Genomic DNA, 230,686 nt, shown 5'->3' with positions numbered 1-230,686 from the left:
TCTCGCCCTGCGAATGACCGACGACCGCGTCCGGACGCACGCCCCGCGAACGCCACAGCGCCGCCAAGGACACCATCACCGCGAAGGACACCGGCTGCACCACGTCCACACGGTCCAGGTCCGGCGCGCCTTCGGTCTGCCGCAGCACATCCACCAGCGACCAGTCGGTGAACGGGGACAGCGCCGCCGCGCACTCGCCGATCCGGTCCGCGAACACCGGTGACTCGTCCAGCAGCCGCGCGCCCATGCCGGCCCACTGCGCACCCTGACCGGGGAACACGAAGACGGTCCCGCCCTCGACGTCCGCCACACCGGTGACGACACCGAGCGTCACCTCACCCCGGGCGAACTGCTCAAGACCGTCACGGTCGACGGCCACCGCCCGGTGCTCGAACAGCGAACGCGAGGCCAGCAGCGAATGTCCGAGATCCCGCTGATCGGCCTCCAGTCCGGCCAGGCCGGCGGCCTGACCACGTAACGCCGCCGCCGAGCGCGCCGACAGCACGAGCGGCAACGCGGCCGGAAGCGGCGCGCTCTCCCGTGCCGCCGGTTCGGGTGCCGGCGGGGCCTCCTCCAGCAGGACATGGGCATTGGAACCGCTGAACCCGAAGGACGACACCCCGCACCGGCGCGGGACGTCACCGCCCGGCCAGTCCCGTTTCCCGGTCAGCAGTCGGACGGCACCGGACGACCAGTCCACGTGCGGCGTGGGCGGTTCGGCGCGCAGGGTGGCGGGCAGGACGCCGCGCCGCAGCGCCTCCACCATCTTCACCACGCCGAGCACGCCGGCCGCGGCCTGGGTGTGCCCCAGGTTGGACTTCAACGACCCCGTGTACAAAGGCCGTTCGCGATCCTGTCCGTAGGTGGCGATGAGCGCTCGGGCCTCGACCGGGTCGCCGAGCGGGGTGCCGGTGCCGTGCGCCTCCACCGCGTCCACGTCGGAGGGAAGCAGGCCCGCGTCGGCGAGGGCCCCGGTGATGACCTCGCGCTGCGCCTGTTCGCTCGGCGCGGTGAGTCCTGCCGAGGCGCCGTCGGAGTTGATCGCCGAGCCCCGCACCACGGCCAGCACCTGGTGTCCCTCGGCGCGTGCCGTCGACAGGCGCTCCACGAACAGAACGCCGACGCCCTCGCTCCACGCGGTGCCGTTCGCGTCCGCGCCGAAGGGTTTTGGCCGGGCGTCGGGCGACAGCGCGCGCTGCCGGCTGAACGCGACGAAGGCTGCCGGAGTCGGCATGACCGTCACGCCGCCGACGACCGCCTGCGCGCACTCCCCGCTGCGGATCGACCGCACCGCGAGGTGCAGAGCGACCAGTGAGCTGGAGGACGCGGTGTCCACGGTGAGCACGGGTCCGCGAAGACCCAGTTCGTAGGCGATGCGGCCGGAGACGACACTGCCCGCGGTACCCGTGGCCAGGTGGCCCTCGGCACCGTGCGCGTTGGTCAGCCCCGGGCCGTACTCGTGCGCCTCGGCGCCGACGAACACGCCGGTGGCGGTGCCGCGCAGCGTCGTGGGATCCACGCCGGCGCGCTCCAGCGCCTCCCACACGACCTCCAGCAGCAGCCTCTGCTGCGGGTGCATCGCCTCGGCCTCACGGGGTGAGATCCCGAAGAACGAGGCGTCGAACTCGCCGGCGCCGGCGAGGAATCCGCCCTCGCGCACGTAACTCCGGCCCGGTGCACTCGGATCGGGGTCGTACAGCGCGTCGAGGTCCCAGCCACGGTCCGTCGGGAACGGCCCGAAGACGTCCTCGCCGTCGCTCAGCAGACGCCACAGCCCCTCCGGCGAGTCGATGCCGCCCGGAAGACGGCACGCGGTACCGACGATCACCACCGGGTCGGTCACTTCCGGGTTCTCGTTGCCGGCTTCGCTCATGACGCGGGACCACCTCAGACCGGTAGGTACGACAGGGACTCAGCGGTGGAGCGTATGCACGGTCCAACCCGTATTTCCCTACAGATGCGACACGGGCGCGGGACCCGCGCCCCCCTGCCCGCCGGTCTAGGGAATTCCGGCCGTCGCCGGTGGGATAAACGGGACCTCGGGGGCGCATGCCGGTCCCGTCCGTGGATAAGCCCGCCCGAAAGGTGTCCCGCATGTCATCCAGCTCGCGGCCGATCCTGTTCGTCAGCCTGCCGGAGAGCGGTCTGTTCAACCCGGTCCAGACGATCGCGGGCGAGTTCGCGCGGCGCGGCGTCGAGGACCTGTGGTTCGCCACCGACGAGGAACGCCGTGGCGACGTCGAGGCGCTGGCCGACGTGTCGGCGGTGCGTTTCGCCTCACTCGGCGACGTGGTGCCGGAGCTGTCGGCCCTGACGTGGGACGAGGACGTCTACGCCAAGGTGACCGGACCGAAGCGGTTCGCCGCGCATGCCGCCGTGATCCGCCACACCTACGACCCGGCGCTGCATGTCGACAAGTACCGGCGGCTTCTGGAGCTCGTCGAGAAACTCCAGCCCGCGCTGATGGTCATCGAGAGCCTCACCGCGTACGCCGTCGACATCGCGATCACCCGCGGGATCCCGTACGTGCTCGTCTCCCCCTTCCTGCCGAGCAACTACGTGACCGCGTACACCCCTTTCACCAAGGCCTACACCCACCCCGACTTCCCCGTGCCGCACTCGGGCCTGTCCGTGCGCATGACGCCGCGGCAGCGGATCGAGAACCGGCTGTTCCGTGTGCGCACCCTGGGAATCTTCCTGCGCCCGTCCATGGCACGGGTCCTGCGACGGGACCGGCGGACCCGGCAGCAACTGGGCATCGCCCCGGAGGCCCGGCGATTCCTGGCCCGGATCGAATGCGCCGAACTGGTCGTGAACGGGTCGCTGAGCGAGCTGGACTACCCCTTCCGGGCGCCGGACAACATGAGGATGGTGGGCGCGCTGATCCCGCCGCTGCCCCAGGCACCCGAGGACGAGGACGTCAGCGGATGGCTCGCCCGGCACGACTCGGTGATCTTCGTCGGCCTGGGCACCACCACCCGTCTGACCTCCGGACAGGTGCGTGACATGCTCACCGTGGCACGGCGGCTGGGCGACGACCACCACATCCTGTGGAAGCTGCCCCGCGAGCAGCAGCGTCTGCTGCCCGACGGGCCGTTGCCCGAGAACGTGCGCATCGAGAGCTGGGTGCCCTCCCAGCTCGACGTGCTCGCCCACCCGAACGTGAAGGCGTTCCTGACCCACGGCGGCGGCAACGGCTTCCACGAGGGCCTCTACTTCGGCAAGCCCATGGTCATCCGCCCCCTGTGGGTGGACTGCTACGACCAGGCGGTGCGCGGCGAGGACTTCGGCGTCAGCCTGACCGTCGATCCGCACCGCGGCACCGGTGACGACATCTTCCGTGCGCTGCGACGGGTGCTTGACGAGCCGTCGTTCAGCGAGCGCGCCCAGCGCTTCGGCAAGCTGCTGCGCGCCGCCGGCGGCGCGGCCGCCGCCACCGATCTGGTGCTGGACCTGCCCGCCCTGGCTTCCTGACCACCGCGCGGCGGCGCCACCCCCGAACGATCCCCTCCGGCGCCGGCGCCGGCGCCGGCGCCACTCAACGAACGAGGACCCCATGGGATTCAAGTACCCGGTCTCCAGGCCCAGCATGAACGGGCGCGAACTGGAGTACGTCACCGACGCGGTCACCAGCGGATGGATCTCCGCGCAGGGACCCTACATTCCACGCTTCGAGCAGGCGTTCGCCCAATACAACGGGGTCCAGCACGCCGTCGCGTGTTCGTCGGGCACCACGGCACTGACCCTGGCGCTGCGGGCGCTCGGCATCGGGCCCGGCGACGAGGTGCTGGTTCCGGAGTTCACCATGGTCGCGACGGCCTGGGCGGTGTCGTACACCGGTGCCACACCCGTGTTCGTGGACTGCGGCGACGACCTGAACATCGACGTCACGCTGATCGAGGACAAGATCACCCCGCGGACCAGGGCCATCCTGCCGGTGCACGTCTACGGCCGGCGGTGCGACATGGACGCGATCATGAAGATCGCCTACGAGTACAACCTCCGGGTGGTGGAGGACTCCGCCGAGGCGCACGGCATTCGCCCGGTCGGGGACATCGCCTGCTTCTCCCTGTTCGCGAACAAGATCATTTCCTCGGGCGAGGGCGGGGTGTGCGTCACCGACGACCCCCGTCTGGCCGCCCAGATGGAGCACCTGCGGGGCATGGCGTTCAGCAAGGAGCACGACTTCCTGCACAAGAAGCTCGCCTACAACTTCCGCATGACGAATATGCAGGCTGCCGTCGCCCTGGCGCAGACCGAGCGGATCGACGAGATCCTCGCCGCGCGGGCGCGCATCGAGGCGCACTACGACCGCGGGCTCTCCGGCGTCGACGGAATCACCCTGATGCCCTCACGGCAGGTGCTGTGGATGTACGACCTGCTGGCCCGGGACCGCGACGAACTCATGGAGTTCCTCACGGAGAACGGCGTCGAGACCCGCTACTTCTTCCAGCCGATGAGCCGGCAGCCGATGTACCGGGACCCGGTGTGGCCCTCGCTCCAAGCCGCCCGGTTCGCGCAGCAGGGCCTCTACCTGCCGACCTACACCGATCTGAGCCCCGAGGACCAGGACTTCATCGTCGGCCGGGTCCGCAAGTTCTACGGTGCCGGCTGACCGGCACCCCGATCACGATGGGACGTGCACCCATGACGCTCTCCGAACCCGAGGCGACACAGTTCCCGGCCCGGTTGCCCGGCGAACCCTTCCCACCGCGTCAGTACGCGGACTTCCGCGAACGGCCCGGGCTGATCCGCTCGACGCTGCCGACGGGCGGCCCGGTGTGGCTGGTGTCGCGGTACGAGGACGTGCGCACCGTGCTGACCGACCGCCGCATCAGCTCCAATCCCGCGCGCGAGGGCTTTCCCAACGTCGCCAGGACCGGCGGCGTGCCGACGCAGGATCAGATTCCCGGCTGGTTCGTGGGCATCGACCCTCCGGAGCACGACAGGTTCCGCAAGGCCCTGATCCCCGAATTCACCGTGCGACGCATCCGGCAGTGGCGGCCCCTCATCCAGGAGACCGTGGACCGCTGCGTCGACCATCTGCTCTCGCTCGGCGACTCCGCCGATCTGGTGGCCGAGTTCGCGCTGCCCGTGCCCTCACTGGTGATCTCGACCATGCTGGGCGTGCCGTTCGTGGACCGGGAGTTCTTCGAGTCACGCACCAAGACGCTGGTGAGCCTGAAGACCACCACCGAGGACGAGCGGGGCGTGGCCGTCCAGGAACTGCTGCGCTACATCGGACGGCTCATCAAGGTCAAGCAGAAGCGGGCGGGCGACGACCTGATCTCCCGGCTCCTGGAGTCCGCGGTCCTGTCCCCGGAGGAGCTGACCGGGGTCATCATGCTGCTGCTGATCGCCGGCCACGAGACCACCGCGAACAACATCGCGCTCGGTGTGGTGACCTTGCTGTCCAACCCGCAGTGGATCGGCGACGACCGCGCGGTGGACGAGCTGCTGCGCTACCACTCGGTCGCGGACCTGGTCGCGCTGCGCGTGGCGGTCGAGGACATGGAGATCGGCGGGCAGGTCGTCAGGGCCGGGGAGGGCATCATCCCGCTCATCGCCGGCGCCAACCACGACCTGAACAGCTTCGACCGGCCCGACGAGTTCGATCCGGGCCGGGCCGCGCGCCACCACGTCGCGTTCGGCTACGGGGTGCACCAGTGCCTCGGACAGAACCTGGTGCGGGCCGAGATGGAGATCGTCTACCGGACCCTGTTCCGCCGCGTGCCCACGCTCGCGGTCGACGCCGACGTCACCGCCCTGCCGTTCAAGTACGACGGCACCCTGTTCGGTCTGCACGAGCTGCCCGTCCGTTGGTGAACCGGAGGAACGAAGTCATGAGAATCCATGTGGACAGGAGCCGGTGCGTCGGCGCGGGCCAGTGCGCGCTGACGGCGCCGGCGCTGTTCGACCAGGGCGAGGAGGACGGTCTGGTGGAGGTGCTCGACGCCGAGCCGGACGACACGCAGGCCGCCGCCGCGGCGATGGCGGCGCGGGTCTGCCCGTCCGGCACCATCACCGTGAGCCGCTGAGACGTCCTCCCCACCACACAGCGTGCGCCCGCCTCCTGCTCGCGGGCGCACGCTGCTTTTGCGGGGTCGCCCGTCACAGCGTGGCCAGCCACTCCTTCATGACGGTCGCCGTGACGTGGGAGTCCCGCTGGGCCAGCGAGAAGTGGTCGGCGTCGATGGTGCGGATCGTCTGCGCGGGGACGAGCAGCTCCTGCTGCCCGTGCTCCACCCGTGTGTCGGCGTCACCGAGCAGGGGCACACTGCACCGCACCAGCAGCGTCGGCGACGTCGTCGGCGCGACCTCCAGGGCGGACATGCGGTTGAGGTAGTGCGCCATGGCCGACAGCCGGTTGCTGTCCACGGTCACGGTGGCCGAGTCCGTCTCGCCCATGAACCTCCTGGCCAGTTGCCTGTAGTCCACGCTGTCCTCGTGCTCGTGGCGCAGGCTGAGCGTGTCGAGCATGATCACGCCGTCGGCGCGCACCCCCCACATGCTCTCCAGCAGCCCGGCCACCGCCAGGGCCAGCGCACCGCCGGAGGAGTGGCCGACCAGTACGAAGGGGTCCCCGTCGCTGGCGTGCAGCACACTTTCCGCGGCGGCCCGTGTGATGGCCCGGGCCGACCCGGGCAGGCTCTCTCCGGCCGCGAACCCCACCAGCGGCAATGCCTGCACACCACGGTCGCCGCGGAAGTGGGCGGCGAGTCGGGCGTACTGGTGCGCGCCGCCGACGGACACGGGTGAGCTGATGCAGATCAGCCGTGGCCCGGTCGGCCCGTCCGCGAGGGTGACGGGCCGGGGCAGCTCCTCCAGTTCGGCCGGCGCCTCGAACAGCGGGCGGGTGAGGGCGACGGCCTTGAGCAACTCCCAGCCCTCGTCCACCTTTCCCGCCCGGACCGCGTCGAAGTACAGCGTGCCGACGGTGTCGCCGGACTGCCCCGACGTGGGCGTCGGGGTCGGCCCGATGTGATCGGCGAGGCGGCCACGCAGCCACCGGGCCAGCTCGGTGGGTGTCTTGTGGTCGAGTACGACCGTGCCGGGCAGCCGGAGACCGACCGTGGCGGCGAGCCGGTTGCGTAGCTCCACCGACATCAGCGAGTCGAAGCCGGCCTCCAGGAAGTCACGTTCGGGGTCCATGTCGCTCGCGTCGGCGTGGCCGAGCACGGCCGCCGCGTAGTCGACGATCAGCTCACGCAGCACCGTGTGCTGGTCGGCGGCGGAGAGGCCGCTCAGGCGCTCGCGCAGTGTCGTCGTGGACACCTCGGAGGCGTCCGCGGCGGCCCGGCGGCGCGGTGCCCGCAGCAGGCCGCGCAGGATCGGGTGCGTGGCCGGTCCGCCCTTGACACCGGGCTTCACCGCAAGCGGCACGAGGAGCGCCTCGTCGGTGGCGGACGCGGCGTCGAACAGGGCCATGCCCTGTGCCACGGTGAGCGGCGTCGATCCCGATTTCGCCATCCGCCGCATCTCGGCCTCTGACAGCGCTCCTGTCATGCCGGCGTCCTGCGCCCACGCGCCCCACGCCAACGAGAGCGCGGGACGCCCGGCGGCTCGGCGCCGGGCCGCGATGGCGTCCAGAGCAGCGTTGGCGGCCGAGTAGTTGCCCTGGCCTGCGCCACCCGTCACTCCCGAGAGGGAGGAGTACAGCACGAACACGTCCACGTCGCCGACGAGTTCGTCGAGGTGCTGCGCCGCGTCCACCTTCGGCCGCAGCACGGTCGCCAGCCGGTCCGGCGTCAGCGTTCCGATCACACCGTCGTCCAGCACGCCCGCCGTGTGCACGACCGACCTGACCGGGTGCCCGGCCAGGAGGGCGGCCACCGCATCGCGGTCGGTCAGGTCACACGCCACCAGTACGACGTCGGCGCCCTGTTCGGTGAGATGGGCCGCCAACTCCCGTGCACCCGGGGCCTCCGGTCCGCGTCGGCTGACCAACAGGAGCTTGCGCACGCCCCGTTCCGCGACAAGGTGTCGGGCGAGCGCGCTCCCGAGGCCGCCGGTGCCGCCGGTGATCAGGACCGTGCCGTCCGGGTCCCACGCCCGGGGTTCCGGCACCCCGGCGAACCTCGCCAGCCGGGCGACGGCGGCCACCCCGTCCGTGAGGACGGCCTGTGTCTCGCCCTCGTCCAGCAGACCGGGCGCCGCGGCGAGGAGCAGCCGGGAGGCTTCCGTGTCGTCGATGTCGAGCAGCAGGAACCGACCCGGGTTCTCCGCCTGGGCCGCCCGCACGAGACCCCAGACGCCGGCCGCGGGCACGTCCGCACCGGTCACCGCGCCGGAGGTGACCAGCACGAGCGGCACCTCGTCGGCACGCTCGTCGGCCAGCCAGGACGTGAGCAGATCGAGCGCCGAGGCGGTGGCGTCCTGCACCGAATCACCGGTGACGGGCGCGACCACGAGGTCAGGGCGCGTGGCCAGCACCGCGTCGGCGGTGTCGCCGTTGCCGAGGACCTCGCAGCCGGCGTGAGCCAGCGCGAGCCCGAGGCCGAAGGTGTCGGCGCCGAGGACCGACCATCGCCTGCCCGGCACCGGGGTGACGTCGACCGGCGTCCAGTCGAGACGGAACAGCCAGTCCGACTCCGGGCGCACCGGCCCGGCGGCGACGGGCTCACGCAGCGCCAGCGACGCCACCGACACCACGGGACGTCCCGTCGGGTCGACCGCCCTGATGGAGACGCGGTCGCCGCCGAGCCAGTCGACCGCCACGCGCAGCAGCTCCGGCCCGGAGGCATGCAGCGCGGCTTCCTCCCACGAGAAGGGCGCCAGCACCCGGCCGGCGGCCTCCGGCAGGAACGCGACCGCCTGCACCACCGAGTCGAGCAGCGCCGGGTGCACGCCGAAGTCCGCGGCGTCCTCGGTCGAATGCGGCAGCGCCACCTCGGCGTACACGGTGTCGCCGACCCGCCAGACCTCGCGCAGGCACTGGAACGCCGGGCCGTAGCCGGAGCCGTCGTAGTGCCCGCTGATGTCCACGGACTCGGCGTCGCGCGGCGGCCACGCCAGGGCCGCGCCGGACACGCCGGCCTCGCCGCTCACGCCGCGGGTCGTGAGAGTGCCGGTCGCATGGGGCAGCCAGGCGGTCCCGATGGTGTCCTGACGGGAGAACACGCCTATACGACGGCGTCCCCGCTCGTCGGCGGCGTCGACCCGCACCTGCACCGCGACCGAGCCGGTCTCGGGCAGGCCCAGCGGGGCCGCGATGGTCAGTTCCTCGACCGTGTCACAGCCGACCTCGTCGGCCGCACGGAACGCCAGCTCCGCGAAAGCGGTGGCCGGGAGAACGACGGCGCCGGCCACGACGTGATCCGCGAGCCACGGCTGCGTGCCCAGCGACAGCCGTCCGGTCAGCACGGTGTCGCCGTCGGCGAGTTCGACGGCCGCGCCGAGCAGCGGGTGCGTCACCGCGCCGAGACCTGCCCCGGTGACGTCGGCCGTGGCGGAGCGGGCCTGCGGCCAGTAGCGGACGTTCTGGAAGGGGTAGGTCGGCAGATCCGCCGGCCGCGTCGGCGGCAGCACCGTACGCAGATCGACGGCGACGCCGTGGGTGTGCAGGATGGCGAGCGCGGCGACGGCCGACTCCTCCTCCGCACGGTCCGGCCGCAGCACGGGCACCGTGACAGCGGATTCGACCGTCGCCGCGATCATCGCGGACAGTGTGCCGTCGGGCCCCAGTTCGATGAACGTGGTCACACCGCCCTCGGCCATGGTGGTGACGGTCTCCAGGAACCGGACCGGCTCCCGGACGTGCCGCACCCAGTAGCCGGGGTCGGTCGGGGCGCCGGAGACCAGACCGATCGTCGGCTGCGCGAACGTGACGTCGGCGATGGCGGCGGCGAAGCCGTCGAGCATCGGGTCCATCAGCGCCGAGTGGAACGCGTGCGACACCGACAGCCGCTTGTGTTTCCAGCCTCTTTCGGCCGCCACCGCGGCGACCCGCTCCACCGCCTCCGTCCCGCCCGCGACGACGGTCGCCGTCGGTGCGTTCACGGCCGCGACGGCCGCCCCCTCGCCGAGCACGGCGACCACGTCGGCCTCCGCCGCCGAGACGGCGAGCATCGCGCCGCCCTGCGGCAGCGCATCCATCAGTTCCGCCCTCGCGGTCACGAGGCGGCAGGCGTCGGGCAGCGACAGCACACCCGCGACGTGCGCGGCGGTGATCTCCCCCAGCGAGTGCCCGCCCACGACGTCGGGTCGGACGCCCCAGGACTCCACCAGCCGGTAGAGCGCCACCTCCAGCGCGAACAACGCCGGCTGCGACCAGCGGGTGAGGTCGAGCGCCGAGGCGTCCCCGCCCCACATCACGTCGCGGACCTCGGTGCCCAGCTCCGTGACGACGGCGTCGAACGCCTCGGCGAAGACCGGGAAACGCTCGTACAGCTCGCGGCCCATGCCCAGGCGCTGCGAGCCCTGTCCGGTGAAGACGATTCCGAGCCGTCCGCGTTGCACCGTGCCGGCCACGACGCCGCGCGCCGCGCCGCCAGCGGCCCAGGTGGAGAGTGCGTCGGCCAGGTCGTGCGCGGTGCGGCCGGTCGCCGCTACGCGATGCTCGAACCGAGTCCGTACGGCAAGCGCCGCCGCGACGTCCGCGGCGCACCAGTCCGGCTCCCTCCGGACGCGCTCCACCAACGCGGTGACCTGGTCACGGAGCGCGGCGGCGGTCTTCGCCGACAGCGCCCACGCAGTCACCGAGGCCGCCGGGGCCGCCGGGGCCGCCGGGGCCGCCGGGGCCGTCTCCGCGGGGGCCTGTTCCAGGATCGTGTGTGCGTTGGTGCCGCTCACGCCGAACGACGACACACCGGCTCGGCGCGGGCGTCCGGTCTCCGGCCACGGTGTGGCCTCCGTCGCCAGCCGCACCGCGCCCTGCGTCCAGTCGACGTGGGACGAGGGCGCGTCCACATGCAGCGTCTGCGGGACGACACCGTGCCGCATCGCCATGACCGTCTTGATGACACCCGCCGCGCCGGCCGCGGCCTGCGTGTGGCCGATGTTGGACTTCACGGAGCCGATCAGCGCGGGCCGCTCGCGGTCCTGGCCGTAGGTGGCCAGCAGGCTCTGCGCCTCGATCGGGTCGCCGAGCCGGGTACCCGTCCCGTGCGCCTCGACCACGTCGACATCGCCGGCGCTCAGACCGGCGCTCGCCAGCGCCTGCTGGATGACCCGCTGCTGGGACGGCCCGTTGGGGGCGGTGAAGCCGTTGGAAGCGCCGTCCTGGTTGACGGCGGAGCCGCGCACCACCGCCCAGACGGGGTGACCCAGCCGCTGGGCGTCGGACAGCTTCTCCACGACGAACATGCCGACGCCCTCGGACCAGCCGGTGCCGTCCGCGGCGTCCGCGAACGCCTTGCACCGCCCGTCCGACGCGAGCGCGCCCTGGCGGGTGAAGCCGGCGAACCGGAGCGCGGTCGACATCACGGTGACGCCGCCGGCCAGCGCGAGGTCGCACTCCCCCGCCCGTAGCGCCTGTGCCGCGAGGTGCAGTGCCACCAGCGACGACGAGCAGGCCGTGTCCACGGTGACCGCGGGACCTTCGAGGCCGAACGTGTAGGAGAGGCGGCCGGCGATCGCGCTCGCCGCGATGCCCGTGCCGGCGTGCCCCTCCGCGTCCTCGACGGAGTCCAGCACCAGCGACGCGTAGTCCTGCCCGTCAGTGCCGACGAACGCCGCGGTCCGGCTGCCGCGCAGCGACGCCGGGTCGATGCCGGCCCGCTCGAACGCCTCCCATGACGTCTGCAGCAGGAGCCGCTGCTGCGGGTCGAGCACCACGGCCTCACGCGGCGAGATGCCGAAGAAGGCCGCGTCGAACCCGGCGACGTCGTGCAGGAAGCCGCCGCGCAGCGTGGCGCTGTGACCGGGGCCCTCGCCCGAGAGCAGGTCCAGGTCCCAGCCGCGGTCGGTCGGGAAGGGCACGATCCCCTCACGGCCGTCGGCGACCATCTCCCACAGCTGCTCGGGTGTGGTGACCCCGCCGGGGAACCGACAGGCCATGCCCACGATCGCGACGGGCTCGTGGAGGCCCGACTCGACCTCCTCCAGTCGGCGCCGGGTGCGGTGCAGATCGGCCGTCACCCATTTCAGGTACTCGACCACCTTGGTGTCGTCCGCCATCACATAACTGCCTTTCGGTGCGGAGGGGAGGAGTTCAGCGGTCGTTGATCCGGCCGAGCTCGTGATCGATGAAGGCGAGGACCTCGTCGGTGCTGGCCGAGGAGATCTGATCCGTGACGGCCTCGCCGTCGGAAGTCGGATCGACGCCGGCCCACTGCGCCGCGAGGCCTCGCAGCCGGGCCGCGACGCCGGCGCGCGTGATCGGGTCGGCGCCCGCCAGCGCGGCCTCCAACCGGTCCAGCTCCGCGAGCGGGTTCGGAGCTTGGGTCTTGGCGGTGGCCGCGCCGCTGAGCCGGGACAGCAGGTGGCCCGCGAGCGCGCCGGGGGTCGGGTAGTCGAACACCAGGGTCGCGGACATCCGCAGCCCTGTGGCGGTCGCGAGCCGGTTGCGCAGCTCCACGGCGGTCAGCGAGTCCATGCCCAGGTCGTGGAACTCGCGGTCGTCGGCGACACCGTCCGTGACGTCGAGAGCCAGCACCGCCGCGACCTCGGCACGCACCAGGTCCAGGACGAAGCGCGTGCGCGCCCGCTCGTCCAGGCCCCCGAGCCGCGCCGTGACCGACGCCGCCGGGGCCGCGTCGGCCGACGGGCGCCGACGACGCGTGCGCACGAGGCCGCGCAGCAACGGGTGGAGGGCGCCGACGCGGGTGCCGGGTCGTATCGCCAGCGGCACCAGCACCGGCTCGTCGGTGGCGACGGCCGCGTCGAAGAGCGCCAGGCCCTGCGGCACCGTGAGCGGCGCCGAGCCGGAATCCGCCATGCGCTTGAGGTCGGCCTCGGCCAGCGCACCGGTCATGCCGGCGTCCTGCGTCCAGGGGCCCCACGCCAGCGACAGCGCCATGAGACCGTCGGCACGGCGCTCCCGGGCGAGCGCGTCGAGTGCGGCGTTCGCGGCGGAGTAGTTGCCCTGGCCGGGGCTGCCGAGCGTGCCCGCGACGGAGGAGAACAGCACGAACGCGTCCAGGTCCCGCGTCAGTTCGTGAAGGTGCCGTGCGGCGTCCACCTTGGGCCGTAGTACGGCGTCGAGCCGCTCCGGGGTGAGCGTGGTGACGACGCCGTCGTCCAGCAGACCGGCGGCGTGCACCACGGCAGTGATCCTGCGCCCCTCCAGCACGCGGGCCAGGGCGTCGCGGTCCGCGACATCGCAGGCGACGATGCCGACGTGCGCGCCGAGGCCGGTGAGCTCGGCCGCCAGCTCGCTCGCGCCGGGCGCCCGGAGGCCGCGCCTGCTGAGGAGCAGCAGGTCGCGCACGCCGTGCTCGGCGACGAGGTGCCGGGCCAGCTGCGCGCCGAGGCCGCCGGTGCCGCCGGTGACGAGCACGGTGCCGTCGGGGCGCCACTCGGTGGGCCGCTCCGCGCCCGCGAACCGGGCGAGCCGGCCGACCTTCACCGTGCCGTCCTCGATTACGGCCTGGGTCTCCCCCGCCGCCACCAGTTCCGGTGCCACCGCGAGCAGCGGCCACGCATCGGCGGCGGCGTCAAGCAGCAGGAAGCGTCCCGGGTGCTCGGCCTGTGCGGTCCGCACCAAACCCCCCGCGGCGGCCGCCGGAACGTCCGCGCCGGACACGGCGCCGTCGGTGACGAAGACCAGCGGCACGTCCTCGGCGCGCCGGTCGGCGAGCCATTCCTGGAGCAGACCGAGCGCGCGTGTCGTCGCATCGAGCACGCACGTGCCGGTGACCGGGGCGAAGACCACGTCCGGCCCGGCGGCGAGCGCGGCGTCGACGGTGTCGTGCCGCACCGCACCGGCGAGTCCGCCCGGGTTCGCGCCGAGCACCACGAAGTCCCCGGTCACCGGCCGGACGGCGAGCGGCGTCCAGTCGACGCGGAACAGCCGGTCGGGGCGTCGCGCGGTGTCCTGGTGCGACGGCGCGCGCAGCACCAGCCTGCCCACGGTGATCACGGGGCGGCCCACGCCGTCCACCGCCTCGATGCCGACGGCCTCCTGGCCGGCGCGGGTGAGCCGAACGCGCAGCGTGGTCGCGCCCGTGCGGTGCAGGGCCACGTCCTCCCACGAGAACGGCAGTACGCCACGGCCGCCGTCCGGGGACTCGACCCAGCCGACGGCGTGCAGCACGGCGTCCAGCAGCGCCGGGTGCACGCCCGTCCGGTCCGCACCGCGGGCCGTGGCCGGCAGCGCCACCTCCGCGAACACCTCGCCGTCCCGTCGCCACACGGCGCGCAGGCCCTGGAAGGCCGGACCGTAGTCACCGTCGTCGTAGAAGCCGGCCAGGTCGACCTGTTCGGTTCCGGGCGGTGGCCACGCCGACGCGAAGTCCGTGGCGGCGTCGGGGCTTCCGGTCCCGAGCGTGCCCGCGGCATGCTGGAGCCACTCGCCGACGTGTTCGGCGTCGCGGGAGTAGACACCCACGGACCAGCGGCCGTCCTCGTCGGCCGCCCCCACCCGTACCTGGACGGCGACGGCGCCGTGCCGGGGCAGCTCCATCGGCACGGACAGCGTCAGCTCCTCGACGAGATCCGCGCCGACCTCGTCCGCGGCGCGCAGCGCCAGCTCCGCGAAGCCGGTGCCGGGGAACAGGATCCGGCCCAGGATGACGTGGTCCGCCAGCCACGGCTGGGCGGCCAGCGAGAGCCGGCCGGTGATGACCAGACCGCCGTCGTCGGCCAGTTCCACGGACGAGCCGAGCAGCGCGTGGCCGAGCGCCGACTGCCCGACAGAGGCGACGTCGCCTCCCACAGCGCCGTCCGGCCAGAACCGGGAGCGCTGGAACGCGTACGTGGGCAGCTCCACCGGACGTGTCGCGAGCGGCGCGAAGAACGCGTCCCACGCGACGTGCTCGCCGCGTGCGGACAGTCTCGCGAGCGCGCTCACCACGGTGGTTTCCTCGTCGCGGCCCGCCCGCAGCACGGGAACGGCGGTGACGGGATCCGGGGCGGTGTCCTGCACCAGCGCGCACAGCGTGGCGTCGGGGCCCAGTTCCAGGAAGGTCGTCGCCCCGGCGGCGAGCAGCGCGCGCACGCCGTCGGCGAACCGGACCGGTCGTCGCACGTGCGCCACCCAGTAGGCGGCGTCCCGGAACTGTGCCGCCTCCGCGACGGTGCCGGTCACGCACGACACCAGCGGGATCCGCGCGTCACCGAACTCGATGTCCGCGATGGCGTCGGCGAAGTCGCTGAGCATCGGGTCCATGTGTGCCGAGTGGAAGGCGTGCGACACGGCGAGCCGCTTGTGCTTCCACCCGCGCTCGTCGGCCGCGTCGGCGAGCCGCTCGACCGCGTCCTCGGCTCCGGCGACGATCACCGACGTCGGGCCGTTGACCGCCGCCACCGACACCGCCGTGTCCAGCAGCGGCGCGACCTCCTCCTCGGTCGCCGCCACGGCGAGCATGGCGCCGCCCGCCGGCAGCGCACCCATCAGCACGGCTCGGGCGGCGACCAGTCGGCACGCGTCGGCGAGGCCGAGCACCCCGGACACGTGCGCGGCGGTGATCTCACCGAGCGAGTGGCCGGCGACGAGGTCGGCCTGCACGCCCCAGGACTCGACGAGCCGGTGGAGCGCCACCTCCACGGCGAACAGGGCGGGCTGCGACCAGTTCGTACAGTTCAGAGCGTCGGCGTCGGTACCCCACAGGACGTCACGGACCGAGCCGGGCAGATGCCGGTCCAACTCGGCGGCGACCTCGTCGAAGGCCTTGGCGAACGCCGGGAACCGGGCGTGCAGTTCGCGGCCCATGCCGAGTCGCTGCGTGCCCTGGCCGGTGAACAGTACGGCCAGTTTCCCCGTCCGGGCGGCGGTGTCCGACACCACGCCCGGCGCGGGGGCGCCCGACGCCCAGGCCGACAGCGCCGCCGCGAGGTCCGTGGTGTCACGGCCGACAGCTGCGACCCGGTGTTCGTGGGCGGTGCGGCCGGTGGCCAGCACGGCAGCCACGTCGGCGGCGCTCGTCGTCTCCCCGACGCTCGCGACCAGCCGCGCGACCTGGTCCCGCAGCGCGGGCAGCGTCCGACCGGACACGACCCACGGCACCACCGCGTCGCGCACCGGGCCCGGTTCGTCCGGCGCCGGCTCGGGCGCCTGCTCCAGGACGGTGTGCGCGTTGGTGCCGGAGATGCCGAACGACGACACGGCGGCACGGCGGGGCCGTCCCGTCTCCGGCCAGGGCACTTCCTCGGTGAGCAGCTCGACCGAGCCCGCCGTCCAGTCCACATGCGACGAGGGACGGCGCGCGTGCAGGGTGCGCGGGAGCACGCCGTGCCGTAGCGCCTGAACCATTTTGATCACGCCGGCGGCGCCGGCGGCGGCCTGCGTGTGCCCGATGTTCGACTTCACGGACCCCAGCAGCAGCGGGCGTTCCCGATCACGGCCGTAGGTCGCCAGCAGTGCCCCCGCCTCGATCGGGTCGCCGAGCGCGGTGCCCGTACCGTGCGCCTCCACGGCGTCGATGTCGTTCTCGGTGAGCCGGGCGTCGGCCAGCGCCGCGCGGATCACCCGCTGCTGCGACGGCCCGCTGGGTGCGGTGAAGCCGTTGGACGCGCCGTCCTGGTTGACGGCCGAACCACGCACCACCGCGAGCACCGGGTGGTTGTTGCGGCGGGCGTCGGACAGCCGCTCCAGCACCAGCATGCCGGCGCCCTCGGCCCAGCCGGTGCCGTCGGCCTCGTCGGCGAACGCCTTGCAGCGCCCGTCCGGGGCCAGGCCGCCCTGTTTGGAGAACTCCACCAGCGCGCCAGGGGTGCTCATCACGTTCACACCGCCGGCCAGCGCCAGCGTGCACTCGCCGGTGCGCAGCGCCTGCGCCGCCCAGTGCAGTGCCACCAGCGACGAGGAACACGCCGTGTCCACCGTGATCGCCGGCCCCTCGAGGCCCAGTGTGTAGGAGAGCCGGCCTGACATCGCGCTGGCCGCTATGCCGGTGCCCACCTCACCCGTGCTCTCCGCGGGCGAGCGCACCATCAGGTACGCGTAGTCCTGGCCGTTGGTGCCGACGAACACGCCGGTCCGGCTGCCCCGCAGCGACGCCGGATCGACGCCGGATCGTTCCAACGCCTCCCACGAGGTCTCCAGCAGCAGCCGTTGCTGTGGGTCCATCGCCAGCGCCTCGCGCGGCGATATCCCGAAGAAGGCGGCGTCGAAGTCGGCGGCGTCCGGCAGGAACCCGCCGAGCAGCGTGGTGTCGCCGGCCACCAGTTCCCCGATGTCCCAGCCACGGTCGGCGGGGATCGGCGTGATGGCGTCGTCGCCGGCGGCGACGAGCCGCCACAGGTCCTCGGGCGACGTGACGCCGCCCGGGAACCGGCATGCCATACCGACGATCGCGATCGGTTCGGTGGTGGCGGAGACCAGCCGCTGGTTCTGCCTGCGCAGCCGCTCGGTCTCCTTCACGGCCGCCCGTAACGCCTCGACGACCTTGTCGGTGCTGTCGTTGGGTGTAGACATGGGATCTTCCCTCCCTCAGTCGACCGTCAGGTCGGACGAGCCGTCCAGCGCGGCCCGGACCAGGTCGTCCACGGTCATCTCGTCGACGTCCACCTGCTCGGCGGCGTCGTCCGGCCCGCCGCCGTCCGCCGGCCGGGTACCGCGGCCGGTCAGTTGCAGCAGGGGTTCCAGCACGCCGATCTCGCGGAGCCGGGCCAGCGGCACGGAGGCGAGCAGCGAACGGAGGGCCACCTCGTCGCCGTCGGCCACCGCGCCGCCGGCCTCCTCGTCCAGCCCCAGTGCGTCGAGCACGTACGCGGTCATCGCCGAGGGCGTCGGGTGGTCGAACACCAGGGTGGACGGAAGGGGCAGCCCGGTCGCGGCGGTGAGCCGGTTGCGCAGCTCGACGCCGCTCAGCGAGTCGAAGCCCATGTCCCGGAACGCCCTGTCGGGTCCGAACAGCTCGGCGTCGGTGTGGCCGAGGACCACGGACGCGCTGTCCTGCACCAGCCGCAGCACCTCCTCCCGGCGCCGCACCGGCGTCAGGCCGGCGAGCCGCGTCAGCAGCTGCGGCGCCTCGTCCTGCCGCCGCTCCGGGGTGTCGAGGTCCTCGCCGCCGGGCAGTTCCTGGAGCAAGGTCCGCAGCCGGGACCCCGTGGTGCCGCGCAGGAACGCGGCGGCGCTCACCCGGGCCACCACCACCGCCACCACCGGCTCCGCGACGAGTTGCCGCAGCGCCATCACGGCCAGCGCCGGGTCCATCGCGTCGACGCCGGTGCGCCGCGCGCCCTCCTCGGCACGTGCGGTGGTGGCCATGCCGCCGCCGTCCCAGGCGCCCCACGCGATCGACGTGGCCGGCAGGCCCTTCGACCGGCGCTGCTCGGCCAGCGCGTCCAGCACGGCGTTCGCGGCGGCGTAGTTGGCCTGCCCGGGGTTGCCCACCGTGCCCGATGCCGACGAGAACAGCACGAACCCGGTCAGGTCGAGATCACGCGTCAGCTCGTCGAGCAGGAGCGCCGAGGTCACCTTGGCGCGGAACACGTCCTGGAAGCGGTCCGGCGTCAGGGCGTCGACAACGCCGTCGTCCAGCACGCCCGCCGTGTGCACGACCGCGGTCAGCGGGTGCTCGGCCGGGATTCCGTCCAGCAGCGCGGTCAGGGCGGCCCGGTCGGCCACGTCGCACGCCGCGACGGTGACCCGCGTACCGAGGCCCTCCAGTTCCGCCCGCAGTTCGGCGGCACCCGGCGCGGCCTCGCCGCGACGGCCCGCGAGCAGCACGTGCGGCACGCCCTCCGCGGCGAGCGACCTGGCGACGTGCGCGGCCAGCGCTCCGGTGCCGCCGGTCACCAGGACCGTGCCGTCCGGCGTCCACAGGCGGTCCGGGTCGGCCGCCGGCGCCGGCACGAGCCGGCGGCCGAACACCGCGCCCGGCCGCACCGCGACCTGGTCCTCACCATCCTCGCCGGACAGCGCACCTGGCAGCCGGGCCGCCGTGGCCCCGTCCACAAGGGACGGCAGGTCCACGAGACCGCCCCAGCGGTCGGGGTGTTCGAGAGCGACGACGCGTCCCAGACCCCACACCGCCGCCTGCACCGGGTGCGTCAACGGCTGGTCGGCGTCGACCGACACCGCGCTCCGGGTCGCGCACCACAGCGGCGCGGTGATGCCGGCGTCGCCGAGGGCCTGCACGAGCGCGGTGGTCAGCAGCGCGCCGTTCGGTACGGCGCCGACGATCGTCTCGTCCAGCGCCAGCAGCGACAGGACACCCACGACCCGCGTGCCGTCCACGGCCTCACGCAGCCGTACGGCCACCTGCTCGCGATCGGTGTCGCCGATCTCGACCCGGCCGGTGTCCGGGCCGAGCGCGCGGACCACCGTGTCCGCCCAGGCGTCGTCGGCCCGGTCGGCCGGGAGCGCCACGAGCCACCTGCCGGCGACAGAGGTCCGGCGTCCGGCGAGGGGGCGCCAGGCGATCCGGTGCCGCCAGCCGTCCACCGTGGACTGCTCGTCCCGCGCACGCCGCCAGTCGAGCAGTTTCGGCATGACCTTCGCCAGTGCCTGGCCGTCGACGTCGAGCAGGGACTCCAGCGCTTCGAGGTCGGTGTCCCGGACTGCCGCCCAGAACCCGTCGTCGTCGCGCCGGGCGACCGGCACGACCGTGGTCGCCGTGGCCTGCGGCCAGAACCTCTCGTGCTGGAAGGGATAGGTGGGCAGAGCGATCCTTCGGGCGCCGGCGTGCACGGCGGCCCAGTCGACGGGGACGCCCCGCGTGAACAGCGTCCCGACTGCCGCGGCCAGCGCCGCGTCCTCGTCCCGGTCGCGGCGCAGCGAAGCCACCGCGACCGGTCCCGCGCCGTTCATCGCGATGGTGTCCTGGGCCATCGCGGTCAGCACACCGTCGGGGCCGATCTCCAGGAACGTCGTGACGCCGCGGGCCAGCAGGGTCCGCACGCCGTCGGCGAACCGGACCGCGTCGCGCACGTGCCGGACCCAGTACGCCGGGTCGGTGACGAGGTTCCCCGGCTCGACGACCACGCCGGTGAGCGTGGAGACCAGCCGGATCGTCGGAACCTGGTAGGTCACCTGGTGGGCGAGGTGCTCGAAGTCGGCGAGCATCGCGTCCATGTGCGGGGAGTGGAACGCGTGGCTGACGTTGAGCCGCCTGGTCCTGCGTCCCCGGCGCGCGAAGTGCGCGGCGACCGTGTCGGCCGCGTCGGCGTCACCGGCGATCACCACCGCCTCGGGACCGTTCACGGCCGCGATGGACACGGCGTCGGTGAGCAGCGGGATCACCTCGTCCTCGGACGCCTGCACGGAGACCATCGCGCCGCCGGTCGGCAGCGCCTGCATCAGCCGCCCGCGGGCGGCGACCAGTGCCGCCGCGTCGGCCAGCGAGAACACACCGGCCACATGGGCCGCGGCCAGCTCGCCGACGGAGTGCCCGGCCACGAAGTCGGGCTTGATGCCCCACGACTCGACCAGCCGGTACAGGGCCACCTCCAGCGCGAACAGCGCGGCCTGGGTGAACTCCGTGCGGTCGAGCGCGCCGCCCGCGTCGTCCCACATCACCGGACGCAGCGGCTGGGCCAGATGCGGGTCCAGCTCCGCGACGACCGCGTCGAACGCTTCGGCGAACACCGCGTACAGCTCGTAGAGACGACGGCCCATACCGGCGCGCTGCGCGCCCTGTCCGGTGAACAGGAACGCCACCGCGCCGCTGCCGGCGCGATCCGCGAGCACGGCCGCCGACGGCGTGTCCTCGGCGAGGGCGGTGAGCCCGGCCCGCAGGGAGTCGACGTCGCTCGCGAGCACGGCGGCGCGCCGGTCGAACATACGGCGGGTGGTACCCAGGGAGAGCCCCAGGTCCGGCAGCGACGTGACGTCCGTGTCGAGCAGACGGCGGGCCTGATCGCGCAGTGCCGCACCGGTCACCGCGGACAGGGGCACCGCCAGTACCCCGTGCGGCCGTTCCGAGACGGTCCCGGTCGCCGTCGGCGGCGCCTGTTCCAGAATCACGTGCGCGTTGGTGCCGCTGGCGCCGAAGGACGACACCGCCGCACGGCGGGCCCGGTCGCTCTCCGGCCAGGCCGTCGCCTCGGTGACGAGCCGCACCGCACCGGAGGACCAGTCCACGTGCGAGGACGGCTCGTCGACGTGCAGGGTCCGCGGCAGCATGCCGTGCCGCATGGCCAGCACCATCTTGATGACACCGGCGACACCGGACGCGGCCTGGGTGTGGCCGATGTTCGACTTCACGGAACCGAGCAGCAGCGGACGTTCCCGGTCGCGGCCGTACGTTGCCAGCAGCGCCTGCGCCTCGATGGGGTCACCCAGCTTGGTCCCGGTGCCGTGGGCCTCCACGGCGTCCACGTCGGACGGTGCCAGGCCCGCAGCGGCCAGCGCCCGGCGGATGACCCGTTGCTGCGCGGGGCCGCTCGGCGCGGTCAGGCCGTTGGACGCGCCGTCCTGGTTGATGGCGGATCCGCGCAGGACCGCCAGCACCTCGTGGCCGTTGCGCCGCGCGTCGGACAGCCGCTCGAGTACGACCATGCCCACGCCCTCGGCCCAGCCGGTGCCGTCCGCCGCGTCGGAGAACGCCTTGCAGCGGCCGTCCGGCGACAGCGCGCCGAGGTCGGTGAACTCCACGAAGTTGACCGGCGTGGACATCACCGCCACGCCACCGGCCAGGGCCAGGTCCGTCTCGCCCGACCGCAGCGCCTGGGCCGCCAGGTGCAGCGCGACCAGCGACGACGAGCACGCCGTGTCCACCGAGACGGTCGGTCCCTCGAGGCCGAAGGTGTAGGCGAGGCGTCCGGACAGCAGGCTCGCCGACTGCGCGGTCTGCCAGTCACGCCCCTCGGCGACGGGCCGGTAGTCGCCGCTGATGCCACCGACGTACACGCCGGTGTCCGAGCCCCGCAACCCGGCCGGGTCGACGCCGGCTCGCTCCAGCGCCTCCCACGCCGACTCCAGCACCAACCGCTGCTGCGGGTCCATGATGAGGGCCTCGCGCGGTGAGATACCGAAGACCGCCGGGTCGAAGTCGGCCGCTTCGGCGAGGAATCCGCCGGCGCGCGCCACCGTGCGCGGCCGGCCGGCCGGTCCCGGCTCGAACAGCCCGGCCAGGTCCCAGCCGCGGTCCGCGGGCATGGGGCCGATGGCGTCGGTGCCCGCGACGATCAGGTCCCACAACTCTTCCGGCGACCCGACCCCACCCGGGTAGCGGCAGGCCATTCCGACGATGGCCACCGGGTCGTCGTCGGCGGCCACGGCGCGCACCGGCGCGAGCTCCTCGGCCTGCTCGCCGAGCAGTTCGGCGAGCAGGTGGTCGGCCAGCACGGCCGGCGTCGGGTGGTCGAAGACCAGGGTGACCGGCAGTGGCAGCCCGGTCAGCTCGGTGAGCTTGCCGCGCAGATCCACCGCGGTCAGCGAGTCGATGCCGAGATCCTTGAAGGGCACGTCCGGATCGATCGCCGTGCCGCCCGGGTGGCCGAGAACCGCGGCCACCCGGTCGTAGACCAGGGTGCGCACTTCAGGGGCGCGATCCTGCTCCGGCAGGGAGAGCAAGCGGTCGCGGAGACCGTGCCCCGCCGGTTCCACGGCCGCGGCCTCCGGCAGCTCGGTGAACAACCTGCTGGGCCTGGTTCGTGTGAAGGCGGGGGCGAATGCCTCCCATGCCACGTCGGCGACCGTCACATCGACGGCACCGCCCAGCACGCCGTCCAAGGCGGCGAGCGCCCGGCCGGGCTCCATGGCCGGCAGACCGTTGAGATGCAGATGCCGGGCCATCCCGTCGCCCTCGCTGCCGGCCCAGGCGCCCCACGCCACTGCGACTCCGGCCAGGCCACGGGCCCGTCGCGCGGCGACTACGGCCTCGCGCCGCGCGTCGCCGGCGGCCTGCCCGGCCCGGTCCCGCACGCCCCAGGTGCCCGCGATCGACCCGAACAGCACGAACGCGTCGAGCGGGGTGTCGTACAGAAGCGCGGCCAGGTTGTCGGCCCCGGCGTCACCGGTGACGAAGACCGCCGAGACGGTGTGCTCGGCGAGCAGCGCGGCCAGCGCCTCCCGGTCCGCGGGGTCCGCATCGGACGCCGTGACCGGCACGCCCAGGTCGCCGGGGTCGCTGCCGAGCAGCAGCAGGCCCGGTACTCGGCGATCGGCCAGCCAGCGCGCCGTGATCGCGCCTTCGGGGGTGTCCGCGCCGGTGACGAGCACCGTACCGGTGGCGGTCCAGTCCGTGGCGAGATCCGCGGCACGGACCAACCGGCGGCCCAGCACGCCGTGATCGCGCACGGCGACGTTGTCCTCCGTTCCACCGAGCGCGGACCGGACGTGCTCGACGGTGGTCGTCGTCACCGGGCCGGACAGGTCGAGCAGGCCACCCCAGCGGTCGGCGTGGTCGAGGGCCGCGACCCGGCCGGCGCCCCACAGCGCGGCGCGAGCGGGCACCGGTTGCTCACCGTCGACGACGGCGACGGCCCCGCGCGTCACGAGCCAGACCGGCAGCCCGGTTCCCTCGGACGCTGCCAGCAGCGCCTCGGGCCATGCCTCGTCGGGGACGTCGTCGTCATCGGTGCCGGCGAGCAGGGACACGATCCCGGCGAAACCGTCGGTGTCGGGAAGTTCCGCACCCGGCGTCACGGGCACCGCGTCCAGCGCCGCAACGACGGAGGCCACGGTCTCGTCCGTCCGCCAGCCGGCCGGCACGAGTGCCAGCCACCGCCCGTCGCCGGCCTCCTGCCGGACGGGACGCCACGTGATGCGGTAGCGCAGAGCGGCCGTGGCCGCGTGGTCCTGGCGCCGGCGGCGCCACTGGGACAGCGCCGGCACCACCGCGGAGAGCTCGGCGCCCCGGAGCTCCAGGGCCGAGGCCAGGGTGTCGAGGTCGGCACGCTCGACCGCCGCCCAGAACTCCGCGTCCACGGGATCGGCCGCGGTGACGGGCGCCGACGTCGGCCAGAACCGCTCGCGTTGGAACGCGTAGGTGGGCAGGTCGACGGTGCGCGCGCCGCTGCCGGCGAAATACGCCGGCCAGTCGATGTCGACGCCCTGCGTGTACAGGCGCGCCAGCGCCGTGACGACGGCGCGTTCCTCGCCCCGGTCGCGGCGCAGCGCCGCCACGAGGGTGGCCTCGGCGCCGCGTTCCAGCACGGTCTCGGCCGCCATCGCGGACAGCACGCCGTCCGGGCCGAGTTCGAGCACGGTCGTCACGCCCGCGTCGAGCAGCGTCGCCACGCCGTCGCCGAACCGCACCGCCTCGCGGACGTGCCGGACCCAGTACGCCGGGGTGGCCAGCTCGTCGCCGGCGATACCGCCGGACACGTTGGACACCACCGGTATCCGTGCCGGGGCGAAGGACAGGCCTTCGGCCACGGAGCGGAACTCGGCCAGCATCGGCTCCATGAGCGGTGAGTGGAACGCGTGCGACACCCGCAGTTCCCTGGACCTCGTGAACCGCGCCGCCACCGCGGCGACCGCCTCGGTCCCACCGGCGACCACGACGGCCCGCGGGCCGTTGACGGCCGCGATCACCGCACCGTCGACGAGCTCGGCGCGGACCTCGTCCTCGCCGGCCTCGATCGCCGTCATGGTGCCGCCGGCCGGCAGCGCGGCCATCAGTCGTGCCCGTGCGGAGACCAGCGCCGCCGCGTCGGCCAGCGTCAGCACCCCGGCCACGTGGGCCGCCGTGATCTCACCGACGGAGTGACCGGCGACGAAGCCGGGCTCGACGCCCCACGACTCCATCAGCCGGTACAGCGCCACTTCCACGGCGAACAACGCCGGCTGCGTCCATCCGGTGCCGTTCAGGGCGTCGGCGTCCGAGCCCCACATCACGCCACGGACATCGGCCTCCAGCTCCGCGACCACCGCGTCGAACGCCTCCCGGAACACCGGGAACCGTGCGTACAGCTCACGTCCCATGCCCAGCCGCTGCGAACCCTGACCCGAGAACACGACGGCCAGCGCGCCGCCACGTGCCGTGCCGGTGACCGTCTCCACGACCCCGTCGGGTGCGGACACCAGCACCGCGCGGTGGTTGAGGTGGGCGCGGGTGCCGGCCAGCGACCACGCCACGTCGACCCGTTCGTGCCGCTCCTGGTCGGTGACGAGGGCTTCCAGCCGCCCGCGCTGTGCGTCCAGCGCCTCGCGGGTGCGCGCCGACACCGGCCACGGCAGGATTTCCGGGCTGACGGAGCGGGCGGCCGGCTCCTGCTCCGGGGCCTGTTCGACGACCACGTGCGCGTTGGTGCCGGAGATGCCGAAGGCCGACACTCCGGCCCGGCGCGGACGGCCGGTCGCCGGCCACTCGATCGAGCCGGTGACCAGTTCGACCGCGCCGGCCGACCAGTCGACGTGCGAGGACGGCGTGTCCGCGTGCAGGGTCGGCGGCACGGTGCCGTGCTGCATCGCCATCACCATCTTGATGACGGCGGCGGTGCCCGCGGCGGCCTGGGTGTGGCCGATGTTCGACTTCACGGAGCCGAGCAGCAGCGGCGTCTCGCGGTCCCTGCCATAGGTGGCCAGCAGCGCGTGCGCCTCGATGGGGTCGCCCAGCGGGGTGCCGGTGCCGTGCGCCTCGACCGCGTCCACGTCGCTCGTGGACAGACCGGCGTCGGCGAGCGCGGCGCGGATGACCCGCTGCTGCGAGGGGCCGCTGGGCGCGGTCAGACCGTTGGACGCGCCGTCCTGGTTGATGGCGGTGCCGCGCACCAGGCCCAGCACGTGGTGGCCGTTGGCCCGCGCGTCGGACAGCCGCTCCAGCACGAGGACGCCGACGCCCTCGGCCCAGGCGGTGCCGTCCGCGTCGTCGGCGAACGACCGGCACCGACCGGTCGGCGACAGACCGCCCTGCGTGGTGAACTCCATGATCGAGTCCGGTGTGGACATCACGGACACGCCGCCGGCCAGTACGAGCGAGCATTCGCCGGAGCGCAGCGCGCGCGTGCCCCAGTGCATCGACACCAGCGACGAGGAGCACGCCGTGTCGACGGTCACGGCCGGGCCCTCCAGACCCAGCGTGTACGACAGCCGGCCGGACAGGACGCTCGCCGTGTTGCCGGTGGCGGCGTGGCCGCGCACGTCCTCGGTGGCGGTCCGCAGGACGCTCAGGTAGTCCTGCCCGTTGGTGCCGACGAACACCCCGGTCTGCGAGCCGCGCAGTGCGGTGGGGTCGATGCCCGCCCGCTCGACCGCTTCCCACGCCGTCTCCAGCAGCAGCCGCTGCTGCGGGTCCATGGCCAGCGCCTCGCGCGGCGAGATGCCGAAGAACGCCGCGTCGAAGTCGGCGACTCCCTCGAGGAAGCCGCCCTCCATGGTGGCCGACGCGCCCGCCGCGAGGGCGGCCAGGTCCCAGCCGCGGTCCGTGGGGAACGCCCCGATGCCGTCCTGGCCGTCGGCGACGAGCTGCCACAACTCCTCGGGCGAGTTGACGCCGCCCGGGAAGCGGCAGGCCATGCCGACGATGGCGATCGGTTCGTCGTCCGCGGGGCGCGTCGCGACCACGGCCGCCGGCGCCTGCGCGTCCCCGAGGATCTCGGCGAGCAGGAAGTCCACCAGATCCGTCGGCGTCGGGTGGTCGTACAGGAGGGAAGCGGGCAGTGCGGTACCGGTCGCCGCGGCCAGGGCGTTGCGCAGCTCCAGCGTGGTCACCGAGTCGAAGCCCAGGTCCCGGAACGCGCGGTCGTGCTCGATCCGGCCGGTGTCGGCGTGTCCGAGCACGGCGGCGATCTGTGCCCGCACCAGCTCCAGCAGCACCTTCTTGCGGTCGCTGTCCTTGCGGCCCGACAGGTCCGCGCGCAGGCCGGACCCCGACGGCCGCTCGACGGCCGGGCCCGTACGCAGCGCCCTGACCTCGGGCAGGTCCTCGACCAGCCGGGTGGGCCGCATCAGCGTGAACGCGGGCACGAACGTCGCCCAGTCGACATCGGCGACGACCACTGCCACGTCGTCCAGCTCGACGGCCCGGCGCATCGCGTCGACACCCCCGCGCGGACGCAGCGGCTCGAACCCGCCGCGCCGTACCCGCGCGGCCAGTCCGCCGTCGGCGACCATGCCCGCGTCGGCCCAGGGACCCCACGCGATCGAGGTCGCCACCCGGCCCTGCGCCCGCCGCCAAGCGGCGAAGGCGTCCATCCAGGCGTTCGCGGCGGCGTAGTTCGCCTGTCCCGGCGCGCCGATCGTGCCCGCTGTGGACGAGAACAGCACGAACGCGTCGAGTTCCAGCCCCACGGTGAGCTCGTCCAGGTTGCGGGCCGCCGTCGCCTTGGCGTGCAGCACGGTCGCGAACGACTCCGGGGTGAGCGTGTCCAGCACGCCGTCGGCCAGCACCCCCGCACTGTGGAAGACGGCCGTGGGCGTCACGTCGGCGAGCAGCGCGGCGAGCGCCTCGCGGTCGCCGGCGTCGCACGCGGCGACGGTGACCCGCGCGCCGAGCGCCTCCAGCTCGGCGGCGAGCTCCGCTGCGCCGGGTGCGTCCGGACCGCGTCGGCTGGTGAGCACGAGGTGCTCGGCCCCGGCCCCGGCCAGCCAGCGCGCCAGGTGCCCGGCGATGCCGCCGGTACCGCCCGTGACGAGCACGGTGCCCCGCGGGCGGTAGGGCCGAGCGGTGCCGGAGGCGGCGTGGGCGAGCCTGCGGGCGAACGTACCCGCCGCGCGCACGGCGACCTGGTCCTCGCCGGTTCCGGCGAGGACGCCGCAGAGCCTCTGTGCGGTGACGGCGTCCACTTGTGCCGGCAGGTCGACGAGACCGCCCCAGGTCGCGGGCTGCTCCAGCGCCGCCACCCGGCCGAGGCCCCACACGGCGGCCTGGGCGGGGTCGGGGATCTCCGTGCTGTCGACGGCGACGGCGTGCCGCGTGACGCACCACAGGGGCGCGGTGATCCCGGCGTCGCCGAGGGCCTGCACGGCCACGGTGGTCAGGGCCAGGCCCGCGGGCACGTCGCCGTCGCCAGGGGCGGCGGCCGACAGCAGGGACACCACTCCCGCGAAGCCGCCCCCGGCGGCCTGGTCGCGCAAGGCGTCGGCGAGCGCCGTCCGGTCGGGCTCCGTGACATCGAGCCGGACGGTGTCCGCCCCGGCGGCGACGAGTCCACCGATGACCGCGGTGACCCACTCCGAGTCGCCGGGCGCGAGCACCAGCCAGGTGCCGCGCAGCGACGGCGGCCCGCCGCGCATCGGCGCCCATACGACGCGGTAGCGCAGCAGGTCCACGGCGGACTCCTCGTCGCGGCGGCGACGCCAGGTCGACAGCGCCGGCACCATCGCCGAGACGGTGTCGGCGGCCAGACCGAGGGCGGTGGCGAGGGAGTCGACGTCGGCCTCCTCGACGGCCGCCCAGAACGTGGCGTCGACGGTGTCGCCGGGCCGCGGCGCCGCGTTGACCTCCTGTTCCGGCCAGAACCGCTCGTGCTGGAACGCGTACGTCGGCAGGTCGACCCGGCGGGCGCCGGTGTCCGCGAAGAACGCCGTCCAGTCGACGGGGACGCCGTGCACGTGCAGGGCCGCGACGGCCGCGGCGACGGCGGAGGTCTCGGAGCGGTCGCGCCGCTGTGCCGCGACGACGGCCACGCCGTCCTCGGGCAGGCTCTCCTGCGCCATTCCGGTCAGCACCGCGTCCGGGCCGAGCTCCAGGAAGGCGCGTACGCCGTGCCCGGCCAGCCAGGTGACGCCGTCGGCGAACCGCACCGCGGCACGCACGTGCCGCACCCAGTACTCGGGGTCGCAGACCTGCCCGGCGGTGACCGGCTCGCCGGTCACGTTCGACAGGACGGGGATGCGCGGCGGCCGGTACGTCAAAGTCGCCGCGACCCGGCGGAAGTCGTCGAGCACCGCGTCCATGCGCGGCGAGTGGAAGGCATGGCTCACCCGCAGCCGCCGCGTACGGTACCCGTCGGCCTCGAAGCCCTCGGCCAGGGCCAGCACCTCGTCCTCGTCGCCGGCGATCACCACGGACTCCGGACCGTTGATCGCGGCGATGGACACGCGCCGCTCGTCGAGGCGGGGCGCGACGAGCGCCTCGGACGCCCGGACGGAGACCATCGCACCGCCCTCGGGCAGCGCCTGCATCAGCCGGCCGCGCGCGGCGACGAGCTTGGTGGCGTCGGCCAGCGACAGCACTCCGGCGACATGCGCGGCGGCGAGCTCGCCGACCGAGTGGCCGGCGACGTGGTCCGGCCGCACGCCCCAGGACTCCACGAGCCGGTAGAGGGCCACCTCCACGGCGAAGAGCGCCGGCTGGGTGTAGCCGGTGCGGTCCAGCTCCGTGGCGTCGTCCGCCCACATGACCTCCCGTAGCGGGCGGTCCAGCTCGTTGTCGAGGTGGAGCAGCACCTCGTCGAGGGCGTCGGCGAACACCGGGAAGCGCTCGTACAGTTCACGGCCCATGCCGCTGCGCTGCGCGCCCTGGCCCGTGAACAGCACGGCCAGACCGCCCCGCTCCACCGAGCCACGCAGCACACCCGCGCCCGGCGCTCCGTCCCGTACGGCCGTCAGACCCCGGACCAGCTCCGCCGGGTCCGTCGCGACGACGGCGGCGCGCCGTTCGAACGCCGCGCGGCCGGTCGCCAGCGAGTACGCGAGGTCGGCCGGGTGCGTGTCGGGCCGCGTGCGCAGGAGGTCGAGCAGACGCCCGGCCTGGGCCCGCAGGGCGGCGTCGGTCCGGCCGGACACGACGAGCGGCGGCACGCCGTCGGCCCGGGGCGCGACCGGCTCCTGCGCGACCGGCCCCTGTTCCAGGATCGCGTGCACGTTCGTGCCGCTGAGCCCGAACGACGACACGGCGGCGCGGCGCGGCCGGCCGTCCGTCTCGGGCCACGGCACCTGCTCGGTCAGCAGGCTGATGGCACCGCTGGACCAGTCGACGTGCGTGGACGGTGTCTCGGCGTGCAGGGTCCGTGGCAGTACGCCCCGCTGCATGGCCAGCACGAGCTTGATCACACTGGCCACGCCGGAGGCCATCTGGGTGTGGCCGATGTTGGACTTCACCGAACCGAGCAGCAGCGGCCGCTCCGGGTCGCGCTCGCGCCCGTAGGTCCCCAGCAGTGCCTGGGCCTCGATCGGGTCGCCGAGCGCGGTGCCGGTGCCGTGGCCCTCGATCGCGTCCACCTCGGGGGCCGTCAGCCGGGCGTTGGCCAGCGCCGCACGGATGACCCGCTGCTGCGCGGGTCCGTTCGGCGCGGTCAGGCCGTTGGACGCGCCGTCCTGGTTCACCGCCGAGCCCTTGAGCACGGCGAGCACCTCGTGGCCGTTGGCCTGCGCGTCGGACAGCCGCTCCAGCAAGACCACGCCGACGCCCTCGGCGAGGGTCATGCCGTCGGCGCTGTCGGAGTAGGCCTTGCAGCGCCCGTCCACCGCGAGCGCCCGCTGCCGGGAGAACCCGATGAACGCGCCCGGATTGGACATGATGCTCACGCCGCCGGCCAGCGCCAGTGTGCTCTCCCCGGTGCGCAGCGACTGCGCGGCGAGATGGATCGCCACCAGCGACGACGAGCAGGCGGTGTCCAGCGTGACGGCGGGACCCTCAAGCCCGAGCAGGTACGCCAGGCGGCCGGACAGGACGCTGCCCAGGGAGCCGGTGACCATGTGGCCCTCGGAGCTGTCCGCGGTGCGGGACACCGACGCCGTGTAGTCCTGGTAGCTGGCTCCGATGAACGTGCCGGTGAGGCTGCCGTGCAGACCGTGCGGGTCGAGCCCGGCCCGTTCCAAGGCCTCCCACGCCGTCTCCAGCAGCAGCCGCTGCTGCGGGTCCATCGCCAGCGCCTCACGCGGTGAGATGCCGAAGAAGTCCGCGTCGAACTCCGCGGCGTCCCGCAGGAAACCGCCCTGCACCGAGTAGGTCCTGCCCGCGCGGTCGGGGTCCGGGTCGTACAGCTCGTCCGCGGACCAGCCGCGGTCCGCGGGCCAGCCGCCGATCGCGTCGACGCCCTCGGTGACCAGCCGCCACAGGTCCTCGGGCGAGTCGGCGCCGCCCGGGTAGCGGCAGCTCATGCCGATGATGGCGATGGGCTCGTCCGGAGCGGCCGCCCCGGCGGCGCCGACGGCCGCGGGCGCGTCGCCGGCGATCTCCGCCAGCAGGAACTCCGTCAGCGCGACCGGGCTCGGGTAGTCGAAGACGATGGTGGTGGGCAGGGTGAGACCGGTGGCGCCGGCGATCCGGGTCCGCAGGTCGATCGCGGTCACGGAGTCGAGGCCGGCGTCGCGGAACGCCCGCTGCTCGCCGAGCGCGTCGCCGGACGTGTGGCCGAGCACGATGGCGGCCTGGCCACGCACCAGGTCCAGCAGCGTGCGCCGGCGCTCGGCGGCGGGCAGCGCCCGCAGCGTGGCGGCGAATTCGCCTCCCGCACCACCGGTCACGGTGGTCCGTTCCTGGACCTCGGTGAGCGCCTTGACCTCGGGAATGTCGTCGAAGAGCGTCGTCGGCCGGGCCGAGGTGAACACCTCGTGGTAGCGGTCCCAGTCGATGTCGGCGATCGCGAGCGCGGCATCGTCCCCGTCGAGGGCGTTCCGCAGGGCCGCCAGCGCGAGCGGCGGCTCCATGAACACGAGGCCGCTGCGCACGATCTGTTCCGGGTCGACCCGGCCGAGCTTCATGTCGTCCGCCCAGATGCCCCACGACAGGGACTTCGCGGGCAGCCCGCGGGCACGGCGGCGCGCGGCCAGGGCGTGCAGGTACGCGTTGCCCGCGACGTACGCGGCGTGCGCGCCGGAGGCCCACATGCCCGCGGTGGACGAGTAGAGCACGAAGTCGTCGAGCTCGTCCTCGGCGAGCAGCTCGTCCAGGATGCGGGCGCCGGTCACCTTCGCGTCCAGCACCCGCTCGAACTGGTCGAGGGTGGTGTCGTCGAGGGTGGACAGCTCGATCACGGCGGCCGTGTGCACCACGGTCCGCAGCGGCGGCCCCTCGGCACGCAGCCGGTCCAGCAGTGCGGCCACGGCGTCGCGGTCGGTGATGTCGCAGGCGACGACCTCGGCGGCGGCACCGCGCTCGGTCAGCTCCGCGATCAGCTCCGGCGCTCCGGGGGCGGCCGGGCCGCGGCGGCTGGTGAGCACGATCCGCTCCGCGCCCTGGCCGGCGAGCCAGCGGGCCAGATGCGGGGCCAGGGTGCCGGTGCCGCCGGTGACCAGAACGGTGCCGCGGGCGGTCCAGCCCGGGCCGTCGGCGGTCTTCGGTGCCCGTACGACGCGCCGCGCGAGTGTGCCGGCGGCACGCACGGCGACCTGGTCCTCGCCCGTCGCGCCGGACAGCACCGCGACGAGCCGGCCCGCCGCTCGGGTGTCCAGTTCGACCGGCAGGTCCACCGTGCCGCCGATCCGCTGCGGGTGCTCGAGCGCGGCGGTCCAGCCGACGCCGAGGACCTGTGCCTGGCCGGGGTTGAGGACCTCGTCGGCGCGGCCCGTCGACACGGCGGCACGGGTGAGGAACCACAGCGGCGCGTCGATTCCGGCGTCGCCGAGGGCCTGCACGAGCGCCACGGTCAGCGCGAGACCCTCACTCGTGGCGGAACGGCCCGCGAGCGGGCGCTCGACACCCGCCACCAGCGACACCACACCGGTGACATCGTCGATGCCGTCGAGGCGTGCGCCGAGCACGGCCCGGTCGGCGCAGGCCGCGTCGAGTACCAGCCGCTCGGGCGTGGCACCGTGCGCGCTCAGCGCGGAGAGCACGTCCTCGTCGGCGACGCCGTCGGCGGTGACCACGAGCCAGCGTCCGGTGAGCGCGGCGGTGCTCGCGGCGACCGGCGTCCACGCCACGCGGTAGCGCCAGGCGTCCACCAGGGTCTCCTCGCGGCGGCGGCCTCGCCATGCCGAAAGGCCGGGCAGCACGGCCGCGAGAGCCTCCTCGTCCACGGCGAGGTCGGTGGTGAGCGAGGCCAGGTCGCCGGTCTCGACGGCCTGCCAGAAGTCCGCCTCGACCGGGTCCGTACCGCCGGACACCACGGGCGTGGGCACCGGGATCCACAGGCGTTCGTGCTGGAAGGCGTAGGTGGGCAGGTCGGTCCGGCGACCGCCTCGGTACAGGGCCGCCCAGTCCACGGCGACGCCGCGGACGAACGCCTCCGCGAAGGACGTCAGGACGCGGTCCAGACCGCCCCGTTCGCGGCGCAGCGTGCCGGTCACCACCGCGCGCACGCCGGCCGCGTCGACCGCCTCGGCGATGCCCATCCGCAGCACCGGGTGCGCGCTGCACTCGATGAACGCGCGGTGGCCCTCACCGAGCAGGGCGGTGACGGCCGGACCGAAGCGCACGGTGCCGCGCAGGTTGCGGTACCAGTAGCCGGCGTCCATGACCGTGGTGTCGAGCCACTCGCCCGTCACGGTGGAGTAGAACGGGATCTCGGCGGTCCGCGGCCGGATCGGGGCGAGGAGTTCGAGCAGTTCCTCCTGGATGTCCTCGACCTGGGCGGAGTGCGAGGCGTAGTCCACGGCGATCTTCCGCACCCGGACGCCGTCCGCGGCCAGGGTGTCGAACAGCGCGTCCAGCGCGGCGGAGGCACCGGCCACGACCACCGAACCCGGCCCGTTGACGGCCGCGATCTGTACCGTGCCGTCGGAGGGCAGCAGCGGCTCGACGCGGTCCGCGGGCAGCGGCACGGACATCATGCCGCCCCTGCCCGCCAGCCGCCGTGCGATGGCCTGGCTGCGCAGGGCGACCACGCGGGCACCGTCCTCGAGGGAGAGCGCCCCGGCGACCACGGACGCGGCGATCTCGCCCTGGGAGTGCCCGAGCACGGCGTCCGGGTGCACGCCCTGCGACCGCCACAGCGCCGCCAGCGCCACCATCACCGCGAACGACGCGGGCTGTACGACGTCGACGCGCTCCAGGTCCGGCGCACCGTCCGCCTGTCGCAGCACGTCCAGCAGGGACCAGTCCGTGAACTCCGACAGCGCGGCGGCGCACGCGTGGATGTGCTCCGCGAACACGGGCGACTCGTCGAGCAGCCGCGCTCCCATGCCGGGCCACTGCGAGCCCTGGCCAGGGAAGACGAAGACGGTCCGGCCCTCGACGTCCGCCACGCCCTCGACCACGGCGGTCGTGTCCCCGCCGCGGGCGTAGCCGTCCAGGGCGTCGTGGTCGAGGACCACGGCCCGGTGCTCGAACAGCGACCGCGAGGTCACCAGCGAGTAGCCGAGGTCGAACGGGTCCGCCTGCCGGCCGACCAGGCGGGCGGCCTGGTCGCGCAGCGCGGGCGCGGACCGCGCCGACAGCACGAGCGGCAGCGCGGCCGGCCCCGGCACACGCTCGTCCCGTACTGGTTCCAGTGCCGGCGCGGCCGGCGATTCCTCCAGCACGAGGTGGACGTTGGTGCCACTGATGCCGAACGACGACACGGCTGCCCGACGCACCCGCTCCCCCGGCTCCCACGGCCGGGCCTCGTGCAGCAGCCGCACGCTGCCCGCGCTCCAGTCGATGTGCGAGGACGGCGTCGCGGCGTGCAGAGTGGGCGGCAGCACGCGGTTGCGCAGGGCCAGCACCATCTTCATGACGCCGGCGACGCCCGCGGCGGACTGCGTGTGGCCGATGTTGGACTTCACGGAGCCGAGCAGCAGCGGCCACTGCGGGTCCCGGTCCACGCCGTAGGTGGCCTGCAGCGCCTGGGCCTCGATGGGGTCGCCCAGAGCGGTGCCGGTGCCGTGCGCCTCCACGGCGTCCACGTCGGACGGCGCCAGCCGGGCGTTGGCCAGGGCTTGCCGGATGACCCGCTGCTGCGCGGGCCCGTTCGGCGCGCTCAGACCGTTGGACGCACCGTCCTGGTTGACGGCGGAGCCGCGGATCACCGCGAGCACCGGGTGGCCGTGGGCCCGGGCGTCGGACAGTTTCTCCAGGAGCAGCATGCCGACGCCCTCGCCGAGCGCCATGCCGTCGGCGCCCTCCGCGAAGGCCTTGGACCGGCCGTCGTGGGCGAGTGCCCGTTGCCTGCTGAACGCCGTGAACGGCCCGGGGTTCGGCATGACCGTCGCGCCGCCGGCGAGCGCCAGCGTGGTCTCTCCGTTGCGCAGCGACTGCGCGGCGAGGTGGATCGCCACCAGCGACGACGAGCAGGCGGTGTCCACGGTGACCGCGGGACCCTCCAGCCCGAACACGTAGGCGAGGCGGCCGGAGAGCACGCTGGGGATGGTGCTGGTGACGACGTGCGCCTCCAGGTCCTCGGCGTGCTGGGCGCCGTACTCCTGGAAGCTGGAGCCGATGAACGTGCCGGTCGCGGTGGACCGCAGTGCCGCCGGGTCGATGCCGGCCCGCTCCAGTGCCTCCCACGAGGTTTCCAGCAGCAGGCGCTGCTGCGGGTCCATGGACAGGGCCTCACGCGGCGAGATGCCGAAGAACCCCGGATCGAAGTCGCCGGCGTCGTGGAGGAAGCCACCCCGCGTGGTGTAGGTGGTGTGCGGCTTGTCCGGGTCGGCGTCGTAGAGCGCGGTCGCGTCCCAGCCGCGGTCAACGGGCCATTCGCTGCTGGCGTCGACGCCGTCCTCGACGAGGGCCCAGAACTCCTCGGGCGTGGTGGCGCCGCCCGGGAACCGGCATGCCATGCCGACGATCGCGATGGGCTCGTCGGGGGCGCCGGCCGCAGCGGTCACCCGCGCGCCGGCGCTGTCGGCGTCGAGCAGTTCCCCGGCCAGGTGGCGCGCCAGCGCCGACGGCGTCGGGTAGTCGAACACCATGGTGCTGGGCAGGGCGCGTCCGGTGACGGCACTGAGGCGCTTGCGCAGTTCGACGGCGGTCAGCGAGTCGAACCCGCCGTCGCGGAAGGCCCGTTGCTCCGGCACACCGTCCACGGAATCGTGGCCGAGCACACCGGCCGCCTCGGTGCGGATCAGATCCACGAGCAGCCGTTCCCGCTCCTCGGCGGGCAGTGCGGCCAGGCGGGCGACGAACTCCGTACGGCCGCTCGGTTCCTCGGCCTGTGGCGCCGCCTCCGGCAGCGCCGCGAGCAGCGGGCTCGGACGGGAGGCGGTGAAGACCGGCGCGTAGCGCGTCCAGTCCACGTCGGCGACGGTGACGGTGGTGTCGCCGCGCACGACGGCGTCGCGGAGTTCGGCGATGCCGACGGCCGGCGCGATGAACCGCAGGCCCTGCCGCAGCAGGTTCGCGGTCATCGCGTCGTCGGTCGCCATGCCGGTCTCGGCCCACGGTCCCCACGCCACGGACGTGGCGGTGAGGCCGCGCGCGGCCCGGGTCTCGGCGATGGCGTCCAGGCAGGCGTTGGCGGCGCTGTAGGAGGCCTGGCCGCCGGAGCCGATCGTGCCGGCGATGGAGCCGAACAGCACGAAGAAGTCCACGTCCTCGACCAGGGCGTCGAGGTTGACCGCGCCGGCCAGCTTCGCGGACAGCACGGAGCCGAACTCGGCGAGGGTCGTGTCACCGAGCGCCTTCATGTCACTGACACCCGCCGTGTGCACCACACCGGTCACCGGATGCTCGGCGAGCACCGCGGCCAGCGCGGCCCGGTCGGCCACGTCGCAGGCGACGATCTCGACCCGCGCGCCGAGTTCCTCCAGTTCGGCACGGAGCTCGACGGCTCCGGGCGCGTCCGGGCCACGCCTGCTGGTCAGCACGAGGCCGGTGGCACCGGAACGGGCGAGCCAGCGCGCGACCTCACCGCCGAGACCACCGGTGCCCCCGGTGACGAGCACGGTCCCGCGCGCGGTGAACTCGCCGGCGGGCGAGGGAGCGGAGTAGCGGACGAGACGTCGGGCGCTGCGCCCGGCCGGCCGGACCGCGACCTGGTCCTCGCCGTCCGTCCCGGCCAGGGTGGCGGCGAGGTGGGAGGCGGCTCGGTCGTTCATCACCGCGGGCAGATCGATCAGGCCGCCCCAGCGGTCGGGACGCTCCAGCGCGAGGCCCCGGCCCAGACCCCACACCGCGGCCTGCGCCGGGCGGGGCGCCGGGTCGCCGGGGGCCGCCGCCACCCCTCCCCGCGTGAGAACCCACAGCGGAGCGGTGATGCCGGCGTCGCCGAGCGCCTGAGCGAGCGTGACGGTCAGGGCCAGTCCTGGCGGGAACGCCGACGGCTCCTCCTCGGACGGCGGCACCCACACCACCCCCGCGTGGTCGCCGGCCCGTTCGAGCCGGGCCGCGAGCGCGGCACGGTCGGGTTCGGTCACCACCAGGGTGCGGACCTCGGCGCCGTGCGCCCGCAGCGCCTCGACGAGATCGGGATGCTCGGTCGTGCCGATGAGCAGCCAGGCGCCCGGCAGGGTAGCCGCACGCTCCGCCAAGGCGGCCCATTCGACGCGGTAGCGCCACGTGTCGCGCAGGGCACGCTCGTGACGGTCCCGATGCCACGACGACAGCGCGGGCAGCAGCGCGTCCAGCGAGTCTCGCTGGTCCTCGCCGAGGCCGAGGAGTTCCGCGAGCCCGGCGGCGTCGCCCGCGTCGACGGCCGCCCACAGCCGGTCGCCCGCCGGGTCGCCGGGCTGCCGTGTGCGTGCTTCGGGCCAGTAGAACTCACGGGAGAACGCATAGGTCGGCAGGTCGACGCGGCGGGCGCCGGTGCCGGCGAAGAAGGCCGCCCAGTCGATGGGCACGCCCCAGGTGTCGAGCCGTGCCAGGGCGGTGACGGCGGCCCGCTCCTCGTCCCGCTCGCCCCGCAGGACGGCGAGGGCGGCGACGTCGGCGGCGTTGTCCTCGACCATCGCCGAGAGGGTGCCGTCCGGCCCCAGTTCGACGAACGCGCGCACCCCACGGTCCACGAGGGTCCGTACGCCGTCGGAGAACCGCACGGCCTCGCGGACGTGCGTGACCCAGTACTCCGGCGTGGCCAGCTCGGCACCGGCGACATCGCCGGTCACGGTGGAGACCAACGGGATCCGCGGCTCGCCGAAGGACAGGCCCTCGACCACGGACCGGAACGCGTCGAGCATCGGATCCATCAGCGGTGAGTGGAAGGCGTGCGAGACCCGAAGCGCCTTCGTACGGTGGCCCCGCTCGCGGAACACCGTCTCGATCCGGGCGAGCGCGTCGGTCGCACCGGCGACGACGACGGAGCGCGGGCCGTTGACCGCGGCGATGGCCACGCCCTCGACCAGCTCGGCGGCGACCTCCTCCGCACCGGCCTCGACGGCCGTCATGCCACCGCCGGCGGGGAGTGCCTGCATGAGCCGGCCGCGCGCCGAGACCAACGCCGCCGCGTCGCTCAGCGACAGGACGCCGGCGACGTGGGCCGCCGCGATCTCACCGACCGAGTGCCCGGCCAGGAAGTCGGGTCGCACGCCCCACGACTCGACCAGCCGGTAAAGCGCCACCTCCAGCGCGAACAACGCCGGCTGCGCCCGGCCCGTCTCGCTCAGTGCCTCCTCGTCCTCGCCCCACATCACCTCGCGGACGCCCGCGTCGAGCTCCGCCGTCACCGCGTCGAACGCCGCGGCGAAGACCGGGAACCTGGCGTACAACTCACGGCCCATGCCCAGCCGCTGGGCGCCCTGCCCCGCGAACACGAAGGCCGTACGGCCGTGGACCGTCTCCCCCCGCGACAGAGCCGGGTCGGGCTCGCCGGCCGCCAGCGCGGCGAGGGCCCGACGCAGTGTCCCGGCGTCCGGTGCGATCACCGCCGCCCGCTGCTCGAACCGCGAACGCGTGGTCGCCAGCGAGTGGGCCAGGTCCAACGGCTCGGCCGATTCGGCCGACGCCAGCAGCCGCTCCGCCTGCGCCCTCAGCGCGTCCCGGGTGCGCCCGGACACCAGCACCGGTACGACACCCGCAGGAGTCACCCTCTCCGGGACGGACTCCGCCACCGCGGGCGGGGCTTCCAGGACCGTGTGCACATTGGTGCCGCTGAAGCCGAACGACGACACCGCCGCACGCCTCGGCCGGCCGGAGTCCGGCCACGGGGTCTCCTCGGTGACCAGCCTCACCGCGCCGGCCGCCCAGTCGACCTGCGTCGACGGCGCGTCCACGTGCAGGGTGCGGGGCACGACACCGTGCCGCATCGCCAGAACCATCTTGATGATCCCGGCGACACCCGCGGCCGCCTGCGTGTGACCGATGTTGGACTTCACCGAACCCAGCAGCAACGGCGCCTGCCGGTCACGGCCGTACGTGGCCAGCAACGCCTGCGCCTCGATGGGATCGCCCAACGCCGTGCCGGTGCCGTGCCCCTCGACGACGTCCACGTCGGAGGCCGCCAGCCCGGAGTTCGCCAGCGCTGCCCGGATCACCCGCTGCTGCGAGGGACCGTTCGGCGCGGTCAGGCCGTTCGACGCGCCGTCCTGATTCACCGCGGAACCACGGACCACGGCAAGGATCTCGTGCCCGTTGCGGCGGGCGTCGGACATGCGTTCCAGCACGACGACGCCGACGCCCTCGGACCAGGCGACGCCGTCGGCGGCGTCCGCGAAGGCCTTGCACCGGCCGTCGGCGGCGAGGCCACGCTGCCGGGAGAACTCGAGGAACGACGTCGGGGTCGACATGACCGTCACACCGCCGGCGAGGGCGAGGGAGCATTCCCCCGCACGCAGCGACTGCGCGGCCAGGTGCACGGCCACCAGCGAGGACGAGCAGGCCGTGTCGACGCTGACCGCCGGACCCTCCAGACCCAGCGTGTACGACACCCGCCCTGAGGCCACACTCGGGGACGTGCCGGTGCCCTGGTGGCCCTCGAACTCACCGCCGCCGAGCGCGTGGACGTAGTCGCTGTACATGACGCCGGTGAACACACCCGTGCGGCTGCCGCGCAGCACGGCGGGCGGGATCCCGGCGCGCTCGACGGCCTCCCAGGACGCCTCCAGGAGCAGGCGCTGCTGGGCATCGGTGGCCAGCGCCTCACGCGGGCTCATGCCGAAGAAGGCCGGGTCGAACTCGCCCGCGTCGTGCAGGAAGCCGCCGGAACGCGCGTACGACGTGCCGATGTGGTCGGGATCCGGATCGAACAGGGCGTCCAGGTCCCAGCCGCGATTGGTCGGGAAACCCGATATCGCGTCGGCCCCCTCGCGGACCAACCGCCACAGGTCCTCGGGTGAGGAGACACCGCCCGGATAGCGGCAGGACATGCCGACGATGACGATCGGGTCGTCGGTGACGGCCGTCGAAGCGGTGACCGGCTCGACCGGCTCCTCGGCGCCGAGCAGTTCATCCAGCACGTAGGCGGACAGCGCGCCCACGGTCGGGTGGTCGAAGACGAGTGTGGCCGGCATCCGCAGACCGGTGGCGGCCGCGAGCCGACCGCGCAGTTCGACCGCCGTCAGGGAGTCGAAGCCCAGGTCGGCGAAGGTCCGGTCGGGGTCGATGCGCTCGGTGCCGGTATGGCCGAGCACCGAGGTCACCTGGGCCCGCACCAGCTCCAGTACGGTGTCCGCCCGCTCGACGGCGCTCAGCCGCGCGAGCCGCTGTCCCAGGCCGCTCGCGGCGACGCTTCCCGCGGTGGCCCGGCGGACACGGGGCCGGACCAGGGCGCGCAGCACGGGCGGCACCTCGTCGCGGGCACGCAGCGCGGGCAGGTCGAGCCGTACCGCGACCGCCACGGCGTCGGGACCGGGAACCGCCGTGTCGAACAGCGCGAGACCGTCCTCGACGGACAGCGGCAGCGTGCCGGCACGGGCCAGGCGGCGCATACCCGACGCGCCGAGGGAGCGGGTCATTCCCGTCTCCTGCGTCCACGGCCCCCAGGCCAGCGACACGCCCGGCAGGCCCTGGGAGCGCCGCTCGGTGACCAGCGCGTCGAGGAAGGCGTTGCCGGCCGCGTAGGCCGTCTGCGCCGGCGCGCCCACCACGCCGGCGACCGAGGAGAACACCACGAACGCCGATACGTCCACGGCCAGTTCGTGCAGGTTCCAGGCCGCGTCGGCCTTCGGCCGCAGCACGGCGTCGATGCGGTCGGCCGTGAGCGAGGACAGGACGCCGTCGTCGAGGACACCGGCGGCGTGCACGACGCCCGTGACGGGCCCCTCGGCGGCGAACACGGCGGCCAGCGCGTCGCGATCGGCCGCGTCCACGGCGGCGAACGTCACCTGCGCGCCCAGCGCGGCGATCTCGGCCGCCAGCTCGGCCGCGCCTTCGGCGGCGGCACCGCGACGACCGGCCAGGACCAGCCGCCGCACACCGTGGTGTTCGGCGAGGTGCCGCGCCACCAGGGCACCGAGGCCGCTCGTACCGCCCGTGACCAGGACGGCACCGCCGCCCCAGTCGACGCCACCGTGGTCGGCGGACCGTACGCGGGCGAGGCGGGCGGCGAACACCTCGCCGTCCCGTACCGCCGTCTGCGGCTCACCGGTGGCCAGGGCCTGTACCGAGACGCCGTCGATGGCACTGAACCGTCCGGGATGCTCCGCCTCGGCCGCCCTGGCGAAACCCCACAAGGCCGCCTGCGCCGGGTCGACCGTGTCTCCCGGTCGCACGGCCACCCCGTCGTGGGTGAGGAACAGCAGACGGGAGCCGGCGCAGCGCTCGTCCGCGAGCCAGTCCTGTGCGACGCCGGTGGCCCAGACGACGTACGCATGGGTATCAGCCACCGGGTTGCCCGTGCCCGCCGGCGCCGGTGCCAGCACCACCGGCGGCACCGCGCCGGGCAGGTCGGCGACACCGGCGGCGACCAGCACCTCCACTCCGGGCAGCACGGGGGCGTCCGGCCCGAGGACCGCGACGGTCTCGGGCGCCGTTCCACCGGATACCGGCGCCCAGTCCAGACGGAAGAGCGCGTCCCTGCCCGGCTCGGCGGCCAGGCCTTCGTCCCCCAGAGGCCGTAGCGCCAGGGACGCCACCGACAGCAGTGGCGCGCCGGCGGCGTCCGTCACCTCGATCGACACGGCGGATTCACCGACCGGCACGAGCAGGACGCGGGCCGCCGTCGCACCCGTGGCGTGCAGGCGCACGCCTTCCCATGAGAAGGGCAGCATGGCGCCGCCGTCGCCGAGACCGGTGAGGGCGACCGCGTGCAGAGCGGCGTCCAGCAGTGCCGGGTGCATGCCGAAGGACGGCGCCTCGGCCGCGACGCTCTCGGACAGTTCGACCTCTGCGGCGACCGTGCCGTCCGGGCCGACCCGCCAGGCCGCGACGAGGCCGCGGAACGCCGGTCCGTACTCCAGCCCCGCCTCGGCCACGCGCTCGTAGAACCCTTCGAGGCCGACCGCCTCCGCCCCGGCAGGCGGCCACACGGTGGTATCGAAGGATCCGGCCTGCTCGCCGGGGGCAAGGACACCGTCGGCATGACGGGTCCAGGGGCGGTCCTCGCCCGAGTCGGTGGCCTCGCCCGCGTCGGACCGCGAGTACACCGTGAGGGTGCGATGCCCACGGGCGTCCGGGCTGCCGATCCACAGCTGCACCTGTACACCGCCCTGGTCGGGCAGCACCAGCGGCGCGGCGAGTGTCAGCTCTTCGATTCTGCCGCAGCCGACCTCGTCCGCGGCGCGCACTGCGAGTTCGAGCAGCGCGGTGCCGGGCAGCACGGCCGTGCCGCGCACGGCGTGGTCGGCGAGCCAGGCGTGCGAGGCGACGGAGAGCCTGCCGGTGAGCAGCACTCCGTCCGAGTCCGCCAGGGACGCGGCGGCGGCGAGGAGGGGGTGGTTCGCCGAGCCGAGTCCGGCGGCGCGCATGTCTCCCGACGCGGCGTGCGCGTCACGCGGCCAGTAGCGGCGGCGCTGGAAGGCGTACGTCGGCAGGTCGACGCGGCGGGCGCCGGTGCCCGCGAAGTAGTCGGCCCAGCGCAGCGGGACACCCAGCGTGTGCAGGCCCGCGGCCGCGGACGCGAGGGCGGCGTCCTCGGGCTGCGCCCCGCGCAGCGTCGCGACCACGCCGGCGTCCGGGAAGTCCTCCCGCACCATCGCGGTGAGCACCCCGTCCGGGCCCAGCTCCAGGAACGCGCCGACTCCGTGGTCGCGCAGCCAGGCGACGCCGTCGTGGAATCTGACCGGGCGGCGCACGTGGTCGGTCCAGTAGTCCGCGCCGGTCAGCTGCTCGACGGTGGCCTGCTCCCCGGTCACCGTCGACACGAGTGGCAGCAGCGGCTCGCGGAACGTCAGATCCTCGGCGACGGCGTGGAATGCGTCCAGCATCGGGTTCATCAGCGGCGAGTGGAACGCGTGCGACACCCGGAGCCGCTTGGGCCTGTGCCCCCGCTCGACCAGTGCCGCCTCGATCTCGGCGACCGCGTCGGCCTCGCCCGCGACGACCACCGACCGCGCGCCGTTCACGGCCGCGATCGACGCGGTGCCGGCGTGCTCGGCGACCAGCGGCGCGACCTCGGCCTCGGGCGCCCGCACGGACGTCATCACACCGCCGGCGGGCAGCGCCTGCATCAGTCGCCCGCGTGCCGCCACGAGAGCCGCCGCCGCGGGCAGGTCGAGGACACCGGCCACGTGCGCGGCGGCCAGCTCGCCGACGGAGTGACCGGCGAGGTAGTCGGGCTTGACGCCCCACGACTCCACCAGCCGGTAGAGCGCGACTTCGACGGCGAACAACGCCGGCTGCGCGTACTCCGTGCGATTGAGCGTACGGGCCGTCCTGGCCCACATGACCTCGCGCAGCGGGCGGTCGAGGTGGGCGTCCAGCGCCGCGCACACCTCGTCCAGTGCCGCGGCGAACACCGGGAAGCGGTCGTACAGTCCGCGGCCCATGCCGGCGCGCTGCGCGCCCTGGCCGGTGAACACCACGGCCAGTTTGGGTTTGCCGCGCGTGACGCCCGAGACGAGCCCGGCCGGCGTCCGGCCGGCGGCCAGCGCCGCCAGCGCGGCCCGGGCCTGCTCGTGATCGGCCGCCACGACGGCGGCGCGGTGCCCGAAGGCGGCACGCGTGGTCGCGAGCGAGAAGGCGGTGTCGGCCAGGGGACCGGAGTCGACCGTGGTGAGCAGGCGCGCCGCCTGTTCCCCGAGAGCCTCACGGGTACGCGCGGACACCAGCAGCGGCACCGCGCCGGCCGCGACGTCACCGATGGACGGCGCGTCCTCGCCGACTGCCCGGTCCTCGCCGGAAGCCCGGTCCTCACCGGACGCCTGATCGTCCTCGGATGCCCGGTCTACCTCGGACGCCCGGTCCTCACCCGACGCCTGATCGTCCTCGGATGCCCGGTCTTCGTCGGACGCCCGGTCCTCCTCGGACGCCCGGTCCTCGTCGACAGGTGCCTGCTCGATGATGGCGTGCGCGTTGGTGCCGCTCAGCCCGAACGAGGAGACGGCGGCGCGGCGCGGACGGTCCGCCTCCGCGGGCCATGGCGTGTTCTCGGTCGCGAGCGCCAGCGCCCCGCCGGACCAGTCCACATGGGAGGTCGGTGCGTCGACGTGCAGCGTCCTGGGCAGCATTCCGTGGCGCATCGCCAGGACCAGCTTGATGACGCCCGCCACACCGGCGGCGGCCTGCGTGTGGCTGATGTTGGACTTCACCGAGCCGAGCAGCAGCGGACGGTCGGCGGGGCGGTTGCGGCCGTAGGTGGCGAGCAGCGCCTCCGCCTCCACCGGATCCCCCAGCGTCGTGCCGGTGCCGTGCGCCTCCACCACGTCGACCTGGTCGGCGGACAGCCGCGCGTTGAGCAGCGCCTGCTCGATGACGCGGACCTGCGAGGGCCCGTTGGGGGCGGTCAGGCCGTTGGACGCGCCGTCCTGGTTGACGGCCGAGCCGCGTACGACGGCGAGGATCCGGTGCCCGTGGCGGCGTGCGTCGGACAGCTTCTCCAGCACGAGCACGCCGACGCCCTCGGCCCACCCGGTGCCGGACGCGGAATCGGCGAAGGAACGGCAGTGCCCGTCGGCGGCGAGACCGCCCTGCTTGGAGAACTCGACGAAGGTGAGCGGGCTCGACATGACGGTGACGCCGCCGGCCAGCGCGAGGTCGCACTCCCCCGCCCGGAGCGACTGGGCCGCCAGGTGCAGCGCGACCAGCGAGGAGGAACACGCCGTGTCCACGGTGACGGCCGGACCGACCAGTCCGAAGGAGTACGACAGACGGCCCGAGATCACGCTGGACGTGTTGCCGGTCAGCCGGTACCCGTCGATGTCGTCGGCCGGACCGACCCGGTACTCCTGGGGCATGGCGCCCACGAACACGCCGGCCTGCGTGCCTTTCAGGCCCGTCGGGTCGATGCCCGCGCGCTCCAGCGCGTCCCACGTCGTCTCCAGCAGCACCCGCTGCTGGGGGTCCATGGACAGCGCCTCACGCGGTGAGATGCCGAAGAAGTCGGCGTCGAACGTGGTGGCGTCGTGCAGGAATCCACCCGACAGCGTCGAGGACGTGCCCAGCGCCTCCGGGTCCCACCCCCGGTCGGCCGGGAAGTCGGTCACACCGTGGCCGCCCTGCTCCAGCATCGCCCACAGGTCCTCGGGGCCCCGTACGTCCCCGGGATAACGGCAGCCCATGCCGACGATGGCAATGGGCTCGGTCGCCGCCTCCTCCAGTTCCTGCACCTTCTGCCGGGTGCGCCGAAGGTCGACGGTGGCGCGCTTCAGATAGTCCCGAAGACGCTGCTCGTTGCCCATCGCACGATCCATGTCGCTTCCATTCACTCGCGGACACCCTCGTGCAGTCTCGATCTCCGGGCAGCCGGAATTTCCTAGTGTCAGGAGCGAAAGATGTGCGGGGGCACTAGGGATTCACCGCCCCGGTCCGGGTGACGCTGCCCGCGCCGGACGCAGGTGCCCGGCGGCCAACCGCCATCGACCTCCGGAGTACCGCGTGCCCTTGCGATTGCTCAGGACGTACCTACGCCCTTACCGGACCTGGGTCGCGCTGACCATCACCCTCCAGATCGCACAGACTCTGGCGCTCCTCATGCTCCCCACGCTGAGCGCACAGGTCATCGACCGTGGACTGCTGGTGGGGTCACTGCCGGGGATCATCTGGCTGGGCACGGGCATGGTGCTCGTCGTCGTGGTCCAGCTCGCCGCGCGGCTGGGAGCCGAGTACTTCGCCGCGCGTGCCGCCACCGCGGTCGGCCGCGATCTGAGGTCGGCGATGTTCCGCCACGTGCAGCGGTTCTCCGCGCACGAGGTGGGGCGCTTCGGCACGTCATCCCTGGCCACCAGGACACTCAACGACGTGCAGCAGGTCCAGACCCTCGCGGCCGACGGGCTGAGCAGCATCATCACCGCGCCCATCATGTGTGTGGTGAGCGTGGTGCTCGCGCTGCGCCAGGACGTGCCGTTGGCGCTGGTCGTCATCGTCCTGATCCCGGTGACGACGGTCGTGGTGGCGGTGATCCTGACCCGGATGAGCCACCTCTACGACCGCATCCAGGGCGGCATGGACACCATCAGCCGGCTGTTCCGTGAGCAGATCACCGGCGTGCGCGTGGTCCGTGCCTTCGTCCGGGACACCCACGAGCAGGAGCGGTTCGACGCGGCGAACACCGAGATGTTCGTACTGACCCGCGGGGTGCGCCGGCTCGCGGCCGGCATGTTCCCGCTGGTGTGGCTGCTGGGCAACGGCTTCACCGTGGCGGTGGCCTGGATCGGCGCGAAACGGATCGCCTCGGGAGCACTGCAGGTCGGAGCGCTGAGCGCGTTCCTCGGATACATCGTGCTGGTGCTGACCTCCATGGTCATCGCCATGTACGTCATGCTCACGGTTCCCAGGGCCGCCGCTGCCGCGCGACGCATCCGTGAGGTGCTCGACACCGAGCCGGAGATGGCCAGGTCCTCCCGGCCGGTCGTGTCCGGGCCACGGCCGGGACGCCTGGAACTGCGCGGCGTCGGGTTCCGTTATCCCGGCGCCGAGGAGCCGTTTCTGCACGACATCGACCTGATCGCCGAGCCCGGCCAGACCGTGGCGGTGATCGGCGGCACCGGGGGCGGCAAGACCACCCTGTTGAACCTGGTGACACGACTGTTCGACGCCACGTCCGGATCGGTGCTGGTGGACGGGGTCGACGTGCGTGATCTGGACGCCGGCACCCGCAGTCGCGCCGTGGGTCTGGTCGCGCAGCAGCCTTACCTCTTCGCGGGCACCGTCGCATCCAACCTGCGCTGGGGCAACGAGAACGCCACCGACGCGGACATCTGGCACGCGCTCGAGACCGCCCAGGCGCGGGAGTTCGTGGCGGCGATGCCGGGTGGGCTGCAAGCGGAGATCACCCAGGGCGGCACGAACGTCTCGGGCGGACAGCGGCAGCGGATCGCCCTCGCGAGAACCCTGCTGCGACGGCCCGGAATCTATTTGTTCGACGACTGTTTCTCCGGCCTGGACGCCGAGACGGACCTGGCCGTACGCACCGCACTGGCCCCGGAACTCGCCGACGCGACGGTGGTGATCGTCGCGCAGCGGGTGGGCGCCGTCCAGGACGCCGACCTGATCCTCGTACTGGAGGACGGCCGCGTGGTGGGCCGGGGCTCCCACGAACACCTGCTGACAGAGAACGGAACGTACCGGGAGATCGTGCGGTCCCAGCTCGACAACGTGGAGGAAGCGGCGTGACCGAGAAGAAGCAGGCCGCGGACCCGAAGGGAACCCTGCGGGCGATCGCGCGGCTGATGCGCCCGCACCGGAGGGTCCTCGCCGTCACCGTTCTGGTGAGCCTCGCCGGGGTCGTGGTGAACATCACCGCCCCGCTCCGCCTCGGGCACGCCACCAACCTGATCGTCGCCGGCGTGGCCGGTCAGGCACTGCCGGCCGGCCTCACCAAGGAGCAGGCACTGGACCGGCTCCGCGCGCAGGGCCACGGAACCCTCGCCTCCGTCTACGACACGGTCGACTTCACACCCGGTCACGGCATCGACTTCGCGGCGGTGGCGGCGGTGTTGTCGACGGCGCTGGCCCTCTACGCGGCCGGGTCGGCCGCCAACTTCGTGCAGGAGCGCATCGCGGCGAACGTCGTCCAGGCGATCGCCCGGGACGTCAGGACCCGGGCGGAGGCGAAACTGGCCCGGCTGCCCCTCTCCTACTTCGACGGGCAGCCGCGCGGCGAGCTGCTGAACCGCGTCACCAACGATGTCGACAATCTGCAACAGGTGCTCCAGCAGACGTTCAGTCAGCTGGGCACCGCCGTGTTGTACGCGAGCGGCCTCACCGCGGTGATGTTCGTGATCTCGCCGCTGCTGGCGTCCCTGCTGCTGGCGAGCCTCCCGGTGTGCGCCCTGATCGCGGCGAAGCTGAGTGCCCGGGCACGGCCACGGTTCGCCGAGCAGTGGGACGCGACCGGCGCCCTGGCCACGCACGTCGAGGACATGTACACCGGACACGCGCTGGTACGGGTCTTCGGACGCCAGGCCCACAGCGAGGCGGAGTTCGACGAGCACAACGAAAAGGCGTACCGGGCGGGCTCGGCCGCGCAGTTTCTCGCGGCGGCCCTCGAACCCGCGCTGGGCTTCGTGTCGAACCTGAACTACGTCGCCGTGTCCGTCATCGGCGTGCTGCGGGTCGCCTCGGGCGCGTTGTCCCTCGGCGAGGTGCAGGCCTTCCTCCAGTACACCCACCAGTTCAGCAACCAGGCCGGCCAGATCGGCTCCGTCGTCGGAAAGCTCCAGTCCGGCCTGGTCTCGGCCGAACGCGTCTTCGCCTTCCTCGACGCCGACGAGCAGTCCGCCGAACCCGCCGAACCGGCCTCGCTGGCCACCGTGTCCGGGCACGTCGAGTTCCAGGACGTCAGCTTCCGCTACCGACAGAGCCGTCCGCTGATCGAGACCTTCTTCTTGTCGGTGTCGCCGGGGACCACGGTCGCGATCGTGGGGCCGACCGGTGCGGGCAAGACGACACTCGCCAACCTCCTGATGCGCTTCTACGAACCCGATGCCGGACGGATCCTGCTCGACGGCGTGGACATCGCGACGATGAGCCGCGAATCCCTCCGCTCGCGCATGGGGCTGGTGCTCCAGGACACGTGGTTGTTCGAGGGAACGGTGGCGGAGAACATCGCGTACGGACGCCCGGAGGCGACGCGGGAGGAGATCGTCGCCGCGGCCAGGGCCATGCGGGTGGACCACTTCTTGAGGACGCTTCCTCAGGGTTACGACACCGTGCTCGACGAGGCGGCGGGCATCAGCGCCGGCGAGAGGCAGCTCATCACCGTGGCACGGGCGTTCCTCGCCTCGCCGTCCGTGCTGATCCTCGACGAAGCGACCAGCTCGGTGGACACCCGCAGCGAACTGCTGGTGCAGCAGGCCATGGCACGACTGCGCCGGGGCCGTACCAGCTTCGTGATCGCGCACCGGCTGTCCACCATCCGTGACGCCGACCTGATCCTCGTCATGAACGGGGGCCGGATCGTCGAGCAGGGCAGGCACGAGCAACTCCTCGCCGTCAATGGCGCCTACGCCCGCCTGTACACGGCTCAGTTCGAGGCGATATCGGGAGGCACCCGAAGGGGTGCTTCCCGACAGAGCGGTCTCACCAGGTGATGCTCAACTCGGGCATGGTCGAGAACAGCCGGTCCGTCTCGCGGTTCAGCTCGTCGAGCGGCACCGCGAGACGGAGGGAGGGCGCTCGCTCGACCAGCGTCGTGTAGACCGTCCGCAGCTCCATCCGAGCCAGGGGCGCGCCGAGACAGTGCCAGCTTCCGTGCGCGAACGCCAGGTGATGGTTCGGGCTGCGCGTGAGGTCGACGACCTCCGGGTTCTCGAAGGCCCGTGCGTCGAAGTTGGCCAGCGCGAAGTCCGGCAGCACGAGGTCTCCGGCCCGGATGGTCACCCCCGCGATCTCGATGTCCGCGTTGGCGTAATGGGGTTGGGCCCCTCCACCGTGACTCGCGGTGCGCAGCATCTCCTCGACCACCGGCTCGACCAGCGCGGGATCGCGGCTCAGCGCCTCGCGCAGCGCGTCGTCGGTGGCCAGCCGGGCCACGCCGAACCCGATGTGCGTGGCGACGCTCTCGCCGCCGGCGAACAGCAGCATCGCGACCAGCGTCGCCGCCCGCTCATCGGTCTGTCCCGCGGCGACCAGTCCGGACATCATGTCCTCGCGCGGTTCGGCCCGCCTCTGCGCCGCGATCCCGGCCAGGTAGGCGTCGAGGGTGGCGTCGCCGTCGGCGGCGCCGAGGCCGGCCATCCGGTGCAGAAGTCGGCCGACCAGTTCCTCGTCGGCCACGGGGATGCCGACGAGTTCGCACAGCACGCGCATGGCCAACGGACGCGCCAGCACCTTCTGCAGTTCCGCCGGGGACTCGCCGGCCAGCATCGTCTCGACCAGTTCCACCACGGTCGCCTCGACCTTGGGCTGCAGCATCCGCATGGACGTGCGGGAGAAGTACGGCGTGAGCAACGCCCGGATCTCGGTATGACGTTCGAACTCGGCCATGATCTGCTCGAAGACCGGACTCGGGGCGTATTTCGGCGCGTTGGCCGGGTCGGGATGCGAACGGCCCAGCCTCTTGTCGACGAGCAGCCGCTTGATCTCGGAAGCACCCATGACCAGCCAGGCCTCGTCACCGGTGTAGGTCCTGACCTTCCAGATGGGCCGTTCCGCCTGCATCGCCCGCAATTCCTCGTTGATGCCGAGCAGGGGGGCGGTCAGGGACGCCATCGAGGGAATGTCTTTTTCGGCCATGGTCATGGCTCGCAGCCTCTCCGCATGAAGGTCGGTAGCACCGGACATTCTCACGAGGTCCCCGGCCGGAAATCCCTAGACAGCCGACCGAAATTCGACGCGAAGACATCGGTCGGGAGCCGTGACACTCATCACGTCGAGTTGCCTCGTGGATAAACGTGCAACTAGCCTTTGATACAAGAAGCAACCGGGCTGGATCTGATTTTCGACGACTTATGTCCGACACTGACACTTCGTCTGTCACCTCGCGCACCGGGGCTCTGGGTGATATGGACCAGACCGGCAGAAGCGACTGGCGTGGTCACCTGACGACTTCCTACGAGGAACTTCATGTCAGATGCATTAAATTGCCCGACGGAACACCCGCGGGTCGAAATCAATCACTCTTTTCACCAACGGACACCGGCCCGGTCGGCGGCCATGTTCCGTTCCCTTTTCGAGCGTTCCGGAGTCGGAATGGCGGCGCTGGACCCGCACAGCCGGATCCGGCGGGCGAACGACGCCATGCTCGCCCTCCTGAACCGCAATTCCTCCGAGGTCAGTGACATCGCGTTCGCCGACCTTGTCCACCCTGACAGCCGCTCCCGGCTACGGGTCGGTTTCGATCAGCTCCGTCTCGGCCGCACCGGCCGTCTCACCGAGTACGTCAAGTTGCCGCGTCCGAAGAACGCGGTGGGGGGCAATCTCACGGCCTTGCGGACGCGGACCGACGGCCGCGCCGACAGCCCGCTCCTCGTACTGGTCCAGGTCGACCCCCCGACCCCCGAACACCCGCCGGGCGGTGTCCGGTCGACCCTCCTGAGCGAGACGGAGGCCAGCATCCTGGAGAAGGTCGCCGCCGGTGCCTCCACCGTGCAGTTGGCCGGTCGGCTGCACCTGAGCTGCAAGGGCATCGAGTACCACGTCAGCGCCATGTTGCGAAAGCTGGACGTGCCCAACCGGCCGGCGCTCGTCTCCCGCGCCTACACGCTGGGCATCCTGAACAGCGGCACTTGGCCGCCCCGGGTGCATCCCGAGTACGTCAAAAGCCCCTGACGAGTCCGGCTGAGACCCTGATCCGACACGAAGCGGAGCCGCCCGACAGACCACCGGGCGGCTCCGCTTCGTGTCGTCCCCTCAAGCCTGCATGTAGGCCGACTGCACGGTGGGCGGCCAGCTGTCGGTGGTCAGCAGGCCCATGGAGAATGCCTTCGAGGCCAGTTCGGTTCGGTTGATGGCTTTGAACCTGCGCAACAGAGCCGTGATGCGGTACTCCACCCCGCCCCGGCTCATGTGCAGAACGGTCGCCAGCTTGCCCGTGGACATCCCCGCGGCGACGCCTTCCAGGATCCTGGCGTCCATCGGGGCGAGCAGCATTCCACGCCGAACCATTGCCTGCGCCTTGCCGACCCGGGAAGTCCGGCCCACCAACACCAGAATGGAATCGACCTCACCGAGCGAGCCGACCACCGAAACGGCGGTCAGCTCCCCGAACAGCAGCGCGCCGTCCTGCCTGACCGCGATGAAGTCTCCCCCGAAGCGGTCGCGCTTACCGGTGCTGAGCAGTTCCAGATCACGGCCTATGGAACGCCGTACCGTCGGATGCAGGAACGCCGAGAACGGGAGACCGTAACTGTCTTGACGATTTCGGCCGAATTGCGCGAGGAAGTCGATGTTGGCTTCACGCAGATGCAAAGAACGGTCCAGCGTGGCCATGCACAGCCCGGACTGCTCGAACATCAACCGGAAAATCTCACCGTACTCCGATCCGTGTTTCGCCGCGCCGGACGAAACATGGGCCACCGTCGTGGCACGCGTTTCATCCATCACGGTGTGAATCCTCGACGTCCTCCCGGATGATGCGCTCGACGTTCCGCTCCGCCAGCGCCGTGATGGTCACGAACGGGTTGACGCCGATGCTGCCGGGGATCAGCGAGCCGTCGGTCACGTAGAGGTTCTTGTATCCGGCGACGCGGCCGTAGTTGTCGGTGGCCCTGCCGAGGACGCAGCCGCCCAGCGGGTGGTAGCAGAAGTCGTCGGCGAAGGCCTTGAGTTGCTTGCCGAAGAGGTCGTAGCGGTAGATGGTGGTGTTGGCACTGTTGATGCGGTCGAACAGCGACTTCGCGGCCGCGACCGCGGGTGCGTTCTGGTCCCGGGTCCAGTGCAGGTCCGCCCGGTCCTTGGCGGCGTCGTAGACGAAGGTGCCGCGTTCCGGGTTCTTGGTGATGGCCAGGTACAGGCTGACCCAGGTCTCCAGGCCGGCAGGCATGGGGGCGATCTCGGCGAAGACGGGGGCGTCGGGGTTGTCCCAGTCGTCGATGCCGAGGGCGGGGATCGACGACTGATGGCTGCCCGTCGGGTTCCACACGTGGTTGGCGCGGGCGGTCATGATGTTGCCGTTGGGGCCCCAGCCTCCGCCGATCTCCGAGCCGAGATTCGGAAGGGTTCCGGTCTCCCGGGCACGCAGCAGCAGTTCGGTCGAGCCGAGGCTGCCGGCGCCGAGGAAGAGGTGGCGGCAGGAGATCGTCTTGGTCGCGAGCAGCGTACCGCCGGCGTCCTTCTGCTCGACGGTCAGCAGGTAGGTGCCGTCGTTGCGCTGCCGGATCGTCTTGACCTGGTGCAGGGTCTCGATGGTGACCTTGCCGGTGCCGAGGGCGGCCGCCAGGTAGCTCTTGTCGAGGGAGACCTTGCCGTGGTTGTTGCCGTAGATGACCTCGGCGGCCAGCGCGGATCTGGCCGCCGTGCCGTCCGCCTCACGGCGCATGTAGTCCCAGTCGTACACGTTGGGCACGAAGGTGGTGCTCAGGCCCGCGTTCGCGGCCTGCTGGCGTGAGACACGCGCGTACGTGTACCACTCCGTCTGCTCGAACCAGGTCTTGTCGATGGTCTTCACGCCGAGGGTGGAGTTCGCGCGGGGGAAGTACTTGGTGTACATCTCGTCGGCGTCGACCTGGGGCAGCACCTCCTCGAAGTACGAGCGCCGGGGCGTGACCGCCATGCCGCCGTTGACGAGCGAACCGCCGCCGACACCGCGTCCCACGTACACGGACATCTGGTCGAAGTGGACCCGGTCCAGTACACCGGCGTACGGCTGGATGTCCCGGTTGGCGACATCGAGCCACAGGAAGGAGCCGAGCGGGGCCTCGGTGCGGGTCTTGAACCAGCTGGAGCGCTTGTCGGGCTTGAGCATCCCGCTGAACACGTTGCCGTCCGGGCCGGGCTGGTTCCACAGTTGGCCCATCTCCAGCATCAGGGTGGACACCCCTGCCTCGCCGAGGCGCAGCGCGGAGACGGCCGCGCCGTATCCGGTGCCGACCACGACAGCGGGGACGAAGGTGCCGTCGGAGACTCCGCCCGCGGTGGCGGCGGCGGCCCGCGGGGCCGCCGTGATCGTGCCCTGCCCTGTGAGTGCGGCAGCACCCAGAGCCGCCAGCCCGAGCATGCGCCGGCGCGACAGGGACGGGTGTGTGGTCATGTGCTGTGCTCCTTGGCGGTGAAAACGGGGAACGTGGGGAACGTGGGGAAAATGGGGAAAATGGGGAAGCGGAATCGGAAGGCCGGCCGGACCCGCGCGGCCTGGTGGGTGTCCGGTGAAGCGCGAAGGCGGCCGTCGGCATCCGGTTCGGAGCGCGGACGGTGCGGAGGCCCGGCCATGGGCGGACGGCCGCTCGACGTGCCGGAGAGGGCGTGAGGCATGGTTCGTCGACCGACGACGCCGGCCCCGCGCCCGTTCACCTCACGTTGTCATCGATGACCTCGAGCGGCCGTGCACCGGCAGGCAGGTCGTGTGGCATTCGACGCCCTGACGGCCGAAGCAACGACTTTCCGCCAAAGGTGCGGTGATGGCGGGAATTCCGAGAACAGGTCGTCGGGTGGGCCGGGGAAACAACCGGGGAACTGTCGAACTTTCCTGATTCAACTGTTTAACGGCCGGTGCAAAAACGAGACTTGCCTCACACGGGTCCGGATCTGTAAGCGCTGTACTCGGCAAGAAAAGGCCCCCTGTCCGAAACGTGAGCACGAATCAGTCCGAAAGCCGGTGTGCGGTCGCCAAACCGTGCGCAGGGGCGTCATCGGCCCTGGACCAGCAACTTCTCCAGACACCGGAATCGTGCGTCATCGCCCTTGCAGGGTCCTGGGCGAGCCGCTGACGACCCCTTGCCGTCGGCCGTCGCCCTTTTCCCGCCGCCTCGACGAAATCCTTGCCCAAAGCCTGCGGATATCTTGCCGATGGGAGCAAGGTGGTGGCCCGGGAATCGTCGAGTTCGCCATCATGGGAGCGGAGTTCGCGGCACGATCCGCTGGGTCCGAAGCAGCCCGGACCACAAGGACCGGCGTGCCGCCTGTGACGACCGCAGGTAACACCATTACGGTTTCTTCATGATCAGTTCTACTCAATACCCGATCTTCCCTGATGTACCGACATCGCCGATGACACCTCACCGCCGTCGACCGTCGGCATCGACGCTGGCCGCTGCTGAACGATAGGGGCCGTCATGCCTTTACCCCCCACCACCAACGGGTCCCCCGTGGACACCAGCCAGGGCCGTCCCTTTCTGAGCGTCCTGGGACCCATGGCGGCGCACCTCGACGGACACGACCTCCCTCTCGGCCCGCCGCGTCGACGGACCCTGCTAGCCCTGCTGCTCGTCCGACTGGGCCGCGTAGTACCCACCGAACTGCTCGTGGAGGAACTGTGGAGTGACGGAGCACCCCGGCACGCCGTCGCCACGCTACAGAGCCACATATCCCATCTGCGCCGGTCACTGCACCCGGCGGCGGGACCCGGCCGCCCCTCGGTGCTGCGTCACAGGACACCCGGCTACGTACTCGACCTCGACCCCGAGCAGGTGGATGCCGGCCGCTTCGAGCGTCTGGTCTCGGACGGACGACGGCTGTTCAAGCAGAACGATCCGCCTACCGCGCAGGCCCGGCTCACCGAGGCCCTCCGACTGTGGCGCGGCTCGCCGTACGCGGAGTTCGACAACCATCCACCGCTTCGCGACGAGTGCGCCCGACTCGAACAGATCCGGCTCACCGCCGTGGAATCCCGTGCGGAAGCACGGCTGACTCTCGGCGCGGCCGAGGACGTCGCCGCCGATCTGGACGGGGAAGCGCGCCGTCATCCCACACGCGAGCGACTGGTCGGCCACCACATGACAGCACTGTCCCGCCTCGGCCGACAGGCCGAGGCGCTGGAGGTGTACGAGCGGACGCGCAGCCATCTGGCCAAGGAGTTCGGCGTCGACATCTCTCCCGAACTGCGCCAGGTCAGAGACCTGATAGTGCGCCAGGAGCCGGGAGCGAGCGCTCCGTCCGGGAAACTCCCTCCCGCACCGCTTGCGCCCACGGGCCCCTCCACCGCGCCGCCTGCGAGGGACACGACCACGGTCGCCGCGTCACGGGGCCCGGCAGGCTCCGGCGGCTCCGAGGACGGCAGCACGGCCGCCACCGATCACGAGCACGTCAATCGGGTGGCGACCGACGACGCCCCCTCGGCAAGCGGCTCTCCATCGGCCGTCGGACGCGACGGGAACACGAGGGCCGAGGCGCGGCCGAAGGCCCGGGCCGATCAAGCGCCCGGGGCACGGACGGACGGCGACGGCGCACAGGACCGAAGAGCACGCCGCCGAGTCTTACCCTCGCCGGCGCACGAGCCGGCATCTTCCCCGAAGGCCGACCCGTCCCCGGAACCCGAGTCGGGGCGGACGGCCACCCCGTCACCGTTCGTCGGCCGCGGCCAGGAACTCGACCGCCTGACGGCCGCTGCCGCCGGCGCCGCCGTGGGCCACGGCCACGCGGCTGGCGTCCTCGGGCCCCCTGGCGTCGGAAAGACCCGCCTGCTGCTCGAACTCGCCGCACGTCTCGAGAAAGTGGAGACGCAGCAGGAGGGCACCGGGCTGGAGGTCGTCTGGAGCCACTGCTTCCCCGATGAGGGCGTCCCGGCCTACTGGATGTGGACCCAGGTCCTGCGGCGGCTGTCCGCCACCCGGGCAGACGCCTTCCGTGAGGCGACACAACCGTACGACGCCCTCCTCGCCCCGCTCATACCCGAACGGTCGACAGCCCGGACCGGAGACCCCGACGTGCCCGCCAACGGGCCCCAGGACTTCTTCCTCACCCATGACGCCGTCTGCGAGGTGCTGCTCGATCTCGCCGGGCGACGCCCGCTCGTGCTGCTCCTCGAAGATCTGCAATGGGCGGACACCGCCTCCCTCGACCTCCTCAGGCTGCTGCGCACCCGGTGCCAGGGCCACCCGCTCGGGATCGTCTTCACGGCCCGGGAGTTCGAGGCCGAAGCGGACGGGACGCTGCGCCGGATCGTCTCCGACGTGTTGCGCGGGCCCAGAACCGAGACGCTGCGGCTGGGCGGGCTCTCCCTGCACGGCATCGCCGACCTTGTCGAAGCCCATGCGGGGGCCGGTGTGGACCCGAACGTCGTCGAGGTACTGCACCGGCGCAGCCAAGGCAACGCGTACTTCGTGATGCAGTTCCTCTCCCTCGTGGGCGACCCGCGCAGACTCTTGTGCCCAGGCGCGGCGGACACGCTCCTGGCGCACATCCCCACCGGCATTCGCGAGGTGCTGCACCAACGGTTCGCCGCGCTGCCGGAGCCGGTGCTGCGACTGCTCAGGCTGTGTGCCGTCATCGGCACCGAGGTCGACGCCGACCTGCTGCACCGGACGGCCACGCCCGGTGAACCGGTCGCCACCGGTCTCGAATCGGCGCTCTCCGCCGGTCTGCTCGGGGAGGAGCCGCATGATCCGGGGCGGCTGCACTTCGCTCACGCCCTGGTCCAGGAGACCCTGATCGACGAACTGCCCCGGGCGGAACGCCACCACCTGCACGCCAGGATCGCCGAGGCGCTGAGCGCACGCCGGGGCGGGCAGCCGGGCGACGAGGAGCGGGTGGCCCATCACAGCTGGCACGCCAGGAGCGTGCTGCCCGCCGCCCAGGTGCTGCCCCGGCTGCTGCTCGCCGCGGAACACGCCGAGCTGTCCATGGCGTACGGGCAGGTGGAGATCTGGCTGCGCCGCGCGCAGCACCTGATCGGGTTCCTGCCCGCGGACGATCCCGCCACGGCACGGCTGGAGCAGAAGCTGCACATCCAGCTCGGCCAGGTACTCGCCACCACGCGCGGCTACGGAGACCGCGAGGCCGAGACGGCCCTGACACACGGTCGCGCCCTGAACGCGACCACGCGGGCTCCCGAGGATCCGTCGGTGCTCTGGGCGCTGTGCGCGGCGAACCTGGTCAGCGGCCGCTACGACACCTCACGGCGATTGTCCGGTCTGCTGCGGGACATCTCGCGCAAGACCCGGGAGCCCGTGGCGGCACTCGGCGCGGCCTACGGCGAAGGCATCGTGCTGCATGTGCGCGGATCGCTGTCGCAGGCACTCGTCGAACTGGAGAACTGCGTCGGCACGGCGGACCGTGTGGCCGACGAGGGCCATGTGCTGGCACGTACCTTCCAGCACGACCCGCGCGTCTCCTGCCGCTCCTACAACACCTTCACCCACTGGCTCCTCGGCAACCGGCAGACGGCCGATGCGCGTCGGCGGGAACTGCTGAGCATCACCGACCACGACAGCAGGCCCTCCGACCGATCCTTCGCGCTGTACGTGGACGGGGTCGTGGCAGCCTGGGAGGGTGACGTCCATACCGCGCTCGCCTCGAGCGAAGAGGGTGTCCGGGTCTCGGGCGAGTACGGACTGCTCTACTGGAAGGCGATGCTGGGCGTCGTCAAGGGATGGAGCCTGGCGCAGGCGGGAGACCCGGGGGACGGCCTGGCCCTCATGCACACCTCGCTGGCCGAACTGGGCCGGTCCGGGACGTATCTGCGCCATGCCCTCCACCTTGGCCTGCTGGGGCAGGCGCAGGTGCACAGCGGGCGCACCGAGGCGGCGAGAGCGACCTTCCGGACGATGCTGGCGGCGATCGAACAACGCCGTGAACGGGTGTACCTCCACCCCGCGCTGCCCGCGACCCCGCTGCTGCACGAACTGCTGGGCCGGGAGGCCGGCGACTGGCCAGACCCGACCGGCCCCCACCGCCCGTGAGGCACCACCGCGGGATCCCGGCACGCGGCGACCCGGGCGGTTCGGCTCCCGGGGGGGGCCACCGCTCGCGCGGCCACGGGCCTCGTACTGCCACGGTGTCTACCGTGACTGCTGGCCAGGTTCGTAGTTGGTGTGGTTATGGGTGGGGACCTTGCTGATCTGCGTGTGTGGGTCGGGTGAACTGTGGATGCTGTGCATGGGCCCCGCCGGGGCCGCTCAGGCGTACTCCGTCGCCGCGTCCAGCAGCCACTCCGCCAGATAGCCGGAGAAGGACGAACGGACCAGTACCCAGAACCCGGCCCTGGGTTCGTCCCGGGCGACCAGGACGACCTGCGTGCGGCCCAGGGTCGTCTGGGCGCAGCGGCCGGAGCCGAAGGCCCTCGGATGCAGATCCAGCGCGCAGCCGTGCGCCAGCAGATCGCGGGCGCGGGGACCGGTCACGAGGATCGTGGTGCGCTGGGCGGAGACGTCGGTGACGGAGACGGGCTCGTCTCCCGCCGCCTCCCGGATACGGCTCTCCAGGTCCCGTTCACTGTCGGGCGGACCGATCAGCAGCCATTCGTCCGGGCCGAGCCACAGCACGTTCGACTCCCCGGCGCGCACGACCGTGTTGGGTTCGAGGGGAAGTCGCAGGCCCAGTGCGAGTCCGACGGCGTCCGCCGCAGCACCCTTGGCGTCGAGGCGCACGTCGACCTGGGCCAGGAACGGGAGTTCGGCCAGCCGGATCGCGCCCCCCGACGTGCGGGTCACGGCGGCCAGGCGTTCCGCGACCTGCGACAAGGGGCTGCGGAGCGGGGCGGTCAGGGCGGTGTCAGCCATCGCGACGGGCTCCCTCGGGGTCGTAGAGGACGGGGCTTGCGACGGTCACCGGGACCAGCCGGTCACCGACGGGGGCGTACAGCCGCTCGCCGATGCGGTCACGGCCGCCCTTGATCAGGGCGAGCGCGAAGGTCCGGCCGAGGGCGGCGCTGCGGTAGCTGGAGGTGACGTGGCCGAGCATCGGGACGGGGGGTGCGGGCAGCTCGCTGTCGGCGACCAGGTGAGTGCCCTCGGGGAGGAAGACGGCCGGGTCCACAGGGAGCAGGCCGACGAGGTGCTTGCGGTCGGGGCGGACGGTGTCGGCGCGGGCGTAGGAGCGCCTGCCGATGAAGTCGGGCTTCTTCTTCGACACCGCCCAGCCCATGCCCAGGTCCTGCGGTGTGACCGTGCCGTCGGTGTCCTGACCGATGATCGGGTAGCCCTTCTCGGCGCGCAGGACGTGCATGGTCTCGGTGCCGTACGGGGTGATGCCGTACGGGGAGCCGGCCTCATGCAGTGACTGCCACAGGGTGAGTGCTTCCCAGGGGGACACGTTGATCTCGTAGGCGAGTTCGCCGGAGAAGCTGATCCGGCACACCCTGGCCCCGATGCCCGCGACAGTCGTCTCCCGCCATGCCATGAACGGGAAGTCGTCCTTACCCACGGCCAGTTGGGGTGCCAGTGCGCCGAGAACGTCGCGGGAGCGGGGGCCGACGAGGGCGACGGTGGCCCACTGTTCGGTCACCGACGTGCAGTGGACCTTCAGGCCGGGCCACTCGGTCTGCTGCCATTCCTCCATCCAGTCCAGTACGGCGGCCGCGTTACCGGTCGTGGTGGTGACCAGGAAGTGGTTCTGGGCGAGGCGGATGACGGTGCCGTCGTCGAAGACCATGCCGTCCGGGCGGCACATGACCCCGTAGCGGATCATGCCGACCTTCAGGGTGCTCATCATGTTGGTGTAGAGCCGGTCGAGGAAGACGCTGGCGTCGGGGCCCTGTACGTCGATCTTGCCGAGCGTGGAGGCGTCCATGAGGGCGACGCCGTCGCGGGCGGCGGCGCACTCGCGCAGGACCGCGGCTTCCCTGTCCTCGCCGTCCCGCGGGTAGTACCAGGGGCGCTTCCACTGGCCGACGTTCTCGAAGAGGGCACCGTGCGCGACATGCCACTCGTGGAGGGCGGTCGTGCGGACCGGGTCGCTCAGGGCGCCGCGGTCGCGGCCGGCGAGCGCGGCGAAGGAGACCGGCGTGTACGGCGGCCGGAACGTGGTCGTGCCGAGCGCGGAGACGTCCACGCCGAGCAGGTCGGCGACGACGCCGCCGGCCAGGACCCCGGAGGTCTTGCCCTGGTCGTTGGCGGTGCCCGCCGTCGTGTAGCGCTTGGTGTGCTCGACCGAGCGCAGACCGGCGCCTGCCGCCCGGGCAAGGTCGTCGACGGTGACGTCGCGTTGGAGGTCGACGAAGCGGGGCGAGTCCGGAGCACCGGGGACGGCGTACACGTGCATGGCCGGCGTCGGCCGCGGCCGTGCTGCCACCGGCGGCAGGCTGGGCTGCCGCGGGCTGAAGCCCTCGGCCTCGACCGCGCGGGCACCGGCGGCGGCGCCTTGGGCCAGGACCTCGGCCGGATCCAGGACGCCGCTCGCGCTGCCCGCGACCTCGACCGCCTGTCGGCAGGTGTCCGGTACGAAGGAGCCCAGTTCCTCGTGGTACCGCAGCGTGCCGCCCGACTGGCTGAACAGGTGGGCCACCGGGTTCCAGCCGCCGGAGACCAGCAGCAGGTCGGCCGTGAACTCCCGCTGTCCCCCGGACTCTCCGTACCGGGCGACGGTCACCGCGGTGAGCCGGGCGCCGCCCTTCGTGCCGGTGACGGCGTGCCCGGCCATCACGTCGATACCCGCCTGCCGAGCACGCTCCGCCCACTCCCCCGGTGCGGGACGGGTGTCGACGATCGCCGCGATGTCCACGCCCGCCGCGGCGAGGTCCAGCGCTGCCGCGTAGGCACTGTCGTTGGTGGTGAGGACGACCGCGTGGCGGCCGGGCAGCACACCGTAACGGTTGACGTAGGTGCGGGCCGAGGCGGCGAGCATCACACCTGGGCGGTCGTTGTCCGCGAACGCCAGCGAGCGCTCGTGGGCGCCGGTGGCCAGAACGACGCGACGGGCCCGGATGCGCCAGACGCGCTCGCGGGAGACGTAGCCGGGAGCGTCGGCTCCGAGGTGGTTGGTACGGCGTTCGACGGCGAGGAGATGGTTGTCGTCGTAGTGGCCGAAGACGGTGGTACGGCGCAGGACGCGCACCTCGGGGGCGTTGTCGAGCTGCCCGGTGACGTCCGCAACCCAGTCGAGGTGCTCGGCCGTGCCCAGGAGGCTGCCGCCCGACTCCGGTTGGTCGTCGGCGAGGACGACACGGGCTCCGCTGCGGGCGGCGGCCGCCGCCGCGGCGAGGCCGGCCGGTCCCGCGCCGACGACCAGCAGGTCGCAGTGGGCGTGTACGGCGTCGTAGCGGGCCGGGTCCGGTTCGCCGGTGAGGCGGCCCTGGCCGGAGAGGCTGCTCGCGACCAGGCCGTCGTAGAGCTCGACGGTGGTCGCAAGGAGCATCGGCTCGGGGAAGGGCGCCTCGATCTGGACGACCGCGTTGGGCTCCTCCACACCGGCCGAGAAGATGCCTCTGGGGCGGCCGAGTCGGATGCTGGTGCCGGTCGCGATGACGCCGTTGGCGAGGAGGGCGGAGGCGAGGGTGTCGCCCCGCAGGCCCTGGTACTCGGTGCCGTCGAAGGTGAAGGTGAGGGGGGCGTCGCGGTGGATGCGGCCGCGGGTGGGGTGGCGGAAGGGTTGGCCTGCGGCAGAGTCACTGATGGAGGCAGCGCCGTCACCGCCCCTTCCCATCCTGTCCTGAAGGGGCTCCGCCGCGTGGACCGCCGTCGGCGGTGAACAGGTCTCGTGATCGGACTCCACCGGAGGAAGTACCCCCGCACAGACTGAGCGCAGCGGGCGGGGCCCGGGCGTCGCCGGGCGTTCCTCGCCCGGCGGGTACACCGTCAGGATCTCGTTCGTGGCCGTGTCCCTGACCGCGTTGAACCATCTGCGGCACCCCGCCGCGTGACTCCAGCGCTCGGCGAACGGGCCCTTGGGGTTGTCGCGGAAGAACAGATAGCGGGCCCACTCCTCGTCGGTGAGGGCCGAGGGGTCCTCGGGGTAGGGCACGTGTGCCTGGCCGCCGTAGTGGAACTCGGCCTCGTCGCGGGGCCCGCACCACGGGCAGGGGATGAGCAGCATGGTCGGGCTCCCTAGTGGGCCACCGCGGCGGCGCCGTGCTCGTCGACGAGCGCGCCGGTGGTGAAACGGTCGAGCGAGAAGGGGGCGTTGAGGGGGTGCGGGGCGTCGTGGGCGATGGTGTGGGCGTAGACCCAGCCCACGCCCGGCGTGGCCTTGAAGCCACCCGTGCCCCAGCCGCAGTTGAGGTAGAGGCCGTCGACGGGGCTGAGCCCGACGATCGGTGAGGCGTCGGGGCTGACGTCGACGATGCCGCCCCAGGTGCGCAGCACGTGGGCGCGGGCGAAGACCGGGAAGAGTTCGAGGGCTGCGGACATCTGATCCTCGATGATGTGGAAGGCGCCGCGCTGGGTGTAGGAGTTGTACGCGTCGATGCCCGCGCCCATCACCAGCTCGCCCTTGTGGGCCTGGCTGACGTACACGTGGACCGCGTTGGACATGACGACCGTCGGATGCACGGGCTCCAGCAGCTCCGACACGAGCGCCTGCAACGGATGGCTCTGGAGGGGGAGTTCGATGCCGGCCATGGCGGCGAGGACCGAGGTGTGGCCCGCCGAGCAGAGCGCGACCTTGCCCGCGGCGACGGGGCCGAGGTTCGTCCGGACACCGGTCACGCGGTCGCCTGCCAGCTCCAGTCCGGTGACCTCGCAGTTCTGGATGATGTCGATGCCGGCGGCGTCCGCCGAACGGGCCAGGGCCCAGGCCACGTAGTCGTGTTTGGCGATGCCGGCGCGCGGCTGGTAGGTGGCGCCCAGGACCGGATAGCGCACGTCCGGTGAGGTGTTGACGATCGGGCAGATCTCCTTGACGCCGTCCGTGTCGACCCACTCCGCGTCCACGCCGTTGAGGCGGTTCGCCTCGACGCGGCGCACGCTGTCTCGGACGTCCTGGAGACTGTGGGCGAGGTTCAGTACCCCGCGCTGGGAGAAGAGGATCGGGTAGTCGAGCTCTTCTTCCAGCCCCTCCCACAGCTTGAGCGCGTGCTCGTAGATGCCGGCGCTCTCGTCCCACAGGTAGTTGGAGCGGATGATGGTCGTGTTGCGGGCCATGTTGCCGCCCGCCAGCCAGCCCTTCTCCAGCACGGCGACATCGGTGATGCCGTGGTTCCTCGCCAGGTAGTGGGCGGTGGCGAGGCCGTGACCGCCGCCGCCCACGATCACCACGTCGTACGAACGCTTCGGCTCGGGTGTGCGCCAGAGGAAATCCGGGTGGTCCGGGAGGTCGGCGCCTGGCGTGAGGGGGCTCATCGGACGACTCCGTCTTCTGACAGGAACGGATACAGCGGGTGCTCGGGGGCCGTCACGTTCGTCCGGCGTTCGCGTTCCTCCTCGTCTCGAAGTCGGCGATCAGCCACGGAGCCGGGACATGCTCGGGTCGAACAGTGGCTCCTCGGCGACGACCGCCTCGACGCGGCGGTCGAAGTACCCGATGTGCACGGTGGTGCCGGGGGAGGCCAGTTCCGCCGGCACCCAGGCATAGGCGATGCCCTTGCCGATCGTGTAACCCCAGGCGGCGCTGGTGACGTGGCCGACGGCGCGGTCACCGTCGTACACCGGTTCCTTGCCCATGACGACGGAGCGCGGGTCGTCGATGGTGAGACAGGTCAGCTTGCGGCTGACGCCTGCCTTACGGCGTTCGAGGGCCGCCCTGCCGATGAAGTCGCCCTTGTCCAGCCTGACGGCGAAGCCCAGGCCGGCTTCGTAGGGGTCGTGCTCGTAGGTCATGTCGGCGCCGAAGGACCGGTAGCCCTTCTCCAGGCGGAGGCTGTTGAAGGCGCCGCGCCCGGCGACGATGCCGCCCAGGGGCTCGGCCGCCCGCCACAGGGTGTCCCACAGCTTCCGACCCAGGTCGGCGGTGGTGTACAGCTCCCAGCCCAGCTCGCCGACGTACGAGAGACGCATCGCGGTGACGGGGACGGAGCCGATGTGGGCGCGCCGGGCGCGGAAGTACTTCAGTCCGTCGTTCGAGAAGTCCTCATCGGTGAGGGGCTGGAGGACCTTGCGGGCGAGTGGGCCCCACAGGCCGATGCAGCAGGTGCCCGGGGTGATGTCACGGACCTGGACCGTGCCCTCGGCGGGGAGATGGCGGGTGAACCAGTCGAGGTCCAGGTTGCCGTTGGCGCCGACCTGGAAGTGGTCGCGGGCCAGCCGGGCGACGGTGACATCGCTGCGGATGCCGCCGTCCTCGTCCAGCAGGAGGGTGTACGTGACGGAACCGACGGACTTGTCGATCCTGTTGGTGGACAGCCCCTCCAGGAAGGCGGCGGCACCGGGACCCGTGATCTCCAGGCGCTTGAGGGCCGTCATGTCGTACATGGCGACGCTCTCGCGGGTGGCCTGCGCCTCGGCGCCGACGATCGGGGACCAGTGGCGCGCGGCCCAGTCGTTCGGGGCCGGGATGGAACGGCCCTCCAGCAGGCCGGCGTTGGCCTCGTACCACTGGGGGCGCTCCCAGCCGTTCGCCTCCAAGAAGTGGGCGCCGAGCTCCTGCTGACGGGCGTGGAAGGGGCTCGTGCGGATCGGGCGCGGATCCCCGGACGGCTGGAGGGGGTGGAGGATGTCATAGACCTCGACGAAGTTCCGGCAGCCGCGGGCCAGGACGTACTCGGGGGCGAGCTGGTGCGGTTCGAAGCGGTTGACGTCGCACTCGTGCAGGTCGAAGGACGAGCAGTGGCCGTCGACCAGCCATTCGGCCATGGCCCGGCCGACGCCCGCGGAGTGGGTGACCCAGACGGCCTCGGCGACCCAGAAGCCCTTGACGTCCGGCGACTGGCCGAGGAGCGGCTGGCCGTCGGTGGTGAAGGAGAACAGGCCGTTGATGCCCTCCTCCACCTTGGCCTCGCGGGTCGCGGGGAGCAGGGACCGGGTCTCGGTCCAGGCGTCCTCGAAGTCGTCCTCGGTGAACTTCAGGACCGACGGCATCCCTTCGGCCTCGTTCACGGAGAGGATGTCGTCGGCACGGACGGGCATCGGGCGGTGACCGTAGGAGCCGATGCCCAGGCGGTCGAAGCGGTCGCGGTAGTAGAGATCGGCGTCCTGGTGGCGCAGGATCGGACGCACGGCCTCCTCGGTCTGGCCCGCGAGCGCCGGCACCGGTCCGGTCCAGGCGAGTTGGTGGCCGAGCGGGGTGAGCGGGAGGTTCATTCCGACCATGCGGGCGATCCTCGGGCCCCAGATGCCGGCGCAGCACACGACGATGTCGGCGGGGAGCTCGCCCTGGTCGGTGAGGACGCCGGTGACGCGGCCCTCGCTCCGCCGGACGTCGAGGACCTCGTGGCGGGCGAGGAAGCGCACGCCACGCCCGGTGGCCCGGCGGATCTGCGCCTCGACGGCGAGGACGGCCTTGGCGAGGCCGTCGGTCGGGACGAGGAGGCCGCCGAGGACCTTGTCAGGGTCGAGGAGCGGGTGCTGCTCGACGCACTCCTCGGGACTCAGCAGCCGGGCCTCGATGCCCCAGGCGGTGATCCAGCCGTGGCGGCGGTGCAGTTCGGCGACGCGCTCGGGGGTGGTCGCCACTTCGAGGCCGCCGACCTGGAGGAAGCAGGGCTCGCCGTCGACATCGAGGGAACAGAACTTCTCGACCGTGTAGCGGGCCAACTCGGTCATGGTCTTGGAGGAGTTCGTCTGGAACACCAGCCCCGGGGCGTGCGACGACGATCCGCCGGTGGCCGGCAGCGGGCCCTGGTCGACCACGGTCACCTCGTTCCAGCCGCGCGCGGAGATCTCGTCGGCGAGGGCCGCTCCCACGACGCCCGCTCCGATGATCACCACTCGGGGTCCCGCCATCGCCGCACCTCCGAAATCAACACCGTCGAGTTGCCCACTGCGCAACATAGTTCAGGTTGCGCAACTCAATTTGCCCGTCTCGGGGAGGGGGTGTCAAGGGGTCCGCGACGCAGGAAAACAGGCCGGGAACCGCCCGGGACATGGCAATGCCCGGCAGGCGGCGCGCACTTGCACGCACCGCCCGCCGGGCATCTCCGACCGGCCCGTGGCCTCGGCCTAGTTGAGCCAGGCGTCCACCTTGACCTTGTTGGCGTCCACCCACTTCTTCGCCGCCGCCTCGTCGGACAGCTTGTCCTGGGCGATGTACTTGGCGACCGTGTTCTGGTCCTCGTTCGTCCAGTTGAAGTTCTTCACCAACTTGTAGGCGGGGCTGCCCGACTCGGCGAACTTCGAGCTGACGATCTTGTCCAGGTCGTAGACGGGATAGTCGCAGGCGACCTTCTCCGCGACGGCGTCACAGCCGGACGTGTACTCCGGCAGGGTGACCTTCTTCAGCGGCACCTCGGACAGGAACCACTGCGGCTCGTAGAAGTAGCCGATCACCCACTGCTTGTTCTTCTCGGCGGTGCGGAAGGCCTGGATGAGGGCGGTCTCGCTGCCCGCGTACACCACCTTGAAGTCCAGCTTCAGGTTCTTCACCAGCGCCGCGTCGTTCGTGACGTACGAGGGATCGCCGTCCAGGAGCTGGCCCTTGCCGCCCGACTCGGACGTCTTGAACTTCGACGCGTATTTGTTGAGGTTCTTCCATTGGAGGATGTCGGGGTGAGCCTTGGCCAGCCATGGCGGCACGTACCAGCCGATGATGCCCTTGTTGCCGGTCTCCCCTGCCTCGGCCGCCGTCTTCTGCTGGGTGATGTACTTCTTCTTCAGGTCGTCGTGGCCCCAGTTCTCCAGGACGGCGTCGACCTCGCCGGTGCCGAAGCCCTGCCAGGCGATCTCTTCCTTCAGGTTCTTCTTGTCGACCTTGCAGCCGAGACGGTGCTCGGCGACGTACGCCACGACGGCCGCGTCGGCCTCGTAACCCACCCAGGGGTTGACCGCGAGGTTGAACGTGCCGCACTTGCCCGAGCTGCCCGTGCTCTTCGAACCCGAGGAGGAGTCGCCGACCTTCGCCCCGCCGCACGCGGTGAGGGTGAGGCCGAGGACGGCCAGGCCGGCCGCGCCGGCTCGCCAGTGTCTTGCCATGGTGTCGTGCTCCTTAAGCGCTCGCGCGACGCGCCGCTGCCTGAGTGATCCGGTCGAACATGACTCCGAGAAGGACGATGGCGCATCCGGCCGCCAGGCCCTTGCCGTACAGCTCTCCCTGCGAGAATCCGGCCACGACGTCGTAGCCCAGGGCCCCTGCTCCCACCAGGCCGCCCACCACAACCATCGACAGCACGTAGATCAGGCCCTGGTTGGTCGCGAGTGTCAGGGCACCGCGTGACATCGGAAGCTGGACCTTGGTGATGATCTGCCAGGTGGTGCACCCGGCGGAGGCGGCCGCCTCCACGGTGGTCTCGGGCACGGCCCGGATCCCGTCCGCGATGATCTTCATCGTGACGGGCGCCGCGTAGACGATCGCCGCGACGATGGCCGTGAAGCGGGTCGCGCCGAACAGCGCGAGGAACGGTACGAGGTAGACGAACGGCGGCATGACCTGGGCCGCGTCCAGGGTGGGCCGGATCAGCCGGTCCACGAGCATGCTGCGCCCCATCCACACGCCGAAGACGATGCCGAGCACCATCACCAGCACGGTGGCGACGAGCGTCGAAGCCAGCGTCGTCATGCCGTCCGACCACACACCCGTGCCGACCAGCAGACCCACGCACACGGCCGTGGTGACCCCGGCCTTCCAGCCGCCGAACACCACGCCGAGCGCGACCAGCACCGCGCCGACGAGCCACCACGGGGAGTCGGTGAGCAGTGTCTGGAACGGATTGAGCAGGCCGTCGGTGATGATGTCGCGGATCGTATTGGTGAGACCCGACAGGTTGTCCTGCGCCCAGTTGGTCGCGGTGTCCGCCGCGCTCGCGATGTGGCCGCCGATGGTGCCGTCGCCGGGGAAGTCCGCCGCCCACAGATAGGTGTGCGACAGGTAGACCAGAACCGCCGTGACCACCGCGCCCGCTCCCAGCAGCGGCCGGCGCCATTTCGCAAGGTTGTTCTCGGAGCGCCGCGCGTACTCCTCTCGGGTGCCGGCCGCGGTCGTGACCCGGTCCAGGACGATCGCCATGACCACGATGGCGAGGCCCGCGTTGAAGGCCGTGCCGACGTCGAGCGACTGGAGTGCCTGGATGACGTTCGCGCCGAGGCCGGGCGCGTTGATCAGGGCCGCGATCGTCACCATGGCGAGGGCGGCCATGATGGTCTGGTTGACGCCCATCACCACGGTCCGCCTCGACATCGGCAGCAGGACCTTCAGCAGGGACTGACGGCGCGTGGCGCCCAGGGAGTCGGCCGCCTCGACGGTCGTCTTCGACACGTTGCGGATGGCGTGCGCGGTGATGCGGATCGTCGGCGGGGCCGCGTAGATGACGGTGGCGATGGTGGCGGACGCTCCGCCGATGAGGAAGAACAGGGTCAGCGGTGCCAGGTAGACGAAGGTCGGCATCGTCTGCATGAAGTCCAGGAACGGCGTCATGATCCGGTTGAACCGGTCGGACAGCCCGGCCCACACCCCGAGCGGGATCGCGAACAGCAGGGCCACGAACACCGCGGAGAGGGTGAGGGCGAGGGTGTCCATGCTCTCCTGCCACAGCCCCTGGAGCCCGAAGAAGGTGAAGCCCGTCACGGCCAGCAGCGCGACCCGCCAGTTCCCCACGGCCCAGGAGACGTACCCGGCGATGGCGACGACGCCGAGCCAGCCGACCTGCGGGACCGGACGGGCCCCGGGCGGCTGGGAGATCAGGTGCTGGATGAAGGTAACCAGGTTGTCGATGACCAGCCGGATCTCGTTGAAGAAGTACAGGAAGAGCGGGTTGGAGTTGCGGTCGGCGCCGATGGAGTCGTTGAAGTCGTTGATCCACCGGTGCAGATCGGTCAGGTCCGCCGCCGCCAGGGACAGGGTCTGTTTTCCGCGCAGGAGTGCGAACAACACCAGCCAGACGACGAGGATCGCGCCGATCATCATGGGCCGGCCGACCTTGCGCGCGCCCTTGGCGGGCGCGGCCGGTACCGCGGCCTCCGCTTCGCCGGGTTTCTCGATGGCGACGGTCATCACGCGTCGCCTTCCCGCCCGGCGACCACCGCGAGGATCTCCTCGTCGCCGACGATGCCGAGCAGCTTGCCGTTCTCGACGACCTTGACGGGCCTGTCGGCCGCGAGGACCGCCCGGGTGGCCTCCTTCACCACGACGTCCGGGCCCAGCTCGGGGCCGTCCAGTTCGTCGCCGTCCTCCGGCGCGCGCATGATCCAGCGCAGGGTGAGTACGTCGCCGCGCGGCACGTCCTTGACGAACTCGCGTACGTAGTCGTCGGCCGGGGCGCCGACCAGTTCGTCACCGGTGCCGCACTGGACCGTCTTTCCGTCACGCATGATGAGGATGCGGTCACCCAGCTTGAGCGCCTCGGACAGGTCGTGGGTGACGAACACCATCGTCTTGCCGACCTCGTGGTGCAGCCGGACGACCTCGTTCTGCATGTCCCGGCGGATCAGCGGGTCGAGCGCCGAGAACGGTTCGTCGAAGAGGAGTACGTCCGGGTCTCCGGCCAGCGCACGGGCAAGCCCGACGCGCTGCTGCATACCGCCGGACAACTGGTCGGGGTAGGAGTTCTCGTAGCCGGAGAGGCCGACCAGTTCGACGACCTCGAGCGCCCGCCGGGTGCGCTCGGCCTTGCTCATGCCGCGGATCTCCAGGCCGAACGACACGTTGTCGACGACCCTTCGGTGCGGCAGCAGCCCGAAGTGCTGGAAGACCATGGAGAACTTGCGGCGGCGCAGTTCCCTCAGCCGCTTGGCGTCCGCGTCACGGATGTCCTCGCCCTCGAAGACGATCTCCCCCGCGGTGGGTTCGATCAGCCGGGTCAGACAGCGCACCAGGGTGGACTTCCCGGAGCCGGACAGGCCCATGACGACGAAGACCTCGCCGGGCGAGACCTCGAACTTCACATCGCGCACGGCGGCGGTGCATCCGGTGCGGTCCATCAACTCGCGGCGGGTGAGCCCGCACAGTTCCTCGGAGTCCGGTACCTGGTCCGCCTTCGGCCCGAACACCTTCCACAGCTTGCGCACGGATATGACCGGGGTGGCGGCCGAGTCCTGGGACGTGCCGCGCCGCCGCGGCACCTCCGTCTGTGCTGGGGTCACGATCGGCCTCTCTTCGGCGTTCAGCCGCGGAACCAGTGCTGCGGCCGGGGTTGGATGTTCTGCCAGATGTGCTTGGTCTCTCGGTACTCGTCCAGGCCGGTCGGTCCCAGCTCCCTGCCCACGCCTGAGCGCCCGAAGCCACCCCATTCCGCTTGCGGCACGTAGGGGTGGTAGTCGTTGATCCACACCGTGCCGTGGCGCAGTCGCCGGGCGACCCGCTGGGCCTTCCCGGCGTCCTGGGTCCAGACGGCTCCGGCGAGTCCGTACTCGGTGTCGTTGGCGATGCGTACGGCGTCGTCCTCGTCGGTGAAGCGCTCGACGGTCAGCACGGGTCCGAAGGACTCCTCGTGCACGACCCGCATGTCCTGCGTGCACGCGTCGAGCACGGTCGGCGGGTAGTAGTAGCCGTCCGCGAGAGCGGGATCGCCGGGCCGTTCACCGCCGCAGCGCAGTACGGCGCCCTCGGCGAGGCCGGCAGCGACGTACGCCTCGACCTTCTCCCGGTGCCGCTCGGAGATCAGGGCGCCGGTCTCGGCCTCGGGGTCGAAGGGCCCGCCCAGCCGGATCCGCCGGGCGCGGCGGACGACCTCGTCGACCAGGGCGTCATGAATCGCGTCCTCGACGATCAGCCGGGCGCCTGCCGAGCAGACCTGGCCCGAGTGCAGGAAGACGGCCGTGAGGGCGAAGTCGACGGCCGTCTCGAAGTCGGCGTCGGCGAAGACCACGTTGGGGTTCTTGCCGCCGAGTTCCAGCGCGACCTTCTTCACGGTCGCGGCGGCGGTGGCCATGATGCGCTTGCCGGTCTCCAGGCCTCCGGTGAAGGAGACCATGTCGACGGCCGGGTCCTCGGAGAGCGGTGCGCCCACCTCGGGGCCCGTTCCCAGGACGAGATTGGCGGCGCCGGCCGGGAGCCCGGCCTCCTCCAGTGCCCGCATCAGCAGGATCGAGGTGGAGGGGGTGAGCTCACTGGGCTTGAGGACGATCGCGTTGCCCGCGAGGAGCGCCGGGGCGACCTTCCAACTGGCTTGCAACAGTGGGTAGTTCCAGGGGGTGATGAGTCCGCACACGCCTATCGGTTCATGGACGACACGGCTGACGGCGTCATCACGGCCGGTGTCGATCACCCGGCCGGCGTCCCTGCCCCCGATCCCGCCGTAGTAGCGGAGACAGGAGACGACGTCGGCGATGTCGTACTCGCTCTCCACCAGCCGCTTGCCGGTGTCCAGCGACTCGGCGCGGGCGAACTCCTTGGCGTCGCGCTCGATGAGGTCGGCCGTGCGCTGGAGCAGCGCACCGCGCTCCCGCTCGGGGGTGTGCGGCCAGGGGCCTTCGTCGAAAGCCCGTCGGGCCGCGGCGATCGCCGCCTCGCTATCCGGGCGCGTCCCCTCGGACACGGTCGCGACGAGCGCGCCATCGGCGGGACAGCGAATCTCCCGGCGCCCGCCGGCCACCGCGTCGCGCCATTCCCCGGCCACGTACAGGTCTGCCACTCCCCAAGCCCTTCAGCCGTTACGCGTTGCGCATCGTGCATCCCATTGCTTGTGGTGGAACACCATGGCGAACAGCGCAGACCTACGTCAAGGGGTTGGCTGATGACGATTCCACAAGAGGCCGTCGGCCCTTCTCTCTTGACCGATGATGTCGTCGCGCCCAACCATGTTGCGCATTGCTCACCGAGTTGTGCGATACGCACCGACGGAGGCCGCGCATGTCCCCTCGATCGCAACCTGGCCGTGAATACGTCCTCACCCTCTCGTGTCCGAACAGCGCCGGCCTGGTTCACGCCGTGAGCGGCTTCCTCGTCAGGAACTCGGGCAACATCCTGGAGAGCCGGCAGTTCGACGACCGGCTCCATGGCCGCTTCTTCATGAGGGTCCACTTCGACGTCTCCGACCCCGACACGAACGCGGAAACTCTGCGTTACCGATTCGGTCCCGTCGCCGATGCCCACCGCATCGCCTGGACCCTGAGCGAGGCCTCGACCCCGACCCGGACGCTGATCATGGTGTCCAGGTTCGGCCACTGCCTGAACGATCTGCTCTTCCGCCGGCGTACCGGAGCCCTCAACATCGAGATCCCGGCGATCGTCTCCAACCACCGGGACTTCGAGAGTCTGGCCGAAACGTACGGTGTCCCCTTCCACCACATCCCGGTCACCCGGGACACCAGGGCCGAGGCAGAGGCGCGCCTGCTGGAGCTGGTGCGCGAGCTGGACATCGATCTCGTGGTGCTGGCCCGCTACATGCAGGTTCTCTCCGACGACGTGTGCAAGCGGTTCGAGGGCCGCGCCATCAACATCCACCACTCCTTCCTGCCCAGCTTCAAGGGCGCCCGCCCGTACGAACAGGCCCACGCCCGCGGTGTGAAGCTCGTGGGGGCGACGGCGCATTACGTGACACCGGACCTGGACGAGGGGCAGATCATCGAGCAGGACGTGGTCCGGGTGGACCACTCGCTCGGCCCCCGGGACCTGGTCACGGTCGGATGGGACGTGGAGGCACAGGTACTCGCGCACGCGGTGAAGTGGCACAGCGAGAGCCGCGTGATGGTGGACGGCAACCGCACGGTCGTCTTCCGCTGAGCAGTACGGCTTGAGGGGCGGGGCCGGACTCCGGCCCCGCCTCCGTCGTATGCGAACCCGGACGTCCTCCCGGACGAGGTGATCCGGAGGTGACCCGCTCCGGCGATCGCCTCAGCCGCCCGACCGGTCCAGCAGCGTGCGGCGCCACTGTTCGGTCTCGGCGATCTGGTTGAACGTGAACACGTGTAGGCCCGCCACCCCGGCCGAGGACCGGGTCAGCGCCTTCCCACCGCGGGCGAGCAGCCGGTCCGGCGAGTAGCCGCCAGGGATCGCGAACCGCAGGAACCACGAAGTGTGCCGGGTGAGGAAGCGTGTCGACTCCCCCACCCCGATCTTCGTCGCCACGGCGAGCAGCTTCGCCCGCTGCACGGGCCCCGCGACGCCCACGTGGACGGGCAGGGTGACGCCGCGGCGCCGTACGCGGCCGACCCAGTCACCCAGCACGCGCGGATCGAAGCAGAGGTTGCTCACGATGTAAGTGGCGTGCGCGCGCTTGTCCCACATGGCCTGGATGGTGAGGTCGTCGTGGATGAACGGATGGCTCTCGGGATAGCCGGTGATGCCGACGCGCGCGAACGGACCACCCAGCTCGCTCAGCGCACGCAGCACCGGCAGCGCCCCGTCGTAGGCCCCGGCCGGCGGATCGGCGTCGCCGGCCGGGACGAAGACGTCGTCGACACCCGTCTCCCGGAGCCGGTCGACGACGTCCTCCAGATGCGCGCCGTCCCTCAGCAGCCGCGCGGGCACGTGCGGCACGACGCGGTAACCGTGCGCCGCCAGCCGGTCGGCGAGGTCGAGCGTCGGATCCAGGCCCTTGACCGGAGACGCCGTCACGGTGATGACGACGTCGCGCGGGACATGGGCGAGGACCTCGTCCTCGGTCGTCTTCGCGGGCAGCACCTCGTAACGGACGCTGGACAGCAGTGTCCTGAGGTGTGCGCCGTCCAAGGGCTACCCGCCCTGCTTCCGGGCGTCCCGGTGCCGGTGGTAGGCGACCTTGGAGGGGGGCAGCGGCTCCTTGCCGAGGATGAGGTCGGCCGCCTTCTCCGCGATCATCATGACCGGCGCGTAGATGTTGCCGTTGGTGACGTAGGGCATGACCGACGCGTCGACGACACGCAGCCCCTCCACGCCGTGCACACGCATGCTCGTGGGGTCGACGACGGACATCGCGTCGGTCCCCATCTTGCAGGTACAGGAAGGGTGCAGGGCGGTCTCGCCCTCCGTGGCGACCCAGGCGAGGATCTCCTCCTCGCTCGCCACGGACGGGCCGGGTGAGATCTCACCGTCGTTGTACGGGGCCATGGCCGGCTGGTTGAGGAGCTCGCGGGCCACCCGGATCGACTCGACCCACTCGCGGCGGTCCTGCTCGGTGGACAGGTAGTTGAAGCGCAGCGCCGGGTGTTCCCGCGGGTCCTTGCTCTTGATCTTCACCGAGCCGATGGCGTCGGAGTACATGGGCCCGACGTGCACCTGATAGCCGTGGCCCCCGGCCGGCGAGGAGCCGTCGTAGCGGACCGCGACCGGCAGGAAGTGGAACATCAGGTTGGGGTAGTCCACGTCCTCGTTGCTGCGGGCGAAGCCGCCGGCCTCGAAATGGTTGGTCGAGGCGGGGCCCTTGCGGAAGAGCCATTGCAGGCCGATGAAGGGCGCGCGCCACTTCGCCATGTACGGCTGCACGGAGACGGGTTGCTTGCAGGCGTACTGGATGTACACCTCCAGGTGGTCCTGCAAGTTCTCGCCGACGCCGGGAAGGTCGTGGACGACGTCGATGCCGAGCGCGCCCAGTTCCTCGGCGTTGCCGACTCCGGAGAGCTGGAGCAACTGCGGGGAGTTGATCGCGCCGCCGCAGAGGATGACCTCGCGGGCGCGCACCTGCTGGACCTTGCCGCGGCGCCGGTACTCGACGCCGACAGCCTTCCTGCCCTCGAAGAGGACGCGGGTGACCAGGGCGCGCGTGGTGACGGTGAGGTTGGGCCGCTTCCTCACGGGCTTGAGGTACGCCTTCGAGGCGGACAGCCGGCGGCCGCGGCTGACGTTGCGGTCGAACGGGGCGAAGCCTTCCTGCCGATAGCCGTTGACGTCGTCGGTGCGGGGGTGGCCCGCCTCCTGGACGGCCTTGAGGAAAGCGGTGAACAACGGGTTGGAGGCGGGTCCGCGTTCGAGGACGAGCGGGCCGTCGTGGCCGCGGAACTCGTCGTCGGGGTCGGCCGCGAGACAATTCTCCATCCGCTTGAAGTACGGCAGACAGTGCGCGTAGTCCCAGGACTCCATGCCGGCGCCGGCCGCCCAGCGCTCGTAGTCCATGGGGTTGCCGCGCTGGAAGATCATGCCGTTGATACTGCTGGAACCGCCGAGCACCTTGCCGCGCGCGTGATGGATGCGCCGGCCGCCCATGTGCGGCTCGGGTTCGGACGCGTACTTCCAGTCGTAGAAGCGGTTGCCGATCGGATAGGTCAGCGCCGCGGGCATGTGGATGAAGACGTCCCACGGATGGTCGGCCCGGCCCGCTTCCAGAACGAGCACCTGGTTGCCCGGGTCGGCGGAGAGCCGGTTCGCCAGTGCGCTGCCGGCGGATCCACCGCCGACGATGACGAAATCGTATTTCAGGGGAGCCATAGCGTCTCGTCTCGCTCGCGCCGTAGATACGCGGGGCATGCTAGTACGAGTATCTCTATACGCACCAGGTTGCGAACAACGCAACTTGTGGAGTCCGCGTTCCCCTGCCGTCGCTTGCACCGCTGTTGTTTACTACGCGTATAGTTTCGTTGTGAGCAACTACGGCCCAGACAGTGAAACCACAGGTCCGCAGTCCGGCGGAGTGCAGTCCGTCGACCGCGCCATCAGCGTGCTGGAGATCCTGGCCCAGCGTGGCGAGGCCGGCGTCAGCGAAGTGGCCGCCGAGATCGATGTCCACAAGTCGACCGCGTTCCGACTGCTCGGCGCCCTGGAGGCACGTGGTCTGGTGGAGCAGGCGGGTGAGCGCGGCAAGTACCGCCTCGGCTTCGGCATCGTACGCCTGGCAGGTGCGGCCACGGGGCGCATCGACGTCACCGAACAGAGCCGCCAGGTCTGCGAGCGGCTCGCCGAGGAGATCGGCGAGACCGTCAACGTCGCCGTGATGCAGGAGCACTACGCGATCAACCTCTACCAGGTGCGCGGCCCGGGGGCCGTGACCGCGCACAACTGGGTCGGCCAGCTGACCCCGCTGCACGCCACCTCCAGCGGCAAGGTCCTGCTGGCGCATCTGTCCGCCAAGGAGCGCGCCGCGCTGCTGGCCGAGGCCGGCCTGAAGAAGGTCACCCCGCACACCCTGACCTCGAAGACGAAGCTGGAGAAGAACCTCGCCGAGGCCCGGGCGCGCGGCTACGCCTGGACCCTGGAGGAGCTGGAGGTCGGGCTCCACGCCATGGCCGCGCCGGTGCGTGACCGGCACGGCGAGGTCATCGCGGCACTCAGTGCCTCCGGACCCGCGTACCGGTTCACCGAGGAGCGCCTGCACGAACTCGCCCCGGTGCTGGTCAAGGGCGCGGAGGAGATCAGCCATCGGATGGGTTACCTGGGCTGATCCGCCCGGCTACGGCCGGGGAGCACCGAGTCGCCTGTTCACCCAGTCGTGGAAGGCACCGATGTGGTGTTCGCTGGGCACCAGCACCCCGCCCTTGGCGTACATCCGGGAGCTCATCCCTGGCTGCGTGCGCTCGCACGCGTCGAAGTCCTGGCGGTTGACCCGGTCGAAGAGCTCCACGGACCGGCTGACGTCCTTGCCGCTCTCGACGACGTTCGGAAGATAGAGCCAGTCGCACTCGACGATCGTGCGGTCGACGGCCACCGGGTACATCCGGTGGAAGATCACGTGGTCGGGGACGAGGTTGATGAAGACCTGCGGTTTGACGGTGATCGCGTAGTAGCGACGGTCCTGGTCGTCGGACACTCCGGGTATGCGGTCCAGGCCCTCCGAGCCGTCGACGGTGAAGCCCTGGACCTCCGCACCGAACTCGGCGCCGTGGCCCACGTAGTACTGAGCAGCGTAGCCGTCGGCGAACTCGGGGAGCACCTCGGTGAGTTCGGGGTGGATCGTGGCGCAGTGGTAGCACTCCATGAAGTTCTCGATGATGAGCTTCCAGTTCGCCTTGACGTCGTAGACGATCCGCTTACCGACCGCGAGGCCGCCGATGTCGTAGTGCTCGATCGACTCCGCGTCGCCGAGCCGGCCGACGACCTCTCCGACGACGTCGTCCTCGAAGGAGGGCGGGTTCTCTGCCAGGCAGACCCAGACGTAGCCGAGCCATTCGCGGGTGGCTACGCTCACCAGGCCGAACTCGGTGCGGCCGACGTCGGGCATCTTCGTGAGGTTGGGCGCCGCGACGAGCCTGCCGTCCAGGTCGTAGGTCCAGGCGTGGTACGGGCACTGGAAGGCACGCTTGACCTCGCCGGACTCCTCGGTGCGGAGCTTGGCGCCGCGGTGCCGGCAGACGTTGAAGAAGGCGCGTACGGAGTTGTCCCGCGCCCGCGTGATCAGGATGCTCTCGCGGCCGACCTCCACGGTCCGGAAGGCACCGGGTTTCGTCAGCTCCGAGGAACGCACGGCGCAGAACCACATCGTCTCGAAGATGTGCTCCTGTTCCTGGGCGAAGATCCCCGGATCCTTGTAGGAGGAGCCGGGGAGGGTGGCGATCAGACTGTCCGGCAGGCTGGTCGAGGTCACGGTGCACTCCTCGGGAAACGTCGTGGAGGGGCCATTCACGCGCCCGGAGGACGACTCCGGACAGCGTTGTGCATGGAGCAACGCTGCATGCCATGTATGACCGCAGCGGGAAATGACTCAGAGGCCGCGTCAAGAGCCCGCGGCGGCGAGCTGCTTGCGCCAACGGGTGAACAGCCGGGGCTGGTTCATCCCGAGCACGGCGACCGGAACTCCGGCGCGCCGGTAGACGGCCAGGACGTCGCGGTCGTCCGCGGTGCCCGCCTCGATGGCCACACTGTCGGCCGCCGCCGCGTAGCCGGCGAACTGGATCTTCACGCCGTACTGGTCGGACCAGAAGTACGGCGGCCGGGGCACACCCGGTTCCACCGCACCGCCCGCCAGCAGTGTGGCGACGGCGGCGTCGGGACGCTCACGCGCACCGGTCCAGTGCTCAACGCGGCGGTGGGCGCCCGCGCGGGGGTCGTACCAGTTGGCGCAGTCACCGACCGCGACCACGCCGGCCAGGCTGGTACGGCCGTCGGCGCCGCACTTGACGCCGTTGTCGAGTTCGACGCCGGATCCTTCAAGCCACTCGACGCACGGGCGTGCGCCCACACCCACGACGACGATGTCGGCGGAGATGCTGCGGCCGTCCTCGAGCAGGACGGCGTCCACCCTCCCCCGGGCTCCGTCCGGGGAAACCCTCGTCCCGCTTCGCTCGTCCCCCCTCAGCCCCTTGACCCCCACGCCGCACAACAGCCTTACACCGTGGTCCCCATGGAGGGTGGAGACGATGCCGCCCATGGCCGCGCCGATCGGTCCGGCCAGCGGAGTGGGGGCCGCCTCGACGATCGTCACGTCCAGCCCGAGGGCGTGTGCGGTGGAGGCGACCTCGGCACCGATGAAGCCGCCGCCGATCACCACCAGCCGTCCGCCGCTCGCCAGTTCCTCCCGCAGGGCGCGGGCGTCGTCCAGGGTGCGCAGGGTGTGCACCCCGGCCAGGCTTCCGGATCCCGGCAGGGTACGCGCCACCGCGCCGGTCGCGATGACGATGCCGTCGGCGCGGACCTCCCGCCCGTCGGCGAGCCGGACGGCGCGCTCGGCACGGTCGAGTCCGGTCGCGCGGGCGCCCAGCAGCCACTGAGCCCGCAGGTCCTCGTCGTCCGTCTCCAGCGCGAGATCCGCCTCGCCGAGGGTGCCGGCCAGGAACTCCTTGGACAGCGGGGGCCTGTCGTACGGGCGGTGGAGTTCGTCACCGATGACGACCAGCCGCCCGTCAAAGCCCTGCCTCCGCAGAGAGCGCGCCGCCGACAGACCGGCCAGCGAGGCGCCGACCACGGCGACGGTCCTCACCCGGGTCCGCCGGCGAGCCGGGCTGCGACGCAGGGCGGCGGGTTGGGGGCGGCCGCGGACAACCGGACCTGGATCACGCCTTCCTCCACGACGACCTCGTGGGTCCGGACCGCGAGCTTGGCCGGCGGGGAGTCGACCGCACCGGTCCTGAGGTCGAACTTCGAGGCGTGCAGGGGGCATTCCACCTCGCAGCCCTCCAGCCAGCCGTCGGCGAGCGAGGCGTCCTGGTGGGTGCAGGTGTCGTCGATGGCGAAGAGTTCGCCTTCGTCGGTGTGGAACACCGAGACCGGCGGATCTGTGTCGAGCCGGTGGGCCTCTCCTCGCGGGAGATCCGCGAGACGGCACGCGGGAATCATCATGACACCTCGGTGCGTATAGCGAAACGGATTGCGATAAGCGCAACGCCAGTTTGAGGTCGACCAGAACCCTTGTCAAGGCATCCAGCGGGCACTCCGAGCCGTCCATTTTGTTGTGCAATACAAAACTCAATGCACATAGCGCAACAGCATCCCGCCACAATCGGCTCGCGCCGGAGACACGCCGAGGACGGGCGGGTGAGGAGTCGAAGTGGGCGTCAGAAACCGCGTCCGGTCCGCTCCTGGAAACGCGGTCGAAGTCGTAGTCGCGTTCCCGCCCTGCGAGTGCAGCCGCTGCACGAAGAGCGGATGAGCCGATGGCGCCGATGTGGGACGACGAACCCGAGCGCGACGCAGGCAGGCGCATCGCCTGCGGGCTGCACACCACCGACGGCATCGTGAACACGTAGCCTCCTCGCACCGGAGCGAAGTGGAGCCACCACTGATCCCTCCAGTACGAGGGGCTTGAGGGCCGGAGCACGAGGCGGCGGAGGTTGTCCTGGCCGACCAGGGCCAGGCCGCTGCCGAACCGCTTACGCCGGCCGGCCGCGACGGACGACTCCCTTGAAACGCTGTCGCCGTAGACCACGACCAGCGGGGTCTTTCTGTGCCCAGCATCGGGGCCCTCAAGTCACTTCTTCGTCGGCGACCCGGGCTCGCGCAGTTCCTGCGCTCTGGACAGAACTGCACGCACGCCGACCGCGGCCCCTCCGGACCGAGCGGAGGGGCCGCAGCCGGCAGGATTGTCGGCGGGCCGTGCCGGGCGTGGGCCCCTTGAAGGTCAGCGGGCCGTGCCGAAGTCCTGCGTCCAGTAGTTGCCGGGCTGGGCCACCCCCACGCCGATCTCCTTGAAGCCGCAGTCCAGGATGTTGCGCTTGTGGCCGGCGCTGGCCATCCAGCCCGCCATGACCTGCTCGGGCGTGGAGTACCCGTACGCCACGTTCTCGCCGTAGGTGCTCCAGAGGTAGCCCGCGCTCGTGATCCGCTGTCCCGGGTCGGACCCGTCGGAACCGGTGTGCGACATGGTGTTGTGGCTCGCCATGTCGGCGCTGTGGGCCTGGGCGGCCTGAGAGAGCTTCGTGTTCAGGGTGACCGGGGAGCAACCGGCCTTGGCTCGCTCGCTGTTCACCAGTGCGACCACGCGGGCTACGGCGGCGGACGCGGGGGTCGCCGTGCCTGCGGCGGGAGCCGCAGTGGTACGCGGCTTGGGTGCCGCGGTCTTCGTCGAAGGGGGCACGGCGGTCACCTTCGGGGCCGGCGGGGTGGTCGCCTTCGAGACGGGCGCCTTGGACTTCTTCGGAGCGGGTGCCTCGGTCCTGGGAGAGGTCGTCGGAGAGGCCGAGGACGAAGCCGTCACCGTGGGCTTCGTGGTCCGGACGTGCCGTCCCCGGTGCCCGCCCCAGGACCCCTTTCTCCCGTCCGTCCGGCGTTCGTCCCAGGACGTCTTCCTCCCGTCCGTCCAGGGACGGGAGGACGTGGCGGTGCCGGCCTCGGCTCCTTCGTCGCCCATGCACGCCATCGCGGCTGACGGCACCGCCACCGCCCCCATCGCCAGGACGGCGACGACTATGGGCCGGCGGCGCGTCTTCCTGCCGTGCTTCCGGTGGTTCCTCATGCGGACCTCGTTCGGTCGACTCTCCTTGCGCCTCCGGCGGGCTTGGTTGCGCACAGACACTGCGCTTGGCCTTCGGGGACGCCTTGCGGGGCCGTCATTGTTAAAAGCCTCAGGAGGGTGAGACAACGGGGGCTTCCACTACCTCGCCTAGTAGATGCGGGCACCTTTGAATCCGGCCCGGGATTGTGCCGGGCCGCCGCGCCGGACGCCGACGGCGCCTCACACTCCGTCAGAAGGGCGGCTGAGACGGTCCCGCGCATCGAGGCAGGTGGCCCAGGCCGGTGAACCCGGCCGAGATGCCCCGTATGCCTGCTTCCATATGCCAGATCCACTTATTTCCGCCACACGCCACGTACTATCGCGGCACGTTGACGGAAACCGGGCACGTGAGGGATGTCACCGCCTTCCCCGCAACCCTGTCGGTGCCCGACACGGGGGAAGCAGTCAGGCTGCGGTGGCTCTGCGGCCGGTCGGCGCCGTGGAGCCCAAGTGGCACGGGTTCCGGACGCTGGGCTCCGTCCCGCGGAGGACCGCACATGCCAGCCGCCGGCCCACCCTCGAGGGTGGGCCGGCGGCTGGGCAGCAGCACGGCCTGCTTGTCGGCGGGCTCGTCACCGACCTGCGGGGCGCACCTCAGTCAGCCACTACGCCCGCAGTCGGTCCACCCCGTCGATGGCCGGCACCCGGTCCGCGGAATACGCCAGGGCGCCGTCGACGTCGTCGAGCTCGCGATGGATCCCAACCCCCCGACGCCCGGAGTGCGTCTTTTTTCAGCCATTCCCCTGTAACGCCCCTGTACGGAAAGGTACTTCCGCGCGGGAGCATGCACCTGACATCTTGCATCCACCACTCGTTTCGTACGGCCCCGTCGGTGCCATCAGCACGGCTGGGCCGTCTCCGGAGGACGCATTGATACCCCACATATCCAGCCGGCCTAGACGCACGCTGGTCCTGGCGGCCACGCTCGGCGCCGCCCTCGCGTTCGGCGCCCCGGGCGCCCTCGCGGGCACGCTTCCCGTCGGCCCCTCCCCCGCGCCGGCCGCCAAGGCCCACGCTCCGGCCGCCGTGCCGGCTTCCCAGAGTGCGGCCTGGGTGGCCGGCACGCGTGCCTATCTCGTGATCACCGCCCCCGGTGACAGTTCGGCGGTCCGCTCCGCGATCGCGGCCAACGGAGGCACCGTCTTCTCCAACTTCGACGCGATCGGCGTGATCGTCGCCCACTCGGCGTCCAGCGGATTCGCCGCCACCATGCGAGGCGTCGCCGGTGTCCAGCAGGTCGGCGCAACGCGCACCTCGGACGTGCCGGCCGACGCCTACAACCCGGCGCTCCCGGCCAATCCGGCCCAGGCCTCGACCCCGGCCGGAGAACCGGTCCGGGCCGACATGAGCCAGATCAAGGCCGACCAGGCCTGGGCCGTGAACCCGGGCTCCGCTTCCGTCACGGTCGGCATCCTGGACACCGGTGTGGACGACCAGCACCAGGACCTGGCGCCCAACTTCGACGCGGCCGACTCGGTCTCCTGCGCCTACGGCAAGCCAGACACCCGTGTCGGCGCCTGGCGGGACGTCGACACGCACGGCACCCACGTAGCGGGCACCATCGCCGCGGCCAAGAACGGCAAGGGCGTCGTCGGCGTGGCCCCCGGGGTGAAGATCGCCGCGGTCCGGGTCGCCGAGCCGGGCAACTCCTTCTTCTTCGCCGAGAACACCATCTGCGGCTTCGTCTGGGCCGGTGACCACGGCTTCAAGGTCACCAACAACAGCTACTACACGGACCCGTGGCAGTTCAACTGCCCGGACAACATCGACCAGGCCGCCATCATCGAGGGCGTCAAGCGCGCCCAGGAGTACGCGGAGGGCAAGGGCTCCCTCCAGATCGCCGCAGCGGGCAACGAGAACTACGACCTCGCCCACAAGACAACCGACTCCGCGAGCCCGAACGACTCGACGCCGGTCACCCGCACGATCACCAACGCCTGCCTCGACATCCCGACCGAGCTGCCGGGCGTGGTCACGGTCGCGGCCAACGGCACGGGCGTCACCAAGGCCTCGTTCTCCAACTACGGGCAGAACGTCATCGACGTCGCGGCGCCGGGCAGCAACGTGTACTCCACCGTCCCCGGCGGCGGCTACGGCAGCAAGAGCGGCACCTCGATGGCCACCCCGCACGTGGTCGGCGTGGCGGCACTCATCGCCAGCGCCAACCCGGGCATCACCCCGGCGCAGATCCGCGCCAAGCTGGCCGCCCAGGCCAACGACATCGCCTGCCCCTCGGACAGCCGCTGCACGGGTACGACGGCCGACAACTCGTTCTTCGGCGAAGGACAGGTCGACGCCCTCAAGGCCGTCGGGACCACCCCGCCGCCCGGCAAGTACTTCGAGAGCCTCGCGGACTTCGCCATCAACGACAACGCGACCGTGGAGAGCCCGATCGCCGTAACCGGCGTGACCGGCAACGCCCCGGCCACCCTCAAGGTGGGTGTGGACATCAAGCACACCTACATCGGTGACCTGAAGGTCGACCTGGTGGCGCCGGACGGCACCGTCTACACGCTGCACAACCACGCCGGCGGCAGCACCGACAACATCGCCCAGACCTACACCGTGAACGCCTCCTCGGAGGTCGCGAACGGCACCTGGAAGCTGCGCGTCAACGACAACGCCGCCTCCGACACGGGCAAGATCGACGCCTGGAACCTGACCTTCTAGGGCAGGTCCCGGCAACGCCCGCTCACAACACTACGCACTGCACCGATGACAGCTCCTTGCCCACGGCCACAGACCAGGCGGGCAGCGGTTTGTTCGGCCAGGGCTGCGAACCGCTCGGTGGCAGACGGCGTACGGGCCTCGGCAGCGGTGAATGCCGCGGTCGAGGCCCACATGCCGGAGACGCCCAGGAAACCCGCGAACGGCCTGGGCCGGTGTCCAGCTCACCGTGCGCCTCCCATGGGGGCTGCAAGGCCGTGGCCCCGCTGCCCGTACAGGCAGCGGGGCCACGGCTGCGCGGACCGCGGTCCCGAGGCGTGCCGTCACCACCGGCAACGACGGATCCTGCCCGTCCGGCGGATCTGCCGGGCGAAGATCATTCCCGACTCCATCAGACACCGCCTGCCGTCGGACGTCCTGACCTCGATCTCCAGGTTCCGGCGCTGCAAGCGTCGAGGCGGTTCTTCAGCTACCGCTCAGCGGAGATGCCCAAGTGGGATCGTGGTGCGATCTTCTTGTCAGGTGTGCAAGCAGATGCTCCGCCGTACTGAAGGCGGTGTCTTGAGGCGCCCCCACCGAAGTCAGAGCGGCACTGAGCCTTACCGGCGCCGGCTCTGGCACTTCAGAGTCGGCAAGGAGGGGGAGGAGCAGGAGGAGGCGGGCGGCCGTATCCTCGACACCTTCGGCCCCAGGGGACGGACTGTCGGCAAGGCGGACCAGTTCATCCCACATCAGCCCGGTCCCCGACAGCTCTTCTTCCCAGCTGGCGACCTGCCGGGCGTGGCTCCGGCCCGGATGAGTGAGGAGGTAGTCAATGCCGTAGTCGCCGACCAGATTGCGGTAGATCACTACAGCTCCGGGACCGTCTTCAGCCGGTACCCGGAACACCGGCCAGCGTTCGGGATCGAAGAGGACCTCGGACAAGGCGTCGGTATCGGCGCCGTCATCGCCGAACCACTCCGGAACGGGACGTGTGGCACTAGCCCCGTCGCAGCACATCATGAGGTAGTTCGACCAGAAGCCCGGACGGGCCGGCAGTGACTCGCCTGCAACCAGCGGGCCGTCGTCGTATCCCTTGATCAGCACCCCTGGATCCTGTCACCAGCCACTGACACGCCCCGATCCGAGGTCGGAGTGAAGGTGCCCTCCTGCTACGAGAAAGCACTTGGGACGTGGCACAGACAACGCTGCCGGTCCAGGTACATGGTCCCAACTTGCCGCCAGTAGTCAGCTGCTCTGGGCCTGCGGCCTGGGCGACCGGGCGCAGCTGTGACGATGGGAGCGCGGGTCCGGGCACGGTCCTGGGCCGGTGTACCTGTCCTGTCTGTCGCCGACCCGGGGGCCCGATAACCCGAGGCACTCCCTGATGGGCATCGTCCAGAATCGACGCATGGATGTCCCCGCAATGGCGTCATCCGAGCAGATCTCGCTCTTGGACCGGCCCACGAGGGCCGCCGACAGACACCCTTCTCTGGAGCCGGCGTCCTGCGACCGATGTGGGACATCGGCGAGAGAACCCCGACAGGCGAACCCGACCTCTGCATCGCCCGCCTTTGGGTGGAGTTCGCGCCCGTCATGGAGCCTGGAGGGCAGGCCACGGTGCGTCTCGCCCCGCTCTCTCCGTCGAAGTGGCAGCAGCTTCAACCCGGTCAAGTGATCACCATGCACGAAGACCGGACCGTCGCTGGAACGGCGGTCGTCCTGGACATCCAGCGCCCATCAGACTCGCCTGCCGCATAGCAGTCGCGTCGACCGGATCGCCCGCAACTGCCGTCGTGGCGAGGGGGTGTCGAGGTCATGTTCGACGACGCCGAGGACCTGCGGCACTCGACCATCGACCATGTCACCCACTGACGCGGGTGACCGCTGTGTTCGCCTGGCGATGGTCCGCCTCGGAGGGACCCAGGAAGCCCCCATGGCCCGGCCGGACCTCTGGAGATACCATCGGCCCTCTTTGCGATCTTCTAGGGGAAACCGTGCGTCGACGTCGCGTATCCATGTGTGCCGCTCTTGGAACTCTTGCCTTGGCCACAGCCTGCTCGGACTCGCATACCTCCCCCTCAAGCTCCTCCAGCGCTCACCCCTCCTCCGCCACCGCCACCGCCACCGCCACCGCACAGTCTTTGACTTCGGTCACCACGCAGTCGTTGGCTTCGGCCACCACACTCGACCAAGCGGATGAGCGACTCCACGAGCTGTTGCTCAAGGTGACCACGGCCGCGTGGAAGTCAGGACCGAGCCCGCTCGGGGCAGTGCTTCCCGCAGTGGAGTCCGCTCCTGATTGCCGGGTTCCGGGCACCGCGAGGCACACGGTAACCATGTCGCTCCTTCAGGGTGTGGGATCTCCGGACGTTGGCCCGGATGTCCGAGCCGGCCTCCAGCAGCAGGGTTGGACCATGGGCGGATGGCACATTCACGACCACAGAAGGCGATACACATCCCCTGGCAAATCGGGGGAATTCACTGTCTTCGTCTCCTACGTGAAGGGCTCCGGCACGACGGACGTGCTCGCGAACACTCCGTGTCTGAAGGGCTCGCCCCTCACGAAGTCGTCGATGTTCCCCGAACCTGCTCGCACCGACCCTCGGTAGTTCCCGGCGGTGTGGAGGACGAGGCCGGCGGTGCCTCCTGCTAACCCAGGCCAGTCACGGCCGGCTGATCCTCAGGCGCCTCGCCGCACACGGGGCAGTCGTACTCGTCGACCGAGTCGATCAAGGCCTGGTGACCGCAGTAATCACACGGTCGCAGGTCCTCATCAGCTGACGCTTCAACGGGTTTTTCAACACTCATGACAGCCACAATGCCAGGCGACCTCGCCGCCCGGCCTCCACCCCGCAGCGTCGTTCCCACGACCCCGTCCACCCGAGTCCGATGGCTCGGACGGCTCCCCACGACGCGTGGATTTGCCTGTTTGGGATCATGCCTGCATGGACTTCGACCTTGCCCCACCGATCGGCGTCGGTCCGTTGCGGATCGGTATGCCCCGCCAATCGGCCGACACCGCACTGGACTCCCTCCGCGATCCCTCCGCGATATCGGAGTCCGACAAGCCGGGTCAGCACGTTTTCCGCCCCAGTGGACTGATGATCAGCATCCAGTGCACCCGCGAACGGCTCGAAGCCGTTGAGCTCGGAAGGCCGTCGACACAGACAGACCGCGTCACCTTTCAAGGCCTGGACATCTTCGCGACCCCGGCCCGCGAACTGGTGCGACGCATGGCCGAGCACACCCCGATCGATGCAGACCCCGACGCCCCGGCATCCTTCACCGCCCCCGACCTGCTCCTCGGCTTCTGGCGCCCCTTCGCGGCCGACGACGAACCCGAGGAAGAGCAGGGCTACTTCTTCAGCTCGGTCCTGCTGGCGCGGCCCGGCTACTACGACACCCCTGCCGAGGCCGCCCAGCGACTCCCGCAAGGCTCGTAACGCGTTCGCCTAGTAGAGAATCCTGAAACGATCATTGGATCCCCTGACCGGCCCGTCGCCCGGCCAATGATCACTACCGGACTTGTCACAAGTCGCCGCCCCGCCCCGAGGAAGTGGTGAGCTGTCGCTCACCCGGCTTCGGGGAGGGGGCGTCACCGGCTGGTGTCAGCGGGTTTCGACCACGACCTTCTCGATCACGACGTCCTCCAAGGGGCGGTCGTTGCGGGGGTTTGTCCCGGTGGTGGCGATGCCGTCGACGACCCTCTGGCTGGCACCGTCGGTGACCTCGCCGAAGATGGTGTGCTTGCCGGTGAGCCAGGCGGTCGCTCCGACGGTGATGAAGAACTGGGAGCCGTTGGTGCCGGGTCCGGCGTTCGCCATGGCCAGCAGGTAGGGCTTGGTGAAGGCCAGGTCCGGGTGGAACTCGTCGGCGAACTTGTACCCGGGCCCACCCGTTCCGTTGCCCAGGGGGTCGCCGCCCTGAATCATGAAGCCCTCGATGACCCGGTGGAAGACGGTGCCGTCGTACAGCGGTGCGTTGGTGGGCTGGCCTGTGTTCGGGTTGATCCACTGCCGTTCGCCCGTGGCGAGTTCCACGAAGTTCTTGACGGTCTTGGGGGCGTGGTTGGGCAACAGCCGGACCACGACATCGCCCTTGTTGGTCTTCAAGGTCGCATACAGCTCGTCCGCCATGAGGGATCCTTCGGTGGGTGGGCTATTGATCTTGCAAGTCTCGCGGCCAGGTGGACACATCCTGGTGCCGTGACACGCAAGATCCCCCGAACGAGGAGGACGCGACACAACCTCGTCGAACCCGACGGTCAGGCTTTGCTGAGGCACGTCAGCGGGTCGGTGGTGTGGACGCTCGCCGAGGCCCTCGCCACTCTGATGCCCGGCGTCGCGTGGGCCTGGTCGCCGCGGTCGGCTTGGTCAAGGCTGAGGCCGGCAGCGTCTCGCACTAGGCTCCTGCCGCGTGACCCATCCTGCCCGCCGCACTGCCGCCGCCGACGAACCCGGTACTGCTCTACGACGCCGACGGCTGGGACCCCGACCGGGGGCAGGAACCGCACGACGGTCTGCGCTACGCGGCTTCCTCACTGCGTCCATGGCTGTGGACCTGGGCTGACGGCGGCGACGTCTGGGACGAAGCCCTCCGGACGATCGGTGAGGGCTGAGCGGCAACGCACAGACCGCTCCCCCGGCCGAGCTCGCCGCCGCAGCCTGATGGCGGCTCACGTCTGCAATGCCGTCTCCCTCACACGGGGACAGGTGACCGAGCCGATCGGCGGATGGATCCGGGGCCGCGACCCGCGTACCTACAGCCTGTCGCCATCGCTTGCTCTGATCTCTCTCCCGGCCAGAGCGATGGCCGCGATGTTGCAGGGGAAGGCGATCAGTTGGGCGGGTTCGGGGATGTCGACGGCTCGCAGCAGGCTCGCGCCGGCTGCGACCAGGAGAAGTGCCGTGGGCAGGAACCGGCGCCAGCGCGGGATGTCCCGCAGGCGTGCCGCCTTGAGTGTGTAGCGCACGGCGAGGATGAAGAACACGACGAGCAGGGCGAACGCTGTCAGGACTGGATCCTCTCCGGTGAACGAGTGCACGAGTGGACGAGTGGACGAGTGGATGTGGACGAGGTGGCCTGGGATGACCTCCGTTGGTCTCAGGGTTCGATGAGGCCGACGCGAATCGCGTAGCGGGTGAGCTCCAGGCGGTCGCGCAGGCCGAGTTTCTGGAGGAGATTGGCGCGGTGGCGTTCGACCGTCTTCACGCTGATCACGAGGAGAACGGCGATCTCCTTCGAGGAATGTCCCTCGGCGACGAGTTTGAGGATCTCCTCTTCGCGTTCGGTGATCGGCCGCACGGGCAGACGATCACCAGTTCTGACGCGATCGAGATAGGTACGGATGAGAGCGGACTCGGCGCCGGGGTAGATGAAGGGCTCGTCCCGCAGGGCCGCACGGCAGGCTTCGATCAGGTCGCGGTCGGCGACGGACTTCGGGACGTAGCCGGAGGCTCCCGCCTTGAGCGCTTCGAAGAAGTACTGCTCGTTGTCGTACATCGTCAGCATCAGGATGCGCAGGTCGGGGAGGGCACGGGAGAGCTCCCGGGCGGCTTGCAGGCCGGTCTGGCGGGGCATGGCGATGTCGAGGATGGCCAGGTCGATGTCGTTGCCCCGGGCCTGGGCAATGGCTTCGGCTCCGTCGGCGGCTTCGGCTACGACGGTCAGATCGTGTTCGGCATCGAGGATGAGGCGGACTCCGCGGCGGACCAGGGCGTGGTCGTCGGCGAGCAGGATGCGGGCCGGTGCGTTCATCGCGCCATCTCCTGAGGACGGCCGTCAGCCGTGCTGCCGGTTACGTGCAGGCGTACTTCGGTTCCGCCATGATCACCTTGGCCTATGTCGAGGTGGGCGCCGATGAGCAGCGCGCGTTCCCGCATGCCGCTGATGCCGGCGCCTTCGGGCGCCGCCTCGATGCCTTGGCCGTTGTCGCGGACCAGGAGTTCCACCTTGGCGTCCGGCAGAGGGCGCAGGTGGACTTCGACGCGGGTGGCGCGGGCGTGGCGGGCGGCGTTCGTGAGTCCTTCCTGGGTGATCCGGTAGAGGACGAGTTCGGTTGCCGGGTCGAGGGATGGCAGACCAGGAGTGATGTGTGCGGTCGCCCTCAGACGGGGGCTCGTGAACTCGGTCGTCAGTGCCCGTAGGGCTGAGTGGAGGCCGAGTTCCTCAAGAACACCGGGGCGCAGACGGCGGGCGATGCGGCGGATCTCGTCGAGTCCGGCGCGGGTGGTCTCCTGCGCCTGCTGGAGGTCGGCGCGAACGTCCTGCGGGGCGTGGTCGGCGGCGTGCTTGAGCTGGAGCAGGACGGCGGTGAGGGTCTGTCCGACCTCGTCGTGGAGTTCTTGGGCGATGCGCTGCCGTTCGGCTTCCTGGGCGGACAGGGCCCTGCCGGAGCTGGTGGCCCGTTCGGCTTCCAGCCGCGCGAGCATGGCGTTGAAAGCCTGGGTGAGCTTGACGACTTCGGTGGATCCGGTGACGGTCGTGCGGTTGCCGGGCTTGAGGAGATCGGCGGTGGCCATGGCCCCGGTCAGGCGGGCCAGCGGGGCCAGTCCGATCCGCAGCAGGACGGCGTTCGCGATCAGCATGACCACCAGTCCGGCGATCAGGACCACCGCCTCGCCGAACAGCACAGGGGTGGAGACGGTGACCGGCCCCAGGAGCAGCAGGGCCGCGGCGACGAGCACCACGGCGTTGAGGAGAAAGATCCTCCAGTACAACGACATGCTCGTGTGCTCCTTCCCGGTGGTCCTAACCTCCGCTGTCTGCCGCCACCGTCGATGGGCCCGTTTCACGGCTCTGACCTGCGGCGGGCGTCACTGCCCCGCCCCACTGTGACCGATGCGGGCGTGCCGCGTCCATCCGTGCTGACACCCATATCCATGGCCTGTGCACGGATGGCAGCATGAGTCCGCCGCCGCGCCGGCTGTCAGTGTTCCGCTGTGCCCCGCGCCATCGTCGCAACGAACAAGGAGGGGGAGGTTGTGTTTGCTTCGCGGATGAGCACCACGCCCTTGCCGGGAATCGGTGTCAGATACGACCTGACGACCCGGGAGCATCGTCAGCTGTCAGTGATTGCGCATCGGGACGGGGCCCGGACGGTGAACGTCTATCAGGCCGATGATCCGGACGCGTGCGCGCAGTCGCTGCGTCTCACCGGGCCGGAGGCCGCCTCGCTGATCAACGCGCTGGCGCCCTCCCATCACAGTCCGAATCTCCTGTCCACCACTGACCTGGGGCTCGTGGCGGAGCGGATCGAGCTGTCAGCGGTCTCGTACTGGAACGGACGTGTCCTGGGCGAGACGCGCATGCGGACCGAGACCGGTGCGTCCATCGTGGCCGTGCTGAGGCTTGCCCAGGCAATACCCTCGCCGACCCCGGACTTTCGGCTGGCCGGCGGGGACACCCTGATCGTGATCGGCACCCGCGAGGGTGTGGAGGCGGCCGCCACGATCCTCGGTCGGGAGTGAGGCGGTATGCATTCCTCCGCCATCTTCCTGATCGAGTTCGGCGCGATCATCCTCGCCCTGGGTCTGCTCGGCAGGCTTGCCGGGCGGCTCAAGTTCTCGCCCATCCCCCTGTACCTCCTGGCCGGGCTCGCCTTCGGCGAGGGCGGGGTACTGCCACTGGGCACCAGCGAGGAGTTCGTCGCGATCGGCGCCGAAATCGGCGTGATCCTGCTGCTGCTCATGCTCGGCCTGGAGTACACCGCCAGTGATCTGGTCTCCAACCTGAAAACCCAGTACCCGGCCGGCCTCGTCGATGCCGCTCTGAACGCCCTTCCCGGCGCCGCCATGGCCGTGCTGCTCGGCTGGGGTCCGGTCGCCGCCGTCGTACTGGCGGGGGTCACATGGATCTCCTCCTCCGGTGTCATCGCCAAGGTCCTCGGCGACCTCGGACGTCTCGGCAACCGCGAAACCCCCGTCATTCTCAGCATCCTGGTCCTGGAAGACCTGTCTATGGCCATCTACCTGCCGATCCTCACCGCCCTGCTGGCCGGGGCCGGACTCGCGGCAGGCAGCATCACCCTGGCCATCGCCCTCGGCGTCGCCGGACTCGTCCTGCTCACCGCCGTGCGCTACGGCCGTCACGTCTCCCGTTTCGTCTCCAGCGACGACCCCGAGAAGCTGCTGCTGGTCGTCCTCGGCCTCACGCTCCTGGTCGCCGGGCTGGCGCAGCAACTCCAGGTCTCGGCCGCCGTCGGCGCCTTCCTCGTGGGCATCGCCCTGTCGGGTGAGGTCGCCGAAGGCGCCCACAACCTGCTCGCCCCGCTGCGGGACTTGTTCGCCGCAGTCTTCTTCGTCTTCTTCGGTCTGCACACCAACCCGGCCAGCATCCCGCCCGTGCTGCTGCCCGCCCTCCTGCTGGCCGTCGTCACAGCCCTGACAAAGATCGCCACCGGCTACTGGGCCGGCAAACGGTCCGGAATCTCGGTCAAGGGCCGCTGGCGTGCCGGAGGCGCTCTGGTGGCACGCGGCGAGTTCTCCATCGTCATCGCCGGACTCGCCGTCACCACCGGCATCGAACCCGGCCTCGGCCCACTCGCCACCGCCTACGTGCTGATCCTCGTCGTCGTCGGCCCACTCACCGCCCGCTACACCGAACCGGCCGCCGCCTGGATCACCCGGCGCCTCGGCCCACCAGAGCCGCAACCTGTCGCGATGCCCTCTGGCGGAGGCTTCAAAGTGGCCCTGCTCCCCCAGCTGGTGGGCGAGTTCGCCGCATCGACCGAAGGCACGCACCAACTGCACGGTGGCGTGCCCGACGGCGGGAACAGCAACCCGAATGACGAGAGTCAGGAAGGCGGCGTCCAGGACGTCCACGAGCACACCTTCGACCTGGACGTCCGGCAGGATCCCGGGCCGCTTCAGACCGAGCCCGTAAGCCGCGATCGGTCGGGCGAGGCCCTGGACGAGACCAGACCCGGCAACCAGCACGAACGTGACGTTCAGGCGCCGAGGTCGGCCGACGGTGGTAAGCGAGACCGCGGCGAGCACAGCGTCCCGCAGACCCGCCCAGGAGATGACCGCGGCGGTCTCTAGTGCATTGACCGGGTGCGTGCCCCCTCGGTGATGCGCCGACCATGCGGGTCTTCGTCCGGAACAGGACCGGCACCGTGCTCGAGGCCTTCGGTCGCACGGCACCGAAGTGCCTGCCGTGCGATGGTTGAAGAGGTGGAGATCCGTCCGCGACACCGCTGGAGTACGGATATGACGTGTGCGACCCGTCGAGACATGGGGCTGCTGCTGCTTCGTCTCGGAGTGGGCAGCCCGCTGATCGCCCATGGCACACAGAAGCTCTTCGGTTGGTTCGGCGGGCCCGGCATCGAGAGCTCATCGAAATTCATGGAGGATCACGGCTACCAGCCCGGCAAGTTGAGCGCGGTCGCCGCCGGCGTGGCGGAAGCCGGCGGCGGAGCCCTGCTGGGACTTGGTCTCGCCACGCCCGCAGGCGGTGCGGCGGTAGCGGCCGGCATGGTGGGGGCGGCCGCGGTTCTCTTGCCGCAGGGGTTCTTCGGCTACGCAGGGGGCTACGAACTCAACACCGTCTATGGCGTGGCCGCCGCCGCTGTCGCGTTGACCGGACCCGGGACACTCTCCCTTGACCATGTGACCGGGTACCGCCTGGCACGTCCGTGGATGGTCCCTGCAGCGTTCGCCGTCGCCGGAGCTCTCACCGCTGTGGCCGTGGGGGCACGGCAGGCGCGGTTGCGTGAGACCCGAAACTCGCCCGCCGAGGAAGGCTGACGGCGTCGGTCATCGACTCTGCGGCGTTCCGGCCGAGCTGGTCGGGGTCGATGTCGCACTGGTCGGTGAGGCGGACCGTATTGTCCGGGCTGAAAGACTCCTCTGCCGTTTCGTCCGGGGAAATGCCTCTGCCCTGCCGCGGCGCGCGACCGCCTATGTCTGCGCCGATCGGGCCTCGATCGCGCGCAAGACGGCCACCATGTCCTCACCGCCGTGCCCCAGCGTCACGGTCTCCTCGAACAGTGTGTGGCAGACGTCCAGGAGCGGCGAGGCCACGCCCGTCGTGCGGGCGGCCTCGGCGATCAGCCGGTTGTTCTTCAGGACGTCGTGGGCCGCCGCCTGGACATCGAAGTCGCGGGCGTGCAGCTTCGGGGCCTTCATCCTGGACACAGCGCTGGCCATGGGGCCGGCGTCCAGCACGTCCAGGAACTGACGCCGGTCCAGGCCGTTGCGGTCCGCGAAGTGGTAGGCCTCCGAGAGCCCGGTCACCAGCGTGATCAGGAACAGGTTGACCGAGAGCTTCATCAGCAGGGCGTTCGGGGCGGGGCCGCAGACGAAGGTCTCGCGGCACAGAGGGGCGAGCAACGGCCGCACCAGGCGCACCGCGGAGTCCTCCCCGGCGAGCATCGCCACCAACTGCCCGTTCTCCGCGGGCACTCGGGAACCGGAGACCGGGGCCTCGACGTACTGACCGCCGGCCGCGCGGACCTCCGTCTCCAGGTCACGGGAGTAGTCCGGAGAGGTCGTCCCCATGTGGACGACGATGCGTCCGGCCACCCGAGCGGCGAAGCGTGCGGTGCCGCGGCCCAGGGTGGAGTCGATCGCCCGGTCGTCCGCCAGCATGAGGATCACTGCATCGGCCTTGGCGAACACCTCGTCCGGCTCCGCCGCCACCTCGGCTCCGGCGGCGAGCAGCGGCTCAGCGCGGGCCGCGGTGCGGTTCCAGACGACCAACGGCGTGGAGCGGACCAGGCGAAGCGCCATGGGCTGTCCCATGACCCCGAGACCGATGAAGCCGACATGCACGATGGACCGCCTTCCGCGATGCCGCTATGACAGCTGTCATAGTAGCGAGGGTTATGACGACGGGCATAGGGTGAGGTGATCGGCGGTGAGGCGGGAGGTCGGCAATGGGGGTGTCCGAGCGGGGGCCGCGTGAGCGGATGGTCTTCAGCGCGGCCCAGTTGATCCGGCGCGACGGCGTCATGGCGACAGGCATGCGGGAGGTGGCCGCGCATGCGAACGCTCCGCGCGGCTCTCTCCGGCACTACTTCCCGGGCGGCAAGGAACAACTGGTCAACGAGGCGGTGGCCTGGGCCGGACAGTACGCGGCCCGCCGCGTGGCGCGCTTTATGGCGGCGCTGTCCGAACCCACACCCAGTGGACTGTTCGCCGCGATGGTCCAGCAGTGGACGGACGAGTACCGTGCGTCCGGCTTCGAGGGGGGCTGCCCGGTCGCCGCGGCGACCGTGGACTGTGCGCAGTCCACGGATTCCACCCGTGATGCCGCGGCCGACGCGTTCGCACGCTGGACGCGCCCAGTGGCCGAGGCGCTGACGGACATGGGGGTCCCGGCGGACGAGGCCGAGCCACTCGCCACGCTCATGATCAGCGCGCTGGAGGGCGCCCTGCTGATCGCCAGGGCCGAACGTGACGACCGGGCCCTGACGGTCGTGGCACGGGAACTGGGACCGTTGCTCGACAGCAGAGCGCGACAGCCGTCGCCGGGCGACTGAGGCAGCCCAGGGCGCTCCCGTACCCGCGGCAAACTGCAGACGCTTCGGTGTTGGGTGTCGTCTGTGCTCCCGCCCGGATAATCCTGAAGACGCCCTGCGGCAACGCCCGTATCTTGGCGCCATGACGGACGAGGCGGAGTCAGGGCTCCATCTGAACCGCAGGGGCGACACATCGGACCTGCCCCTGGAGCGACGAGTTCCCCGCCAGAGGACCTGCTCTTGCTTCAGTCAGTCCCGGCCGCAGCCGCGAGCCCGAGTCGGATTCCACGGCGAGCGGCAGGACACCTCGGCTCCGGGCTGGCGCCACTTGCTGGAGCTGATCGACGAGGCCGCCGCCGACGGGCGCGAAGAATTCCGCCCCCTGACCCAACTCAGTCCGGAAGAGCGGCAGCAGATCATCACCCTGCCACCGAGCATCGCCCGACTGACGGCGGTCAAGCACTTCGTGCTCTACGGCAGCGATCTGGTCCGGATCCCGCCCGAGATCGGTGCCATGGTCAGCTTGGAGAGGTTCACTCCGTACACCTCCTACCGGCTGCACTGGTTCCCCTACGAGATCACCCGATGCCCGAACCTGACCCAAAGCACCGTGAGCACGCGTGCGTTGTTCGGCAACTACAAGCTGCGACCCCCGTTCCCGCAGCTACGGCCTTCCCTGGACTCCGTCGCGGACCTCGAGCCAGGAAACCTGGACCCTCGGCGCTGGGGCGCCACCGTCACCCACGGCTGTAGTGTCTGCGACCGCCCGATCGAGCAGAGCGGACTCCATCAGGTGTGGATCTCGCTGCGCGTGGCCACCGACGTACTGCCCCTGCTGGTCAACGCCTGCTCCGCGGCCTGTGTCACCGCCCTGCCCGGCGGTGCTCGCGGCTACAACCTCGTACCCCACAAGGGCGGCCGCGTCCACCAGCCGGCAGCCGCCTGGGATTGACCAGCCAAACCTCACCTCCTCCACCGGCCGGTCGAGGGGTGATCAGGCCAGGGTCTGTGTCAACTCACCGCCGCGCGCAGAGTGGACGACCCTGCCGTGTGCCCCGTTGACGATCGGCATGTACGGCGGGACATGGCCGCATTCGACGTCGGCGATGAGAGGCACTCCGAGCGAGCCGAGGGCGTCGAGGATCGCCTCCCGGTGACTGAGGGAGCCGTGGTCGCGCGCCTTACTGCGGCCCACGAGGATCGCGTTGGCGTGGTCGAAGAATCCGGCGAGACGCATGCCGTGCAGACTCCGGCAGATGCTGAAGACGTCGCTGCCCGCGTCCTCCACGTACACGAGGAGCCCTTCCGGAGCCTCGGCGCGGGCGAAGGCGGAAGTGTCGAGATACTTCGTGCCGGCCAGATGGCACAGCGCCTCGATACAGCCTCCGATCAGTCGGCCCTCGGCCTCCACCGCTCCGGTGCCGTCGAGCCGGGTCCACCGGCCCGGGGCGTCGAGGGTGAACTCGCGGACCTCCGGATCACCGACGAAGTCGTCGAATCCTGTGGTCCGGTGCCTGCCTGGCGGACGCTGAGTGAACCGGTGGCCCGCAGGCGCCGCCACTATGTCCAGCCACGACAGCAGCCCCTCGGGCACGCGGTACGGCGTGTCCATCAGGTTGTTGCCGTGGAGCGTCGCCGTCCCGGTGAGCAGGGTCAGCGGGGTCATCAGGGTCGAGATGTCCGAGAACCCGACGAGCCACGTCGGCTCCGCGGCCCGTAGCCGGTCCCAGTCCAGGAACGGGACCAGGTCGATGGCGGTCTCCCCGCCCCAGGGCGGCACGACCGCGTGGATGGCTGGATCGGCCAGCATCGCCATGAGTTCGTCCGCGCGGTCGGCGGCCGGGGCGCTCACGTGTCCGGTGCCGTCCATGCAGGCCCCGACCACCACCTCGTAACCGCGCGCCCGCACCTCACGGACGGCGACCTGGAGCCGTTCGCCCATCTCCTTCGGGACACCGCTGGAGGGAGCGGTGACGCCGATACGGTCACCGGGGCGCAAGGGGCGCGGGAATCGCACTGGCATGCCCGGGATTCTGGCACGGCGTCCCCACCCCTGGGACAGCAAAGTCGAGGAATGCGGCGGGGACTGCCCCTCCACAAGGATTCCACAAGGTCGCGCCCTACGGTCCGCTGGTCTGCTCGATTCCAGGAGGACCCGTGTTCATGCAAGGCCGACGACACCGCCGCCCGGTTTTACGTGCCGCCGTGGGCGTAGGACTGGCCGCGTCACTGCTCGGGGCGTGCTCGAGTTCGGCCGGCGCGCCGGCTCAGGGCGGTTCGGCCGCCGGCAGCGGTGCCGGCCGGGGCAAACCCAACATCGTGTTCGTCCTCACCGACGACCTGGCGACGAACCTCATCCCGTACATGCCGAACGTCAGGCAACTCCAGAGGGACGGGATGTCGTTCAGCGATTACTACGTGACCGACTCCCTCTGCTGCCCCTCACGTTCGTCCATCCTGACCGGTCAGTTCCCGCACAACACCGGGGTGTTCACCAACAACGGCAGTGACGGCGGCTACCAGGCGTTCAACCGCAGGGGAAACGAGCGCAAGTGCTACGGGCCGGCCATGCAGAAGGCCGGCTACCGCACCGGCTTCATGGGCAAATACCTCAACGGCTACGAGCCCGCCGACACCAACGGCACCGACAAGCCGTACGTACCGCCGGGCTGGGACGAGTGGGACACGGCCGGCAACGGCTATCCCGAGTTCAACTACGACCTCAACGAGAACGGCAAGGTCGTCTCCTACGGGCACGATCCCGAGGACTACCTCACCGACGTGGTGTCGCGGAAGGCGACGTCGTTCATCGACTCCTCGGCCGCGGCGAAGAAGCCGTTCATGCTGGAGCTCGCGACCTTCGCGCCGCACGGCCCCTCCACCCCCGCTCCGCGCGATGCCGCCACGTTTCCGGGCCTCAAGGCTCCGCGGACCGCCGCGTTCGACACCCCGCCCTCGCCCGGGCCGAAGTGGCAGGACTCGCTGAAGCCGCTGTCCGACCGGGAGAAGCGGTCGATCGACCAGAAGTTCGCCAAGCGGGTGCGCTCGGTGCAGGCGGTGGACGACATGATCGGACACCTGCGCGCCGAGCTGAAGGCCAAGGGCATCGCCGACAACACCTACATCGTCTTCAGCTCCGACAACGGCTTCCACATGGGCGAGCACCGTCTGCGGCCGGGCAAGCAGACCGCGTACGACACCGACATCCGGGTGCCCCTCGTGGTCGCCGGGCCCCGTGTGAAGCCGGGCTCGACGACGTCGCAGCCGACGGAGAACATCGACCTCAGCCCGACGTTCCAGGACCTCGCCGGACTCACCCCCGCCGCCACGACGGACGGCCTCAGCCTCGCCCCGATCCTGCACGGTGAGCGGGTGGACGACTGGCGCCAGGCCGCCCTGATCGAACACCACCGGCCCGGCTCGAAGAAGGGCGACCCGGACGCGGCACCGACCGACAGCGGCAACCCGCCCACCTACGAGGCCATCCGCACCCCCGACACGCTGTGGGTGGAGTACGCGGACGGTGAGCGCGAGTACTACGACCTCAAGACCGACCCCGACGAACTGCACAATCGCGCGTCAGCCCTCTCGCATGACCAACTCAAGCGCCTGCACGCGACACTGACGGCTCTTCAGCACTGTCACGGGTCCACCGCCTGCGCGAAGGCGTCCCGGATCGAGCGGTGACCCCGGCCTCCGGGGGCGACCGGAGCCGCGAGCGGGGCCGCGACAGGGGCCGCGGTCACGGCAGTCCGTGACACGACCTCACCCCACGCGGCCCACGCCCGTCTTGCTCCTGTTGTCGCCCCGGACTACCGGCCGGTGTCCTGGTATGGAGAAGCGCAGTAGTCGACGTGGTCGATGACCACACACGCCGTGAAGAGGACGATCGGATTGCTTCGGATGTCGGTGGTTTCGGTGCAGAGGCCATTGCCCCTGGAGTCATACAGCGTCTGCGGGTCCCCGACCTTGCGGTAGTACCGGACGGCGACCCCGTATCCGTCCGAATCCGTGTCGCAGACCCGGACAGCGCCGTTCGCGCCATAGGAAACAGCCCTGGCACGCATGTCAGCGCCGTAGACGACTATGGAGGTGCGGTCGGCGGCCTGCGCCGGCGCCGACAGCACCAGCCCGCCTAACAGAGCCGCACCGGCGGTCAGTGCGCGAGTCGTCTTCCGATACCTGGTCATGGTCTTCCCCTTCTCGTCGGCCCGTCGGGCCTGAGGATCCCGCGCGGCCTGTGCCGCCGGGTTTGGCTGGTCCGGCCGTATGACCTGCCGGACATCGAGCTTCTCGGCCGCGAAACTCCGTCCTGGATCTCTGTCATGGATCTCTGTCATGGAGGGACGAGGACTTCGCCGGGTCCGGCGGCGATGAGGTCCGCTGCTGTCGAACGGCCACGCCGTCCCCCGCGCTGCGCCGCCGCCCCCCATCTGTTCGACAAGACTGGCCGCCCAGTTGTCTGCGCCGCGGCTCGTCGCCTCGCAGCGCGCGTTCACCGTGCTGCCGTCGCCGTTCTCACCTCGCTCCGCTGGGTGCGCTCTTCCGCGTCCGCCAGCCAGAAGAGAATCGGCGGCAGACCGAGCTCGATCGACGCCAGCACGATCTGGAACCAGTGCGGCCAGCCGTGCACGGCGAGCGAGAGCAGCCGGCCGATGCCGCCCAGCAGGAAGACGCCGGCCAGCCAGCGCACCGCGCGGGCCGGGATCGGCCGCTGCTGGGCGGCCCACAGCCACGCCAGCCCGTAGCCGACGAAGCTCGCCCCCATGAACCGGCCCCAGCTGTCGACCGTCGTGCCGGCGGAGGCCGCTCCGGGGATCGCCGCGTTGCCGAGGAGCACGTGGTACAGCCCGATCGCCACGCTGGACCAGCCCATCAACCGCGTGAGTGTGCGCAGAGCCCTTGCCATGATCCCTCCGAGATGTCTCGGTGGAGCTAAGTTGACATGCGTCTACTAGACTGGATGCGCTAGTGGACACATGTCAAGTAGTCTTCGTCCGTGCCTCCCCGCCAACGGCTCAGCCCCAGCGACCGCCGTGCCCAGCTGCTGTCCGTCGGAGCGCGGCTCTTCGCCGCTCACCCGTACGACGATGTCTTGATGGAGGAGATCGCCGAAGAGGCGGGTGTCTCCCGAGCCCTGCTCTACCGTCACTTCTCCAGCAAGCACGTCCTCTTCGCGGCCGTGTACCAGCAGGCCGCGGACCAGTTGCTCGCCGAGACCAGGCTCGACCCCGCCGACTCTCTGGTGGATCAGCTCATCCAAGGCATGGACGTCCATCTCGACTACTTCGTGGCGAACCGCCACGCCGTCCTCGCCGCGAACCGCGTGCTCGCGGGCGATCCCGTGATCCAGACGATCATGACGAACGAGCTGGACGCACTTCGTACGCGGCTGCTGGCCGTACTCCCCCTCGCGGACGAGAGCACCAAAGAGGCCGTGTCCGGCGTACTGAAGAGCTGGCTGGTTTTCGTTCAGGTCCTCTGTGTCGACTGGCTCACCCAAGAGACCTGCACCCGCACTCAGTTGCGGGACGTGTGCATCGGCGCGGTGCTCGGCGCGCTCCGGCCGTTGCTCTCCGAAGACCCGGCCCTCGACTGGTAGTAGAGGCAGCACCACCGGCGTCGACGTACTCGGTCATGCGCTCGGCCGGGTGCGGGGAACGGGGCTCAGCACCGGGCGGGCGCGCTCCTCGGCAACGCCCTCACCGGGTCCACAGATGAAGGGCGTTCTCGGTCGCGGACAGGGTGTACCAGGTGCCGTCGCCGAGGGCTCTCGGCGGACCAGACACCTCGAAGGGATGGACGAGCGGCTCGGCCTGCTGCATCAGGGTCGTGTCGACGAGCCAGTGCCGACCCGCACCGAATTCCTCGTCGCTCTCGGCCGTCCCGACAACGACGGTGTCCTCGTCGAGAAAGCCCCCCTCGTAGTCGAAGAACGCTCGTGACTCGTCGTCCTCGAAGAGGTCGAATTGCTCGGCTTTCAGAGCGGGATGCCCGGGGATCACGTCCGCGCTCAGTTCGGCTTCCACCGTGCCGTCCGCGGTCCGGTGGAGGGCCAGGGTGTCCTGGTCGTGGGTGACGGTGAGAAGGCGGTCACCGCTGGGGCTCACCGCCAACAGGACACGGTCCTCGTCACCGAAACTGTCGACGGTCAGGGCATGGCCGTCCCACCGGCCCCATCGCAGCGGGGTACCGTCTTGGCCCTCGCCGATGCTCAGACCCATCTGCCCGGGGTCCGGGTGCGGCACATGGTCGGAGCCGGCGGCCGCCGTATGCGTACGGGCCCGGCCCAGCACGGTGCCCTCTCCCGCATCGATGACCAGCCACTCTTCCGTATAGCGGCCGCGGACGGGTTCCTCGTGCGCCAAGGGGCCGCGGATGTGGGCCCACACGAGCGTCCCGTCTGCGGAGAAGGAGGCCGAGCCGCTGCCGTGGTATCGGTGATGGCCACGGTCGTGCGCGTATTCGGCAACGCTCTCGTGTCCCGCGCAGTCCGCCCAGCAGCGGTGCCGTAGTTCCCAGCGCGTGCTGCCCGAGCTGTCGACGGCCCGTACTGCGTGCGGGCCGGTGAAGACGGCCAGATCGCCGGCAGGCGACACCGCGTCCTCGCCGAAGCGGCGTGGCCAGGGGGCTGGAAAGCGGACGACCGGATCCGTGGCCGACGGCTCGAGCCTTTGCACGATCAGCTCCGTGTCGCCGCGCTGCACGAGCAGCCGGGCGGCGGACCGTCCCTCCAGACGCGGGGGGTCGTCGGCTCTCGAGAAAGCCAGTGGGGCGGCGATCGTGGTGATCAGTCGAGCAGGCTGCGGCACGAGGACTCCGACGATGGGGACTTGTCGGCACCTTACGGCACCGGCCGTCGGCCAGGTCTGCCGAGACGGGAGCATCGTTGATGCCGCAGGCCAGGTCGCCGATCAGATGGCGTGGTTTCGGGGCGTCAGCCGAGCGATCTCCCGTATCCGCGAGCTGTCCTCCGAGTTCTCCGTCCGAAAGTCGTACAGGACGAACGCCAGCCCGAGCAGACCCTCACCAACGCCATCCCGGCTTAGCCCATGACCAACGTGTTCCGCCATCCGACGGGCGTCAGCGACGCCCCGTGGACGAGGCCGTACGCGATCGCGGTCAGCGCGACGCTCACCGGCAGCGCGAGTGCCGCCCACGAAAACCGCACGTCCCAGCTCCGCCCGCTGGTGCCCCCGGTTCCTCCCCAGTCCGTTCCGGTGTGAGGCCCACCCCTGGTGTGGCGATCGGCTCGCGGAAGCCGCACGAGTCCCGGCCCGGGGCGCTCCGCATCCGGTTCACCTGTCGTCGGTGTTCCGATCACGTGGCGGCCGCAGGCCGAGCTTCTCCAGCAACCGCAACATCTCTGAAAGGTCGGGGCGGCGCTCGGCGACGGTGGGGGCCGGCGGCTGCTCGGCGAGCAGACGGGCCACCCCGTCGAGGAGGACCTGGGGGCGCTGAAGTCCTGCCTTCGGTTCGACGACCTGCCGAGCGGGCATCCCGGTCAGTTGTGTCAGGTGGTCTGCGGCTCCGGGGACGTGCGGGCCGGTCAGCAGCAGCCCGCCGGCCGTCGCCTGCCGAACGGTCTCCGGCGGCGCTTCACCCAGCACCTGCTCCACCAGGCCCATCACCCGCCGGTAGGCAGGGGCCACTGCGGCGGTCCGCAGTTCGGTCGGCGTCAAGGTGACCGTGCCCGGCGGTGAAGGCGAGACGCGATCCTCGGTGATCAACGACCCGTGGACGGGCCCGGGCCGGGGCACCGTTGGCGACGGCGCGAACGCTCCGCCGTGAACGACGGAGGCCCATGCCTGCTCCAGGCCGGCATCGAGCCGGTGCTCGGCCCGCAGATGTTCGACCACCGCCTGGGCCAGACCTCGCGTGCCACCGCTCTCCAGGGCACGGGCGATGACCTCGCGCCCGGCGACGACGGCGACCGAGGTGTGCAGCCCGTCCTGGTGCACCACGACACACGCGGCCGGCTCCGGGTCCGTGCCGGCACCGACCAGGGCGGCCACCGTCTCGTCCACCACCGTGACCACTGCCGCCGGCCACAGCTCCTGGACCTTGTCCACGGCCGGCTTCACTCCGTGATGTGCGTAGGCTCCGGGTGCCACGAGGACCACCGAACCGATCGGCGCCCACAACTGCGCCGGCTTCACAGCACCGGCCAGGACCTGCGCCGCGAGCGACGCGTCCGTCCCCGGGCCCGGATTCCAGGCCAGCTCCAACACCACCTGCGAGAAACGGGCGTTCCGCCCCGTCACCTGCACCCGTATCGCGTCCAGAGCCCACCAGAGCACGCCGCCACCCCGCACCGTTTCCTGTGCGGTGATCGTAGACCGTGTCTGATCTGGCCGGCCGAGGTTGTGTCGACGCGGTCCCCGTGCTCGCTGATCGCGGACGCCTCGATAGGCCGCAAGTCAGCTGAAGCCCTGCTCGGTGAACGCACAACCTCCGCGTTCGGTAGAGGACAGCACCTGCCGGGACACGAGTCTCGGAGGCCGCCGGAGGTACTGATGAAAGCCAGAGGCCCGGAACTTCAACTCGAACGCGTTGCCTTCGATGTGCCAGAGCGGAATGTGTGCAAAGTTCGGGCGGGCGTCGTCCGTGGCCAGCCTGTGCACGCTGTCGACCTCCAAGTCCAGGGCCACACCCTTGAAGTCGAGGTCGCCCTCAAGGTCGAAGACGTCGTCGAAGACGAGTGTTGCCGGAGAAACCCAGAACGAAAAGTGTTTCGCGGGTGGGACGGGGTGGACCCAGCGGACGATGTAGTCGAGGTCTAGGAGGAGACGCGGCAGGATGTCGTCGGTCGGCTGAACGGACAACCCGTGGATGGTGACGTCATGCCACCCCATGTCGTCGAAATCTGCGTCGCTCCAGGTGCTCTTGGTCAGACCTGATTCCTCGTGACTACCGTTGCCCATGTCCGCATCCAAGCAGACACCGCAACGGATGCAGTCGCCGGCATGGCGCGGCAGTCAGCGAGCGTTTTCAGCGTTGCCCTCTCCAGGGTGGGGATGGCTTTCGCGATGACGTAGGCGTGGACGGTGCCGACGGATATCCCGAAACCGGTCGCGAGTCGGGCGAGGGTCTCGTGACGACGCAGGTACACCCGCGCGATCAACGCACCCTGGTGCGGGGGGAGTTTGCACCGTCGGTCCCCCTCACGGGTGACGATGAGCATCCTGACCCACTCGACCAGACGTGAGGGAGGTCGAGTGCGGCAGGATAGAGCACCAACGAGGCTCCTGCGCTGGTGGGTTGAGACTTCGAACACGCCCCAACGGCATGGGAGCCTCGTGCGTGGCGTATCCCGGTGGCGTCACCCGATCGGTAGCCTTCCGGAAGACTCATTGACGCCAAGTCGCTCCGAAAATCGGAGCGTCACGTCGACGCAGACACGACGATCACCACGCGAGTGGTGAAGACTGGACAGATGCGTCACGATCCCGGCGGACTCCTGTTCATAGCACTCGGTCTCGCACTTGTCGCCGTCGGCCTCGTCTGGCGGGGAGGTGCCCTGCGCCCCCTCTCGGTGAAACGGGCCCAGGCGGCCATGATCCGGGAGCGATCCAGAAACCTGCTGCGTTCTGCGGACATGGCCATCGCCGAAGCGCGTCGCCGGACCGCACGCGGTGAACCGGCCATCGTCACGGTCAAAGACGTGACCAGGGTGGCATGTCAGCACTACGGGCACCTCTTCGTGGAGCGCGAAGAAGCAGCTGCCGCCCTCCGCCGGCGTTACGAAGCCGCCGACTGCCGGGTGGACTGCATGACAGACGCTTACAACTGACTGCCTTCCCGGCAAGTGCTTCATGCCATGGGTACCAAATCCGTCACCTGCTCGGTGGTCGCACCGAAAAGGCTCAGTCATCCGTTTGGCGCGCTGCGCTCCGCCGGGCGCGCTCCCGATGTGCGCTTCAGGCGCCCGCTCCTCGCCATCCACCACTGCCGCTGGGCATCCCGATGTCCCGCCTGGGAGAAACTCCCGTGGAGCCTCTGCCTCATTTCCCGGGCGGCATTCTGCCGCTCTGCATACTTTGAGATCGTGGCGAATCTACCGGCCGTACGGCGGCTCGCCGAGAGCGTGGTTGAGACGATTGACCACTTCGCTGACGGTGAAGTCCCATCCAGTCAGGCGCGGTCCGCTCCAGTTGATTCCCACTCGCAGGTCTTCCTCGACCAGATCCGGCAGAGCCGCGTCGCGCCATTGATCCAGCGGCATTGAAACCGCTCGAAAATCAGGACCCCATAGCTCCGCGGCGCGCTGGGCACGGGCCTTCGTCGACCAGTAGGGGAAAGCCTCGTGCCCGGAAGTAGCGACCGGAACCGGGCAGCCTTCGTCGTCTCGAACCCACCAGACGGTACGAGTACGCGCGACGTCACGGAAGAAGGCCGCTGCCTGAGCCCCACTCACACTCACTGAAATCTCCTAGATCTTCCCGGCCTCGCCGGCACCTTCGACTTGAAGGGCCTGCCGCCTGTCGACGTCCTCAACAAGACGAACGGCTGGGGGTTCCAGCCTGGCTCCGGCTCCGGCTCCGGCTCCGGCTCCGGCTCCGGCTCCGGCTCCGGCTCCGGCTCCGGCTCCGGCTCCGGCTCCGGCTCCGGCTCCCCACAGCCTGCCCCACGACGTGCACCACACCGCGGAACGCCTGGTAGGCCAGTACGACTCTCAATGCCAACGACTGCGACTACTGGATCGCCGACCTCATCGCCGAGGCCAAGATGAAGCGCGCACCCCAGATCGCCATGGCCACGATGCCGGATCCCGTTCCTCAAGGAGCTCCCTCACCAGCATGCCGTCCCGGACCAACCGAGACGACGAAGCCTTCCTACGGTGAGGCGGGGATCCGACTGTCTGCACAATGGCTCCCCAGCTGGCTTCGTTAGGCTCTCGGCAGGAGGGCTTCGCCTGCAAGTCGGGGCCAGGACGCTGGCCCCAGTCCCGTCACCGTGATTGCGAGGGGAACCAAGCTCAGGCCGATGACCTGGCCCGGGCCAGGTCATCGGCTAGCGGCACGGCTGGCCCGGGCCAGCTTCTTCCCCAGCAGTCGGCTCAGTCGAGATACACGTACTGGTCGATGTCCAGCGACGCTCCGGCCCGGGCCAGCCAGGCCAGCAGGTCCGCGCCCAGGAAGATGCCCTTCTGCTGCGGGTCCTCCGGGTCGGTGATCTCCTGGACGACCACGAGGGAGACAGCGGCGTCCGGCGAGTCGGCCAGGCGCCCCAGCGCCACGGCGAACTCCGGCCCCCAAGCCAGGATCGTTGGTTCGAGATCCTCCGGCCGCCCGGACTCGCCCCGGCCCCGCACATGGCGAATCCAGGTCGCATGCTTGCGAGGTGGGGACTGAGGGTGCCTGCGACTGCCGATCGCGGTCGCTTCGTCCGCTTCACATCCCAGCCGCGTGGAGATCTCTTGCGGCTGCAGAGATTCGCTGACCACCCTCAGGTACATCCGGAAAGCACTCACGGCCGGAACCTGTCAAGCGTCGGAACCAAGATCTCCCCGCACTTGCTCACGACGACCACTCTGCCCTCGCCGTCGCCTATCGCGACGAACCGCGACACGTTGTTCTTCCCGACCCTGTTCCTCAGAGCACGCACCCCAAGTCACCATTCGCCGGCAGGAGTCCGTGTTTCCCGCGGGGGTACCGGCCAACCCGCCCCGGATTTGCGCACGTTTCGAGCGCTTGATCGCAATCAGGGTAAGGCGTTACCTCCGGTCGTGATCAACTCAAATGGGCGTGCGTGGCCTTCCTGCTCCCGTGCCGTAGACCGTCGCCGGGCTGACAGGGCAGGGCACTGGCCCGACTTGACCTTCAAGTCGGGTCGAAGCTTTACCTTCGGCAGTGTGACGACCTACCGCATCTCGCAACTGGCCGCCCGCTCCGGCGTACCGGCCACGACACTGCGCTTCTACGAGGAGGCTGGGCTTCTGCCCGCGGACCGCACACCGTCCGGGTATCGGGTCTACGGCGAGGACGCGGTGGAACACCTGGCCTTCATCTCCTCGGCCAAGCTCCTGGGCCTGGCACTGGAGGAGATCCGTGAACTCCTCGCTGTCCGGGAGGAAGGGGTGTGCGCCTCCGTCCGGGCCCGGATCCTGCCGCTGGTCGCGGACCGGATCGCCGAGACGGACGGCCGGATCGCGGAGCTGCGCGCATTTTCCATGCATCTCACCGGCGTTCACGCCGATCTCTCGGCTCCAGCGCCCGCAGGAGCGTGCGGTCCGGACTGCGGCTGTACCACCGGCGGACCGGCGGCCGTAGCCGGGCCCGTGCCGATCATGCTGTCGCCTACGCGCCTCTCTCCGGAGTCAGAGCCCTGGCGGGATGCCCCGGTCGCCTGCACCCTGGACGCCGCCAAGTTGGGCGAGCGCGCCCAGCAATGGCAGCGGCTGATCAGCGAGGCACAGCGGCGCGAGGATCTCCCCGACGGCGCCCGCCTGATCTTCCCCGCCGACACCGAGCTGGCCGGCAAGCTGGCCGCGCTCGCCGCGGCGGAGCAGGCCTGCTGCGCCTTCTTCGACTTCACCCTGCGCCTGACCCCGACCGCCCTCCAGCTGGAAGTACGGGCCCCCGAGTCCGCCGCCGGGATGCTGGCCGACCTCTTCGGAGCAACCGTATGAGCCCCTCCTCGCCCCGCCCCTTCCGGCCCTGGGGCACGCTCGGCGTCGGCGCGGCCGTGGCCGCCGCCTGCGCGGTGTGCTGCGCCGGCCCGCTCCTGGCCGTTCTCGGTGGCCTGGGTGTCACCTCCGCGGTCGGCGCCTTGTGGATGCCCGCCCTGGCGATCCCGGCCATCGCCGCCGGGCTCGGCGTCCTCGTCGTACGGCGCCGACGCCGCAAAGCCTCCTGCCACACACAAGCCGCACCGGCCGACCTCGGCATGCCCACCCTGGGCCCGCCTCCGAAGTCGAGCGGCAGCCAGACCACCCGCTGAGCGGGCGCGCCGGCGGTCGGACACGGTGGCTCTGAGGACGGACAGAACGCGGCTGACGCGCTGCGGCCGCAGAGCACGAAGGAGCTTCTCGGGTCTCGCAGGAGGACCGCAGGACGTGGTTCAGCCGATGGAAAGCTGATCTTGAAGCGGTGGGTCGTGACTGTCGTCTTCCTGTCGCGACAGCCACTGCCCAGGGGTGCGTCGTAACTGCTCGACGGAGCGGACGAATTGGGGTCGTGGAGTGGTGAGGACGTAGGTTGACGGCATGGTGGAGGGGACGCACTCTGCGGCGCGGGTCATGTCGCAGGAGCAGCAAGGAACGGGGCGGCCTGCCGCCCGGCGTGAGAAGGACACGGGCGGGCTGGCTCGTTCGTCCTTGTTGATGGCTGTCGGCACAGTGGTGTCCCGGGCCACGGGGCTGATCCGCCAGGTGCTGCAGGCCGCGGCGCTGGGTACGGGTCTGCTGGCCAGTACGTACAACACGGCGAACACGGTGCCGACGAGCCTGTACACGCTGCTCATCGGCGGTGCGCTCAACGCCGTCCTGGTACCGCAGCTGGTGCGGGCCCGGGCGACGCAGCCCGATGGCGGGCGGGCGTACGAGCAGCGGTTGGTCACGCTCGTGGTGAGCGTGCTCGCGGTGGGAACGGCACTGGCGGTGTGGGCGGCGCCGCAGATCGTCGGCTTGTACATGCGGGACACCCCGAGTACACACGATGCGTTTCGGCTGACGGTGACGTTCGCACGGTTCCTGCTGCCGCAGATCTTCTTCTACGGGCTGTTCAGCATCTACGGGCAGGTGTTGAACGCCCGGGAGAAGTTCGGCGCGATGATGTGGACGCCGGTGCTGAACAACGTCGTGCTCGTCGGGATGTTCGCCGCCTACCTGGGGCTGATGACCGTGCCCGACCGGGTCGAGGACATCACCTCCGGCCAGGTGCGGCTGCTCGGGATCGGAACGACCGCGGGCATCGCCTTGCAGGCCCTGGCCCTGATCCCGTTCGCCCGGGCGGCCGGGTTCCGGTTCAGGCCTCGGTTCGACTGGCGGGGCACGGGCCTGGGCACGAGCGTCCACGCGGCGAAGTGGACGCTGCTGTTCGTCCTCGCCAACCAGGTCGCCCTGGCCGTGGTGACGAACTACGCCAACGCCGCCGACCAGGAGCTGCCGCAGGCGGGCGCCGGCTACTCGGCGTACACCTACGCGCAGACCATCTGGCTGCTGCCTCAGTCCATCGTGACCGTCTCCCTGGTCACCGCCCTGCTGCCGCGGATGAGCCGGGCCGTCGCCGAGGGCCGCATCCCGGAGTTGCGCGCGGACCTGTCCCGGGCACTGCGGATCAGCGGCGTGGTCATCGTGCCCGCCGCGTTCCTGTTCCTCGCCCTGGGCCCGCAGATCTCGTCACTGCTGTTCGCCCACGGAGCAGCCGACGCCGCTTCGGCCCGCCCGTTGGGGTACATGCTGCAGGCCTTCGGGCTCGGCCTCATACCGTTCTCCGCCCAGTACCTGCTGCTGCGCGCCTTCTACGCCTTCGAGGACACCCGTACGCCGTTCCTCATGGCGGTCTGGATCGCGGGCGTGAACATCGCTCTGGCCACCGCCTGCCACCTGTTCCTGCCCGCCCGCTGGGCAGTCGTCGGCATGGCCGGCTCCTACACCCTCTCCTACGGGGCAGGGCTCGCCCTCACCGCGTATCTGCTCCGCAGGCGGCTCGGGGGCCGCATCGATGACGGCGGTCTGCGCCGCACCTACGTGAAACTGTTCTGCGCCGCGGGTCCGGCTGCGGGGGTGGGCTGGGCCGCAGCCCGTGCGTGCGCGGGCCTTGGAAAGGGAACGTGGTCCACGGCCGTCGCACTGGGTGCCGGAACGCTCGTAACAGCCGCGGGATTCCTCCTTCTCGCCCGGCTGGTGAAGGTCGACGAACTGCGTCGCCTGCCCGGCATGCGCTGAGTCCGGGCAAGGCGGTGCAAGGGCGGATGCCTCATGGATGGTCCTGCGTGCGGTCGGCTGTGCAGGACCATCCAGTTGCTTTTGACGAAGTTCGTCCGGTCCCTGGCGTTGTCGATGCTCGTGCCGGTGAGGGCAGCAAGGGCTGGGGCAGGCGCGTCCGCCGCCAGAGCGCAGCGCGCGGTGTCGGGGGCCGCAAGGCCGCCCAGTCCAAGGCGTCCGAGCTTCGGGCACACACATGCTTCAGCAACTGCGGTCCAGGACAACCACTTCATCGCCCATGCCGATGACAAGGCTCGAGCCGACGCTGGTCACGCACTGGGCCCGCGCCGGCAGTGCGATCTCCTCCCGGATCTCGGCCGATGCAAGATCCCAGATGTGGACCGTACCGCTGCTGTCCAGGGTGACGGCCTCCCTGCGATCGTCTCGCTCGGCGCAGGTCACCGCGACGACCGCAGACGGGTGTTGGGGAAGGGTGGCCCGCAAGGTGCCGTCCGTCAGGTCCCACACCTGTACTGCGGTGTCGTTGCCGCCCACGGTCAGTGCGTGGGGGCGGCCGTCGAGGACGGTGGCGGCGAGCGCCCGGATCCAGTGGTGCCCTGTGCGCATCGTGGCTGTGACGCGTCGGCCCTTCCCGGTGACCCTCCACACCCGCAGTACGCCGTCTTCGCTGCCGGTCAGGAGGTGAGGGCGGCCGTCGACGGTGACGGGCTCCAAGGCCCGCACCGCCGACCGGGTGCGGTCGGTGAGGAGTGGGCGCTCCGCGTCCTCGTCCGGATCCCACACGCGTACGGTGCGGTCCTGGTCGGAGGTGGCCACGTGGGGATGTCCGTCGACGTCCACCCACGCCACGGCCTCCACGCGGCTGTCGGGGCCGGGGAGATCCCGAAGTACGCTCCCTGCGGCGAGATCCCAGACCCGTGTGACGCCGCAGGAGCCTCCCACCGCGGCGTAGGGGCTGCCGTCGACCGTCGTGCACACCAGCGCCTCCACGCTGTCTCCGTGGGACAGGGTGCGTCGTTCGGTCCCGTCGGCCAGGTCCCAGACCCGTATCGTGGTGTCGCCGCCGGTGACGGCATGCGGGCGTCCCTCGACGGTCACGGCGTCCACGGCCTGCACGATCCCGGTATGACCCTCGCGCTTCGAGGACGGGACCGCGTCACCCAGATCCCATACGCGCGGGCTCGCGGAATGGCCGCCGCTCACGGCGTACGGGCGTCCGTCGACCTCCGTACAAGCCAGCACGTCCACGTAACCCTGGTGTCCGGTCAGGACGGCGCACTCCGTGTCCTCGGTCAGGTCCCACAGGCGAACCGTGCAGTCACCGCCGGCGGTCAGCACATGGGGACGTCCGCCGAGGTCGACGCAGCTCACGGCGGATGTCCATGAGGTTTGCCCACCCAGCACGGCACGCTGCGAGCCGTCGGTCAGGCACCAGACCCGGGCCTCGCCCTCGCCGCCGCTCCCGGTGACGGCGTGGGGGATGCCCTCGATCACCGTGCAGGACACCGAGTAGACGGCGGACGTATGACCGGTGAGCACGGCCCGCTCGACGCCGTCCTCCAGGTCCCACACCCTCACCGTGTTGTCACAGCCCCCGGTCACGGCGACGGGGCGGCCGGTGACCTCGGCGAAGGCCACCGCTCGTATCTCGTCGGTGTGACCGGGCATTCGCCGGCGTTCCGATCCGTCGACCAGGTCCCACAGCCGAACCACACCGTCCTCTCCCCCGGTGACGGCGTGCGGCCGGCCGTCGATCACCGTGCAACCCACCGCCCGCACCCAGCCCTTGTGACCTTTGAGAGCGAACCGCTCGGCCCCGGTGTCCAGATCCCACACCCGTACGCCGCCGGAGCAGGTTCCGGTGACCACATGGGGACGCCCGTCGATCTCCGTGCAATCCAGTGCGTAGACCCCGTCGTCCTCGGTGATGACAAGGCGTTCCGTACCGTCCACCAGGTCCCACACGCGGACCTTCGAGTCGTAGCAGCCGGTCACCGCGTGGGGACGTCCGTCGATGACCGTGCACGCGGCGGCGTCCACGCCCAGTCCTGTACGGGTGAAGCGCAGCGCGGGATGGATCACCGAGCCGGTCGCCCAGCGGGGTCGCCATGGGCGGCCGCGGGACAGCGTCCGGGCGAGGTCGGTCTCGCCGTGGCGCGCGGCGTCGATGGCGAGGATGTCCCGTCTTTCGGGCGGGGTCGCGGTGGCATGGACGTGGACGGACGCCCGGTAGATGCTGCGCCGGACCTGCCCCCGGGTGGAGCCGGAGGCGTTGATCGCGCGGAGCAGGCCCGGCGGGTCCGCGTGCACCAGATAGTCGGCGTCCTCCAGCACCTCGTCCAGGAGACCGGCCGCGGCAGCGTGAGCGGCGAGATGGTCAACGATGTACGGTGCGGCAGCCGACCAGTCTCGGTGCCCGCTGTCCCCGTCGCGGGGAACCTCGGCCAGCAGGGCGTTCGTGATCGTCCGTTGCGTCTCCCGCTCGACTGACCGATCTCCCGGGGAGCGCAGCCGGTAGAGAACGCCCGCCGGTGTCTGCGTCTCGACCAGGAGTTCGCCGACCCGGTCCCGGAATTCGCTCAGGTCCTGAGCCGTCCATGGGTGACCTGACAGGGCACGTGCCAAGACCAGCCACAGAGCAAGCGGCAAACCCGTGCCCTCGGCGAACGCCAACGGCCGTGCCAGCGCGGCTCCGTCATCGGAATCCAGCGTCGGTCCCCCGACCCCGTTGCTGTCCGCCATCGCCACACGCTCCTCGCAGCCCGCCCACGACTCCGTGCCTCCCTGAAGGCGGTCGGGGTCATCAACCTGGCCACGGATGCTACAGAGGGCCACTGACACCGGCAGCGGAAGCGTGTGGTGCGCCTTTGCGGCTCCGACGGCCAAATGTGGGGAGTGCAGGCGGACTTGAGCGGCCGGGCAAGGGCAAGGACGAGTATCGATCTTCTGATCAGCAGGACGCGGGAGTCGCGGGGATGTCGTCGCGGGCGCCCGACAGAGATGCGGCCACAGCAGCCTCGGCATGAAGGCGCGCGGTCGGAAACACCGGAACGGGACTGTCCCCAGGGCCGATGAGAAGCTCGATTTCCGTGCAGCCCAGGATGATGCCGTCCGCGCCGGCAGCGACGAGGTCCTCGATTACCTTCCGATAGGCGGTGCGCGATTCCTCCCGCACGACTCCGAGGCAAAGCTCCTCATAGATGACTTGGTGCACGAGAGCGCGCCCGTCGGCATCCGGGATGCGGACGTCGAGCCCGGCCGCTTCGAGACGCCCTCGATAGAAGTCCTGCTCCATCGTGAACGCCGTGCCCAGCAGGCCGACCCGGCGCAGGCCCGATGCCCGCACGGCGTCGGCGGTGGCGTCGGCCAGGTGCAGCAGCGGGATCGACACCGCCGCCCCCACCACGTCGGCGACCTTGTGCATCGTGTTGGTGCAGATGAGCACCATGTCGGCGCCCGCCGCCTCCAGAGACCGGGCGGCCGCAGCCAGGATCTCGCCGGCCTCCGCCCAGCGTCCCTGGACCTGCAACTGCTCGATCTCCGCGAAGTCCACTGAATAGATGACGCATCGCGCCGAATGAAGTCCGCCGAGCCGGTCGCGCGTGAACTCGTTCAAGAGCCGGTAGTACTCCGCGGTCGACTCCCAGCTCATCCCGCCGATCAGCCCGATCGTCTTCATCGCCCCGCTCCTCTTGGCTCCGAGTGGCATTCCGATCTCCACCCAACATCTTTCCATAAGCCAAATAAGCCAATCGATTGACTTTCATAAGCAGTACTTTGACCGAGTAGGGTCCGGACGAATCCGATGATGCGGATCCCGTCGAACCGACGTCACCGGCCCTCGGCGCGTTGAGCGACCGGGCCTGGAACCAGGGTGTGCCGGGGGTACGACAGCCTCCGGTGCGACCGGCGTCAAGCGGTGTGACCGGCGTCCGGCCAGAGGTCATTCCCGTACGCCTGCCGGCTCCACGGCCCCACGCCGCAGGGAGAGTGCGGCCGAAGCGACCGCCGAGATCACGGCGAGTACCGCGCACGCTCCCGTGGCCGCCGCGAGCGTGGCCCACGGGAGCTCGGGAGACGTCCGTACCGAGAGCAGGGCCAGTGAGCCCCACATGCCCGCCAGGTTGAGCACGGTGACCAGCGCGCCGAGCAGTCCGCCGACCAGGACCACCATCAGCGCCTCGGCGCCCACCAGCCGCTGCACCTGCCACCTGGTGGCGCCGGCCAGTCGTAGCACAGTCAATTCGCGAACCCGGTCGGAGGTCGCCATGATCATCGTGTTGGCGAGCGAGATACCGGTGTAGAGCAGAGCGATTCCAAGCACCAGGATGAGGCCCATCCGGGTCGTCCGGTTGGTCGCGGGATACACGGCACGCACCCAGTCGTCCTGGGTGAGTACCTTCCCGCCGGACACCCGCACCGCCTGACGCAGAGCGGTGGTCACGATGCCGGCGTCGGCACCGTCCTTGAGGCGTACGTCGATGCGGTCGACGGGGGCTGCGGGGGCGTTGCGCGGCGTGATGTAGACGCCGTTGTCGCCGGTGCCCGTCGTCATGACCGCGGCGATCTTCAGGGACTTTCTCGTACCGTCACCGAGCCACACGTCCACCCGCTCCCCCACGGCGTGCTTCTCCCACTCCTCGTTGACGATGATCGAGTCGTCGTCCAGGTCGCTCACCTTGCCCGCAGCGAGCGGCAGATGCGTCATGGCCGCGAGCGGTCCCGGCTCGACGGCCCTGGCATCGGACCTGATGAGTGCCGCGCCTTCCTCCAGGACGTACACGGCGCTCGTCGAACTCGCCGAGACCTCGGTGCCGGGCACGGCTCGAAGTCGCTCCAGCGTCGCTTTGCCGAAGCCGGTGTCCCGCGCCGCCGTGACCACGAAGTCGGCGGCTGTCCGATCGCGTATCTCGGTCGCCTTCGCCGCGTCGAGGGTGGCGGTGGCGCCCAGCAGCGAGCCCGCCAGCGCGACCGTGACCAGGACGGGCGCCGCGACGGCGGCGGTTCGGCGGAGCCCGGTGGCGGCGTTCTCCCGCGCCAGCATTCCGCCGGCGCCCGGCAGCAGGGCCGGAAGCCACGCGATGAGCCGGGTCAGTGGCCGCACCAGCACCGGCGCGAGCAGCGCGACCGCGCTGATCAGGAGCATCGGCCGGCTCACATAGGTCTTGCGGTGCAGCAGGTCGCCCGGGTCCGTCACCAGGTCCAGGGCCGGCGTCGCCACGGCTGTGATCAGCAGGACCGCGCCGAACAGCCTGCGGCCCCATGGCATCGGGCGGGTGTCGACGGACGCCTCGCGCAGTGCCTCGGCGGGACCGGTGCGCCCGGCCCGCCAGGACGCGGCCAGTACCCCGCTCAGGGCCCCGAACAGGCCCGTCCCGAAGGCCAGGGGGTAGGGCCAGGTGGAGGCACCGATGGTGAACCAGCGGGGCGCGAGGCTCTCGGCGACCGTCCACTCGGCGAGTCGGGGAGCCCCATAGGCACCGAGCACACAACCGGCGGTCGAGGCGAGCACACCGACCGCGAGCGCCTCGTACACGACCATGCGACGGATCTGGCCTGGGGTCGCTCCGGCGGTGCGCAGCAGCCCGAACTCGCGGCGCCGCTGGGCCACCGCGAACGCGAAGGTCGACGCCACGACGAACACCGACACGAACCCGGTGACGCCGCCGGCCGTGCCGAACATGGCGTTCATCGCGGTCAGGGCCTCGCCGTCCCGGTCCGGATCGGCATCCGCGTACCGGCGTGCATTCCCGGTGAGGACCCGGACACCGGCGCTGCCGCGCACCGCCTCGCGCACGGCCGCCGCATCGGCGTCGACCACGAGCTGGAGGCTGCGCGGCGACAGTTCGGCGGCGCGGGTGTCGGTGTAGAACACGGCGTTCTCGAATCCGAGCCCGGCCACGGTACCGACGACACGCACCACGCCGCCGTCGGTCCTGACCCGCGTACCGGGACGGGCCCAGTCACCGCTGACCACGACCTCGTCCCCGGCCTCGGGCGCACGTCCCGCGTCGAGGCGGTACGGCGCGAAGGCCGCCGTGGACCAGGGGTGGCCCACCAGATCGGCGGGACCGCCCTCGGCCCGCACGGCGAACGACCGGTCCTCGACGACGGTCCCGAGGTCCCGCAGCCTCGCGACCGCGGCGTCGGGCACGGCTCTCGGCTGCGCGAGCTTCCGGGTGCGCTCGCCCCTCGCCGTGGGCACCTCGAGGGTGTCCCGACCCTTGACGACCACCGGGGCGGCGGCGAACCGCTCCGGCCTCCGGTCGGGAGCATCTCGTGAGGACGCCAGGGCCAGCCCCATCACGGCGATCAGTGCCACGCCCAGGGAGAGGGCGAGGAAACTGCCGACGAAGGTGGCCCAGCGGGCGCGCAGCGTACGCAGGCCGGTGCTCAGCACGGTGCCGCCTCGAGCCTGGTCATGTGCGCCGCGATGTCCTCGGCCGGGGCGCCGTTCAGTTCACCGTTGACCCGGCCGTCGACGAGGAAGACGACGCGGTCGGCGTGGGAGGCGGCGACGGGGTCGTGGCTGACCATGATGATCGTCTGGCCGTCCCGGTCGACCATGTCGCGCAGCAGGCCCAGGACTTCGCGGCCGGTCCGCGAGTCGAGGGCGCCGGTCGGTTCGTCGCCGAACAGCACTTCCGGGCGGGTGATCAGGGCGCGGGCCAGGGCAACGCGCTGCTGCTGGCCGCCGGACAGCTCCGTCGGGCGGTGCCGCGCACGGTCGCCTAGTCCGACCTGCTCGAGCACCTCGCGCACCTGACCCTTCCGCGGACGGCGGCCGGCCAGCCGCAGCGGCAGGGCCACGTTCTGCTCGGCGGTCAGCGAGGGCAGCAGGTTGAAGGCCTGGAACACGAAGCCGATGCGCTCGCGGCGCAGCAGGGTCAGCCTGGTCTCGCTCAGCCCGGTCAGTTCGGTGTCGCCCACGGTGACCGAGCCCGACGAGGGCCGGTCCAGGCCCGCGGCGCACTGCAGCAGGGTCGACTTGCCGGACCCGGACGGTCCCATCACGGCGGTGAAGGTCCCTCTCGGGAAGGCGAGCGATACGTCGTCGAGGGCGGTGACGGACGCCGCGCCCGAGCCGTATCGCCGGGTCACGGAGCGCAATCGGATCGCGTCCTTGGTCATGTGTGTGCCCACCAGCACCTTCTCCTCGGCTCGTTGATGCCCCCACGAAACCCGGAAAGCCCCTCGTGACGCAGTACGGCCAGAGCGAGACTTGGGGTAGGGCCAGGCCTACCCCCGATACGGACCCTGGGCCGATGGCGGCGGACCGGTGCGGACACCTACGGTCGTGCCCATGCACGCTTCCCATGTGTGGCAGGCCATGTCCCGGCCGCGCTTCCTGCTGTCGGCCTGGCCGTTGCGCTCCGCCGCGTATCTGCTCACCGGCGCGGTCACCGGCGTCGCAGCGCTGGCGGGGATCGTGACGGTGGCCACGGTGTGTGGTGCGCTCGCCATCGTCCTGGTGGGGCTGCCGTTGCTCGTCCTGGTCCCTTTGAGCGGGATCCCGATTGCCACGGTGGAGCGACGGAGGCTGCGCCTGATCGACCGCACCCCGGTGTCCGGCCGGCACCGGGTGCTGGCCGCGCCGGGACTGTCGGCCTGGCTGACCACCCGGCTGCGTGAACAGGCGACCTGGCGGGAACTCGGCTACGCCCTGCTGTTCGCCGTACTGCTGTGGCCGGTCGACGCCCTGGCCGGCACGGTCGCCCTGCTCTGTCCGCTGTCCATGGTTTTCACCCCGCTGCTGATGGCAGCGGTCGCGGACGGCCATGAGGTGAAGGTGCTGAAACAGTGGACGGTCACCACATGGCCGGCGGCGTTCGGCGTCGCCGTGCTGGGCCTGCTCCTGATGGGTGTGGGCGCCTACGTGCTCGGCGTCACGGCTGGCGCTCGCGCCGAACTGGCCCGCCTGCTGATCGCCCCCCGTGAGGGCGAACTCGGCGCCCAGGTGGTCGAACTGGCCCGCTCTCGCGTCCGGTTGGTCGAGGCATTCGAGGCCGAGCGGCGCCGTATCGAGCGCGATCTGCACGACGGCGCGCAACAGCGTCTCGTGGCCCTCGCGATGGCCCTCGGGCTGGCCCGCCTCGACGCCCCGCCCGGTCCGCTCGCCGACCAGCTCGCCAAGGCCCACCGGCAGGCGGGCAAGGCGCTCGCGGAGCTGCGCGAACTCATCCACGGCATCCACCCCAAGGTCCTCACGGACTACGGTCTTCCCGCAGCGGTCGCCGACGCCGCCGACCGCTGCGTCATCGCCGTCCACATCGACCTCGAACTGCCGGGCCGGCCACCCCAGGCGGTCGAATCCGCCGCGTACTTCGTGGTCTGCGAGGCGCTGGCCAACGCCGTCAAGCACAGCGGGGCCGACCGCGTGCGGGTGAGCGGTGGGCATCGCGACGGACGCCTGTTCCTCGAAGTCCGCGACGACGGCTGCGGCGGCGCGGACGCGTCGGCGGGCAGCGGCCTCACCGGCCTCGCGGACCGGGTGTCCGTCCTGGATGGCAGACTTGCCCTGACCAGTCCGCCGGGTGGACCGACTCTGTTGCGTGTGGAGTTTCCTTGCGAGTTGACCAGGGCCGCCGATCGCTCCGCGTAGTGCTGGCCGAGGACAGCGTGCTGCTGAGGGAAGGACTCGTCGGCCTGCTCAACCGCTGCGGCCACCAGGTGGTGTCGGCCGTCGGGGACGCACGGGCGCTGATCGCCGCGGTCGAGGAGCATGACCCCGACATCGTGGTGACGGACGTACGCATGCCGCCCGGTTTCCAGGACGAAGGGCTGCACGCGGCGGTGCGGCTGCGCGAGAAGCGCCCCACCCTCCCGGTCCTGGTCCTCAGCCAGTACGTGCAACGGACCTACGCCGCCGAGCTCCTGGACTCCGGTGACGGATCGGGCGTCGGCTACCTGCTCAAGGATCGAGTCGGCCAGGTCGAGGAGTTCGTGGAGGCGCTCCACGAGGTGGCGGACGGCGGGACGGTGGTCGACCCCGAGGTCGTGCGCCAGCTGCTGCGCCGCCGCCGCGATCCGCTGGAGCAGCTCACCCCGCGCGAACGCGAGGTGCTGGCGCTGATCGCGGAAGGCAAGTCCAACGGCGCGATCGCCAAGGACCTCGTCGTGTCGGAAGCGGCGATCGGCAAGCACATCGGCAACATCCTCACCAAGCTGGACCTGCCTCCGACGGACACGACCCATCGACGGGTCCTCGCGGTCCTCGCCTACCTGCGGGCCTGAGCTCCACGGGGTGCGCACCGGGCGGCCTTACGGCGTCCATGGTTGCCTGCGTGCCGCTGCCGGTCCCGGTGCCGGTGCCCCGGCGACCTCGTCGTCGAGCAGCTGATCGGCAGAGGTTTCCTCCGCTGTTCCCTCGCCCGCCAGGCGGACCGCGGCACCCGTTGGAGGAACGCTCAGTGTTCCCACACCTCCGGGCCGCCGCCCCGCCAGTCGATCAGTGTGGAGACCTCCACCCAAGCCGGGTCCGGGTCATTCAGGCCCGCCCGACGCAGGAACTCGGCGATGTCCCGCAGTGAGTAGGCGAGCCCGAGGATCTCCCCGTCCATCCGCACACGTCGACCGCCCTGCTCGTCGGGCGGGTAGACGACGATCGGCAGCGTGGTCATGAGGTCAGGCTCGCCCGAGCCGGGGAACGATGCGCGGTGGACTACACCACTCGGGTGGGGCGGAGCGTGTGGTGCGCTCTACATGTGATCCCAGGTGCCCGGGGTGGCGTACTGGCCCGCGAGGCTGATCCGCAGCCCGGCCAGGACCGCCTCCTCGCTGAAATCCTCTACGCCGCACGCCTCGGCGAACTCGTACGGGTCGAAGTTGGGGTCTTGGTAGCCCAGGACCTGGGCGACGACGAGCATCACGTTGGCGCGCACGCGGTTGGCCTCTTCGCGGGTGAGGACCTCGCCGGCCCGATCCGTGGCCCGCCGGTGCCCTGCCCTGTCCGCCCGGTACGGGGCGTCCGACCAGTCGTGGTTGAAGATCTCGGCGGCGAACTCGATGCCAAGACGGGACAGAGCCATCGGGTTCCCCCTTTCGGTGAGCTTGGCCCCTGATCACGACGGCCACACCGAGCCTATGCATGGACCTGGACATTCGCCGCTCAGAAGCGTGACCCTGGGGCGCGTTCCACGGCCAATCGCGCACGGGCTGGCGACTCGGGACCGCTCCGCTGCCCCGAGGATGATCACGACGGCTGCACGAGTCCCTGGACGTACCCATCGATGGTCGCCGAGGCGTCCTGACCCATGGTCCACCTCCTGATGTCCTACAGCCAGGCAGTGCCGGTATCGGATTGGGCCGTCCGACTGGCCCGGAGCCGCGGATTGGTCCGCGTCGACCCACCACCGCGCCACCGCACGTGGAGATGACGAGCTCTGGGTGGCGGTGACGCGCAAGCCGGTCCTCACGTCCCGGCTTCAACGTGAATGTGACCCACGTCTCTCTCGAATTCGGCGTCCCGATGTCACAAACGGCTCTGCTGCTCTGTCTGGGCTCCAGAAGACCTCGTCAACCTGGGTCGGGCCGCGTTCGTCGCCGGCGGCCGCTTCGGCTCCGCACCACTTGCCGGCTGACCCACGCCCCGTTCCGCCCGCTTCGGACAGAAAGACCACTGGCATGGAGATCCTCCGGTACGTGTTCCTCGTCTTCCACCTCTTCGGGTTCGCCGCGATCCTGGGCGGCATCTTCTACCAGCTGCGCGGCAAGGACCCCGTGACCGGCGGATACATGGTGACCAGCGCGGTCGTGCAGTTGGTCACGGGCGTGGGCCTCATCTGGACGCGCCTCTCCCTCGACCTGCCGGTGTCGCACGCGAAGATGGGCGTGAAGCTGGCGCTCGACGTCCTCGTGGCTGTCATCGCGCTGAGAGGAATGCGTACCCGAGCCGCGTGGGCCTTCTACGCCGTGGCCACGGTCACGGCGGCCGCGGTGGTCGTGGCCGTCGCGTGGACGTAGACGGCACCCCTCCCTTCGCCCGGGGGCACCCCCGGGCGCAGCCCGCAGCAAGCAGGTGCGGCCCGCCGCTCGGGGGATGTCGGCGGACCGCGCCCATGTGTCAACGGTCCCACGGGTGAGCCCGGGATGCCCGCATCCGGCGCCGACACCTGGAGGCGGTGTCGCAAGCGCCGTCTGCGACGATCGTTTCCGTGGACTATCCGAACGATCAGGACCCCGGCGCCCCCGTCCGCTCCGGTATTCCGGAGCACGGCCGCATCCCCAAGTACTACGCGGTCAAGGCGCACATCGCCCGGCTCGTCGAGGAGCTGGGCGAAGGGGGGCTCCTGCCCACCGAGCGCGACCTCTCCGAGAAGTACGAGGTCGCCCGGGAGACGGTACGCCAGGCCCTCCGCGAGCTGCTGCTCGAAGGGAAGCTGCGCCGGCAGGGCCGTGGCACGGTGGTGGCCGGCCCCAAGCTGGAGCAGCCGCTCTCGCTGGCGAGCTACACCGAGGGCGTCCGGAGACAGGGGCGCACCCCCGGACGTACGCTCGTCTCCCTCGACCGCTTCCCCTGTCCCGAACCGCTGGCCGCCGAGGCGGGACTCCGACGCGGGGAGCCCGTCTGGCACATGGAGCGCGTGCTGCTCGCGGACGATGAACGGGTCGGCCTGGAGAGTACCTATGTCGCGGCGGGCCGGGTCCCGGACCTCGACCGCGACTTCGACCCCGACTCGTCGTTCTACGCGTACCTGAACGACCGGCTCGGTGTCGCATTCGGTGACGCCGATGAGCGGATCGAGACCGTGCTGGCCACCCCGCGCGAGGCGCTGCTGATCGGGACGCCACCGGCCCTGCCGATGCTGCTGATCCACCGGATCTCGCGGGACACCGAGGGTCTGCCGTTGGAGCGGGTGCGGACGCTTTACCGGGGAGATCGGTTCTCCTTCACCGCGCACCTCGGCGGCTGAATGGTCACCATGCGCCAGGGCGGCTGATCCGCACCGCTCAGCTCGGCGACCGGCCCCGGCGAGGGGCACCCGCCACGGACGTGCGCCCCGGCTTGCCCCGGCCGGTCAAACCACTTGAGGCGGGCTCCGGCCCGCCTCTTTTCGTAACGTACAGATAACGGGTCTAGCCCAAACGTGATAGGCAGTTCATCATCCGGTTGCCGACCGGACCCTCCCGATTCCCCCGTCCCAAGGAGCGTTGCCGTTGTGAGAGTGATAGTCGTCGGAGCCGGCGTGGTGGGAACCCTGCACGCCTGGCATGCGGTTGAGCGCGGCCACGAGGTCGTCCAGATCGAGCGTGAGGCGGAGGCCCGGGGGGCCTCGCTGCGCAACTTCGGACAGATCTGGGTCAGTGGTCGCGCCGGAGGAGAGGAGCTCGAAACCGCCCTCAGGGCAAGGGAGTTGTGGGAGGAGATCGGGGCGCGCGTCCCCGGCCTCGGCTTCCGGGCGTGCGGGTCGCTGACCCCTGTACGCAACCCGCGCGAACGCGCCGTCGCCGAGGCCGCCCTGGCCCGCGAGGACGCTGCGGACCGGGGTTACAAGCTGCTCACCGCGGACGAGGCGCGTGCGGTCAACCCCGCGCTGCGCGGCGCCTTCGAGGCGGCGCTGTACTGCGAGCGGGACGCGGCCGTCGAGCCGCGTACCGCCCAACTGGCCCTGCGGGAAGCGCTGCTGAGGTCACCGAACTACTCCTTCCTGCCGGGCCGCGAGGTCCGCGAGGTGGTCGGTGAGAACGCCGTGCGCGACGACCACGGGGACGTCCACACCGGCGACGCCGTCGTGCTGTGCACGGGGGCCTGGCTCGGTGGCCTCGTACGCGAACTGGCGGGCCCCGACCTGCCCGTGCGGCGCGTACGACTGCAGATGATGCAGACCGACCCCCTGGGCGAGCCGCTCACCACGTCGGTCGCCGATGCGGACAGCTTCCGCTACTACCCCGCGTACCGGAGCCCGGCGCTCGACGAGCTCGACGCCGCTCAGCCCCAGGCGCCGACCGCCGCCGAGCATCGGATGCAGCTGCTCATGGTGCAGCGCGCGGACGGCGGGCTGACCATCGGCGACACCCACGAGTACGAGCACCCCTTCGCCTTCGACACCCTCGAAGACCCTTACGACCACCTCGCCGAGGTCGTCGAATCCTTCCTCGGCCGCCCGCTGCCGAGGATCCGGCGCCGCTGGGCCGGGGTGTACGCCCAGTGCACCGACCCGACCCGGGTCGTGCACCGCCAACAGGTCCGTGACCGGGTGTGGCTGGTCACCGGGCCAGGCGGCCGCGGCATGACGTGCTCACCCGCGATCGCCGAGACCACCGCCGACGAGCTGGGATGGTGACCGAGTTGAACGACATACACGACCCGCGACTCGTGGTGCTCGACATGGCGGGCACCACCGTCGCCGACGGCGGCCTCGTGGAGCGGGCTTTCGCCGTGGCCGCGGCGGAGCTGGGCGTCGAGCCCGGTTCGGCCGACCACGCGGCGAAGCTCGACCACGTCCGGGCCACCATGGGCGAGTCCAAGATCTCCGTCTTCCGGCACCTGTTCGGCGACGAGGCGCTCGCACGGCGCGCCAACAGCGCCTTCGAGAAGGCGTACGGGGAACTCGTCGACGACGGGCACATCGCGCCGGTTCCGGGGGCCCGTGAGGCGATCGAGGAACTCCAGGGCGGCGGGCGCACCGTCGTGCTGACGACCGGGTTCGCTCGCGTCACGCAGGACGCGATCCTCGGCGCCCTCGGCTGGCGGGACCTGGTGCCGCTCACGCTGTGCCCCGCGGACGCCGGAGGCCGCGGACGCCCGTACCCCGACATGGTATTGGAGGCGTTCCTGCGCACCGGGGCGGCGGAGGGGGTGCGGCAGATCGCCGTCGTCGGCGACACCTCGTACGACATGCTCAGCGGTGTACGCGCCGGGGCGGGTGTCGTGGCCGGTGTGCTCACCGGGGCGCACCGGGCGGAGGCGCTGCGTGCGGCCGGGGCCGGGTACGTGCTCGGTTCGGTCGCCGAACTGCCCACGCTGCTGGCCGATGTGGCCGCCGGGGCGGCGCGATGAGCAGCGGCATCCGCTTCGACCGGGTGTCCGTCGCCTACGACGGCACCACGGTCCTCGACTCCCTCGACCTGACCGTCGAACCGGGCGAGGTGATGGCCCTGTTGGGGCCGTCGGGCTCGGGGAAGACCACCGCGCTGCGGGCCGTCGCCGGGTTCGTGCGGCCCGCGGCCGGGCGGGTGTTCATCGGGGACCGTGACGTGACCGACCTGCCGCCGTACCGGCGCGGGATCGGCATGGTCGTGCAGCAGTACGCGCTCTTCCCGCACATGCGGGTCGAGGACAACGTCGCCTTCGGTCTCAGGGCGCGCGGGGCCGCGAAGGGGGAAATCCGCCGACGAGTAACCGAGACGCTGGAGATGACCGGGATGGCCGCGTACGCCCGGCGCCACCCGCGCGAGCTGTCCGGCGGACAGCAGCAGCGCGTCGCCATCGCGCGGGCGCTCGCCATCCGGCCGGGCGTGGTGCTGCTCGACGAGCCGCTGTCCGCGCTGGACGCCCGGCTCCGCTCCGACATGCTCGCCGAACTCGCGCGGCTGCACCGCGAGTTGCCGGACATGTCGATCCTCTACGTCACCCACGACCAGGTCGAGGCGCTGACACTGGCCGACCGGATCGCCGTGATGGACAGGGCGCGGCTGCGCGAGGTCGGCACCCCGCAGGAGCTGTACCGGGCGCCGCGCTACGAGTTCACCGCGTCCTTCGTGGGCAACGCCAACCTGCTGCCGGTGACGGTGGGTTCGGGCACGGTGTCGCTCGCTGGCAATGAGCTCACGGTGGACACCGCGCGCGCCGCGTCCGGCGCCTCGGCCACCCTGTGCGTCAGACCCCACCTGGTCGGCCTCGGCTCCGGGCCCAACCAGATCACCGGCGTGGTCAGCGAGGTGCAGTGGCGGGGCGCCACCCATCGGCTGTACGTCGACGTGGCGGGCCACCGCATGCTGGCCGACCTCCGCGAACTGCGCACCCCGCCGGCTCCGGGGGACGCGGTGGACCTGCACTTCGCTCCCGAGGACGCCGTGCTGCTGGCCGCGGGGGTGACCGATGGGTGAGCCACGCGGGCCCGCGTTCACCGACGCCCCGGCGTCCTCGACCGCGACCATCCTTCGTCGAGTTGCCGAGCCGGTTCGCGCGGCAGGGACTTCGGTGAGCCGGGGCGCCCGTCCTCGCTCCACCGCGCCCCTCTGGGCCCTGCCTCCCGTGGCCGTCCTCGGCCTGGTCTTCCTCTACCCGCTCGCCCTCGTCGTGCGGCAGTCGTTCCGGCCCGACACCGGCGGCACCTCCGTGGAGGCGTACGCGCACGTGTTCGCCTCCCCCGCGTTCCGGGACGCTCTCGGCACCTCCGTGTGGCTGGCGGTGGGCTCCACCGCCGGCTGTCTGGTCCTCGGGTTCGCGCTCGCCCTGGTCATCGCCTTCATACCGTTCCCCGGAGCCAAGGCGGTCGCCCGGTTCATCGACGTGTTCCTCTCCTTCCCGTCCTTCCTGATCACGCTCGCCCTGCTGTTCCTGTACGGCACCGTCGGCATCGCCAACGGACTCTGGACGGGCGCCACCGGGGCCGCCGAGGGCCCCTTCCGGTTCCTGACGACACCGTGGGGGGTGCTGCTCGCCGAGGTCACCTACTTCACCCCGTTCGTGATGCGGCCCCTGCTCGCCGCCTTCTCGGGGATCGACACCCGTCAGCTCGAGGTGGCCTCCTCGCTCGGGGCGCGGCCCGCGCGGATCGTGCGGCAGGTGATCCTGCCCGAGTCACTGCCCGCGCTCGCCGCCGGCGGCAGCCTGGTCCTCGTGCTCTGCCTGAACGAGTTCGGGATCGTCCTGTTCACCGGGGCGAAAGGGGTCACGACCCTGCCGATGCTCGTCTACAGCAAGGCGATCCTGGAGTCGGACTATCCCGGAGCCTGTGTCGTCGCCGTCGTCAACGTCCTGATCTCCGTGGGCCTCTACGGTCTCTACCGGGTGGTGAGCCGCCGTGCTGGTGCATAGCCGCAAGGCCAGGTGGGCCGTCTGGACCGCCTTCCTCGTCCTCTTCCTGCCCCTGTTCGCGCTACCGCTGCTCGTCGTCCTCGCCTCGTCCTTCGCCACCAACTGGTCGGGCGCTCTCCCCTCCGGATTCACCACCGGGCACTACGCGGCCGCCACCCGGGGCGAATCGCTCCACGCCCTCACTACCAGCCTGGTCACCGCCGTCACCGCGAGTCTGCTCGCCCTTCTCGTGGGCACCTGGGCGGCGCTCGCCGGACACGCCCTGGGGCGGCGCGCCAGGCGCATGCTGGACACGCTGTTCGTGCTGCCGGTCGCGGTGCCCTCCGTCGTCGTCGGGCTCGCGGTCCTCGTCGCGTTCTCCCAGCCGCCCGTGCTGCTCAACGGCACCCGGTGGATCGTCTTCCTCGCCCACGCCGTTCTCGTCACGGCGTTCGCCCACCAGTCGGTGTCGGCGGCGATCGTCCGTCTCGACCCCGCCTACGAACAGGCCGCCGCCTCGCTCGGCGCCCGCCCCGCGACCGTGCTGTGGCGGGTGCGGCTGCCCCTCCTGCTGCCCTCGCTCACCGCCGCCGCCGGGCTCTGCTTCGCCCTGTCCATGGGCGAGTTGAGCGCCACCATGATGCTCTACCCGCCCGACTGGACCCCGCTCCCCGTCCAGATCTACGCGGCCACCGACCGCGGCTCGCTGTTCACCGGGTCCGCGCTCGCCGTGGTCCTCATGACGGCGACGGTGCTCGTGCTGACCGCAGTCTCCCGGATCCGCACCAGGGCCTCCTACCGCTGATCCGCCCGGCCCGACCGTCCCACCCGTCAAAAGCACTGACAACGCAAGGAGTTCATCTCGCCATGCCCGCGAACACGCACGCCCGGCACCTCACCCCGATCGCCGCCGTCATCGGCTCCCTCGCCCTCGCCGGCTCCCTCACCGCCTGCGGCGGGGACTCCGCCGCCGACGCCAAGGTCGTCACCGTCTACAGCGCGGACGGCCTCAAGGGCGAGAACGGGGACGGCTGGTACGACAAGGTCTTCCAGGACTTCCAGAAGCGGACCGGGATCAAGGTCGAGTACGTCGAGGGAGGTTCGGGCGAGATGGTCCAGCGGGCCGTCCGCGAGAAGACCAACCCGCAGGCCGATGTGCTCGTCACGCTTCCGCCGTTCATCCAGCAGGCGGACGGCAAGGGGCTGCTCCAGAAGTACGCTCCCAAGGGCTCCGAGCAGGTGAACGGCACCGACAAGGCCGCCGACGCGACCTGGACCTCCGTCGTCAACAACTACTTCGGGTTCGTCTACAACAAGAAGGAGCTGAAGCAGGCGCCCACCACCTGGGACGAACTGCTCGACGGGCGGTACAAGAACAAGCTCCAGTACTCCACTCCGGGCGTCGCCGGAGACGGAACCGCCGTGCTCATCAAGGCGATCCACGACTTCGGCGGCAAGGACGCGGGCCTCGCCTATCTGAAGAAGCTCCAGGCCAACAACGTCGGGCCGTCCGCGTCCACCGGCAAGCTCGCCCCCAAGGTCGACAAGGGCGAACTGCTGGTCGCCAACGGAGACGTCCAGATGAACTACGCGCAGTCCAAGGACATGCCGAACCTCGGCATCTGGTTCCCGCGGGCCACGGACAAGGCCGCCGACGCCGCCGGGAAGCCGACCACCTTCGCGCTCCCGTACGCCGCGGGCCTCGTCACCAAGGCCCCGCACTCGGAGAACGGCAGGAAGCTCCTCGACTTCATGCTGTCCGCCGCGGCGCAGCGGCAGGTCAGCGAGATCGGCGGGGGCTTCTCGGCACGCAAGGACGTCAAGACCACCGACGCGAACGCCATCGCGCTGGCCAAGCTCATGGACGGCGTGGAGGTCTTCCAGCCGGACTGGTCCGACATCGACCAGAACCTGACCACGTACGTCGAGGACTGGAAGTCCGCGACCGGCAGCTGACCCGCTGGCCCCGCTGAAGCGCCCTCGACCGAGCCGCTGTCGGCCGACCGCCTGGGCCGATTCGCCATGCGGGGCAGGGCTACCGGCCGAACCCTTGCCACCCGGCCGATGGGCCGTCGGCCGAATCCGCCTCACTCGACCGCGCGAGGCCCCTGGAACCGAACCACCAGGGGCTTCGCCTGGCCGACCGCACCACCCTCGCCGTCCATCCGTGCCCGACCGCAGCATGCTCGCCCTCCATCCATGCCCGATCGCACCACCCTCGCCCTCCATCCGTGCTCCACACCCTCGTCCCCCTTCCGGAGGATCACGTGTCGTCACGCATGTCCCGTCGCTCCCTGCTCGCCTCCGCCGCCGGCCTCGCCCTCGCCGCCGGCCCCCTCGCCTCCGTCGCCCGAGCCGCCGCCAAGACCCCCAAGGTCCTCGTCATCGGCCTCGACGGCACCCTGCTGGACCGCGTCAAGGACGCCGACGCGCCCAACCTCGACGCTCTGATGGCCGCGGGCCTCACCGCGCCGAGCAGCATCTACGCCAACCCGTTCGCGCCCACCCTCTCGGGCCCCGGCTGGTCCACGATCATCACCGGCGTCTGGCCCGACAAGCACAACGTCAAGGACAACGCCTTCACCGGCCAGAGGTTCGCCCAGTACCCCGACTTCCTCACCAGGATCGAGACCGCCAAGCCCGCCCTCTCGACATACGCCGTCTCCTCCTGGGCGCCCCTGACCGACACCGTCTTCTCCTCCAAGGTCGACACCCGCGTGTCCACCCCGAGTGCCGAGTACGACACCGGCACCACCTCGCGCGCCGTCGCACGGCTCCGCGACGCCAACCCCGACGCGGTGTTCGTACAGCTCGACAACGTCGACCACGCGGGCCACAGCTACGGCGCCGCCAGCACCCAGTACCTGGACGCCATCCACGGCGTCGACACCCAGGTCGGTCAGATGGTCGCCGCGGTCAAGGCCCGTTCGACCTACGCCTCCGAGGACTGGCTGATCATGATCACCGCCGACCACGGGCACACCGACGCGGGCGGCCACGGCGGCTCCAGCACGCCCGAACGGCAGACCTTCATGATCGCGACCGGCCCCACCCTGGCCGCCGGCTCGGTGCGCCGTGACGTCAAGATGCCGGACATCGCCGCCTCCGTGCTCGCGCACCTGGGCATCGCGATCGACCCGGCCTGGGGCCTCGACGGACGGCCCGTGCAGCAGCCCGCCCCGGACGACTTCGACACGCTGCGCCCGCAGCTCGCCACCCGCGTCGACGAGACCGGGATCGGCGCCTCGGTGATCGGCTTCACGCACACCCCGCCGAGCGGCTGGTCGGTCGACAACTCGGCGATGGGCACGGGCGGGGTCACCGAATGGCGCGGCTGGTCCTTCACCACGGACGAGTTCTGGACCAAAGCGCAGGCCGACCAGAACCGCGAGAGCAACGTCCGCGCCCGCAACGTGTTCGCGGTCGCGGACGGCGACGAGTGGCAGGACAGGGCGTTCACGGGCACCTTCGACTCCACCCTCGTCAGCCCCGCGTACCCGGTCACCGGGGGTGCGGCCGCCACCCTGACGTTCACCACGTACTACCGGCACGAGTCCCCGCAGAAGGGCGAGGTGCTCGTCTCCTACGACGGTGCCGCGCCGGTCTCCGTCAAGACGTACACCTCCGACACCTCCTCCCGCGTGGAGAACCTGACCCTTCAGGTCCCGGCGGGTGCCACCACCGCCCGCGTACGGTTCCGCTACACCGGCGGCAACAATTGGTACTGGGTGATCGACGGAGTGTCGCTGAAGTCGACCTGACCGAGAAGGTCCCGGCATCGCCGAGACCGGTGCGTGAGTCGACCTGGGGACGCGGTCCCGGCCTCCGCCGGACCGGGCCGCGTTTCCCTGCTTGCCATGGGCGATCACCACGCCGTACATTCCCTCCACCCGGCTTGTCCGGCCGCTTCGTTTAACCCCCTTTGAGCACATGAGGAGCGCCCGGTATGACGGGTGTACTGGCGGTCGCAGGCGGCACCGCATCCGGCAAGTCCACCCTTGCCGAAGCCCTGTCGCTGCAGTGTCCCGAGAGCATCGCGCTCGTCCACCTGGACGACTACTACGTGCCCGCGCACGACACCCTGAGGGGTGCGTGGACGGTCAGTGCCGACGGGCACGCCGTCCTCGACTGGAACCATCCAGGGTCGATCGACGAGACGGCGGTGACGGACGCCATCGACGCTGCGCTGCTGCGCCCCGGCGTGCTGCTTGTGGTGGTCGAGGGCCTGTTCGCGCTGTCGCTTCCGTCCGTGGTCCGGCGGGCGGCGTGGCGGGTGTTCGTCGACACTCCCGACGACATACGCCTGGCCCGCAAGATCCTCCGGAAGATCGAGGTGCAGAGGCAGGATCCCGGTCTGTCCCTGCGCAACTATCTACAGACCGGCAGGGACCGTCACGCGGCCCACGTCGCGCCCTCCCGGGCGGCGGCCGACCTGGTCGTGGACGGGACCGCGAGCGAGACCGAGATGCTGGCGGCCGTCATGCCACTGATCGGACCGTCCCTCGCACCGGCACCCGCGGTCCCCTCGCAGGGACGCGGGGCGCGCGGTGCGACCTTTGCCACCGGGGTCCCGGCGCTCGCCGTGTGATGCGCTAAGGGGGCTGACGATCTCGACGCCCTGTCTTCGGGCACGCCGATGAGATCGGCAGGGTGACGCCTCAGGGTGGTCGGCCTGGAGTCTGCCGGGCACATGGCCCATCTCTACGAGGCGGACCGAGTCGGTGAGCTGATCCGACGATTCGCGGAGCGCTCTGGGAGGTGGTTGCCCTTGTTCCGCGGTCCTCCTCGGGCTTGGTCCACACCCCCCGCGTCTGGGCCAGCGCACTGTGCTTACAGACCTCGGTCGTGGTCATCCCCGGGTTGGATCCTGCAGTTCCCGGCGGACGGCTGCCCTGAATTCCAGGGCGATCCGGCGCATCTCGGTGACGTCGTCGGCATCGCTGGCCGTGATCCAGTGGGCCGCCAGCTCTCTTACCGGGTCGCTTCCAAATGCCCACAGGGCCGTCGCGGCCTCGGTGGTCAATTCCACTCTCTTCACCTTCGTCCAGTGCCCCTCCACTTCGTACAGCTTGTTCAGCTGCCCGAGTTCCTTGTACCGCTCGCGCCGCAGATCGAGATCGATCACGCGCAGCGCCCCGAAATACGCCTCCCGTCGCTCCTGCCAGAGCCGGGCCCGGCGTTCCGCCTGCTGGGTAAGAACCAGCATGTGTTCTGCGTGCTGGCGTCCTTGCGCGCCGGCGAGCCATGTGAAAACTGTGCCTGCCACCCCGACAAGCCCGGCCACCGCCGTTCCCACCCAGTCCCACGCCACAACGAAATGGTGGACGGGGAACGCCAGACCGTCCAGACCACCGCACCCCGAGCCGGAGGCAGGCCTGAGCCGCCGCTGATGTCAGCGCCTGCTGGAAGACTGCGGGCGTGATCAACGAGATGGCCTCAGGCCTTCCTGACGCTGCTGCTGACTCCCTGCCGCCCACAGCACTGGCAGAGGTCGTGGGCACCGCCTGGGACGAGCTGCCGCATGTGTGCACGGGTCGGCACGGTGTGCCTGACACGCCCGACGTCCTCGGCGCCGTACTCACAGCCGACCCGGCCTGTCGGATACGGGCGGTAGCCGATCTGTATCGGCTGCTCCTCAATCAGGAGCAGGTGTTTCCGGCGACCGCTCCGGCGGCCTTGGTCCTCACATGCCTCCTCGACGATCCGCGCACCCTCGCCGAAGCCCGGTGGGAGCGCAGAGCCGGTCGGCGGTCGCTTCGCGCCGAACTGCTGAACTGGCTGGCTTCGTTCGCCGACCTCGTCCGCCTGGACGTCGAGGACGGCGTCGGTGCGGCACAGGATCTGGCCGCGGCCCGTGCGGCACGGCCGGTACTTCATGACCGCATCACCGCTTTCTGTCACGACGACGATCCGCTGGTGCGTGAGGCGGCGCTCGCGGCCACCGCCCTGCTCATGGCCGACCCTGCCCTCGCTTCGTCTGTACCGCGGTACGCGCCCGCCGTTCGCGAGGTCCTGGCCGTGAGCGCGGACTCGTACTACCGGTGGATCGCCCGGGAACGGCTGACCGCCTGGGGTGAGGATGTCACCGGTCTCGTCACCGCGGAGGAGGAGCGCCGTGCAGCCTTGAATCGGGCCGGCATGTTGGCAGAGGACCCATTTGACGAGGGCCAGAAGCAGGCGATCCGCTGGCTGGAAGAGCAGCCCGAGGACACCGCGGCTCCGGAACAAATCGGCGGCCGACGACAGGACCGGACCGCATCCGGACCGTCCGCCCCGCAGGAGTCGGCACCCGAGCCGCCCCTGGCCACCCCGGGAAGCGAGGCGGGGTACCGCGGCCCGTGGCGGATCGCCCGGGAGGAAGAACGCGCCGAGTGGACGTTCACACCGTACGTAGGAGTTGGACCGCTGCACTTCGGGATGACTTTGGAGGAGATCACCCGCGTTCTCGGAGAAGAACCGACGGTCTCGTCCTACGCCCACCGCGGCGAAGACAAGCAGCTCGTATACGCCGACTTCACCGGGAGCGGGATCAGGGCGCTCTTCCACGACAGCCGCCTGGGGTGCGTCGCCGCAGACGCTCTCACCGGACCTCAGGTGAGACTGGACGCAGTCCCGCTGACCGGCTGTGCGCCTTCCCATGTGGAGAACTGGCTCGTCCACCGCACAACGCGGCCCGACAGCCTGAGGTACAGCGTCGCGGGCGATCCGGTCTTCGCCGACCTCGGCCTGGCCATCCGCTCCCAGCGGGCCGGCGACGTCGTCCTGACCCGCCCGCTCTTCCTGCTCCACGACTGGCTCGACCTGTGGCACGCGCTGCCCCGCGAGGAGTGGAACCGCTCCTGAAGCAGGGGTTGCCGGTCGGCCCGAACCGAGTCCGACGCCGAGGGTCCGTCATGAAGGCGACTTCGGCGAAGGGGAAGTGCTCATCGGCCCTCTTCCGGCGCCGATCGTCGGTCGGCGAGGCGTTCCTGGTCGGTGGCGTTACCGGTGCGAGCCTCGGTGCGGTGGCCCCGTGCCAGGTAGTCGCGGACGATCAACTCGACAGCGTCCTGCGGGCTCCTGGTGCCGGCCAGCAGCATGACCTCGATGGCGAGATCGCTGTCCAGGCTGATGGTGACCTTCGCCATGACACCTCCTGAAGGGTTCCGTAGAGCCTATCCAAACGAGAGCCTGAGCGGCCGACGACTACTGCTGCTCGGTTGTCGTCGCCAGGTTGTGCCAGTGATGTCCGCAGCCGCCCTCGCAGTACGTCTCGCGGCGGCGCGTGTCGGCAACGGTGAACACGGAGACCAGGACACGGAACGCCGTGACGTGTTCGGCGGCAGGGAGGCCCGAGAAGCCATAGCGGGGCGGGTCCATGCAGATCATCACCGCCGGGTTGGCCGTGGGCTTCACACCGGACCGCGCCACCCCCGCGCGGCCGTCCGCAGCCGTGATGTGTGCCTGCATCGCATAGCCGGTGACCTCCTGCAGAGCCTCCTGCCGGCATGCCGGGGAGAGGCCGGAGAACCAGTCCACACCGCCGTCCAACGTGCGAAGCCCCTGGGCGACCTCGTTGACGACCCGCTCGGTCTCACGACGCATGCTGTAGCCGTCGGCGCTGCTCGCTTCCGTCATCGCTCGTCCCTCCCCAGGCGACGCTCGGGCGCCCGCTCCGCCCCGACGCCGACGGCCGCACCCCGTCCTCGGCGCCCGGCTAGTGAGCAGCTTTGCGAGCCGGGCGGGGCTTCTCGCAGTCGTACAGGGACAGGGTGCCTCCGGTGCGGCGGCCGTAGGCGTTGGGGCGGATGCGGGTGCAGTGGGCCTTCACCCAGGTGGTCGCGGCGGTGCTGGGGCGCTTCGTCGTCAGCAGGGCGAAGCGCAGCTCGTGGGTGGTGACGAGCGTGCCGAGCTGGCGGGCGCTCGGGTAGGGGGTGAGGCCGGTGAAGCCGCCCATGACGAGCATGGGCTCGGACTTCGCGCGGAGCAGGGGCTCGGCGGCGTAGGCGGCCTGGGTGGCGAGAAGGTACTTCTCGCCGTGGCGGTGGGCGGTGACGTACCGGAGGATGGCGGTGTCACGGGCGCCCGGCTCGTCGAGACCCACCCTGGGGACGGGTCGGTGGTTGCGGAGGGCGGCTTCGTACCCGAGGCCGACCGGGCCGGCCGTGGGTGAGGTGGAGGCGCCCGCGTACATCGGGTCGAGGCAGGCGAAGGACCAGCCGGCCGGGACGACGAGCATCGCCGCGATCCCGGCGGCGAGGGCGCTGTGCACCAGGCGCGGGGAGGTGCGGGGCCCGCGGATCCACAGTCCCACCGCGCCGCATATCGCGAGCATCCCGGCGAGCGGCAGCAGCCAGGGCAGGAAGCGGGTGGGCCAGTCGAGCACGAGGGCCCAGAGCGTCGTCAGCGCGATGGCGGCCGGGAGCGCCACGCGCCGCTGACCGCCCGTCTCGTACTCCGAGCGGAAGAGCTCGAGGCCGCCGCCGGCCAGCGCGGCGAGTGCCGGGGCGATGACGGCGGTGTAGTAGGCGTGATTGCCGTTGGACACGCTGAACACCAGCGCGTGTACGGCCAGCCAGCCGCCCCAGAGCACGAATCCGGCGCGCTGCGGGTCTGTCCGCGGCTGCCCGGAGCGCCAGAGGATTCCCGTGACGGCGGCGGCGATGGCGAGCGGCAGGAACCAGGCGACCTGGGGACCGACGTTGTGGTTGATCAGCATGGTCAGGCCGGTGTTGCCGTGCGTGCGGCTGGCGGCGGTTCCCGCGACGGCGCCGAAGGCCGTGGGGTCGCTGCTGAAGCGGCTCAGGCCGTTGTAGCCGAAGACCATGGCGAACGCGCTGTTGTTGGACGTTCCGTCGAGGTAGGGGCGGTCGGCGGCGGGGGTGGCCCAGGCGAGCAGCACCCAGGAGCAGGAGACCGCCAGCGCGACGGCGCCGGCCGCAAGCGACCGCAGGGCCCGGTTCAACGGTGTTCCGGGTGCCACCAGTTGATAGACCAGGGCGAAGACCGGGAGCACCAGCCACGCCTGCAGCATCTTGGCCTGGAAGGCGAGCCCGACCCAGACCCCGCAGGTGATCAGCGGCAGCAGGCGCTCGGTGCGCACGGCTTTCTGCAGCGCTCCGGCGGCCGTCACCAGCAGCAGGGTGAGCGCGGTGTCCGGGATGGTGGCCCGGGTGAGGACCACGGTGACCGGGGTGAGCGTGAGGACCAGCGCGGCGGTCAGTGCCGCGAACGGCCCGGCCCAGGCCCGTACGATCCGGTGCAGCAGCCACACCGTGAGCACGCCCTCGACGACCTGGGGCAGCGCGGCCGCCCAGGTGTGCGGGCCGAAGATCCAGACGGAGACGGCCTCGGGCCAGAACGCGCCGGGGAGCTTGTCGATGGTGATCGAACCGCTGGTGTCGAGTCCGCCGTAGAAGAAGGCGCGCCAGCTGCCGGCCATCGAGCGTGTCGCCGCGCCGTAGAAGGGGTGGAGCGCGGCGTGCCCGATGCCCCAGGAGTACAGCCCCACGGCGGTGACCAGCACCGCGGCGAGCGCTCCGCGCTCCCAGCGCTGGAGTGCTTCCGGTCGGCCGGCGCGTGGGGGCTTCGCCCGTCGGCTTCGGCGCGCGCTGGTGGGCGGGGCGGCGGGGATGGTGGCCATGGCAGTGGTCCTCGGATCAGCGGGCTGGTGGGGCGGTGTGTTCACAGGCGGCGGGCCGCCCTGAACCCGCGGGCGTAGAAGTCGGTGCCGTCCAGCAGCGAGTGGCCGGACAGGTCGCCCAGGGTCGGGCCGTTGGCGGCGGAGCGACTGGAGTAGAAGCGGTGCCGGCCCTTGTCGTCGAGGCCCATGTACATGCCGCAGTGGTCGATGAAGTTCGGCCGGTTCTTGATGATGGCGAAGAAGACCAGGTCCCCGGGCTGCAGGACGTCGAGTTCGGTGGGCTGGGTGTTGGTGTGGGGGATGACCATGCGGCCGGGTCCGTAGGCGGCGATGGCGAAGGCCCGGCGGGGCAGGCCGGCGCCCTTGGTGTTGGTGTTGTGCAGGGGCAGGCCCATGCGGTAGCCCCACACCAGGCGCTGGAAGCCGGAGCAGTCGACGTCGCCGTAGCGGGCCTGCTCGGGCTGCGCGCGCGTGCCGTCCGAGAAGGTCCAGGGGATGCCCAGGTAGTCGTAGAAGTCGGACTGCTCGTCGTGGTAGGCGAAGTCCAGGGGGCTGTCGACCGACTGGTTGCGCGGGCCGAAGTGGGCGGTGCCCGCGTAGCGCACCCCGGCGCTGTTGTGCTTGTCGGGGGCGCCGGCGCTGCTGTACTCGAACGCGGCCGCGAAGACGTCCGGTCCCTTGTCGGCGAGCGTCTTGGTGAACCATGCCTTGAACCAGGCGGACTTCTCCATGCCCTCCTGCCATGCGTGCGGCAGGACCCGCACCCAGGCGTTCGTGGTCACGCTGGCGTCGGTGGTCCGCGGTTCGCTGAAGGTGCGGCTGGGCCCGGCGAGTACGGCGGTGCGGGCGCCGTCGGTGAAGGTGGCGAGCGTGTCGCCGTCGGCGCCGCGGACGACGGTCCGGCCGGGGTCGGAGAGCCGCTCGTAGCTACGGCTCCCGGGGCGGCTGTTCGCACCGCCGGCGCCGCCGGCGCCGCCGCCCACGTCGTCACTGTCCTTGCCGTGGCGGTTCCAGACGTAACCGCCCGCCACCCCGGCGGTCGCCACACCCGCGACCGTCCCGAGCACGGCACGGCGGGTCGGGCGGTTGCGCCTGCCGACGGGTTCAGAGTGCATGGCCGGTACTCCTTGAGGGTGTGGGGTGCGGGGGTGGTCGGGTCAGATGGTGGGCAGGGCGCCGAGCAGCAGTCCGACGACCAGGACCACGTAGGTGGCCAGCGTCACCGCCGTGGTCGAGATGAGCGTGGCCCCCAGCGGCTGGCGGACCATCTGGTAGGACACCAGGCCGGGGACGATGAAGCCGAGCGTCTGGGACGTGTAGAGCAGCGGGTACTCATGGCTGAGGGCGAGCATCACGGTGGTCTGCATGAGCACCGCGCACAGCACCACGGCGGCGAACAGCCGCTTGCCGTAGAGGATCACCGTGCGCTGGAGCAGCCTGGTCATGAAGTAGGTCAGCGCCGAGACGCCGACCATCAGCGCCGCCAGCTTGACGTCGGTGATCAGCGTGAGGGCGATCCAGCCCGGGGTGATCATTCCCCCGGGCGAGAGGTTGGTGGTCAGGTAACAGACGAGCGAGAAGACCAGCCCGAGGGCGATCCCGAGCGCGGCGGTCTGTGCGGTGAGATTGGCGGGGATCACTAACGGTTCCTCGGGGACTGGTGCGGATCGTAGGAGTGGTGCTGGTCGTCTTCTGTTCGCTGCTCGGCCTCGGGCCGGTCGTTGCGGGCGGCGAACCGGCGGGCGAGTTCGCGCTGACCCGGGATGTGCAGTGCGTACGTCGGTGTCTCCAGCGGTGCCACCCAGCTGTACGGCTCGGGGGTGGGGGGCCGGGACAGTGCCATCTGCTGGCGGGGAATGGCGATCTGCATCGTCTCCTGGTCCAGTCCGTCGCCGGCGGGCACGGCGGCGAGCTCGTCCTCGGACTCGTCCAGCGGCAGTTCGGCGAGGCATTCCAGGAACAGTTCGCCCTGACCGTGGATGTTGCCGATCGCGACCAGTGAGGAGGCGGGGCCGAGTTCCGCGAGGATCGCCGCGGTCAGCTCCTCGGGGTCGCGGCGGTCGCCGCCGAGATCCACCACCCGTCCGGTGAAGCCGGCCGGAATGGCGTCGCGGGCGCTCTTGGTCGGGTGGCCGATCAGGAAGACGGCCTCCGGGGCGAGGTCGGGGATGATCGTGCCCATCTGGCCATTGCGCTCCACCCGGTCCGGACGGCAGTTGATGACCACGTTCAGCGGCTGCCGGATCGCGCCCAGCTCCTCCAGCTGCTTGACGTTCATCAGCGTCGACTCGGGGTCGTTGGCGGCGAAGATGTTGGCGAAGCGGAGCCGCTTGCCCTCGGGCGTGATGTAGCGCTCCACGGACAGCACGCCCGGGTCGGGGGGTGCGTCCCACATGCCCTGCAACGCCGTCTGCCGTTCCACACCGAGCAGTTCGGCGACCGCGAGCGCGATTGCCACGTTCTCCTTGAAGGTGAACCAGCTGAAGCCGCGCAGTTCGGCGTCGCTCACCGACTCCGGATCGACCGAGACCAGACGGCAGTTCCGCTTGTCGGCCTCCTCCTGGAGGATGTGCAACCGGTCCTTCTCCGCCGTGACGCACACCCCGCCGACCGGCATCGAGCGGGAGAGCGAGCGGGCCACGTCGTCCAGCGTCGGCCCCATCTCCTCCAGATGGTCCTCGCGGACGTTGCACAGGACGCCGATGGTGGAGCGGATCAGCTTCTCCTGGTTGATCTCCTGCAACGCGGGCATCACCGCCATGCACTCGATCACCAGCGCGTGCGGCCGGTAGGTCGCCGCCCGCCGTACGATGCCGATCTGCTCGACGATGTTGGACAGCCCGAACTTGCGGTAGATCGGCTCCTCGGTGGCGTCCGGGTGGATGAACCGGGCCGCCGTACCGGTGGTCTTGGCCACCGTGATCAGGCCGCCGCCGCGCAGCGCGCCCGCGCACAGCCGGGTGATGGAGCTCTTGCCGCGGATCCCGTTGACCAGGACCCGCGTCGGTATCTGGTTCAGCGAGTCGAAGTGCCGCCGCTGCTCCACGATTCCGGCGATCCAGAGCGCGGCGCAGCACAGCAGGACGATGACATAGAGGAAAAGCACGCTGAATCCTTACTCCTACCGCTGCAGTGAGTTCTCGCGCCACAACCCGAAGGGGTCGTCGACCTGTTCGGCTTTGGCTGCCCGGCTGCGGTCCGCGAGGGCCTGGCGTATCAGCTCCAGGCTGCGGGTGACCGAGCCGATCTCGTCGTGGTTCACCGGGTGCAGCACGGTACGGCGGTCTCCCCCCGCGAGTTTCTCGATGAGCGCGGCGACCGCTCGCAGCGGGCGGATCACCACGACGTGCAGCCAGCCCAGGCAGGCCGCACCGAACGCGAGGGCCAGGATTCCGACGAGCATCGTGCGCTGCTGGGCCTGTGTCGCCGGGAGCCGGAGCGCCGCCGCGGGCTCCGCGGTGACCACGCGCCAACCGAGGTGGGCCGTCGGGCCGTTCTGCGCCAGCGGTGCGGCGGCGTCGACCGAGGGGCCGGTGGACGTGGAGAGCACCTTCGCGGTGGCGGTGCCCACGGTGCCGGGGGCGCTCTGGGCGGCGCGGGCGAGGCGGGTCAGGCCGGCCTCGGGCAGGTCCTGGAAGGCTCGGTAACCCTCGCTCGCCGCCAGCACCTTGCAGTCGGCGTCCGTGACCCAGATGGTGCCCAGGTTGGGCCTGGCGAGAGTGGAGTTGAGCGTCGTCACGTCGATCTCGCCGAAGAGGACGACTCCGTCCGCCGCGGCCTGGCCCTTGACCGGCCGGACCTGGGCGTAGGAGGCGATGGCGGGTATCCGGCCCGAGGTGTTGACGGTGGTGACCCCGCCGCCGTGCGGCACGTGGACGAGGGTGCGCAGCGGGGTGTCCCCCACCCGCAGGGTGATGGCGCCGGAGCGGTCCAGGAGGTAGATGGAACGGTACTGTCCGTGCTTGGACAGGGCGTGTCGCAGCTCCTCGGTCTGGGCGGCCCGGCTCTTGCCCGGGAGGCTCGCGGCCACGTCGTTCAGCTCGACGTACGACTGGTCGAGCGACTGCCGGACACGGTTCGCGGCGAGCTCGGCGCGCGCCTGCTGGTTGGCGATCACCGGCGCCGGCACCGAGCCCGCGTCCGCCCGGTTCAGCACGAAGATCATCGGCAGCGCCCAGCAGGCCACCAGTACCAGGCTGAACGCGGCCAGCGCCCGGTAGCCGGGTCCGCGGCGGGCCGGGAATTCCTGCGGGCCGCTCTCCCCCAGCAGTTGTCGCCGCAGCGACTCCAGCGCCCTTCCGATCCGGGCGAGTTCTCCGATGCCGTGAACGGGGACGGGCCGGTCCAGCTCGGCCTTCTCGGCCACCCCGTCCTCCGTCGCGCCCCGGGCGAGGCGGCCGGCGGACAGGTAGAGCCGCAGCAGCGGGCGCTGCACGAGGAAGTTCAGCGCCAGCCCGAGTACCACCGCGATGACGGCGAGTGCGGCGGCTGCCTCGAGCGCGATGCCCGAGTAGTCGGTGGCGGCGGTCGTGGCGGGCACGGCCCGGGAGGTGAGCACCACCAGGCCGAGGTCGTCGGTGTCGCCCGGCCCGGTCGTCGACGCGACCTGGGCCCAACCCGCCACCGTGGGCCGGGGACTCGAGGCCGCCCCCACCAGGCTTCCGGAGGCGTCCGTGTCGCGCCCCGACGCGTTCACCGCACGGGACGCCGACGCGGGCAGACCGCTGTCGGCCGCGGTCGGTGACGTGGCGCCGCGGGAGGCGGTGACGAGCGCCTTGCCGTTGGCGTTCAGCACCTTGGCGATGCGCCCGTCGCCGAACGTCGTGACGGTGGGGAGCGCCTCGGAGACCACCAGCAGCCATTGCCGCTCGCCGGTCGGGACCTGGTTCTGGTCCTGGTCGGCGTCCACCTGCTGCGCGGGCAGCGTGACCCTGGCGAAGTACAGCAGCCGCGTCGCGCCCGAGGTCACCAGCCGGGGCGCGATCGTTCCCTGCTCCGACGCCTTCCTGGCGGCCTCCGCCTCGGCCAGCGCCACCGGGGCGCCACCGGACGCCAGCAGTTTGCCGGTGTGCGCGTCGAGCAGAGCGCTGCCGAGATCCGCCTTGCCTGCGGTGGTCAGCGCCTTGAGCGTGGCGGTAGGTGTGGACGTGCTCGTCGCCGGGTAGGCGTCGGCCGTACGACGTACGGTGCTCGCCTCGGCATCGATCGCGGTACGCACCGACAACGCGGTGTCCGAAGCGATCTGCTGCTCCGAGTTGAGCACGGCCTCCGGCACACGGTCGGAGTGGACGGCGCCGAGGCCGACGACGGTCGCGGCGGCCACGAGGAGCAGCAGCAGGAGGAGCAGGACGATCGGCGGGCGAACACCGCCCAGCAGCGGCATGTCGGCGCGGCGGCGGACTCGGTGTCGGCGCGGCGCCCGGGACTCGGTGGGCAGGACAGCAGTTCCTCTCTCGACGGGCGCCTAACGCAAGAGTTCGATAGGTCGAACTGTCACTCTAATGTCCTGCGCCGGGGATCCGTCGACAGATGTGCGCGAGTGAGTCGTGGATCTCTCCGATACCGCGCCACAGTCGATCAAGTCGGTTTCTCGTTCAACCGTTTGACCTGGGCCGGGATGTCGGATTTCCCCGGAGGCGCCCACTCTTGGAGGCCCCCGAAAAGGCGTCCGCGGCGCGATGCGGACACAGTCACGAGAGCGACGCGCTCGGGCGCACCGGACAGGGTCGACAGCGCTGAACGTGAACGGGCGTGCTGCGGGCGGGCGGTCGGCCCGGCAGCAGCACGACGGTCGGCCCGTACGAGCGGCCGGACGCACCGGCCACTCCCCTGGCAGACCGACCCGTCCGGGACCCCGGACTCCTCACGCCGGCCCGACCACGGGCGGCACGACAGCACCGTCTCACGTGAACGAGATGTCGCACGAAGGGCGGACCCCGCGAACGGGCCCGCCCTCGGAGCGCTCGTCAGCGGACGAAGGAGATCTCCGGGTACTTCGTGCTGGGCCCGTCGAGCAGCGTGTTGTGCTTCTTGAGCAGTTCCTGGTCGAAGAACGCGGCGAGGTACGTGCGCTGGATCGCGATCGCGCGGTTCGGGTCGATCGTTCCGTACTGCTGCTGGAGCTGGCTCTGGGAGAGCCCGAGCAGACCGGCCTCCTGGTGCACCATCCACTCGTTGTCGCTGAACGACAGGTGCGCCGCGCCGTGGAGCTGGATGTCGACCCGGTAGCCCTTGAGGTGCGACCACATGGTGCGCCACGAGCTGTCGGTGTTCCGGTTGTGGGTACCGGAACTGAACAGCATGAACGGACGGTTCAGGTCCTTGCTCGGCGCGGTGCCGAAGAACTGTCCGTCCAGGTTGGCACCGGCGGCGATGCGCTTGTCGAGCTGCATGGAGGTGGCGACCGCCGCGCCGCCCAGCGACCAGCCGAACATGCCGATACGGGACATGTCCACGTGCTTCGTCAGACCGGTGGGGAGCGTGGCGTGACCGTAGTCGGGGTTGCCGCCGGTGCTGAGCGTGTTCAGCTTGTCGATGACGAACTTCATGTCGGCCGCGCGCACCTTGAGCGTGTCCGAGGAGTGCGAGCCCGCCGGCATGGCGTTGTGCTCGACCCGGTTCGCCGGGAACTGCACCTCGTTGGCGTCGTGGGTGTGATCGACGGTGACGACGAGGTAGCCGCGGCTGGCGAGGTCCTGGACGAGCGCGGTGCCCATCGCGCGGTCCGAGTGCAGCCCGGTCGAGTACAGCAGGACGGGCAGCTTGCCGAGCGACGTGTCCACCGGGGCGAGGACGTGGCCCGCGGTCGGGGGCAGCGTCACCTTCTGCGGCGACAGACCGCGCGAGGCGAGGAAGGAGGCGCCGGACAGCGAGGGCATCCACGGGGCCTGGTAGTGCCCGGAGGGAGAGTTGGTCGGGTAGAAGAGCGACACCATCAGCTCGCGCTTCCTGCCCGGAACGTACGGGTCCGTGCGCGAGTTGTCGACCAGGTGCAGACCGACCATGCCCACGCTGTGGCGACCGGTCGGCGCGGGAATGGTGAGCTTGAGCGGAGACGTGCCCGCGGTCTTGGGCGAGACGGTCGCGCTCAGGGGCGTCCTGTAGTGGCCCGTCTTCTCGTCGTTCTCGGGCGCCCAGGGAGCCGTCGCGTCGGGCGTGGCGGTGCTGAGCGTGGGCCCGCCGTGCGGTGCCCCGGCGGCCATCGCCGGCGTCATCCCTGCACCGAAGGCGACCGCGATCGCACTGGCCGTGCTGACCGCTCTGGCGATCACTTGCTGACGACGACGCGGGCGACGGTGCCTCATGGAACCCCTCGTATGGTGATCAGTGATCGCGGAACAAGCGATCGACTGCCGTACACCGTACCGCCGTTGGGGCCGGGCGAATCGGCGCCCCCTTTTTGAGGCTTTCGAGGGCACTTTGGGTACCGGCTCCGGGCTGCGGGTGCGGCTCCTGCCGGTTCCGGGGCGGGCTCGAGGGCGACCATCTGCGGGCAACCGGGAACCGGCGAGGGCGTGGGCGAGTCACCACAGGTGAGACAGGGGATGTCGCCGCCGCGTCGACAGCGGTGTCCTTGAACGATCACTCGCGAGCGGGCGCGGTGGCCGCGAGCGCCCGGGCCGGGGAGGACACCGCGGTGATACCGCTCGACGGAAGGCTGCCCGGTATGCCTGAGAGCACCCGCAGGCACCCGGACCGGCCGGCGGCCCTGGGGCCGGTGCTCAGGGTGCCGCGCGGCACGGCCCGGACCGACAGAGGAAACGACTGAGGTGTCTCGGACCGAGGTTCTGCAGTGGTGGGAACCGCCGTACTACCTGCATCCGAAGCAGTTCGGCGTCCCGGAGCGGTACGGCCCCACCGTCCCGCCGTACGTCGTGAAGGGACGCGCTCGGGGCAGCCGCGGGCGTGCCACGGTCCAGAACTCCGATGCGGTGGCCGGCCCGTTGCGGCGGCGGTGGACCGGGAGCGGCATCCCTGTCCATGTCCTCGTGGGCCCGGCCGGCACGGGCAAGACTTTCCTCGCTCTTGACCGGACCAACACGGGCTCCCGCAGCTACTTCGATCCCTACCACTGGAACGAGGGCTCGGACGTCCACTTCGTCGACGCCCATGACGAGGCATCGCTCGCGGCAGGCCTCACCGACCTGGCCCGCCGCCTCACGGTCGGCGGGGCTGCGACGGACGGGGACAACCGGCCGTACGGGCGAAGCACTCCGGAAGACCTGGCGCTCAGTGCCCTGGTGCAGGGCCCGAAGAGCTGGGTGCTCCTGGTGGACGGGCTCGACGACCCGCGAATGGCCGCCCGGGCCTGGTCGCCCGCCGGCCTCCTCCGCCCGAACCTCCGCCAGGCGTTCCGCGACGGCTTCGGTCAGATCGTGGTGACGTCGCGCCTGGCCGACCGCGAGGCATGGCCCCCGTGGATCACCGTGACCCCGGTCGCCCCACTGCCCGCCGCGCCCGCAGGGGAGCAGCTACGACACCGCTGCGGGACGGCGGCCGGAACCGCACCCGAGGCCGAGCACCTGGCCGCCCGGCTCGGCGGTCATCCCCTCGCCCTGCGCATCGCCGGGAACCACATCCGCGTCAGCTCGACGCCGAAGGCCGCGGTGAACGCCTGCGCCTACCGGGACTACGAGGCGCTTCTGGACGCCGATGCGGCACGACGTGGTGACTCGGGAACCAGCACGAGTTGTGGTGCGCCGGGGCCCGGCACACCACGACTCGAGACGCTCGCGGCAGTGTGCGAACTGGCCCTCGACCTGGCCGACCGACGCGGAATACCGGAAGCCCGCCAGATCCTGCGGCTGCTCAGCTGGTTCGCCGCCGCCTCCTTCCCGAGTGAACTGCTGATCCCCGAGGAGCTGGACCGTCTGGTCCCCGGTCTTTCCGGCGATCATCCCGACGGCGATCTCGCGCCCTGGTTCACCGGCGGCGAACTCCACGTGGCGGTCCGGATGCTCCGAGGCCTGGGCCTGCTGCACACCTTCGGCCCCGACCGGGCCATCGACAAGCAGGACAGGTACCTCGCCGTCGATCCCGCGGTGGCGCAGGTGCAGCGGGACGCCCTGGCCGCCGATCCCGGTCAAGCAGCCGTGTTCCGGGCGGCGGCGGTGGAACTGCTGCACCGCCAGGCGGTGTCAGCCGGCTCCGACCCGTCGCAGGCGTGGTGGTGGCCCGTCCTGCTGCCGCATGTGCAGGCCCTGGTCCGCCATCTGCCCACCATGGATCGCGCTTCCGCGGAGCGCCTGAGGGACACGGCCGGCCGGGTAGCGGACGGCCTGCGCCGCGACGGGCAGGACGCTGCCGCCGCTCCGCTCCGATCGTCCATCGAGCGCATGGGCGCGGGATGAGCCCGTTGGCCTCGCTCTCGAATGTCGAGCCGGGGAACGCTGCCGCCCGCGCCCTGGTGGACGTCGTCGCCGATCAGGCGGACTTGTGGCGGGCACCGCCCTCGATGTGGATCGTCTCGCCGGAGACAAAGCCCGCACGCAGGAGCCACATCACGGTGTCGACGACGTCGTCGGCCTCGCCGTGACGTCCGACGAACGTCCCGCCCGCGCTCTTGCTCAGCAAGGCGGTCTTCTTCTCACCGAGTCGATCCCACGCACCCGAGTCCACGACACCGGGCGAGACGGCATTGACCCGTACCGGCGCCAGATCCGCTGCCAGGTGGCGCGCGAGGTACTCGACCGCTCCGTTCGTGACGCCCTTGACGAGGGAGCCCGGCCCAGGGCGCCAGCCGACCACACCGGAGAACAGCACGACCGACCCGGTCGGCCGCAGGACCGGCCCGAAGTGCTTGGCCACCAGCATCGGGCCGGCCACCTTCGCCGTGAACGCGGCCAGCAACTTGTCGCGGTCCAGCTCGGTCGCGCGAACATCGTGCGGTGCCGAACCGGTCGTCACGATGTGGTCGACTCCGTCCTTCAGCCGCTCCGCCGCCGCCGCGATCGTCGACTCGTCCTGCAGGTCGACCCTCACCGCCGTGGCGCCGATCTCGCCCGCCAACACCTCGGCCGCGGCCAGGTCGCGCGCACCGACGACAACCTCGTACCCGTCCTTCGCCGCACGCCTCGCGACCGCAGCGCCCAGTGCTCGTGCACCGCCGATGACCAGGATTCGTTCCATGTCTCCCGACTTCCTTCCGTAGGATCGAGAACCACGGTATGGATTTGATACCGGTATCTTCAACGGAACTGGGAGCAGCGATGGGCAAGGCGTACAACGTGATGGCGGCGACCTGCCCCAGCCGCACGGTGCTGCACCGCATCGGCGCCCGCTGGACCGTGTTCGTCGTCAACGCACTCGACGACGGGCCGCGCCGCTTCAGCGAACTCAAGGGGCACATCCGGGGCATCACCCCGAAGGTCCTGACCGAGACCCTGCGCTCCCTGGAGGCCGACGGTCTGGTCAGCCGCCAGGCGTACGACGAGAACCCGCCGCGCGTCGAATACGCCCTGACGCCCCTGGGCCGCTCGTTGCTGGTGCCGCTCCGCGCCGTGCGGCTCTGGGCCGAGGAGCACGTCCCGGACATCGAGGCGGCTCGATCCCGCCGGCCGGCTCCTTGACCAGGTGGGACGTCGGTATCACCGCGCACGGTCCTGGCCAGGGGCCGTCAGCACGGATCCAGCCGGCGCTTCGAAGCTCCGTTGCCTGTTGCTGCCGACAGCCCAGCTGATCAGGCGACCTCATCCAAGTAGAGAGCGGCCAAGCCTGGCAGGCGGCGAGCCATCTCGCCTCGGTCGTCGAAGTCGAAGTCCCAGGCGGGGTCCAGCTCCGGATACCGAATCGTAAATGCGTCCGTGGGGAGCTGCTCTCCAGTCGCCGTGATGTGCGCGTTCCAGGCGATGCTCAGTGTGTCCTCGCCCTCCAGGTCCACGCCGTCGGCGGCTGAGGCTTGCACCATCGGCAAGCGCGCAAGGGCATCCGGATCACCGACCACACCCTCGAAGACCTGACGCCCCTGGGCGATCAGCCAACCGCGGAAGTAGTCGAAGCCGTCGTCGGAGCAGCCGCCGTTGATGACGTAGGCAGCGGCCCACAACGGGCTCGTGTAGGACTCGGCCATCAGGTCCCACAACACCTGTTGGGCGGCGACGATCTCCTCGACCGGACGGGAGGCAAGCAGTGACGTTGCCTCGCGGGCGACTGCTTCGCTGTCGTCCGGGTCGAGCACCTGGTTGCGCGCTGCCTCGATGAGCTGCCAGAACTGCTGCTTGTTCATGGCGGCAGAGCATGCCACCCACTACTGACAGCGCACCGGTCCGCCCCTGCCGGGGCCCACCGGCCGACCGTCGACGACAGGGCTGCCGACCGGGGGCCGGGCGGGCGGCTTCGGTGGGCGACCGTTTACGGGGACGCCATAGCCCGCCGGAGGGTGGCCACGGTTGCGCTCCGGACCGAGACTCCTCCGCCCCGGCCACCGTCACAATGTCACGAGCCTGTTCGGAGATCGCCCCCTCATGGTGCGATCGGGCGGAAGCAGCCCTCTCATGAGGCACTATCAGCGGGACATTCCGAATCCCGGGGGACTTCTCATGGCTCGCTCAGCTCGTTCACGCCGCACCACCGCCGCACTGGCCGCTCTGTCGCTCGGCATGCTGGCTCTGACCGCATGCAACGGCGACGCCAAGGACGACGCGGCCGCTCCGGGCGCTCACGCGACGCCTTCCGCCACAAGCGCGGACAAGGGCACGAGCACGCCCTCGCCGACCTCCCCGGGCGGCAGCGGCAGCGGCAGCAGCGCCGGTAGCGGCGGCGGCAAGTCGTCCGACAGCCCCAGCACTCCGGCGCCGTCGAAGACCGCGTCCGACGACGGTCAGGACGGCGGCGTGGGCATGTGCGAGACGACAGACCTGAGCTACAACGTCACCGTCGCGTCCAGGCCCGTCAACCACGCCTTGCTGACCGCGAGCAACAAGGGCAGCGACCCCTGCCTGCTGTCGGCGAACGAGCTGGTGATCACCATTCCAGGGCTCGACGGTGCCGCCGGGCACATGGGCCCCGAGGGCAAGGACTGGATCCTGAAGCCCGGCGAGAAGGCTTACGCCGGGATTCTGTTCTCGCACGCCGACACGGCCGGCGGCAAGAGCGCAAACAAGGTGGAGGTGGCACTCGCCGCTTCCGAGAGCCCGACGACCGTGCCGATCAACGGCGGCCCGGTCACGGTCAACGACAGCCAGGTGACCACCTTCTTCGGAACCGCCGAGGACGCGCTGACCTACTGATCCCCCCGCGCCGGCACAGGACGAGCCCGAGTGGGGGCACGTCCTGTGCCGGCCGGGCATTAAGCCAGTGCAGGTCGCGCGTCACGAGAAAGTCGGACAACTGGGTCTTTTCAGCCTCGGACATCTCCAGCGCGGTCCGCCAGTCCGGCCGGTCCGCGAGGTTGCCGCGCTTGGCGATGAAGCTTGAGTAGAGCGTGCCGTCCAGCAGGCGCGGGTTCCACCAGGTCGGTAGCCCTCGGCGGAGGACCCGGGCCACCTCGCGGTCGTGCCCTGGCTCTTTAGAGAAGGCCATGCCGAGCAGTGCCCGGTCGCGGGCGTCAGCGACCGAGCCGGCTCGGGCGTCCGGTTCGCTGTCCTCGCCTGCGAGCCAGGCCCGGACGGGCTCAGTAATGCGGCCCGAAGCCTTGGCCTCGCGCAAGACCGCGCGCATGTCGGAGGTCGCCTTCTCCATCAGCGGGTAGTCGAGCTGTGGGCGGCGGTGGTCGGCACGGTTCGGGTCGAAGACCGTGTTGTGGAACTCGGCGGGGTTGTCCGTCCCGACAAGGTTCCTTGATCTCCGGCGACGCGCGGCGCCCTCGTGCATCGCAGATAGCGCGGAGGCGGAAGTCGCTTGGGGCCCTGCGCGCCCATTGAGAGATCGGCTCCACACAGGAAGCTACGGCGGTGAGAGTGCCACCTGAACACGCAGAGAAAGCCCTGGCTGCCCCCACAGGCTTCAGCCACGCTGGTGGCTTATGGCATCAGCCAGAGCAGGCGGACGGTTGGCCTGGTGATGACGGCGCACAGGCTTTGTGGAACGTTCGGATGGAGATACATGCAATGCTGATCCGTCGGACGTAGGATAGATCTACCTGTGCGAACTACCAAGTTTCTACCGAGCTTGCACGGTCGTTCCATCCGTAGAGGAGTAGATTTCGCTCCTCGAAGTAAGGGTAATCCGAGTACGGCAGCACTCTTGAAAATGTGTCTCCCGCCCAATGTATGTGTTCATGCAGCACGGTTACTTGTGTCCCAACCATCTTGAACGACGAGATCTTGTCGTTCCAGCCACCTAGTGTGTAGAAACCTCGATTCTTCGGGCAATTCAACCACGATCCCTCGAAATTAATGTGCTCATTAAATCCGGTCATCGGGTTGGGTGGGCCTAGTGTCCCGTGATTGGGGGAGGTGCTTTCAGCGGCGCGAGGCGGATGGTTGCCGTGCAGGTACTGCTCAAGGTAAGTAAACTGCCGCCACGTCGTAAATTGCTTCCGATCATCCAGGGTGAACATATGGTCACTCTTCGGGGACGCTATAAAATGCAGTTCTTGACCATTGAAGCGTGTCACATCTTCCGGATCGTACATTGTTCCATTTAGAATGAATGGCACCTGTGGAATCCTGTGCTCAATCGCGGAGAGCGCTTCATGCGGTGTCCCTTCTTGAACCTTGCTGAAATCTAGCGCGTCTCCGTGCCCTTGGGTATCTTTGAGTTCCTCACTTAGGATGGCCAGTAGGTTGCCCGTGGTTTCGATGCCGTATTTCTTGAGCTCGACAACCACGTCTTGAATCTCTGCTTCTCCCGCAGCGATGGCGCCAAGCAGTGCCAATGCCTTGCTTCCGTTCGAACTAGACTTGAGCGTCATGGAATCTCTCCTGCGTTTATATCTGGCGATGCCGGTAGGGTGCCACCGACTGGCACCCTACCGAAGCCGAGAGCTGCCGGTTAGGCCGACTCCAGTACTCTCAGCGACATTTTCACGTTAACTCGCTGATTGCTCTCATTGAATTGCGGGATCTGCACCAGTCCGTCATGAATGTCGCTGAGGTTCAGATTTCTCTCGAAACTGCCGAGGACATCATTCGGGCCGAAGTCGTCCTGCTCGCTTACGTGCCCGACGATCTGCAGAAATTCTCCGTCGAAAAAGTCTATGTCGGCGGAAGACTCGATGATGAACGCCGTTCCCTCTACCACACTCTGAGCGTCGTCGCCCGACCTATCCCACAGGTTGTGGTGCTCCAAGCTAACGACCTCGGCGATGTCAGGGTCGAACTTGAGGCGGTTGGCATCCCAGCGCCCGAAAAGCTCCAGCTCGTTCCCTGGATCGTCTCCCGTATTGTCATTGAAGATGCTGTGCAGCGTCACGCGGACTTTCTTGAAAGACATCGTCTGCACCTTTCTCTTGGTCGTCATTTTTTGGTTTTCGCGAATATTTGAATGGTACTCGCGAGGATTTGTTAACCGTTTAGGTGGGCCTGTGTAGGGTCATCCTGATGGATCGCAATGACGGCTAAAGTGGCAGAGTGGATTTCGCAAGACGACTTGAGACAAGAAGGCGTCGGCAACGACGTTCGTTGAGGTATGTATTCCCATGCCTCGGTAGGAAGCCGTCAGCCATTGGCCGATGTTGCTGCGGGCGAGATCAGCTCAGCTGTGTGAGCTCCTGTGCAACTTCAGGATGACTACCTATAACCAGGTAACCTCGGTAGCTCAAGTTCGGCAACTCCACAACTCGCCGGTGAAGTTGAACCCCCGACAATTGCCGTCGTCAAATTCCTTTAGGTTCATGGAACCGGCAACCCTCAGCCGCAACGCGCCCATTTCTCCGGATTCAAGCGGCTGAACGCCATGTCACGGCGGGCTCCGGCGGTGTTGGGACGAGGTGGAGGCGTGAGTGTCGGCCCGGCAGTTCGCCGGGCTGGCACGGAGAGCGGGACGAGCTGCCTTGGTCGGGTAGGAAAGATTCCAGGCCAACCTTCGTAAGGCGGATCGGATCGGAAGTTGCCTTCGGCTCCCACGGTCGTTGAGAGGTTGGCTGCGCTGCCGGGCTGAAGCCCCCAGGCGTTGCCAGTCAGATCTTCCGGTGCGGGATCGTCTTCGTGAATGCCGGGGAGGATCCGTCAGCGGACCTCAAAAGCCGTATATGACTGGCTCACGACGACGGATCGTCCGGTGGCGGATGTGGCAGACGCTGCGGTCGTCGAGGACGTGCCGTACCGCCTTGGCCGCGGGCGACACGTACCGCCGTCGCCGGGCCTTGAACACCGCTCTCGAACATGCATTGGCCGCTGGGGACTTCTCTGAGAAGCCAGTTCACCGCACCCCCAGCAAGCACGTCGACTCCAACGACGTAGTCGACCAGCGAGACCTCCTAAACGTCCTACGGGCAAATCAGTTGCTCACAGGAGTGTCCTAACGTCGGGTCGTGGTGGATCGGTGCCGCAGGAGGCATCTGATGACCTTCTACGCGGCCCTGTACAACGCGGGCCTGCGTACGGCTGAGGCGGTCGGACATTTCCCAGACGCAGTATGGGGCCGCTGATGCTCCGGGAGACGCGTCCCGTCTCAGGTAAGTAATGGGCCTATTTTGGGGAACGTCACGACCGGTGTGCGCTCAACGCGGCGGGAAGCCAACAGCGACCGACCGGTGCCCCTACGGTCATTATGGTGGTCATCCTGCGGGCGCACTTGGACGTCTTTGGCACGGCCGCGGACGTGCGCATTTTCGCGCGTACGACTTGCAGCACGCATGCATCACCCGGTGGCTGAACGCCGGGGGTTTCGATCGCTGCGGTAGCCCGACGGGTCGTTAACTTCCCAAGGTTGTCCGCCGGCGCTATCCCGGTTGCATCGACGGTCACGAGGACGCCGCCAACGTGAAGATCACAAAGGTATCGGAGGAGGAGGACGGGGACGTCGGCTAGCGGTTTGTGTTATTTGCACTGCGACGGCGGTCCTGGAATCCGGACCGCCCTCTGACCTTGCCGCCTGGGTTGCAGCCCGTCCCCGCCGACACCTACACCGTGCGCACGTGGAGCGGCGGCACTCACCTGTACGTCCTCGCCCCCGAGGGAGCCCCTGCGCAACATCGCAGGGGGACAGCGCCTGCGGTCGGCTGGAAGGTCGACACCGGCGCATGGGGCGGACTCGCCGTCGGCGCGGGAAGCACTTTCGCAGGAGGCCCGTACGAGATCACCCATCACGCTCCCGTGGCGTCCTAGCCGGACAGGCTCTAAGAGGTCCTAACAAAGCCGTTGGACGTGTCGGTCAGTGATCAGGCAGGTCCCGAGGCCGAGGAAGGCTTCGTGGATGTCGTCGCGTCGTTCCCAGCGCATACGCAGGCGGTGGAAGCCGTGGAGCCAGGCGATGGTTCGCTCGACGACCCAGCGAAAGATACCCAGGCCGGAGCCGTGCCCAACGCCTCGTTCGGCGATGACCGGGCGGATGCCGCGGGCCCAGAGCAAGCGGCGGTACTTGTCGTGGTCGTAGCCGCGGTCGGCGAGGAGCGCGTCGGAACGGCGTCTGGGGCGGCCGGCGATTCCGGCCACGGCCGGGATCTTGTCGATCAGAGGCACGAGCTGGGTGACGTCGTTGCGGTTTCGGCCGGTCAGCGACACCGCGAGCGGGATGCCCTGGGCGTCGGTGACGACGTGGTGCTAGCTGCCCGGCCGTGCGCGGCCGACCGGGCTGGGTCCGCTTTTGGGCCCCGATCTCATAGAGGCGTCTTCGTCGTCATTGCTGCAGCTCTCATCGGACATCACCAACTGGCAGTTGAACTGCGGGATCAGTCCGTCGACGGCGCCAGCGGGTCGGGGCGGGACAACGCCTCGGACAGCGGTAGCCCGTCCCTGTCTGCAACGGTCCGACGGGCCCTCAGTTCGGCGCGGGTCCGCGGGCGGTACTTGGGTTCCTTGTCGCAGCCGCAGGCCGATAGCCCCTCGTAGCGCAGGCCTTCGCCCAACACCACGGCGACCACGGACCAGCTGCGGACATCTCGCCTGGGCGGCGGCGCGAAATCATGGCCGGCGCATATGAGGGGCCGAGAGCAGTTCGGGCACAGGTGCTCCCGCTGCGGATTGGCGTGCTGCTTGAAGCCGAGACGGCACGAGACACAGGCGTAGTGCAGCTTGTAGGAGGTCATGGCGTAGAAGCACACCGGGTTACCGTACCGAGCCGTCCTTCGAGCCGACCATCCGTTTTGGAGTGATCCACGGTCCGCCGTCGGAGATGGTGTCCAAGGGGGTATCCCGTTCGGTGGGCCAGCCGTGGGCCATGAGGTAGTGGTGAGCAGGCGATGAAACCCGCCACTGAGTGGCACTTCGTCAGATAGCGTTCGCTGCAATGGGTGAGCTGGTGGTGATCAGGCACGGCCAGACCGAGTGGAGCCTGTCGGGACAGCATGCCGGCCGGACCGACGTGGCGCTGACCGCCGCGGGTGAGGCCGCGGCCAGTGCTCTCGCTCCCAGACTGGCCCACCGCCGTCTGGTCGCCGTGTTCAGCAGTCCGCTGAGCCGCGCGATGCGGACGGCCGAGCTCGCCGGTCTGACCAGTGCCACACCCGACCCCTACTTGCTGGAGTGGGACTACGGCGGCTACGAGGGCCTGACCGCCGAGCAGATCCGCGAGTCACGGCCGGGCTGGGACCTGTGGCGCGACGGCGTTGTCCCAGGCGACGCCGACCACCCGGGCGAGCGGCTCGCGCAAGTGGCCGCGAGAACGGACGCGGTGCTGGACCGCATCCGTCCGCTGCTGAGCCACGGCGACGTCGCAGTCGTCGCGCACGGCCACCTGGCGCGCATCCTCACCGTCCGCTGGCTCGGCCTCGACGCGTCCGCGAGCCGACTCCTCGGCCACCCGCATCCCGGCACGCTCAGCGTCCTCGCCACCGAGGACGGGCAACCTGTCATCTCCGCCTGGAACGTGCCGTAGCAGGGCCCGACTTCACCACTTCTACGAACGCAAGGGTCAACACTCCCTGGGCTTCCGCCCCAGGCGTGATCCGTATCGTAGGCGCGAAGGTTGTTCAAACGTACGGGGGTTGGGTGCACATCGCGGATCACACCAGGTGGGGCCGGGGCTTTCCGGTGAACTACCTCCTGGTTCAGGAGGACGAAGACGATGTGGAGCGACTCTGGGGAAGGTGCGCCGGCGTCGAAGGGCTGTTCGTCGACCCGGTCCCGCCGCCGCGGGAGGTCCTCACCCTTCGGGGATGCCGCCCCGATGGTCTCCTGAGCGATGTCCTGGCCGAGCCCAACGTCTCGCTGCGGAGTCTGGGCGACGTGTGCGTCGAGGTCTGGAACGACGAGAGGCCCGTGCAGTGGCGGACCCTCGTGGACGCGGTGGTGGTGGCCCACCAGCCCCACCCGGACGACCCGGCGCGGTACGACATCACCCTCGGCGCCGGCGTTCAGGGCGAGGAGGGCTCCTTCGAACTCCCGGCGGCACCGCGCTTCGAGCTCTTCGCGGGAACGCCAATCGCCGCAGCGGGTCGGTGCTCCGTTGTGGATGGTCTGTTCGAGGGACCAGTGGAGCCGTCCCCCGTTCCGATGGAGCTGATCGGTTGCGAGCCTGCGGAGCCCCTGCTCAAGGCACTGCGGCGACCCGCTCGGTCCGAGCGGGACTGGGCCCGTCTCCTGGTGCTGGACCGCCATGGTGCCGTGATGGCCGCCCCCACCGTGGGTCTGGCCATCACGGAAGCGCGACCGTCCGTGCTCGGCGGCACGCTCATCGACATCACCCTCACTGATGGAGGAGACGAGCGGCCATCGCCGGTGGCCCGCTCGATCTGGGCGGAGTGGTACCAGGGCCCGCCGGCGGAACCCAACCTGTGGGCACCGTACGACTCGCAGGGCAGGGCCGCGTGGTTGGACCTCACCACGCGTGCCTGGCGGGTGCCCACGCCCCGCCCCGATCGATCCGGAGAGGAGCACCATCTCGACGGCCGGTTCGTCACCGACGTTCCCGGGCTCCACTGCGCGATCGCCGAGGCCCTGCTCGGGCCGGGCCGCTATTTCGGGCGAGAGTGGAACGCGTTCAAGGACTGCCTGTGCGGTGGATTCGGAGTGGCCCCGCCCTTCACCTTGACCTGGCACGACTCCGAGATCGCACGCCGCGCACTGGCGGACGTTGTGCAGGATCCAGAGGGCGAACTCTCCTACTTCGAGGAGATCGTGCGGCTCCTCGAACGGCGAGGTGTCACGGTCAACCTCCGCTGAGCCGCAGGTACCCGTGCGCCTACGCCTCTGGGGCGGCCCCGCCCTCGCAACACCGACCTTGGCGGGGCCAAAGGCGCCTCCCCGTAGGCTCCTTGACAGCTCTGCCTCAGCCGACCTGCCCCGTCGGCCGCATCGTGATGTGGTTGATGTCCACGCCTTCGGGCTGGTTGATGGCGTACACGATGGTGTCCGCGATCTGCTCGGCGGTCATCGTGGCGGCTGCCTCGGGGGTGCCGCCGCGGACGTGCCAGAAGGGGGTGTCCACGACGCCGGGGGCGACAACGGTGACGCCGACTCCGTCCTGGCCCACCAGGAGGCGCGTGTTCTCGGCGAGGGCGTGGGCGGCCCACTTGGTGACGGAGTAGAGGTTGCCGGGGGTGTGGCGGACACCGGCGACCGAGCCGATGATCACGATTCGGCCCTTCGAGGTCCTCAGGTGGGGCAGGGTCGCCTGAATCAGCAGGGCGGGGCCCAGGACGTTGGTGAGGACCATGGCGCGCATGTCCTCGGGGGCGTGGGTCTCCAGGTTGCCGGGCAGGGAGAAACCGGCGTTGGCGATGACGTTGTCCAACTGGCCCCAGGTGTCCAGCACATGGCGGACGGCGGCAGCGACGTCATCCGCGTCGCCGGCGTCGCCGGTGATCGTCAGCAGCCGCTCCCCCGCCCCCGTGGTGGTGGCGAAGGCGGCCAGCTTGCCCGCGTCGCGTCCGGTGACGGCCACGCGGTGGCCCTGCTTGAGCAGGGCACGGGCGGTGGAGGCACCGATTCCGGTCGAGCCACCGGTGATCAGAGTGACGGGGTCCACGGGACGGCCTCCTCGGCGACGGGGTCATCGGTGCGAAGCGCCTGCACTATACGCAGCGATCTTCGGCGCGCGCTTCTGGATTTCTGCGACGGCTCGGCCCATCGGTACACGGTCGGCGGATCCGCCCAGCGGTAGACGGTCGGCGCCGTCACCGTGTCCCGAACGGGGCTTGGGCAAGGCAGCCGGGCACGCTCGGATCCGGTTGGAACTGATCGACCCCTGGCGCAGGTGGTGCAGGAGGTGAGCCGCTCAGCCGTTCACGCGGCGCCCTCACCACCAAAGTCCATCTGAGCGGGGACGGATTGCCACCGCCCGCTGCCGATGCTCGTCACTCCCGGGCAGCGGGCGGTGAGCCCCCGTTCGTTCAGTTCAGGCGCCACTGCTGGTTGGCGCCGCCGTTGCAGTTCCACAGCTCCAGTTGGGTGCCGTTGACGTTGCCGGACGGCTGGTCGCCGCCGGTGACGTCGAGGCACAGGCCGGACTGGACGCCGGTGATCGTGCCGTCGGAGTTCAGGCGCCACTGCTGGTTCGAGCCGCCGTTGCAGGTCCACAGCTCTACCTTGGTGCCCGCGGTGGTCGCTGCCCCGGTGGCGTCCAGGCACTGGGTGCCCCCGTACAGCCGCAGTTCGCCGGCCGCGGTCAGGGTGGCCTTCTGGTTGGTGCCGCCGTTGCAGTCCCAGATCTGGATTTTCGTGCCGGGCGCGGTCTGATTGTCGTACGCGTCGAGGCAGCGGCCCGAGGAAGCGCCGACCAGCGTGTGGGTGGTTCCGGTGCTGGTGGCCGAGCCGGTGGAGACCCGGAACAGGACGGTGGCGTGGCCGGGCACGGTGGCCGAGATCGCACCGCTGGTGGTGGTCTTCACGTGCGACCACAGGTTGTTCAGGCTGTAGCCGCTGGACGAGGCGGGCAGGCCGACCGCTGACGCGGTGGTGGAGATCGTCGCCGCACCGGAGTTCTCGTTGAACAGCGCCACCGACACGTCGCCGCCGGACAGCGGCTTGGCCAGCACGTCCAGGCCACCGGTGGAGGACACCTGCACGCCCTGCTTGCCGAGCGCGTCCTGGTCGACGGCGATGACGTCCCGGTTCCCGAGGATCGAGGCGGTGGCGGCGGAGGAGTTGGGCAGGTCGTTGCCCGTGATCAGCGGGGCGGCCATCTCGGCCCAGAGACTGAACTCGCTGCGGTCCTCGGTGAACGACATGCCGCCGTTGCCGACCTCCAGCATGTCGGGGTCGTTCCAGCCGCCCGGGCCCGCGTACTGCGCAAGCTTGACGTTGGCGTGGAAGATCGACAGCAGGGAGCCGTAGCTGTCGTTGATGTCCCCGGTGGTACGCCACATGTTGCCGACGCCCGCGCCCCAGGTCCACACGTTGTCGACGCCCCATTCGCACAGGCTGAACACGATGGCGCGGCCGCTGCTGTTGTTGGCCAGGGCGTTGCGCATGGTGGTGTCGCGCTGCTGGGCGGAGGTCCCGTCGTCGTTGCAGTTGTCGTACTTGAGCAGGTCCACGCCCCAGGAGGCGAAGCTGTTCGCGTCGGTCTGCTCGTGGCCGAGGCTGCCGGGGTAGCCGGCGCAGGTCTTGGTGCCCGCGCTCTCGTAGATGCCGAGCTTCAGGCCCTTGTTGTGCACGTACGCGGCGGTGCCGCTGATGCCGTTCGGGAACTTGACGGGGTCCGGCACGAGACGGCCCGCGGAGTCGCGGCTGCCGGCCATCCAGCAGTCGTCGATGTCGACGTAGGCGTATCCGGCCGCGGCCAGTCCGGAGGAGACCAGATAGTCGGCTACGGACTCGACCTTCTGCTCGGTGACGTTGCAGCCGAACTTGTTCCAGCTGTTCCAGCCCATCGGCGGGGTCAGCGCCAGCCCGTTGGGCAGCGCTGCGGCCTGTGGCGCCGTGCCCAGGACGTAGCCGACCAACGCGGCGAGCAGGGCCAGGACGGTGCCGACCGCGGTGCCCGTGCGTCTGCCGGCGGACTTGCGGCGGCTGCCGGTGCGGATCGAGTCGCACGCGGAGCGGGGTTCGCGAGGTTGCGGAAGGGGGCGGGCTAAGCGGAGCGCGCGGGGCATGTGGAGGCGCACGTTGTCCTTCTTTCGGGCGGGGGGCTACCCGATGGCCACTCGGGCACGAGTGACCATGCGTCAAATGCGCTCACTGCGAGAACGGTTGCGGGGGTGACCACGACGCATGACGGGTAAGGGTGGAAAGTTTTGGATTCTGTGCGAATGCCGGGGCATACCGTCGCAGTCCGCACAGGCTTCGTCAAGGGTTTACACAGGCACCGGGGTGAAACCGGTCATCGCCGCTTCGACCGTGGGCCACAGGAAGCTCATTCCACGATCGCGCTCGGTTCCCCTTCAGCCGACATTGCGCCGACGACCGAGGGCGGGGCGCCGAAGCGGGCCAAGCAGTGCCAGACCTTCTTCAGCGCCTGCGCGTCGTGCTGGCCTGTGCGGGCGGCCCTGCCGATTGCCCAAGGGTCCAGGCACCCCTCGACCGCGATCTCGGTGCCGAGGTCGACGTACTCCTGACCCCGATATCCGGGATGTCGCCGCAGGTGCTCCACGGGCAGCCGGAAGCCGGGATGCCACTCGATCGCGCACGGAAGTCGGCGGGCCGCCTCCTCCACCTCCGTGTCGCGGTAGCTGGGATCCAAGACCAGTGCCTCGACGTCCCGGTCGAATCTGACGGAGCCGTGCACGTGAGCCTCGACGTGTCCGTCCAGTGCGTCCAGCCCGTCGGCCTCGGCCATGCCGATCAGGGCGAAGCGGGACTCCACGGCGAAGGCCGTGGGCTCCGTCGAGCTGTCCGGGTAGCAGAAGGTCGCGCGTTCGAGCGTGTCGGCGGTGAGCCGGAAGTGCGAGGATCCGAATCGAGGCGCCCCGCCGACCGACGAGTTCCGATGATTCAGGGCCCCGTAGACAGGGCGCTCGTGCGGTGCCGCCTGATCGTATGCGCCGCCGAAGATGCGGCTCTCCCATCGCCACCGGTCTCCGCCGGGGTACGCGGTCAGGCCACCGTTGCTGGTGCCCGTCACGAACTGCGAGTAGTAGACGCCCTCGTCCGCCATCCGCAGCAGGAGGAGTCGATCGCCCACCATACGGTCGGGGTGAAAGTTCATGGTGAGCTTCGGACCGGGCGCGAGAGGGTCTCCGTACGAACGAGCCGCCACGTGCCGCAGGGCTGAGTGGTGAGGCGACCGGGGAGTGTCAGTGCCAGCGACCATCCCCGCAGTCTGCGGGAACGCCTACGCTCGCCACACGCGAATTTCGTCCTCATGCCCCCTCATCACGCAGTCCGGCAAAGACCAGCGTTGACGCCGGTGGCACACAGGCACAGGTCCATCCGGCCGTCCACGGGGACGGCCCAGGCGTGCAGGGGCCGTCCCCCGGCAAGGCTCCCCCGCCCGTCCTAAACGGCCGCCGTCGTCTCCGTCCCCCCGGGCAGGCCCAGGCCCCGGCGCCCGGTTTCGTTCAGCTGGTCGACGGTGAACCGGCCGTTCCAGGAACGCTCGTAGTGCTCCTCTGGGAAGTCGCTCGGGCTGGAGCCGGTGGTGAAGGCGTGCCTGACGTCGGCCGCGTACTTCTCGTTGCGGGCGCACCAGGGTGCGGCGGGGATGTACATGACGTTGCCCCAGCCCTGCTGGTTCTCGACGGGAGCGACGCTGTGGATCATGTCGCAGTGCCACCAGACGGAGTCGCCGGCCTTGACGTCGGGGATCGGGGTGAGGGCGCGGTAGAGGTCAGGGTGCCAGCGCTTGGTCACAGGGAAGACCTGGTTGGGGCGCACACCGCACATGGAGTCCTCGGGGACGTCCGGCAGCAGGGGGCGCAGCAGGAGGTACGCCATCACCTCCGGGATCGGGACGGTGTGCAGGACTCCCTGGTCGGCGTCCATGTCGGACAGCGCGGTCCAGCCCTGGAAGGTGCGGAACGCGGAGCACATGGTGGAGCCGGGGTACTGGGGTCCGTCCGTGCGGTGGGCGGGGTCCCAGGGGTCGTAACGCTCCACCTGGCCGCTGAACAGGTGGCGGAACGCCCGCTGGTACTCCTCGGTCATCCACAGGTCGAGGGTCCCGGGGTCGCAGTGGGTGCCGAGGCCGGAGGAGTCCGTGCCTGGCCGACGGCGGCGGATACGGTCGGGGTAGAGGGCGTCGCGGTCGGGGTCGAACCACCGCCTGCCCTCGTCGTCGGTGTGCTTCCAGAAGGAGTTCAGGAAGGACTGGACGGTTGCCATCCGCCCGGACTGGCGGGCCGACATCTGGGCCTGCGACCAGTAGACGGGGTAGATCTCGGGCTTCGAGCCGACGCTGCCGAAGAAGTCGTCGCCGGGGCCGGTGTAGGTCTCGAAGAACTTGTTGCGCTCGACGTAGTCGACGATGTCCCGGTCCCAGGCGCGCGCCTGTTCGTGCGGGAAGTGGCCGCGCACGACCAGACAGCCGCGCTGCTCGAGCTTGGCCCGCTCGGCCGGGGAGACGGTGCCTGCGGCGATCGCGTCGTAGTCCAGGACGGGCCAGATCTCCTCGCCGCGCTCGCGGTCGGCCTCGATCTCCGCGATGCGTGCCCAGACGCGCTCTTCGACGGCCGCGAAGGCCTGCTCCACCGTGCGGCCGTGCGCCTCGATGCGGGCGCGCAGGGCGCGCTTGATCTCACGGACGGCCGCGGCGATGTCTTCGGGGGTCTGGTTCCAGTGCGGCAGTGAGGGTACGGCGCGCTGCTCGGCGGTGAGCGTCATCTCAGCTCCTTTAGTCAGGACTCCTTACTAGAGGAACGTAACCCCCGGTGCATCTTTAGGCAAGAGTCCTTACTAAACTGCTCGCATGACCGCGCCGAAACCGTCCCTGGAACTGCTGCGGGCCCTGACGGACGAGAACGTGCTGCGGGTCCTGATGGCCCACGACCGGCTCACCCGGGCCGAGATCGCCGCCAGGACCGGCATCTCCAAGCCGACCATCTCCGAGAGCGTCCAGCGCCTCGAGCAGGCCGGGCTCGTCGTCGACACCGGCGAGCGCACCACCGGGCGGGGCCGAGTCGGCTCGTACTACGCGCTGGCACCGCACCTCGGTACCGCCCTGGTCGCGAGCATCACCCCGCACGGCGTCGTCGCCGAGGCCGTGGACGCCCGGGGACGCACCCATGGAGAGGTCCGCACCGCGCTGCACGCCGACGCGGGACAGGAAGCGGCGGCCGAGGCGCTCGGCGCGGCGGCCGCCCGGCTCGGCGAGTCAGCCGGCCCGCTGCGTCTGGCGGTCGTGAGCGCCGCCGACCCCGTCGACCGGGCGACCGGCCGCCTGGTGCACCTGCCGGACGCCCCGTTCCTCGTGGGCGCGCTCGATCCGCCCGCCGTCCTGGCCGGCACGGTGACCGGCCCGGTCCTCGTGGACAACGACGTCAACTGGGCCGCACGCGCGGAGTACGAGCAGGGCTGCGTGCAGGGCGTCGACGACTTCGTGTACCTCCACCTCGGAGAGGGCCTCGGCTGCGCGGTGGTCGGCGACGGCGTCGTGCGCCGTGGACATGGCGGCCTCGTCGGGGAGGTCGCGCACCTGTACACCGCCGGCCCGGACGGGCGGGCCATGGCCTTCACCGAGGTGTTCGCCGCGCTCGACCTGCGCCGCGACGCGTCCACCGCCGTCGACGTGCCGAGACTGCTGGACCTCCTGGACACCTCCGACGCACGCGCCGAGCGCGTACGCCTCGCTCTCGCGCACGCCATCGGCGGTGTCCTGGCCGGCGCCCTCGCCTTCGCCGACCCTCGTACGGTCGTCCTGGGCGGGCCCTGGGGCTCCCACCCCCGCCTGATCGACGCGATCGAGGAACACCTCGCCCGCTCGCCACGTTCCGTACCGCTCATCGCCGCGGCCCTGCCCCTGCCGGAGCTGACCGGAGCGCGCGCCCGCGCCGTCGAGGAACTCGGTTCCCAGATCGTCCGCTCCGCCCACCCCACGGCGCAGTGGTGACGCCCCTCGACACCCTCAAGGCCCCCAAGGCCTCGACACTTTCAACGCCTCAACCCCCTCATCCCTTTCCGTACCGAACCACCCGGAACACGATGACCACGCGAACCGCGCCCGCCCCTGCCCCTACGCTCGCCCCTGCCTCTACTCCCGCCCCTGCCCCTGCTCCCTCCACCGGCCGTCCCGACATCAGGCTCGTCGTCAGCGACATGGACGGCACCCTGCTCGACGCCGAGGGGCGCGTCCCGGAGGGGCTTTGGCCCCTGCTCACCGACCTGCGCCGTCGGGGCGTCGTCTTCAGTCCGGCCAGCGGACGTCAGTACGCGACGCTGGCGCACCTCTTCGGCGGCGCGGACGACGGGATGGTCTTCATAGCGGAGAACGGCGCGTTCGTCGTCCGCGACGGCGCAGAAGTCTCCTCCGACCCTCTCGACCCCGCCGTCTCCGCGCGCCTGGTCAAGTCCGTCCGGCAGCTCGCGGACGAGGGCGTGAACGTGGGCGTCGTCGTATGCGGCAAGCGCGCGGCCTACATCGAACGCCGTGACCCGGCCTTTCTCGACGAGGTCGTCCGCTACTACCACGCACACGAACTCGTCGACGACGCCACCGCGGTGGACGACGAGATCGTCAAGGTCGCGATCTTCGACTTCGGACAGATCGAGCGCACCACGGCGCCCGCCCTCGCCTCGTTCGCCGACACCCACCGGGTCGTCGTCTCCAGTGAGCACTGGATCGACGTCATGAACCACACGGCCGACAAGGGAGTCGCCGTGCGCCGGCTCCAGGAGCACCTGGGCATCGGCCCGGACCAGACCATGGTGTTCGGGGACTATCTGAACGACCTCGGCATGCTCGACGCCGCCGAATGGTCGTACGCGATGGCCAACGCCCACCCCGACGTCCTCGCCCGGGCGCGCCATATGGCTCCCGCGCACACCGACGACGGTGTCGTACGCACCATCAGGAACGTTCTGGACATCTGAGCCGGCCCCGTCCCACGGAGGCACTCCCCCGTCGGACAGTCCTTGACTGCATGGACGTCGCGCCATCCGCTCCGCGAGGAAACGGCTCTAGGTGGAGTCGTACTCGCTCATGAGCGGGCGGCGCGGGGGACGTTGGCCGGCCGGCGGGTGACCCACGGAACCGCTCCTCGCCCGGGCCGGGAGATCTGGAGGCCCTTCACGATCGAGGGTGTGGTCGCGGGCCGGAGCTTCCTTCTCCCGCGGCGCTACCGGCCTGGGTGCGTGGCTCTCTGTCGGCGACGCGGAGGCCGTCGATCATGAAAGCCGCGAAACGGCGTACGGCCGCGTCGCGCGTGGGGGCGGGTGCGGCGGTGAGCCCGCGGCCGGCGAGGAGAATGACGACGAAGTCATCGAACACGAAGTCCGGACGTAGCCGACCGGCAGCCTGCGCGCGGCGGATGATGGTCGAGACGACGCGGCCCAGCTCCTCGCGGTGTGCCTCGAAGTCGACGACGTCGGGGTGTGCCGACATGAACGCGTCCGTGAAGCCCTGGTTGCGCGCGTTGAGGAGCAGGGTGCGCTCGATGACGTCGCAGAACCCGCGCCACGGATCCGGGTCGGCGGCGCCGTCGTAGACGATCGAGCTGCACTCGACGAGCTCGTCCTCGAACGCCTCGAGCACCAAGTCCTGCTTCGTCGGGAACCGGCGGTACAGGGTCGCGGGCCCGACATCCGCACGCCGGGCGATCTGTCGCATCGTCACCTCCAGCCCGGACTTCGCGAAGAGCTCCCGGGCCGCCGCGAGGACACGGTCGCGATTCTCCCTCGCGTCGACACGCAGCTGGTGAGTCATCTTTCAGGCGATCTCTCTCACATCGGCAAGTGGACGCATGCGTCCGTTACGTTCGATCGTACGGGAGCCAACCGGCTCGAACCAGTTGGGAGCGACGCATGCGAGCAGTCTCGATCCGTACCTTCGGCAGCCCGGACGGCATGGAGGTCGTCTCTGTCCCCGTCCCCGACCCAAACGCAGGCGAGGTCGTCATCCGGACCGCGGCGATCGGGGTCGGCGGCGTCGACGCGGTGATCCGGCGCGGCACGCTGGGCGCACTCGGCCCGGCCATGTCCCGCGATGGTCTGGTGCCTGGAAGCGAGGTGGCCGGCACGATCACCGCCGTTGGAGCGGGCGTCGAGGCGTCGTGGCTCAACCGACGTGTCTGGGCGTTCACCGGCGTCTCTGGCGGCTACGCCGAGTACGTGGTCGCGCGGATCGAGAACGTCACGCCACTTCCCGCCGGCCTGACGCCCGTGGACGCGGTGACACTCGGCAGCGCGGGCCCGGTGGCGCACTTCGCCCTGCAGCAGGCGCACTTCGCCAAGGACGAATCCGTGCTGGTACGTGGCGCGGCCGGCAGCATCGGCATCGCAGCCGTCGAGATCGCAGCCCGCGCGGGCGCGGGGGCAGTCGCGGTGACTACGTCGTCAGCCGAGCGGGGCGAGCGGCTGATGGAGTATGGCGCGACACATGTGCTCGACCGTGGTGGGAACAGTACGCTTGGGCCCGAGCCGGCCGGCTTCGATGTGATCGTCGACATCGTCGCTGGGCCCGCGCTGCCCTCGTTCCTCGCGCGACTCTCACCCAATGGTCGACTAGTGCTGGTCGGCCTCGTTGCCGGGCCTCCTCCGGCGGACTTCGGGTCGGTGCTGCTGAGCCGGTTCCGGCGGTCTGTGTCGGTCGCAACCTTCAGTCTGGACACAGTGCCGCGAGCTGACCTGGCCCGGATACGCGCCGACCAGTTCGAGGCCGCGGTGAAGGGCGACCTCAGCACCGTCGTCCACGCCGTCCTCCCGCTCGAAGCAGCAGCAGACGCCCACCGGCGGATGGACGCCGGCGAGGTCTTCGGGCGCATCGTCCTGACACCGTGACCTACGGTCGTCGTTGACCTCTTGCAGGAGGGCCCCGCTCACAAGGACGGTCAAGTCATCCCAGCGCAGGGTCTAGAAGCTCAGCGTCTTCTATTGATGGGGTCTTCACCGGGGTCGCCTGGTCTGCTTCGATCGTCCTGGTCCGCCTCGGCTGCTTCCCGGAAGGTGACGACCGCCTCACCGTTTTCCCGCGCCCATGCGGTGAGCATCCTGATGGGCTCCTCCAGGGTTCGCCCGAGATCGGTCAGGCCGTACTCCACGCGCGGCGGCGCCTCGGCGTACGCGTGCCGCTCGACGAGCCCGTTGGCTTGGAGCCGGCGCAGCGTCTGGGTCAGTACCTTGCGCGAGATGCCACCGCTCAGCTCGACCAGCTCGCCGTGGCGCAACGGGCCATCGGTCAGCGCGAAGAGCGTGACCATGGACCACTTGCTGGCGATGATCTCCATGGCCAGGAGGGCGGGACAGTCGGCGAGGAAGGCAATTCCAGGTCGCAAGCTCACGCCCCGAAGGTTACCTGGAGGTACCTAACGGCTGCCTATCGTCGTCGAGGTGCGCACGCCTCTTACTCGCATCTCCATGATTGAGGTTCAGCCATGTTCGTCTCCCTTGCCGTCCTTACCGTGTTCGTGTCGGCAGTTCTCCTGGTATCGGCCGGGGCCAAGTCTCTGCGGACGCGGCACATCACCGAGCAGATGTCCACCCTGGGAGTACCGGAGGGCATGATGGCCTTCCTGACTGGTGCTCAGGTCGCGGGCGCGGCCGGTGCGATCGCCGGACTCCGGTGGGGACCTGTCGGAATCGCCGCCGCGATCGGCCTGACGCTCTATTTCGCCGGGGCGGTCGCCTTCCACCTGCGCGTCGGCGACCGCAAGGGCGCGCTTCCGGCGGTGGTCCTCACCGTGGCCTCCGTCGCCCTGATAATGCTGCGCGCTGCCACCCTCTGACGGCGGACAGCCGATCTGACACGGGCCTTGATCGTGCTGGGTGAGGCCGGTCTCCTCTGAGGGCAGCCACCGTTGATCATCGTGAGTTGTTTCGACGAACGAGGATCGGCCGAGGGCCGGGGGCCACACCGCAGGCCCTGCCTGGTGGCGTTCGTCATTCGAGGGCCTGGTCGGCAAAGTGGCGGGCCGGTTCGCCCGGTTGGAACCGCGCCACCGAGGCACTTCCGGTGGCGCGGGCGGAGTGCAGCGGAAGTGCGGCGAACGACCAACCCTGGTCAGCCAGCCGGTTGCGTCGTCGTCGGGTCGTTCCGCGGTGGGAGCCCGCCCCACTGAGGGGACGGGGACGGCGCCGGTGGGGTGATGGATTTCCCCTTGCCCCAGTCTCGGTACGTCACCGAGAAGGGGTCGACGGTGAACTGGGAAAGATAGTCCGTGTCGTCGTGGCGGAAGGGGACGGTCATATTCAGGGACACCGGCAGGTGGTCGGTGCCTGTGACGAGGGTGAAGGAGACTTCCTTGCCCGGACTCGCCTTGGCGTAGGGGCGGTAGAAGAAGGCCCCCGTCGGGTCGGCAGCCAGGGTCGAGAGGGCGACCCTGCCGGTGAGTTCCCGTCCACCGCGGTCGGTTTCGCGGAAGTGGTCGGCGTGTGCGATCAGCGCCGCGAGGTGTTCCGGTGACGCCAGCCAGCGCGTCTGCAGGGCGTTGCCGACGGCGGAGTCGTCCGTCGCGGCACCGGCGTCGCCGACGTAGGTGGTCGGCCCGTACGTCGCCGAGTCGGTGGTGGGAGAGTTGTCCGGGGTCACCCAGGCGTGGTTCCCGATCACCACGACGTCCGGGGGGAACCACGGGTCCTCTCCCGGCTCGTACAGGACGTGGGTCGCGGCGGCCCGCGTACGACCCGAGGACATGTCGATACGTCCCTGGCCGTGGAATTCCGCCGGGTCACTGACATTGCGTGCATCGATGTCGAACGCGGTCACGCGGCGGCCGACCATGGCCTGTTGGACCGCGCGGGCGGCCCGTTCCTGGGGGCTCAGGTTCGCCGCGTCTGCCGACGTGTCGGCGCCGGGGGCGGAAGACGCCGCCGCGGAGGGGCTTTCCCGCGCGTCGGGCGGCCCCGCCGCGCATCCGGTCGCCGTGACGGCCACCGCCGTCAGGCCGATCCACAACCCTCGTACACGCACCACGTTCCCCCGTGTCCCCATGCCTCGACCGCTCGCCCGCGCACCGGGCCATGTCACTGCCACGCGGTCGGGTTGCGAATCTATAGCCCAAATGCGCTGTTGGGTGAGGTATGTCGAAATGTGCCGAGCAATCGGCAGGCGGATGCACGGTCGCGCCGGTGTCGATGACCGGGAAAGCGCATTGCGGGCCCATGCCGGCCGGGCGCGGGGGGAGTTCAGAGAAGCGACGCCGATATCGTCAGTATGACGATATGATGGAGACTCGTTGGACGGGCGCGTACGTACGCCCGTCCCCCATGCCCGAAACCGGCCTCGGAGGATCCTGTGACGCTCGGCGAAGACACCCCCGGCACGGTCGACGTGCGCTGCGAACGGCTCGTGCCGGGCGACCCTTCCTGGCTCTGCTACATGCACCTGGCGCACTCCAAGCTCCTCGCCCCGCTCGCGGACGCGGCCGTCGAGCAGCCGGCCCAACTGCCGGACGGAGTGGACCCGGTGGCCGCCCTGACGGCCTGGGAGGCGCTGCGCGCCGCGCTCCCCGAGGGGCTGCTCACTGATGTTCCCGACTACGTCGACCCCTTCGCCGAACCCGGCAACCCTGGGGAATCGGTCGTGGACCGGATCTGCCGGCAGGCGACGGAGGAGCGCGACCGGGTCGCCCGGGGCAGCGGCCTGTGGAGCCCCGACGGCCGCGAACACATACCCGTCCACCTGGTGGAGATCGCGGCACGGGACCTCGACACCCTCGAGGCCCTCGTGGACCGACTGACGACGGTTCTGAAGGGTCGGCTGCACGGCAGCGCCCTGCTGGACCGGATCGCGGAACAGCACCCGTCCCCGCTCGGCCCGTCCACCCCCTCGAGCCTGTGCAACAACCTGCGGATCATGCTCGACACGCTCCGCCCCGAGCCGGAGCCGCAGGACCTGGCACTGCTGCGGCCCCTGCTCGCCCCGGCGGACGGGGCGGACACCGGCGCACCGGCACGGCGGGTACTGACCGCCGAACAGGAGGCCGCCTACCAGCGTTTCGCGTACCGGATCGCCGACATCGCCTGCGCGGGCGACATGCGGGACAGCGCGTCCTTCGCCTGGCGCTACTGACGGCGGTACTGACGGCGGCGCGACACCGGCGCGTACGGCGGCTGGGTGCCACGACGGTACGACACAGGTGCGGTGCGACGGCCGGGTGCCACGGCGGTACGACACCGTCGCGGGACGTCAGCCGCGGCGGGCACGCCCGTACTGCCGGGCCAGGGCGTGGAAGGCCGCCTTGGGCTGCCAGTGCACGCCGGAGGCAGGGTCGCCGGGGCGGTCCTCGATGGTCTTCACGATGCTGTAGCTCGCCGTGTCGAGGTCGTGGCGCGGGTCTCGCGGGCGATGCGGTGCGTCGCGGGAGACGAAGGTGTACGCCATCGCCGAGTACAGCCCCATCGTCTCGAACGCGGCCAGTACGTCCGTCAGATACCGGGCCTGGGCGCGCTCGCTGCGCACGACACCCGCCTCGATCTCCGGCGGTTCCTTCGTATGGTCGACGACGTCCCAGCCCATGCCGCCGCGCTCCGGCGCGCCCTCGAAGGTGCAGCAGCCGAACTCCATGACGGCTACGGGCTTTCCGAAGCGGCGGTAGGCGGCGAGGTCGCGGAGGTAGTCCGAGGGCCGTCGGAAGTACGCGTAGTAGTCGATGCCCACGAGGTCGAAGAGACGCCAGTCGACGTCCTCGTCCTGGGCCGCAGCGTACGTCAGTCGCCCCTTGAAGACGGACCGGCCCACCTTCGCGGCCTTCGCGGTGAACCGGTGCAGCCGCCGGGTCATGAGCACCGGGTCGAAGTTGCCCTTGAGCAGGTTCTCGACGCGCTCCTGGGCGTTCGCGCCGGGCACGATGCCGGGGACGTACAGCACGAACTCGCAGCCGACGCTCAGATGCACGCCGGCGCCCTGCCGCCGCAGCCGCTCGGCGTACCGGCCCGTCTCCGCGAGATGGTCCAGGATCTCCCGCTCGGGCACGTCCCCGAGGGTCGGTTCGAGCCAGACGTTCAGGCCCCTCTCCGCCGCCTCGACCGCGGTCGCGGTCAGCCGTGCGACACCATCTCCTGTGACCTTGACGGAATCGGCGTGCAGGTCACGGGAGATGGCGCGCAGGTCCGCGCGCATGGTCCTGGAGTTCCAGGCCGTCGCGGGCGTCTCTCCGGCGCCGACCTCGTACACGACGCCCCGGTGGGTCAGCCCACGCCGGCCGGACGCCGGCCGCCCGTCCGAGGCCGCGGCCTGCCCCGCCGTGCCGACGGGCAGCGCCACCGCGCCCCCGACGGCCGCCGCCATCCCCAGAAACCGCGCCCGGCTGATCCCCGACGTCCCTCGCATCGCGCCTCCCGACTCCCGCACCGGCGTCCTTCGCCTCTGCCCCAGTCTGGGAAGCCACCCGGCTGCACGCCGTCGGTCGAAGGTCTACGGCGACGGTCCGAAGGTATGGATGTTCGGGAGCGCTCGCCTTCCTCGAGATCGCTACGAGCACGCAATCCGAGCGGGCCGGCGCCGAGTTCCGGTCAGGCGGCGTCGATCCGGTCGAGCAGTTCCCGGGCCTCGACGGTGTTGCGGTGATCCGGGCCGAACGCGTGCAGGCCGGCATCGTGGGCGGCCGTGGCATGGGAGCGGGCCTCGGCGGTGCGCCCCAGTCCCAGCAGGGCGGTCGCCCTGGCCAGATCGACGGCGGCGGACTCCGCGGTGCGGTTTTCGAGGGTGCGGTACAGCCGATCGGCGTACTCCACTTCGGCGAGGGCCTCCTCGTGGCGGGCCTGGCCGTTGAAGCTGCGGGCCAGGCCGAGTCGCAGGACCACGGTGAAGCGGTCCGCCTCCCGGTGGTCGGCCAGCGCCTCGCGGATGACCGACTCGGCCTGTTGGTGGTGGCCTTGGGCGTTGAGCGCGAAGGCCAGACCGTTGCGTGCGCCGGCGCCGAGGAGCCGCATCTCCGGACCCGTGCCGCGGGCCGCGGCCTCGGCGATCGCCGCGCACTCGGCTGCGCCTTCTGCGGCGCGGCCGAGCACGGGCAGCGTCTGGGCGCGGTCCGAGCGCAGCTTGAGGGTCTGGACGTGCTCGGCGCCGAAGGTCTTGCGGAGGACCGGAAGCAGTTCGTCGTACGCGGCCACGGCCTCGGCGTGACGGCCCTGGGCGCTCGTGGCGAGCGCGGCGATGCCCAGCGCGATCGGCGCCCATGCGTCACCGGGCCGCCGGGAGCGAGCCGCGGCAACGGCACGGGCCTCCGTCTCGGCCTCGGCGTATCGCCCGGTCGCGTACAGGGTGGCCGCCGACCGCAACGGGCCCTTTCGTATCTCTTCGAGCTCGTATCGGCCCCGCCGGAAGAATCGCATGCGCAGATCCTACGAACTCCACGCACGCACGTTCGATGGCGGGGTCACCGTTGCACGTCGCTCTGTCTCACTCAACTCCCGTCGTGAGTGGCCGACTTGACGGGCCGCGGCGCTCGGTCGAGCTGGCGGGGGCACCCTTCCGGGTTCCGTCGGGCCGCGGACCCATGCCTCATGCGAGTCACCGCTCCGGTCAGCGGTGTTCCGGGTTGTCGGCTCCCGGGCGGCAGCCCGCGTCCCATTCCGAGCGCTGGTTGCCGTAGGCGGGAATTCCCCCGGCTCGCTTGAGGAGGGCCGCGAGATGGAGGAGGTTCCAGGTCATGAAGCTGGTGTTGCGGTTGGTGAAGTCGTTCTCGGGGCCGCCCGAGCCCGGGTCGAGGTAGGACGGGCCGGGGCCCGCAGCGCCGATCCAGCCGGCGTCCGCCTGGGGCGGGATCGTGTAGCCGAGGTGCTGGAGGCTGTAGAGGACGTTCATCGCACAGTGCTTGACGCCGTCCTCGTTGCCGGTGATCAGACAGCCGCCGACGCGCCCGTAGTAGGCGTACTGGCCCTGGGAGTTCAGGAGCGACGAGCAGGCGTAGAGACGCTCGATGACCCTCTTCGTCACCGAGCTGTTGTCGCCGAGCCAGATCGGGCCGGCGAGCACGAGGATGTCGGCGGCCATCACCTTCTCGTACAGGGCCGGCCACTCGTCCGTCGCGAAGCCGTGCTCGGTCATGTCGGGGTAGACACCGGTGGCGATGTCGTGGTCGATCGCCCGGATCTCGGCCGTCGACACGCCCTGCGCGTCCATGATCGAACGGCTCTTGTCGATCAGCCCCTGGGTGTGGCTGAGCTGCGGGGACGGTTTGAGGGTGCAGTTGATGAAGAGCGCGCTGAGATCGTCGAACCGGTGGGAGGAGGATGCGTCCATGCCGGGCAGCGTCTCGCGCGTGGGGCGTTGTGTCCCGGTTCGACGCGCCCGTGAGGTCTTACAGGGTGATGACGTGTCCGGCGGGTCACGGTGCCGGGCGGGCCGGCGGACCTAGCGTGGCCGTATGCGTGTACTGGTCACCGGCGGTGCCGGGTTCATCGGGTCCCATCTCGTCGATGTGCTGAGGGAGCGGGGGCACGAACCGGTCGTGTTCGACCTCCGCAAGGATCCCGGCGCCGACGTGCGTGACCCCGCCGCCGTGGAACGGGCGCTCGCCGGGGTCGATGCGGTGTGCCATCAGGCGGCGATGGTCGGGCTGGGCAACGGCGTCCTCGACGCGGCGGAGTACGTCTCCCGCAACGACCTGGGCACGGCCGTGCTGCTCGCCGCCATGGCGGAGGCGAGGGTGAGGCGTCTCGTGATGGCCGGGTCGATGGTCGTCTACGGGGAGGGGCGGTACGTGTGCCCGCGGCACGGAACCGTGCGGCCCGGGCCGCGCGCCGTCGGTGACCTCGAAGCGGGCCGTTTCGAGCCCGCTTGCCCGGAGTGCGGGCAGGACCTGGCTCCCGGTCTGGTCGGCGAGGAGGCTCCGGCCGATCCGCGCAACGTGTACGCCACGACCAAGCTCGCCCAGGAGCATCTGGCCGCCGCGTGGGCCCGCTGTACCGGCGGGTCGGCGGTGTCCTTGCGCTACCACAACGTGTACGGGCCCCGGATGCCCCGCGACACCCCGTACGCCGGGGTGGCCTCCTTCTTCCGTTCCTCGCTGGCCCGCGGCGATGCTCCGCGCGTCTTCGAGGACGGGCGGCAGCGGCGGGACTTCGTGCATGTGCGCGATGTCGCCGCGGCCAACGTCGCCGCGCTGGAGGCCGAGGCGCGGGAGGGGGCGCTGACCGCGTACAACACCGGCAGCGGAGACCCGCACACCGTCGGGGAGATGGCCCGGGCGTTGGCCACAGCCTGCGGCGGGCCCGAGCCGGTCGTCACCGGCGCGTACCGGCTCGGGGACGTACGGCACATCACCGCGGACTCCTCGCGCCTGCGGAACGAACTGGGCTGGAAGCCGGCGGTCGCCTTCGAGGAGGGAATGGCGGAGTTCGCGCGGGCGGGGATGCGGGAGGGGTAGGGCCTGTACGACGCTTCGCGGCGTCGCCCGAGGGCGGCCCGGCGGTGTGATGGGGGTGCCCCTGCTCAAGCGGAGCCGAGAGCGCGAAGGAACGGGCTCTCGGCGCCCGCGTTGCCGAAGGTACGCAGGGCGGCACCGCATCGAAATGGGAGCCCACGCGCATCCGGGTCCGGAAGCCAAGCCGGCCGAGGCCGCCTGACAGCGGGAGCCGCCGAGCCGAAGGCGCCCCCGTTCACGCAGGTGCAGCCGGCAGCACCACCTCGAACCGGCAGCCACCAGGGATGTTGCGTACCGTGGCACGGCCCCGGTGCGCCTCCACGATGCCCCTGACGATGGCCAGCCCCAGGCCCGCCCCCGCCGGCGGCGTCCGCGCGTGCGTGCCACGCCAGCCGGTGTCGAAGACGCGGGGCAGGTCGGCCTCGGGGATGCCGCCGCAGCCGTCCGACACGGAGAGCACCACACCGTCGGGTGAGCGCTCGGCGGCGATCGCGACGGTGCCGTCGGCCGGGGTCCGGCGGATCGCGTTGACCAGCAGGTTGCCCAGGACGCGGCTCATCTCCTTGGCGTCCACCTCGACCGGTACCGGCTCCACGCCGACGCCGACCAGCCGCACGCCGTGTTCCTGGGCGAGCGGGTCGGCGCCCGCCAGGGCGTCACCGACCAGGTCGTACAGGGAGATGCGGGAGGGAGTGAGCGGCAGCGTCCCCGCGTGGATGCGGGAGAGCTCGAAGAGGTCGCCGACCATGCCGTTGAGGCGATCGACCTCGGTGCGCATCTGCCTCAGGTAGCGGTGGGGGTCGGCGGCGACCCCGTCCTCCAGTGCCTCCGCCATGGCCCGCAGGCCGGCCAGCGGGGTGCGCAGGTCGTGCGAGATCCAGGCGACGAGTTCCCGCCGGGATCGCTCGAGGGTGCGCTCGCGGTCCCTGGACTCGGCCAGCCTGGCGCTGGTGGCCGCCAGTTCCCGGCTCACCGCCTCCAGTTCGGCGGTGGCCGGGGCGGGTGGCGCGGTGAACCGCCCTTCGGCGAACGAGCGTGCGGCGTCGGCGAGTTCGCGGCTGCGTTCCACCACCCATCGGCCCAGCAGCAGCGCGGTGCCGAGAGAGACCGCGGCGGCCATGGCGACGACCGTCGTCACGACGCTCAGGTCGTGCGGGGAGAGGAACATCGCCCAGGCGACGGCGAGGGTGCCCGCGAGCATCGCGACGACCCCGACCGCCGCGACCACGGCGAGCGAGGCGGTCAGCGAGCGGCGGCGGATCAGCCGCAGCACGCCCGCTCCGGCGAGGCCGGTGACGGCGGCGCCGGCGAAGGCGTACAGGGCGATGAGCAAGGTGTCCCGCACGGTCATTCACCACCCGGTTCGAAGCGGTAGCCCACGCCCCACACGGTCTGGATCAGGCGGGGCCGGGCCGGGTCGTCCTCGACCTTGCCGCGCAGCCGGCGGACATGGACGGTGACGGTGGAGAGGTCTCCGAAGTCCCACCCCCACACCTCACGCATCAGGTCCTCCCGGCTGAAGGCCCGGCCGGGGTGGCGCAGGAAGAACGAGAGCAGGTCGAACTCGCGGAGTGTCAGGGCGAGTTCGGCGCCGTCGCGGGTGGCCCTGCGGGCGGCGGGATCGACGGCGACCCCTGCCGCCCGGAGGGGAGGCGTCGCGGCGTCGGGCCGGGAACGGCGCAGTACGGACTCCACGCGCAGCACCAGTTCCCGGGGGCTGAACGGCTTGGTGACGTAGTCGTCGGCGCCGACCTCCAGGCCGAGGATGCGGTCCTCCTCGTCGCCGCGCGCCGTCAGCATGATGACCGGCACGGGGCCATCGGCGCGCAGCAGCCTGCACACCTCCAGACCGTCCATACCGGGCAGCATCAGGTCCAGGACCACCAGGTCGGGCCGGTGTTCTCCGGCGCGTGCGAGGGCGGTCGGCCCGTCGTCTGCGCGGTCGACGAGGTAGCCGGCGCGGTCGAGGTAGCCGGCGACCACCTCGGAGACGGTCGGGTCGTCGTCCACGACCAGGACCCGGGCGGTTCGGTCCGCGCCCGGCGCTTTCACGGGCTCGTACGACTGTTGCATCGCTCCAGCCTCGCACCCCGGCGGCCTCCGCAGGGGGCGCGGTCCCCTGAGCGGGTCCGACGTCCGTGTTTCGTAAGGAGCGCCCGCCCGATATGCCCTGTTCGCGTTCGTACAGTGAAAGCCGTGACCATCTCACCACCCTCAGACGTCGACGTCGTCCTGCCGTGCCTGAACGAGGCGGAGGCCCTGCCCTGGGTCCTCGCCCGGATCCCGGCCCGCTGGCGGGCGATCGTGGTCGACAACGGTTCCACCGACGGCTCGGCGGAGGCAGCCCGCGCGCTCGGCGCGACCGTCGTGCACGAGCCGCGCCGCGGCTTCGGCTCGGCCTGCCACGCGGGACTGACCGCCGCGACCGCGGAGGTCGTCTGCTTCTGCGACTGCGACGCCTCCCTCGACCCGGCGCTGCTCGTGCCCTTCGTCGAGGAGATCCGCGGCGGCGAGGCCGACCTGGTCCTCGGGCGGCGCCGGCCGCAGGGCCGGGCCGCCTGGCCCGCGCACGCCCGCGCGGGGAACCTGGCGCTGGCGCGCCTGCTGCGCCGCCGCACCGGGCTGCGCCTGCACGATCTGGGTCCCTTGCGCGCCGCCCGGCGTGAGCAGCTGCTCGGCCTCGGGCTCACCGACCGGCGCAGCGGCTATCCCCTGCAGATGGTGGTGCGCGCCGCCGACGCGGGCTGGCGTGTCACCGAGCACGACGTGCCGTATCTGCCGCGCACCGGGGCCTCGAAGGTGACGGGTACCTGGCGGGGGACGTGGCAGGCGGTCCGGGACATGAGCCGGGTCCTCCAGGAGACGCCGGTCCGGACGGAGGGCGCCCGGTGACCACGCTGCTCGTCATCGCCAAGGAGCCGGTCCCGGGCCGGGTCAAGACCCGGCTCACCCCGCCGTTCACTCCCCAGGAGGCCGCGCACCTCGCGGAGGCGGCCCTCGCCGACACGCTCCGAGTGGTTGCCGCCGCGCCGGCGTCGCGACGGATCCTCGTCCTCGACGGTGCCCCCGGCCCCTGGCTGCCGCCGGGCTTCGACGTCCTGCCGCAGTGCGCGGGCGGGCTGGACGAGCGGCTGGCGCACGCCTTCGCCCGCTGCGCCGGTCCCGCCCTGCTCATCGGGATGGACACACCGCAGGTGACTCCGGAGCTGCTCACCGTGGACTTCGACGGCTGCGACGCCTGGTTCGGGCCGGCCGAGGACGGTGGGTTCTGGGCCCTCGGGCTGGCCGATCCCGACCCCGACCTGCTGCGCGGGGTGCCCATGTCGACGCCGGAGACCGGGGCCGTACAGCGGCAACGGCTTCTCGCCGCGGGTCTGAGGGTGCGTGACCTGCCCTGTCTGCGGGACGTGGACACCGCCGCCGACGCGCACGCGGCCGCCGCCCTGGCCCCGCGCGGCAGATTCGCGGAGCGCCTCGCCGAGTGTGCCGCGGCGGGCCGCCGATGAGCACCACCGTGCCGCCCTGGGCCACCGCCGACTCCTACGAGGCCGCCCTGCACGCCGGGCGGGGGCCGTTGTTCCTGCGCCGCGCCGACGGCTGGCTGCTGCCGCTGGAGGTGGAGCGGTGGTGCGCGCGGGCCGACGTCGTCGACCGGGATGTGCTGGACCGGTGCGAGGGTGCCGTGCTGGACGTCGGCTGCGGGCCCGGGCGGCTGGTCGCCGAACTCGCCGGGAGGGGACGGACGGCCCTGGGCATCGACGTGAGCGAGGCCGCGGTCGAGCACACGGCGCGGCTCGGGGGCCACGCGCTGCGGCGCTCGGTGTTCGATCCCCTGCCCAGTGAGGGCCGCTGGGGCACCGTCCTGCTGATGGACGGCAACATCGGCATCGGCGGTGACCCGGCTGCTCTCCTGGAGCGGGTGGCCGGGCTGTTGCGACCGCGCGGACTGCTGCTCGCCGAGACCACCCCGCAGGACGTCGACGAACGCCACCGCGTCCGCATCACCGACGCCGGCAGCGCCACCGGGACTCCCTTTCCGTGGGCCCGGCTCGGCACCCCCGCCCTGCTGCGGTACGCGCGGGGGTGGGAGCCGGCCGGTCAGTGGTCGGCCGGGGGCCGCCGCTTCCTGGCCCTGCGCACCCGCACCGCCAGCAGCAGCGCCGAGCCGGCGAAGAGGGCGGCTGTGATCAGCAGCCAGCGGGCGAGGAAGCCGTCCGGGGACTGTCCGGTGGCCGACCGGTAGCGCTCGGCCGTCATACCGGAGATCAGCGGGAACCACACGAGGAGCAGCAGGCCCGAAAGGGCGGCGGGCGCCCGGACGTACATCGTCCGGGCGCCGACCCTTCCCACGACCATCCGGTCCGCCGCCGCGTACAGGGGCAGCAGGACGAGGTCGTGCAGCACCGCGGCCCCGGCGATCCACAGCGCCACGCGGAGCCAGTCGTCGGCGAGGAGGCGTACGCCCGCGTAGGCGGCGAGTGCGAACGAACAGAGGAGCAGCAGGAGGGTGAGGGGGCTGCCGATCGCGATCCGGTGGCGCATCACAGGTCTCCGAAGGTCAGCCGGGCCACCCATTTGGTGTTCAGCACACCGGGCGCCGCGGGCACGATGATCCGCGCCGGGTGGCCATGGTCGGGGGACAGCTCCTCGCCGTTGACGTACAGGGCGAGCAGAGAGCGGGGGTCGGCCACCTGGTTGGCGCGCAGGGCCGCGCGGCGGAAGCCGCCGTGGCGCTGGAGGGATTCGACGAACACATCGGGCGGATCGCCGTCGTAGCCGACGAGCGCCGCGAGGTCGCGCAGCCGGACCCCGCGCCACCACTGGTCGGAGGTCGACCATCCTTCGACGCAGGCGATGGGCAACGCAGCGCTGTGCTGCGGGAGTTCGGTGAGCTGGGCGCGGCTGAGTCGGATGGTGCCGGTACGTCCGGTGACGACGAGACGCCAGGCCTCCTCGCTCGTCTCCGCCGGGTCGATGCCGGCGTACGCGGCGGTCTTGTTGATCTGGAAGCCGTTCGGGCCGGTACCGGGGCCGGCGCCTCCGTGCGGCGCGAGCAGGGCGAGGCGGCGCAGCCCGTCGAAGCTCTGCCCGACCGTCGTCAGGAGCAGCAGCAGCGAACCGCCGCCGACGAACCACAGGGCGCCTCGCCGGGAGACCGTGGGCTCCGCGGGAGCCGGTGACACCAGATCGCTCGGCTCCGCGGGAGCCGGTGACACCGGATCGTTCGGCTCCGCGGGACCCGGGGACACCGGTTCGCTCGGCTCAGCGGGACCCGGGGACGCCGGATCGTTCGGCTCCGCGGGAGCCGGGGGCACCGGTTCGCTCGGCTCGTCCCGCGCCTGCCGCAGATTGCGCAGCGCCATGGGCGTCTTCAGCACCGCGTGGGCCACGAAGGCGGAGAAGAACACCCACGCTCCGTAGAAGTGCAGGACGTAGAACGAGCCCGGGAAGACGTAGTCGAGCTGGACGTTCAGGATTCCGGTCACGAACTCGAACAGGCCGCCGCCCACCAGCAGCAGCAGCGAGAGCCGCTCCAGGGCGTGCGTGAGCGAGCGGGCCGGGGGCAGCGCGAACAACCGGGGCACCACCGACCACAGCTTGGCCAGCAGGACGGGGACCAGGGTGATGCCGAGCGTGACGTGGACGCCCTGCGTGAGCCGGTACAGCCAGTACGGATGGGTCGGCCAGGCGAAGAGGTAGAAGCCGAGGAGGCCCTTGCCGGGCGTCTTGTCGTTCACCGGAGACAGGTCCGGGTTGTAGGCGGCGTACGAGACCAGACCCGTCACGAACAGCACCGTGATGCCGACGAGCAGGACCAGGCCCAGCACGGACGTGAACCAGGGGCCCCGCAGCGGGCTGCGCCAGAAACGGGGGGAGAAGGGGAGCCGTGGATCGTCTCGCATGCCCCGACCGTAGGTCCTGGCTCCCTCTCGAAGGGGCCTCCGACCTGTGACGAAACGCTGACGTCCGGCCCGGTCGGCAGCCCGCTTCCCTTCGATCGGCCTAGCGTGCCGGTGTGACCCGCACCCTGCCCTCCACCGAGGCGCGCATCCCGCTCGACGGCGGCTCCGTCCGCGACCTGCGCCGTGACCTGTACGCCGCCGGGGCCGCCGCCGCGCTCGTGACGGCGGCCGTCCTGATCGGCCGTCACATCCAGGACACCGACCACACCCTTCGCGTCGACTGGCCACCGCTCCTGGCGTCCTGGGGACCGCACGTGGGTCCCGGCACCCCGGCGGCCGTGCTCGTGGCGGTTGCCGTCGTGGCGTACGGCCCCGCCGTCGCGGCCCGTCTGCGCTGGCGGGCCCTGCTCCTGGTGGCCTGGGCAGCGTCCCTGGCGTGGACCTTCGGCCTCGCGCTGATCGACGGCTGGCAGCGGGGCGTCGCCGTCCGCCTCACCACGCGCTACGAGTACCTCCAGGTCATCCACCGCTTCGACGACATCCCCGGCACCCTGCGGGACTTCACCCACCACATCCTGATCCACTCCCCCGGCCACTGGCCCGCCCACGTCGCCGGTCACCCCCCGGCCGCCACTCTCACCTTCGTCCTGCTCGACCGGATCGGACTGCATGGCGGCGCCTGGGCCGGAACCTGGTGCGTCACCACCGGCGCGACGGCCTGTGTGGCGGTGCTCGTCGCGGTGCGAGCGCTGGCCGGGGAAGGCCTCGCACGCCGGGCCGCCCCGTTCCTGGTGCTCGCCCCGGCGGCGGTGTGGATGGGCACCTCGGCGGACGCCTACTTCACCGCCGTGGCGGCGTGGGCCCTGGCGCTGCTCGCGCTGGCCGTCACCCGGGGATCCCTGGCGGCCGCCGGTGCCTCCGGGCTCCTGTTCGGCCTGACGTGCTACCTGTCCTACGGTCTCACTCTCGTCGCACTGATCGCGGCAGCCGTGCTGTGGCTGGGAGGACAGGGAGTACGGAAGCGACCGATGCTGCCGGCGGTGACGGCCCTCGGGGCGGCCGTGGTCCCGGTGCTCTTCACGCTCGCCGGATTCGACTGGTGGGAGGCGTACCGACTGCTGGTGACGCGGTACCGGCAGGGCGCGGGCGGAATCCGCCCCTACACGTACTGGGTGTGGGCCAATCTCGCCTGCACGGTCCTGATCACCGGTCTGGCGACGGCGGCGGGACTGCGGCGCACGGGTACCGTCCTGCTGCGGCGGGACCCCGCGGACCGCGAGACCGGACGCCTCGCGCTCCTCGTCGCCGCCGCGGCCCTCGCCCTGCTGCTCGCCGATCTCTCCGGGATGAGCAAGGCGGAGACGGAACGCATCTGGCTCCCCTTCGCGCTGTGGCTGCTCCCCTCCTGCGCTCTGCTCACCCGCCCCCGCGCCTGGCTCCTGCTCCAGGCAACGCTCGCGCTTCTCCTCAACCACCTCCTGCGCACCGGGTGGTGAGACCGGTGAGGAGGTTCCCACGGCGAAGAGGGCGCGCGGCAAGGGCAGTTCGGCCGTCGTGCCGGCGGCCGACCGGTCAGCTGCCTCCGCCCGGCTGTCCGTGGCGGCCCGCCTCGAGGTTCGCGCGGAGCGTGGCCAGGGTCGCGGCGACACGGGCCAGGTCGCCCGGAGGGACCGCCGCGGTCAGCGAGGCGAGTTCGGCCTCGACCACCGGACGGGACGCGGTCAGCAGCCTCTCTCCCTCGGACGTGAGGCGGAGGACGGACGAACGGCGGTCCTGGGGATGGGCCACCCGCACGCACCAGCCCGCGGCCACCAGGCGGTCGACCGCCTTGCTGACGGCCCCCACGGTGATCGCCAGCTCGCCCACGATGTCGAGCACACGGCACTCCGGCACCCTGTCGATGATGTCCAGGAACTCGAACTGCCCCAGCCCCAGACCGTGTTCGGCGCGCAGTCGGGCACTCACCGCGTTGTAGAGCCGGGTCTCGACGCGGACGAGGTCGATGAAGATCGGGGTGACGTGGCTCACAGAACCTCCAATAGATTCCCGGGAATCATCTTCCCTGGAATCCGGTTGGCCATGGACAGATGGATTCCCAGGAATGCATCTTCGCATCCCGACCTACGGAGGCCCGACATGTCCCGACAGCAGCGCGACGCCCTGGACGCCCTTCTCCGTTCCATCCCTCGCGGCGAGACCCCTCCCAGCATCGACGAGCAGCGCAGCGGTTTCGCCGCGGGTGTCGGCCGTCCCGCGCCGGACGACGTGGTCACCCGCGGGACCGTCCTGGGCGGGCGACCGGCGCTGGAGCTGGAGCCGCCCACGGCCTCCGGACCGGGCCGTCTGCTCTACCTCCACGGCGGTGGTTACGTCATCGGCTCGCCCGACACCCACGCGGGACTGGTCGGCGAACTGGCCCGCCGCGCCGGCCTGCGCGCGCTGTCGGTCGACTACCGGCTCGCGCCCGAGCACCCGTTCCCCGCGGCCGTCGACGACGGGCTCGCGGCCTACCGTGAGCTGTTGGCGACGGGCACCGATCCTCGGGACGTCGTCGTGGCCGGCGACTCCGCCGGCGGTGGCCTGAGCATCGCCATGCTGCTCGCGGCCCGGGAGGCCGGGTTGCCACAGCCGGCCGCCGTGGTCCTCTTCTCCCCCTGGGTCGACCTCACCCTCGCCGGCGCGAGCATGCGGTCCAAGGAGGACGCCGACCCGATCTTCACCGAGGCCGACATCCGCGCCTACGCCGATCTTTACGTCGGCACGGGCGACCGCGCACACCCCCTGGCCAGCCCGCTGTTCGGGGACCTCGCCGGACTCCCTCCCCTGTTCGTCCAGGTCGGGGCGAACGAGGTGCTGCTCGACGACTCCGTCCGGCTGGCCGGCCGCGCGGGTGCCGACGACGTCGAGGTCACGCTCGAGGTCCTGCCCGGTCTCCCCCACGTCTTCCAGCACCACTACGGCCGCCTGGACGAGGCGGACGCCGCCCTCGACCGCGCCGCCCGCTTCCTCACCGGCCACCTTGACGCGGGGCGCCGGGCCTCCGACCGCCTCGAATCGGTCCGCTGACGCCGACCCCGGCGGCCGGATCCCGGCCGCCGGGAACAGCGGGTGCACGCACGCGGGAACGCCGACGAGGCGCGGGTGCCCGTCGCCCACCGGAGCCGGGCCCGAGGTCGCGAGCCGAACACCGGCTCGGTTCCTGGAGCGCCGACTCCCCCTCGAGCCCGCCCTTCACGGTTCTGCCGCCGCCCGGCCGACTCGTCGGTGCGCTGCCTCCAAGACGACATCTCAATTGCCTGTCTCGATGGGCTGACGGTTGTGGCGGGAATCGTTGAGCGGCCGGTCCCGGACGAGTTGTGGAAGCTGTTCCAGCGGGTGGCGCCGGAGGTGCCCACGCGGCCTCACGGCGAGGCCCCGTCGTCGCAGGCCCGGCAAGCTCCATGCCGACTGCTACCGGCGGCTCGCCTGGCGATGTGGGCCCGCAGCAGATTCCCCGCCAGGTCGTGACCGTAGTGGGCGGCCATGTCCAGGGGGGCGTGACCGTCTGGATCCGCAAGCTCCGGGTCAGCGCCGAAGGCCAGCAGCACAGCAGTGATGTGAACGGTCAGTGGCTCACCGCTCTGCAGGGATCCGTCGCCCTCGGCATCGATGGCGTGCGTCAGCAACGTCATGTTGCTGAAGACCTCGTCGGGATCAGCGCCGTCGGCCAGCAACCGGGCCAGGGCCTCCGCAACACGTCGGGCCTGTTCAACCGCTACGACCCGGGCGGCGAACAGCCGTTGACCGGTTCCAGCGCCCCGGACTTCCGTTTCGAGGACGGCACCCGCCTCGGCGAACTGCTGCGCCAGGGGCAGGCCGTCCTGCTCGACTTCAGCACCGATCGCTCGCTCCAGGTCGCGGCCAAGGGGTGGGAAGGCCGGATCCGCTACGCGGCCGGCCCGGCGCGCAACGGCCTCGGGCTGGGTGCCGCGCTGATCCGGCCCGACGGCGTCGTGGCCTGGGTGGCCGAACCCGCCCCGGATCCCGGGGCGTTCGAGCGGTCGGCCGCCCGGTGGTTCGGCGCGCCACGGAGTTAGGACGACCTGCCGCTCAGGCACGGTACGCGGTCGTCGCGATCTCGACGAAGGACCGGATCAACGGATTGCCGTCCCCCTCGTTCCACACCGCCACCGCCCGGCTCGGCGCCATGTCGGCCAGCGGCACCACGGCCAGCTCCGGGGGCAGGTCGTGCCCGAGCGGGGCCAGTCCGACCGTGCCGTTCCAGAGCACGGCCTGGAGGCATTCCTGGACGGCGCGCACCACCGGGCCCTCGCGCGGCCTGCCGCCGTTCCAGTACGACTGCCAGAGGGGGTCGGTGCCCTGCGGGAACCGGAACCAGCGCCGGTCGCTCAGCTCGGCCAGCCGCAGTCGGTCGCGCACCGCCAGCGGATCGTCGGCACGCAGGACCACGCCGACCGGATCCCTCCGCAGTTCACGCACCGTCAGAGCCGTCTCGTCGAAGGGCGCCCGGGTCAGCGCGACATCGACAAGACCGGCGCGCAGACCGCAGGTCGGGTCGGTCAGATCGGTGTCGCGGACGCGGATGTCGACGCCGGGACGCCTGCGGCGGTAGGCGGCGGCCAGCCTGGCCACTCCCGGGTCGGTACCGTCGCCCAGGATGCCGATGGTGAGGGGAGCCGCGCCGGCCACGGCGCCCACGCGTGACCGGACGCGGTCGGCATGGTCGAGCAGCGCCCGCGCCTCGTCGAGCAGCACCGAGCCGACCGGGGTGAGGGTGACCCCCATGGGCGAGCGGATCAAGAGTGGGGCCCCGACCTCGGCCTCCAACTGCTTGATCGCCCGGCTCAGTGGCGGCTGGCTCATGTGCAGCCGGGTGGCGGCCCGGCCGAAGTGGAGTTCCTCGGCGACCGCCACGAAGTAGCGCAAGGTCCGTAGCTCCACGCTGTGACCATACCCACGAGGTATCGGCGCCGCGGAACGGGTCTTGGACACCGGCGTGTCCCCCGCGATGCACTCGTGGGCATGACCGAAGAAGCGAAGACCAGCGAGCCGGGGAGCACCCCCGCCGTGTCCGTGGTGGGTCCCGGCGGCGGCGAGACGATCGTTCTCGGCACCACGCGCATGCGCGTCCTGGAGGACGGCAGACACACCGGGCACCGCCTCGCGATCGCCGAGTCCGTCCTCGCCCCGCACACCCAGGGACCGCCGCAGCACCGCCACTCGCTGCACGACGAGGGGTTCTACATCCTCTCCGGCATCGTGCGATTCACCGTCGGGGACGAGGACCACGACGCCACCAGGGGCACGCTCGTCATGGTTCCGCCCGGTACCCCGCACACCTTCGCCAACCCGACCGACCAACCCGCCGTCATGCTCAGCACGTTCACGCCCGACCTGTACGTCCAGTACTTCCGGGACCTCCAGGAGGTGCTCGCCGCCGGTCGGCCCCTGACACCGGAGGCCAACATCGAGGCGATGAACCGCTACGCGACCGAGCCCGCCACCGACCACGGCTGACTCATCGTTCAGGACGACCGCCGGCCCGGCGGAGGCTGAACGGCAGTCCGGCCCTGAACTGCCTCTGGTCATAGGTGAGGTGCAGGCGGTCGCCGTCGAGGCTTGTACCCTGACCTGATTCGAGGATCGGACGATCACGGGTACGGGCATGCGGTCACGGGGCGGGCGTCCGAGGGCGGGAGTGCGGGGATCCAGATGAGTGACGCACATCCGATACGAAGCCACGAACCGGGCCTCTCGGTCGGCGCGCGCATCATCGCCGTGCTCGTCCTCGTCGCGATCGGGGCCGTCAGCGCCTGGTTCCAGCACGATGCCCGCCACCAAAGTGCCGAGCCTCGTACGGAGTTCACCGCGCACAACCCGCCCGCCGGTCTGCCCACCGCGCTCACCACCGGCCAGCACCTCCGCTGGTCCGGCTGCACCTCGCCGTCCACCGCCCGCACCGGCTACGACTGCGCCACCATGAAGACCCCCCTCGACTACCGGAAACCGGACGGCAGGACGATCGGCGTCGCCCTGATCCGCCGCAAGGCCACCGGGCCGAACTCCCGGCGCATCGGCTCGCTCGTCCTCAACTTCGGCGGCCCCGGCGTGTCCGGCGTCGTCGGACTGCCTGAATTCCTCAACCAGTACGAGCCGCTCCTGGACCGCTACGACCTGGTCTCCTTCGACCCGCGCGGCGTCGGCGCGACCGTCCCCGTGCACTGCGTGCAGACCGCGGGGGACACCGGCGACGCCGGGACCGGCGCCTGCCCCGGGCACTCCAGGGCCCTCCTCCCGTACGTCAGCACCTCGCGCACCGCGCGCGACCTCGACCTGATGCGCTACCTCCTCGGCGACGAGCGGTTGCACTACTTCGGCGTCTCGTACGGAACGGCCCTCGGCGCGGTCTACGCCCACCTGTACCCCTCGCACGTCGGACGGCTCGTCCTCGAAGCGTCGGTCGATCCGACCGAGGACCTCGACGAGAAGCAGCTTTCGCAGGTCAAGGCGGTTCAGGCGGCGTTCGACCGGTTCGCCGTGTACTGCGCGGCCCACATACGCCACTGCCCGACCGGCGACGGCCCCGAGGAGGCGGCACGACGTATCGCGCGCCTGGCCGACCGCCTGAAGAAGAAGCCCGCCCGGGCCGGCACCGGAAAGCACCTCGACGCCGACGACCTCGCGTACGCCGTCGGCAAAAGGCTCGGCCGCGGCAAGGACGGCTGGACGCCGCTCGCCAAGGCCCTCACCGCGCTGATCGACCACAACGACGGCCGTCCGCTGAGCAAGGGCGTGGACGTCAGCGGCTCCGCCGACCGCGCGACGCCCCCGCCCGACGACAGCCGCGACGCCCTGGTCGCGATCACCTGCGCGGACTCCAGCCTGCGCCCCGGCTTCGAACGCCTCGACCGCGACCAGGCCCGCATCAAAGCCGCCTCGCCCGTCTTCGGCGCGACCTGGTCCAGCGGCGTCTACCTCTGCTACGACTGGCCGTTCGAGGGCGAGCACACCACGCTCCAGGTGAACGCCGACGGCGCGGCCCCCGTCCTGGTGGTCGGCGGCACCGGCGACCCGACCACCCCCTACGCCGGCGCCCGCAACATGGCCCACGCCCTGGGGGAAGGCGTCGGCGTCCTGTTGACGGCCCGGGAGGAGGGCCACGGCACGTACCCGCGCAACCGCTGCGTCGCGGAGAAGATCGACCGCTACCTCCGCACGGGTCGCACCCCGGCTCCGGGGACGGTGTGCCGGGGCAGCATGTCCTGAGGCCGGTACGGATCCGCCGGTCGGCTTCGAGCACCACGGTGGTACGCATCAGCGGTGGTGCCCGTCGACGGTCAGGCGTCAGCGGTGGTCGACGTAGGCGACGAGTCCGCCGACGGTCAGACCCATCGCGCATCCGTGGCGGAAGAAATCTCGGCGCATGTCCGGGGTGAACTGCGCGGCGGACATCGCGTACGGCGCGCGGATCCCCAGTTCCACGCCGCACAGACACACGACGTAACCGTGACGCAGGGCGGCGGCCGCCCACTCGGGGTCGTGCGGGACCCAGGTCCGGGAGTAGAGGTCACCGCCGGGCATCCGCAGTTCCAGTCGGGAGTGGGCGTGCCCGAACTTCCGCCACGTCCCGGGCTGTTCGTCGGGTATCTCGTGCAACTCCCATCCGGGGATCGAGCGCAGGTCGGCTTGGCCGGGTGGCCTGCGCCTCATGCCGAAGTGGACCTCGTCGGCGTCGCGTCGCGGTGGCTCGCGGATGCACAGCTCGTCGAAGACGGTCGGCCGCTTCTCGTCGAGGCAGCCGTCGTCATCGTCGGATTCCGGCGGGTCGGGCAGGCGCAGGTCGGAGAACTCGGGCGGCAGGCGCCTCATGCCGAACAGGACGGCGCCCTCGATCTGCGGATCCTTGGGCATGTCGTCGAGCGAGGCGCCCTCCGGCACGACGAACTGGAACCCGAAGTCACCCACGCCCACGGCATGCCTGAACTCGAAGAGAGCGGTGGGCATGCTGCGTGTCCGAGCGGGATCGAGGGTGACGGTGCCTTCCGGGGCCTCCAGCCCCATCAGGACGCCTTCGAGCCCCAGCGCCGGGTCGTCGCTGAACAGGATCCGTCCCCAGTCGTCGACCTGTTCGAACTGATCCCCGTTCATCTCCTGCAGCCCTCCGGTTGGTTGTTCACCGTTCCGAGTCCGCGAAGCGCATGGCTGGATATTGAGCCATTCTATTGAAGGATCGTTGAACAATCCATACACCGGACAGGTGCATCACCAGGGGACGACGCCGTCGTCCTCGAAGAACGAACCGGTCGGTCCACCGTCGGGCAGCGTGGCGAGCCGGATCGCCGTGGCAGCGCCCTGTTCAGGGGTGCGGGGCCCTTGGAAGCCCGTGAGGTCGGTCGCGACCAGGCCAGGGCAGGCGGCGTTGATCAGCATGTTCGTACCGGCGAACCGCCGGGCGTACTGCACGGTGAGGGCGTTCAGGAACGACTTCGACGGCGCGTAGGCCGCCATGATCGGGCCGATCTCGATGTCCGGGTGCGCCTGCCGGGTCAGGGAACCGACACTGCTGGAGACGTTCACAATGCGTGGCGAAGCGGAGCGCCGCAGCAGGGGCAGCATCGCGTTGGTGACCCGGACGACGCCCATGACGTTGGTGTCCACGACCGCGCGGAGCACTTCCAGATCGAGCGCGGTCGGGTCCTGCACCCACCCCGGGTCCATCTCGCCGGAGATGCCGGCGTTGTTGACCAGGGCGTCCAGGCGCCCGGCGAGTCGTTCGACCAGTTCCGCGGCAGCGGTGACGCTGCGGTCGTCGGTCACGTCCAGGGGTACCCCGAAGGCGTCCACGCCGGCGGCGCGCAACTTCCCGACGGCGGTTTCGCGTCGGTCGGCGTCACGGGCCCCCACGCCCACGCGGTAGCCGCGGCCACCCAGTCCGGCTGCGATCTCGTATCCGATGCCCTTGTTCGCGCCGGTCACCAGCGCGATCCTCGTTTCGCTCATGCTGATGATGCTGGCTCGTGGACAAGGATCGCGGCCAACACCGATACGGTGTCCTGTCATACCCGCCGGGTATCACCGCGTACCCTGCGGCCATGGACACCCTGGAGACACGCGAGCTGAGGTACTTCGTGGCCGTCGCCGAGGAGCTGCACTTCGGGCGCGCCGCCGAGCGCCTCGGCATGGCCCAGCCGCCCCTGTCGCGGGCGATCCAGCAGCTCGAACGACGCCTCGGGGTCTGCCTGCTGGAGCGCAACCGCCGTGGTGTGCGGCTGACCGACGCCGGAGAGGTGCTGTTGCACGAGGGCCGGGCGGCCCTCGACGCGATCGCCGCCGCCACGCGCCGCACCCGGCGCGCCGGCGGTGCCGACGGCCCGGGCGGCTCCCGCGGTCGGCTGGTCCTCGCGGTGAAGGCCGCAGCGTCGCACGAACTGCTGCGCAAACTTCTCGACGCCTACGCGGCGGAACCCGGCAGTGCCGAGATCGAGTTGCTGCCGTGCGGCATCTGCGAGCAGGAGGAGCTGCTGCGCGACGGACGCGCCGATGCCGCGCTCATGCACACGCCGTGGAACTCCCTCGCCGGGTTCGACAGCGAGGCGCTGACGACGGAGGGGCAGGTCGCCGTCCTGCCCGCCGGGCACCCCCTCGCCGCCCGCGAGAGCTTGTCCCTGGCCGACGTCCGGGACGTCCCCGATCTGCCGCTCGCCCGCTGGCCCACCCGCGGCACCTACGCACCCGGCCCGGGCCCCGAGATCCACAACCAGACGCAACTGGCCCAGTTGATCGCCCTCGGACGCACCGTGGCGGTCGTCCCCGACTCCGCCCGCTCCTGGCTGTGGGCCGAGCACACGGCCGTCCCCTTGACCGACGCGCCTCCCGTCGTGACCCACATCGTCTGGCCCGCGCACAGCCGTTCTCTCACCCTGGCCGGCCTGGTCCGGACGGCCACACGGCTATGACCTGGCGCTTGTCTCACACGACGGGCGTAAGCCGAACCGCTCCCGCAACACCCGCATCCAGCAAGCGAGTTCACCCCTGGTCGAGCACCTCGCGAAGATCGAGCCCCATCGGGTTGTCCAAGGGGATGTCGCCGGCGGACACCACGGCACGAGCCAAGGGGCCCAGGAGCCGGACCAGTTCATCGGTCTCGTCGGCGGTCAGGACGTCATAGGCGGTGGCGGCCAGGTCGTCGGTCCGTTCCTCGATACGGGCCACGAGCCGCCGCCCCTGCGCCGACAGCCCGTTGTCCTCGACGAGCCCTCTCTCCGCGAGGGCATCGCGCCGTGATGCCCACTCCGCTTCGGCGAAGTCGCGTCCCGAGGCGTAGACATCACGCGGCACACCGCTCGCGGCCGCGTGCAGGACGTGCGACTCACGGCCGCCGATCCCGGCAGCGACCAGAGCCGCCACATGGCCGTCCCCCCGGTGTTCACGCAGCAGCGTCGCGGCCTGCCACAGTTGCGCGAGGGGCTCCTGCGGCACCGGCACGGAACGGTTGGCCGCGAACAGGGCCCGGCCTTCCGCGGGAGCCGAACGAGCGGCTCGCATCGCAAGCTCCGCGGCCCGCGCCACCTCCGGACCGTCGGCCGCTGCACCGAGTACCCGGCCGAGCGCGCGCACGGACCCTCGTACACGAGCCTCCAGGGCCTGCTCCGGCGGAGCGAAGCTCCAGGCCGCCGGGAGGGCGCGACTCACCCGCGCAGGGGCGAAGTTGTAGAACAGCGCATGCACGACGTCGGCGCCGACACTGCCCAGAGGTGCCGCCCGTCCGGCGAAGTAGCCCATCCAGAAGCCGCGGTAGCCCGCCGACCTGAACTCCTCGAGCGGCTCCGGAGCGAAGTAGACGACCGCGTGGACCGGCTCCAGCAGCCGCCAGAGGCGCCGGGCGACGTCACCCCTGGCCGACGACGCCATGGGGACGGACATGGGGTTCGACATGACAGCCTTCCAGGCACCGATCGACGGCTCATGAGCTGCGCCCCTGGCACGGGGCACCGGCTCCGTTCACCGCACCAGCCTCCACGAGAAGAGCCACCGGCTCAAGCGCACCGCGGGGCGGTGCGCATTCGGCTCCGGCCAGGCACTTCGGTTTTCCCAGCGCTGGACGTCGGTGCCGTGTGGGGTTCATCTCGATGCCGATGCCGATGCCGATGCGCGGTGATGCGGGCGGGGTTGACCGTGGTGTCCGTCCGGCCCCAGATGACCGCGGGGAGCGTCGCCCGTGTGCTGTGGGCGGGGTTCCCCTGTGCCGTGGACCTGCTCGTCGGCGTCCGCGACCTCGGACATGGCCGGCGCCGCGTCCCCGCTCGGGGCGTCCGTTCGCGCGGTGCTCGGCGACAGGTGGGGGGTGGCCGCCGCCGTGCCGATTCCGTTGGCGAGCAGCATGTCCAGCGTGAGTACGGCGGCCGCGAGCAGGGCCGTCTGCCTCAGGCGTCTGGTGTGGTCCACGGTGGTTCCCTTGATCATCTGACGAGCTCCGCCGAATGTTCACAGGAGCGGCACTTTCACTTCAAGAGGCGGCGGGCGAACTTACCTCTTCTTTACTCTTGTTTCCGCAGGTCAGGGACGCGCTGCGGCCGCAGGTCAAACCGAAGCCGCCACCGGCGACCTGGGCGGATGACGCGATCCGAGGGCGGCGCGGCCACAAGCCTTGCCCGGCGCGCGAAAACCGTGTGGCAGCGCCGGAACGTCCTCGCCCATGATGTGCGCTGTTGTCCACACAGAGGCGGTTGCCAAGTTGACCCTGTCCCCGGCCGCGCAGGCCATACTCGACCGATACTCCGATGGCACCGCGGAGGTGTCGTGGTTGTGGGAGTCCATGGTCGCCGAGGCCGTCCTCCGGCACGGTGGCCCGGCCGACGCCGAGGCGCTCCTCCCGTTGTTCCTCGCCGCGCCCGCCGCGCACGACGCGCTGGTGCCGGTCCTGGCCCGCCACGGCGACCGGCGGCTGGCCGAGCGACTGCTGGAGGCAACGGTCGAAGGGGGCCGACTGCGCGAGGGAGTACCGTCCGGCGTGCTGCACGCCGTGGGCCGCCTGGGGTACACCCCGGCCACGTCCCTGCTGTGGGAACACGTCGACGACTCCTACGATGTGTCCAAGGACGCCTGCCTGGGCCTGTCGCACCTGCCGTGCGAGGAACTGCGGGGCGCGATCACCGAGTCGCTGGAGAAGCACGAAGGGGCCGCCCTGTTCCCGGAGTTCCTGCCCGTACTCGCCACGAAGACGCAGGATCCGGGATGGCTGGACCGGCTCGTCGCCTGGGGCGGGAACCACGCCTCGACGGACTGCAACGGCGGCCTGATCCTGGGCATCGGCCTGCACGGCGAGCAGGCGCGCCCCGCCTTCACCCGCCTGCTGTGGGACACGCGATGGGACGCCTGCGACAGGGGCACCGGATCGGCGCTGTGGACGTACGCGTCCACCCGCGTCCTGGGGCTCGACCTGCCGCAGCTCTACGCCGACCTACGGGAACTGGTGCGCACCGGCGCCGACCCGGATGTCCGCCGGGACGCCGTCCGGTCGTTCCTCACCTTGGTTGAGTTCCGGTGCGCGGAGCCCTGGACCGGCGTGGCGGCGGCGGAAGCCCGGCTCGAGAGCTCCGACACGCTGTACCACCTGCTGTTCGCCCAGCCGTCGGAGGACGGCGACACGCTCACCGAACTCGCCGACCGCGTCTTCGAGAAGGACGAACACTACTCGGGGGCGGTCCGCGCCCTGGAGGACTCGCTCCGCACCGAAGCGGCGCACGAGTGGGCGTTGCGCGCGGTCACCTCGCGCTGAGAGTCGCCGGAGACGCGCACTCCCCGCCGAAGAGCCCCGCGACCGCCCCCAGCGCCCCCGCCCGCGAACGTGCAACCTTCGGTTGCGAAAGGCGCCGCTGTCGCCTATCGTGATGTGCAACCAAAGGTTGCGAAAGGCGGCTGTGGACATGGAGTACGGCAGCATCGAGCGTGAGCTGTACGTCGACGCCCCACCCCAGGTGGTGTTCGACGTGCTCACCGACCCCGAGTACATCCGGGAGTGGTGGAGCGCGGAAAACGACTTCGAGGCCTCCCCCGGCCGACCCGGGACCCTCACGTGGACGAACGAGAGCAGCGGCGTCCGCAAGTCCGTGCCGTTCACGGTCGTCGAGTCCGATCCGCCCCGCACCTTGTCGTTCCGCTGGACCCACGACGAAGGGGAGACCGCGGCCGCCGGCAACTCGCTGCTGGTGACCTTCGATCTCACCCCGGAGGGCGAGGGCACCACCCTCCGTTTCCGCGAAACCGGCTACCGCGAGCGTGGCTGGGAGGCCGCCGTGCTCGAGGCGCACTACAACGACCACCGGCAGGGCTGGGACTTCTATCTCCCCCGCATGGCGGCGACCGCCAAGCGGGTGGCGGGCGCGCGATGAGTACCGCGGTCGACGACGACCTGTGGTCGGCGATCGGCGACCCGACCCGGCGCCGCATGATCGACGTGCTCCTGGCCGAGGGGCAGGGCACGGCGACGACCATCAGCGCCCGTCTGCCCGTCACCCGCCAGGCCGTGACCAAGCACCTGACCGTGCTCGACCGGGCCGGACTCGTCCGCTCCACCGCTGTCGGCCGGGAGCGGCACTACCACGTCGACGAGGAACAACTGGCGCGCGCGGTAGCGCAGTTGCAGTCGGTGGGCGAGCTGTGGGACGCCCGACTGCGGCGCATCAAGAGCCTCGCCGAGGCGATCCAACGAGCCAAGAACACGAAGAAGTGAGGAGATCGAGATGGCTGACATCCTGCACCGGGTAGGCATCAAGGCACCCCGGGACACGGTCTTTCAGGCCCTCACCACCGTCGACGGCCTGGCCGGATGGTGGACCACCGACACCAAGGGCAGCGGCGACGACAAGCTGCAGTTCCGCTTCGGCGACCTCGGCGGCTTCGACATGAAGGTCCTCGAACTGCAGCCGAGCACCCGGGTGCGGTGGGAGGTCGTCGACGGTCCCGAGGAATGGATCGGCACCACGGTGACCTTCGACCTCAAGCAGGACGGTGAGTGGACGATCATCCTGTTCGCGCACGAAGGATGGCGCGAACAGGTGGAGTTCATGAACCACTGCAGCACCAAGTGGGCGCTGTTCCTGATGAGTCTGAAGTCCTTCGTGGAGACGGGCACCGGAGCACCGCACCCCGACGACGTCCGGATCAGTGACTGGCACTGACCCCGCGCCGACGAACCGTCCACGCCCGACCGGGCCCGCCGTGGCCGCCCGGGCGTGGACGGCACGAGGTCGCTGACACCGTCTCCCCCGGCCTTCGGGAGCACGACGAGATCCCGGGCCATGCTGTTCGACGGCCCTCACGCCGGGGCGGGGCGTGCCCACAGTGCCGCCCGGACCGTTCCCTCCTGGATGTCCCTTTGCGGAAGCCCGAGGCCGAGCGCGTCCTCCAGGGCGTGGAAGTACAGCTCGAATTCGTTCGTCAGCTCCGGGTGGTCGAGTTCCGCACGCCGTATGGCTTGGTTGATGACGTCGAGGTCGCCGCCCCGCCGGTAGGGGGCGCGGCCGCGGTCGTACCAGATCAGTTCCAGCACGCCCCAGCCGTCGTCGAGGCGGCGGCCGTCGCGGGCGTAGTCGAGGGTGTAGATGGCCTTCGCGGAGCAGGCGCTCAACCGTACGGTCTCCGTGACGCCGAGGCGGGCGAGGGCCTCGCTGTCGGCCCGGATTCCGGGCGGTGTCTCGTGGTACATGAGGAACGCCCAGTCGCCCGTCTTCCCGAAGCAGCAGCTCTCCCAGTCGAGCTCCCAGCGGTCGCCGTCCATGCCGAGCAGGTCGTTCCTGGATGTTCCGCGGGAGACATGAGCGGGATCGGCTCCGTGGAGCAGGGCGATCTCTTCGGCGCTGATGTCCTTGCCCCGGAAGAACTCGAGGGTGGTGTACGGGTCCTGGTCGCTCCAGGAGCGGGCCACCCAGGCGAGGCGCTCCAGCGGGTCTCGGCCGCAGGGCCCTGCCGTGCGTGTGCCGAAGGGCCCGCCGGCTCGGAACGTCCTTCCCCACGATGGATCGATCTGGTCCATCATCTCGGCCTGCCCGGTGACGAGGTTGGCCACGGGCCCCTGCCCCTCGGACTGGGCGGCTACGTACTCGGCGAGGCCACGGACCGCCTCCTCGGCGACGAAGTACAGCACCTGGTCGAGATCACGGGTCGCGAAAGTCTCCAGGTGGGGGCCGTGGCAGCCACGCACGGTGCCGTCCTCGTCCAGGACGAGGAACAGACCTCCCGAGGCACCCACGCGCTGTGCGTACTGGCCGGCCGACGTTCCGACGGGCGGGAGCATGATGTCGTCGAGAAGGTCGGAACCCGCGGCTTTGCGGCGCCAGGCCTGCCTTAGTTCGTGCTCGGTGATCTGCATGCCCGTCAGTATGCTGACGGGCACTGACAATCCCCTGGGTCCCGATCACCCGCCGGTGCCATCTCGGACCCGGCCTCGGGCGAGCAGTATGCCTGGCGGCGAGGGTGAGTCCCGTCTCGTCCCTGGTCCCGGGCGGATGAGTGTCCCGGGTCGCAGGGTTCCGCGCGTACGTGTTCCCGGGCGCGGGAATGTGCGCATACGTGTCCCGGGGCGCGATCGGGACCGTCGCCGGCCACCTGACAGGCACGAAACCGCCTGGCCCTCAACCAACTTGAGGGCCTTATGGTCACGGGCCATGGCATCGTCCGGCACCGCTGCACCCCTCGTCCCTCCTCCCCCGCGAGCAGTCCTTCCCCGTCCCTACCTGCTCTGGCTGGCGGGGACCCGGGTCTCTCTGACCGGTGACGCGGCCCTCTCCTTCGCCCTCGGCTGGGCGGCCGCGGCCCACGGCGGTCAGGTGGCCGCGCTGGTGCTGACCGCGATCACGCTGCCGCGGACCGTACTGCTTCTGGCGGGTGGGGCGCTGGCCGACCGCTTCGGCGCCCGGCGGGTGATGATCACCGGCGATGTGGCGATGCTCGCGGCCGTCCTCGCCCTCGCGGTGGCGGCGCACGCGTGGGGGACACCGTCGTGGCTGCTCCTCGGGTTCGCCGCCATGGTCGGGACCGTCGACGCGTTCTACCTCCCGGCGACGGGATCCATGCCGCGCCGGCTGGTGGGCGAGAAGCAACTGCCCCGGGCGATGGCCCTGTTGGGGGCCGGTGGCCAGATGGCCTCCCTTCTCGGGGCACCACTGGGGGCGGTACTGGTCGCGACGGCAGGGCTGAGCGGGACAGCTCTCGTCGACGCGGCCGGCTTCGCCGCGGTGCTCACCGTCATGGTGTGGGTGCGCCCGGCTGCCCCGGCAGAGCGGACACCTCGCGCGGAGAGTCTGCTCGCGGGAATCCGCGACGGGGTGCGGCTCGCGGCCACGGACCCAGTCCTACGACCGGCGCTCCTGCTGACCGCGACGGCCGCGGCCGGAGTGCTGCCGGTCGTCGCCCTGCTCGGCCCCCTGATGGCCCGTGCCCACGACTGGGGACCGCGGGCGGCGGGCCTGATCGCCGCCGGGCAGGGTGTCGGCGTACTCCTGACCTCCCTACTGGCGGCCCGCCTCGGTCCGCTGCGCCGGATCGGTAGGGGCGCGACCCTCGGGCTCCTCCTCGCCGTGGTGGGCCTCGCCGGGCTCGCGGTGGCCCCGTCCAGCCCCACTGCCGTCGCTGCGGCCGTGGTCGTGGGCGCGGGGTCGGGCATGTTCGCCTGTCACGTCGGCCCGTTGATCCTGGCCGGGACGCCTGCCACGCACCTGTCCCGCATCCAGTCCGTGCTGACGCTCGTCCAGAGCATGGCCCTGGTGGTGGCGAACAACGTGCTCGGCCGGCTCGCGACCACCACCGGTGTGAGGAGCGCGATCGTGCTGTGCGCTGTACTCACCTGTGGGGCCGCGGTCATCGGTTCGACTTCGGCGCCACTGCGAGCGCTGCGCCGCGCCGGGTCTTGAGCGGGAGCCGGGGATGACCCATCCACGCCTCCCGCCCGGCAGCACGAGCGAGGTCGAAACGATCTCTTCCGGCACTCGTACCGCAGGCCCCTTCCGGCGAGCCCCACCGGCACGTGCACCGCAGCATCAGACCTGGGCCGACACGCTCCCACCAGGTGAGTCCGCGACGCGCGCGTCCCGGGCCCGCCGGAGCGCTCCCCTCAGACCCACCAGAGCGGCGGCAGTTCCTGCCGCCAGGGGAACGAGCGGCCAGTACGCGACGGTGTTCCCGAAAGCCGCGCACCCCATGAGCGCGAAGCACACCGCTATCGCCACGAGGAACCCGAACCCCCAGGACCCGGCGCGCTCCCGCCGCTCCAGCCGTACCCGGCCGTCGCGACCGGCCAGGTACGCGGCGGCGGCCAGGGCGACCGCGATCAGATAGCCCGTGACCAGCGGGTAGAGAACGAACAAGGCCAAGTCCCACCCCTCGGGGTACCAGCCGCGCCACACGTCGCGCCCGTCGATCTCCACGACCCGCCCGTGCCACAGCCCCGCCCGGACCCGCTGCCCCTCCCGGAAGTCGCGCACGGAATCGTCCGGCACACCGTGCACCGCCTTCGTCTCGCTCCCGACACGCAGTTCGATGCTGTACTTCGTGGTGACGAACCAGTCGCCGCTGCCACCGTCCTGGCCCCCGCCGTCCGTCCCGCTCGTGGTGTGCGACGTCAGCTTCGTGATGGTGGCCCCGGCCGTGTGCAAGGTCCCGTTCGACTGCGCGTACGCGACGCCCGTCTCCTCGTACGTACGCATCGCGAGCAGCAGGATCAGGGCAGCCATCACCAGGCGGAACACCCAGCGCACCGCAGGTCCTCGTGCTGCCCTGAGCCCCCGTGCACCCGATCTCGTGTCCCCGGTCTGCTTCTGCGTCATCGAACTCCCCCACCTTCCGGTCGGGAACGGACAAAAGCCGTCCCACCGAATCACACGCCACGCAACCGACCATGGTTGCGGACGATGATCCGGCCGTGACCACTTCGTAGCGGAAGTGGCGGGCGAATGAAGGCAGTTGACGTACCGACACGGGCGCAGCTCAGGACGCGGGCGCAGGAGGCCCGAGGGAGGGGCGGCGCTCGAAACCCGAGTGCCGGCCGGAGTCGGACCACGGAAGGATGGGGCGATGGATCAACCCCTTGAAGTGCCTGAACTCACCGCTGCCGCGGGGTTCATGCTGCGCCCGTGGCGCCTCTCCGACCTTCCGCTGGTCCGTGAGGCGGCGGAGGACGACTACATCCCGTCGATCACGACGGTGCCCTCGCCGTATTCCGAGTCGGCGGGCGTCGCGTTCGTCGAACGGCAGTGGGGCCGGGCGACCACGAGGGCCGGGTACACGTTCGTCATCGTGACGTCTGCTGGCACGCCGGTAGGCCAGGTGGGACTGTGGCTGAGGGATCTGGAACAGGGCCGCGCGTCGCTCGGCTACTGGGTCGTCAAGTCGGCTCGTGGTCAGGGAGCCGCCGTGGCCGCCGTCGACGCGGTGGTCGGCTGGGCCTTGCGGGATCTGCGGATTCCCCGGCTCGAGCTATGGGTGGAGCTGTGGAACACGGCCTCCGTGCGCACGGCCGAGCGTGCGGGGTTCCAGCGCGAGGGACTCTTGCGGGGCTGGCAGGAGATCGGGAACGAGCGCCGGGACATGTTCATGTACGCGCGGCTGAACGACGAGAGGTGAGGTGACGGTGGTCCGGCCGCTGGGCCGGTCGGACCGACGGGCTGGAAGCAGAATCAGCGGACCTTGCACGCCGGGCTTCGACCCGTGACCGGGTGCGAGGAGGTGAGCGTGATTGCCAGTCGGGTCGCCGAGCCGGTACCGGACGGCGGTCCTGCTTGAGGCGCGCGGCGCACCGCCGCCCGCCTCAAGCCCCTTGCCGACGGATCACAGATGCCAGTCCGACGGTCCGAGGGACACGGCTGTCCGAACGTCGGCGTTTCGGCCAATCCCCCACCGGACGCGCGCTCTTGCGCGGCAAGGGTCGTTGCAGTGGGCACCTTCGGAAATCCGCTCCATTCCCGGGTGCGCAACCCGTCCGAAAGCGCAGGTGTTCGAAATCGGTGCGGCGTCGTTGAACACGGCGACACCACCATCCCGTCCGCGAGGGGGAACTCCTTGACGACCGTCGAACCGGACAGCGGTGGCACCGGGAACCTGCCGCACGCCCTGGCCGGCTCCCCCGGCGTCCAGCTGCCCGATCGCGAGGCGGCGAACTGACTCATCTGTGCGAGTTCCACAGCCCCGCTCCCAGAACCGCCCACGTCGAAGGCGAGACGACGCTCATGCCACTCACCGCTTCCACGATCCGCCGGACCATCGAGGCATACCTCCGCCGCCACCCCGGTGAGCCTGACGCCCTGGCGGGGTTGCTCGCCGCCCTGGACCGGCCCGCCGACGTGACCGCCCGTGCGACGCTGCCCGGGCACGTCACCTGCAGTGCCGTCGTCGTCGACCGACAGGGCCGGGTCCTGCATATCCGGCACCGGGCCTCCGGCGGTCTCATGCTGCCTCCTGGCGGCCACATCGAGCCCGAGGACCGGACGTTGCTCGCCGCGGCGCTGCGCGAGGTGTCGGAGGAGGCCGGGATCGCGCCGAGTGCCCTGTGCCTGACCCCGCAACTGCTCGGCTCCCCGATCGACATCGACGTCCACGACGTCGACGCCAACCCCGTCAAAGGGGAGCCGGCCCACCGGCACTACGACGTCCGGTACGTGTTCTATCTCGCCGGCGAAGAGCCGCCGACGATCACCCTCCAGGACGAGGAGGTGTCCGACGCCCGATGGCTGGCCGTGGAGGAGGTCACCTCGCCGACGTTGCGCGCCAAACTCCTCCAGGCCGGGTTGGTCGGGCTGCCCGAGCCGGTGAACGCCTCCGCCCTGATCCACGACGGGACGGGCCGCTACCTGCTCCATCTGCGCGACCACAAGCCCGGCGTCATCTGGCAGTCGGGAGCGTTCGCCCTTCTCGGCGGCGGCCGCGCTCACGACGACGAGAGCCTCGGGGGCACCCTGCTGCGCGAGCTGTCCGAGGAGGTCCCCGACCTCCGTCTGGAACACATCGAGCCGTACACCGTCGAGAAGGCCACCAGCGTCGACGGACTCAGCGTCCCGATCCAGGTCTTCACCGGCCGCTGGCGCGGCGACCCCGACCGGCTCCAGCTGCACGAGGGGGTACTGCTGCGCTGGTTCACCCCCGACGAGCTGGACCGCCTGCGCCTGAGCCCCAGGACCCGGGACCTCATCCGCCGGCACGCGTCCGAGACCGTCCGGGACCCCGCCCTGGCCGAGGCCCCCTTTCTGCGGGGCGGAGGCGGCCGGACCGTGCTGAACGGCATCGGCGTCCACCTCCACGTCGAGGACGACGAGGGCCGGGTGCTCTTGGGCCTGCGCCATCCCGAGTCCCGCTACGCGGGCGACACCTGGCACTACCTGGCCGGGCGGTGCGAGCGGGAGTCCGCGACCGCGTGTCTGATCCGGGAGGCGTGGGAGGAAGCGGGCCTGCACATCGACCTCGCGGACGTGGAGCTGGCGCACGTCGTACACGTCGTGGATTCCCCGGGCGCGCAGCCCGTGATGCAGCTCGTCTTCCGGGCGCGCGTCTGGAAGGGCGCGCCCGAGGTACGGGAGCCCGACAAGTGCCTGACCTGGAGGTGGTGGCCGCAGCACGAGCTCCCCGACCGGCTCGTCCCCTACACCCGGACGGCCATCGCAGGCATCGCCGAGGGCCGCGCCTACTCGCAAATGGGCTGGTGAACGCGGTGAGGACGTATCCCGCGCGTGAACCAGGGCGGACCCGGCCCTCAGGTGCGCCGACACCGGCCCGGTCACCGGGACAAGCACCCGGAGCCGCCCACCAGGCAGGCGTTCGACACGACCGCGAGCTCGGAGGTGATGTGACATGAACCGAGTCCCCGGCCCGGCGGCGATGACTTCTCCCCCTCCCGCCCCACCGGATCCCCGCGAATCCGCAGGCCTCGTACCCTGCGATCCCCGGGAATCCTCGGCTGCCGAGCCCCGCCTTCCTCCACAGCCCGCCACCGGCCACGACGGGAGGGCCGCGGCAGGCCGGGCGGCCATGGTCGCCCGGCTGGAATCCAGTGGCCAGGTGAGGCCCGGGCCGGTCCGCGAGGCGCTGCTCGCGATCCCGCGCCAGGTCCTGATGCCCCAGGCGTACGTGCGGCGCAGCGCCCCGGACAAGGACCCGCCGCGCTGGGATCTGCTGGACTGGTCCCGCCCGGCCGACCGGGACGAGCTGCTGGAGCGGCTGCACAGCGGGGACAGCGTCGCGATCCAGCACGCGGGCGAGCCGATCCTCGGACGAACGGCCGGGCCGCGCAGCGGCGGCGCCATCACCGCGATGTCGAGCACGATGGGCATGACCGCGGACCTGCTCCAGCTTCTGGACCTGCGTGCCGGACAGCGGGTGCTGGACGTCGGGACCGGTGCCGGGGTGACCGCGTCGGTGGCGTGCTTCGTGTGCGGCGACGGCGGCGTCGTCACCCTCGACATCGACCCGCACGTCACCAACGCCGCACGCGAGCGGCTGTCGGCCCTCGGGTACCGACCGGCGGTGGTGGGAGGCGACGGCGTCACGGGGTGGCCGGACGGGGGCCCGTACGACCGGATCTTCGTCACCTTCGCCGTCCCTCGCGTGCCGGAAGCTCTGGTGGAGCAGCTGGCGCCGGGCGGGCTCGCGCTGATGACGGTCGGGACGTCGTCGCCGTCGTGGCCGGGCCAGGCCGTGATCCGCAAGCGGCCTGACGGGACCGTGGAGGCGGAACTGCGGGCGGTCGAGTACGGGCACCGCGCCGGTGCCGGTTTCGACCGGCTGTTCCTGTCCGCCCCGTTCCGCGCGACGATCACGACGTCCGACGGGTGGACGCAGCGCAGCCGCATCCCGCCGCCGGCGGACACGGCGCGCGGCCTGTGGCTGGCCCTGGATGCCCTCCACCCGGGGCTGGTACGCCTCTTCGGCGCCGAAGACCTGACGATCGGCGCACCCGAGTGCGGGTCGTGGCTTCGCGTGAAGGAGGTCGGCTACCACCGGTGGGACGTGACGACCCGCGGCCCCCGGGACATCTGGGCGGAGATTCAGGATGTCGCAGCCCGCTGGCGGGCAGCCGCTTCACCAACCGCCTACCAGATCCACTTCGACACCGACGGCACCCAGCGGGTGACCACCTCGAACGGCACCCTGACCTGGCGGTTGGCCGCCGGCCCTGGTGAGGCACGAGACTCACGATGACCCGCCCACCCCAGCAGCCCCTGCCGCGGACCTACGGCGCTACCCAAAGTGATCCCGAGCCGCGACATGGAGGGTGTGCACTGGCTCTGTCGACACGTACTCGCTCACGTCACTGGCGACCGCTGCCCTCATCCGATGCGAGTTCTCCCAAGGCTGGAGACGGACGCCGCCCGGACCGGCGAACTCGCCGCGCTAGCCCCCGTGCTTCGGGCCCACCCCCGAGGGGTCCGCGGCAGCCCTGCCTCGCTCATCACCCGCCGGGCCCGTTCTTGCGGGGTGGACGTAGGCTCTCGCGCCATGGAAGAGATCATCAAGCTCGGCGAGATCACTTGCCCATCGGGGGCTCTGGTGATCGCTGACGGCGGTCATCTGGGGTTGTGGAGCGGGGAGCGGTCGCCGGCGGCGATCGATCCTGGTCTGCTCGGCATTGACGACCCGGCAATGGCTGCCGACGTGCTCAAGTCGGTCGACTTCGCCGTGGTCGGCCGGGATGCCTCGGCAGCGGCCCGCGGCTTCGACCGGCAGCCGGGTGCCATGCTTCACGACGTCCCTGCGTCCCGCGCCGCGGAGCTTGAAGCGATGTTCGAAGAGCACTGTCGGGCCGCCGGCCTGGACGCCCGTCTGGAGGTTGTCCCGGGCCGCGAACCGCATGCTCGACGCGCGCGCCGGACCGCGGTCGAAGGCGGCGGCAGCTTCCTGGTGTTCGGGGTGCCCGTCGTCGCGGTGGGCGGCGTACCCCGTGACCGCGCTCTTCCGGTACTGGCCTCGCGGGTCGACTTCGGCGACGGGGTCGGGCCGCGCTGGTCGGAGATATCGGTCCGGATGAGCGAAGCCCCGGCGGAGTCATCGATGGTGCTGGGTGACATCGGGGTCGACTGGGCCCGGGTTCTCTTCGGCGATGCCGATGGCCTCAATGACTGGCATCACAACGAGCCTGTGGACGGCTTGGCCGACGTCGCGTTCTGGGGTGCCGCCGCAGAGGAAGCGGCAGCGCTGTTCGCGGCACCGGAACTGGGCGAACCCGGCGAGGACGGTGTTCGCGGGTGGACCGGGCTTGCCGTGGCCGAGGCGATGGAGAAGGCTCGCGCTCTGCTGGCCTGGAAGGAGGACACCGGGCGCCGCATGATGGTGGACTTCCGCCCTCATTCCCATCACTGGCAGATCATGCGACAGATCCGCGCCTCTGAAGTCGAGGCCGGAACCGTGGATGTCGGCAACGCCCGAATGCTCTGCGCGATGACGAGCTGGGGCGACGGCTGCTTCCCCGTGTCGGCCGACCTGGACGGGTCCGGCGCCGTGGTCGCGGTGCGGGTGAGCTTCTCCGACGCGGGTGCGTAGCGGTTCCGCTTCCGTAGAGGCCGGGACAGTCTGCAAGACCACGACTCCGACTCGGCGTCGCGGAACACGGCCGCCACTCCGCCCGTCCTCTGCCCCGCGCTCATGCAGCCATGTTGCCCTCTCACAGAGCGCGTGCCTATTTCCTTTTCCAAGGTCGGCTGTCGCTACTGCACTTCAACGGGCGATGTCGGGCTGGACTGCCGCACTTCGTTCTCCTCGAGGCCCGAGTCAGATGTGGGCTCTGATCTGCTTCACCGGGTGCCCGAGTGTGTCGCCGAGGGTGGCCAGTTCGTCGTCGTCGAACCAGTCGCGTTCGGGGTTCCAGATGGCGATCTCGAAGCGGGCAAAGCCGCACGGCCACGCGTAGTCCAGCGCGTCCAGCGATGTGGCGGCGCCGCAGCACGGCACTGTTACGGCCAGGGTGGCGAAGCCGTCATCGCAGTGGGTCTCCAGCAGGTCGGCGTACCACTCGATGTCGATCGAGGCGTCGCAGTGCGGGCAGCCGATCCGCTCCAGGTTCGCGCCGCAGTCGACGGGGGTGAGAGCCTCATGCCAGGTGACGTCGATCTCGACCTCGATGCCATCGTCTTGGCCGGGAGCCAGGTCCGCGGCGAGCGCGGCGGTCCGCTCGGCCGCCGGCCGGTCGGGCTGCCACTGAGGATCGGTCGGGATGATCGACAGGACGTCGTCGCTCATGGGCTCACTCGCTTCGTCGGACACCAGCGTTCGGCGGGACTCCGTGATCTTAGGACCCGGGGCAGGCCATCCGTTCCCCCGGCGCCTTGTCTGCGGACGGCAGGCCAGTGCCGACGAGACAGCCCGCTCCGGTCGGACCTACCGACTCGACATCACCCGCTCAGGCTCGGCAGTGCCGGGTCTGTGTCTGCCAACCTCAGCTCCGCCGCCGACTCCCCCACAGAACTTCCCCGCGTGATCTGGCACGCCCTCTTCGTACCGATGTCCCGCCCCGGTGGGCAGGTGAGACGGTCCTCCGGCTGGTCAATCAGTCGTGGACGGCTTGGGAGGCGCAACCCTGGTCACCGAGGGTCCGGCACTTCCCTGCTCTACACCTTCAGCCTCCTGACGGGCGATGGCAAGGTTGAAGCGGCTCAGCAGGGTGAGGTCGTGGGTGGCGCCCAGAACTTGCTCGTATTGCCTGAAGGTGGTCTCCAGCAAGGGGATGGCCCGGCTCAGATCCCCCGCGGTGCGATAGGCGTGGGCGAGGTTGCTGCGAGTCACCAGGGTGTCGAGATGCGTATCGCCCAGGACCTGCTCACTCTGAGCGAGGGTCGCCTCCAGCAGGGAAATGGCTCGCTTCACATCTCCGGCCGACTCGTAGTCGCGAGCGAGCTCGTTGCGGTTGTGCAGGGTATGGGGATGAGAATCGCCCAAGACCTGCTCACGCTGGGCGAGAGTGGCCTCCATCAAGGGAATGGACCGCTCCAGATCCCCTGCTGCCTGATATGCGCCGGCGAGATTCCCGCGGCTCAGCAGGGTGTCGGGGTGGGTATCGCCCAGGACCTGCTCACGCTGAGCGAGAGTGGCCTCCATCAAGGGAATGGACCGCTCCAGATCCCCGGCCATGCAGTAAACGCAGGCGAGGTTGCTCCGGCTGGTGAGGGTCTCGGGGTGCGTATCGCCCATCACTCGCTCGTAGTGGCGAAGAGTGGCCTCACTCAGAGGGATGGCACGCCCGAAATCGCCGACCGACTCGTAAGCGAGGAAGAGGTTGCTACGGATGGTCAGGGTGCGGGGGTGGTCATCGCCCAGGACTCGCTCGCTCTGAGCGAGAGTGTCCTCGTACAACGGAATGGCCCGCCCCAGGTCCCCCGCTGCCCGATAGCCGCCGGCGAGGATGCTGCGGCTGCTCAGGGTGTCGGGGTGGTCGTCGCCCAAGACCCGCTCACGCTCGGCGAGAACGGCCTCCATCAAGGGGAGGGCCCGCCCCAGATCACCGGCCGACTCATAGGCGACGGCGAGGATGCTACGGCTGGTCAGGGTGTCCGGGTGGTCGTCGCCCAAAACCCGCTCACGCTCGGCGAGAGTCGTCTCCATCAAAGGCATGGCCCGCCCCACATCACCAACCGACTCATAGGCGACGGCCAGATGGCTACGGCTGGTCAGGGTGTCCGGGTGGTCGTCACCCAGGATCTGCTCACGCTGAGCGAGAGTGGCCTCGTACAGCGGGATGGCCCGCCCCAGATCCCCGGATGACCCATAGGCAACGGCGAGGTTGCTGCGACTGAACAGGGTGTCGGGTTGGGTGTCGCCCAGAACTCGCTCGTACTGGCTGAGCGTGGCCTCGTACAGGGGGATGGCCCGTCCCAGGTTCCCTGCTGCGTGGTAGCCGCCGGCGAGGTTGCTGCGGCTCATGAGGGTGTCAGGATGTGTGTCGCCTAGCGCCTGCTCACGCTGAGCGAGCGTGGCCTCGTACAAAGGGACGGCCCGCCGCAGATCTCCTGTCGACTCGTACGTGTTGGCGAGGTAGTTGCGGCTGGCCATGGTCTCGGGGTGCATGGCACCCAGGACCTCCTCGCTCTCGGTGAGAGTGGCCTCGAGCAGCGGGATGGCCCGTCCCAGATCCCCTGCTTCCTTGTATGCGAGGGCGAGGTTGCGGCGGCTGGTCAGGGTGTCGGGGTGGCTGTATCCCGAGACTTGCTCACGCTCGGCGAGCGTGGCCTCGTACAAGGGGATGGCCCGCCCGAGATCCCCTGCCGAATCGTAGGCGACGGCAAGGTTGTTGCGGCTGGTGAGGGTCTCAGGGTGGGTGTCGCCCAGGACCCGCTCGTATTGAGCGAGCATGGCCTCGTACAGAGGGACGGCCCGCCCCGGCTCGCCGGCCGACTCATAGGCGAGGGCGAGGTCGTTGCGGCTGGCCTGTATATCGGGGTGGCTGTCACCCAGCACCTGCTCGCGCTCGGCGAGCGTTGCCTCGTACATGGGGATGGCCCGGTCGAGATCCCCTGCCAACTCGTGGGCGTAGGCGAGGGTGCTGCGGCTGGTCAGGGTGTCGGGGTGGGTGTCGCCCAGGACCCGCTCACGTTGAGCAAGAGTGATCTCGTAGAGCGGGATGGCCCGTTCCGGATCCCCCGCCGCCACATGGGCGTTGGCGAGGTTGTCGCGGCTGGTGAGGATGGAGGTGTGGGTATCGCCCAGCACGCGTTCGTATTGAGCGAGAGTGGCCTCGTACAGAGGGATGGCCCGTCCCAGATCCCCTGCCAACTCGTGGGCGATGGCAAGGTCGTTGCGCATGGCCAGGGTCTCGAGGTGGCTGTCGCCCAGAACTCGCTCGTGTTGCCTGAGCGTGGCCTCGCTCAGGGCGACGGCTCCGACGGACTCCGCGGGGACGGACCGCTCACCCGCCGCCGTCACCTGCACCACGTCACGAGGCGCGGGCAACAGCCCGGCCAACTCCTCCACCAGTCCTGCGTTCTCCGTCAACGCCTGCCAGATCTGCTGACGCAACGCCTGCGCGGCACTCTCATCGTCCGGTTTCTCGGCGGCCTCCCGCACCGCCGCGTCCAAGGCAGTCTGGCCAGCCTCGTCCCCGCGCCCCCGGACCAGTTGGAGAATCCGCGCTCCCAGATCCGCCGCGGTCTCGGCCGAGGCGTCCGGCGCCACGTCACCGGCACGGATGAGCTCCGCCACCCCGTACGCGGTCACCGCCGCCGACAGATACGGCGCGGCCTCCTCCACCAACCCGACGATCTCCGTACGCACAAGCATTCCTGACTACTCGTCACCCGCCAACCGCCAGCGACCAGGCGTAGGAACGCATGGTGCTTGTGAGCACGAGACGCCGTAACGCTCCGCACGGTTCCGCCGCCCCGCCCGACCGATGGGGATGGCTGTCACTCTTCCCGACCCGACACTCCCGCTTTGTATGGGGCGGGCGGAGTGGTCGTCGGCAGGCGCGTGCTCGTGCCGTTGGTCGTCGGCGCTGTCACGCAGTTTCGACTCTCAGGCTCTGTGGCGCTTCCCGCTTCGTGTCTCTGCAGCGGACAGCAAGGCGTCAAAAGCGGCTCGGGCCTCGGCGATTCGGTGCCGCCAATCTTCGCCTCGTAGGGCCGCGATGTCCCACTCGACAACCGGTTCGGCGCCGGCCACGCAGTAGCCGTACACCTGGTGGGCCACCCGGTCGGTGAGGATTTCGTCGTAGTGGAACGAGCCCTCGAACGCCGCCCAGCCCACCGATCGCGCGTCGGCGCAGACACGCCGAAGTACCCCGGAGGTGCACGGTGCGCTCAAGGCCGCCTGCTTACAAAGTTGTTGATGTCAGCTGGGGGTGGGAGGTTGGATGGGCCCATGAAACGCGTCGAGGTTGAACTGCTCACGGATGGCGGCAACGACGCCGTGGTTCGCATGCCGGGAAGGCGCTTCCCGGGGGTCGTGGTGCAGGGAGACTCCCTTTCCGTCCTCCGCGGTGAGGTGGCCGAGGTGGTGGAGGCGTGCGAACGGGGCGACCTGGACGAAGCCCGGGACTCCGCCGGCTTTCTTCTGGCGAACCTGGATGCGCTGCTGGCACGGTACGAGGCAGCGTTGAGCGAGCACCAGATTCGGCGGCCGTACTGAACTGGCGGGCGGTCCGTGCGGTTGAGCGCTTCGGCCTCGCGTGTCCGACATCGGTCCCGGACTGTGGCCTCAGCCATCGATGGCTGGCCGTCACCGCGGGTTCCCGGCCGAGCATGCGCGAGCCTGACTCGCAGCATCGCCGCCGGCCCCAGCCACACTGCCATTCCGTCGACCAGAGCAAGTCGCCCTGGTGGAGGCGTGGCAGTCTGACTCCATGCGTAGGACGACAGACCCAGGCAATCCAAACAACATCCAAGTCGGCGACATCTATGAGGACTGTTCGTTCCACCCAGTCCTGTGCACTGCCGTCGATGAGGTAGCCGGTGTGGTGCTCAGCGGCATCTCGCTCATCGACGGGACCTATCCCCGTTCCTGTGACGCTCTGCACTGCGGGCCCGTACGGATCCGCATCGAGGACGTCATGGCCATCAAGCAAGATCTACACGGCTACGCCCGCCACCGAAAGGAAGAGCTTCGAATCGGTGATGGCAGCTGATCCGCAGCTCCGGAGCGCGTTTTGGAAGGGGAACTTGGGCTGTGGATGATCACTCTTCTCGGCCGTGACCCACCGGGCATCGGTTAGCACACGCTGAACAACGACCACCAGCCGCCATACCTCAGAACCCGGCCATGGATTTGTCGAGCACTCCGCCCAGCGCACCGTAGACGCTGCAGCGGACCGAGTGCCCTGCCCTGTGGCGGAGCCCGAACCCAAAGCCGAATGACAACGCGAAGAGACCGGCCAAGGCCATCGATCCGACCGGGCTGTAGACGACGTACACGAAGCACGCCACGCCTGCCCAGACCAGGAGTGGCAGGAGCGAGCCGCGTACCACCGTCCCGAATCTGATCCGTTCTGGTCCCGACGGCAGCGCACGTTCGTGCCACACCTCTATGTGGTTCCTCGTCACGCAGTGCTCCGGTCTCATGAAGCCATCAGAACACCGACAGTTCGGTCCTGGTGTGGTGATCTCTGAGAAGCGACCTCCCCCTTGGGTCCGTGGTCGCCGAGTGATGTGTTTCTGAGCTGGGTACCTGGCGAGGCTTGGTGCGGCGCGCCGCTCGGACGCTGCGCAGCCCCTTCCCCCTGACGCTGAAGTCGGCCGCCGTCTAGCGTGTTCCGTCCCGCTGCGGACTCCAGCGGCACGGCCGGGAGGATGCAGGTCCCCGACTCGGCTCAGGGCGGGGCCGGAGTCGGGGACCCGGCCGATGGAACTCGATCCGGGCGATCGGCGAAGAAGAGCTGAACCACGTGGACAAGCCAAGCCTTCGAGGTATTCAGTCGAGCGAAAGGAGCCCCGATGGCCGTCGGACCGGACGTCACGCCCGCCGAGGAGCATCGCGGGGGAAGCGACGCCCGAGTGATCGAGCGGTCCCGGGAGGAGCCCGAGCTGTTCGCCGCCCTCTTCGACCGGCACGCCGACGCCGTGTACGGATACACGGCGCGGCGATTGGGCGCGGAGACGGCGGAGGATCTGACGGCGGAGACGTTCACCATCGCCTTCCAGCAGCGCCACCGCTACGACCTGGCCCGCGCCGATGCCGCCCCCTGGCTGTTCGGCATCGCGACCAATCTCGTCAGTCGGCACCGGAGAGCGGAAGCCCGCCGCTTCAGAGCACTCGCCCGGCTGCCGCAGCCGGTCGAACACGAGGAGCCTGTCGCCGACCGGGCGGTCGACCGAGCCGGCGCCACGGGCATACGCCGGGAGTTGGCGGCCGCGCTGTCCGGGCTCTCCGCCCCGCACCGCGACGTCATCCTCCTGGTGGCATGGGGCGGCCTCGACTACGAACAGGCAGCGCAGGCCTTGGGCGTGCCCATCGGCACGGTCAGATCACGGCTGAACCGGGCCCGCAGCAAACTCCGTGAAGCGCTGGGTGGCGCCGATCCGACGGCTTTCCGGGAGGTAGAAGCTCGTGCTTGACACGCCAGAACTCGACCAGCTGCGGGACTGGGACGCGGGAGAGTCGCCGCTCGACGAGATCACCCGTCACCGGATGCGCGCCCGACTGGTCTCCGCCATCCACGGCACGCCGCCGACCGTTCGGCGCCGTCGTCCTTTGGTACGCATCGCCCTGACCTGCGCCGTGGCCACCGCCGTCGTCGCCACGGCCGTCGTCGTGCTGCACGACGACGGCCGCGCCGGCACCCCGGCGCCCCGGACCTCCAACGCTTCCCCCGATCTGCGCAACGTCAGTGCCCCGACCGTTCTGCGTGGGGCCGCGGCGTTCTCGCGCGAGCGCGAGAAGACCCTCGCGCCCCGCGACGACCAGTTCGTCTACACCAGGACCATCACCAAGCGGATCGAGCGCAAGACGAAGGAGACCACGACGTTCGTCGATGAGACCTGGCGATCCGTGGACGGCTCGAAGGCATCATGGATCATGGAGGCCGGTGAGGGATGGTGGGCGAAGCCGCACAAGACGAAGTCGAACGAGCAGGAACACCTCACGGTGTGGCCTCCGCAGGACTGGCCCACACTCGAGCGTCTGTCGACCGATCCCCGCACGCTCGCCCTCCAGCTGAGTTCGGGCAGCCCCACGCACTCGGCACGCGACCTCGCGGCGCGCCACGGAAACGCCCTCAAGGCGGACCAGTGGCCCCTCGTCGAGAGGCGGCTCATCTCACTGCTCATGCTCGTGCCGGCCATGCCGAAGGGCCTGCGGGCGGCGGCGTACGAGGCGTTGGCCATGGTGCCGGGAGTGAAGGCCGTACCTGACCAGACGGATCCCACGGGCCGTCCCGGCATCGCGATCCAGTACGTCGATCCGACCTCGCCCGACGACCAGGGCACCGAGGTACTGGGCGGTTCGTCCTTCGTCCTCCTCTTCGCTCCACGGACCTACGAATTCCTGGGAACCCGATCCCCTCGCCACAAGGAAGGCAAGGTCTACGACGAGTTCTCGTACGTCGACGCCTGGGCCGTGACCGACCGGGCCAAGCGACGTCCCTAGGGTCTGTCGCTCGGATCAGGTCGCGGGGGCGGCGGGACGGGGCGGTGCCGGCGAGCGGGGTCTGGTGCGTACGGTCACCTCGGCACCGCTGGACTCGCCGACGCGGGGCCGGCCTGGCCATCGTCCCGTGGCGCCCCGCTTCTCCACACGGGCCCGGAGGCTCGCAGGCCGGCCGGCGAGCCTCGGGGGGTAGGCGCACGGGAAGGCGGCACCCAATACGGAACCCTGCATTCCGCTCTTGATCGCTCAGCGTGCATACTGCCAGCGCCCCACCTCGTGCGTCGCGACGCTTTCCGGAAAGACACCTTCATCCATGGGATTCCTCGCCCCCGTCGGCCTGCTGCTCTGCTGCTGGCTCTGGTTCACCCTGCTGCCGCTGCGATGGCAGAACCCCCGTCTCGCCGGCCCCGACGCGGCGCTGCGGCGCGCATGCAGGGCTGCCGCCCGGGGGCACTGGGAGCCCGCCGCCCGACTCTTCGAGGACGCCGGTCAGGACTGGGAGCGCCGCGCCCTGTACGCCGAGCGGCTCGGAAGCCTCGCCGCAGAGAAGGGCGATCCGTGGCTCAAGGCATGGCAGGAGGCCCGCCCAGAGGACTCCGATGCGGCGCTCGTGATGGCGCGCGCGAGGGTCAAGTACGCCTGGAAGCTTCGGGGCGGGGCGTTCGCGCGATTCACGTCGGACAGCCAATTCGAGGGTTTCCACCGGGAGTTGGTGGCCTCGCGGAACGACATCGACCGAGCATCGGCGCTCGGCCCCGACGATCCCACTCCCCTCGTCGAGGAGATTTGGCGAGCGCTGGGACTGGGCTACTCCCACGAGGAGATGGAGAGCCTGTGGTCCGACATCACGGCCCGGGCGCCCCATCACTATGAGGCGCACTACAGCGCCCTGCAGTACTGGACCGCGAAGTGGCGAGGCTCGCACCAGCGCGTGCAGGAGTTCGCCGCGAAGGCGGCGGCCGACGCCCCGGCGGGCAGCCTGCTGGCCATGATGCCGTTGATCGCCTGGTTCGAGAACCACCAGTCCGAGCCCGCCGCGTACCCGTTCCACAGCTCGCGGGCGAGGGCGCTCGTCGATGCGGCGCTCGCCGACGTGGCCATCGCCGACCCGGCACATCCGCGACTCCCGGAGGCACGACACCTCCTGGGGTACTTCCTGTACCGGCAGGGGCAGTACAGAGCGGCCAGGGATCAGTTCCGTCACGTCGACGGTTTCACGCACGCCCTTCCATGGCGGTACAGCGTCCCATGGCTCCACTACCGCTTGGTCCGCACGAAGACGGCCCGCAAGGCGCTCATGTAGCCACAGCGGACTGATCATCCAGCCGGGACCTCCGATCACCTCCGACCGACCCGGCGCGGGCCCCAGGACCTGGGGAGGGCCGGAGGCCCGGCGAGGGCCTTGTCGCGTCGGATGTCAGCGGAACAGCTGCGGCACGGGGCAGACCTCCAACGGCCCGTCCGGCCGGTCGGCCCAGCGCCACCAGACATGTCGGTCGGGGCACTTCCACACCGACCGGCAGGTCCGCCGACCATCGTCCTCCCGCCCGGAGAGCACGAGGCCACCGGACCGCATCGGCCGGCCGCACTCAGGGCAGTCCGGAACGTCGTCGCTCATACGGCACACCTTAGCCACGGGCCTGCTTCGTCCCGAAGCGAGTTGAGAGCTCTCGCCCTTGAGCCGTGCCGTCCCTCCCCTGCTGCGGTGCTCCGTCGGCATTCGTGGGCATCTGCCTCGGTTGATCGACGGTCGACCAACGTTGGCAGAGAATGTCAGGAGGTGCTCGGGCCTCTCACCCGGCTGCCTTTGGCGCGCCCAGCTGCCTTTGGTGCGCCCAGCTGCCTTTGGTGCGCCCTGCTGATGTGCGACCCCCTTCACGGCCGAGAGGCGGCCCGACTGCCCGAGCCCGACTCAGGCGTGGGCAATCGCCGGGGCCTTGCGGATCTTGATCCCGCCTGCGCAGGGAAGCGGCTACCGGCCGGGCCGGAACTGGTGTAACGTCGCGATCTTCGCCCGGCCCACGGCGCGGAGTCCCCATAGGCAGCCCTCATGCTCGATCAGCCTGTCCCCGACCCGTACACGCTGTGGCAGCGCGCCCTCGCCGAGGTGGACCGAGTCTTCGCCTCCCCTCCGGAGCTCGACCGGCCGGTGATGGGGTGCACTCGCTGCTTCACGGAAGCGGAGCTGCGCGCCCTCGGCGGCGATCCACGGGATGTGCCCGATGACGTGCTCGCAGGCTTCATGGGCAAGGCCGTCGATCACTGGGCCCCGGACCAGTACCCGGTCCTTTGGCGCCGCTTCATACCACGCGCCTTGCGTCGCCTGGGCCCGGAAGGCTCTGGCACCGACCCGTCCTATGAGCTGCGCAATCTGGGCCAGTACGGGGCCGACCTGATCGGCTGGCCCGTCGCCGAGCGCGCCGCGGTCGAGCAGGCGTTCCGGGCACAGCTCACCCTCGCCCTCACCGACAGCCGGTCTCCGAGTGACATCCTCGACCTCTTGGAAGGCGTCGCCCACGCCACGGGCGGCCTGGAGCCATGGCTGGACCACATAGCCGGCCTCACCGACGCCGCCGCGGATGCCGGCCTCGTCAGACTGGCAGTGGGCTGGGGGACGGATTTCCTTTGGTCGGAGTTCCATTTCGCGTGGTGGTACGACGGCGACCCGCGAATCGTCCCCGACTGGCTGCTCACGCAGCGACCCCGCATCGCGTCCTTCGCGGCACGCCACCCCCACTGCAAGAACGCCGCCGACGCACTCATCGCGCTCTCCCACCTTCAAGAGGGCGACTGGAGCCCGTGGTTCTACCCCTACGGCCGGCACTTCCTCCCCCAAGTGACCACCAGGAGGTGAAGTCCCGACCTGAAAGGCCTGATGAACGTGCCGGCCTGAGCACGAGCGCCGAGCCCTGTGCGAACCCCTACGGACCCGCGTAGCCGTAAACGGCGCGTGAGACAGTCGGTGCCGGCTCACCGACCGTCACCGAGGAGAAGGATCCATGAGAGCGTTGCCCGCCGTCACCGGCCGTGAGGAGTTCGCTGTCCTGGTCGTCAGGACCGACCACCACGACGACCAGGCATGGCAGTTCGTGACGGCGGCGCTGATGGATCCCTGGGGCGACGGGCCGCACGAGGCACACGTCCACTTCGTCGACGACCCGGCCTGGGCAGGAGCGACCGTTGACGAGGTGCTGAATGCGGTCCGCGCCGATGACGACCTGGCCGTCGTCTTCCTCGCCGACCGGACAACCATGCAGGCCGAGAGTCACGCGTTGCTGGCAGTCACCACACTCACGCGGGAGGAGTGCGTGGACGACGAGGACTACGAGCAACTGACCGAGTTCGGCCGTGAGTTCCGCGTCGTCCCTGCGGGGGTCCACGACGTACACGCGAATCTGAGCATCGGCAACCTCGGCTTCGAGGAGTACGCCGCACAGGCTCACGATGATCCCGAGCGGATCTACCGGTCCTTCTGAGCACGGTTCAGGGAACCACTCAGAGAGCCAGGCTGACATAGCCCTCTCACCCTACGGACCACGCTTCCCGCGGGTTAAGGCGGCATGCAACGAGGCAGTCCGGAGTCCAGGGCTCGCCAAGCCGGCGTACGCAAAGCCGACTTGGCGAGTCCGGCGCTCCTACGGTCAGGCGAGCGCAGGCATGAAGCCGCCGTGGGCGGTTCCCGAAGCCAGCAGGGCCGACCAGTCGAGGGTCTCAGGCAGGCAGTCCACAGACAGAACGACTGCTCCGCCGGCCTCCTCGGCGTCCGCGCACCAGTCGCCCATGTCGCTCGATGCCGTGGCGTCGTCGGCTCCACCGACCACCGGCGCAGCGAGGGCAGGTACGACGAGCCCGTGGTCCCCAGGTCCGTCCACGACACACAGGGTGAGTCGGGGGACGATGCTCCAGCCCTCGCACAAGGGAATCGCTCCGTCGGGCACGGTCAGGAGCGGCAGGGCATCGTGGACGGGCGCGTCAGCCAGCAGGAGCACAGGCATGGCACCACGGACGAACAGGGTCTTCTCGGGTTCCAGTAGCACGGGGCCACTCTCGCAGGCCGCGTCATCAGGGCAGCAGGGGGGTGCCGAGGCGGCCGACGAACGCGCGTCCCTCGCGGTTCCTCGAACCACTTCCGACACCCATCGTCGACATCGACAACCACGGACGAGAGAGGCTGCTCGCTGGACGCAGGTGCTGACCGGCGTAGGTTTCGTGGGCCATACCGCGCGACGGGCAACCGGTCGCGGACGCTTCGGCGGGGTTAGTCCGTCACGATCAGCATGTCTTCCCTGTCGCCGCGCCAGCGGATGCCGACTGCCCCGCCGCTCACGTCGCCGATGTCGAGCTTGTCGTCATCGGCGATCTCGTCGGCCGCGGTCATCGTCGGGAGCCGCAGGGTGCGGAGCAGGCGCCCCGTGTCCGCGTCGAGGACGAGCAGGTCGGCGAGGAACTGTTCCCCTGCGTACGCCGCGGTGAGGTACGGCTGGCGCACGACGTACACACGGCCGTCTGCGATCTTGGGGATCCCGTACTCGTGATCGCCCGGCGCCCGCAGCCGCCAGGACAGATGTCCGTCCACGGCGTCGAAGGCGCTCAGGAGCGTGTCGTGTTGGCCGGTATGGTCCTTCGGATTCGTACCGGACAGCACGGTGCCGCCGCCCACGGCGACGGCGTCTCGAGGAAGCCCGGCGCGGGGGGCGATCCCTTCGCGGTTCATTTCGAGCACCTGGACGGTCTGCCGGTGCGACGGATCCTGAAGGACCACCTGGTTCCCGGCACCCCATACCGCCAGGTCCGGCTCCACGGTGCGTCGCCGCCACAGGACCTTGCCGGTGCGGTTGTCGATGCCCAGCAGCAGGCCGATGTCGTCCGGGCCGTAGCGCCCCGAACCGTTGCACAGCACGTGGACGGCGCTCAGATGGTCCGGCAGGGCGTGAACGGAACGGAGGAACACCTCGGGACACCACCGGGGCGTCTTCGCCGTCCACAGTTTCCGGCCGTCGCGCTCGGCGAAGGCGCGCACGGCGCCGGGATCCTCGGTGCCGACTTGGCCTCCGGCGACCTTCACGTTCCGACCGCGGTCACCGGCCTCAATCTCGGCGTGCCACAGCATCCTGCCCGTCCGCAGATCCAGGGCGACGAGCTTCCCGTCGGTGAAGCGGGCCACCACGGTGCTTTCCGACGCCCCGAACTGCCACACCAGAGCGTCGTCCACGTCCCGGCGCTCGTAGTGCCAGTACTCCTTGCCGGTCCGCGCATTGACGGCCGCCATGCCGTAGTACCCGTCCGAGTACTCGTCCGTCCATCGAAGGAGCAACCCGTGCACCAAAGCTTGCCCACTCTCCGGGCCACCTATGACGTGTTCAGGCGCTACCGGGGCCTCGGCGGCGAACGCGGCGGGAAAGGGGCCCTGGGCTCCGGTGAACACATCCCGTGACATGTACCAGTCGTCCACGGCGAGGGCCACCTTGCCGAGGAGCCATATCACCAAGATCACATAGATCTTCCATGGGCGGTCCCACAGCCGCCCGGCGGGACTCTTCACGGGCCTGCCAGGAATGTCCGGCAGTCCCACCCCCGGTTCTCCCAGCAAGTTCATCCGCTGCACCACGATCTTGCCCCCCAGAGGCCCTGCGCCTGTCACCGTGACGGGGGCAGCCAGGGGATCTTCACTCCCCTTCTGGAGCTATGCAAGTCGGGCATCCCTGGAAGCCCGCCACGGCCACACACGCGTAGCCAGCAGCACTGTGCGTGGCGGCCGTCAGCGACCCGGTCCGTGCTTGTGGAGCGCTGCCGACGCGCGGAAGCGGATGCGCCCACACTGCTCACGGTCCGCCTCCGACGTGACCTCGGAGCAGCAGCAGTGAGACGCGAGCCGCCGCAGGTCCTCGGCGTCCAGCCACAGCGGGCTGCGCCCTCTCGCCTTCTCGGCGTCCGGGTCCGTCGGATTGATCTCGGGCATGGGCCGCAGCCTAGCGGGCCGCTTCCGTGCGGGACGGCACCTCATGCCGCTATCCCTGCACGGGAAGATCAGGATGGGTGGCCAGAAAGAGCATGTAGGTGATCGCCGCTGCTGCCCCCAGGAGGGACAGCGCGGCACCCACTAGGGCGCGCGTCCCGCCGGCTCTACCCGACTTGGATGCGCGGTACTCGACAAAGGCCCGTACAAGGCCGACAAGCGCCAGAGGCAGCGCGACAAAGCTGACCAGAACCCAGAACGGGCAGCAGAGCCAGCACGCCAAGGATGCCCCGCCGAACCAGACCGCGAGCTCTGCCTTCCCTCGTGTCTCGTCCGATGTGCCGACAGGAATCATGGACTGATCCAAGCAGAACGCTTCCAGCCGTCTAGCAGCGAGGTACAGCAACCATCGCGATCTGACCCACCCGCCGCAGGCCCCCGCATGACCGCCCGGCCAGGGGAGCAAACCTCGGCGACCAGCGCTCGTGCAGCAGGGCGCTGTGCGCCTTGACGCCGCGAGAAGGAAGCGGCAGGAGGGCCCACCGGCAAGAAGGCGGAACTGACCGGAATCGAACCGGCGTCCTCGCGTTTGGCAGACGCGCGCGACGACCTCTGCGCTACAGCCCCGCCCCGGTCGCCATCCTAAGCGCTCCTCTCGTCACCTTGGCCGGTCTCAAGCGCCCACATCACGAGACGCGCTCTTGATGGGCCCGACGGCCTGCCGACAGTCCTCCACCGAGACGCCCTCAGAGGAAGACGCGCGCCACCTCCAGCCACTTCTGCGCGTCCGGGCCGGTCGCTGTCAGATCGGGCTCGGACCAGGGGCGGCGCCGGGTGACACACAGGCAGAAGTCCATCGCGCCGCCCCGTACCCGTTGCACGGCAGTCTCAGGGCCCCACACCCAGGTCCGGCCGTCAGGTGCCGTCAGCTCGATACGGAACGGTTCCGCCGGCTCAGGCAGTCCGACGGCGACGAACGACAGGGCCCGGCCCAACACGCCGAGCGACGCGATGTGCCGGAGTCGGTCCGTCGGGCGGTGCGCGACGCCCACGGCATCGAAGACGTCCTGCCCGTGTGCCCAGGTCTCCATCAGACGAAGGGGCGTCATCAGGGCCGGAGTCACCTCCGACATGTGCCAGGGGAACGCATGGTCCCAGCGTGTGTCGCGCAGCGCCGCCGCCAACTCCGCACGCCCCGCTCGCCACTCGTCGAGGAGCACCGAACGCGGTTTGGCCGCTCCCGCGGCGGCGGCCTTGTCCGCGTACCCGCTGCCTTCGACTTCGGCACGCCTGAGCTCGGCGCCGAACGCGTCCGGGGTGCGTAACGCGCTGAGCACGTTGGCGTCCGACCACGCGAGGTGGGCTATCTGATGAGCGACCGTCCAGCCCGCTGCCGGTGTCGGTAGGGACCAGTCGTCCACTGCCCTGACCAGAACGTCGAGCTCATCACCCTCGGCCACCAGCGCGGCCAGGACATTGGCGTCATCGGCTTCAGGGACGGCAAGGTTGTAGTTCAACATGTGCGCCATCGTGCCACTTCGTCCCGAGAGCGGCCGAGACCAAATGTGCCCTTAGTGCTCTTGGCTGACGGCCGCAGTGGTGCGGGCCGGAGCTCGGGGGCGAGGAGCTCAATTCCCTTGGCGAGATGGCCATCTGCAACCCTCGAAGCTCCTGGTTCGGCAAGCGCGAGCGGATGCTCGTACGGACCGACTCGGCAATCGGGTAAAGCAACTCCATTGCCACAGGCGAACCTCGGCAACTCAACCCGCCGGAGTCAGTACCGATGACGAGCGGACGCATTGCGCCAACGCGCAGTACGAATCTCGGACGTGCCTCTGAGTCTGGCCCTCTCCTCTGGACCCTGAAGGAGCCGGCACTCCCCCGTGTCCTGGTCGACGAGGATGGGCCAGTCACCCCCGAGCCGGATCTGGCGCCCTTGTTCGTCCACCGCCGGACACCACCCACATCACGAACGGCTCGGACTGATGTCTGATCGTCGAGTCGCGCGCCCCGTACGAGGGGTACCACATGGCAGAGTACGGCCGTGTCGAGGTCGGACCGGCCGCCCATGAGACGCCGTCGGTTCAGCTCGCGCCGGGGTGATTGAGGCCGTTCCTGGCGGTGGCGCGGATCCGCTTGGTTCGGCCCTGTTCGGCAAGGATCCCGACCGCCTCGGTGTTCGTCCCGGCGGCGATCATGAGCTGAAGCCAGTTGGTTGACGCGAGCAGGGCTTCCGGCTGCCACCGCAGTTCAAGAGTGACGGCGCGGAAGAGTGACCACTCCCCCAGGCGCTGAACCAGGAAGGGCCGGTCGGCCGTGGCCCGGGTCATCGCCCGCAGCCACCGCTCGTAGAGGGGACTCGCGTACAGGGAAGCGGCACGACGGTCCAGGTGACGTACTACCGCGGACTGGGCCATCACCTGGTCAGGATCAGTGAGCACACGGCCGACCAGCTCGATCTCGTCCGCATCGGCAGCCTGCCCCAGCTCGTCCAGGTAGGCCGCGAAGCGGACATGCTCGTCCGGGTTCCGAGGGATGCCGTGGACATTCATGCTGCATGCTCCTCGCACTCGACCAGGACGCCCCTCCCGAACCGGGCGCCCGCACCAACCAGGGGCACCCGTTCCGGGCCGTCGGGTCCGTCTCCCCTCCGGCGCCTCAGCTGGACGGCGGCCACGGGAATCGGTCGCCCAGGACGTACGCGGCGGGCCAGGTCTCGGTCAGGACCTTGTTCAGCAGGGGATCGCTGGACTCCAGGACCTCGCTGAGGCGGACGGAGTCGTCCTCGTTGATCCGTTGGCCGCCGAGGACGACGGGAGCGCGCAGGACGTCCTCGCCCCAGGGATCGATGGCATTGCACAGCAGGCCCTCGAAGCGGTGGCCATTCAGGGTGCCGTTCTCGGCCCGCTGGACGAAATCGTCGATCACGGCTGCCTTGAGGTACACCCAGGCGAGGTAGACGACCGTGCGTCCGTCGTCCAGTCGGATCGGCAGACGGACCTTGAGGAAGTTGCCGACGTCCTTCGCGATGATCATGGCGTCTGTCTCGGCGAGCACGCGCTCCCTGCGCTCCTCCTCCGAGAGCTCGGCGAGCAGGTGGGGCATGGCCAGTTCGAAGCCGGGGTGCTCCGCGTCGAGGCGGCCGCCGCAGTCGCAGGTGCAGGCGGCACCATGGGCGTCGGCCTCGGCTTCTACGGTGGCGGGGGCGAGGTCGAGCCGGGCCGTCGGGTAGTTCGGCTCGCCGCCTTCCGCCGATACCGGAAGCAGCAGCGCGTAGTACCGCACCGCCGTGAACGTGGTGGGTTCGGGCAGTCCCAGTGCGGCCATCGCTGCCGACGCCGCCTCGTGGCGCTCACCGTTGACGCGGATCTCGGCATGCATCGCGCCGGGGCGTCCGCCGTAGAAGACCTTGACGCCGTTGAAGAAGGGGGACTCCAGGTCCCCGGTGAACGAGTCCGCGATCCGGTGCAGCACGTTCGCATCCAGCAGCGCCCGCTGAAGCCGCCGGTTCTCGTCCACGTCGCGTCCGAGACCGACCGCACCCGACGTGATGGTGTGCCGGCCGGGCACGCCACGATCGTCGTCGGGGCCCTCGTGGTCCGCGAAGTGCCCGCGACGGTCGAGGAGTTCGAGCAGGCAGGCTCCCGCCGTCTGTACCCACATGTTCGCCGCGTCCTGCGGATCGGCGGACATCGACACGACGCAGTCCATGAAGCACGGTACGTCCGGCTGGATTCCGACGTCCGGCAGTGCGACGAGGTCGTAGTGGCGACCGCCGCCGTGGTGCGGCGGGGCCACACCCACGGCCCAACCGTGCGGACTGAGCAACGAGTTGCCCTTGAGCTGGGCGTCCTGTGTCACGCCGGGGGCGAACTCTTCGAGCCCTGCCCTCACGAGGGCGAGGAACTCCAGGTCAGGCAGCCGGTTCGCGGACGGCTCCTCTTTGCGCTTACGACGTCGTATCCAGGACACCCGTGGATGGTACTGAGCCCGGACGCCCGGGCAGCACGCGGGCTCGCCCCGGGTACCGACCGGCCCGAACCCGCTCGATGAGCTCGGCGTCGCTCCCCTGGCGATCATCGCGAGAGGGCCCGGAGGCAGGCGAAGACAGCCCCGGGCCCATGCGGTCCGCTAAGCGTCGAGGTAACCGTAGTCCGCCTCAGGGATGCCGATCACCAGGTCGCCGTTGTATACCCGCCACTCGCTCATGCCGTCGACCTCATGGCTGACCAGGAACAGCCCCCGGGGCCTGTCGTCGTACTCCTCGTCCGGGCAGGCCGCCGGGATCCGGGCGATCCGGCGCAGGCTTTCCTCGAACCATTCCAGGGACGTGTCGCGGAAGTTGCCCCCGTAGAAGGCCCAACTGACGTAGTTGTACTGCCGAGCGGGGAACGCCCAGCCTCCGCTGTAGGTCCGTTCCGAATCGTCCGCCTCTACGATCTCCTTGATCTGGGCCAGCTGTTCGTCGTCACACTCCAGCCAGCCCCTGACCGAGACCATGGTTCCCACTGCGGTTCCTCCTCGTGCGTGCGGCCCGCTGTCCCGGCGCGCGGTTCCGTTGTGCTGGCACGCTAGGAGTGGACTGCCCGGTCACGCAAAGGGATTGGGGGGAGGGCACGGTCGTGCCGAGGCGTTCGTTCGTTCATCGCTCCGGGTTCGCCGAGGCCCGCCGGGGCGCCTCCGGCCCGGGAACGGCGGCCCTGCGCAAGCAGCCGGGGTCACCGTCGCGGGAGGCGACTGTCGGGCGGGAGACTTGCTCCAGCTCACGGGCGCGCTGTGGCGCGCCGCCTCGGGCCCCGAGGACCGCTCGCCGCCCATGCCCGCGCTCATCCTCGACGGACTGCGCGCCCACCGGTAGCGCCCGGCCCGGCCGGCCCCGTCAACGGCAGCTGTTCCAGCCGGTGCCCGTCGACGCCCGCTACTCGACCCACGTTCCGTCGCGCATGATGACGCGGCCGCGCAGTTCCGGCTCGCCGCGCCAGGCCCGTACGGTACTCGGGGTCACGCGTACGTAGACGAAGGGGCCGTCCTCCGTGCGGGGATCCCATCCGAACTTGCCGGTGAAGGCCTCGGCGGCCTCGTTCGGGACCTCCTCGTCCGGGAAGCACTCCGCCTCGCCCTCGAGGAGCACCACGTCGAAGGTGTCCGGCAGCGACAGGCGGACGCGTGGCTCGGTGCGGAGGTTGCGCACCGTCGCGGAGGCGGCGCCGGTGCACATCCACATGGCCCGCCCGTCCCACACGAACCACAGCGGCACCTGGTGCGGGCCGTGATCGGGGTGGGCCGTCGACACCCATACGTCCCGCTCCGTGGCCAGTCTCTGCAACGTCTCGCTCCGACGTTCCGCGGTCCGGCGGCGGGCGCCTTCCATGATCTTCATGAGGGCCGACCCTAGCCAGGCGGGGCGGGATGCGCCTGAGGCGCGGGACCTACGACCAGGGGCCTACCCGGTCCTCGGCCACGGTCCGGGCCTCTGTCACGGGGCGGACCTCCGTCACGGGGCGGACCTCCGTCACGGGCCAGGCCTCGGTCGCGGGCCGGTCCGTGTCAGGGGGATCGGCTACCTTCTCCCGGACCGGGACACGCCGACCGGACCGGCACAGGCCCGGAGGACATGGAGGCTCCGTATGACGTTCGCTCCCTGGTTCGCCGCCCTCGGCACCGTCGACCGCGTGCCGTTCACCGAGGCGGCCGAGCGCTACGGGGCATGTGCTCCCGACGGACTCGACGACACCAACAGCGACTGTTTCGGCGACGATCTCGACGAGGTCCTCGTCCACCGCGGCACGGTCCGCCACGCCGGTGACCTGGTCATAGCGTCCGAGACGCACCAGCCCGTCTGTCACGGCGGCGACTGCGGCATCCACGTCCTGGACGGGGACCTCACCGTCGACGGGACTCTCGTCTTCACCGAGTGGGACCAGGCCAACGTGCTGATCGTCACGGGCGATCTGCGCGTGGGCAACCTCCTCGTCGAGGACGAGGCGCACCTGTACGTCGGGGGCGCCCTGCGGGTCGAGGGGCTGCTGGTCTCGGGGCTCTCCCACGGCGGGATGCTGGCCGTCGCCGGCGAGACGACCGCCGAGGCGTGCCTGTGCGCCGGCCCCGTGCGCGAGCCGATGGTCCTGTTCGGCAGCCTGCCCACGCATCCACGCGAGCCCGACCGCATGGTCGACCTCACCGGCGTGGATCAGGCCCGGCTCGTGCGGCCCGAGCTGCTCGACGCGTCGGGCCGGTGGGCCGACCGAGCGAAGACCCGTACGGCGCTGCTGGAGGGCCGTCCGGTGCTGCGTCACACGGGTCTTCGCGCGGAGGACGCCGGGCGGCTCTAGAGGACCCGTGTCGGTGGTGGCCGAGGCGAACCCGGCAGCCCTCCGTCCCCAGGACCGCGGGGCGAGAGGGGCAGGGCAGGGTCGGCCCCGTCGTCGTACGCGATAAATCCGGTGACCTCGGCGGGCATCCCGGGATACTGGTCGCCATGGATGAGGTCGAGGTCGTCGTCGCCCATTCCGAGCGGGCGACCCTGCGCGTCGGGGACGTGTTCCTGAAGGTGGACACCGATCAGTCGCGCATCGACGTCGAGGTCGAGGCGATGGCCCTGGCACCGGTCCCGACGCCGGAGGTCCTGTGGCGCAAGCCGCCGGTGCTCGCGATCGCCGCGGTCCCGGGAGCGACGCTCGGACGCCTCGGTGAACCGTCGACCGCGTCGCCCGAGGCGTGGGCCCGTGCGGGCGCCGCCATCCGGCAGCTGCACGACGCGCCGCTGCCGCCCTGGCCCGGCCGAGGTCTCGACGAGCTGACGGCGGAACTCGACCGCGAGTGCGAGATGCTCGTCGCGAAGGGCGTCCTGCCGGCCGACCTGGTCACCCGCAACCGCCAGGTCGCCGAGGCCGCGCTCCGGCCGTGGACTCCGGCGTTCACGCACGGCGACCTCCAGATCGCCCACGTCTTCTTCGAGGCCGACGAGGTCACCGGCATCATCGACTGGTCCGAGGCGAGCCGGGGCGATGCCCTGTACGACCTCGCCACCTTCACGCTCGGGCACGAGGACCGCCTCGGCGACGTCGTCGCCGGCTACGGCACCGAAGTCGATCTCGACGTCATCCGGGGATGGTGGTCGTTGCGCAGCCTGCTGGTGGTCCGGTGGCTGGTCGAGCACGGCTTCGACGCCTTCGCGCCGGGCTGTGAGGTCGACGTGTTGAGGGCCCGGATGTGAAGTCGACGTGGCACGGGTCCGGACGTGACGCTGCGGGGCCCGGGCGCCACGAGCGCGTAGTGATGCGTCGGGGAGGCGGTCCCCTCAGGCGCATCGCCCGCTCTCACTCGCCCTTCGGGACACCGTCCTGCTGCTTCATCGCGGTGACGAGGGTGGAGGAGATATGGGCCAGGTCGGGGTCCGCCGCGATGAAGACCGTTTCCACACCGGCCAGTTCGTGGTTCATGCGGGCCATCGGCAGTTCGTAGTCCAGGTCGGCGGTGCCACGGACTCCGCGGATGACGACGTCGATTCCCGCCAGGCGGCAGTAGTCGACCAGCAGGCCGCCGGTGTGGGAGTCGACCGTGACGTTGCTCAGGTCTGCGGCTGCCGTGCGGAGCCGGTCCAGTCGTTCCGCGATGGGCAGACGGCCGGTCTTGCTCGCGTTGAACATCACGCACACGACGACCTCGTCGAACAGGAGGGCAGCGCGCCGGAGTACGTCCTGGTGCCCTGGGGTGACCGGGTCGAAGGATCCTGGAAAGAGGGCTCGCATGATCGGAGAGAATATCAAGCAGGCGCCCTCGGCGGTGAGATGCGGGCCGTCCGGTGGGTCGTTCGTCGGACCGAGCGTCGGTCGTGCCCGGGCCACGCGCGAAGCCTGCGCGGGCCACCATGAGACCAGCCTGGCCACCTGAAAGGCCCCTGCGGGGCATGCACTAGAATGACGTTGCAGGCGAGCCTTCTCGGCGCGGATTCCATCCGCCGGGGAGGCTTTTTTCATGCCCGGACGGCATCCCGTCCCGGCGCCGTTGGACCCGCTTCAGGGCTCTCGTCCCGTCGCGACGCCCTGAACCCGGCACGCCCGCCCGCTGGTTCCGTTCTTGTCCCGCTCTTCCCCACCCTCAAGAGGAGATCCACGTCATGAGTCCACAGACGAACAACGCGGCAGCCGCCGGAACATGGCGTCTCGGCGATCTGACCGTCAACCGCGTCGGATTCGGCGCGATGCGTCTGACGGGTAGCGAGCCCTTCGACGGCGGCGCGCCGCGCGACCGCGAACAGTCGATCGCCGTGCTGCGCAAGGCGATCGACCTGGGCGTGAACCACATCGACACCGCCGCGTTCTACTTCTCCGCCACCCGCTCCGCCAACGAGCTCATCAACCGGGCGCTGGCTCCGTACCCGGAGGACCTGGTCATCACCACCAAGGTGTGGCCGGGCCGCGATGCCTCGGGGGCGTGGTGGTGGGCCGGTCCGGGGCAGTTGCGCGGCCAGGTCGAGGAGAACCTCCGTCAACTCGGCCGCGATCATCTGGACGTGGTGAACCTGCGGGTCCCACCGAGCCGACGGACCGGATCGATCGGTGAGCACTTCGGAGCGCTGGCCGAACTGCGTGACGCCGGACTGATCCGCCACCTCGGCGTCTCCAACGTCACGTCCGAGCAGCTCGCCGAGGCCCGGGCCATCGCCCCGGTCGTCTGCGTGCAGAACCAGTTCGGGCTCGGCGCGCCGAGCGAGGACCGGGAGCTGCTGCGCTGCTGTGGTGAACTCGGTCTTGCCTTCGTTCCGTTCTCCGCGATCGCCGGTTCCGGCCGGGCGGCGGGATCTGCTCCCGGTGAAAGCGAGGCCGTGCGCGTCGTCGCTCACGCGCACGGCGCGTCCCCCGCTCAGATCCGGCTCGCCTGGACGCTGAGGCTGGGGCCGCACGTGCTGGCGATCCCGGGGACCGGTGATCAGGACCACCTCGCGAAGAACGTGGCGGCCGGCACGCTGCGGCTCTCGGAGGAGGAGATGGCACTTCTCGACGCGCCACGGACAGCGCCCGCATAGAGGGCTCCTGCCCGCCGGGCCCTGCAACCTGCCCACGGCCGGGGGTTGTTCGAGCGGGACCCGGGTGGGCCGGATGGACAGGGGCGACACACCTCCTGATCCACCCGGCTCACCCGTGAGCTCGACGTGCCTTCCTGCGCTCGACGCACCTTCCCGAGCAAGACGCGTCCTCCCGAGCGCTCGACGCGGCCTCCCGGGCGGGAGGACGGATCAGCGCAGTCCGGCGAAGAGGTCGTTCTCCGGCACGGCCGCGTCCGTGGTGTCCCGCACCCGTACGAAGGTCTCCATGCCCATCAGCTCACCGAACCTCTCCTTGCCCATCCTGAGGAAGAAGATGTTCTCGCCCTGACTGGCGTGCGCCGCCAACGCGTCGAACTTCTGACCGCTGAACGCGGTGGTGTCCACCCATGTGGTGATCTCGTCGTCCGGCAGGCCGATCTTGGCCAAGGCCTCGGCCTCGGCGGGATCCGGCTCCGGCATGTCCTCGTGGAACTCCCGCATGATCTCGCCGAAACGCTGCATGGCCGAGCGGGGCATCGTGGTCCAGTAGACCTTCGATGTCGATTCGGTCATCTCCAGCGCGGCCATCGTGATGCGGTGCGCCTGAATGTGGTCGGGGTGGCCGTAGAAGCCGTTCTCGTCATAGGTGACGACCACATCGGGCTGGTAATGCCGCATCAGTTCCGCGAGCCGGGCCGCGCCCTCCTCCACCGGGGTCTGCCAGAAGGAGCCGGGGGCGTCGTTGCTCGCCCAGCCCATCATCCCGGAGTCGGCATAGTCGAGCACCTCCAGATCGCTGATCTTCAGCACCTCGCAACTCGCCTCGAGTTCCTCCCGGCGCATCGAGGCGACGGCCGCGGGGTCGTGCCCGGGCTCCCCCGGCTTGACACCCCCCGGTCCGTCACCGCAACGGCCGTCGGTACAGGTCACGAGAACCGTGCGGATCCCCTCCGCCGCGTAGCGCGCGAGGACACCACCGGTTCCCGTGGCCTCGTCGTCGGGGTGGGCGTGCACTGCCATCAGCGTCAAAGGCCGTTCCGTCATGAATCAATCCTCCAGCAGAAAAACGTCCAGGTCCGGGCGCACGGCGGTGCGTCGCGCCCGGGAGGCACCGAATTCCCCGGCCGGTGGTGGACGTGCTGGTCTCCATGTCCCCCACCCGTACGGCACCGGTCCCTCGATCGGTGCAACCGTGCCGGTGGGGGCGACTGTTCCCGACCCGCTGGACGCGCATGAGCGCGGTCATGGTGTGGACAGGGCCCGCAGCGACCTCCGGAAGGCCGGCTCGGGGTGCCGTGCGCCGACGGAGCCGCGTCAGCCCTTGTCGACGGCCACGCGGAGTCCGCGGATCACGTAGCCCCCGATCTCGTCCTGGAACGTGACGCGGGGTGTCGTGAGCATGCGGATGCCCTCCAGGGCGAAGAGGTGGCCGAGGAAGACGTTGGTCTCCATCATGGCGATGTCGGCACCGGGGCAGCGGTGCGGTCCGTCGCCGAAGGACAGGGCGGCCGCGTAGCGACCGGTCGTGGCCGGACGGCCGGGACAGACCGCCATGGGGGTAGTGCCCACGGCCTCGGGGTCCGTGTTGGCCTCGTCCACGAGGATGTCGACGAGCGCTCCCGCGGGCACGGTGACCGGGCCGTCGTCGCCCGGTAGCTCGACAGGCCCTGTGGTCCGCCGGGTGAGACGGGCGACGACGGGCTCCAGGCGCAGGATCTCGTGGAGGACCGCGAGGCGTTCGCTCTCGTCCCCGTTCACGTAGCGCTTGCGCAGGGCGTCGTCGGTGAACAGGTGCCACGCTGCGACGCAGATGAACTCGCGGGTGGTGATCATCCCGGCGGCGGCGTAGGTGAGGCATTCGCCGAGGATCTCGGGCTCGGAACAGCCCTCCGCGATCAGGTGGGAGATCAGGTTGTCGGCGGGCCGTTCACGGTGGGCGCGGACGGCGGGGCGTACGTCGCCGAAGTAGATCCGCAGCCAGTTGGTGTTCTGCCGGAACAGCCAGTAGATCCCGTGCAGACTGGTCAGCCCGGGCTTGCCGAACTTCTCCGGGAAGAAGCGCTCCAGTCGCCTCTGGATCCCGGGTCTGCTGTGGGTCAGACCGATGACGCCGCAGGCAACGTCGATCGCGACGCCGAAGGTGAGATCCTCCAACTGCGCCTCGCCCGCGGTCCGCAGGGTCTCCAGGTACGAGAGCGTGACGCGTTCGGTGAGTTCGCGGTAGTGCTCGTCCACGCGGCGCGGTGTGAAGTAGCGGGCTGTCTGGCGGCGGTGTTCCCGGTGTTCGGAGCCGTCGCGGTAGAGCACGGGCCTGCGGATCTTGGCGGGCAGTTTCTCGACGGTCTCGATGCCCAGACCGGCCTGTACGGTGTCGCTGCTGCGCAGAACCGCGCGTGCCGCCGGGTAGCCGCGGACCTGCCACGTGCCGTCGTCCCCGCGGCCGACCGGGCAGCCGGAACCGGTGGGCTCCCTGCGGATCTTGCGTACGTCGTCCTCGGCTCGGTCCATCGATCGCTGCCCCCGTCGTCGTGTCGGCGCCCCTGGTGAACGGAGTCGTCCGTCAGGCGTGTCGGGGTCAGACTCCACTACGGGCGCCCCCTCCGCCAGTGCTTCTCCCGCACTGCGGGTACCCTCGCCGCCAGTGGTTCTGCCGGGTGCCTCGGGAGCCGTCCTCGGGTGCCATGTCGGGGTCCCCCGACTCACGACGGGTGCCGAGAACTCCCGGCCGCAGCATGGATGTACCGTCACCGAGGCAGCGTCACGAGGCCCGTCTCATAGGCGGTGATGACCAGTTGGACCCGGTCCCTGGCGTCCAGTTTGGTGAGCAGGCGGGACACGTGCGACTTGGTGGTCCCGACCGTGATGAAGAGTTCCTCGGCGATCTCGGCGTTCGAGCGGCCACGTCCGACCAGGGTCAGTACCTCCCGCTCCCGCTCCGTGATCCCCTCGACCGGGCGGGCGTAGTCCGCGGGGGCCTCCGTCGGACGCCGCTCGACGAAGTCCGCGATCAGACGGCGTGTCACACCCGGCGCGATCAGCGCGTCCCCGGCGGCGACGACGCGGATCGCCGCGAGGATGTCGTCCAGCGCCATGTCCTTGACCAGAAAGCCGCTCGCTCCGGCCCGCAGGGCGCCGTAGACGTGGTCGTCCTCGTCGAAGGTGGTCAGGACGAGCACGCGGGTGGTTCCCGGGCCGGTCGTGATCAGGCGGGTCGCCTCGATCCCGTCCATGCCGGGCATGCGGATGTCCATGACCACGACATCGGGGGCGGCCTCCGCGACCAGTCGGACGGCCTCGGCGCCGGTGGCGGCTTCGCCGACGACCTCCAGGTCGGGGCAGTCGGCCATGAGCACACGGAGACCGGACCGCACCAACGGCTGGTCGTCGGCGAGCACCACACGGACGGTCATCGGGTCTCCTCGGAATCGTGCATGGTCATCGGGCCTCCACCGCAGGACCGAAGGTCATTGGGCCTCCATCGGGACGCCGACGGGCTCGGGCAGCGGCAGCCGGGCCGCCACGCGGAAGCCGCCCTCCGGGCGCGGCCCGGCGCTGAGCCGGCCGCCCAACAGGCCCGCTCGCTCCCGCATCCCGATGATGCCGAATCCGGTGGACGAACCGTCGCCGGTGCAGCCGCACCCGTTGTCGACGACTTCCACGGACAGTTCCTCGTCCCCGTGGTCCACGACCACCCGGCACCGGTCGGTGTCCGCGTGCCGGACCACGTTGGTCAGCGCCTCCTGCACGATGCGGTAGGCGGAGAGTTCGATGTCGGCCGGCACGGGGCGCTGCCGCCCGATGCGGTGTACGTCCACGCGGACCCCGGCGCCCGCCGTCGCCTCCGCCAGCCGCTCGACGTCGGCCAGCCCGGGCGACGGTGCGAGCGACGGCTGCTCGGGAACGGTCGCGGAGCTGTCCGCTTGGCGGAGTGACACGACCGTACGCCGCAGCCCCGCCAGCGTCTCCCTGCTGGTGGCCTCGATGGCCCGCAGTGCTTCGCGCGCCTCCGCGGGCTGGGACTGGATGACCCGGCTGCCCACACCGGCCTGGATGGCGATGATGCCGATGCTGTGCGCCACCATGTCGTGCAACTCGCGGGCGATCCGCAGCCGTTCGGCGGTGACGGCCTCGGCCACCTCCTGCGCGTACAGCGCCACCGCGTGCTCGCTGCGCTCGCGGGCCAGCAGTCCCGCCATGCAGGAGGCGGTCAACGCGAGGACGGAGCACACTTCGTTGACGGCCAGACCGTCGCCGTGGGCGAAGACGCCGACCACCAGGATCTGTACGCTGAGGGACCCGGCCACGGCGATGATCGCGGCACGTCGGGCGCAGGTGGCGACGATGAAGGCCAGTACGAGATCCACCGCCACGTACGACAGGAACTGGCCCTGATAGGACGCCGACAGGGTCTCCTGCCCCGCATTCGGCGGGCCCGCCACCGCGGCCGTGGATCCGAGCAGTGCCATGCCTAGGGCCACGAGCGGCATCCGTCGCACCACGCCGATGAGCAGGCTCACGGCCAGCAGGGCGCCGATACCGTGGACCATGCCGGAGGCCCGGGGCGCGGCCGCCACCAGCAGACTCAGCACGAGGACGTACGCGGCTCCCCCGGCCCAGGCCAGGGACTTGGTTCTCGTCATCGGCTGCCGTCCCTCCAGGGGGCAGCCCTGTGCGGCGCGACGCGGGCGGGTGACGCGGGGATGGTGGTGGGGTTCACGCCGCGAGACTAACCGGGCCGTCGGGGGCCCGGCATCGGCCCGGGGACATACGCCCGCGGGTCAATGTGCCTGCACCGCGCGCTGTCCGTGGCCCCATGCCCGTCCGGGCTGCTCGGCGGAAACCTGTGCGTATACCGCGGTAGCGCGGTCGCGGCGGAACGGCGTGGGATTCTCCCTTGCATGACCCGGATCCTGACTCGCACGGACCTTCAGGAACTGCTGCACCCCGCGGACTGCATTCAGGTGCTGCGCGAGGGGTTCGCCGTCTCCACGCCAACTGGTTCGCCGGGCCGACGGATGCGCACCGACCTTCCGTTTCCCGGCACCGCCACGGCCCTGCTGCCCGGCCTGCTTCCCGGGACACCCGCCTACACGGTCAAGGTCAACGCGAAGTTCCCCGGCGCGACTCCGGCCCTGCGGGGTGTGATCTGCCTCCACAGCGGCACCGACGGCGAACTGCTGGCCCTGATCGACTCCGCCACCGTCACCGCGTGGCGTACCGGGCTCGCCGCGGCCCTGGCCACCGACCTGATCGCGCGACCGGCCGCGGACGCCCGCGCGGTCGGCGTGATCGGGGCCGGAGCCCAGGCCGAACTCACCGTCCGCGGCCTGCGCACCCTGCGTTCATGGGACCGGCTCGTCGTCCACGACTCCGATCCGCAGCGGGCGGCGGCCTTCGCACGGCGCCACGACGGCACCGTGGCATCGACGCCGGTGGAGGTGGCCGCGACGGCGGACGTCGTGCTGCTGGCCACGTGGTCGCGTGAACCTCTCTTGCGTCTGCGGGACTTGCTGCCGGGACAACATCTGACGGCATTGGGAGCGGACGAGCCCGGGAAACAGGAAGTCGCCCCCGACGTCCTGCTCGCCGCCCGGTTGATCGTCGACGACGCCACACTCGTGACGGCGCACGGCGCCCTGGCGAACGCCGGACTGCCCTCCTCCACGGCCGCCGCCTCCCTCGGAGAGGTGATCCGCGGCGAGGCCCCCGCCCGCTCCGACAGCCGGGAACTCACCGCCTACACGCCGGTCGGCCTGCCTTGGCAGGACCTGGCCCTGAGCTGGCTGGCCCTCCAACGGGCCCGGGCCACCGGGACCGGAACGACCCTCGACCTCCTGTCGTGACCGACGGAGTCCGCCGCCCGCGAAGGCCGTAGCATCGCCCCGGCCAGAACCCAGGGAGCCGAAGCAGGCGCCGATCGTGGTCACTTGGGACAGCGGACGACCAACAACGCCTCGACGTCTCCGGCGGGCGCGCGGTAGACGTGCGGGGTGTCGGCGGCCCAGCTCCCGTGCGCCCCAGGGCCGATCAGGGCGGGGTCGTTGACGTCACCGACGTGGGCGGTGCCGGCGAGGACGACGATGTGCTCCGTCGTGCCCGGGGCATGGGCCGCGGACTCCTGTGTCGCTCCCGAGCGGATCCTGATCCGGTAGGTCTCCGTGACGGACGTGTCGGCCTCGAACCTCTCGAGCAGCACGGCGTCGACGGCGTCACCGGAGATCGTGGCGGGATGCGCCGGATCGTACAGAACGCTGCTGAGTGGTACGTCGAGCGCCGTCGTGAGGGCGTAGAGCGTTTCCAGAGTGGGGTTGCGGCGGCCGCTCTCCAGCTCGGAAAGCGTCGCCTTGCCGACCCCGGACCTGCGTGCCAGTGCGGACAGGGACACCCCGCGCGCCTCGCGCAGCTCCTTCAGGCGCGAGCCGACACTGGCCGCCAGATCCATGGTGTCCCTGTCCCTCGTACGTGTTCCCGGTTGATTCCCGGGGCTTCGGAGACCTATCGTTCCACATACGGAACGTTCCGTATACGGAACGCCTGTCCCCGTACGAGGAGGAGTCGCATGGAGTCCCGGGAAGACACGTCCCTGCCCGCCCGCAGTGTCGAGGTG

171 protein-coding genes, 1 tRNA gene and 6 pseudogenes (2 of these 178 cut by a window edge) are annotated in these 230,686 nt (G+C 70.7%); 80 read left to right on the top strand and 98 right to left on the bottom strand.

From position 1 onward, the window contains the following. A pseudogene (locus IO36_RS39755) lies at window positions 1-1,837 on the bottom strand (type I polyketide synthase); its annotated part reaches 7,232 nt to the left of the window's first position; the annotation flags it as partial. Between the two features lie 257 nt (window positions 1,838-2,094). Between IO36_RS39755 and IO36_RS39750 the strand changes: the two are divergent. From IO36_RS39750 to IO36_RS39735, 4 genes are all read left to right on the top strand, one after another. Then, window positions 2,095-3,474 (top strand): glycosyltransferase, encoded by a 1,380-nt coding sequence (locus tag IO36_RS39750; protein WP_037627934.1) that lies wholly within the window; start codon window positions 2,095-2,097, stop codon window positions 3,472-3,474. 82 nt (window positions 3,475-3,556) lie between these two features. Beyond that, entirely contained in the window at window positions 3,557-4,615 is a 1,059-nt protein-coding gene (locus IO36_RS39745) for a DegT/DnrJ/EryC1/StrS family aminotransferase (protein WP_037627932.1), read from the top strand. 32 nt (window positions 4,616-4,647) lie between these two features. Continuing rightward, window positions 4,648-5,826 (top strand): cytochrome P450, encoded by a 1,179-nt coding sequence (locus IO36_RS39740; protein WP_037627930.1) that lies wholly within the window; start codon window positions 4,648-4,650, stop codon window positions 5,824-5,826. 17 nt (window positions 5,827-5,843) lie between these two features. Next, entirely contained in the window at window positions 5,844-6,038 is a 195-nt protein-coding gene (locus IO36_RS39735; RefSeq protein WP_037627928.1) for a ferredoxin, read from the top strand. Window positions 6,039-6,111: 73 nt separating this feature from the next. Here the strand turns inward: IO36_RS39735 and IO36_RS39730 are convergent, their stop codons facing one another. From IO36_RS39730 to IO36_RS39720, 3 genes and pseudogenes are all read right to left on the bottom strand, one after another. Next, the gene (locus IO36_RS39730) at window positions 6,112-12,117 is read right to left on the bottom strand and encodes a type I polyketide synthase (RefSeq protein ID WP_037627926.1); all 6,006 of its coding nucleotides are present in this window, start codon (window positions 12,115-12,117) and stop codon (window positions 6,112-6,114) included. A 34-nt stretch (window positions 12,118-12,151) separates the two neighbouring features. Continuing rightward, window positions 12,152-17,479: pseudogene (locus IO36_RS39725) on the bottom strand (SDR family NAD(P)-dependent oxidoreductase); the annotation flags it as partial. Between the two features lie 51 nt (window positions 17,480-17,530). Beyond that, on the bottom strand, window positions 17,531-45,385 hold the full coding sequence (locus tag IO36_RS39720; RefSeq protein WP_037627924.1) for a type I polyketide synthase: 27,855 nt from the start codon (window positions 45,383-45,385) through the stop codon (window positions 17,531-17,533). A gap of 196 nt (window positions 45,386-45,581) precedes the next feature. On the opposite strand from IO36_RS39720, the gene IO36_RS39715 reads away from it, so the two are divergent. After that, window positions 45,582-47,318, top strand: a complete 1,737-nt coding sequence (locus IO36_RS39715; protein WP_037627922.1) for an ABC transporter ATP-binding protein — start codon at window positions 45,582-45,584, stop codon at window positions 47,316-47,318. 56 nt (window positions 47,319-47,374) lie between these two features. Then, a complete protein-coding gene (locus tag IO36_RS39710; RefSeq protein WP_107065920.1) occupies window positions 47,375-49,237 on the top strand; it encodes an ABC transporter ATP-binding protein in 1,863 nt (620 codons plus the stop codon). On the opposite strand, the gene IO36_RS39705 is transcribed toward IO36_RS39710, so the two are convergent. Then, window positions 49,227-50,387, bottom strand: a complete 1,161-nt coding sequence (locus IO36_RS39705; protein ID WP_037627921.1) for a cytochrome P450 — start codon at window positions 50,385-50,387, stop codon at window positions 49,227-49,229. The genes IO36_RS39710 and IO36_RS39705 overlap by 11 nt on opposite strands. Before the next feature lie 414 nt (window positions 50,388-50,801). Here IO36_RS39705 and IO36_RS39700 point away from each other — a divergent pair, with 414 nt between their 5' ends. Continuing rightward, window positions 50,802-51,416 carry a LuxR C-terminal-related transcriptional regulator gene (locus IO36_RS39700; RefSeq protein ID WP_158997757.1) on the top strand — a complete coding sequence of 205 codons (615 nt, stop codon included), beginning with the start codon at window positions 50,802-50,804 and terminating at the stop codon, window positions 51,414-51,416. Between the two features lie 81 nt (window positions 51,417-51,497). Here the strand turns inward: IO36_RS39700 and IO36_RS39695 are convergent, their stop codons facing one another. Together IO36_RS39695 and IO36_RS39690 are read right to left on the bottom strand one after the other, a co-directional pair. Further along, the gene (locus tag IO36_RS39695) at window positions 51,498-52,187 is read right to left on the bottom strand and encodes a helix-turn-helix transcriptional regulator (protein ID WP_245173661.1); all 690 of its coding nucleotides are present in this window, start codon (window positions 52,185-52,187) and stop codon (window positions 51,498-51,500) included. Next, a complete protein-coding gene (locus tag IO36_RS39690; protein WP_037627917.1) occupies window positions 52,180-53,835 on the bottom strand; it encodes a GMC oxidoreductase in 1,656 nt (551 codons plus the stop codon). The genes IO36_RS39695 and IO36_RS39690 overlap by 8 nt, the downstream gene beginning before the upstream one ends. A gap of 1,021 nt (window positions 53,836-54,856) precedes the next feature. Here IO36_RS39690 and IO36_RS39685 point away from each other — a divergent pair. Next, entirely contained in the window at window positions 54,857-58,420 is a 3,564-nt protein-coding gene (locus IO36_RS39685) for an ATP-binding protein (RefSeq protein WP_037627915.1), read from the top strand. 216 nt (window positions 58,421-58,636) lie between these two features. Here IO36_RS39685 and IO36_RS39680 read toward each other — a convergent pair whose 3' ends face one another. The 8 genes from IO36_RS39680 to IO36_RS39645 all read right to left on the bottom strand — a co-directional run bounded on the left by IO36_RS39680 (window position 58,637) and on the right by IO36_RS39645 (window position 72,048). Then, complete coding sequence (locus IO36_RS39680; RefSeq protein WP_037627913.1) at window positions 58,637-59,239, bottom strand: sarcosine oxidase subunit gamma; 603 nt, start codon at window positions 59,237-59,239, stop codon at window positions 58,637-58,639. Beyond that, a complete protein-coding gene (locus tag IO36_RS39675) occupies window positions 59,232-62,489 on the bottom strand; it encodes a sarcosine oxidase subunit delta family protein (RefSeq protein ID WP_037627911.1) in 3,258 nt (1,085 codons plus the stop codon). Before IO36_RS39675 ends, IO36_RS39680 begins: the two co-directional genes overlap by 8 nt. Window positions 62,490-62,500: 11 nt before the next feature. Further along, the gene (locus tag IO36_RS39670) at window positions 62,501-63,733 is read right to left on the bottom strand and encodes a sarcosine oxidase subunit beta family protein (RefSeq protein WP_037627909.1); all 1,233 of its coding nucleotides are present in this window, start codon (window positions 63,731-63,733) and stop codon (window positions 62,501-62,503) included. 99 nt (window positions 63,734-63,832) lie between these two features. Further along, the gene (locus IO36_RS39665) at window positions 63,833-66,271 is read right to left on the bottom strand and encodes a GcvT family protein (RefSeq protein WP_037627906.1); all 2,439 of its coding nucleotides are present in this window, start codon (window positions 66,269-66,271) and stop codon (window positions 63,833-63,835) included. A gap of 216 nt (window positions 66,272-66,487) precedes the next feature. After that, window positions 66,488-67,456, bottom strand: a complete 969-nt coding sequence (locus IO36_RS39660; protein ID WP_037627903.1) for an ABC transporter substrate-binding protein — start codon at window positions 67,454-67,456, stop codon at window positions 66,488-66,490. 13 nt (window positions 67,457-67,469) lie between these two features. Next, window positions 67,470-69,470 (bottom strand): ABC transporter permease, encoded by a 2,001-nt coding sequence (locus tag IO36_RS39655; protein WP_037627901.1) that lies wholly within the window; start codon window positions 69,468-69,470, stop codon window positions 67,470-67,472. Continuing rightward, window positions 69,470-70,558 carry a quaternary amine ABC transporter ATP-binding protein gene (locus IO36_RS39650; RefSeq protein WP_037627898.1) on the bottom strand — a complete coding sequence of 363 codons (1,089 nt, stop codon included), beginning with the start codon at window positions 70,556-70,558 and terminating at the stop codon, window positions 69,470-69,472. The genes IO36_RS39655 and IO36_RS39650 overlap by 1 nt, the downstream gene beginning before the upstream one ends. A 20-nt stretch (window positions 70,559-70,578) precedes the next feature. Then, window positions 70,579-72,048: an aldehyde dehydrogenase family protein gene (locus tag IO36_RS39645; protein ID WP_037627897.1), complete on the bottom strand. Its 1,470-nt coding sequence runs from the start codon at window positions 72,046-72,048 to the stop codon at window positions 70,579-70,581. 218 nt (window positions 72,049-72,266) lie between these two features. Between IO36_RS39645 and purU the strand changes: the two genes are divergently transcribed. Next, a complete protein-coding gene (gene purU, locus IO36_RS39640; protein ID WP_037627894.1) occupies window positions 72,267-73,139 on the top strand; it encodes a formyltetrahydrofolate deformylase in 873 nt (290 codons plus the stop codon). 111 nt (window positions 73,140-73,250) lie between these two features. Here the strand turns inward: purU and IO36_RS39635 are convergent, their stop codons facing one another. Further along, window positions 73,251-74,087, bottom strand: a complete 837-nt coding sequence (locus IO36_RS39635) for a methylenetetrahydrofolate reductase (protein ID WP_037627892.1) — start codon at window positions 74,085-74,087, stop codon at window positions 73,251-73,253. Between the two features lie 3 nt (window positions 74,088-74,090). Further along, entirely contained in the window at window positions 74,091-75,758 is a 1,668-nt protein-coding gene (gene betA / locus IO36_RS39630; protein ID WP_037627890.1) for a choline dehydrogenase, read from the bottom strand. A gap of 202 nt (window positions 75,759-75,960) precedes the next feature. On the opposite strand from betA, the gene IO36_RS39625 reads away from it, so the two are divergent. Further along, window positions 75,961-76,707 carry an IclR family transcriptional regulator gene (locus IO36_RS39625; RefSeq protein WP_037627887.1) on the top strand — a complete coding sequence of 249 codons (747 nt, stop codon included), beginning with the start codon at window positions 75,961-75,963 and terminating at the stop codon, window positions 76,705-76,707. A 9-nt stretch (window positions 76,708-76,716) separates the two neighbouring features. Here the strand turns inward: IO36_RS39625 and IO36_RS39620 are convergent, their stop codons facing one another. The 4 genes from IO36_RS39620 to IO36_RS43955 form a co-directional block, all read right to left on the bottom strand. After that, window positions 76,717-77,847, bottom strand: coding sequence for an aromatic ring-hydroxylating oxygenase subunit alpha (locus IO36_RS39620; RefSeq protein ID WP_037627885.1), 1,131 nt, complete (start codon window positions 77,845-77,847; stop codon window positions 76,717-76,719). A gap of 129 nt (window positions 77,848-77,976) precedes the next feature. Further along, window positions 77,977-79,179 carry an NAD(P)/FAD-dependent oxidoreductase gene (locus IO36_RS39615; RefSeq protein ID WP_209441338.1) on the bottom strand — a complete coding sequence of 401 codons (1,203 nt, stop codon included), beginning with the start codon at window positions 79,177-79,179 and terminating at the stop codon, window positions 77,977-77,979. After that, window positions 79,176-79,538 (bottom strand): bifunctional 3-phenylpropionate/cinnamic acid dioxygenase ferredoxin subunit, encoded by a 363-nt coding sequence (locus IO36_RS39610; RefSeq protein ID WP_037627883.1) that lies wholly within the window; start codon window positions 79,536-79,538, stop codon window positions 79,176-79,178. The genes IO36_RS39615 and IO36_RS39610 overlap by 4 nt, the downstream gene beginning before the upstream one ends. 778 nt (window positions 79,539-80,316) lie before the next feature. Then, on the bottom strand, window positions 80,317-81,150 hold the full coding sequence (locus IO36_RS43955; RefSeq protein ID WP_037627881.1) for a CAP domain-containing protein: 834 nt from the start codon (window positions 81,148-81,150) through the stop codon (window positions 80,317-80,319). A gap of 909 nt (window positions 81,151-82,059) precedes the next feature. Here IO36_RS43955 and IO36_RS39595 point away from each other — a divergent pair. Continuing rightward, the gene (locus tag IO36_RS39595; RefSeq protein WP_209441337.1) at window positions 82,060-83,859 is read left to right on the top strand and encodes a S8 family peptidase; all 1,800 of its coding nucleotides are present in this window, start codon (window positions 82,060-82,062) and stop codon (window positions 83,857-83,859) included. A gap of 462 nt (window positions 83,860-84,321) precedes the next feature. Here IO36_RS39595 and IO36_RS39590 read toward each other — a convergent pair whose 3' ends face one another. Then, a complete protein-coding gene (locus tag IO36_RS39590) occupies window positions 84,322-84,942 on the bottom strand; it encodes a hypothetical protein (protein WP_037627879.1) in 621 nt (206 codons plus the stop codon). Window positions 84,943-85,257: 315 nt separating this feature from the next. Between IO36_RS39590 and IO36_RS48790 the strand changes: the two are divergent. Together IO36_RS48790 and IO36_RS39580 are read left to right on the top strand one after the other, a co-directional pair. After that, window positions 85,258-85,596: pseudogene (locus IO36_RS48790) on the top strand (hypothetical protein); the annotation flags it as partial. A 1,343-nt stretch (window positions 85,597-86,939) separates the two neighbouring features. Further along, window positions 86,940-87,281: a hypothetical protein gene (locus tag IO36_RS39580; protein WP_245173656.1), complete on the top strand. Its 342-nt coding sequence runs from the start codon at window positions 86,940-86,942 to the stop codon at window positions 87,279-87,281. Between the two features lie 165 nt (window positions 87,282-87,446). Here IO36_RS39580 and IO36_RS39575 read toward each other — a convergent pair whose 3' ends face one another. From IO36_RS39575 to IO36_RS39555, 4 genes are all read right to left on the bottom strand, one after another. Further along, a complete protein-coding gene (locus IO36_RS39575; protein ID WP_037627875.1) occupies window positions 87,447-87,974 on the bottom strand; it encodes a peptidylprolyl isomerase in 528 nt (175 codons plus the stop codon). Between the two features lie 623 nt (window positions 87,975-88,597). Next, window positions 88,598-88,882: a hypothetical protein gene (locus tag IO36_RS39565; protein ID WP_245173655.1), complete on the bottom strand. Its 285-nt coding sequence runs from the start codon at window positions 88,880-88,882 to the stop codon at window positions 88,598-88,600. A gap of 59 nt (window positions 88,883-88,941) precedes the next feature. Next, window positions 88,942-89,595: a response regulator transcription factor gene (locus IO36_RS39560; protein WP_037627871.1), complete on the bottom strand. Its 654-nt coding sequence runs from the start codon at window positions 89,593-89,595 to the stop codon at window positions 88,942-88,944. Then, entirely contained in the window at window positions 89,592-90,563 is a 972-nt protein-coding gene (locus tag IO36_RS39555) for a sensor histidine kinase (RefSeq protein ID WP_037627868.1), read from the bottom strand. The genes IO36_RS39560 and IO36_RS39555 overlap by 4 nt, the downstream gene beginning before the upstream one ends. Before the next feature lie 273 nt (window positions 90,564-90,836). Here IO36_RS39555 and IO36_RS39550 point away from each other — a divergent pair, with 273 nt between their 5' ends. The 3 genes and pseudogenes from IO36_RS39550 to IO36_RS39540 all read left to right on the top strand — a co-directional run bounded on the left by IO36_RS39550 (window position 90,837) and on the right by IO36_RS39540 (window position 93,584). Continuing rightward, window positions 90,837-91,307, top strand: coding sequence for a cation:proton antiporter regulatory subunit (locus IO36_RS39550; protein WP_037628017.1), 471 nt, complete (start codon window positions 90,837-90,839; stop codon window positions 91,305-91,307). 6 nt (window positions 91,308-91,313) lie between these two features. After that, window positions 91,314-92,495 (top strand): annotated as a pseudogene (locus IO36_RS39545) (cation:proton antiporter); the annotation flags it as partial. 552 nt (window positions 92,496-93,047) lie between these two features. Further along, a complete protein-coding gene (locus IO36_RS39540) occupies window positions 93,048-93,584 on the top strand; it encodes a DoxX family membrane protein (RefSeq protein ID WP_037627865.1) in 537 nt (178 codons plus the stop codon). Window positions 93,585-93,737: 153 nt separating this feature from the next. On the opposite strand, the gene IO36_RS39535 is transcribed toward IO36_RS39540, so the two are convergent. Beyond that, window positions 93,738-94,610, bottom strand: a complete 873-nt coding sequence (locus tag IO36_RS39535) for an NAD(P)-dependent oxidoreductase (protein WP_037627863.1) — start codon at window positions 94,608-94,610, stop codon at window positions 93,738-93,740. A gap of 104 nt (window positions 94,611-94,714) precedes the next feature. Between IO36_RS39535 and IO36_RS39530 the strand changes: the two genes are divergently transcribed. Both IO36_RS39530 and IO36_RS39525 read left to right on the top strand, forming a co-directional pair. Next, entirely contained in the window at window positions 94,715-95,320 is a 606-nt protein-coding gene (locus tag IO36_RS39530; RefSeq protein ID WP_037627861.1) for a TetR/AcrR family transcriptional regulator, read from the top strand. 121 nt (window positions 95,321-95,441) lie between these two features. Then, window positions 95,442-96,251: a leucine-rich repeat domain-containing protein gene (locus IO36_RS39525; RefSeq protein WP_245173654.1), complete on the top strand. Its 810-nt coding sequence runs from the start codon at window positions 95,442-95,444 to the stop codon at window positions 96,249-96,251. Window positions 96,252-96,293: 42 nt separating this feature from the next. Here IO36_RS39525 and IO36_RS39520 read toward each other — a convergent pair whose 3' ends face one another. Further along, window positions 96,294-97,322 carry a S66 family peptidase gene (locus IO36_RS39520; RefSeq protein ID WP_037627858.1) on the bottom strand — a complete coding sequence of 343 codons (1,029 nt, stop codon included), beginning with the start codon at window positions 97,320-97,322 and terminating at the stop codon, window positions 96,294-96,296. 182 nt (window positions 97,323-97,504) lie between these two features. Between IO36_RS39520 and IO36_RS39515 the strand changes: the two genes are divergently transcribed. Further along, complete coding sequence (locus IO36_RS39515) at window positions 97,505-98,986, top strand: sulfatase family protein (RefSeq protein WP_245173653.1); 1,482 nt, start codon at window positions 97,505-97,507, stop codon at window positions 98,984-98,986. A gap of 125 nt (window positions 98,987-99,111) precedes the next feature. On the opposite strand, the gene IO36_RS39510 is transcribed toward IO36_RS39515, so the two are convergent. Both IO36_RS39510 and IO36_RS39505 read right to left on the bottom strand, forming a co-directional pair. Further along, window positions 99,112-99,639 (bottom strand): hypothetical protein, encoded by a 528-nt coding sequence (locus IO36_RS39510; protein ID WP_158997755.1) that lies wholly within the window; start codon window positions 99,637-99,639, stop codon window positions 99,112-99,114. 155 nt (window positions 99,640-99,794) lie between these two features. Then, window positions 99,795-100,208: a DUF4345 domain-containing protein gene (locus IO36_RS39505; protein ID WP_037627853.1), complete on the bottom strand. Its 414-nt coding sequence runs from the start codon at window positions 100,206-100,208 to the stop codon at window positions 99,795-99,797. A 90-nt stretch (window positions 100,209-100,298) separates the two neighbouring features. Between IO36_RS39505 and IO36_RS39500 the strand changes: the two genes are divergently transcribed. Then, a complete protein-coding gene (locus IO36_RS39500; protein WP_037627851.1) occupies window positions 100,299-100,901 on the top strand; it encodes a TetR/AcrR family transcriptional regulator in 603 nt (200 codons plus the stop codon). A 100-nt stretch (window positions 100,902-101,001) separates the two neighbouring features. On the opposite strand, the gene IO36_RS39495 is transcribed toward IO36_RS39500, so the two are convergent. Next, window positions 101,002-102,111, bottom strand: a complete 1,110-nt coding sequence (locus IO36_RS39495; protein WP_037627848.1) for a hypothetical protein — start codon at window positions 102,109-102,111, stop codon at window positions 101,002-101,004. A gap of 240 nt (window positions 102,112-102,351) precedes the next feature. On the opposite strand from IO36_RS39495, the gene IO36_RS47235 reads away from it, so the two are divergent. Then, window positions 102,352-102,525, top strand: a complete 174-nt coding sequence (locus IO36_RS47235; RefSeq protein WP_158997753.1) for a hypothetical protein — start codon at window positions 102,352-102,354, stop codon at window positions 102,523-102,525. A gap of 72 nt (window positions 102,526-102,597) precedes the next feature. Here the strand turns inward: IO36_RS47235 and IO36_RS39490 are convergent, their stop codons facing one another. The 3 genes and pseudogenes from IO36_RS39490 to IO36_RS45490 all read right to left on the bottom strand — a co-directional run. Then, window positions 102,598-103,599 (bottom strand): rod shape-determining protein, encoded by a 1,002-nt coding sequence (locus tag IO36_RS39490; RefSeq protein ID WP_037627846.1) that lies wholly within the window; start codon window positions 103,597-103,599, stop codon window positions 102,598-102,600. 120 nt (window positions 103,600-103,719) lie between these two features. Then, window positions 103,720-104,223 carry a hypothetical protein gene (locus IO36_RS39485; RefSeq protein ID WP_037627844.1) on the bottom strand — a complete coding sequence of 168 codons (504 nt, stop codon included), beginning with the start codon at window positions 104,221-104,223 and terminating at the stop codon, window positions 103,720-103,722. Window positions 104,224-104,276: 53 nt separating this feature from the next. After that, window positions 104,277-104,539: pseudogene (locus tag IO36_RS45490) on the bottom strand (helix-turn-helix domain-containing protein); the annotation flags it as partial. A gap of 196 nt (window positions 104,540-104,735) precedes the next feature. On the opposite strand from IO36_RS45490, the gene IO36_RS39480 reads away from it, so the two are divergent. Beyond that, window positions 104,736-105,092, top strand: a complete 357-nt coding sequence (locus IO36_RS39480) for a hypothetical protein (RefSeq protein ID WP_037627842.1) — start codon at window positions 104,736-104,738, stop codon at window positions 105,090-105,092. 264 nt (window positions 105,093-105,356) lie between these two features. On the opposite strand, the gene IO36_RS39475 is transcribed toward IO36_RS39480, so the two are convergent. After that, on the bottom strand, window positions 105,357-105,722 hold the full coding sequence (locus IO36_RS39475) for a DUF2750 domain-containing protein (protein WP_037627840.1): 366 nt from the start codon (window positions 105,720-105,722) through the stop codon (window positions 105,357-105,359). A gap of 636 nt (window positions 105,723-106,358) precedes the next feature. Further along, the gene (locus IO36_RS39470; RefSeq protein WP_245173660.1) at window positions 106,359-106,757 is read right to left on the bottom strand and encodes a DUF4279 domain-containing protein; all 399 of its coding nucleotides are present in this window, start codon (window positions 106,755-106,757) and stop codon (window positions 106,359-106,361) included. A gap of 396 nt (window positions 106,758-107,153) precedes the next feature. On the opposite strand from IO36_RS39470, the gene IO36_RS39465 reads away from it, so the two are divergent. The 3 genes from IO36_RS39465 to murJ all read left to right on the top strand — a co-directional run bounded on the left by IO36_RS39465 (window position 107,154) and on the right by murJ (window position 110,189). Next, on the top strand, window positions 107,154-107,930 hold the full coding sequence (locus tag IO36_RS39465) for a heavy metal-responsive transcriptional regulator (RefSeq protein WP_037627836.1): 777 nt from the start codon (window positions 107,154-107,156) through the stop codon (window positions 107,928-107,930). Then, entirely contained in the window at window positions 107,927-108,241 is a 315-nt protein-coding gene (locus IO36_RS39460; protein ID WP_245173652.1) for a hypothetical protein, read from the top strand. The genes IO36_RS39465 and IO36_RS39460 overlap by 4 nt, the downstream gene beginning before the upstream one ends. 265 nt (window positions 108,242-108,506) lie before the next feature. Continuing rightward, the gene (murJ, locus tag IO36_RS39455; protein ID WP_037627833.1) at window positions 108,507-110,189 is read left to right on the top strand and encodes a murein biosynthesis integral membrane protein MurJ; all 1,683 of its coding nucleotides are present in this window, start codon (window positions 108,507-108,509) and stop codon (window positions 110,187-110,189) included. 240 nt (window positions 110,190-110,429) lie between these two features. On the opposite strand, the gene IO36_RS39450 is transcribed toward murJ, so the two are convergent. The 4 genes from IO36_RS39450 to IO36_RS39435 form a co-directional block, all read right to left on the bottom strand. After that, a complete protein-coding gene (locus IO36_RS39450; protein WP_051901296.1) occupies window positions 110,430-112,931 on the bottom strand; it encodes a WD40 repeat domain-containing protein in 2,502 nt (833 codons plus the stop codon). A 208-nt stretch (window positions 112,932-113,139) separates the two neighbouring features. Continuing rightward, complete coding sequence (locus IO36_RS39445; RefSeq protein WP_037627831.1) at window positions 113,140-113,868, bottom strand: aspartate/glutamate racemase family protein; 729 nt, start codon at window positions 113,866-113,868, stop codon at window positions 113,140-113,142. Window positions 113,869-114,132: 264 nt separating this feature from the next. Further along, a complete protein-coding gene (locus tag IO36_RS39440) occupies window positions 114,133-116,589 on the bottom strand; it encodes an ABC transporter permease (protein WP_037627829.1) in 2,457 nt (818 codons plus the stop codon). Beyond that, entirely contained in the window at window positions 116,583-117,320 is a 738-nt protein-coding gene (locus IO36_RS39435) for an ABC transporter ATP-binding protein (protein ID WP_037627827.1), read from the bottom strand. The genes IO36_RS39440 and IO36_RS39435 overlap by 7 nt, the downstream gene beginning before the upstream one ends. A gap of 172 nt (window positions 117,321-117,492) precedes the next feature. Here IO36_RS39435 and IO36_RS39430 point away from each other — a divergent pair, with 172 nt between their 5' ends. Together IO36_RS39430 and IO36_RS39425 are read left to right on the top strand one after the other, a co-directional pair. Beyond that, on the top strand, window positions 117,493-118,791 hold the full coding sequence (locus IO36_RS39430; RefSeq protein ID WP_037627826.1) for a sensor histidine kinase: 1,299 nt from the start codon (window positions 117,493-117,495) through the stop codon (window positions 118,789-118,791). Further along, window positions 118,791-119,423: a response regulator transcription factor gene (locus tag IO36_RS39425; RefSeq protein WP_037627824.1), complete on the top strand. Its 633-nt coding sequence runs from the start codon at window positions 118,791-118,793 to the stop codon at window positions 119,421-119,423. Before IO36_RS39430 ends, IO36_RS39425 begins: the two co-directional genes overlap by 1 nt. A 173-nt stretch (window positions 119,424-119,596) precedes the next feature. Here the strand turns inward: IO36_RS39425 and IO36_RS39420 are convergent, their stop codons facing one another. Both IO36_RS39420 and IO36_RS39415 read right to left on the bottom strand, forming a co-directional pair. Then, window positions 119,597-119,809, bottom strand: a complete 213-nt coding sequence (locus tag IO36_RS39420; RefSeq protein WP_037627821.1) for a hypothetical protein — start codon at window positions 119,807-119,809, stop codon at window positions 119,597-119,599. Window positions 119,810-119,887: 78 nt separating this feature from the next. Continuing rightward, window positions 119,888-120,217: a hypothetical protein gene (locus IO36_RS39415; RefSeq protein ID WP_037627819.1), complete on the bottom strand. Its 330-nt coding sequence runs from the start codon at window positions 120,215-120,217 to the stop codon at window positions 119,888-119,890. A gap of 595 nt (window positions 120,218-120,812) precedes the next feature. Here IO36_RS39415 and IO36_RS39410 point away from each other — a divergent pair. From IO36_RS39410 to IO36_RS39365, 10 genes are all read left to right on the top strand, one after another. After that, a complete protein-coding gene (locus tag IO36_RS39410) occupies window positions 120,813-121,151 on the top strand; it encodes a hypothetical protein (RefSeq protein ID WP_037627817.1) in 339 nt (112 codons plus the stop codon). 191 nt (window positions 121,152-121,342) lie between these two features. Next, on the top strand, window positions 121,343-122,101 hold the full coding sequence (locus IO36_RS39405) for a GntR family transcriptional regulator (RefSeq protein ID WP_037627815.1): 759 nt from the start codon (window positions 121,343-121,345) through the stop codon (window positions 122,099-122,101). A gap of 246 nt (window positions 122,102-122,347) precedes the next feature. Continuing rightward, window positions 122,348-123,472: a TIGR03364 family FAD-dependent oxidoreductase gene (locus tag IO36_RS39400; RefSeq protein WP_037627813.1), complete on the top strand. Its 1,125-nt coding sequence runs from the start codon at window positions 122,348-122,350 to the stop codon at window positions 123,470-123,472. A gap of 5 nt (window positions 123,473-123,477) precedes the next feature. After that, a complete protein-coding gene (locus IO36_RS39395; RefSeq protein ID WP_425535574.1) occupies window positions 123,478-124,188 on the top strand; it encodes an HAD family hydrolase in 711 nt (236 codons plus the stop codon). After that, the gene (locus IO36_RS39390) at window positions 124,185-125,237 is read left to right on the top strand and encodes an ABC transporter ATP-binding protein (protein WP_037627808.1); all 1,053 of its coding nucleotides are present in this window, start codon (window positions 124,185-124,187) and stop codon (window positions 125,235-125,237) included. Before IO36_RS39395 ends, IO36_RS39390 begins: the two co-directional genes overlap by 4 nt. Next, window positions 125,230-126,171, top strand: coding sequence for a 2-aminoethylphosphonate ABC transporter permease subunit (locus tag IO36_RS39385; RefSeq protein WP_078943731.1), 942 nt, complete (start codon window positions 125,230-125,232; stop codon window positions 126,169-126,171). Before IO36_RS39390 ends, IO36_RS39385 begins: the two co-directional genes overlap by 8 nt. Further along, on the top strand, window positions 126,158-126,955 hold the full coding sequence (locus tag IO36_RS39380; RefSeq protein WP_037627806.1) for an ABC transporter permease: 798 nt from the start codon (window positions 126,158-126,160) through the stop codon (window positions 126,953-126,955). The genes IO36_RS39385 and IO36_RS39380 overlap by 14 nt, the downstream gene beginning before the upstream one ends. Window positions 126,956-127,017: 62 nt before the next feature. Continuing rightward, on the top strand, window positions 127,018-128,106 hold the full coding sequence (locus IO36_RS39375; RefSeq protein ID WP_037627803.1) for a 2-aminoethylphosphonate ABC transporter substrate-binding protein: 1,089 nt from the start codon (window positions 127,018-127,020) through the stop codon (window positions 128,104-128,106). 323 nt (window positions 128,107-128,429) lie between these two features. Then, the gene (locus tag IO36_RS39370; protein WP_107065916.1) at window positions 128,430-129,911 is read left to right on the top strand and encodes an alkaline phosphatase family protein; all 1,482 of its coding nucleotides are present in this window, start codon (window positions 128,430-128,432) and stop codon (window positions 129,909-129,911) included. 185 nt (window positions 129,912-130,096) lie between these two features. Beyond that, window positions 130,097-130,738 (top strand): uridine kinase family protein, encoded by a 642-nt coding sequence (locus IO36_RS39365; protein ID WP_051901294.1) that lies wholly within the window; start codon window positions 130,097-130,099, stop codon window positions 130,736-130,738. Window positions 130,739-130,999: 261 nt separating this feature from the next. Here the strand turns inward: IO36_RS39365 and IO36_RS39360 are convergent, their stop codons facing one another. Then, window positions 131,000-131,461 carry a hypothetical protein gene (locus tag IO36_RS39360; RefSeq protein ID WP_158997751.1) on the bottom strand — a complete coding sequence of 154 codons (462 nt, stop codon included), beginning with the start codon at window positions 131,459-131,461 and terminating at the stop codon, window positions 131,000-131,002. A gap of 107 nt (window positions 131,462-131,568) precedes the next feature. Between IO36_RS39360 and IO36_RS39355 the strand changes: the two genes are divergently transcribed. Beyond that, a complete protein-coding gene (locus tag IO36_RS39355) occupies window positions 131,569-132,993 on the top strand; it encodes a hypothetical protein (RefSeq protein ID WP_037627798.1) in 1,425 nt (474 codons plus the stop codon). A gap of 80 nt (window positions 132,994-133,073) precedes the next feature. Here IO36_RS39355 and IO36_RS39350 read toward each other — a convergent pair whose 3' ends face one another. The 8 genes from IO36_RS39350 to IO36_RS39315 all read right to left on the bottom strand — a co-directional run bounded on the left by IO36_RS39350 (window position 133,074) and on the right by IO36_RS39315 (window position 142,986). Then, window positions 133,074-133,277, bottom strand: a complete 204-nt coding sequence (locus IO36_RS39350) for a hypothetical protein (protein WP_037627796.1) — start codon at window positions 133,275-133,277, stop codon at window positions 133,074-133,076. 58 nt (window positions 133,278-133,335) lie between these two features. Further along, a complete protein-coding gene (locus tag IO36_RS39345) occupies window positions 133,336-133,767 on the bottom strand; it encodes a DUF5958 family protein (protein ID WP_051901293.1) in 432 nt (143 codons plus the stop codon). Between the two features lie 79 nt (window positions 133,768-133,846). Beyond that, complete coding sequence (locus tag IO36_RS39340) at window positions 133,847-135,772, bottom strand: ArnT family glycosyltransferase (protein ID WP_037627794.1); 1,926 nt, start codon at window positions 135,770-135,772, stop codon at window positions 133,847-133,849. Between the two features lie 41 nt (window positions 135,773-135,813). Beyond that, on the bottom strand, window positions 135,814-136,887 hold the full coding sequence (locus IO36_RS39335; RefSeq protein WP_051901292.1) for an NlpC/P60 family protein: 1,074 nt from the start codon (window positions 136,885-136,887) through the stop codon (window positions 135,814-135,816). 42 nt (window positions 136,888-136,929) lie between these two features. Beyond that, window positions 136,930-137,412, bottom strand: a complete 483-nt coding sequence (locus tag IO36_RS39330) for a poly-gamma-glutamate biosynthesis protein PgsC/CapC (protein WP_037627792.1) — start codon at window positions 137,410-137,412, stop codon at window positions 136,930-136,932. Next, entirely contained in the window at window positions 137,412-138,878 is a 1,467-nt protein-coding gene (gene pgsB / locus IO36_RS39325) for a poly-gamma-glutamate synthase PgsB (protein ID WP_037627789.1), read from the bottom strand. The genes IO36_RS39330 and pgsB overlap by 1 nt, the downstream gene beginning before the upstream one ends. 15 nt (window positions 138,879-138,893) lie before the next feature. Then, on the bottom strand, window positions 138,894-141,155 hold the full coding sequence (locus IO36_RS39320; RefSeq protein ID WP_037627787.1) for a HAMP domain-containing protein: 2,262 nt from the start codon (window positions 141,153-141,155) through the stop codon (window positions 138,894-138,896). A 583-nt stretch (window positions 141,156-141,738) separates the two neighbouring features. After that, the gene (locus IO36_RS39315; protein ID WP_245173650.1) at window positions 141,739-142,986 is read right to left on the bottom strand and encodes an alpha/beta hydrolase family protein; all 1,248 of its coding nucleotides are present in this window, start codon (window positions 142,984-142,986) and stop codon (window positions 141,739-141,741) included. A 555-nt stretch (window positions 142,987-143,541) separates the two neighbouring features. Here IO36_RS39315 and IO36_RS46545 point away from each other — a divergent pair. Further along, a complete protein-coding gene (locus IO36_RS46545; protein WP_037627785.1) occupies window positions 143,542-145,122 on the top strand; it encodes an ATP-binding protein in 1,581 nt (526 codons plus the stop codon). Window positions 145,123-145,195: 73 nt separating this feature from the next. On the opposite strand, the gene IO36_RS39305 is transcribed toward IO36_RS46545, so the two are convergent. Then, window positions 145,196-145,900 (bottom strand): SDR family NAD(P)-dependent oxidoreductase, encoded by a 705-nt coding sequence (locus IO36_RS39305; RefSeq protein WP_037627783.1) that lies wholly within the window; start codon window positions 145,898-145,900, stop codon window positions 145,196-145,198. A gap of 80 nt (window positions 145,901-145,980) precedes the next feature. Between IO36_RS39305 and IO36_RS39300 the strand changes: the two genes are divergently transcribed. Further along, complete coding sequence (locus tag IO36_RS39300; protein WP_037627781.1) at window positions 145,981-146,340, top strand: winged helix-turn-helix transcriptional regulator; 360 nt, start codon at window positions 145,981-145,983, stop codon at window positions 146,338-146,340. Window positions 146,341-146,450: 110 nt separating this feature from the next. Here the strand turns inward: IO36_RS39300 and IO36_RS39295 are convergent, their stop codons facing one another. Next, complete coding sequence (locus tag IO36_RS39295; protein ID WP_037627779.1) at window positions 146,451-146,996, bottom strand: DUF4240 domain-containing protein; 546 nt, start codon at window positions 146,994-146,996, stop codon at window positions 146,451-146,453. A gap of 313 nt (window positions 146,997-147,309) precedes the next feature. Between IO36_RS39295 and IO36_RS39290 the strand changes: the two genes are divergently transcribed. Next, window positions 147,310-147,999 carry a DUF4232 domain-containing protein gene (locus IO36_RS39290; protein WP_037627777.1) on the top strand — a complete coding sequence of 230 codons (690 nt, stop codon included), beginning with the start codon at window positions 147,310-147,312 and terminating at the stop codon, window positions 147,997-147,999. Here the strand turns inward: IO36_RS39290 and IO36_RS45475 are convergent. The 3 genes from IO36_RS45475 to IO36_RS39285 form a co-directional block, all read right to left on the bottom strand. Then, window positions 147,941-148,582 (bottom strand): hypothetical protein, encoded by a 642-nt coding sequence (locus IO36_RS45475; protein WP_078943728.1) that lies wholly within the window; start codon window positions 148,580-148,582, stop codon window positions 147,941-147,943. The genes IO36_RS39290 and IO36_RS45475 overlap by 59 nt on opposite strands. 277 nt (window positions 148,583-148,859) lie before the next feature. Continuing rightward, window positions 148,860-149,624 (bottom strand): hypothetical protein, encoded by a 765-nt coding sequence (locus IO36_RS47230; RefSeq protein ID WP_158997749.1) that lies wholly within the window; start codon window positions 149,622-149,624, stop codon window positions 148,860-148,862. Window positions 149,625-149,704: 80 nt separating this feature from the next. Next, window positions 149,705-150,145, bottom strand: a complete 441-nt coding sequence (locus IO36_RS39285; RefSeq protein ID WP_209441336.1) for a hypothetical protein — start codon at window positions 150,143-150,145, stop codon at window positions 149,705-149,707. Between the two features lie 1,544 nt (window positions 150,146-151,689). Here IO36_RS39285 and IO36_RS45470 point away from each other — a divergent pair. Then, on the top strand, window positions 151,690-151,980 hold the full coding sequence (locus IO36_RS45470; RefSeq protein ID WP_078943727.1) for a bifunctional DNA primase/polymerase: 291 nt from the start codon (window positions 151,690-151,692) through the stop codon (window positions 151,978-151,980). A 21-nt stretch (window positions 151,981-152,001) separates the two neighbouring features. Here the strand turns inward: IO36_RS45470 and IO36_RS47830 are convergent. Further along, window positions 152,002-152,469 (bottom strand): annotated as a pseudogene (locus tag IO36_RS47830) (IS5 family transposase); the annotation flags it as partial. Between the two features lie 74 nt (window positions 152,470-152,543). After that, window positions 152,544-152,915 (bottom strand): hypothetical protein, encoded by a 372-nt coding sequence (locus IO36_RS39275; protein ID WP_037627769.1) that lies wholly within the window; start codon window positions 152,913-152,915, stop codon window positions 152,544-152,546. Between the two features lie 185 nt (window positions 152,916-153,100). Here IO36_RS39275 and IO36_RS39270 point away from each other — a divergent pair, with 185 nt between their 5' ends. Further along, a complete protein-coding gene (locus IO36_RS39270) occupies window positions 153,101-153,688 on the top strand; it encodes a histidine phosphatase family protein (RefSeq protein ID WP_037627767.1) in 588 nt (195 codons plus the stop codon). Between the two features lie 191 nt (window positions 153,689-153,879). Next, complete coding sequence (locus IO36_RS39265; protein ID WP_245173649.1) at window positions 153,880-154,974, top strand: barstar family protein; 1,095 nt, start codon at window positions 153,880-153,882, stop codon at window positions 154,972-154,974. 106 nt (window positions 154,975-155,080) lie between these two features. On the opposite strand, the gene IO36_RS39260 is transcribed toward IO36_RS39265, so the two are convergent. The 4 genes from IO36_RS39260 to IO36_RS39245 form a co-directional block, all read right to left on the bottom strand. Beyond that, window positions 155,081-155,779 (bottom strand): SDR family oxidoreductase, encoded by a 699-nt coding sequence (locus IO36_RS39260; RefSeq protein WP_037627763.1) that lies wholly within the window; start codon window positions 155,777-155,779, stop codon window positions 155,081-155,083. A gap of 364 nt (window positions 155,780-156,143) precedes the next feature. Further along, window positions 156,144-157,859 (bottom strand): glycoside hydrolase family 27 protein, encoded by a 1,716-nt coding sequence (locus IO36_RS39255; protein ID WP_245173648.1) that lies wholly within the window; start codon window positions 157,857-157,859, stop codon window positions 156,144-156,146. Window positions 157,860-158,107: 248 nt separating this feature from the next. Beyond that, window positions 158,108-159,004 carry a DUF3626 domain-containing protein gene (locus tag IO36_RS39250; RefSeq protein WP_051901291.1) on the bottom strand — a complete coding sequence of 299 codons (897 nt, stop codon included), beginning with the start codon at window positions 159,002-159,004 and terminating at the stop codon, window positions 158,108-158,110. 185 nt (window positions 159,005-159,189) lie between these two features. Further along, window positions 159,190-160,512 (bottom strand): DUF1479 domain-containing protein, encoded by a 1,323-nt coding sequence (locus tag IO36_RS39245; protein WP_037627761.1) that lies wholly within the window; start codon window positions 160,510-160,512, stop codon window positions 159,190-159,192. Window positions 160,513-160,597: 85 nt separating this feature from the next. Here IO36_RS39245 and IO36_RS39240 point away from each other — a divergent pair, with 85 nt between their 5' ends. After that, on the top strand, window positions 160,598-161,737 hold the full coding sequence (locus IO36_RS39240; protein ID WP_037627758.1) for an ROK family transcriptional regulator: 1,140 nt from the start codon (window positions 160,598-160,600) through the stop codon (window positions 161,735-161,737). Window positions 161,738-161,829: 92 nt separating this feature from the next. Next, window positions 161,830-162,717 (top strand): Cof-type HAD-IIB family hydrolase, encoded by an 888-nt coding sequence (locus IO36_RS39235; protein WP_037627756.1) that lies wholly within the window; start codon window positions 161,830-161,832, stop codon window positions 162,715-162,717. Between the two features lie 196 nt (window positions 162,718-162,913). Here the strand turns inward: IO36_RS39235 and IO36_RS39230 are convergent, their stop codons facing one another. Then, entirely contained in the window at window positions 162,914-163,549 is a 636-nt protein-coding gene (locus tag IO36_RS39230) for a TetR/AcrR family transcriptional regulator (protein ID WP_063764950.1), read from the bottom strand. A gap of 98 nt (window positions 163,550-163,647) precedes the next feature. Here IO36_RS39230 and IO36_RS39225 point away from each other — a divergent pair, with 98 nt between their 5' ends. Then, window positions 163,648-164,622, top strand: a complete 975-nt coding sequence (locus IO36_RS39225) for a zinc-binding dehydrogenase (RefSeq protein WP_037627754.1) — start codon at window positions 163,648-163,650, stop codon at window positions 164,620-164,622. Between the two features lie 80 nt (window positions 164,623-164,702). On the opposite strand, the gene IO36_RS39220 is transcribed toward IO36_RS39225, so the two are convergent. After that, a complete protein-coding gene (locus IO36_RS39220; RefSeq protein ID WP_051901305.1) occupies window positions 164,703-165,068 on the bottom strand; it encodes a winged helix-turn-helix transcriptional regulator in 366 nt (121 codons plus the stop codon). A 147-nt stretch (window positions 165,069-165,215) separates the two neighbouring features. Here IO36_RS39220 and IO36_RS39215 point away from each other — a divergent pair, with 147 nt between their 5' ends. Continuing rightward, window positions 165,216-165,566, top strand: a complete 351-nt coding sequence (locus IO36_RS39215) for a DoxX family protein (RefSeq protein WP_037627751.1) — start codon at window positions 165,216-165,218, stop codon at window positions 165,564-165,566. Between the two features lie 275 nt (window positions 165,567-165,841). Here the strand turns inward: IO36_RS39215 and IO36_RS39210 are convergent, their stop codons facing one another. Further along, window positions 165,842-166,753 carry a hypothetical protein gene (locus IO36_RS39210; protein WP_158997745.1) on the bottom strand — a complete coding sequence of 304 codons (912 nt, stop codon included), beginning with the start codon at window positions 166,751-166,753 and terminating at the stop codon, window positions 165,842-165,844. Between the two features lie 321 nt (window positions 166,754-167,074). Here IO36_RS39210 and IO36_RS39205 point away from each other — a divergent pair, with 321 nt between their 5' ends. Further along, window positions 167,075-167,851 (top strand): hypothetical protein, encoded by a 777-nt coding sequence (locus tag IO36_RS39205; RefSeq protein ID WP_037627747.1) that lies wholly within the window; start codon window positions 167,075-167,077, stop codon window positions 167,849-167,851. Between the two features lie 117 nt (window positions 167,852-167,968). Here IO36_RS39205 and IO36_RS39200 read toward each other — a convergent pair whose 3' ends face one another. From IO36_RS39200 to IO36_RS39190, 3 genes are all read right to left on the bottom strand, one after another. Beyond that, window positions 167,969-169,111 (bottom strand): hypothetical protein, encoded by a 1,143-nt coding sequence (locus IO36_RS39200; protein ID WP_037627745.1) that lies wholly within the window; start codon window positions 169,109-169,111, stop codon window positions 167,969-167,971. Window positions 169,112-169,293: 182 nt separating this feature from the next. Then, window positions 169,294-170,115: a tetratricopeptide repeat protein gene (locus IO36_RS39195; protein ID WP_037627742.1), complete on the bottom strand. Its 822-nt coding sequence runs from the start codon at window positions 170,113-170,115 to the stop codon at window positions 169,294-169,296. Window positions 170,116-170,305: 190 nt separating this feature from the next. Continuing rightward, on the bottom strand, window positions 170,306-171,025 hold the full coding sequence (locus IO36_RS39190; RefSeq protein ID WP_037627739.1) for a flavodoxin family protein: 720 nt from the start codon (window positions 171,023-171,025) through the stop codon (window positions 170,306-170,308). 124 nt (window positions 171,026-171,149) lie between these two features. Between IO36_RS39190 and IO36_RS39185 the strand changes: the two genes are divergently transcribed. Then, window positions 171,150-172,151, top strand: a complete 1,002-nt coding sequence (locus tag IO36_RS39185; protein WP_037627737.1) for an NAD-dependent epimerase/dehydratase family protein — start codon at window positions 171,150-171,152, stop codon at window positions 172,149-172,151. A 232-nt stretch (window positions 172,152-172,383) separates the two neighbouring features. Here IO36_RS39185 and IO36_RS39180 read toward each other — a convergent pair whose 3' ends face one another. Both IO36_RS39180 and IO36_RS39175 read right to left on the bottom strand, forming a co-directional pair. Beyond that, window positions 172,384-173,493, bottom strand: coding sequence for a sensor histidine kinase (locus IO36_RS39180; RefSeq protein ID WP_037627988.1), 1,110 nt, complete (start codon window positions 173,491-173,493; stop codon window positions 172,384-172,386). A 2-nt stretch (window positions 173,494-173,495) separates the two neighbouring features. Then, window positions 173,496-174,221: a response regulator transcription factor gene (locus IO36_RS39175; RefSeq protein ID WP_037627735.1), complete on the bottom strand. Its 726-nt coding sequence runs from the start codon at window positions 174,219-174,221 to the stop codon at window positions 173,496-173,498. A gap of 114 nt (window positions 174,222-174,335) precedes the next feature. Here IO36_RS39175 and IO36_RS39170 point away from each other — a divergent pair, with 114 nt between their 5' ends. Genes IO36_RS39170 through IO36_RS49255 form a run of 3 tightly spaced genes read left to right on the top strand, consistent with a single transcriptional unit; the run spans window position 174,336 to window position 176,391 of the window. Further along, complete coding sequence (locus IO36_RS39170) at window positions 174,336-175,040, top strand: glycosyltransferase family 2 protein (protein WP_037627733.1); 705 nt, start codon at window positions 174,336-174,338, stop codon at window positions 175,038-175,040. Next, on the top strand, window positions 175,037-175,654 hold the full coding sequence (locus IO36_RS39165) for a TIGR04282 family arsenosugar biosynthesis glycosyltransferase (RefSeq protein WP_037627730.1): 618 nt from the start codon (window positions 175,037-175,039) through the stop codon (window positions 175,652-175,654). Before IO36_RS39170 ends, IO36_RS39165 begins: the two co-directional genes overlap by 4 nt. Next, window positions 175,651-176,391 (top strand): methyltransferase domain-containing protein, encoded by a 741-nt coding sequence (locus IO36_RS49255; RefSeq protein WP_037627986.1) that lies wholly within the window; start codon window positions 175,651-175,653, stop codon window positions 176,389-176,391. Before IO36_RS39165 ends, IO36_RS49255 begins: the two co-directional genes overlap by 4 nt. A gap of 298 nt (window positions 176,392-176,689) precedes the next feature. On the opposite strand, the gene IO36_RS39155 is transcribed toward IO36_RS49255, so the two are convergent. Continuing rightward, window positions 176,690-178,051, bottom strand: a complete 1,362-nt coding sequence (locus IO36_RS39155; RefSeq protein WP_209441335.1) for a molybdopterin-dependent oxidoreductase — start codon at window positions 178,049-178,051, stop codon at window positions 176,690-176,692. A gap of 113 nt (window positions 178,052-178,164) precedes the next feature. On the opposite strand from IO36_RS39155, the gene IO36_RS39150 reads away from it, so the two are divergent. Further along, window positions 178,165-179,547, top strand: a complete 1,383-nt coding sequence (locus IO36_RS39150) for a hypothetical protein (RefSeq protein WP_425535573.1) — start codon at window positions 178,165-178,167, stop codon at window positions 179,545-179,547. 76 nt (window positions 179,548-179,623) lie between these two features. Here the strand turns inward: IO36_RS39150 and IO36_RS39145 are convergent, their stop codons facing one another. After that, window positions 179,624-180,079: a MarR family winged helix-turn-helix transcriptional regulator gene (locus IO36_RS39145; RefSeq protein ID WP_037627727.1), complete on the bottom strand. Its 456-nt coding sequence runs from the start codon at window positions 180,077-180,079 to the stop codon at window positions 179,624-179,626. Window positions 180,080-180,187: 108 nt separating this feature from the next. On the opposite strand from IO36_RS39145, the gene IO36_RS39140 reads away from it, so the two are divergent. Next, on the top strand, window positions 180,188-181,117 hold the full coding sequence (locus IO36_RS39140) for an alpha/beta hydrolase (RefSeq protein ID WP_037627725.1): 930 nt from the start codon (window positions 180,188-180,190) through the stop codon (window positions 181,115-181,117). A gap of 335 nt (window positions 181,118-181,452) precedes the next feature. On the opposite strand, the gene IO36_RS48775 is transcribed toward IO36_RS39140, so the two are convergent. Next, window positions 181,453-181,827 (bottom strand): hypothetical protein, encoded by a 375-nt coding sequence (locus IO36_RS48775; RefSeq protein ID WP_078943737.1) that lies wholly within the window; start codon window positions 181,825-181,827, stop codon window positions 181,453-181,455. 3 nt (window positions 181,828-181,830) lie between these two features. On the opposite strand from IO36_RS48775, the gene IO36_RS48770 reads away from it, so the two are divergent. Continuing rightward, a complete protein-coding gene (locus IO36_RS48770) occupies window positions 181,831-182,127 on the top strand; it encodes an aromatic-ring hydroxylase C-terminal domain-containing protein (RefSeq protein ID WP_342455145.1) in 297 nt (98 codons plus the stop codon). 13 nt (window positions 182,128-182,140) lie between these two features. On the opposite strand, the gene IO36_RS39130 is transcribed toward IO36_RS48770, so the two are convergent. Next, a complete protein-coding gene (locus IO36_RS39130) occupies window positions 182,141-182,992 on the bottom strand; it encodes a LysR family transcriptional regulator (RefSeq protein ID WP_245173646.1) in 852 nt (283 codons plus the stop codon). Window positions 182,993-183,073: 81 nt separating this feature from the next. Between IO36_RS39130 and IO36_RS39125 the strand changes: the two genes are divergently transcribed. Beyond that, entirely contained in the window at window positions 183,074-183,568 is a 495-nt protein-coding gene (locus IO36_RS39125; protein ID WP_209441333.1) for a cupin domain-containing protein, read from the top strand. A 195-nt stretch (window positions 183,569-183,763) separates the two neighbouring features. Next, window positions 183,764-185,317, top strand: coding sequence for an alpha/beta hydrolase (locus IO36_RS39120; RefSeq protein ID WP_037627718.1), 1,554 nt, complete (start codon window positions 183,764-183,766; stop codon window positions 185,315-185,317). A 78-nt stretch (window positions 185,318-185,395) separates the two neighbouring features. Here the strand turns inward: IO36_RS39120 and IO36_RS47820 are convergent, their stop codons facing one another. Both IO36_RS47820 and IO36_RS39110 read right to left on the bottom strand, forming a co-directional pair. Next, on the bottom strand, window positions 185,396-186,199 hold the full coding sequence (locus IO36_RS47820; protein ID WP_037627717.1) for a hypothetical protein: 804 nt from the start codon (window positions 186,197-186,199) through the stop codon (window positions 185,396-185,398). Window positions 186,200-186,313: 114 nt separating this feature from the next. Continuing rightward, window positions 186,314-187,051 (bottom strand): SDR family oxidoreductase, encoded by a 738-nt coding sequence (locus IO36_RS39110; protein WP_037627714.1) that lies wholly within the window; start codon window positions 187,049-187,051, stop codon window positions 186,314-186,316. Window positions 187,052-187,143: 92 nt separating this feature from the next. On the opposite strand from IO36_RS39110, the gene IO36_RS39105 reads away from it, so the two are divergent. Beyond that, window positions 187,144-188,007, top strand: coding sequence for a LysR family transcriptional regulator (locus IO36_RS39105; RefSeq protein WP_051901290.1), 864 nt, complete (start codon window positions 187,144-187,146; stop codon window positions 188,005-188,007). Window positions 188,008-188,077: 70 nt separating this feature from the next. On the opposite strand, the gene IO36_RS39100 is transcribed toward IO36_RS39105, so the two are convergent. After that, on the bottom strand, window positions 188,078-188,986 hold the full coding sequence (locus IO36_RS39100) for an SCO6745 family protein (protein WP_245173645.1): 909 nt from the start codon (window positions 188,984-188,986) through the stop codon (window positions 188,078-188,080). Between the two features lie 186 nt (window positions 188,987-189,172). Next, the gene (locus tag IO36_RS39095; protein ID WP_037627711.1) at window positions 189,173-189,514 is read right to left on the bottom strand and encodes a hypothetical protein; all 342 of its coding nucleotides are present in this window, start codon (window positions 189,512-189,514) and stop codon (window positions 189,173-189,175) included. A 271-nt stretch (window positions 189,515-189,785) separates the two neighbouring features. Here IO36_RS39095 and IO36_RS39090 point away from each other — a divergent pair, with 271 nt between their 5' ends. The 4 genes from IO36_RS39090 (at window position 189,786) to IO36_RS39075 (ending at window position 192,231) form a co-directional block, all read left to right on the top strand. After that, entirely contained in the window at window positions 189,786-190,829 is a 1,044-nt protein-coding gene (locus IO36_RS39090; RefSeq protein ID WP_037627709.1) for a hypothetical protein, read from the top strand. A 148-nt stretch (window positions 190,830-190,977) separates the two neighbouring features. After that, window positions 190,978-191,442, top strand: coding sequence for an SRPBCC domain-containing protein (locus IO36_RS39085; protein ID WP_037627978.1), 465 nt, complete (start codon window positions 190,978-190,980; stop codon window positions 191,440-191,442). Then, window positions 191,439-191,783: an ArsR/SmtB family transcription factor gene (locus tag IO36_RS39080; protein ID WP_037627708.1), complete on the top strand. Its 345-nt coding sequence runs from the start codon at window positions 191,439-191,441 to the stop codon at window positions 191,781-191,783. The genes IO36_RS39085 and IO36_RS39080 overlap by 4 nt, the downstream gene beginning before the upstream one ends. Before the next feature lie 10 nt (window positions 191,784-191,793). After that, complete coding sequence (locus tag IO36_RS39075; protein ID WP_037627705.1) at window positions 191,794-192,231, top strand: SRPBCC family protein; 438 nt, start codon at window positions 191,794-191,796, stop codon at window positions 192,229-192,231. Window positions 192,232-192,368: 137 nt separating this feature from the next. Here the strand turns inward: IO36_RS39075 and IO36_RS39070 are convergent, their stop codons facing one another. After that, complete coding sequence (locus tag IO36_RS39070) at window positions 192,369-193,421, bottom strand: hypothetical protein (RefSeq protein WP_037627976.1); 1,053 nt, start codon at window positions 193,419-193,421, stop codon at window positions 192,369-192,371. 295 nt (window positions 193,422-193,716) lie between these two features. Between IO36_RS39070 and IO36_RS39065 the strand changes: the two genes are divergently transcribed. Beyond that, on the top strand, window positions 193,717-194,961 hold the full coding sequence (locus IO36_RS39065) for an MFS transporter (protein WP_037627703.1): 1,245 nt from the start codon (window positions 193,717-193,719) through the stop codon (window positions 194,959-194,961). Between the two features lie 126 nt (window positions 194,962-195,087). On the opposite strand, the gene IO36_RS39060 is transcribed toward IO36_RS39065, so the two are convergent. Further along, window positions 195,088-195,804: a hypothetical protein gene (locus tag IO36_RS39060; protein WP_037627700.1), complete on the bottom strand. Its 717-nt coding sequence runs from the start codon at window positions 195,802-195,804 to the stop codon at window positions 195,088-195,090. Window positions 195,805-196,120: 316 nt separating this feature from the next. On the opposite strand from IO36_RS39060, the gene IO36_RS39055 reads away from it, so the two are divergent. The 4 genes from IO36_RS39055 (at window position 196,121) to IO36_RS39040 (ending at window position 201,571) form a co-directional block, all read left to right on the top strand. Next, window positions 196,121-196,669 (top strand): GNAT family N-acetyltransferase, encoded by a 549-nt coding sequence (locus IO36_RS39055; RefSeq protein WP_037627697.1) that lies wholly within the window; start codon window positions 196,121-196,123, stop codon window positions 196,667-196,669. A 602-nt stretch (window positions 196,670-197,271) separates the two neighbouring features. After that, window positions 197,272-198,741 carry an NUDIX hydrolase gene (locus IO36_RS39050; RefSeq protein WP_037627696.1) on the top strand — a complete coding sequence of 490 codons (1,470 nt, stop codon included), beginning with the start codon at window positions 197,272-197,274 and terminating at the stop codon, window positions 198,739-198,741. A 352-nt stretch (window positions 198,742-199,093) separates the two neighbouring features. Beyond that, complete coding sequence (locus tag IO36_RS39045; protein ID WP_245173644.1) at window positions 199,094-200,233, top strand: methyltransferase domain-containing protein; 1,140 nt, start codon at window positions 199,094-199,096, stop codon at window positions 200,231-200,233. Between the two features lie 297 nt (window positions 200,234-200,530). Further along, window positions 200,531-201,571: a hypothetical protein gene (locus tag IO36_RS39040; RefSeq protein WP_037627693.1), complete on the top strand. Its 1,041-nt coding sequence runs from the start codon at window positions 200,531-200,533 to the stop codon at window positions 201,569-201,571. A gap of 228 nt (window positions 201,572-201,799) precedes the next feature. On the opposite strand, the gene IO36_RS39035 is transcribed toward IO36_RS39040, so the two are convergent. After that, complete coding sequence (locus IO36_RS39035) at window positions 201,800-202,267, bottom strand: hypothetical protein (protein WP_037627692.1); 468 nt, start codon at window positions 202,265-202,267, stop codon at window positions 201,800-201,802. A gap of 303 nt (window positions 202,268-202,570) precedes the next feature. Beyond that, window positions 202,571-205,291 (bottom strand): tetratricopeptide repeat protein, encoded by a 2,721-nt coding sequence (locus IO36_RS39030; protein WP_158997743.1) that lies wholly within the window; start codon window positions 205,289-205,291, stop codon window positions 202,571-202,573. A gap of 585 nt (window positions 205,292-205,876) precedes the next feature. On the opposite strand from IO36_RS39030, the gene IO36_RS39020 reads away from it, so the two are divergent. From IO36_RS39020 to IO36_RS38980, 7 genes are all read left to right on the top strand, one after another. Beyond that, window positions 205,877-206,143: a DUF6959 family protein gene (locus tag IO36_RS39020; RefSeq protein ID WP_037627690.1), complete on the top strand. Its 267-nt coding sequence runs from the start codon at window positions 205,877-205,879 to the stop codon at window positions 206,141-206,143. Window positions 206,144-206,357: 214 nt separating this feature from the next. Next, window positions 206,358-206,639, top strand: a complete 282-nt coding sequence (locus IO36_RS39015; RefSeq protein WP_037627688.1) for a hypothetical protein — start codon at window positions 206,358-206,360, stop codon at window positions 206,637-206,639. An 805-nt stretch (window positions 206,640-207,444) separates the two neighbouring features. After that, window positions 207,445-208,065, top strand: a complete 621-nt coding sequence (locus IO36_RS39005; protein ID WP_037627685.1) for an RNA polymerase sigma factor — start codon at window positions 207,445-207,447, stop codon at window positions 208,063-208,065. Beyond that, complete coding sequence (locus IO36_RS39000; RefSeq protein ID WP_037627684.1) at window positions 208,058-209,095, top strand: CU044_5270 family protein; 1,038 nt, start codon at window positions 208,058-208,060, stop codon at window positions 209,093-209,095. The genes IO36_RS39005 and IO36_RS39000 overlap by 8 nt, the downstream gene beginning before the upstream one ends. Before the next feature lie 313 nt (window positions 209,096-209,408). After that, window positions 209,409-210,398 (top strand): hypothetical protein, encoded by a 990-nt coding sequence (locus IO36_RS38995; RefSeq protein WP_051901288.1) that lies wholly within the window; start codon window positions 209,409-209,411, stop codon window positions 210,396-210,398. Between the two features lie 747 nt (window positions 210,399-211,145). Continuing rightward, a complete protein-coding gene (locus tag IO36_RS38985) occupies window positions 211,146-211,949 on the top strand; it encodes a hypothetical protein (RefSeq protein WP_037627680.1) in 804 nt (267 codons plus the stop codon). A 145-nt stretch (window positions 211,950-212,094) separates the two neighbouring features. Next, entirely contained in the window at window positions 212,095-212,571 is a 477-nt protein-coding gene (locus tag IO36_RS38980) for a DUF6924 domain-containing protein (RefSeq protein ID WP_037627678.1), read from the top strand. 165 nt (window positions 212,572-212,736) lie between these two features. Here IO36_RS38980 and IO36_RS38975 read toward each other — a convergent pair whose 3' ends face one another. From IO36_RS38975 to IO36_RS38930, 10 genes are all read right to left on the bottom strand, one after another. Then, entirely contained in the window at window positions 212,737-213,132 is a 396-nt protein-coding gene (locus IO36_RS38975) for a hypothetical protein (protein ID WP_037627676.1), read from the bottom strand. Window positions 213,133-213,353: 221 nt separating this feature from the next. Next, window positions 213,354-214,691: an outer membrane protein assembly factor BamB family protein gene (locus IO36_RS38970; RefSeq protein ID WP_078943721.1), complete on the bottom strand. Its 1,338-nt coding sequence runs from the start codon at window positions 214,689-214,691 to the stop codon at window positions 213,354-213,356. A 162-nt stretch (window positions 214,692-214,853) separates the two neighbouring features. Then, window positions 214,854-215,054, bottom strand: coding sequence for a hypothetical protein (locus tag IO36_RS38965; protein WP_037627672.1), 201 nt, complete (start codon window positions 215,052-215,054; stop codon window positions 214,854-214,856). Between the two features lie 49 nt (window positions 215,055-215,103). Beyond that, entirely contained in the window at window positions 215,104-215,406 is a 303-nt protein-coding gene (locus IO36_RS38960; protein ID WP_037627971.1) for a hypothetical protein, read from the bottom strand. 199 nt (window positions 215,407-215,605) lie between these two features. Next, window positions 215,606-215,678, bottom strand: a tRNA-Gly gene (locus IO36_RS38955). Between the two features lie 119 nt (window positions 215,679-215,797). Next, window positions 215,798-216,571, bottom strand: coding sequence for a TIGR03084 family metal-binding protein (locus IO36_RS38950; RefSeq protein ID WP_037627970.1), 774 nt, complete (start codon window positions 216,569-216,571; stop codon window positions 215,798-215,800). Between the two features lie 564 nt (window positions 216,572-217,135). Beyond that, window positions 217,136-217,603, bottom strand: a complete 468-nt coding sequence (locus IO36_RS38945) for a hypothetical protein (protein WP_051901286.1) — start codon at window positions 217,601-217,603, stop codon at window positions 217,136-217,138. Between the two features lie 106 nt (window positions 217,604-217,709). After that, window positions 217,710-219,023 (bottom strand): DUF6348 family protein, encoded by a 1,314-nt coding sequence (locus tag IO36_RS38940; protein WP_158997741.1) that lies wholly within the window; start codon window positions 219,021-219,023, stop codon window positions 217,710-217,712. A 159-nt stretch (window positions 219,024-219,182) separates the two neighbouring features. Further along, window positions 219,183-219,551 (bottom strand): hypothetical protein, encoded by a 369-nt coding sequence (locus IO36_RS38935; protein WP_245173658.1) that lies wholly within the window; start codon window positions 219,549-219,551, stop codon window positions 219,183-219,185. Between the two features lie 418 nt (window positions 219,552-219,969). Beyond that, a complete protein-coding gene (locus tag IO36_RS38930) occupies window positions 219,970-220,431 on the bottom strand; it encodes a pyridoxamine 5'-phosphate oxidase family protein (RefSeq protein ID WP_037627668.1) in 462 nt (153 codons plus the stop codon). Between the two features lie 247 nt (window positions 220,432-220,678). Here IO36_RS38930 and IO36_RS38925 point away from each other — a divergent pair, with 247 nt between their 5' ends. Next, window positions 220,679-221,383 carry a hypothetical protein gene (locus IO36_RS38925; protein ID WP_037627667.1) on the top strand — a complete coding sequence of 235 codons (705 nt, stop codon included), beginning with the start codon at window positions 220,679-220,681 and terminating at the stop codon, window positions 221,381-221,383. Between the two features lie 146 nt (window positions 221,384-221,529). Next, complete coding sequence (locus IO36_RS38920) at window positions 221,530-222,267, top strand: phosphotransferase family protein (RefSeq protein ID WP_037627666.1); 738 nt, start codon at window positions 221,530-221,532, stop codon at window positions 222,265-222,267. Window positions 222,268-222,370: 103 nt separating this feature from the next. Here the strand turns inward: IO36_RS38920 and coaD are convergent, their stop codons facing one another. Continuing rightward, entirely contained in the window at window positions 222,371-222,802 is a 432-nt protein-coding gene (gene coaD, locus IO36_RS38915; RefSeq protein ID WP_037627665.1) for a pantetheine-phosphate adenylyltransferase, read from the bottom strand. A gap of 368 nt (window positions 222,803-223,170) precedes the next feature. Here coaD and IO36_RS38910 point away from each other — a divergent pair, with 368 nt between their 5' ends. Continuing rightward, window positions 223,171-224,079, top strand: coding sequence for an aldo/keto reductase (locus IO36_RS38910; protein WP_037627664.1), 909 nt, complete (start codon window positions 223,171-223,173; stop codon window positions 224,077-224,079). Between the two features lie 210 nt (window positions 224,080-224,289). Here the strand turns inward: IO36_RS38910 and IO36_RS38905 are convergent, their stop codons facing one another. The 4 genes from IO36_RS38905 to IO36_RS38890 all read right to left on the bottom strand — a co-directional run bounded on the left by IO36_RS38905 (window position 224,290) and on the right by IO36_RS38890 (window position 228,719). Further along, window positions 224,290-225,123 carry a PIG-L family deacetylase gene (locus IO36_RS38905; protein ID WP_037627663.1) on the bottom strand — a complete coding sequence of 278 codons (834 nt, stop codon included), beginning with the start codon at window positions 225,121-225,123 and terminating at the stop codon, window positions 224,290-224,292. Between the two features lie 270 nt (window positions 225,124-225,393). After that, window positions 225,394-226,587, bottom strand: coding sequence for a cytochrome P450 (locus tag IO36_RS38900; protein ID WP_037627662.1), 1,194 nt, complete (start codon window positions 226,585-226,587; stop codon window positions 225,394-225,396). 236 nt (window positions 226,588-226,823) lie between these two features. Continuing rightward, the gene (locus IO36_RS38895; RefSeq protein ID WP_037627660.1) at window positions 226,824-227,489 is read right to left on the bottom strand and encodes a response regulator; all 666 of its coding nucleotides are present in this window, start codon (window positions 227,487-227,489) and stop codon (window positions 226,824-226,826) included. 54 nt (window positions 227,490-227,543) lie between these two features. Beyond that, window positions 227,544-228,719 carry a sensor histidine kinase gene (locus IO36_RS38890; RefSeq protein ID WP_051901285.1) on the bottom strand — a complete coding sequence of 392 codons (1,176 nt, stop codon included), beginning with the start codon at window positions 228,717-228,719 and terminating at the stop codon, window positions 227,544-227,546. A gap of 258 nt (window positions 228,720-228,977) precedes the next feature. Between IO36_RS38890 and IO36_RS38885 the strand changes: the two genes are divergently transcribed. After that, window positions 228,978-229,922 carry an ornithine cyclodeaminase family protein gene (locus IO36_RS38885; protein WP_037627657.1) on the top strand — a complete coding sequence of 315 codons (945 nt, stop codon included), beginning with the start codon at window positions 228,978-228,980 and terminating at the stop codon, window positions 229,920-229,922. Between the two features lie 80 nt (window positions 229,923-230,002). On the opposite strand, the gene IO36_RS38880 is transcribed toward IO36_RS38885, so the two are convergent. Then, window positions 230,003-230,521 (bottom strand): XRE family transcriptional regulator, encoded by a 519-nt coding sequence (locus tag IO36_RS38880; RefSeq protein WP_037627656.1) that lies wholly within the window; start codon window positions 230,519-230,521, stop codon window positions 230,003-230,005. 117 nt (window positions 230,522-230,638) lie between these two features. On the opposite strand from IO36_RS38880, the gene IO36_RS38875 reads away from it, so the two are divergent. After that, window positions 230,639-230,686, top strand: the start of a protein-coding gene (locus IO36_RS38875; RefSeq protein ID WP_037627655.1) for a YbaK/EbsC family protein. The gene runs 444 nt beyond the window's last position; only the first 48 of its 492 coding nucleotides appear in the window; its start codon is at window positions 230,639-230,641; the stop codon falls past the right edge of the window.

It is taken from the genome of Streptomyces aureus (assembly GCF_000725495.1).
Taxonomy (GTDB): Bacteria; Actinomycetota; Actinomycetes; order Streptomycetales; family Streptomycetaceae; genus Streptomyces; species Streptomyces aureus_B.
This window is presented reverse-complemented; position numbering and strand designations above follow the sequence as displayed.

Bases quoted from the DNA above. Each gene is read 5' to 3' on its own strand.
- IO36_RS39390 (WP_037627808.1), top strand. From the start codon at position 124,185: ATGAGCAGCGGCATCCGCTTCGACCGGGTGTCCGTCGCCTACGACGGC.
- IO36_RS39485 (WP_037627844.1), bottom strand. From the start codon at position 104,223: ATGGGCAACGGTAGTCACGAGGAATCAGGTCTGACCAAGAGCACCTGG.
- IO36_RS38900 (WP_037627662.1), bottom strand. From the start codon at position 226,587: ATGGACCGAGCCGAGGACGACGTACGCAAGATCCGCAGGGAGCCCACC.
- IO36_RS39075 (WP_037627705.1), top strand. From the start codon at position 191,794: ATGGCTGACATCCTGCACCGGGTAGGCATCAAGGCACCCCGGGACACG.
- IO36_RS39670 (WP_037627909.1), bottom strand. From the start codon at position 63,733: ATGAGCCCCCTCACGCCAGGCGCCGACCTCCCGGACCACCCGGATTTC.
- IO36_RS39415 (WP_037627819.1), bottom strand. From the start codon at position 120,217: ATGGCTCTGTCCCGTCTTGGCATCGAGTTCGCCGCCGAGATCTTCAAC.
- IO36_RS39430 (WP_037627826.1), top strand. From the start codon at position 117,493: ATGCACGCTTCCCATGTGTGGCAGGCCATGTCCCGGCCGCGCTTCCTG.
- IO36_RS38980 (WP_037627678.1), top strand. From the start codon at position 212,095: ATGAGAGCGTTGCCCGCCGTCACCGGCCGTGAGGAGTTCGCTGTCCTG.
- IO36_RS39530 (WP_037627861.1), top strand. From the start codon at position 94,715: ATGGGGGTGTCCGAGCGGGGGCCGCGTGAGCGGATGGTCTTCAGCGCG.
- IO36_RS38890 (WP_051901285.1), bottom strand. From the start codon at position 228,719: ATGACGAGAACCAAGTCCCTGGCCTGGGCCGGGGGAGCCGCGTACGTC.
- IO36_RS39745 (WP_037627932.1), top strand. From the start codon at position 3,557: ATGGGATTCAAGTACCCGGTCTCCAGGCCCAGCATGAACGGGCGCGAA.
- IO36_RS39190 (WP_037627739.1), bottom strand. From the start codon at position 171,025: ATGGACGCATCCTCCTCCCACCGGTTCGACGATCTCAGCGCGCTCTTC.
- IO36_RS39215 (WP_037627751.1), top strand. From the start codon at position 165,216: ATGTTCGTCTCCCTTGCCGTCCTTACCGTGTTCGTGTCGGCAGTTCTC.
- IO36_RS39470 (WP_245173660.1), bottom strand. From the start codon at position 106,757: ATGTACCTGAGGGTGGTCAGCGAATCTCTGCAGCCGCAAGAGATCTCC.
- IO36_RS39100 (WP_245173645.1), bottom strand. From the start codon at position 188,986: ATGTCGAACCCCATGTCCGTCCCCATGGCGTCGTCGGCCAGGGGTGAC.
- IO36_RS39740 (WP_037627930.1), top strand. From the start codon at position 4,648: ATGACGCTCTCCGAACCCGAGGCGACACAGTTCCCGGCCCGGTTGCCC.
- IO36_RS39340 (WP_037627794.1), bottom strand. From the start codon at position 135,772: ATGGCCACCATCCCCGCCGCCCCGCCCACCAGCGCGCGCCGAAGCCGA.
- IO36_RS39735 (WP_037627928.1), top strand. From the start codon at position 5,844: ATGAGAATCCATGTGGACAGGAGCCGGTGCGTCGGCGCGGGCCAGTGC.
- IO36_RS39225 (WP_037627754.1), top strand. From the start codon at position 163,648: ATGCGAGCAGTCTCGATCCGTACCTTCGGCAGCCCGGACGGCATGGAG.
- IO36_RS39510 (WP_158997755.1), bottom strand. From the start codon at position 99,639: ATGACAGAGATCCATGACAGAGATCCAGGACGGAGTTTCGCGGCCGAG.
- IO36_RS39655 (WP_037627901.1), bottom strand. From the start codon at position 69,470: ATGACCGTCGCCATCGAGAAACCCGGCGAAGCGGAGGCCGCGGTACCG.
- IO36_RS39295 (WP_037627779.1), bottom strand. From the start codon at position 146,996: ATGAACAAGCAGCAGTTCTGGCAGCTCATCGAGGCAGCGCGCAACCAG.
- IO36_RS39125 (WP_209441333.1), top strand. From the start codon at position 183,074: ATGACCGAAGAAGCGAAGACCAGCGAGCCGGGGAGCACCCCCGCCGTG.
- IO36_RS39610 (WP_037627883.1), bottom strand. From the start codon at position 79,538: ATGATGATTCCCGCGTGCCGTCTCGCGGATCTCCCGCGAGGAGAGGCC.
- IO36_RS38935 (WP_245173658.1), bottom strand. From the start codon at position 219,551: ATGGTCTCGGTCAGGGGCTGGCTGGAGTGTGACGACGAACAGCTGGCC.
- IO36_RS39370 (WP_107065916.1), top strand. From the start codon at position 128,430: ATGTCCCGTCGCTCCCTGCTCGCCTCCGCCGCCGGCCTCGCCCTCGCC.
- IO36_RS38910 (WP_037627664.1), top strand. From the start codon at position 223,171: ATGAGTCCACAGACGAACAACGCGGCAGCCGCCGGAACATGGCGTCTC.
- IO36_RS39085 (WP_037627978.1), top strand. From the start codon at position 190,978: ATGGAGTACGGCAGCATCGAGCGTGAGCTGTACGTCGACGCCCCACCC.
- IO36_RS39005 (WP_037627685.1), top strand. From the start codon at position 207,445: ATGGCCGTCGGACCGGACGTCACGCCCGCCGAGGAGCATCGCGGGGGA.
- IO36_RS39660 (WP_037627903.1), bottom strand. From the start codon at position 67,456: ATGGCAAGACACTGGCGAGCCGGCGCGGCCGGCCTGGCCGTCCTCGGC.
- IO36_RS39730 (WP_037627926.1), bottom strand. From the start codon at position 12,117: ATGGCGGACGACACCAAGGTGGTCGAGTACCTGAAATGGGTGACGGCC.
- IO36_RS39580 (WP_245173656.1), top strand. From the start codon at position 86,940: ATGATCAGCATCCAGTGCACCCGCGAACGGCTCGAAGCCGTTGAGCTC.
- murJ (WP_037627833.1), top strand. From the start codon at position 108,507: ATGGTGGAGGGGACGCACTCTGCGGCGCGGGTCATGTCGCAGGAGCAG.
- IO36_RS39320 (WP_037627787.1), bottom strand. From the start codon at position 141,155: ATGCCGCTGCTGGGCGGTGTTCGCCCGCCGATCGTCCTGCTCCTCCTG.
- IO36_RS47820 (WP_037627717.1), bottom strand. From the start codon at position 186,199: ATGAACGGGGATCAGTTCGAACAGGTCGACGACTGGGGACGGATCCTG.
- IO36_RS39195 (WP_037627742.1), bottom strand. From the start codon at position 170,115: ATGCGATTCTTCCGGCGGGGCCGATACGAGCTCGAAGAGATACGAAAG.
- IO36_RS39040 (WP_037627693.1), top strand. From the start codon at position 200,531: ATGGAAGAGATCATCAAGCTCGGCGAGATCACTTGCCCATCGGGGGCT.
- IO36_RS38970 (WP_078943721.1), bottom strand. From the start codon at position 214,691: ATGAACTTGCTGGGAGAACCGGGGGTGGGACTGCCGGACATTCCTGGC.
- coaD (WP_037627665.1), bottom strand. From the start codon at position 222,802: ATGCGAGCCCTCTTTCCAGGATCCTTCGACCCGGTCACCCCAGGGCAC.
- IO36_RS39080 (WP_037627708.1), top strand. From the start codon at position 191,439: ATGAGTACCGCGGTCGACGACGACCTGTGGTCGGCGATCGGCGACCCG.
- IO36_RS39560 (WP_037627871.1), bottom strand. From the start codon at position 89,595: ATGAACGCACCGGCCCGCATCCTGCTCGCCGACGACCACGCCCTGGTC.
- IO36_RS38895 (WP_037627660.1), bottom strand. From the start codon at position 227,489: ATGACCGTCCGTGTGGTGCTCGCCGACGACCAGCCGTTGGTGCGGTCC.
- IO36_RS39410 (WP_037627817.1), top strand. From the start codon at position 120,813: ATGGAGATCCTCCGGTACGTGTTCCTCGTCTTCCACCTCTTCGGGTTC.
- IO36_RS38985 (WP_037627680.1), top strand. From the start codon at position 211,146: ATGCTCGATCAGCCTGTCCCCGACCCGTACACGCTGTGGCAGCGCGCC.
- IO36_RS39055 (WP_037627697.1), top strand. From the start codon at position 196,121: ATGGATCAACCCCTTGAAGTGCCTGAACTCACCGCTGCCGCGGGGTTC.
- IO36_RS39365 (WP_051901294.1), top strand. From the start codon at position 130,097: ATGACGGGTGTACTGGCGGTCGCAGGCGGCACCGCATCCGGCAAGTCC.
- IO36_RS49255 (WP_037627986.1), top strand. From the start codon at position 175,651: ATGAGCACCACCGTGCCGCCCTGGGCCACCGCCGACTCCTACGAGGCC.
- IO36_RS39185 (WP_037627737.1), top strand. From the start codon at position 171,150: ATGCGTGTACTGGTCACCGGCGGTGCCGGGTTCATCGGGTCCCATCTC.
- IO36_RS38995 (WP_051901288.1), top strand. From the start codon at position 209,409: ATGGGATTCCTCGCCCCCGTCGGCCTGCTGCTCTGCTGCTGGCTCTGG.
- IO36_RS39675 (WP_037627911.1), bottom strand. From the start codon at position 62,489: ATGCTGCTCATCCCCTGCCCGTGGTGCGGGCCCCGCGACGAGGCCGAG.
- IO36_RS47235 (WP_158997753.1), top strand. From the start codon at position 102,352: ATGACCAACGTGTTCCGCCATCCGACGGGCGTCAGCGACGCCCCGTGG.
- IO36_RS39575 (WP_037627875.1), bottom strand. From the start codon at position 87,974: ATGGCGGACGAGCTGTATGCGACCTTGAAGACCAACAAGGGCGATGTC.
- IO36_RS39450 (WP_051901296.1), bottom strand. From the start codon at position 112,931: ATGGCGGACAGCAACGGGGTCGGGGGACCGACGCTGGATTCCGATGAC.
- IO36_RS39235 (WP_037627756.1), top strand. From the start codon at position 161,830: ATGACCACGCGAACCGCGCCCGCCCCTGCCCCTACGCTCGCCCCTGCC.
- IO36_RS39200 (WP_037627745.1), bottom strand. From the start codon at position 169,111: ATGCGAGGGACGTCGGGGATCAGCCGGGCGCGGTTTCTGGGGATGGCG.
- IO36_RS39555 (WP_037627868.1), bottom strand. From the start codon at position 90,563: ATGTCGTTGTACTGGAGGATCTTTCTCCTCAACGCCGTGGTGCTCGTC.
- IO36_RS43955 (WP_037627881.1), bottom strand. From the start codon at position 81,150: ATGAGGAACCACCGGAAGCACGGCAGGAAGACGCGCCGCCGGCCCATA.
- IO36_RS39460 (WP_245173652.1), top strand. From the start codon at position 107,927: ATGAGCCCCTCCTCGCCCCGCCCCTTCCGGCCCTGGGGCACGCTCGGC.
- IO36_RS39520 (WP_037627858.1), bottom strand. From the start codon at position 97,322: ATGCCAGTGCGATTCCCGCGCCCCTTGCGCCCCGGTGACCGTATCGGC.
- purU (WP_037627894.1), top strand. From the start codon at position 72,267: ATGTCCCCTCGATCGCAACCTGGCCGTGAATACGTCCTCACCCTCTCG.
- IO36_RS38880 (WP_037627656.1), bottom strand. From the start codon at position 230,521: ATGGATCTGGCGGCCAGTGTCGGCTCGCGCCTGAAGGAGCTGCGCGAG.
- IO36_RS39220 (WP_051901305.1), bottom strand. From the start codon at position 165,068: ATGGAGATCATCGCCAGCAAGTGGTCCATGGTCACGCTCTTCGCGCTG.
- IO36_RS39050 (WP_037627696.1), top strand. From the start codon at position 197,272: ATGCCACTCACCGCTTCCACGATCCGCCGGACCATCGAGGCATACCTC.
- IO36_RS39095 (WP_037627711.1), bottom strand. From the start codon at position 189,514: ATGATCAAGGGAACCACCGTGGACCACACCAGACGCCTGAGGCAGACG.
- IO36_RS39700 (WP_158997757.1), top strand. From the start codon at position 50,802: ATGTTCCGTTCCCTTTTCGAGCGTTCCGGAGTCGGAATGGCGGCGCTG.
- IO36_RS39120 (WP_037627718.1), top strand. From the start codon at position 183,764: ATGAGTGACGCACATCCGATACGAAGCCACGAACCGGGCCTCTCGGTC.
- IO36_RS39720 (WP_037627924.1), bottom strand. From the start codon at position 45,385: ATGGGCAACGAGCAGCGTCTTCGGGACTATCTGAAGCGCGCCACCGTC.
- IO36_RS39550 (WP_037628017.1), top strand. From the start codon at position 90,837: ATGAGCACCACGCCCTTGCCGGGAATCGGTGTCAGATACGACCTGACG.
- IO36_RS38950 (WP_037627970.1), bottom strand. From the start codon at position 216,571: ATGTTGAACTACAACCTTGCCGTCCCTGAAGCCGATGACGCCAATGTC.
- IO36_RS45475 (WP_078943728.1), bottom strand. From the start codon at position 148,582: ATGCACGAGGGCGCCGCGCGTCGCCGGAGATCAAGGAACCTTGTCGGG.
- IO36_RS39270 (WP_037627767.1), top strand. From the start codon at position 153,101: ATGGGTGAGCTGGTGGTGATCAGGCACGGCCAGACCGAGTGGAGCCTG.
- IO36_RS39105 (WP_051901290.1), top strand. From the start codon at position 187,144: ATGGACACCCTGGAGACACGCGAGCTGAGGTACTTCGTGGCCGTCGCC.
- betA (WP_037627890.1), bottom strand. From the start codon at position 75,758: ATGGCTCCCCTGAAATACGATTTCGTCATCGTCGGCGGTGGATCCGCC.
- IO36_RS38905 (WP_037627663.1), bottom strand. From the start codon at position 225,123: ATGACGGAACGGCCTTTGACGCTGATGGCAGTGCACGCCCACCCCGAC.
- IO36_RS39305 (WP_037627783.1), bottom strand. From the start codon at position 145,900: ATGGAACGAATCCTGGTCATCGGCGGTGCACGAGCACTGGGCGCTGCG.
- IO36_RS38885 (WP_037627657.1), top strand. From the start codon at position 228,978: ATGACCCGGATCCTGACTCGCACGGACCTTCAGGAACTGCTGCACCCC.
- IO36_RS39300 (WP_037627781.1), top strand. From the start codon at position 145,981: ATGGGCAAGGCGTACAACGTGATGGCGGCGACCTGCCCCAGCCGCACG.
- IO36_RS39350 (WP_037627796.1), bottom strand. From the start codon at position 133,277: ATGGCGAAGGTCACCATCAGCCTGGACAGCGATCTCGCCATCGAGGTC.
- IO36_RS39290 (WP_037627777.1), top strand. From the start codon at position 147,310: ATGGCTCGCTCAGCTCGTTCACGCCGCACCACCGCCGCACTGGCCGCT.
- IO36_RS38930 (WP_037627668.1), bottom strand. From the start codon at position 220,431: ATGAAGATCATGGAAGGCGCCCGCCGCCGGACCGCGGAACGTCGGAGC.
- IO36_RS47230 (WP_158997749.1), bottom strand. From the start codon at position 149,624: ATGACGCTCAAGTCTAGTTCGAACGGAAGCAAGGCATTGGCACTGCTT.
- IO36_RS39445 (WP_037627831.1), bottom strand. From the start codon at position 113,868: ATGAAGACGATCGGGCTGATCGGCGGGATGAGCTGGGAGTCGACCGCG.
- IO36_RS39140 (WP_037627725.1), top strand. From the start codon at position 180,188: ATGTCCCGACAGCAGCGCGACGCCCTGGACGCCCTTCTCCGTTCCATC.
- IO36_RS39020 (WP_037627690.1), top strand. From the start codon at position 205,877: ATGAAACGCGTCGAGGTTGAACTGCTCACGGATGGCGGCAACGACGCC.
- IO36_RS38960 (WP_037627971.1), bottom strand. From the start codon at position 215,406: ATGATTCCTGTCGGCACATCGGACGAGACACGAGGGAAGGCAGAGCTC.
- IO36_RS39710 (WP_107065920.1), top strand. From the start codon at position 47,375: ATGCGCCCGCACCGGAGGGTCCTCGCCGTCACCGTTCTGGTGAGCCTC.
- IO36_RS39505 (WP_037627853.1), bottom strand. From the start codon at position 100,208: ATGGCAAGGGCTCTGCGCACACTCACGCGGTTGATGGGCTGGTCCAGC.
- IO36_RS39065 (WP_037627703.1), top strand. From the start codon at position 193,717: ATGGCATCGTCCGGCACCGCTGCACCCCTCGTCCCTCCTCCCCCGCGA.
- IO36_RS39750 (WP_037627934.1), top strand. From the start codon at position 2,095: ATGTCATCCAGCTCGCGGCCGATCCTGTTCGTCAGCCTGCCGGAGAGC.
- IO36_RS39110 (WP_037627714.1), bottom strand. From the start codon at position 187,051: ATGAGCGAAACGAGGATCGCGCTGGTGACCGGCGCGAACAAGGGCATC.
- IO36_RS38965 (WP_037627672.1), bottom strand. From the start codon at position 215,054: ATGCCCGAGATCAATCCGACGGACCCGGACGCCGAGAAGGCGAGAGGG.
- IO36_RS39375 (WP_037627803.1), top strand. From the start codon at position 127,018: ATGCCCGCGAACACGCACGCCCGGCACCTCACCCCGATCGCCGCCGTC.
- IO36_RS39525 (WP_245173654.1), top strand. From the start codon at position 95,442: ATGACGGACGAGGCGGAGTCAGGGCTCCATCTGAACCGCAGGGGCGAC.
- IO36_RS39420 (WP_037627821.1), bottom strand. From the start codon at position 119,809: ATGACCACGCTGCCGATCGTCGTCTACCCGCCCGACGAGCAGGGCGGT.
- IO36_RS39285 (WP_209441336.1), bottom strand. From the start codon at position 150,145: ATGTCTTTCAAGAAAGTCCGCGTGACGCTGCACAGCATCTTCAATGAC.
- IO36_RS39345 (WP_051901293.1), bottom strand. From the start codon at position 133,767: ATGACGGAAGCGAGCAGCGCCGACGGCTACAGCATGCGTCGTGAGACC.
- IO36_RS39015 (WP_037627688.1), top strand. From the start codon at position 206,358: ATGCGTAGGACGACAGACCCAGGCAATCCAAACAACATCCAAGTCGGC.
- IO36_RS39705 (WP_037627921.1), bottom strand. From the start codon at position 50,387: ATGACCATGGCCGAAAAAGACATTCCCTCGATGGCGTCCCTGACCGCC.
- IO36_RS39175 (WP_037627735.1), bottom strand. From the start codon at position 174,221: ATGCAACAGTCGTACGAGCCCGTGAAAGCGCCGGGCGCGGACCGAACC.
- IO36_RS39070 (WP_037627976.1), bottom strand. From the start codon at position 193,421: ATGCAGATCACCGAGCACGAACTAAGGCAGGCCTGGCGCCGCAAAGCC.
- IO36_RS39685 (WP_037627915.1), top strand. From the start codon at position 54,857: ATGCCTTTACCCCCCACCACCAACGGGTCCCCCGTGGACACCAGCCAG.
- IO36_RS39480 (WP_037627842.1), top strand. From the start codon at position 104,736: ATGCGTCACGATCCCGGCGGACTCCTGTTCATAGCACTCGGTCTCGCA.
- IO36_RS39690 (WP_037627917.1), bottom strand. From the start codon at position 53,835: ATGACCACACACCCGTCCCTGTCGCGCCGGCGCATGCTCGGGCTGGCG.
- IO36_RS39695 (WP_245173661.1), bottom strand. From the start codon at position 52,187: ATGGATGAAACGCGTGCCACGACGGTGGCCCATGTTTCGTCCGGCGCG.
- IO36_RS39240 (WP_037627758.1), top strand. From the start codon at position 160,598: ATGACCGCGCCGAAACCGTCCCTGGAACTGCTGCGGGCCCTGACGGAC.
- IO36_RS39155 (WP_209441335.1), bottom strand. From the start codon at position 178,051: ATGCGAGACGATCCACGGCTCCCCTTCTCCCCCCGTTTCTGGCGCAGC.
- IO36_RS39680 (WP_037627913.1), bottom strand. From the start codon at position 59,239: ATGGCTGACACCGCCCTGACCGCCCCGCTCCGCAGCCCCTTGTCGCAG.
- IO36_RS39315 (WP_245173650.1), bottom strand. From the start codon at position 142,986: ATGACGCCGGCGATGGCCGCCGGGGCACCGCACGGCGGGCCCACGCTC.
- IO36_RS38920 (WP_037627666.1), top strand. From the start codon at position 221,530: ATGGATGAGGTCGAGGTCGTCGTCGCCCATTCCGAGCGGGCGACCCTG.
- IO36_RS39540 (WP_037627865.1), top strand. From the start codon at position 93,048: ATGACGTGTGCGACCCGTCGAGACATGGGGCTGCTGCTGCTTCGTCTC.
- IO36_RS39245 (WP_037627761.1), bottom strand. From the start codon at position 160,512: ATGACGCTCACCGCCGAGCAGCGCGCCGTACCCTCACTGCCGCACTGG.
- IO36_RS39035 (WP_037627692.1), bottom strand. From the start codon at position 202,267: ATGAGCGACGACGTCCTGTCGATCATCCCGACCGATCCTCAGTGGCAG.
- IO36_RS39435 (WP_037627827.1), bottom strand. From the start codon at position 117,320: ATGACCAAGGACGCGATCCGATTGCGCTCCGTGACCCGGCGATACGGC.
- IO36_RS39385 (WP_078943731.1), top strand. From the start codon at position 125,230: ATGGGTGAGCCACGCGGGCCCGCGTTCACCGACGCCCCGGCGTCCTCG.
- IO36_RS39250 (WP_051901291.1), bottom strand. From the start codon at position 159,004: ATGGTCGCTGGCACTGACACTCCCCGGTCGCCTCACCACTCAGCCCTG.
- IO36_RS38925 (WP_037627667.1), top strand. From the start codon at position 220,679: ATGACGTTCGCTCCCTGGTTCGCCGCCCTCGGCACCGTCGACCGCGTG.
- IO36_RS39665 (WP_037627906.1), bottom strand. From the start codon at position 66,271: ATGGCGGGACCCCGAGTGGTGATCATCGGAGCGGGCGTCGTGGGAGCG.
- IO36_RS39230 (WP_063764950.1), bottom strand. From the start codon at position 163,549: ATGACTCACCAGCTGCGTGTCGACGCGAGGGAGAATCGCGACCGTGTC.
- IO36_RS39335 (WP_051901292.1), bottom strand. From the start codon at position 136,887: ATGCACTCTGAACCCGTCGGCAGGCGCAACCGCCCGACCCGCCGTGCC.
- IO36_RS38945 (WP_051901286.1), bottom strand. From the start codon at position 217,603: ATGAATGTCCACGGCATCCCTCGGAACCCGGACGAGCATGTCCGCTTC.